At 66.9% G+C, this 220,479-nt stretch carries 228 protein-coding genes, 2 tRNA genes, 1 pseudogene and 1 riboswitch (2 of these 232 running past the window's edge); of the genes and pseudogenes, 122 read left to right on the top strand and 109 right to left on the bottom strand.

The genetic code is table 11. The annotated features are described in order from the left end of the window. From FHW84_RS06190 to FHW84_RS06135, 12 genes are all read left to right on the top strand, one after another. Nucleotides 1-99, top strand: the end of a protein-coding gene (locus FHW84_RS06190; RefSeq protein WP_167253457.1) for an outer membrane beta-barrel protein. It extends 1,386 nt beyond the left edge of the window; 99 of the gene's 1,485 nt are visible here — the last part of the coding sequence; the start codon falls outside the window, past its left edge; the stop codon is at nucleotides 97-99. A 10-nt stretch (nucleotides 100-109) separates the two neighbouring features. Beyond that, nucleotides 110-679, top strand: coding sequence for a potassium-transporting ATPase subunit KdpC (kdpC, locus tag FHW84_RS06185; protein WP_167253455.1), 570 nt, complete (start codon nucleotides 110-112; stop codon nucleotides 677-679). A 112-nt stretch (nucleotides 680-791) separates the two neighbouring features. Further along, nucleotides 792-3,446 (top strand): sensor histidine kinase KdpD, encoded by a 2,655-nt coding sequence (locus FHW84_RS06180; protein ID WP_167253453.1) that lies wholly within the window; start codon nucleotides 792-794, stop codon nucleotides 3,444-3,446. After that, nucleotides 3,446-4,141, top strand: a complete 696-nt coding sequence (locus FHW84_RS06175) for a response regulator (RefSeq protein ID WP_167253451.1) — start codon at nucleotides 3,446-3,448, stop codon at nucleotides 4,139-4,141. Before FHW84_RS06180 ends, FHW84_RS06175 begins: the two co-directional genes overlap by 1 nt. 310 nt (nucleotides 4,142-4,451) lie before the next feature. Next, a complete protein-coding gene (locus tag FHW84_RS06170; RefSeq protein WP_167253449.1) occupies nucleotides 4,452-5,825 on the top strand; it encodes an SGNH/GDSL hydrolase family protein in 1,374 nt (457 codons plus the stop codon). A gap of 327 nt (nucleotides 5,826-6,152) precedes the next feature. After that, nucleotides 6,153-7,076 carry an AraC family transcriptional regulator gene (locus FHW84_RS06165; RefSeq protein WP_167253447.1) on the top strand — a complete coding sequence of 308 codons (924 nt, stop codon included), beginning with the start codon at nucleotides 6,153-6,155 and terminating at the stop codon, nucleotides 7,074-7,076. Between the two features lie 217 nt (nucleotides 7,077-7,293). Beyond that, the gene (locus FHW84_RS06160; protein ID WP_167253445.1) at nucleotides 7,294-7,932 is read left to right on the top strand and encodes a hypothetical protein; all 639 of its coding nucleotides are present in this window, start codon (nucleotides 7,294-7,296) and stop codon (nucleotides 7,930-7,932) included. A gap of 4 nt (nucleotides 7,933-7,936) precedes the next feature. Then, on the top strand, nucleotides 7,937-9,109 hold the full coding sequence (locus tag FHW84_RS06155; protein WP_167253443.1) for a type IV secretion system protein: 1,173 nt from the start codon (nucleotides 7,937-7,939) through the stop codon (nucleotides 9,107-9,109). Nucleotides 9,110-9,164: 55 nt separating this feature from the next. Beyond that, on the top strand, nucleotides 9,165-9,644 hold the full coding sequence (locus tag FHW84_RS06150; RefSeq protein WP_167253441.1) for a DUF4189 domain-containing protein: 480 nt from the start codon (nucleotides 9,165-9,167) through the stop codon (nucleotides 9,642-9,644). 90 nt (nucleotides 9,645-9,734) lie between these two features. Beyond that, the gene (locus FHW84_RS06145) at nucleotides 9,735-10,424 is read left to right on the top strand and encodes an HAD family hydrolase (protein ID WP_167253439.1); all 690 of its coding nucleotides are present in this window, start codon (nucleotides 9,735-9,737) and stop codon (nucleotides 10,422-10,424) included. A 5-nt stretch (nucleotides 10,425-10,429) separates the two neighbouring features. Further along, entirely contained in the window at nucleotides 10,430-10,810 is a 381-nt protein-coding gene (locus FHW84_RS06140) for a DUF4440 domain-containing protein (protein ID WP_343203566.1), read from the top strand. 84 nt (nucleotides 10,811-10,894) lie between these two features. Beyond that, a complete protein-coding gene (locus FHW84_RS06135; protein ID WP_167253437.1) occupies nucleotides 10,895-11,218 on the top strand; it encodes a hypothetical protein in 324 nt (107 codons plus the stop codon). Between the two features lie 201 nt (nucleotides 11,219-11,419). Here the strand turns inward: FHW84_RS06135 and FHW84_RS06130 are convergent, their stop codons facing one another. The 4 genes from FHW84_RS06130 to secB form a co-directional block, all read right to left on the bottom strand. Then, complete coding sequence (locus FHW84_RS06130; protein ID WP_167253435.1) at nucleotides 11,420-12,037, bottom strand: class I SAM-dependent methyltransferase; 618 nt, start codon at nucleotides 12,035-12,037, stop codon at nucleotides 11,420-11,422. A gap of 7 nt (nucleotides 12,038-12,044) precedes the next feature. Then, entirely contained in the window at nucleotides 12,045-15,071 is a 3,027-nt protein-coding gene (locus FHW84_RS06125; RefSeq protein WP_167253433.1) for a DEAD/DEAH box helicase, read from the bottom strand. Nucleotides 15,072-15,185: 114 nt separating this feature from the next. Beyond that, nucleotides 15,186-16,211: an NAD(P)H-dependent glycerol-3-phosphate dehydrogenase gene (locus tag FHW84_RS06120; protein ID WP_167253431.1), complete on the bottom strand. Its 1,026-nt coding sequence runs from the start codon at nucleotides 16,209-16,211 to the stop codon at nucleotides 15,186-15,188. A gap of 9 nt (nucleotides 16,212-16,220) precedes the next feature. Further along, complete coding sequence (secB, locus tag FHW84_RS06115; protein WP_167253429.1) at nucleotides 16,221-16,712, bottom strand: protein-export chaperone SecB; 492 nt, start codon at nucleotides 16,710-16,712, stop codon at nucleotides 16,221-16,223. 327 nt (nucleotides 16,713-17,039) lie between these two features. Between secB and rpmB the strand changes: the two genes are divergently transcribed. The 4 genes from rpmB to FHW84_RS06095 all read left to right on the top strand — a co-directional run bounded on the left by rpmB (nucleotide 17,040) and on the right by FHW84_RS06095 (nucleotide 18,273). Next, nucleotides 17,040-17,276 (top strand): 50S ribosomal protein L28, encoded by a 237-nt coding sequence (rpmB, locus tag FHW84_RS06110; RefSeq protein ID WP_167253427.1) that lies wholly within the window; start codon nucleotides 17,040-17,042, stop codon nucleotides 17,274-17,276. A 13-nt stretch (nucleotides 17,277-17,289) separates the two neighbouring features. Continuing rightward, entirely contained in the window at nucleotides 17,290-17,457 is a 168-nt protein-coding gene (gene rpmG / locus FHW84_RS06105) for a 50S ribosomal protein L33 (RefSeq protein WP_026635435.1), read from the top strand. Nucleotides 17,458-17,735: 278 nt separating this feature from the next. Then, nucleotides 17,736-17,990 (top strand): type II toxin-antitoxin system prevent-host-death family antitoxin, encoded by a 255-nt coding sequence (locus FHW84_RS06100; protein ID WP_167253425.1) that lies wholly within the window; start codon nucleotides 17,736-17,738, stop codon nucleotides 17,988-17,990. Between the two features lie 16 nt (nucleotides 17,991-18,006). Beyond that, a complete protein-coding gene (locus FHW84_RS06095; protein WP_167253423.1) occupies nucleotides 18,007-18,273 on the top strand; it encodes a Txe/YoeB family addiction module toxin in 267 nt (88 codons plus the stop codon). Nucleotides 18,274-18,354: 81 nt separating this feature from the next. On the opposite strand, the gene FHW84_RS06090 is transcribed toward FHW84_RS06095, so the two are convergent. From FHW84_RS06090 to FHW84_RS06080, 3 genes are all read right to left on the bottom strand, one after another. Continuing rightward, the gene (locus FHW84_RS06090; RefSeq protein ID WP_167253421.1) at nucleotides 18,355-20,841 is read right to left on the bottom strand and encodes a prolyl oligopeptidase family serine peptidase; all 2,487 of its coding nucleotides are present in this window, start codon (nucleotides 20,839-20,841) and stop codon (nucleotides 18,355-18,357) included. A gap of 118 nt (nucleotides 20,842-20,959) precedes the next feature. Continuing rightward, nucleotides 20,960-21,607 carry a hypothetical protein gene (locus tag FHW84_RS06085; RefSeq protein WP_167253419.1) on the bottom strand — a complete coding sequence of 216 codons (648 nt, stop codon included), beginning with the start codon at nucleotides 21,605-21,607 and terminating at the stop codon, nucleotides 20,960-20,962. A gap of 189 nt (nucleotides 21,608-21,796) precedes the next feature. Beyond that, nucleotides 21,797-22,645, bottom strand: coding sequence for a C2 family cysteine protease (locus FHW84_RS06080; RefSeq protein ID WP_167253417.1), 849 nt, complete (start codon nucleotides 22,643-22,645; stop codon nucleotides 21,797-21,799). 139 nt (nucleotides 22,646-22,784) lie between these two features. On the opposite strand from FHW84_RS06080, the gene FHW84_RS06075 reads away from it, so the two are divergent. Further along, entirely contained in the window at nucleotides 22,785-23,894 is a 1,110-nt protein-coding gene (locus FHW84_RS06075; RefSeq protein ID WP_167253415.1) for a saccharopine dehydrogenase NADP-binding domain-containing protein, read from the top strand. 1 nt (nucleotide 23,895) lies between these two features. Here FHW84_RS06075 and FHW84_RS06070 read toward each other — a convergent pair whose 3' ends face one another. Both FHW84_RS06070 and FHW84_RS06065 read right to left on the bottom strand, forming a co-directional pair. After that, nucleotides 23,896-24,432, bottom strand: coding sequence for a DUF4166 domain-containing protein (locus tag FHW84_RS06070; protein WP_167253413.1), 537 nt, complete (start codon nucleotides 24,430-24,432; stop codon nucleotides 23,896-23,898). Between the two features lie 93 nt (nucleotides 24,433-24,525). Beyond that, on the bottom strand, nucleotides 24,526-25,722 hold the full coding sequence (locus tag FHW84_RS06065) for a fatty acid desaturase (protein ID WP_167253411.1): 1,197 nt from the start codon (nucleotides 25,720-25,722) through the stop codon (nucleotides 24,526-24,528). A gap of 161 nt (nucleotides 25,723-25,883) precedes the next feature. Here FHW84_RS06065 and FHW84_RS06060 point away from each other — a divergent pair, with 161 nt between their 5' ends. From FHW84_RS06060 to mutM, 6 genes are all read left to right on the top strand, one after another. Beyond that, on the top strand, nucleotides 25,884-26,621 hold the full coding sequence (locus tag FHW84_RS06060; protein ID WP_167253409.1) for an ABC transporter ATP-binding protein: 738 nt from the start codon (nucleotides 25,884-25,886) through the stop codon (nucleotides 26,619-26,621). After that, nucleotides 26,618-27,406 (top strand): ABC transporter permease, encoded by a 789-nt coding sequence (locus tag FHW84_RS06055; protein WP_167253407.1) that lies wholly within the window; start codon nucleotides 26,618-26,620, stop codon nucleotides 27,404-27,406. Before FHW84_RS06060 ends, FHW84_RS06055 begins: the two co-directional genes overlap by 4 nt. After that, complete coding sequence (locus tag FHW84_RS06050) at nucleotides 27,406-28,758, top strand: GldG family protein (protein ID WP_167253405.1); 1,353 nt, start codon at nucleotides 27,406-27,408, stop codon at nucleotides 28,756-28,758. Before FHW84_RS06055 ends, FHW84_RS06050 begins: the two co-directional genes overlap by 1 nt. After that, nucleotides 28,755-29,237 carry a hypothetical protein gene (locus FHW84_RS06045; protein ID WP_167253403.1) on the top strand — a complete coding sequence of 161 codons (483 nt, stop codon included), beginning with the start codon at nucleotides 28,755-28,757 and terminating at the stop codon, nucleotides 29,235-29,237. The genes FHW84_RS06050 and FHW84_RS06045 overlap by 4 nt, the downstream gene beginning before the upstream one ends. Nucleotides 29,238-29,334: 97 nt before the next feature. Further along, nucleotides 29,335-30,756, top strand: coding sequence for an NADP-dependent phosphogluconate dehydrogenase (gene gndA, locus FHW84_RS06040; protein ID WP_167253401.1), 1,422 nt, complete (start codon nucleotides 29,335-29,337; stop codon nucleotides 30,754-30,756). A 12-nt stretch (nucleotides 30,757-30,768) separates the two neighbouring features. Next, the gene (gene mutM / locus FHW84_RS06035) at nucleotides 30,769-31,593 is read left to right on the top strand and encodes a bifunctional DNA-formamidopyrimidine glycosylase/DNA-(apurinic or apyrimidinic site) lyase (protein ID WP_167253399.1); all 825 of its coding nucleotides are present in this window, start codon (nucleotides 30,769-30,771) and stop codon (nucleotides 31,591-31,593) included. Nucleotides 31,594-31,727: 134 nt separating this feature from the next. Here mutM and FHW84_RS06030 read toward each other — a convergent pair whose 3' ends face one another. The 4 genes from FHW84_RS06030 to FHW84_RS06015 all read right to left on the bottom strand — a co-directional run bounded on the left by FHW84_RS06030 (nucleotide 31,728) and on the right by FHW84_RS06015 (nucleotide 35,937). Further along, nucleotides 31,728-32,492: a hypothetical protein gene (locus tag FHW84_RS06030; RefSeq protein ID WP_167253397.1), complete on the bottom strand. Its 765-nt coding sequence runs from the start codon at nucleotides 32,490-32,492 to the stop codon at nucleotides 31,728-31,730. A gap of 40 nt (nucleotides 32,493-32,532) precedes the next feature. After that, nucleotides 32,533-33,162: a thymidine kinase gene (locus tag FHW84_RS06025; protein ID WP_167253802.1), complete on the bottom strand. Its 630-nt coding sequence runs from the start codon at nucleotides 33,160-33,162 to the stop codon at nucleotides 32,533-32,535. Between the two features lie 118 nt (nucleotides 33,163-33,280). Next, the gene (locus FHW84_RS06020) at nucleotides 33,281-34,636 is read right to left on the bottom strand and encodes a S41 family peptidase (RefSeq protein WP_167253395.1); all 1,356 of its coding nucleotides are present in this window, start codon (nucleotides 34,634-34,636) and stop codon (nucleotides 33,281-33,283) included. 113 nt (nucleotides 34,637-34,749) lie between these two features. Next, nucleotides 34,750-35,937, bottom strand: coding sequence for a peptidoglycan DD-metalloendopeptidase family protein (locus tag FHW84_RS06015; protein WP_167253393.1), 1,188 nt, complete (start codon nucleotides 35,935-35,937; stop codon nucleotides 34,750-34,752). 111 nt (nucleotides 35,938-36,048) lie between these two features. Between FHW84_RS06015 and FHW84_RS06010 the strand changes: the two genes are divergently transcribed. Next, complete coding sequence (locus FHW84_RS06010; RefSeq protein WP_167253391.1) at nucleotides 36,049-38,145, top strand: TonB-dependent receptor; 2,097 nt, start codon at nucleotides 36,049-36,051, stop codon at nucleotides 38,143-38,145. A gap of 89 nt (nucleotides 38,146-38,234) precedes the next feature. On the opposite strand, the gene FHW84_RS06005 is transcribed toward FHW84_RS06010, so the two are convergent. From FHW84_RS06005 to FHW84_RS05985, 5 genes are all read right to left on the bottom strand, one after another. Then, entirely contained in the window at nucleotides 38,235-38,687 is a 453-nt protein-coding gene (locus FHW84_RS06005; protein WP_167253389.1) for a cupin domain-containing protein, read from the bottom strand. Continuing rightward, nucleotides 38,684-39,442 (bottom strand): twin-arginine translocase subunit TatC, encoded by a 759-nt coding sequence (tatC, locus tag FHW84_RS06000; protein ID WP_167253386.1) that lies wholly within the window; start codon nucleotides 39,440-39,442, stop codon nucleotides 38,684-38,686. Before tatC ends, FHW84_RS06005 begins: the two co-directional genes overlap by 4 nt. After that, nucleotides 39,429-39,821, bottom strand: a complete 393-nt coding sequence (tatB, locus tag FHW84_RS05995) for a Sec-independent protein translocase protein TatB (protein ID WP_167253384.1) — start codon at nucleotides 39,819-39,821, stop codon at nucleotides 39,429-39,431. The genes tatC and tatB overlap by 14 nt, the downstream gene beginning before the upstream one ends. A gap of 21 nt (nucleotides 39,822-39,842) precedes the next feature. After that, on the bottom strand, nucleotides 39,843-40,079 hold the full coding sequence (gene tatA / locus FHW84_RS05990) for a Sec-independent protein translocase subunit TatA (protein WP_167253382.1): 237 nt from the start codon (nucleotides 40,077-40,079) through the stop codon (nucleotides 39,843-39,845). Between the two features lie 66 nt (nucleotides 40,080-40,145). Further along, nucleotides 40,146-40,832, bottom strand: coding sequence for a lipid-binding SYLF domain-containing protein (locus FHW84_RS05985; protein ID WP_167253380.1), 687 nt, complete (start codon nucleotides 40,830-40,832; stop codon nucleotides 40,146-40,148). A gap of 107 nt (nucleotides 40,833-40,939) precedes the next feature. Here FHW84_RS05985 and hemH point away from each other — a divergent pair, with 107 nt between their 5' ends. The 4 genes from hemH (at nucleotide 40,940) to FHW84_RS05965 (ending at nucleotide 45,627) form a co-directional block, all read left to right on the top strand. Further along, the gene (gene hemH / locus FHW84_RS05980) at nucleotides 40,940-41,986 is read left to right on the top strand and encodes a ferrochelatase (RefSeq protein WP_167253378.1); all 1,047 of its coding nucleotides are present in this window, start codon (nucleotides 40,940-40,942) and stop codon (nucleotides 41,984-41,986) included. Continuing rightward, nucleotides 41,983-42,831, top strand: coding sequence for an alpha/beta hydrolase (locus FHW84_RS05975; RefSeq protein ID WP_167253376.1), 849 nt, complete (start codon nucleotides 41,983-41,985; stop codon nucleotides 42,829-42,831). Before hemH ends, FHW84_RS05975 begins: the two co-directional genes overlap by 4 nt. A gap of 45 nt (nucleotides 42,832-42,876) precedes the next feature. Continuing rightward, nucleotides 42,877-43,683, top strand: coding sequence for a helix-turn-helix transcriptional regulator (locus tag FHW84_RS05970; protein ID WP_167253374.1), 807 nt, complete (start codon nucleotides 42,877-42,879; stop codon nucleotides 43,681-43,683). 72 nt (nucleotides 43,684-43,755) lie between these two features. Then, nucleotides 43,756-45,627, top strand: coding sequence for an aspartyl protease family protein (locus FHW84_RS05965; protein WP_167253372.1), 1,872 nt, complete (start codon nucleotides 43,756-43,758; stop codon nucleotides 45,625-45,627). A gap of 82 nt (nucleotides 45,628-45,709) precedes the next feature. Here the strand turns inward: FHW84_RS05965 and FHW84_RS05960 are convergent, their stop codons facing one another. From FHW84_RS05960 to FHW84_RS05935, 6 genes are all read right to left on the bottom strand, one after another. Further along, complete coding sequence (locus tag FHW84_RS05960) at nucleotides 45,710-46,726, bottom strand: HlyD family secretion protein (protein ID WP_167253370.1); 1,017 nt, start codon at nucleotides 46,724-46,726, stop codon at nucleotides 45,710-45,712. Nucleotides 46,727-46,736: 10 nt separating this feature from the next. After that, nucleotides 46,737-46,952 (bottom strand): DUF1656 domain-containing protein, encoded by a 216-nt coding sequence (locus tag FHW84_RS05955; protein WP_208399643.1) that lies wholly within the window; start codon nucleotides 46,950-46,952, stop codon nucleotides 46,737-46,739. Then, entirely contained in the window at nucleotides 46,942-49,071 is a 2,130-nt protein-coding gene (locus FHW84_RS05950) for an FUSC family protein (RefSeq protein WP_167253367.1), read from the bottom strand. Before FHW84_RS05950 ends, FHW84_RS05955 begins: the two co-directional genes overlap by 11 nt. A 4-nt stretch (nucleotides 49,072-49,075) precedes the next feature. Beyond that, nucleotides 49,076-49,570, bottom strand: coding sequence for a MarR family transcriptional regulator (locus tag FHW84_RS05945; RefSeq protein WP_167253365.1), 495 nt, complete (start codon nucleotides 49,568-49,570; stop codon nucleotides 49,076-49,078). 166 nt (nucleotides 49,571-49,736) lie between these two features. Further along, nucleotides 49,737-50,141: a DUF4156 domain-containing protein gene (locus FHW84_RS05940; RefSeq protein WP_167253363.1), complete on the bottom strand. Its 405-nt coding sequence runs from the start codon at nucleotides 50,139-50,141 to the stop codon at nucleotides 49,737-49,739. Nucleotides 50,142-50,272: 131 nt separating this feature from the next. Further along, entirely contained in the window at nucleotides 50,273-53,164 is a 2,892-nt protein-coding gene (locus FHW84_RS05935; protein ID WP_167253361.1) for a pitrilysin family protein, read from the bottom strand. Between the two features lie 276 nt (nucleotides 53,165-53,440). Between FHW84_RS05935 and FHW84_RS05930 the strand changes: the two genes are divergently transcribed. Genes FHW84_RS05930 through FHW84_RS05895 form a run of 8 tightly spaced genes read left to right on the top strand, consistent with a single transcriptional unit; the run spans nucleotide 53,441 to nucleotide 58,924 of the window. Continuing rightward, the gene (locus FHW84_RS05930; RefSeq protein ID WP_167253359.1) at nucleotides 53,441-53,644 is read left to right on the top strand and encodes a hypothetical protein; all 204 of its coding nucleotides are present in this window, start codon (nucleotides 53,441-53,443) and stop codon (nucleotides 53,642-53,644) included. Nucleotides 53,645-53,695: 51 nt separating this feature from the next. After that, on the top strand, nucleotides 53,696-54,160 hold the full coding sequence (gene trmL, locus FHW84_RS05925; protein ID WP_167253357.1) for a tRNA (uridine(34)/cytosine(34)/5-carboxymethylaminomethyluridine(34)-2'-O)-methyltransferase TrmL: 465 nt from the start codon (nucleotides 53,696-53,698) through the stop codon (nucleotides 54,158-54,160). A 47-nt stretch (nucleotides 54,161-54,207) separates the two neighbouring features. Further along, nucleotides 54,208-54,858 carry an SCP2 sterol-binding domain-containing protein gene (locus FHW84_RS05920; protein ID WP_167253355.1) on the top strand — a complete coding sequence of 217 codons (651 nt, stop codon included), beginning with the start codon at nucleotides 54,208-54,210 and terminating at the stop codon, nucleotides 54,856-54,858. Further along, complete coding sequence (ubiB, locus tag FHW84_RS05915) at nucleotides 54,855-56,501, top strand: ubiquinone biosynthesis regulatory protein kinase UbiB (RefSeq protein ID WP_167253353.1); 1,647 nt, start codon at nucleotides 54,855-54,857, stop codon at nucleotides 56,499-56,501. Before FHW84_RS05920 ends, ubiB begins: the two co-directional genes overlap by 4 nt. Nucleotides 56,502-56,523: 22 nt before the next feature. Continuing rightward, nucleotides 56,524-57,228, top strand: a complete 705-nt coding sequence (locus FHW84_RS05910) for a pseudouridine synthase (protein WP_167253798.1) — start codon at nucleotides 56,524-56,526, stop codon at nucleotides 57,226-57,228. Nucleotides 57,229-57,271: 43 nt separating this feature from the next. After that, complete coding sequence (arfB, locus tag FHW84_RS05905; protein ID WP_167253351.1) at nucleotides 57,272-57,694, top strand: alternative ribosome rescue aminoacyl-tRNA hydrolase ArfB; 423 nt, start codon at nucleotides 57,272-57,274, stop codon at nucleotides 57,692-57,694. After that, nucleotides 57,691-58,284, top strand: coding sequence for a 1-acyl-sn-glycerol-3-phosphate acyltransferase (locus FHW84_RS05900; protein ID WP_167253349.1), 594 nt, complete (start codon nucleotides 57,691-57,693; stop codon nucleotides 58,282-58,284). Before arfB ends, FHW84_RS05900 begins: the two co-directional genes overlap by 4 nt. A gap of 4 nt (nucleotides 58,285-58,288) precedes the next feature. Continuing rightward, the gene (locus tag FHW84_RS05895) at nucleotides 58,289-58,924 is read left to right on the top strand and encodes a LysE family translocator (RefSeq protein ID WP_167253347.1); all 636 of its coding nucleotides are present in this window, start codon (nucleotides 58,289-58,291) and stop codon (nucleotides 58,922-58,924) included. A 54-nt stretch (nucleotides 58,925-58,978) separates the two neighbouring features. On the opposite strand, the gene FHW84_RS05890 is transcribed toward FHW84_RS05895, so the two are convergent. Next, the gene (locus tag FHW84_RS05890) at nucleotides 58,979-60,019 is read right to left on the bottom strand and encodes a LysR family transcriptional regulator (protein WP_167253345.1); all 1,041 of its coding nucleotides are present in this window, start codon (nucleotides 60,017-60,019) and stop codon (nucleotides 58,979-58,981) included. 125 nt (nucleotides 60,020-60,144) lie between these two features. Between FHW84_RS05890 and aceB the strand changes: the two genes are divergently transcribed. Next, the gene (gene aceB / locus FHW84_RS05885) at nucleotides 60,145-61,788 is read left to right on the top strand and encodes a malate synthase A (RefSeq protein WP_167253343.1); all 1,644 of its coding nucleotides are present in this window, start codon (nucleotides 60,145-60,147) and stop codon (nucleotides 61,786-61,788) included. Continuing rightward, nucleotides 61,785-63,086 carry an isocitrate lyase gene (gene aceA, locus FHW84_RS05880; RefSeq protein WP_167253341.1) on the top strand — a complete coding sequence of 434 codons (1,302 nt, stop codon included), beginning with the start codon at nucleotides 61,785-61,787 and terminating at the stop codon, nucleotides 63,084-63,086. The genes aceB and aceA overlap by 4 nt, the downstream gene beginning before the upstream one ends. 90 nt (nucleotides 63,087-63,176) lie before the next feature. Here the strand turns inward: aceA and FHW84_RS05875 are convergent, their stop codons facing one another. From FHW84_RS05875 to FHW84_RS05865, 3 genes are all read right to left on the bottom strand, one after another. Beyond that, the gene (locus FHW84_RS05875) at nucleotides 63,177-64,961 is read right to left on the bottom strand and encodes a sodium:proton antiporter (RefSeq protein ID WP_167253339.1); all 1,785 of its coding nucleotides are present in this window, start codon (nucleotides 64,959-64,961) and stop codon (nucleotides 63,177-63,179) included. A 299-nt stretch (nucleotides 64,962-65,260) separates the two neighbouring features. Beyond that, complete coding sequence (locus FHW84_RS05870; protein ID WP_167253337.1) at nucleotides 65,261-66,763, bottom strand: YifB family Mg chelatase-like AAA ATPase; 1,503 nt, start codon at nucleotides 66,761-66,763, stop codon at nucleotides 65,261-65,263. Nucleotides 66,764-66,862: 99 nt separating this feature from the next. Continuing rightward, the gene (locus FHW84_RS05865; protein ID WP_167253335.1) at nucleotides 66,863-67,120 is read right to left on the bottom strand and encodes an accessory factor UbiK family protein; all 258 of its coding nucleotides are present in this window, start codon (nucleotides 67,118-67,120) and stop codon (nucleotides 66,863-66,865) included. A gap of 192 nt (nucleotides 67,121-67,312) precedes the next feature. On the opposite strand from FHW84_RS05865, the gene glnK reads away from it, so the two are divergent. Then, nucleotides 67,313-67,651 (top strand): P-II family nitrogen regulator, encoded by a 339-nt coding sequence (gene glnK / locus FHW84_RS05860; protein ID WP_167253333.1) that lies wholly within the window; start codon nucleotides 67,313-67,315, stop codon nucleotides 67,649-67,651. 12 nt (nucleotides 67,652-67,663) lie between these two features. Here glnK and FHW84_RS05855 read toward each other — a convergent pair whose 3' ends face one another. Together FHW84_RS05855 and gpmA are read right to left on the bottom strand one after the other, a co-directional pair. After that, on the bottom strand, nucleotides 67,664-68,206 hold the full coding sequence (locus FHW84_RS05855; protein ID WP_343203565.1) for a DUF1453 domain-containing protein: 543 nt from the start codon (nucleotides 68,204-68,206) through the stop codon (nucleotides 67,664-67,666). A gap of 111 nt (nucleotides 68,207-68,317) precedes the next feature. Continuing rightward, nucleotides 68,318-69,061 (bottom strand): 2,3-diphosphoglycerate-dependent phosphoglycerate mutase, encoded by a 744-nt coding sequence (gene gpmA / locus FHW84_RS05850; protein ID WP_167253330.1) that lies wholly within the window; start codon nucleotides 69,059-69,061, stop codon nucleotides 68,318-68,320. Nucleotides 69,062-69,203: 142 nt separating this feature from the next. Between gpmA and FHW84_RS05845 the strand changes: the two genes are divergently transcribed. Then, entirely contained in the window at nucleotides 69,204-69,866 is a 663-nt protein-coding gene (locus FHW84_RS05845) for a hypothetical protein (protein WP_167253328.1), read from the top strand. Nucleotides 69,867-69,909: 43 nt separating this feature from the next. Here the strand turns inward: FHW84_RS05845 and hemF are convergent, their stop codons facing one another. Both hemF and FHW84_RS05835 read right to left on the bottom strand, forming a co-directional pair. Then, on the bottom strand, nucleotides 69,910-70,812 hold the full coding sequence (gene hemF / locus FHW84_RS05840) for an oxygen-dependent coproporphyrinogen oxidase (protein ID WP_167253326.1): 903 nt from the start codon (nucleotides 70,810-70,812) through the stop codon (nucleotides 69,910-69,912). Between the two features lie 77 nt (nucleotides 70,813-70,889). Then, nucleotides 70,890-71,531, bottom strand: a complete 642-nt coding sequence (locus tag FHW84_RS05835; RefSeq protein ID WP_343203564.1) for a YdcF family protein — start codon at nucleotides 71,529-71,531, stop codon at nucleotides 70,890-70,892. A gap of 202 nt (nucleotides 71,532-71,733) precedes the next feature. Here FHW84_RS05835 and FHW84_RS05830 point away from each other — a divergent pair, with 202 nt between their 5' ends. From FHW84_RS05830 to FHW84_RS05820, 3 genes are read left to right on the top strand one after another with little or no spacing between them, the layout of a single operon-like run. Beyond that, on the top strand, nucleotides 71,734-72,930 hold the full coding sequence (locus FHW84_RS05830) for a beta-ketoacyl-[acyl-carrier-protein] synthase family protein (RefSeq protein ID WP_208399641.1): 1,197 nt from the start codon (nucleotides 71,734-71,736) through the stop codon (nucleotides 72,928-72,930). After that, a complete protein-coding gene (locus FHW84_RS05825; RefSeq protein ID WP_167253324.1) occupies nucleotides 72,927-73,721 on the top strand; it encodes a beta-ketoacyl synthase chain length factor in 795 nt (264 codons plus the stop codon). The genes FHW84_RS05830 and FHW84_RS05825 overlap by 4 nt, the downstream gene beginning before the upstream one ends. Beyond that, nucleotides 73,718-74,482 (top strand): glycosyltransferase family 2 protein, encoded by a 765-nt coding sequence (locus FHW84_RS05820; RefSeq protein ID WP_167253322.1) that lies wholly within the window; start codon nucleotides 73,718-73,720, stop codon nucleotides 74,480-74,482. Before FHW84_RS05825 ends, FHW84_RS05820 begins: the two co-directional genes overlap by 4 nt. 1 nt (nucleotide 74,483) lies before the next feature. Here the strand turns inward: FHW84_RS05820 and FHW84_RS05815 are convergent, their stop codons facing one another. From FHW84_RS05815 to FHW84_RS05790, 6 genes are all read right to left on the bottom strand, one after another. Continuing rightward, complete coding sequence (locus FHW84_RS05815; protein ID WP_167253320.1) at nucleotides 74,484-74,918, bottom strand: phosphotransferase; 435 nt, start codon at nucleotides 74,916-74,918, stop codon at nucleotides 74,484-74,486. Beyond that, complete coding sequence (locus tag FHW84_RS05810; RefSeq protein WP_343203563.1) at nucleotides 74,902-77,211, bottom strand: MMPL family transporter; 2,310 nt, start codon at nucleotides 77,209-77,211, stop codon at nucleotides 74,902-74,904. The genes FHW84_RS05815 and FHW84_RS05810 overlap by 17 nt, the downstream gene beginning before the upstream one ends. A 2-nt stretch (nucleotides 77,212-77,213) precedes the next feature. Beyond that, the gene (locus FHW84_RS05805; RefSeq protein WP_243867899.1) at nucleotides 77,214-77,876 is read right to left on the bottom strand and encodes an outer membrane lipoprotein carrier protein LolA; all 663 of its coding nucleotides are present in this window, start codon (nucleotides 77,874-77,876) and stop codon (nucleotides 77,214-77,216) included. Beyond that, entirely contained in the window at nucleotides 77,800-78,753 is a 954-nt protein-coding gene (locus FHW84_RS05800; RefSeq protein ID WP_167253316.1) for an acyltransferase, read from the bottom strand. The genes FHW84_RS05805 and FHW84_RS05800 overlap by 77 nt, the downstream gene beginning before the upstream one ends. Continuing rightward, nucleotides 78,750-79,049 carry a hydroxymyristoyl-ACP dehydratase gene (locus FHW84_RS05795; protein ID WP_167253314.1) on the bottom strand — a complete coding sequence of 100 codons (300 nt, stop codon included), beginning with the start codon at nucleotides 79,047-79,049 and terminating at the stop codon, nucleotides 78,750-78,752. Before FHW84_RS05795 ends, FHW84_RS05800 begins: the two co-directional genes overlap by 4 nt. A gap of 68 nt (nucleotides 79,050-79,117) precedes the next feature. After that, a complete protein-coding gene (locus FHW84_RS05790; protein WP_167253312.1) occupies nucleotides 79,118-79,390 on the bottom strand; it encodes a phosphopantetheine-binding protein in 273 nt (90 codons plus the stop codon). A gap of 93 nt (nucleotides 79,391-79,483) precedes the next feature. On the opposite strand from FHW84_RS05790, the gene FHW84_RS05785 reads away from it, so the two are divergent. Continuing rightward, nucleotides 79,484-80,506, top strand: a complete 1,023-nt coding sequence (locus tag FHW84_RS05785; protein ID WP_167253310.1) for a pteridine-dependent deoxygenase — start codon at nucleotides 79,484-79,486, stop codon at nucleotides 80,504-80,506. On the opposite strand, the gene FHW84_RS05780 is transcribed toward FHW84_RS05785, so the two are convergent. From FHW84_RS05780 to queD, 14 genes are all read right to left on the bottom strand, one after another. Then, nucleotides 80,507-81,280 carry a DUF4850 domain-containing protein gene (locus tag FHW84_RS05780; protein WP_167253308.1) on the bottom strand — a complete coding sequence of 258 codons (774 nt, stop codon included), beginning with the start codon at nucleotides 81,278-81,280 and terminating at the stop codon, nucleotides 80,507-80,509. Between the two features lie 158 nt (nucleotides 81,281-81,438). Then, nucleotides 81,439-82,806, bottom strand: a complete 1,368-nt coding sequence (glmU, locus tag FHW84_RS05775; protein ID WP_167253306.1) for a bifunctional UDP-N-acetylglucosamine diphosphorylase/glucosamine-1-phosphate N-acetyltransferase GlmU — start codon at nucleotides 82,804-82,806, stop codon at nucleotides 81,439-81,441. A gap of 45 nt (nucleotides 82,807-82,851) precedes the next feature. After that, nucleotides 82,852-83,403, bottom strand: coding sequence for a hypothetical protein (locus tag FHW84_RS05770; RefSeq protein WP_343203562.1), 552 nt, complete (start codon nucleotides 83,401-83,403; stop codon nucleotides 82,852-82,854). 102 nt (nucleotides 83,404-83,505) lie between these two features. Continuing rightward, nucleotides 83,506-83,931: a F0F1 ATP synthase subunit epsilon gene (locus FHW84_RS05765; RefSeq protein WP_026635371.1), complete on the bottom strand. Its 426-nt coding sequence runs from the start codon at nucleotides 83,929-83,931 to the stop codon at nucleotides 83,506-83,508. Between the two features lie 119 nt (nucleotides 83,932-84,050). Then, on the bottom strand, nucleotides 84,051-85,484 hold the full coding sequence (gene atpD / locus FHW84_RS05760) for a F0F1 ATP synthase subunit beta (RefSeq protein WP_026635370.1): 1,434 nt from the start codon (nucleotides 85,482-85,484) through the stop codon (nucleotides 84,051-84,053). A 126-nt stretch (nucleotides 85,485-85,610) separates the two neighbouring features. Next, nucleotides 85,611-86,528, bottom strand: a complete 918-nt coding sequence (gene atpG, locus FHW84_RS05755) for a F0F1 ATP synthase subunit gamma (protein WP_167253304.1) — start codon at nucleotides 86,526-86,528, stop codon at nucleotides 85,611-85,613. A 102-nt stretch (nucleotides 86,529-86,630) separates the two neighbouring features. After that, nucleotides 86,631-88,181: a F0F1 ATP synthase subunit alpha gene (gene atpA / locus FHW84_RS05750; RefSeq protein ID WP_167253302.1), complete on the bottom strand. Its 1,551-nt coding sequence runs from the start codon at nucleotides 88,179-88,181 to the stop codon at nucleotides 86,631-86,633. A 91-nt stretch (nucleotides 88,182-88,272) separates the two neighbouring features. Continuing rightward, the gene (locus FHW84_RS05745) at nucleotides 88,273-88,806 is read right to left on the bottom strand and encodes a F0F1 ATP synthase subunit delta (RefSeq protein WP_167253300.1); all 534 of its coding nucleotides are present in this window, start codon (nucleotides 88,804-88,806) and stop codon (nucleotides 88,273-88,275) included. Between the two features lie 3 nt (nucleotides 88,807-88,809). Then, nucleotides 88,810-89,280 (bottom strand): F0F1 ATP synthase subunit B, encoded by a 471-nt coding sequence (locus FHW84_RS05740; RefSeq protein ID WP_167253298.1) that lies wholly within the window; start codon nucleotides 89,278-89,280, stop codon nucleotides 88,810-88,812. Nucleotides 89,281-89,363: 83 nt separating this feature from the next. Continuing rightward, nucleotides 89,364-89,651: a F0F1 ATP synthase subunit C gene (gene atpE, locus FHW84_RS05735; RefSeq protein WP_167253296.1), complete on the bottom strand. Its 288-nt coding sequence runs from the start codon at nucleotides 89,649-89,651 to the stop codon at nucleotides 89,364-89,366. Nucleotides 89,652-89,727: 76 nt separating this feature from the next. Then, nucleotides 89,728-90,561, bottom strand: coding sequence for a F0F1 ATP synthase subunit A (gene atpB / locus FHW84_RS05730; protein WP_167253294.1), 834 nt, complete (start codon nucleotides 90,559-90,561; stop codon nucleotides 89,728-89,730). A 3-nt stretch (nucleotides 90,562-90,564) separates the two neighbouring features. Further along, entirely contained in the window at nucleotides 90,565-90,930 is a 366-nt protein-coding gene (locus FHW84_RS05725; protein ID WP_167253292.1) for a hypothetical protein, read from the bottom strand. Nucleotides 90,931-91,192: 262 nt separating this feature from the next. After that, entirely contained in the window at nucleotides 91,193-91,588 is a 396-nt protein-coding gene (locus FHW84_RS05720) for a phasin family protein (protein WP_167253290.1), read from the bottom strand. A 154-nt stretch (nucleotides 91,589-91,742) separates the two neighbouring features. Continuing rightward, complete coding sequence (queD, locus tag FHW84_RS05715; RefSeq protein WP_167253288.1) at nucleotides 91,743-92,105, bottom strand: 6-carboxytetrahydropterin synthase QueD; 363 nt, start codon at nucleotides 92,103-92,105, stop codon at nucleotides 91,743-91,745. 116 nt (nucleotides 92,106-92,221) lie between these two features. Between queD and FHW84_RS05710 the strand changes: the two genes are divergently transcribed. The 3 genes from FHW84_RS05710 to FHW84_RS05700 are packed head-to-tail and all read left to right on the top strand — an operon-like array spanning nucleotide 92,222 to nucleotide 93,198. Beyond that, nucleotides 92,222-92,641, top strand: coding sequence for a hypothetical protein (locus FHW84_RS05710; RefSeq protein ID WP_167253286.1), 420 nt, complete (start codon nucleotides 92,222-92,224; stop codon nucleotides 92,639-92,641). Nucleotides 92,642-92,648: 7 nt separating this feature from the next. Continuing rightward, a complete protein-coding gene (locus tag FHW84_RS05705) occupies nucleotides 92,649-92,843 on the top strand; it encodes a hypothetical protein (RefSeq protein WP_167253284.1) in 195 nt (64 codons plus the stop codon). Between the two features lie 28 nt (nucleotides 92,844-92,871). Then, nucleotides 92,872-93,198, top strand: coding sequence for a hypothetical protein (locus FHW84_RS05700; RefSeq protein WP_167253282.1), 327 nt, complete (start codon nucleotides 92,872-92,874; stop codon nucleotides 93,196-93,198). Between the two features lie 134 nt (nucleotides 93,199-93,332). Here FHW84_RS05700 and FHW84_RS23200 read toward each other — a convergent pair whose 3' ends face one another. Continuing rightward, nucleotides 93,333-95,102 (bottom strand): LysM peptidoglycan-binding domain-containing protein, encoded by a 1,770-nt coding sequence (locus FHW84_RS23200; RefSeq protein ID WP_167253280.1) that lies wholly within the window; start codon nucleotides 95,100-95,102, stop codon nucleotides 93,333-93,335. Between the two features lie 217 nt (nucleotides 95,103-95,319). Here FHW84_RS23200 and FHW84_RS05690 point away from each other — a divergent pair, with 217 nt between their 5' ends. After that, nucleotides 95,320-96,300 carry a DUF2974 domain-containing protein gene (locus FHW84_RS05690; RefSeq protein ID WP_167253278.1) on the top strand — a complete coding sequence of 327 codons (981 nt, stop codon included), beginning with the start codon at nucleotides 95,320-95,322 and terminating at the stop codon, nucleotides 96,298-96,300. 82 nt (nucleotides 96,301-96,382) lie between these two features. Then, nucleotides 96,383-97,138: an ankyrin repeat domain-containing protein gene (locus FHW84_RS05685; protein WP_167253276.1), complete on the top strand. Its 756-nt coding sequence runs from the start codon at nucleotides 96,383-96,385 to the stop codon at nucleotides 97,136-97,138. 189 nt (nucleotides 97,139-97,327) lie between these two features. Here the strand turns inward: FHW84_RS05685 and FHW84_RS05680 are convergent, their stop codons facing one another. The 13 genes from FHW84_RS05680 to fliO form a co-directional block, all read right to left on the bottom strand. Next, complete coding sequence (locus FHW84_RS05680) at nucleotides 97,328-98,686, bottom strand: LysM domain-containing protein (protein ID WP_167253274.1); 1,359 nt, start codon at nucleotides 98,684-98,686, stop codon at nucleotides 97,328-97,330. Between the two features lie 11 nt (nucleotides 98,687-98,697). Continuing rightward, a complete protein-coding gene (locus FHW84_RS05675) occupies nucleotides 98,698-99,417 on the bottom strand; it encodes a type III secretion HpaP family protein (RefSeq protein WP_167253272.1) in 720 nt (239 codons plus the stop codon). Nucleotides 99,418-99,424: 7 nt separating this feature from the next. Next, nucleotides 99,425-99,913 carry a hypothetical protein gene (locus FHW84_RS05670; protein ID WP_167253270.1) on the bottom strand — a complete coding sequence of 163 codons (489 nt, stop codon included), beginning with the start codon at nucleotides 99,911-99,913 and terminating at the stop codon, nucleotides 99,425-99,427. Further along, nucleotides 99,910-101,262: a FliI/YscN family ATPase gene (locus tag FHW84_RS05665; protein WP_167253268.1), complete on the bottom strand. Its 1,353-nt coding sequence runs from the start codon at nucleotides 101,260-101,262 to the stop codon at nucleotides 99,910-99,912. The genes FHW84_RS05670 and FHW84_RS05665 overlap by 4 nt, the downstream gene beginning before the upstream one ends. Then, nucleotides 101,259-101,888, bottom strand: coding sequence for a FliH/SctL family protein (locus FHW84_RS05660; protein ID WP_167253266.1), 630 nt, complete (start codon nucleotides 101,886-101,888; stop codon nucleotides 101,259-101,261). Before FHW84_RS05660 ends, FHW84_RS05665 begins: the two co-directional genes overlap by 4 nt. Continuing rightward, entirely contained in the window at nucleotides 101,885-102,532 is a 648-nt protein-coding gene (locus tag FHW84_RS05655) for a hypothetical protein (protein WP_167253264.1), read from the bottom strand. Before FHW84_RS05655 ends, FHW84_RS05660 begins: the two co-directional genes overlap by 4 nt. Nucleotides 102,533-102,539: 7 nt before the next feature. Further along, nucleotides 102,540-103,325, bottom strand: a complete 786-nt coding sequence (sctJ, locus tag FHW84_RS05650) for a type III secretion inner membrane ring lipoprotein SctJ (RefSeq protein WP_167253262.1) — start codon at nucleotides 103,323-103,325, stop codon at nucleotides 102,540-102,542. Nucleotides 103,326-103,337: 12 nt separating this feature from the next. After that, the gene (locus FHW84_RS05645; RefSeq protein ID WP_167253260.1) at nucleotides 103,338-103,742 is read right to left on the bottom strand and encodes a hypothetical protein; all 405 of its coding nucleotides are present in this window, start codon (nucleotides 103,740-103,742) and stop codon (nucleotides 103,338-103,340) included. A gap of 27 nt (nucleotides 103,743-103,769) precedes the next feature. Beyond that, nucleotides 103,770-104,114: a hypothetical protein gene (locus FHW84_RS05640; protein ID WP_208399640.1), complete on the bottom strand. Its 345-nt coding sequence runs from the start codon at nucleotides 104,112-104,114 to the stop codon at nucleotides 103,770-103,772. A gap of 31 nt (nucleotides 104,115-104,145) precedes the next feature. Next, nucleotides 104,146-105,459, bottom strand: a complete 1,314-nt coding sequence (locus FHW84_RS05635) for an FHA domain-containing protein (protein ID WP_167253259.1) — start codon at nucleotides 105,457-105,459, stop codon at nucleotides 104,146-104,148. A gap of 4 nt (nucleotides 105,460-105,463) precedes the next feature. After that, nucleotides 105,464-107,443: a type III secretion system outer membrane ring subunit SctC gene (gene sctC / locus FHW84_RS05630; RefSeq protein WP_167253257.1), complete on the bottom strand. Its 1,980-nt coding sequence runs from the start codon at nucleotides 107,441-107,443 to the stop codon at nucleotides 105,464-105,466. A gap of 37 nt (nucleotides 107,444-107,480) precedes the next feature. Continuing rightward, a complete protein-coding gene (gene sctV / locus FHW84_RS05625) occupies nucleotides 107,481-109,550 on the bottom strand; it encodes a type III secretion system export apparatus subunit SctV (protein ID WP_167253256.1) in 2,070 nt (689 codons plus the stop codon). Nucleotides 109,551-109,905: 355 nt separating this feature from the next. Then, nucleotides 109,906-110,238: a flagellar biosynthetic protein FliO gene (gene fliO, locus FHW84_RS05620; protein WP_167253254.1), complete on the bottom strand. Its 333-nt coding sequence runs from the start codon at nucleotides 110,236-110,238 to the stop codon at nucleotides 109,906-109,908. A gap of 102 nt (nucleotides 110,239-110,340) precedes the next feature. On the opposite strand from fliO, the gene FHW84_RS05615 reads away from it, so the two are divergent. Genes FHW84_RS05615 through sctT form a run of 6 tightly spaced genes read left to right on the top strand, consistent with a single transcriptional unit; the run spans nucleotide 110,341 to nucleotide 114,754 of the window. Next, a complete protein-coding gene (locus FHW84_RS05615; protein WP_167253252.1) occupies nucleotides 110,341-111,435 on the top strand; it encodes an ATP-binding protein in 1,095 nt (364 codons plus the stop codon). Beyond that, on the top strand, nucleotides 111,432-112,031 hold the full coding sequence (locus FHW84_RS05610; protein ID WP_167253250.1) for a response regulator: 600 nt from the start codon (nucleotides 111,432-111,434) through the stop codon (nucleotides 112,029-112,031). The genes FHW84_RS05615 and FHW84_RS05610 overlap by 4 nt, the downstream gene beginning before the upstream one ends. Nucleotides 112,032-112,042: 11 nt before the next feature. Next, the gene (locus tag FHW84_RS05605) at nucleotides 112,043-113,005 is read left to right on the top strand and encodes a FliM/FliN family flagellar motor switch protein (RefSeq protein WP_167253248.1); all 963 of its coding nucleotides are present in this window, start codon (nucleotides 112,043-112,045) and stop codon (nucleotides 113,003-113,005) included. A 2-nt stretch (nucleotides 113,006-113,007) separates the two neighbouring features. After that, a complete protein-coding gene (gene sctR, locus FHW84_RS05600; protein WP_167253246.1) occupies nucleotides 113,008-113,673 on the top strand; it encodes a type III secretion system export apparatus subunit SctR in 666 nt (221 codons plus the stop codon). A gap of 9 nt (nucleotides 113,674-113,682) precedes the next feature. Then, the gene (gene sctS / locus FHW84_RS05595; RefSeq protein ID WP_167253244.1) at nucleotides 113,683-113,949 is read left to right on the top strand and encodes a type III secretion system export apparatus subunit SctS; all 267 of its coding nucleotides are present in this window, start codon (nucleotides 113,683-113,685) and stop codon (nucleotides 113,947-113,949) included. 7 nt (nucleotides 113,950-113,956) lie between these two features. Beyond that, the gene (gene sctT, locus FHW84_RS05590; protein ID WP_167253243.1) at nucleotides 113,957-114,754 is read left to right on the top strand and encodes a type III secretion system export apparatus subunit SctT; all 798 of its coding nucleotides are present in this window, start codon (nucleotides 113,957-113,959) and stop codon (nucleotides 114,752-114,754) included. A gap of 3 nt (nucleotides 114,755-114,757) precedes the next feature. Here the strand turns inward: sctT and sctU are convergent, their stop codons facing one another. Continuing rightward, the gene (gene sctU / locus FHW84_RS05585; protein ID WP_167253241.1) at nucleotides 114,758-115,831 is read right to left on the bottom strand and encodes a type III secretion system export apparatus subunit SctU; all 1,074 of its coding nucleotides are present in this window, start codon (nucleotides 115,829-115,831) and stop codon (nucleotides 114,758-114,760) included. A 179-nt stretch (nucleotides 115,832-116,010) separates the two neighbouring features. Here sctU and FHW84_RS05580 point away from each other — a divergent pair, with 179 nt between their 5' ends. Next, nucleotides 116,011-116,256, top strand: coding sequence for a hypothetical protein (locus FHW84_RS05580; RefSeq protein WP_167253239.1), 246 nt, complete (start codon nucleotides 116,011-116,013; stop codon nucleotides 116,254-116,256). A gap of 18 nt (nucleotides 116,257-116,274) precedes the next feature. Then, nucleotides 116,275-116,934 (top strand): hypothetical protein, encoded by a 660-nt coding sequence (locus tag FHW84_RS05575; protein WP_167253237.1) that lies wholly within the window; start codon nucleotides 116,275-116,277, stop codon nucleotides 116,932-116,934. Here the strand turns inward: FHW84_RS05575 and FHW84_RS05570 are convergent, their stop codons facing one another. From FHW84_RS05570 to FHW84_RS05555, 4 genes are all read right to left on the bottom strand, one after another. After that, nucleotides 116,935-117,531 (bottom strand): GNAT family N-acetyltransferase, encoded by a 597-nt coding sequence (locus FHW84_RS05570; protein ID WP_167253235.1) that lies wholly within the window; start codon nucleotides 117,529-117,531, stop codon nucleotides 116,935-116,937. An 83-nt stretch (nucleotides 117,532-117,614) separates the two neighbouring features. Beyond that, nucleotides 117,615-118,340, bottom strand: a complete 726-nt coding sequence (locus FHW84_RS05565) for a DUF6683 family protein (protein WP_167253233.1) — start codon at nucleotides 118,338-118,340, stop codon at nucleotides 117,615-117,617. 72 nt (nucleotides 118,341-118,412) lie between these two features. Next, nucleotides 118,413-119,087 (bottom strand): hypothetical protein, encoded by a 675-nt coding sequence (locus FHW84_RS05560; protein WP_167253231.1) that lies wholly within the window; start codon nucleotides 119,085-119,087, stop codon nucleotides 118,413-118,415. Nucleotides 119,088-119,341: 254 nt separating this feature from the next. Further along, nucleotides 119,342-119,418: transfer RNA gene (locus FHW84_RS05555), tRNA-Met, on the bottom strand. Between the two features lie 190 nt (nucleotides 119,419-119,608). Between FHW84_RS05555 and FHW84_RS05550 the strand changes: the two genes are divergently transcribed. The 8 genes from FHW84_RS05550 (at nucleotide 119,609) to ampE (ending at nucleotide 124,749) form a co-directional block, all read left to right on the top strand. Then, nucleotides 119,609-120,163 (top strand): RNA pyrophosphohydrolase, encoded by a 555-nt coding sequence (locus FHW84_RS05550; RefSeq protein ID WP_167253229.1) that lies wholly within the window; start codon nucleotides 119,609-119,611, stop codon nucleotides 120,161-120,163. Between the two features lie 66 nt (nucleotides 120,164-120,229). Continuing rightward, nucleotides 120,230-120,427, top strand: coding sequence for a (2Fe-2S)-binding protein (locus FHW84_RS05545; protein WP_167253227.1), 198 nt, complete (start codon nucleotides 120,230-120,232; stop codon nucleotides 120,425-120,427). A 138-nt stretch (nucleotides 120,428-120,565) separates the two neighbouring features. Further along, entirely contained in the window at nucleotides 120,566-121,036 is a 471-nt protein-coding gene (gene bfr / locus FHW84_RS05540) for a bacterioferritin (protein WP_167253226.1), read from the top strand. A 133-nt stretch (nucleotides 121,037-121,169) separates the two neighbouring features. Further along, nucleotides 121,170-121,919 carry a DUF6776 family protein gene (locus FHW84_RS05535; RefSeq protein ID WP_167253224.1) on the top strand — a complete coding sequence of 250 codons (750 nt, stop codon included), beginning with the start codon at nucleotides 121,170-121,172 and terminating at the stop codon, nucleotides 121,917-121,919. Beyond that, nucleotides 121,906-122,334, top strand: coding sequence for a polymer-forming cytoskeletal protein (locus FHW84_RS05530; RefSeq protein WP_167253222.1), 429 nt, complete (start codon nucleotides 121,906-121,908; stop codon nucleotides 122,332-122,334). The genes FHW84_RS05535 and FHW84_RS05530 overlap by 14 nt, the downstream gene beginning before the upstream one ends. Before the next feature lie 58 nt (nucleotides 122,335-122,392). After that, nucleotides 122,393-122,770, top strand: coding sequence for an iron-sulfur cluster insertion protein ErpA (erpA, locus tag FHW84_RS05525; protein ID WP_167253220.1), 378 nt, complete (start codon nucleotides 122,393-122,395; stop codon nucleotides 122,768-122,770). A gap of 13 nt (nucleotides 122,771-122,783) precedes the next feature. Then, complete coding sequence (nudC, locus tag FHW84_RS05520; protein ID WP_167253218.1) at nucleotides 122,784-123,776, top strand: NAD(+) diphosphatase; 993 nt, start codon at nucleotides 122,784-122,786, stop codon at nucleotides 123,774-123,776. Nucleotides 123,777-123,879: 103 nt separating this feature from the next. After that, nucleotides 123,880-124,749 (top strand): regulatory signaling modulator protein AmpE, encoded by an 870-nt coding sequence (gene ampE / locus FHW84_RS05515; protein ID WP_167253216.1) that lies wholly within the window; start codon nucleotides 123,880-123,882, stop codon nucleotides 124,747-124,749. A gap of 16 nt (nucleotides 124,750-124,765) precedes the next feature. Here ampE and FHW84_RS05510 read toward each other — a convergent pair whose 3' ends face one another. From FHW84_RS05510 to FHW84_RS05480, 7 genes are all read right to left on the bottom strand, one after another. Further along, on the bottom strand, nucleotides 124,766-126,640 hold the full coding sequence (locus tag FHW84_RS05510; RefSeq protein ID WP_167253214.1) for an MFS transporter: 1,875 nt from the start codon (nucleotides 126,638-126,640) through the stop codon (nucleotides 124,766-124,768). 686 nt (nucleotides 126,641-127,326) lie between these two features. Beyond that, on the bottom strand, nucleotides 127,327-128,607 hold the full coding sequence (gene purD / locus FHW84_RS05505) for a phosphoribosylamine--glycine ligase (RefSeq protein WP_167253212.1): 1,281 nt from the start codon (nucleotides 128,605-128,607) through the stop codon (nucleotides 127,327-127,329). 77 nt (nucleotides 128,608-128,684) lie between these two features. Then, nucleotides 128,685-130,049, bottom strand: coding sequence for an AMP-binding protein (locus FHW84_RS05500; RefSeq protein ID WP_167253210.1), 1,365 nt, complete (start codon nucleotides 130,047-130,049; stop codon nucleotides 128,685-128,687). Between the two features lie 190 nt (nucleotides 130,050-130,239). Continuing rightward, nucleotides 130,240-130,812: a Sua5/YciO/YrdC/YwlC family protein gene (locus FHW84_RS05495; protein ID WP_167253208.1), complete on the bottom strand. Its 573-nt coding sequence runs from the start codon at nucleotides 130,810-130,812 to the stop codon at nucleotides 130,240-130,242. Beyond that, nucleotides 130,813-133,329: a DNA topoisomerase I gene (locus FHW84_RS05490; protein ID WP_167253206.1), complete on the bottom strand. Its 2,517-nt coding sequence runs from the start codon at nucleotides 133,327-133,329 to the stop codon at nucleotides 130,813-130,815. A 136-nt stretch (nucleotides 133,330-133,465) separates the two neighbouring features. Next, nucleotides 133,466-134,602 (bottom strand): DNA-processing protein DprA, encoded by a 1,137-nt coding sequence (gene dprA, locus FHW84_RS05485; RefSeq protein ID WP_167253204.1) that lies wholly within the window; start codon nucleotides 134,600-134,602, stop codon nucleotides 133,466-133,468. Nucleotides 134,603-134,679: 77 nt separating this feature from the next. Beyond that, nucleotides 134,680-135,804, bottom strand: a complete 1,125-nt coding sequence (locus tag FHW84_RS05480) for a LysM domain-containing protein (RefSeq protein ID WP_167253202.1) — start codon at nucleotides 135,802-135,804, stop codon at nucleotides 134,680-134,682. Nucleotides 135,805-135,995: 191 nt separating this feature from the next. Here FHW84_RS05480 and def point away from each other — a divergent pair, with 191 nt between their 5' ends. From def to FHW84_RS05445, 7 genes are all read left to right on the top strand, one after another. Further along, nucleotides 135,996-136,505, top strand: a complete 510-nt coding sequence (gene def / locus FHW84_RS05475) for a peptide deformylase (RefSeq protein ID WP_167253200.1) — start codon at nucleotides 135,996-135,998, stop codon at nucleotides 136,503-136,505. Nucleotides 136,506-136,516: 11 nt separating this feature from the next. Then, the gene (gene fmt / locus FHW84_RS05470) at nucleotides 136,517-137,443 is read left to right on the top strand and encodes a methionyl-tRNA formyltransferase (protein ID WP_208399639.1); all 927 of its coding nucleotides are present in this window, start codon (nucleotides 136,517-136,519) and stop codon (nucleotides 137,441-137,443) included. Further along, nucleotides 137,440-138,735, top strand: a complete 1,296-nt coding sequence (rsmB, locus tag FHW84_RS05465; RefSeq protein ID WP_167253196.1) for a 16S rRNA (cytosine(967)-C(5))-methyltransferase RsmB — start codon at nucleotides 137,440-137,442, stop codon at nucleotides 138,733-138,735. Before fmt ends, rsmB begins: the two co-directional genes overlap by 4 nt. An 89-nt stretch (nucleotides 138,736-138,824) precedes the next feature. After that, a complete protein-coding gene (locus tag FHW84_RS05460; RefSeq protein WP_167253194.1) occupies nucleotides 138,825-140,558 on the top strand; it encodes a glycosyltransferase family 39 protein in 1,734 nt (577 codons plus the stop codon). A 7-nt stretch (nucleotides 140,559-140,565) separates the two neighbouring features. Beyond that, nucleotides 140,566-141,525, top strand: a complete 960-nt coding sequence (locus FHW84_RS05455; RefSeq protein WP_167253192.1) for a glycosyltransferase — start codon at nucleotides 140,566-140,568, stop codon at nucleotides 141,523-141,525. A 17-nt stretch (nucleotides 141,526-141,542) separates the two neighbouring features. Continuing rightward, complete coding sequence (locus FHW84_RS05450; protein WP_167253190.1) at nucleotides 141,543-142,544, top strand: glycosyltransferase; 1,002 nt, start codon at nucleotides 141,543-141,545, stop codon at nucleotides 142,542-142,544. A 26-nt stretch (nucleotides 142,545-142,570) separates the two neighbouring features. Beyond that, nucleotides 142,571-143,599 (top strand): glycosyl transferase family 1, encoded by a 1,029-nt coding sequence (locus FHW84_RS05445; RefSeq protein ID WP_167253188.1) that lies wholly within the window; start codon nucleotides 142,571-142,573, stop codon nucleotides 143,597-143,599. Here the strand turns inward: FHW84_RS05445 and FHW84_RS23470 are convergent. Then, the gene (locus tag FHW84_RS23470) at nucleotides 143,582-145,693 is read right to left on the bottom strand and encodes a glycosyltransferase (protein WP_167253186.1); all 2,112 of its coding nucleotides are present in this window, start codon (nucleotides 145,691-145,693) and stop codon (nucleotides 143,582-143,584) included. The genes FHW84_RS05445 and FHW84_RS23470 overlap by 18 nt on opposite strands. A gap of 273 nt (nucleotides 145,694-145,966) precedes the next feature. Between FHW84_RS23470 and FHW84_RS05435 the strand changes: the two genes are divergently transcribed. The 4 genes from FHW84_RS05435 to FHW84_RS05420 are packed head-to-tail and all read left to right on the top strand — an operon-like array spanning nucleotide 145,967 to nucleotide 149,907. Continuing rightward, a complete protein-coding gene (locus tag FHW84_RS05435; protein WP_167253184.1) occupies nucleotides 145,967-146,782 on the top strand; it encodes a glycosyltransferase family 2 protein in 816 nt (271 codons plus the stop codon). A 2-nt stretch (nucleotides 146,783-146,784) separates the two neighbouring features. After that, nucleotides 146,785-147,816 carry a CDP-glycerol glycerophosphotransferase family protein gene (locus FHW84_RS05430; RefSeq protein ID WP_167253182.1) on the top strand — a complete coding sequence of 344 codons (1,032 nt, stop codon included), beginning with the start codon at nucleotides 146,785-146,787 and terminating at the stop codon, nucleotides 147,814-147,816. A gap of 58 nt (nucleotides 147,817-147,874) precedes the next feature. Further along, nucleotides 147,875-149,581 (top strand): glycosyltransferase family 39 protein, encoded by a 1,707-nt coding sequence (locus FHW84_RS05425; RefSeq protein WP_167253180.1) that lies wholly within the window; start codon nucleotides 147,875-147,877, stop codon nucleotides 149,579-149,581. After that, nucleotides 149,578-149,907, top strand: coding sequence for a hypothetical protein (locus tag FHW84_RS05420; protein ID WP_167253178.1), 330 nt, complete (start codon nucleotides 149,578-149,580; stop codon nucleotides 149,905-149,907). Before FHW84_RS05425 ends, FHW84_RS05420 begins: the two co-directional genes overlap by 4 nt. A gap of 1 nt (nucleotide 149,908) precedes the next feature. Here the strand turns inward: FHW84_RS05420 and FHW84_RS05415 are convergent, their stop codons facing one another. After that, entirely contained in the window at nucleotides 149,909-150,817 is a 909-nt protein-coding gene (locus tag FHW84_RS05415; RefSeq protein WP_167253784.1) for a lipid A biosynthesis acyltransferase, read from the bottom strand. 99 nt (nucleotides 150,818-150,916) lie between these two features. Between FHW84_RS05415 and dtd the strand changes: the two genes are divergently transcribed. After that, a complete protein-coding gene (gene dtd / locus FHW84_RS05410) occupies nucleotides 150,917-151,357 on the top strand; it encodes a D-aminoacyl-tRNA deacylase (protein ID WP_167253176.1) in 441 nt (146 codons plus the stop codon). 167 nt (nucleotides 151,358-151,524) lie between these two features. After that, nucleotides 151,525-153,384, top strand: a complete 1,860-nt coding sequence (gene rpoD, locus FHW84_RS05405) for an RNA polymerase sigma factor RpoD (RefSeq protein ID WP_167253174.1) — start codon at nucleotides 151,525-151,527, stop codon at nucleotides 153,382-153,384. 77 nt (nucleotides 153,385-153,461) lie between these two features. On the opposite strand, the gene FHW84_RS05400 is transcribed toward rpoD, so the two are convergent. Further along, on the bottom strand, nucleotides 153,462-153,836 hold the full coding sequence (locus tag FHW84_RS05400; protein WP_167253172.1) for a SnoaL-like domain-containing protein: 375 nt from the start codon (nucleotides 153,834-153,836) through the stop codon (nucleotides 153,462-153,464). 158 nt (nucleotides 153,837-153,994) lie between these two features. On the opposite strand from FHW84_RS05400, the gene FHW84_RS05395 reads away from it, so the two are divergent. Next, a tRNA-Ile gene (locus FHW84_RS05395) sits at nucleotides 153,995-154,070 on the top strand. Nucleotides 154,071-154,117: 47 nt separating this feature from the next. On the opposite strand, the gene FHW84_RS05390 is transcribed toward FHW84_RS05395, so the two are convergent. Continuing rightward, the gene (locus tag FHW84_RS05390; RefSeq protein ID WP_167253170.1) at nucleotides 154,118-155,083 is read right to left on the bottom strand and encodes an AraC family transcriptional regulator; all 966 of its coding nucleotides are present in this window, start codon (nucleotides 155,081-155,083) and stop codon (nucleotides 154,118-154,120) included. Between the two features lie 96 nt (nucleotides 155,084-155,179). Here FHW84_RS05390 and FHW84_RS05385 point away from each other — a divergent pair, with 96 nt between their 5' ends. Then, nucleotides 155,180-156,013 (top strand): oxidoreductase, encoded by an 834-nt coding sequence (locus tag FHW84_RS05385; RefSeq protein ID WP_167253168.1) that lies wholly within the window; start codon nucleotides 155,180-155,182, stop codon nucleotides 156,011-156,013. A 55-nt stretch (nucleotides 156,014-156,068) separates the two neighbouring features. On the opposite strand, the gene FHW84_RS05380 is transcribed toward FHW84_RS05385, so the two are convergent. After that, a complete protein-coding gene (locus FHW84_RS05380) occupies nucleotides 156,069-157,079 on the bottom strand; it encodes an alpha/beta hydrolase (RefSeq protein ID WP_208399638.1) in 1,011 nt (336 codons plus the stop codon). Between the two features lie 51 nt (nucleotides 157,080-157,130). On the opposite strand from FHW84_RS05380, the gene FHW84_RS05375 reads away from it, so the two are divergent. The 3 genes from FHW84_RS05375 (at nucleotide 157,131) to FHW84_RS05365 (ending at nucleotide 158,786) form a co-directional block, all read left to right on the top strand. Next, complete coding sequence (locus FHW84_RS05375; protein WP_167253166.1) at nucleotides 157,131-157,535, top strand: hypothetical protein; 405 nt, start codon at nucleotides 157,131-157,133, stop codon at nucleotides 157,533-157,535. A gap of 149 nt (nucleotides 157,536-157,684) precedes the next feature. Continuing rightward, entirely contained in the window at nucleotides 157,685-158,023 is a 339-nt protein-coding gene (locus FHW84_RS23045; protein ID WP_208399637.1) for a hypothetical protein, read from the top strand. A gap of 94 nt (nucleotides 158,024-158,117) precedes the next feature. After that, nucleotides 158,118-158,786, top strand: coding sequence for a DUF998 domain-containing protein (locus FHW84_RS05365; RefSeq protein ID WP_167253164.1), 669 nt, complete (start codon nucleotides 158,118-158,120; stop codon nucleotides 158,784-158,786). Nucleotides 158,787-158,806: 20 nt separating this feature from the next. Here the strand turns inward: FHW84_RS05365 and FHW84_RS05360 are convergent, their stop codons facing one another. Then, nucleotides 158,807-159,748: a LysR family transcriptional regulator gene (locus FHW84_RS05360; RefSeq protein WP_167253162.1), complete on the bottom strand. Its 942-nt coding sequence runs from the start codon at nucleotides 159,746-159,748 to the stop codon at nucleotides 158,807-158,809. 108 nt (nucleotides 159,749-159,856) lie between these two features. Here FHW84_RS05360 and FHW84_RS05355 point away from each other — a divergent pair, with 108 nt between their 5' ends. Continuing rightward, entirely contained in the window at nucleotides 159,857-160,831 is a 975-nt protein-coding gene (locus FHW84_RS05355; protein ID WP_167253160.1) for an NmrA/HSCARG family protein, read from the top strand. A gap of 160 nt (nucleotides 160,832-160,991) precedes the next feature. On the opposite strand, the gene FHW84_RS05350 is transcribed toward FHW84_RS05355, so the two are convergent. Both FHW84_RS05350 and FHW84_RS05345 read right to left on the bottom strand, forming a co-directional pair. Further along, the gene (locus tag FHW84_RS05350; RefSeq protein WP_167253158.1) at nucleotides 160,992-161,891 is read right to left on the bottom strand and encodes an NmrA family NAD(P)-binding protein; all 900 of its coding nucleotides are present in this window, start codon (nucleotides 161,889-161,891) and stop codon (nucleotides 160,992-160,994) included. A gap of 181 nt (nucleotides 161,892-162,072) precedes the next feature. Then, nucleotides 162,073-162,846 (bottom strand): hypothetical protein, encoded by a 774-nt coding sequence (locus FHW84_RS05345; protein WP_167253156.1) that lies wholly within the window; start codon nucleotides 162,844-162,846, stop codon nucleotides 162,073-162,075. 256 nt (nucleotides 162,847-163,102) lie between these two features. Here FHW84_RS05345 and FHW84_RS05340 point away from each other — a divergent pair, with 256 nt between their 5' ends. The 7 genes from FHW84_RS05340 (at nucleotide 163,103) to FHW84_RS05310 (ending at nucleotide 168,678) form a co-directional block, all read left to right on the top strand. Further along, entirely contained in the window at nucleotides 163,103-163,723 is a 621-nt protein-coding gene (locus tag FHW84_RS05340; protein ID WP_167253154.1) for a CPBP family intramembrane glutamic endopeptidase, read from the top strand. 60 nt (nucleotides 163,724-163,783) lie between these two features. Further along, nucleotides 163,784-164,647, top strand: coding sequence for an AraC family transcriptional regulator (locus FHW84_RS05335; protein ID WP_167253152.1), 864 nt, complete (start codon nucleotides 163,784-163,786; stop codon nucleotides 164,645-164,647). Nucleotides 164,648-164,685: 38 nt separating this feature from the next. Next, the gene (locus tag FHW84_RS05330) at nucleotides 164,686-165,093 is read left to right on the top strand and encodes a DUF2000 domain-containing protein (protein WP_167253150.1); all 408 of its coding nucleotides are present in this window, start codon (nucleotides 164,686-164,688) and stop codon (nucleotides 165,091-165,093) included. Between the two features lie 149 nt (nucleotides 165,094-165,242). Beyond that, nucleotides 165,243-166,052: a DUF2310 family Zn-ribbon-containing protein gene (locus FHW84_RS05325; protein ID WP_167253148.1), complete on the top strand. Its 810-nt coding sequence runs from the start codon at nucleotides 165,243-165,245 to the stop codon at nucleotides 166,050-166,052. A gap of 480 nt (nucleotides 166,053-166,532) precedes the next feature. Beyond that, a complete protein-coding gene (locus FHW84_RS23465) occupies nucleotides 166,533-166,895 on the top strand; it encodes a hypothetical protein (RefSeq protein ID WP_167253780.1) in 363 nt (120 codons plus the stop codon). Nucleotides 166,896-166,972: 77 nt separating this feature from the next. Next, nucleotides 166,973-167,920 (top strand): ABC transporter ATP-binding protein, encoded by a 948-nt coding sequence (locus tag FHW84_RS05315; protein WP_167253146.1) that lies wholly within the window; start codon nucleotides 166,973-166,975, stop codon nucleotides 167,918-167,920. Beyond that, complete coding sequence (locus tag FHW84_RS05310; RefSeq protein WP_167253144.1) at nucleotides 167,917-168,678, top strand: ABC transporter permease; 762 nt, start codon at nucleotides 167,917-167,919, stop codon at nucleotides 168,676-168,678. Before FHW84_RS05315 ends, FHW84_RS05310 begins: the two co-directional genes overlap by 4 nt. Nucleotides 168,679-168,702: 24 nt before the next feature. Here FHW84_RS05310 and FHW84_RS05305 read toward each other — a convergent pair whose 3' ends face one another. After that, nucleotides 168,703-169,020: a YkgJ family cysteine cluster protein gene (locus FHW84_RS05305; protein ID WP_167253142.1), complete on the bottom strand. Its 318-nt coding sequence runs from the start codon at nucleotides 169,018-169,020 to the stop codon at nucleotides 168,703-168,705. A 286-nt stretch (nucleotides 169,021-169,306) separates the two neighbouring features. Between FHW84_RS05305 and FHW84_RS05300 the strand changes: the two genes are divergently transcribed. Continuing rightward, entirely contained in the window at nucleotides 169,307-169,639 is a 333-nt protein-coding gene (locus FHW84_RS05300) for an autorepressor SdpR family transcription factor (RefSeq protein ID WP_167253140.1), read from the top strand. Further along, nucleotides 169,636-170,046: an ammonium transporter gene (locus FHW84_RS05295; protein ID WP_167253138.1), complete on the top strand. Its 411-nt coding sequence runs from the start codon at nucleotides 169,636-169,638 to the stop codon at nucleotides 170,044-170,046. Before FHW84_RS05300 ends, FHW84_RS05295 begins: the two co-directional genes overlap by 4 nt. A 158-nt stretch (nucleotides 170,047-170,204) precedes the next feature. Here the strand turns inward: FHW84_RS05295 and FHW84_RS05290 are convergent, their stop codons facing one another. Further along, nucleotides 170,205-170,561 carry a DUF1428 domain-containing protein gene (locus tag FHW84_RS05290; RefSeq protein WP_167253136.1) on the bottom strand — a complete coding sequence of 119 codons (357 nt, stop codon included), beginning with the start codon at nucleotides 170,559-170,561 and terminating at the stop codon, nucleotides 170,205-170,207. Between the two features lie 296 nt (nucleotides 170,562-170,857). On the opposite strand from FHW84_RS05290, the gene FHW84_RS05285 reads away from it, so the two are divergent. From FHW84_RS05285 to FHW84_RS05245, 9 genes are all read left to right on the top strand, one after another. Further along, nucleotides 170,858-171,496, top strand: coding sequence for a DUF5671 domain-containing protein (locus tag FHW84_RS05285; RefSeq protein WP_167253134.1), 639 nt, complete (start codon nucleotides 170,858-170,860; stop codon nucleotides 171,494-171,496). Beyond that, entirely contained in the window at nucleotides 171,493-171,936 is a 444-nt protein-coding gene (locus FHW84_RS05280; protein ID WP_167253132.1) for an ABC transporter permease, read from the top strand. The genes FHW84_RS05285 and FHW84_RS05280 overlap by 4 nt, the downstream gene beginning before the upstream one ends. 85 nt (nucleotides 171,937-172,021) lie before the next feature. Further along, complete coding sequence (locus FHW84_RS05275; protein WP_167253130.1) at nucleotides 172,022-172,324, top strand: DUF1161 domain-containing protein; 303 nt, start codon at nucleotides 172,022-172,024, stop codon at nucleotides 172,322-172,324. A 95-nt stretch (nucleotides 172,325-172,419) separates the two neighbouring features. Continuing rightward, nucleotides 172,420-172,806, top strand: coding sequence for a hypothetical protein (locus tag FHW84_RS05270; protein WP_167253128.1), 387 nt, complete (start codon nucleotides 172,420-172,422; stop codon nucleotides 172,804-172,806). 80 nt (nucleotides 172,807-172,886) lie between these two features. Beyond that, nucleotides 172,887-173,132 (top strand): hypothetical protein, encoded by a 246-nt coding sequence (locus FHW84_RS05265; protein ID WP_167253126.1) that lies wholly within the window; start codon nucleotides 172,887-172,889, stop codon nucleotides 173,130-173,132. Nucleotides 173,133-173,193: 61 nt separating this feature from the next. After that, nucleotides 173,194-173,484 (top strand): hypothetical protein, encoded by a 291-nt coding sequence (locus FHW84_RS05260; protein ID WP_167253124.1) that lies wholly within the window; start codon nucleotides 173,194-173,196, stop codon nucleotides 173,482-173,484. Nucleotides 173,485-173,731: 247 nt separating this feature from the next. Then, nucleotides 173,732-174,118 (top strand): hypothetical protein, encoded by a 387-nt coding sequence (locus FHW84_RS05255; protein ID WP_167253122.1) that lies wholly within the window; start codon nucleotides 173,732-173,734, stop codon nucleotides 174,116-174,118. Nucleotides 174,119-174,184: 66 nt separating this feature from the next. Next, a complete protein-coding gene (locus FHW84_RS05250) occupies nucleotides 174,185-174,610 on the top strand; it encodes a hypothetical protein (RefSeq protein ID WP_167253120.1) in 426 nt (141 codons plus the stop codon). Nucleotides 174,611-174,619: 9 nt separating this feature from the next. After that, on the top strand, nucleotides 174,620-175,189 hold the full coding sequence (locus FHW84_RS05245; RefSeq protein ID WP_167253118.1) for a dihydrofolate reductase family protein: 570 nt from the start codon (nucleotides 174,620-174,622) through the stop codon (nucleotides 175,187-175,189). Nucleotides 175,190-176,061: 872 nt separating this feature from the next. On the opposite strand, the gene FHW84_RS05240 is transcribed toward FHW84_RS05245, so the two are convergent. Continuing rightward, on the bottom strand, nucleotides 176,062-177,705 hold the full coding sequence (locus tag FHW84_RS05240) for an alpha/beta fold hydrolase (protein ID WP_167253116.1): 1,644 nt from the start codon (nucleotides 177,703-177,705) through the stop codon (nucleotides 176,062-176,064). A gap of 322 nt (nucleotides 177,706-178,027) precedes the next feature. On the opposite strand from FHW84_RS05240, the gene FHW84_RS05235 reads away from it, so the two are divergent. From FHW84_RS05235 to FHW84_RS05225, 3 genes are all read left to right on the top strand, one after another. Then, on the top strand, nucleotides 178,028-179,518 hold the full coding sequence (locus FHW84_RS05235) for a PLP-dependent aminotransferase family protein (RefSeq protein WP_167253114.1): 1,491 nt from the start codon (nucleotides 178,028-178,030) through the stop codon (nucleotides 179,516-179,518). A gap of 68 nt (nucleotides 179,519-179,586) precedes the next feature. Beyond that, nucleotides 179,587-180,066 carry a hypothetical protein gene (locus FHW84_RS05230; RefSeq protein ID WP_167253112.1) on the top strand — a complete coding sequence of 160 codons (480 nt, stop codon included), beginning with the start codon at nucleotides 179,587-179,589 and terminating at the stop codon, nucleotides 180,064-180,066. 305 nt (nucleotides 180,067-180,371) lie between these two features. After that, nucleotides 180,372-181,355: a lipase family protein gene (locus FHW84_RS05225; RefSeq protein WP_167253110.1), complete on the top strand. Its 984-nt coding sequence runs from the start codon at nucleotides 180,372-180,374 to the stop codon at nucleotides 181,353-181,355. A gap of 395 nt (nucleotides 181,356-181,750) precedes the next feature. On the opposite strand, the gene FHW84_RS05220 is transcribed toward FHW84_RS05225, so the two are convergent. The 5 genes and pseudogenes from FHW84_RS05220 to FHW84_RS23175 form a co-directional block, all read right to left on the bottom strand. Further along, the gene (locus FHW84_RS05220; RefSeq protein ID WP_208399636.1) at nucleotides 181,751-182,161 is read right to left on the bottom strand and encodes a very short patch repair endonuclease; all 411 of its coding nucleotides are present in this window, start codon (nucleotides 182,159-182,161) and stop codon (nucleotides 181,751-181,753) included. Nucleotides 182,162-182,208: 47 nt separating this feature from the next. Beyond that, nucleotides 182,209-183,267, bottom strand: a complete 1,059-nt coding sequence (locus tag FHW84_RS05215) for a DNA cytosine methyltransferase (protein ID WP_167253108.1) — start codon at nucleotides 183,265-183,267, stop codon at nucleotides 182,209-182,211. Between the two features lie 248 nt (nucleotides 183,268-183,515). Continuing rightward, complete coding sequence (locus tag FHW84_RS23460) at nucleotides 183,516-185,465, bottom strand: Z1 domain-containing protein (RefSeq protein WP_167253106.1); 1,950 nt, start codon at nucleotides 185,463-185,465, stop codon at nucleotides 183,516-183,518. Nucleotides 185,466-185,483: 18 nt separating this feature from the next. After that, nucleotides 185,484-185,909, bottom strand: a complete 426-nt coding sequence (locus tag FHW84_RS05205) for a hypothetical protein (RefSeq protein ID WP_167253104.1) — start codon at nucleotides 185,907-185,909, stop codon at nucleotides 185,484-185,486. A gap of 1,790 nt (nucleotides 185,910-187,699) precedes the next feature. Next, nucleotides 187,700-187,960, bottom strand: a pseudogene (locus FHW84_RS23175) (RebB family R body protein); the annotation flags it as partial. 326 nt (nucleotides 187,961-188,286) lie between these two features. Here FHW84_RS23175 and FHW84_RS05195 point away from each other — a divergent pair. The 3 genes from FHW84_RS05195 (at nucleotide 188,287) to FHW84_RS05185 (ending at nucleotide 190,287) form a co-directional block, all read left to right on the top strand. Continuing rightward, a complete protein-coding gene (locus tag FHW84_RS05195) occupies nucleotides 188,287-189,057 on the top strand; it encodes a TIGR00266 family protein (protein WP_167253099.1) in 771 nt (256 codons plus the stop codon). Nucleotides 189,058-189,133: 76 nt separating this feature from the next. Then, nucleotides 189,134-189,391: a hypothetical protein gene (locus FHW84_RS05190; protein ID WP_167253098.1), complete on the top strand. Its 258-nt coding sequence runs from the start codon at nucleotides 189,134-189,136 to the stop codon at nucleotides 189,389-189,391. Nucleotides 189,392-189,531: 140 nt separating this feature from the next. After that, nucleotides 189,532-190,287, top strand: a complete 756-nt coding sequence (locus tag FHW84_RS05185) for a hypothetical protein (RefSeq protein WP_167253095.1) — start codon at nucleotides 189,532-189,534, stop codon at nucleotides 190,285-190,287. A 195-nt stretch (nucleotides 190,288-190,482) separates the two neighbouring features. On the opposite strand, the gene FHW84_RS05180 is transcribed toward FHW84_RS05185, so the two are convergent. Continuing rightward, complete coding sequence (locus tag FHW84_RS05180) at nucleotides 190,483-190,929, bottom strand: HIT family protein (RefSeq protein ID WP_208399635.1); 447 nt, start codon at nucleotides 190,927-190,929, stop codon at nucleotides 190,483-190,485. A gap of 286 nt (nucleotides 190,930-191,215) precedes the next feature. On the opposite strand from FHW84_RS05180, the gene FHW84_RS05175 reads away from it, so the two are divergent. Then, nucleotides 191,216-192,445, top strand: coding sequence for a hypothetical protein (locus tag FHW84_RS05175; RefSeq protein WP_167253093.1), 1,230 nt, complete (start codon nucleotides 191,216-191,218; stop codon nucleotides 192,443-192,445). 4 nt (nucleotides 192,446-192,449) lie between these two features. Then, on the top strand, nucleotides 192,450-193,208 hold the full coding sequence (locus FHW84_RS05170; RefSeq protein WP_167253091.1) for a hypothetical protein: 759 nt from the start codon (nucleotides 192,450-192,452) through the stop codon (nucleotides 193,206-193,208). A gap of 58 nt (nucleotides 193,209-193,266) precedes the next feature. Here the strand turns inward: FHW84_RS05170 and FHW84_RS05165 are convergent, their stop codons facing one another. Beyond that, the gene (locus FHW84_RS05165) at nucleotides 193,267-193,743 is read right to left on the bottom strand and encodes a MarR family winged helix-turn-helix transcriptional regulator (protein WP_167253089.1); all 477 of its coding nucleotides are present in this window, start codon (nucleotides 193,741-193,743) and stop codon (nucleotides 193,267-193,269) included. Between the two features lie 44 nt (nucleotides 193,744-193,787). On the opposite strand from FHW84_RS05165, the gene FHW84_RS05160 reads away from it, so the two are divergent. The 3 genes from FHW84_RS05160 (at nucleotide 193,788) to FHW84_RS05150 (ending at nucleotide 196,857) form a co-directional block, all read left to right on the top strand. After that, the gene (locus FHW84_RS05160) at nucleotides 193,788-195,293 is read left to right on the top strand and encodes an FAD-dependent oxidoreductase (protein ID WP_167253087.1); all 1,506 of its coding nucleotides are present in this window, start codon (nucleotides 193,788-193,790) and stop codon (nucleotides 195,291-195,293) included. 107 nt (nucleotides 195,294-195,400) lie between these two features. Continuing rightward, nucleotides 195,401-196,003: a type IV toxin-antitoxin system AbiEi family antitoxin domain-containing protein gene (locus tag FHW84_RS05155; RefSeq protein ID WP_167253085.1), complete on the top strand. Its 603-nt coding sequence runs from the start codon at nucleotides 195,401-195,403 to the stop codon at nucleotides 196,001-196,003. A gap of 5 nt (nucleotides 196,004-196,008) precedes the next feature. Beyond that, the gene (locus FHW84_RS05150) at nucleotides 196,009-196,857 is read left to right on the top strand and encodes a nucleotidyl transferase AbiEii/AbiGii toxin family protein (protein WP_167253083.1); all 849 of its coding nucleotides are present in this window, start codon (nucleotides 196,009-196,011) and stop codon (nucleotides 196,855-196,857) included. Between the two features lie 81 nt (nucleotides 196,858-196,938). On the opposite strand, the gene FHW84_RS05145 is transcribed toward FHW84_RS05150, so the two are convergent. The 4 genes from FHW84_RS05145 to FHW84_RS05130 form a co-directional block, all read right to left on the bottom strand. Continuing rightward, a complete protein-coding gene (locus FHW84_RS05145; RefSeq protein ID WP_167253081.1) occupies nucleotides 196,939-197,820 on the bottom strand; it encodes a hypothetical protein in 882 nt (293 codons plus the stop codon). 14 nt (nucleotides 197,821-197,834) lie between these two features. Further along, nucleotides 197,835-197,909: riboswitch (S-adenosyl-L-homocysteine riboswitch) on the bottom strand. Between the two features lie 111 nt (nucleotides 197,910-198,020). After that, complete coding sequence (locus tag FHW84_RS05140) at nucleotides 198,021-198,407, bottom strand: hypothetical protein (RefSeq protein ID WP_167253079.1); 387 nt, start codon at nucleotides 198,405-198,407, stop codon at nucleotides 198,021-198,023. A 5-nt stretch (nucleotides 198,408-198,412) separates the two neighbouring features. Next, nucleotides 198,413-200,095: a cyclic nucleotide-binding domain-containing thioredoxin-disulfide reductase gene (locus FHW84_RS05135; RefSeq protein WP_243867893.1), complete on the bottom strand. Its 1,683-nt coding sequence runs from the start codon at nucleotides 200,093-200,095 to the stop codon at nucleotides 198,413-198,415. A 90-nt stretch (nucleotides 200,096-200,185) separates the two neighbouring features. Continuing rightward, nucleotides 200,186-200,404, bottom strand: a complete 219-nt coding sequence (locus FHW84_RS05130; RefSeq protein ID WP_208399634.1) for a hypothetical protein — start codon at nucleotides 200,402-200,404, stop codon at nucleotides 200,186-200,188. A 23-nt stretch (nucleotides 200,405-200,427) separates the two neighbouring features. Here FHW84_RS05130 and FHW84_RS05125 point away from each other — a divergent pair, with 23 nt between their 5' ends. The 4 genes from FHW84_RS05125 (at nucleotide 200,428) to FHW84_RS05110 (ending at nucleotide 205,236) form a co-directional block, all read left to right on the top strand. Then, nucleotides 200,428-201,900 (top strand): DUF6438 domain-containing protein, encoded by a 1,473-nt coding sequence (locus FHW84_RS05125; protein ID WP_208399633.1) that lies wholly within the window; start codon nucleotides 200,428-200,430, stop codon nucleotides 201,898-201,900. Nucleotides 201,901-202,000: 100 nt separating this feature from the next. After that, complete coding sequence (locus FHW84_RS05120) at nucleotides 202,001-203,401, top strand: ATP-binding protein (RefSeq protein ID WP_167253073.1); 1,401 nt, start codon at nucleotides 202,001-202,003, stop codon at nucleotides 203,399-203,401. After that, the gene (locus FHW84_RS05115) at nucleotides 203,398-204,063 is read left to right on the top strand and encodes a response regulator (RefSeq protein WP_167253071.1); all 666 of its coding nucleotides are present in this window, start codon (nucleotides 203,398-203,400) and stop codon (nucleotides 204,061-204,063) included. Before FHW84_RS05120 ends, FHW84_RS05115 begins: the two co-directional genes overlap by 4 nt. A gap of 84 nt (nucleotides 204,064-204,147) precedes the next feature. Further along, nucleotides 204,148-205,236 carry a S41 family peptidase gene (locus FHW84_RS05110; RefSeq protein WP_167253069.1) on the top strand — a complete coding sequence of 363 codons (1,089 nt, stop codon included), beginning with the start codon at nucleotides 204,148-204,150 and terminating at the stop codon, nucleotides 205,234-205,236. Between the two features lie 39 nt (nucleotides 205,237-205,275). Here the strand turns inward: FHW84_RS05110 and FHW84_RS05105 are convergent, their stop codons facing one another. From FHW84_RS05105 to FHW84_RS05075, 7 genes are all read right to left on the bottom strand, one after another. Further along, nucleotides 205,276-205,752: a PhzA/PhzB family protein gene (locus tag FHW84_RS05105; RefSeq protein ID WP_167253067.1), complete on the bottom strand. Its 477-nt coding sequence runs from the start codon at nucleotides 205,750-205,752 to the stop codon at nucleotides 205,276-205,278. A gap of 220 nt (nucleotides 205,753-205,972) precedes the next feature. After that, on the bottom strand, nucleotides 205,973-206,818 hold the full coding sequence (locus tag FHW84_RS05100) for a PhzF family phenazine biosynthesis protein (RefSeq protein WP_167253772.1): 846 nt from the start codon (nucleotides 206,816-206,818) through the stop codon (nucleotides 205,973-205,975). A gap of 5 nt (nucleotides 206,819-206,823) precedes the next feature. Continuing rightward, nucleotides 206,824-207,453 carry a pyridoxal 5'-phosphate synthase gene (locus tag FHW84_RS05095; protein WP_167253065.1) on the bottom strand — a complete coding sequence of 210 codons (630 nt, stop codon included), beginning with the start codon at nucleotides 207,451-207,453 and terminating at the stop codon, nucleotides 206,824-206,826. A 2-nt stretch (nucleotides 207,454-207,455) separates the two neighbouring features. Then, nucleotides 207,456-207,830 carry a hypothetical protein gene (locus tag FHW84_RS05090; RefSeq protein WP_167253063.1) on the bottom strand — a complete coding sequence of 125 codons (375 nt, stop codon included), beginning with the start codon at nucleotides 207,828-207,830 and terminating at the stop codon, nucleotides 207,456-207,458. Continuing rightward, entirely contained in the window at nucleotides 207,827-209,683 is a 1,857-nt protein-coding gene (locus FHW84_RS05085) for an anthranilate synthase family protein (RefSeq protein WP_167253061.1), read from the bottom strand. Before FHW84_RS05085 ends, FHW84_RS05090 begins: the two co-directional genes overlap by 4 nt. Next, nucleotides 209,680-210,306: an isochorismatase family protein gene (locus FHW84_RS05080; RefSeq protein ID WP_167253059.1), complete on the bottom strand. Its 627-nt coding sequence runs from the start codon at nucleotides 210,304-210,306 to the stop codon at nucleotides 209,680-209,682. Before FHW84_RS05080 ends, FHW84_RS05085 begins: the two co-directional genes overlap by 4 nt. 53 nt (nucleotides 210,307-210,359) lie before the next feature. Continuing rightward, nucleotides 210,360-211,778, bottom strand: a complete 1,419-nt coding sequence (locus FHW84_RS05075; protein WP_167253057.1) for a 3-deoxy-7-phosphoheptulonate synthase class II — start codon at nucleotides 211,776-211,778, stop codon at nucleotides 210,360-210,362. Between the two features lie 221 nt (nucleotides 211,779-211,999). Here FHW84_RS05075 and FHW84_RS05070 point away from each other — a divergent pair, with 221 nt between their 5' ends. The 5 genes from FHW84_RS05070 to FHW84_RS05050 all read left to right on the top strand — a co-directional run bounded on the left by FHW84_RS05070 (nucleotide 212,000) and on the right by FHW84_RS05050 (nucleotide 218,478). Next, nucleotides 212,000-213,046: a methyltransferase gene (locus FHW84_RS05070; RefSeq protein ID WP_167253055.1), complete on the top strand. Its 1,047-nt coding sequence runs from the start codon at nucleotides 212,000-212,002 to the stop codon at nucleotides 213,044-213,046. A gap of 202 nt (nucleotides 213,047-213,248) precedes the next feature. Continuing rightward, nucleotides 213,249-213,578 (top strand): antibiotic biosynthesis monooxygenase, encoded by a 330-nt coding sequence (locus tag FHW84_RS05065; RefSeq protein WP_167253053.1) that lies wholly within the window; start codon nucleotides 213,249-213,251, stop codon nucleotides 213,576-213,578. 66 nt (nucleotides 213,579-213,644) lie between these two features. Beyond that, nucleotides 213,645-214,871 carry an FAD-dependent monooxygenase gene (locus FHW84_RS05060; RefSeq protein WP_167253051.1) on the top strand — a complete coding sequence of 409 codons (1,227 nt, stop codon included), beginning with the start codon at nucleotides 213,645-213,647 and terminating at the stop codon, nucleotides 214,869-214,871. Nucleotides 214,872-214,928: 57 nt separating this feature from the next. Then, complete coding sequence (locus tag FHW84_RS05055) at nucleotides 214,929-216,593, top strand: NAD(P)/FAD-dependent oxidoreductase (protein WP_208399632.1); 1,665 nt, start codon at nucleotides 214,929-214,931, stop codon at nucleotides 216,591-216,593. 1,087 nt (nucleotides 216,594-217,680) lie between these two features. Next, nucleotides 217,681-218,478 (top strand): LuxR C-terminal-related transcriptional regulator, encoded by a 798-nt coding sequence (locus FHW84_RS05050; RefSeq protein ID WP_167253049.1) that lies wholly within the window; start codon nucleotides 217,681-217,683, stop codon nucleotides 218,476-218,478. Between the two features lie 38 nt (nucleotides 218,479-218,516). On the opposite strand, the gene FHW84_RS05045 is transcribed toward FHW84_RS05050, so the two are convergent. Both FHW84_RS05045 and FHW84_RS05040 read right to left on the bottom strand, forming a co-directional pair. After that, nucleotides 218,517-220,046, bottom strand: coding sequence for a glycoside hydrolase family 30 beta sandwich domain-containing protein (locus FHW84_RS05045; protein WP_243867890.1), 1,530 nt, complete (start codon nucleotides 220,044-220,046; stop codon nucleotides 218,517-218,519). A 124-nt stretch (nucleotides 220,047-220,170) separates the two neighbouring features. Beyond that, nucleotides 220,171-220,479, bottom strand: the final stretch of a protein-coding gene (locus FHW84_RS05040) for a winged helix-turn-helix domain-containing protein (RefSeq protein ID WP_167253046.1). The gene runs 2,016 nt beyond the window's last position; 309 of the gene's 2,325 nt are visible here — the last part of the coding sequence; the start codon falls outside the window, past its right edge — the gene reads right to left on this strand; it ends in the stop codon at nucleotides 220,171-220,173.

Genomic DNA, 220,479 nt, shown 5'->3' with positions numbered 1-220,479 from the left:
GAGATCCGCTACGAGCACGCTTATGACTTCCCCGCCTATGACGGCGGGCGCAAGAACCACCAGACGACCGCCCTGGTCGACGCGATCCTGCACTACTGAGGCAAAGCGCATGAAACGCCTGATACTCAATGCCGCCGGCCTGCTCGTGCTGATGAGCGCGCTCCTCGGCCTGCTCTATCCGCTGGCCGCCACCGGCCTGGCCCAGCTGCTGTTTCCGGCGCAGGCCAACGGCAGCCTGGTCGCGAAAGATGGCAAGCCGGTCGGCTCGCGCCTGATCGGCCAGTCCTTCACGGAGCCGAAGTATTTCTGGGGACGGCCGTCGGCGACATCGCCGATGGCCAACAACGGCGCCTCGTCCACGCCGTCCAACCAGGGACCGACCAACCACGCGCTCACCGATGCCGCCAAGCAGCGCATCGATGCGCTGCGTGCTGCCGACCCGGGCAACACGGCGCCGGTGCCGGTGGAGCTGGTGACGGCGTCGGGCAGCGGGCTGGATCCGGAAATCAGCCCCGCCGCGGCCCGGTACCAGCTGCTGCGCGTGGCCAAGGCGCGCGGCCTGGACGCGGCCAGGGTGCAGCAGCTGGTGGCGCAGTACACCAGCGGGCGGCAGTTCGGCGTGCTGGGCGAGCCGCGGGTCAATGTGCTGGAACTGAACCTGGCGCTGGACCGGCTGTAGGTTGGGGTGACAACCCCGACATCGCCGCCCTGAGGCGTATCGCCCCGTTGGGGTTCGCCTGTGGCTCACCCCAACCTACAATGCGTTCACGCCTCAAGGACTGCCTGCTTCCATGTCCGACCTCTCCAGGGAACTGCGCGCCGACGCGCTGCTCGACAGCGTGCAGGAGGAGCGTCACCGCCGCCTGAAGATCTTCCTCGGCGCCGCGCCCGGCGTAGGCAAGACCTTCGCCATGCTGTCCGCGGCGCGCGAGCTGAAGCGCCAAGGCGTGGACGTGGTGATCGGGCTGGTGGAAACGCATGGCCGCGCCGAGACCGAGGCGCTGGTCGACGGCCTGGAAGTGCTGCCGCGCCGGCCGGTGGAATACCGCGGCCGCGACTTCAGCGAGTTCGACCTGGACGCCGCACTGGCGCGCAAGCCCGCGGTCATCCTGGTCGACGAGCTGGCCCATCGCAACCTGCCCGGCGGGCGGCACGAGCGGCGCTGGCAGGACATCGCCGAGCTGCTCGATGCCGGCATCGAGGTCTACACCGCGCTCAACGTGCAGCACCTGGAAAGCCTCAACGACCAGGTGCGGCGCATCACCAACGTCACCGTGCGCGAAACCGTGCCGGATGCCTTCCTGGACCGCGCGCGCGACATCGTGCTGGTCGACCTGCCGCCGCGCGAACTGATCGGGCGGCTGAAGCAGGGCAAGGTCTACGTGCCGGAAACCGCGGCCGCCGCGCTGGATGCATTCTTCTCGCCGACCAACCTGGCCGCGCTGCGCGAGCTGGCGGTGGATACCGTGGCCGGCCACGTCGACAGCGACCTGCGCGGCCATATGCTGGCGCGCGGCGGCGCCATGCCGGTGCGCCGGCGCGTGCTGGCGGCGATCGACGGCCATGGCCAGAGCGAATACCTGGTGCGCGTGGCGCGGCGCATCGCCGAGCGCCGCGGCGCGCCGTGGAGCGTGGCCTTCGTCGATACCGGCGCGGACCTGGACAGCAAGCGCCGCGAGCAGCTGGATGCCGCGATGCGCCTGGCGCGGCGCCTGGGCGGCGAAACCATCGTGCTGCGCGGCCATACGATCGCCGACGAGATTCTGGCGCATGCGGACCGCGAAGGCGTCGGCCAGATCCTGCTCGGCCGCACGCGCGAGCGCCCGCTGGCACGCATGCTCGGCCGCTCGCTGACCCAGCAGCTGCTGCGCCGCGGCGCGCATCTGGAGCTGACCATCATCGCCACGCCGACCGAGCGCGCCCAGTCGCGGCTGCGCTTGCGCATGCCGGGCGGACGCGGGCGGCGCGGCGAATACATCTACGCCACCCTCGCCGCGCTGGTCGCCTTCGTGCTGGCCTTTATCGCCGACCGTTATCTGTCGGTGGCGAACCTGGCGCTGATCTTCCTCACCGCCGTGCTGGTGGTGGCGGTACGCACGCGCATGGCGGTGGCGGTGTATGCGGCGACGCTGTGCTTCGTCGGCTACAACTTTTTCTTCGCGCCGCCGCGCTACACCTTGATGATCGCCAACTTCGACGACGTGCTGGCGGTATGCCTGTTCTTCGTCGCGGCGCTGGTGTGCAGCCGGCTGGCGACACGCTTGTCCAGCCAGGTGGAGTCGATGCGCGCGGCGCACGCGCAGGCGCGCGCCCTGCTGGCGCTGGGCCAGCGGCTGACCGCGAGCACCGACGCCAGCGGCATCCGCGACGTCGGCGCCGCGGCGCTGGCGCGCGCGCTGCGCTGCGATGCGGCGGTGCTGATGCGCGATCCCGGCCGCGTGCTGCAGGTGGCCTCGGTATCGCCGCGCGATTTCCGCCTGACCGCGCAGGACCTGGGCGCCGCCGACTGGAGCGAGAAACACGCCGAAGCCGCCGGGCGCTACACCGACACGCTCAACGCCGCGCCCTGCTGGGTGCTGCCGCTGGGCAGCGAAAGCCGCCCGCTGGGCGTCGCCGCGATGCGCTTCCCGCCCGAACAGCGCGACCTCTCGCCCGACCAGCGCAGCCTGGCCATGGCGATGGTGCAGGACATCGGCCAGGCGCTGGAGCGCGCACGCCTGGCCGAGGAACTGGAAGGCGCGCGCGTGCAGGGCGAGACCGAGCGGCTGCGCAATGCCCTGCTGTCTTCCGTCTCGCACGACCTGCGCTCGCCGCTGGCCTCGATGATCGGCTCGGCCGGCACCTTGTCCAGCTATGGCGAGCAGCTGCCGCGCGAGGAACGCCAGGAGCTGCTCGACGCCATCCTGGGCGAAGGCCAGCGCCTGGACCGCTATATCCAGAACCTGCTGGACATGACGCGGCTGGGCCACGGCACGCTCAAGCTCAATCGCGACTGGACCGACGTGGCCGAGATCGTCGCCGCCGCGGTCACCCGGCTGCACAAGCTGTTCCCGGAGCTGAAGGTGGACACCATGCTGCCGGCCGGCACGGTGCTGCTGTACGTGCATCCGGCGCTGATCGAGCAGGCGCTGTTCAATATCCTGGAGAACGCCGCGCGCTTCTCGCCGCCGGGCGAGGCGGTGCGGGTGCTGGTGCGCACGCAGGACGAAAAACTCGTTCTGGACGTGAGCGACCGCGGCCCGGGCATTCCCGAGGACGAGCGGGCGCTGATCTTCGACATGTTCTATTCGGTCTCGCGCGGCGACCGCGCGCCGCAGGGCACCGGCCTGGGGCTGGCGATCTGCCGCGGCATGATCGGCGCGCACGGCGGTTCGGTGGAGGCCTTGCCCGGCGACGGCGCGGGCACCACCATTCGCATCACCCTGCCGCTGCCGACGCCGCCCTGATGACCGCTGCCGCACCCTGCGTGCTCGTGATCGACGACGAGGCGCAGATCCGCAAGTTCCTCGACATCGGCCTGCGCGCCGAAGGTTACGAGGTGGTGCTCGCCGCCAATGCCGAGGAAGGCCTGGCCAAGGCGGCCACGCGCTCGCCCGACCTGGTGATCCTGGATATCGGCCTGCCCGACCGCGAAGGCCACGAGGTGCTGAAGGAACTGCGCCAGTGGACCCAGGTGCCGGTGCTGATGCTCTCCGTGCGCGATGCCGAGAGCGAAAAGGTGCGCGCGCTCGATGCCGGCGCCAACGACTACGTGACCAAGCCGTTCGGCATCCAGGAGCTGATGGCGCGCCTGCGCGCCCTGCTGCGCAACCGCCCGGGCGAACCGGAGCCGGCCGCGCAGCGCTACGACGACGGCCGCCTCGCCATCGACCTGGCGCGGCGCGAAGTGCAGCTCGACGGCGAGGCGCTCGCGCTCACGCGCAAGGAATACGCCGTGCTGGCCATGCTGCTGCGCCATGCGGGCCGCGTGGTGACGCAGCAGCAACTGCTGCGCGAGATCTGGGGGCCGACCCACGTGCAGGACACGCACTACCTGCGCATCGTGCTGGGCAAGCTGCGCCAGAAGCTGGGCGACGATCCGGCCGAGCCGCGCTGGCTGAAGACCGAACCCGGCGTGGGTTATCGCTTCCTCGCCGGCTGAGGCCGCGCGCAAACCCTAAGCATGGCTGACGGCGGGCTGTCCGCCGGCTGTAGCGTGCGCGCTCTCGGACAGTCGGACACCGCAGGCAGGGCAGCAGGCGATGGAGCCTCGCCGATGCCGGCATAAGAATCCTTCCATGCCGTCGCCGAACCGGCGGCCTCTCGAGTCGGGCATCGCGTTCCCGATCCGCGGTCCGGGTGCGTAACTTCGCCGCCCGCATTGCTTCCACCGCCGCAAGCACACAGGTGCATCTGCGGCCTTGCGCGGCCCGCCGGGCATGAACCCGCGCGTCGCCGACGGAGCCATAGCCATGAGCAAGCCATGCCTGCGATTGATCGTGTTCGCCACCTTGCTGGGCCTGTTCGGCCCGGTCCATGGACAGTCGGCCGCGGACCACGAAGACGACGAGCCCACCGCTTATGACGGACGGCAGATCTCCGACGAAGGGCCGGAAGCTCCCCTCGAACGCCACCAGCGCTCGCTGCTGCGCGCCGCGCTCGATCGCGATTACACCTACGTGCGCTGCTGGTACCGCAAGAACGCCAGCGACCTCGATCCGCAATCCGGCTACGAATGGGCGCGCACGGAGCAAGGCGGCTACTACAAGCTGCCCGGCTACTGGTACGACAGCTTCGCGTTCGAGTGGCGGAACATGTTCTACACCACCGTCGCGCGCGCCGAGCTGGAACGCATCTGCCGGGACACGCTGCGGCAGAGGAACCGCCCCGCCGCGCTGTTCGACCTGCATGCGGCCGACAACCGGATTTCCTTCAACTATTTGATCTGGACGAACGGCAAGAAGGATGGCGGAACGTCGATCGACCGCATCGTGAGCTTTGGCGACAGCCTGTCGGACACGATGAACCTGTACAACGGTTCGCTGTGGAAGATGCCTCATCGCAAGAGCTGGCTGCTGGGCCGTTTCAGCAACGGTCCGCTGTGGAATGAAGAAGTGGCCGCCAGGCTGGGCCTGCCCCTGTACAACTGGTCGGTAGGCGGTGCGGCGGGCGACCGCTACCTGGTGATACCCGGGCTGCGCGAGCAGGTGGCCTCCTGGACGCAGTACATGCGCTCCGCCAGGAACTACCAGCCGGCGCGGACGCTGTTCACGCTGTGGATCGGCGCCAACGACCTGATCAACTACGACCGCTCCGCCGAGAGCGTGGCGCAGCATGTCGAAGCCTCGCTGAGCGCACTGATCGCGCAAGGCGCGAAGCATCTGCTGGTGCTGAACCTGCCCGACCTCACCCTGGCCCCAGGCCTGCGCACCTCCAGCAAGAAGGCCACCGTGGCCAAGGATGTGGCCAGCTACAACCAGAAACTGAGCCTCATCGTCGCGCGCCTGCAGAAAAAGCATGCCGACGCGCGCCTGGTCCTGATGGACAGCACGCCGCTGCTCGACGAAGTGGGCGCCAACCCCGGGGGCTACGGCCTCGCCAACTTCACCGACTCCTGCCTGCAGGTCGATTACGGCAGCGCCCTGGCCTATGTCAGCAGGCAAAGCCCGCGTCCGGCATGCACGCGCGCCGAGGACTACTTCTTCTGGGACGGGCTGCATCCGACGGCAAAAGGCCAACGAATTCTCGCCGAGAAAGTCACTGCATTCTTGCTAGGAAAATTCCCTAATGAGTTATCAGCATCGATCCAATCAGATGTGTCTGATAAAGCTGCGAAGCATCCATAGACAGCTTGCGATTCGTTACTTTCGCATCTCTCCCATCGCTCAACGGTAACCGCGCTATCGATCATTTCGAAGCATCTGCATGGACAACAAGGCGTGAGCTTGATGCGGCGCAGGGGAACGAAATCTTCCGGCGCGACTCCATAGAATGTGAGCGCCCGCATCAGGCAAGAAGTACCACGCCGCATCGCGCGGCACCCGATCCGGGCCATCGGCAACTGAGAAAATTCTTAGTTACTCATCCCCATCGTTCCGCCAACTGGAGCCGCAAGCGCATGAACGAACCTCGCGCAACGCCATGCCGACGAAGCAAAGAGGAAGGACATCCGTATGTACACCGAGCTGAAAACGTCCCTTGTCAAGCGACACCATCGCGATGACCTCATCCACTCGCTGGAGACCCTGCTCGACCTGTCGCTGGTCCATGTCGACATCCAGGGCGAGGACATGGACGAGCAGCACGCACCGTCCAGGCAGTATTGCGGGCTGTTCCATATGGCGGGCGTGCATGCCTGCCAGGTACATGGCGGTTCGATCGACACGCCCATCCGGCTCGATCCCGGCGACCTGCTGATCGCCTCGTTCGACGTCCATGGGGATCTCAAGGCGATCGGCCTGCAGATCCATGGCCCCAGCCTGCTGCGCGGCCGCCTTTACTTCACCGGCGGCTGGCACCGGCAGTTCCACGAAGTGCTGCCGCCCTGGTTCGTGATCCGCCCCGGCGACGCGGGCGATGTCTACCGGCGGATTTCCAACGCGATGATCGAGGTCTCGCAGTCCAGCATCACCGGGCGCGGGGTGATCCTCAACAAGCTCGCCGAGATTCTCTTCACCATCGCGATCTGCCACTACGCGAAGCGTTCCGACGCCAACCTCGGCTTGTTCACCGCGTTTTCGGACCGGCGCATTTCCAAGGTGCTCAATGCCATCCACGAAGACCCCGGCCGCGGCTGGAGCGTGCAGACCATGGCGGCGCTGGCCTGCATGTCGCGCTCGTCCTTCACCCAGCGCTTCACCCAGCTGATGAAGATGCCGCCGGGCCAGTACATCACCTACTGGCGCATGCATCTGGCCGAGCGGCTGCTGCAGGACCCGCGGCTGTCGGTGGCCGACGTGGCCGAGCAGGTGGGTTATGCGAGCAAGGCCGCGTTCTATCGGCTGTTCAAGCGGATCCAGGGCATGTGTCCTGGAGAAATGCGCGCGGTGAGAGCGGCGGCGACCGCGAGCCAGGAGAGTTGCCAGGGTGCGCCGTGATGCGCGGTGAATGGAAGGTGGTTCGCAGATCGGCAAAGGGCCTGCGCACTTTCGTACTAGTCCGATAGCGAAGCGTGTTGCGCTGGGGCTTCAATGCGGCATCGGGCCTGAGCAGCCATAGCCGCAGGAGCAGCACGTGCGATCGGGAGCCGGTCCTACCGGGTGGGTGCGCCGGCTTTGCGTCCGGCTCGCGGTATCGCTCGTCTGCTGCTGCGCCATGGCCGATGGCATGGCGCAGTGGGCCGTGGTCGACGTGGAGCAGAACCGCATCGGCACCGAGGCCTGGGCCAAGCAATGGCTGCAGTGGGAGCAGCAGTTCGCGCAGTGGCAGCAGCAGTACTTCACCATGCTCAATGTGGTGCAGGCGGGGCCATCGTTCCTCGACGGCGCGCCGTTGCAGCATCGCGGCGAGGACGACGGCATGGCGCAGCGCTGCCCCGTGCAGGCCGGCACGCTCGCACGGCAGCAGCACGTGTTCTGCCGGATGCTGCTGCAGCTGGAGAACCGGCGCTACAACGTGCTGGTCGATCTCAACCGGCTGATCGAACGGCGCGGGCAGGAGATGCGCGCCATCCTGGCGCGGCGCATCACCCAGGCGGCCTCGGACGATCTCGGCGGGCTGAAAGCGTTCGATACCGAAGTGCAGGCCTTCCAGGCCAATCTGGGACAGGACATGCATGGCGCCAGGGCGGCGCTCGACCAGTACGCCACACTGGGGCAGGCGGTGCGCGAGCAGCAGGCGCAGCTCACCGGACAGGCGCTTGCCAGTGCTCCGGCCGACGCCGGCGGCCTTGCGGGCATGCTGATTCAGGGTGTTGCGCTGAGGCAGGCGCTCGACGCCGCCAGGCATCGATAGGCGCATGCCGATGCTCTGTGTCATGGACGACTTCATGCCCACCGGCGCCATCGCCTTCTTCGCGCCTTCCGGCGACATGGGCCACGTGGTGTTCTTCTCCGCCATCCGCGACTTCCTGCTCGACGACGACGGCCTGATCACCCAGTGGACCGCCGGCATGGCCGAACGCCTCGGCGCGCTGCTGGCGCTGCTCGCCTTGCCGCTGCTGACCACATGGATCCTGCTGCACGGCTACCGCATCGTCAGCGGACGTTCGCGCGAGCCGATGATGGGGCTGGTGATGGATGCGGGGCGCGCGGCGCTGATCGTGTTCGCCGTCACCGCGGCCAGCATGGGCAATCCCTGGATGGCGGCGCGGATCAACGAGCTCGATCAACTGATCAGCGTGCTGGTCAGCGGCGAGCAGGACATGGACGGCCAGATCCGCGCGAGCCTGGGCTGGATGCAGTTCGCGCTATCCAGCATCGACACCCTGCCCACCGGCGGCGATGCCGCCATCGCCGCCGCCAGGGAGCGCAGCCTGTGGTTCGCCGGCATCGGCACCGCCGGCCCCGTGGTGGTGGGCGGCACCTTGCTGATGCTGATGCAGATCGTGCTGCGGTTCCTGGTTGCCATGGCGCCGCTGGCGGTGATGTGCCTGTTGTTCCAGAACACGCGGCCGATCTTCCAGCGCTGGCTGCAGTACTGCGTGGGTTCGCTGTTCCGGCTTGCGGTGACGGCGGTGATGACCTCGGTGGCGCTGAAGATGGTGTGCGCGGTGGCGGCGGCGTTCTGGGCGGACCGGCTGCTCAATGCGGCGGTGCAGAGACTGAGCAACGGCGCGGTCGATCTGCATATGGCCGAAGGGGTGTCGAGCATGGCGCTGCAGCAGGGTGGGCTGGGGCTGATCATGACCTTGCTGATCGTGACGGTGCCGCAGATGACGGCGGAGTTTTTCATGGGGGCGTTGGGGCAGTTCAGTCACTACTCGGCGTTTGGCCGCAGTAGTGGAAGCCCTGCAGCATCCGGATCAAGCAGCCACCGGCACGGTCAGGATCAGGCTTCCGTGATCCAGCGCAGGCCACACGATGCAGGCAGCTCGAAGTCGCTACCCAATGTCATTCAACCACTCAGGAATCCGTCCGGCCCTCCAGGAGTTATCGCTCAGGACGTCATAAAGAAAAGTCCACGCGCGTGATGTGCCCGACCCGGCGAGCGATGGCCGCCGACGCTCCTCCGCCACGGAGAAACTGATGAGTTCTTCGCTGTTGAAGCTGCCTGTCCTGCTCTGGTCGCTATGCCTGAGTACAACGCTGCAGGCCCAGTACTGCCATTGGCGCCCCGAAGGCCCGCGTGGACCTGGCCTCTACGACTCGGGTGGAGAGCCTTGCGATGAAAACGGCAATCCCGTCAGGGCGATTCGTTATGTGAGTCGATGGGGAGCGATCGCGACCAGCAACACAACCCTCAACATGGGTGTCTCCTTTGGTGAGAGCAGCAAAGTCATGGCTGCGCAGACCGCCCTGGAACGATGCAGCAGCCCGGACTGCCAGATCGACTTCACCTACCGCGACCAATGCGTTGCCGTCGCGTGGGGTGCCACCTATTCCTCCATGAGCAGCGCCATGACCGTGGACGAAGCCTCCGCGATCTCCATGAGGCGCTGCCAGAAGAAAACCAGCGACTGCCAGATCGTCTACACCGAATGCAGTCCCGCTGAGCAGGTTCCATAACGTCCCATGCGCAGCGCATCGACAGCCACCATGCACCGCTCCCACCAGATGGGCGACACTGTATGCCCCCTGCCCCATCGGAGCCCCGCCATGCACCGCCCCCGCAGCAGCACCGCCTTCCTGTTCGATCTCGACGGCACCCTGATCGACAGCGTCTACCAGCACGTGCTGGCCTGGAAGGAAGCACTCGATGCCGAGGGCGTGGAACTGTCGGTGTGGCGCATCCATCGCAAGATCGGCATGAGCGGCGGCCTGTTCACCAATATCCTGCTGCGCGAAACGGGGCTGGAGATCACCGAGGAACGCCTGGCGCGGCTGCATCAGCGCCACGTCGAAGCGTTCAACCGCCAGCATACCCAGGGCCTGGTGCGGCCCCTGCCCGGCGCGCGCGAACTGCTCGCCTACCTCACCGAGCAGGGCTATCCCTGGGCCATCGCCACCAGCGGGCGCATGGCCACGGCGGCGCACAATATCGCGGCGCTGGGCGTGGATCCGTCCAAGGTGCCGGTGATAACCCGCGACCAGGTGCGCCACGCCAAGCCGGATCCGGATCTGTTCCTCGCCGCGGCGGAAAAACTCGGTGTGGATATCGAGCAATCGCTGGTGATCGGCGACAGCATCTGGGACATGCTGGCCGCGCAGCGCGCCCGTGCGCTCGGCGTGGGCCTGCTGTCCGGCGGCTACAGCGAGGACGAACTCGCCCGCTCCGGCGCGCTGCGCGTGTACGACGATCCCGCCGACCTGCTCAAGCACATCGACGAAGTGGCAGCGAGGCTCTGACGCGCGTGGCGAACGGCATCGATGAGGTGAGCGCGGAGCTGCGCCGGCGCGAGCCGATCTTCCATTGCGAGGAGTTCGGCCATGCGCGCGCCGACTTCGAGCGCATGACGGCAACGAGCTTCCACGAGGTCGGCGCATCGGGCCGGCGCTATGAGCGCGACTTCGTGCTCGACATGCTGGAACAGCGCCATCGCGACGGCTGGCTGCACGAGCCGTTGGAGCTGGAAGATTTCCGCTGCACGCCGATCGACGGACAGGCCTACCTGGTCACCTACACGCTGCATCAAGGAACGCGCGTTACGCGCAGGTCGACAATCTGGCGGCAAGATGGCGACGCATGGAAAATCCTCTATCACCAAGGCACCGTCGTGCTCGACGACGCCTGAGCGCCCACGCTTGTCAGGCACGATTCACCGCCGCGCCCGCTGGCGGCGTTAGGCTGAACCCTCGGAGTTTTCGGGGTAGCTGTCATGCGTCGACTCGTCTTTCTGCCTCTGGCCGTGCTCGTGGCCGCCTGTTCCTCGCCGCAAGCGCCGCAGCCGGACAACCAGCCCAAGCCGCAGGCCTCCGCAGCGACACCGGCCAACGCGTCGCTGGGTTCGCACGAGTGGTATCAGTGGGTGGACCAGCGGCTGGCCATCAGCGATGGCGACGGACATGGTCCCGACGGCGGTTCGGACGAATGGAACAACGCCGTGCAGCGCAAGCTGGGCGAGGAAGCGCCGCAATCCCAGCCCGGTTCTCCGCAGTGGCAGCAGGCAGTGGACGCGCTGCTGCGCACGCGGGCGCAGTAGCAAGCAACTTCACGCTCTTCGCTCGTCATCCCGGCGCCGGCCGGGATGACGAGCAAAAAGCTCCGAGGCGTTACGCGAAATTCAGGCGATGTCGCCACTGGATCCCGGCCTGCGCCGGGATGACGAGCAAAGAGCTTCGAGGCATTACGCGAAAATCAGGCGATGTCGCCATGCCCACCCGGCCTGCGCCGGGATGACGAGCTAACGCACCCGCCGCATGCGTACCCAGGTGAAGTGCTGCTCCGCCCCGCCCGGCGTGCGATGCGTTTCGCGCGTGCTTTCCACCAGCTCGTAATCCGCGCCGAACGCGGCATGCAATTCGGCCGCGCGGTAGCGCGCCACCGGCAGGCCGCTGCAGCGTTCCGGGCCGTCTTCGGCGAACGTGGCCATTACCACCTGCGTGCCCACCTGCGAGGCGCGGTGCAGCGCCTCGAGATAGCGGCGCCGGTCGTCGGCCTTCACCAGGAAATGGAACACCGCGCGGTCGTGCCACAACGCATAGCGCTTCAACGGCGCGAAGGCGAGCACGTCGCCGGCGATCCAGTCGACCTGGCTGGCACGCTCGGCCAAGCGTTCGCGCGAAGTGGCCAACGCGCTGTCCGACAGATCCATCACGGCCAGGTCCGCATAGCCTTCGTGCAGCAGGTGATCGACCAGCGACGAAGCGCCGCCGCCCACGTCGATGACGGGAGCGCCCTTGACCACGCCGGCATGTTCGATCAAGGCCAGGGACATGACCGGCCGCGCCTGGTACCAGCTCACCGTGTCGGCGCCCTTGCTCCGGTACACCTCGTCCCAGCGCGAGCCGCGGTCGCTCATGCGTCGATCAACCCGGCGCGAGCAGCGCGTCGAGGTCTTCCTGGTCGAAGCTGAGCCGCTCGCGCGTGCCGCCGCCTTCCAGCACCGCCTCGGCCAGCTCGGCCTTGCGCGCCTTCAGTTCCTCGATGCGTTCCTCCACCGTATTGGAGGTGATCAGGCGGAACACGAACACCGGCTTGTCCTGGCCGATGCGGTGCGCGCGGTCGCTGGCCTGCGCCTCGGCGGCGGGGTTCCACCACGGGTCGTAGTGGATGACGGTGTCGGCGGCGGTAAGGTTGAGGCCCACCCCGCCGGCCTTCAGCGACAGCAGGAACAGCGGCACGTCGCCTTCCTGGAACTGGCGCACCGGTTCGGCGCGGTCGCGCGTCTCGCCGGTGAGCATCACGTAGTGGATGCGGCGGCGGTCCAGCTCGCCGGCGATCAGCCGCAGCATTTCGGTGAACTGCGAGAACAGCAGCACCTTGCGGCCTTCGGCCAGCAGCGCGGGCAGCATGTCCATCAGCAGGTCGAACTTGGCCGAATCGCGCACGCCGCGCGCGGCCTCGAGCTTGACCAGGCGCGGATCGCAGCACACCTGGCGCAGCTTCAGCAGCGCGTCGAGCACCACGATGCCGCTGTGCTGGATGCCGCGCTGCGCGATCACCTCGCGCAATTCCTCGGCCAGCGACAGCCGCAGGCTTTCGTACAGTTCGCGCTGGCGGCCTTCCAGCACCACGCGGCGGGTGATCTCGGTCTTCGGCGGCAGTTCGGAGGCCACCTGCGACTTGGTCCGGCGCAGGATGAACGGGGCCAGGCGGCGGTTGAGGCGGTCCTGGCATTCGGTGTCGTGCTGCTTTTCGATCGGCACGCGGTAGTGGCGGCGGAACGCGCCCTCGTCGCCGAGCAGGCCGGGCACGGCCAGGTCCACTTGCGACCACAGTTCGCCGAGGTGATTTTCCAGCGGCGTGCCGGTCAGGCAGATGCAGCGCGGCGCGCGCAGGCTCAGCACCGCGCGGCGCGCCTGCGTGCGCGGGTTCTTCACCTGCTGCGCCTCGTCCAGCACGATCAGCGCGAACGGCTGCTTGCGCAGCGCCACCACGTCGCGCGGCAGCAGCGCGTAGCTGGTCAGCACGATGTCCTGCGCGCCCAGCTGCGAGAAATCGCCGCCGCGCTGCGGACCATGCAGGGCCAGCACCTTGAGCGCCGGTGCGAAGCGCGCGATCTCCGCCTGCCAGTTCGGAATCAGGCTGGTCGGCACCACGATCAGCGCCGGCTGGGTCAGCGCGCCGCGTTCTTTCAGCGCCAGCAGATGGGTGACCAGCTGCAGGGTCTTGCCCAGGCCCATGTCGTCGGCGAGCACGCCGCCGACGCCGGCCTCGGCCAGCGCATTGAGCCAGCGCAGGCCTTCGCGCTGGTACGGGCGCAGCTCCACCGTGAGGCCTTCGGGCACCGCGTCGCTGGCGCGCTCGGCGGCGTCGCGCAGGCGCGCGGTGAAGCCGCGCAGCTGCTCCGGTGCTTCCAGGGCGGCGCCGACCGGCAGCGCCTCGACGATTTCTTCCAGGCGGCCGGCCTGCACGCGCGGCAGATGCAGCTTCTTGCGCGGCTTTTCCAGGTATTCGGCCAGCGGCGCCAGCAGGCCGCGCAGTTCCTTCAGGCGCACCGGCACGCGGCGGCGTTCGTCCACCGGCGCGTACCACACGGCGTCTTCCGGCTCGTTCGGCGCGGGGCTGAGATTGAGCGTGTGCTCGGCCAGCGCCTGCGCCACCGCGGGCAGCAGGTTGTGCCGCTTGCCTTCCAGCTCGATGCCGATTTCCAGGTCGAAGGCGTGGTCGTCGGCGTCTTCCACCGCATTGCCGTACCACTGCACGGGGCCTTCCAGCACCTCGAACGGGAAGCTGGGCGCGTACTCGAGCAGGAAGCCTTCCGCCTCCAGCTTGGGCCGCAGCGCCAGCCAGCGCGCGGGCGTGTTCACTTCGAGCGCGCCGGCATAGCCCTTGCCGGGGAACAGCCAGGCGTCTTCCGGCAGCGTGTCGGCGAGATCCCAGGGCAGGCCTTCGGTGTCCACGCCGGGAGTGAGGCCGGCGCGTTCGAGCTGCTCCATCGCGGTGAGTTCTTCCGCGCGGCGGCGGGTGATCTCCACCAGGGTGCCGTGGCGCACGCGGCGCACCAGCGGCTCGCCGCCGCGGCCGGGCAGGCGTTCGCCGGCGTAGTCGAAGGCCAGCCGCGCATAGGCCAGCGGCGGCGTGCCGGCGGCCAGACGCGCATGGCGGGTGAGTGCGTGCAGGATCAGCACCGGGCGCGGCGCCAGTTCCGCGCGGCGCAGTTCGTCGAACACCTGCGGCGCCGGTACGCGATGGGCGACGCGGCTGCCGGGCAGCGCGTCGCGCAGGGTGGCGCTGTCCTCGTGCTTCAGCGCCGGCAGATCCAGCCACAGGGTTTCCCCGGCCGGCGCTTCCAGGTGGCCTAGCTCCGCGCGCTCGGCGTCGAGGTACCAGAGGCCGTCGATGCGCACCAGGCGCTGGTTGGCCGGCAGCGCGGGGAGCAGCTTCTGGCTGCCGTCCTTTTCCAGATGCCAATGCCAGTTGAGCAGATGCCCCTTGCCGCGCGACAGGCGTAGTCCGGCCAGGCCGCCGAGGAAGCACGGCGCGGTGTCCAGCACTTCGGCCAGCAAGGTGTCGCCGACGTGACCGGCCAGGCGCGCATAGCTGCGGCTCTTGCGCACGGTCTGCGGCAGGCCCAGCACGGTGGCGGCGAGGCGCTGCTCGGGTGGTTCCAGCGGCAGGTTGGCCAGATGGCGGCTGTCCAGCGGCGCGGGGCGCGCGAAGCGGCCCTGCTCGGCCACGGTCAGCAGGACCGGCGCCAGTTCCAGGCGCACGTAGGGCGCGCCTTCTTCCGGAATGGCGTCGAGGAAGAAACCCAGCACGCCACGCTCGGCGGCGGCCGCGGCGGCGCTTTCGTCCAGCAGGCGGCGCCAGACGGCGGGCAGCGGCTCCGCGTGCTCCTCATGGTGCGGAGGAACCGGTTCGGCGAGGCGTTTCTCGTCGGGTTGCTGCATGCGCGTGCGGTCCGCCGGGAAGACCAAAAGACCGAGCTTAGCAAGGCCGATGTGCAGATGCGCGCCTTCACGCCCGATTTTTTCTGCGGGCGTGAACGCGATGCATGGAAAGGGTCAAGCGACCCCGAAAAGTCCCTGCGGATATTCCGGCTTCTGCTCGCGCGACATCAGCGCACGCACGCCTTCCACCGGCGTCACCTCGCCGTGCAGCACGGCGCGCACGCCGCCGCTGATCGGCAGGTCCAGGCCATGCTTGGCCGCGAGGCGGGCCACTTCGTCGGCGGTCACCACGCTTTCCACCACCTGGCCGATCTGGCGCACGGCTTCGTCGATGGCGATGCCGCGGCCGAGCGCCAGGCCCAGGCGGCGGTTGCGCGAGAGATCGCCGGTGCAGGTCAGCACCAGGTCGCCCAGGCCCGACAGGCCCATGAGCGTTTCCGGACGGGCGCCGAGCGCGACGCCCAGGCGCAGCATCTCGTTCATGCCGCGGGTGATCAGGCCGGCGCGGGCGTTCAGGCCCAGGTCCATGCCGTCGGCCACGCCGGTGGCCACCGCCAGCACGTTCTTCATGGCGCCGCCCAGCTCCGCGCCGAGCACGTCGCCGCCGGAATAGGCGCGGAAATTCGGCGCATGCAGCATGGAGGCGAGCTGCTGCGCGAAGGCTTCGTCGTCGGAATGCACGGTGACCGCGCTGGGCAGCCCCAGGGCGACTTCCTTGGCGAACGAGGGGCCGGTGATCACCGCCGCGGCGCGGCCGGGCAGTTTCTCGTCGACCAGCTCGTGCAGGAAGCGGCCGGTGCCGGGCTCGAAGCCCTTGGTGGCCCAGGCCACGCCGGCGCCGGCGTCGAGCAGGGGCGCCAGTTCGTCCAGCATGGAGGCGAAGGCGTGGCTGGGCACCACGATCAGTACGATCCCGGCGCCGCGCACCGCGGCGGCCAGGTCGCTTTCGTAGCGCAGTTCCGCGGGCAGCTGGATGTCCGGCAGGTAGCGCCGGTTCTGCCCGCTCTCGGCCATGGCCGCCAGCGCCGCGGCGTCCCGGCCCCACAAACGGGTCGGCACGCCATTGCGCGCGGTGAGGGCGGCGAGCGCCGTCCCCCACGAGCCGGCTCCCAGGACCGCCAGGGTCGGACGTTCAGCCATGGAAGCGGCTCAGCTGTTGAGGACCGGAGCCTCGTCGCCGCCGGCGCTGCGGCGCTGCTGCTCGGCGTAGAGCGCGTCGAAGTTGATCGGCTGCAGCAGGAACGGCGGGAAGCCGCCCTCCATCACCAGCGAGGAGATCACCTGGCGGGCGTAGGGGAACAGCAGGTTCGGGCAGTAGCTGCCGATGATGCCGGCGTGGTCCGCCTCGCTGAAGCCCGACACGCCGAACACGCCGGCCTGCTTCACTTCCGCCAGGTACGCGGTGCGCTCGCCCAGGGTGCAGGTCAGGGTGAGGCTGAGCACCACTTCGTACAGGTCGTTGCCCAGTTCCGTGGCCTGCTGGCCCAGGTTGAGCTGGACCTGCGGCTGCTGGTCGGTCTCGCCGATCTCCTGGAAGATGTGCGGAGCGTTGGGCGCCTCGAACGACACATCCTTGACGTAGATCTTCTGCAGCACCAGCTGCGGCTGGCCGGCCTGGCCGTTGGCGTTGACGTCTGCCATCTGTGAAACCCCTCGATCTGGATTACGGAAAAGGACAAAGAGGCCGATTGTTCCATACATCCCGGCAGGCCGCCATGCGAACTATCCGGACTTTCGGACCGCCTCCCAAGCCCTGGAACTGCTTAAAGATTGCGCAAGCCCCCGGGTTTCTGAGAGAATTCCCGGCTCGGCCATGCCGGCCCGGCCTTACGGGCACGTCCGCGACGCGATGCGGACCTCACGGCAGCCCCCGGAAAGCAGCACCCTCCAGCATCGCGTGGCGCATGGCGCCGCTGGGCCGATGTCGCCCTGGCCAACGGGCGGTCTACAGAATCCACGGAGGTCATCATGGCCCGTATTTGCCAAGTCACCGGAAAGGGTGTGCAGACTGGTAACAACGTCTCGCATGCCAACAACAAGACCCGTCGCCGCTGGTTGCCGAACCTGCACGAGCGCCGCTTCTGGGTCGCCAGCGAGAACCGCTGGGTGAAACTGCGCGTCTCCAACCAGGCGCTGCGCACCATCGACAAGAAGGGCATCGAGGCCGTGATCGCCGACCTGCGTGCCCGCGGCGAGAAGATCTGAGGAGCCCTAAGCCATGTCCAAGAGCAAGAGCGACAAGATCCGCCTGATCTCCTCCGCCGGCACCGGCCACTTCTACACCACGCAGAAGAACAAGAAGAACACCCCGGACAAGTTCGAGTTCAAGAAGTACGATCCGGTGGTCCGCAAGCACGTGATCTACAAGGAAGGCAAGATCAAGTGACCCGCGCCTAGCGGGTCATCCCGGCGAAGGCCGGGATCCATGCCTTATGAAAAACCCGCCCATGTGGCGGGTTTTTTTTCGCCTTGCGGAGCCTCTTTTTGTCTGAATTTCGGCCGCAACGCTGGCTTGAGGTCAGGCCTGGCGAATAGCCTGGGCAAGCCATAGGGAATCAGCTGACTGCTTGTTGCGGCTTTGGGACATGCCCTAAACTTGACTTGTGCAATAACATGCACAAGTCAAAGAAAGCATCAAAGCCACCGGCAAGACAGGAGAACCCTATGCGAGTCGTCAGTTTTTCCGACGCCCGTAACAACCTCAAAGAGGTACTGGATACCGTGGCAAGCGACTGCTCCATCACCATCATCCATCGCCGCGATCACGAAGACGCCGTCGTCATGTCCCTGGCGGACTACAACTCGATGGCGGACACCGTGCACCTGCTCAGCAACAAAGCCAACCGCGATCACCTCGCCAGGTCCATCGCTCAGTTCAAGGCGGGCAAGGCCAGGAAGCGCACGCTGATCGAGGAGTAGCAAAGGAGCGCGCTTGATGGCACGAAGTATCAAGTTCACGGACGAAGCCTGGAAGGACTACCAGGACTGGGCCGAAGACAAGAAAACCCTGAAGAAGATACATGCCCTCATCAAGGAGGCGCAGAGGGCTCCGAACGACGGCCTGGGCGATCCTCACCCTTTGAGCGGCGACCTGGCCGGCTTCTGGTCCCGATCCATCAACAAGAAGGATCGCCTGGTCTACGCCTTCGATGGCGAGTGCATCTTCATCATCAGCTGCAAGTTCCACTACGGCGATCACTGACATCGGAGCGCGGGATCCGCGCTCCTTCAAGCATGGCGGCACGATGCCGGCGCCGACGAAACGCCCACGCCGGCATCGACTTCAAGGCGCGGCCTTGCCCTGCTCCTTCGGCGCGGCGTTCTTCACATACTTGTCGAACCAGGTGAGCATCTCGTACACCTCCTGCTCGTTCGACTCCATCGCCGTATACCAGTGCGGCTCGTGCGGCAGCATCACCAGGCGCGTGGTGCCGCCCAGGCCGCGGATGGCCTGGAACAGCTTGGGCGACTGCACCGGCTCGGTGCCGGGGTTGGCGTCGTCCATGCCGTGCATGATCAGCAGCGGCGACTTGATCTTGTCGGCATTGAAGAAAGCCGAAGCCTGCTCGTACACCTGCGGCGCCTGCCACAGCGAGCGGCGCTCGTTCTGGAAGCCGAACGGGGTGAGGTCCTTGTTGTAGCCGCCGCTGGTGGCGACGCCGGCGCGGAACAGATCGGTATGCGCGAGCAGGTTGGCGGTCATCAGCGCGCCGTGGCTGTGGCCGGTGACGCCGATGCGCTCGCGGTCGACCACGCCCAGCTCCACGGCCTTGTCCACCGCGGCCTGCGCGTCCATCACCAGTTGCTCGACATAGGTGTCGTACGCGGTGCGCGGATCGCCGACGATCGGGAACGACGCGTTGTCGATGATGGCGTAGCCCGACAGCAGCAGCAGGCGATAGCCGCGCAGCAGATCGAACTTCTGCTGCGATCCGCTCACCTGCCCGGCCTTGCTCGGGTCGGCGAAGTCCTGCGGATAGGCATACAGCACGGCCGGCAGGCGCGTGCCTTCCTTGTAGCCCGGCGGCGTGTACAGGGTGAACGACAGTTCCACGCCATCCTTGCGCTTGTAGGTGACCAGCCGCTTGGCGATGCCGCGCACCTGCGGCGTCGGGTCGGCGATATGCGTGATCGCCTCGCTGCTTGAAGCGAACACCGCTTCGCCCGGCTTGGCGTCGCTCACCGGCGCGCCCAGCGCATGCAGGAACAGGTTCGGCGGCTCGGCCGGCGACTGCCGCGCGGTGATGAAGCGCTCGCCGCCCGGCAGCACCGCCAGCGCGCTTTCGTAGTGATCCGCGCCGTCGCCGCGGAACAGGCGCTCGGTGCGCCCGCTGGACAAGGCGTAGCGGTCGAGGAAAGGCCGGTCCCCCTGCGGCGTGCCGCCGGTGCCGGCCAGGTAGACGTAATCGCCTTCCTGCCGCACCACGCGCGCACCGTTCGGCAGCTGCTGCATCAGCAGCGAGCCGGGCTGCTTGTAGTTCTCGTCCATCGAGTAATCCCACACCGTGCGCGCGGGCTTCGAGGGATGCGCGACGTCGATGCGCGTGATGCGGATCCAGCGCTTGTTGGCGTCGTACTCGTAGACGAAGGGCTCGTCGCCCTGCGCCAGCCAGCGCATGCCGCTGTAGCGCTGGGTGGTGCGCGCCACTTCCTGCGGCTTGCCGCTGAACGGCGCGCTCCACAGCATTACCTTGTCACGCTGCGGGACATTCACCTTCCAGTCGCCCTGGTCCAGCGCCTCCGGCCATACCAGGGTGGCCGGCGCGTTGGCGCGCCAGTCGAAATCGCGCGGCCCCACCGGCACGCCGCGCACCGGCACGCGGTCGGCCACCGGCAGCGAAGCGATCGCGGTGGACTGGCCGGTGCGCACGTCGAGCACGCTGACGTCGCGGGCAAAACGCTCGTAGGTGGTGACGTACGAGTACGGCTTCTTCAGCGTTTCCACCAGCACGTGCTCGCCATCCGGCGCGCCGGACACACCGGCGAGCACGCCCGGCTTGCCCACCGCCTTGACGCTGCCGCTGGCCGCGTCGACCACGGCAAGCTGCGCGGTGCCGTAGTACTCGAACAAGGCTTCGTCTTCGGGACTGCCCAGCGTGTCGCGGGCTTCGTAGGTGCTGCTCTCGCCCTTGCCGCCGATCGATTCCTTGATCTCCGGCCCGGAGGTCTCGCTCACCTTCGGCGCGGCGCCGAGATTCGCCGGCACCTGCTTCACCAGCAGCGAATCGCTGCCGTGCAGCCATTGCACGTCGTCTTCCATCACCGGGTTGAGCCACACGCCTTCCACGCGGCGCACCTGGCCGGTGAGCGCATCGCCCAGCCACAGCTCGGTGCGTTCCTTCGTGGTGTTGGCGAAGGCGAAGCGGCGGCCATCGGGCGACCACTGCGGCGCGCTCGGGCAGGCGTCGGCCGGCAGCGTCACCGGCAGCTGCTTGTGGCTGGCCACGTCTTCCACGGTGAAGCTCTTCAGGCAGGTGCGGATGCCGTAGCCGCTCGACGCATCGTGCCGCGCATGATTGGCCGGCTCGATGCGCAGGCCGGCGAGCTTGAGATAAGGCTCGGCCACGCGCGCGATCGGCGGGTACTGCGACTGCTCGACCAGCAGCATGCGCGAGCGGGTGGGGTCGAGCATCGGGATCGCCGGCAGCGGCGCGTGCATCAGGCCCAGCAGCGGCTCGGGCGGCTTGTCGTAGCCGGCCAGCACGGCGGCGGGCAGGCAGGCGAGCAAGGCGGCGGCAAGGGCGAGTGCCCTGGGGTTGGCGGACGGCATCGTGCGGTCTCCTGGAGGGGCGCCCCGAATGGCGGGCGCGACCGTAGGAAGTTACACCGCTGCGAGCAGCGGCACCGCCATGCTGTTAGTCATGTAGGGGGAAGCCGCGGCGCCGCGTTCAAGCGCCGGGCGTGAGCTCGAATTCGATCCAGGCCGGATGGTCCTGCGTCTGGCCTTCGACGGCCTTGACCGTGAGCGTGGCGCTGCCGACCTGCAGCCGGTCGCCCGCTTTCACCACCTGCTGCCGGATCTGCTGCGCCGGCACGCTGTCGCGCGGGAAGGCGGCGGTCAGCCACTCGACGGTGGCGCTCTGCGGCGCGTGCTTGTCCGGCGTCCATGCCAGCACGCGCAGGTCGTAGGCGGCTTTCACTTCCGGCCCGCCGATGCGCAGCCGGCCTTCCTCGCTGGCGAACACCGTATTGGGCGAACCCGCACGCGCCGCTTCGGCGTCGATCGCCACATGGCCCTGGCGGTCGCTTTCGCTGGGCGTGGCGAGCTTGCTCACGCGATGCAGGCCGTCGGCCAGCGGCAGCAGCATCTTCTCGCCCAGCACCATGGTGCTTTCGACGTGCATCGGCGCGTCGCGCATTTCGATCAAGGTGGCGCGCGCGCCGGGCATCGCGCCCTGGAACGGCGGCGGCGTGGCGACGATGGACGACACGCCCACGCGCGAGCGGCCGATCACGCCGGCGCGACCGCGGAGGATCTCGATGTCTGCGGGGACTTGCGCCGAGGCGGCCTGGTGCTGATCGCTGGAGCTGGACATGGATTTCCCTGCCTGCGTCGACCCTGCGGAAGTGCCGGCCGAAAGTAGCAGCAGCGCCGCGAACGCGACAAGGCGCCCCGCGCTGGGGCGCCTCGCCTTGAACTGGCCTGCATCGATGACGTTCATCGGTCGAGCTTGCCACGCGGTTTGTCGATGGCGGATGACCGCCATCACAGCGCGGCGCATGGCTCAGGCGTTGCCGATCTCCACTTCATCGATCGAACCGTCGTTGATCTGGTCGAGCGGGATGTTCTGCGGCTGATCGAAACCCCAGGGATTGCGCAGCTCCAGATACTTCTTGCCATCCGGCCCGGTGCACACGCCGGTCACCGTGTAGGCATGGCCACCCACCAGGCCATGCGGATTCTTGCCGGCTTCCATGCCGGCCTGGTCGCCGTCGGATTCGGGCGTGGCGATGGTCACCAGCTTGCCGTCCTTCAGCGCCTGCTCGATCTTGCCGGCACCGTCCTTCGGCGAATAGGCATCGGCGCTCTTGCCGGTCAGCGCGGTCATCGCGTCGGCGGGATGGCCGCCGTTGCCGATCGCGTCGTAGCCGCCCTGCATCTTGGCGTAGGCCGCTTCCAGCACCTCCGGCCACTTGGCGGTGCCGTCGCTGGAGCTGGTGCCGTTGGACGGCAGGTCCTTGTCGCTGACGGTGATCTTCACGTCGTGATAGTCGTCGCCGAACAAGCCCCACAGGTTGCCGGCGCTGTTGTCCTTCTGGTGCGGGAAAGTCACGGTGAAGGTGCCATTGCCGTTGTCGTGGATCATGTTCTTGATCTGATCCGGATGCTGCTGCGCCAGCGCCGCGATGCTCGCGTCGAAATAGCAGTCGCCGTAGCCTTCCTGCTTCACGTCATTGGGATTGGGCTGGCTGCTGTTGGAGAAGTCCGGCTGGCCATTGGCACTGTTGTAGAGCGAGCGGTTCGGCGCGCTGTTGTCGGGGCCGATCTTCGGATCCAGCACCGGGTTGTGTTCGGCCAGGCCGAGGAAGCGCTGGATATCGACACCGGCGAACGCGACGTTGACGCTGGACATGATCTTGCTCCGGACCGTGGAAACCCTGTGCATCGCATGAAACCCGATGGGCCGCCGCACGGCCTAGCTAGGTCGATCCCTACCTAGGGCCACCCCCAGGTCATGCTGTAATGCCCGCTTTGGCGAGCGGAGCCCAGGGATGGCCTTGCGGGTGGTGGTGATCGGCGCGACCGGCGTGTTCGGTTCGCGCGTGGCGCAGCGGCTGGCGCGCGATGCGCGCTTCGAACTGGTGCTGGCCGGGCGGCGGCGCGACGCATTGGAAGCGATGCGCGCGTCGTTTGAAGATCCCTCCGTCCGCATCGCCACGCTCGACACCGGCGATGCGCGCTTCGCCGCGGCGCTCGCCGCGCTGCAGCCGCAACTGGTGATCCACACCGCCGGCCCGTTCCAGGGCCAGGACTATCGCGTGGCGGAAGCCTGCCTCGCCGCGGGCAGCGACTATGTCGACCTGGCCGATGGCCGCGGCTTCGTCACCGGCATCGAACGCCTGCACGAACGCGCGCTGGCGGCGGGGCGACTGCTGGTCACCGGCGCCTCCAGCGTGCCGGCCTTGAGCGCCGCGGCCGTGGATGCGCTGCTGCCGCGCTTCGCCATGCTGGAAACGATCGAGCACACCATCAACCCCGGCAACCGGACGCCGCGCGGCGACGCCACGGTGGCGTCGATCCTGGGCTATTGCGGCCGTCCGATCCGCGTATGGCGCGATGGGCGCTGGCAGGTGACGCATGGCTGGATGGACAGCCGCATGCAGCGCTTTCCTTTCGGCCGGCGGCGCGTGGGCGCGTGCGAGATTCCGGACCTGGATCTGTTCCCCGCGCGCTATCGGCAGGTACGCACCGTGATGTTCCGCGCCGGCCTCGAACTGCCGCTGCTGCAAGGTGGCACCTGGTGCGCGGCGGTGCTGGTGCGGCTGGGCTTGATCCGCAACTTGGCCGCGTATGCGCCCGCACTGCGGCGCTTCAGCGAGCTGTTTCTGCGCTTCGGCTCCGAGGTGGGCGGCATGACGGTGGAGCTGGGCGGCATCGCCGCCGATGGGCGTCCGCTGAAACTGCGCTGGTGGCTGAGCGCGGACGCGGGCGACGGCCCGCAGGTGCCGGTGACGCCTGCCGTGGTGCTGGCGCGCCGCATGGCGGATGGACGGATCGACGCCAAAGGCGCGACGCCATGCGTGGGCCTGCTGACACTGGAACAGATCGAAGCGGGTTTCGACGGCTATGCGCTGCGCACGGGCGTCGAAACGTTCGAGTAAGTCAGTCGATGTCGAGCCAGCCGCGGTAGGCGATCAACTGCCCGAGCAGCGGCAGGCGCGTATCGATATGGAACACGTAGCGCCCGTCTTCCGCGAGGCTGCGGGAGAACACGCTGCCGAACATGGCACGCGGCAGCGGCAGTCCGAGCAGTCGGCCCTGCTGCAGTTGCCAGTCGATCGCGTCGCCGTCGCGGCGCAGGGCGAAGTACAGCGAGACCGGGCCGAGGCGTTCGCGCAGACGCGTGCCGTCCGTGGCGCGTTCCAGGGTGGAGCGCATGCGGCCGTTGGCGAAGCTGCGCGTCCAGGTTTCGCGCCCTTCCGCGCGTTCGATGCTGAGCGCGATGGCCTGGTCCGCACCGGGTTCCGGCAGGCCGAGCACGCGGCGCAGCAGGCGCGCGAAGGGATGGCGTGCGCCGTCGACCTGCGCCACGCCGTGCGCGCTCAGCGAAGCCGCGCCGCCGTGCATGCGCCGCACCGGCGCGGCGAGCAGCGGCCAGTCGGCCGGACCGATCAAGACGGGGAAGAGAGGCTCGGGCATCGCGCGATCATCCGTGGCTAGTACGTGGCGGACAAGCGCCCATAAAAAAAGCCCGCCGATCGGCGGGCTTTTTTATGTCGACAGGCGCCGCGCTTAAGCCGCGCCGCTCACCGCATAACCCTTCAGGCGCTGCGCGAAGTCCTGCAGCACGCGGATGCCGCTCTGCTCGGCTTCGGCGATCCACTGCTGCAGACCCTTTAGGCTCTGCTCGGCGCCGCGCTGTTCCATCAGTTCGGCCAGGCGGGTGCGGAAATCGCACACGGTGCGCAGGGTCGGGCGCTTGGCCAGGGCAGCCTGCAGGCGCTCGCGGCCTTCGTTGTCCAGCCAGCGGCCACCGTCGGCCAGCGAGCGGCGCATGCGGCGCGGCATCGCCTTGAGGCTTTCGCCGGCGTGCTGGGCTTCGTCGCGCAGGGTCGGCACGATCACGCCGCGGTAGTAGTCGGTCATCGCCTGGAAGCGATGGGTGAGCACGGCCTTCAGCGTCTCGGCGTCGGGCAGGTGCACGTTCGGGCGGATGTCCAGGGTGGGCGCCACGCGCATCACCTTGGCCAGGCCCACCGCGCGCAGGGCGCAGATCACCGCCCAGCCGATATCGAACTCCCACTTGCGCAGGGCGAACTTGGCGGAGCTGGGGAAAGCGTGGTGGTTGTTGTGCAGCTCTTCGCCGCCGATCCACACACCCCACGGCGCCAGGTTGGTGGCCGTGTCGGCGCTCTCGAAGTTGCGGTAACCCCACCAGTGGCCAATGCCGTTGACGAAGCCGGCGGCCCAGAACGGGATCCAGATCATCTGCACGGCCCAGATGGCCGCGCCGATCACGCCGAACAGCGCCAGGTCGATCAGCAGCATCAGGGTCGGGCCCCAGTAGGGGTGGCCGCCGAACAGCTTGCGCTCGATCCAGTCATCCGGGGTGCCGCGGCCGTACTTCTCCAGGTCTTCCTTGATGTAGCTGGCGTCGCGGTACAGCGACACGCCGTCCCAGAACACCTTCTTGATGCCGTAGATCTGCGGGCTGTGCGGATCTTCCTCGGTCTCCACCTTGGCGTGGTGCTTGCGGTGCACGGCCACCCACTCCTTCACCACCATGCCGGTGGTGAGCCAGCCCCAGAAGCGGAAGAAGTTGGCCAGGGCGGGGTGGAAGTCCACGCCGCGATGGGTCTGGCTGCGGTGCAGGTACAGCGTCACCGTGAAGATGGTGAGCTGCGTCATCACCAGCAGGAAGACCAGCATGGCGACCCAACTGGCCCCGGTGAGGCCGTTGGACAGGAAGTTCAGCACTGCGTCGAGCATGGGAAACACTCAGTAGGGTGAAAAGTCAGTCTAATCGAGGGTTTCCGTACCCACCAGCATGGGAAATCATGCCTGCGCCACGATGCCGCAGAACGTGTTTCAGCGCGCAAGAACGCCCCCGCCGTCTGTTCAAACGGTGGGGGCGCCGTGACAATCATGCAATGACTCTGCCATACCCCCTGTTAAAGCTTGATCAGGTTCGGCGCCTGCGCGCCGGGCGTCCGGCCGTGGAGCGTCTCAGCCTGACGCTGGACCGCGGCCAGATCCTTGGCCTGCTGGGCGTCAACGGGGCGGGCAAGTCCACCACGCTGGCCATGATCGCCGGTGCGCTCCAGCCGCACGAAGGCCATATCGAACTGGACGGAGAGGTGTTCGCCGAGCACCCGGAACGGGCCCGCGGGCTGATCGGCTGGCTGCCCGAACGTGCCCCCCATTGGCCGGAACTGACCGTTTTGGAACATCTGCAAGCCCATGGCCGCCTGCGCGGATTACGCGCCAGCGGACTGAAGCAGGCCTGCGAGTCCACCATCGAGCGCCTGGAACTGGCCCCGCTGCTGCGCCGCCTGGCCGGGGTGCTGTCGCAGGGCCAGCGCCAGCGGCTGGGCCTGGCCTGCGCGGTGCTGCACAAGCCGAAGCTGCTGGTGCTGGACGAACCCGGCAATGCGCTGGACCCGGTCCAGGTGGCCGCGCTGCGCAAGGTCATCCGCGAGGAAGCCGCCGCCGGCGCCGCGGTGATCCTGTCCACCCACCTGCTGGCCGAAACCACCGCCGTGTGCGACCGCGTGGCGATCCTGCACGAGGGCCAGCTGCGCCACGATGCCGCGCTGGACGGCGGGCACGAGGCGCTGGAACAGACGTTTTTCGAGATCGCGATGAGCGGGAAGGACCAGGCCGCATGAGTTCGACGTTGTCCGTGGCCCGCCTTGAGCTGCGCCGCCTGCTGGTCCGTCCCCTGGCCTGGGTGCTGGCCGCGCTGACCCTGGCCCAGCTGGCCTGGCGCTTCGTGCTGCTGCTGGGCAGCTTCCTCGACAACCAGGTGAAGCTGGCCGCCCTGCCCGGCGGCCCCGGCTATACCGACCTGGTCGGCGTCCCGCTGCTGGGCAGCACGCTGACCATGGGCGTGCTGCCGTTCGGCCTTACCGAGCTGGCCCTGCTGGTGGTGCCGCTGCTGACCATGTCGACCCTGGCCGGCGACCGCGCCAATGGCACCCTGCCCCTGCTGGCCTCCAGCGGCACCTCGCCGGCGGCCATCGTGCTGGGCAAGTACCTGGCCGTGCTGCTGTGGCTGCTGGGCTGGCTGGCGCTGACGGTGGCCATGCCGCTGAGCCTGGCGCACGGCACCGAACTGGACTGGGGCAAGTTCGCCGCCGCCGTGCTGGGCCTGGCGCTGACGCTCGCCGCGCTGGGCGCGCTCGGCGTGGCCTGCTCGGCCTTCGCCTCGCTGCCGGCCGTGGCCGCCACCGCCAGCCTGACGCTGGGGCTGGCGCTGTTCACCGCCAACCTGGCGGCGCAGAAGGCCGGCATCGGCAACGGGCTGTGGAACTGGCTGTCGCTGAGCACGCATCTGGAAGCCCTGCTGCGCGGCCTGGTGTCCAGCGCCGACCTGGCCTGGTTCGCGCTGGTGATCGCCATCGCGCTGACGCTGGCGATACGCCGCGTCGCCGCCGACAAGGAGCGTGGCTGATGCGACTGACCGGAACCCTGCGCGGCTGGCTGTTCGCGCTGGCGCTGTTCGCCGCCGCGGGCGCGGCCGGCTACCTCACGTATCGCCACGACTACGTCGCCGACTGGAGCCACGACAGCCGCTCCAGCCTCTCACCCGAAAGCCGTGCCGTGCTCGACGCGCTCAAGGGCCCGGTCGAGATCGTCAGCTATGCGAACCCGCAGGGCGACCTGCGCCAGACGGTGGCCAGCTTTATCGAGCGCTACCGCCGCTTCAAGCACGACCTCACCCTGCGCTTCGTCGATCCGCAGCAGGACCCTGCGAAGATGCGCGAGCTCGGCATCACCGTCGACGGCGCGCTGATCCTGCACTACGGCAACCGCGAGGAGCGCCTGGACGAGCTGTCCGAACGCAGCCTCACCAATGCGCTGGAACGCCTGGCGCGCGGCGGCGAGCGCATCGTGGCCTTCGTCACCGGCGACGGCGAGCGCCGCGCGGACGGCAAGGCCAACGCGGACCTGGGCATGTTCATGACGCAGCTGGAAAGCCGCGGCATGCGCGCGGTGCCGCTGAACTTCGCGCAGGTGACCGCGGTGCCGCAGCACACCGACCTGGTGGTGCTGGCCGGACCGACGCTGGCGCTGCCGCAAGGCGCGGTAAAGGCGCTCACCGACTACGTCGCCGCCGGCGGCAACCTGCTGTGGCTGACCGAGCCTTCCAACGACGACCTCGGCCTGCAGCCGCTGGCCGATGCGCTGGGCGTGCACGTGCTGCCCGGCGTGCTGGTGGACGGCCAGGGCGCCGCGCTGGGCCTGAAGGACCCGCGCCTGATCACCGTGGGCAGCTATCCCGTGCACGCGATCACCCGCGGCCTCACGCTCACCACGCTGTTCCCGCAGGTGTCGGCACTGGCGCTGGCGCGCCGCGGCGAGTGGGAAGTGCAGCCGTTCCTGCGCTCGGGGCCGCAGAGCTGGACCGAATTCCAGCCGATCGGCAACGACGGCAGCAGCAGCATCCGCTACGACGCCGATGCCGGCGAGCTGAAAGGCCCGCTCGATTTCGGCCTGACCTTCGCGCGCCTCTCGCCCAGCCCGGACAAGAGCGAGCAGCGCGTGGCGATGATCGGCGACGGCGATTTCCTCTCCAACACGTTCCTCGGCAACGGCGGCAACCGCGCGCTGGGCGAGCGCGTGTTCGACTGGCTGCTGGGCGACGACGCCCTGGTCAACCTGCCGCCGCGCGGCGCGCCGGATCGCGCGATGCAGCTCAGCCAGGGCCAGTTGAACGCGGTCACGTTCGGCTTCCTGCTGGCGCTGCCGCTGGGCCTGCTGCTGCTCGGCGGGCTGATCGCCTGGCGCCGGCGCCGCGCATGAAGCGCGGCACGCTGGTGTTCGTGGCGATCGCCGCAGCGCTGCTGGCCGGCGCCGGCTGGCAATGGCGGCACGACCGCGCGCAGGCGCTGGGCAGCCTGCTCGATCTCGATCCGGCCGCGGTGCAGCGCATCGACCTGGCCTGGCACGGCGGCGTCACCGAGCACTACGCCAGGCGCGACGGCCACTGGCAGGCCGTCGACGGCACCACCCTGCCGGTCGACGAAGGCCGCCTGGAAGATCTCGCCGCCACCGCCGCCGCGCCGGTGCAGAGCTGGCGGCCGCTGGCGGAATTCGATCCGGCGAAGATCGGCCTGGCGCCGCCGCCGGTGGTGCTGACGCTGGACGGGCAGGCGCTGGGTTTCGGCGAAGTCGCCGTCACCGGCCCGCTGCGCTACGTGCGCGCGGGCGATCGCGTGGCCCTGGTCCCGGTACGTTTCACGCCGCGCCCGGCCAAGGCGAACACCGCCAAGGCGCCCTGAGCGCGCACCGGCCTGCGTATGATGCGGGGCACCTTGCATGCCCCGGCGACCTCCCCATATCCGAGGCATTCCCGTCATCCTCCCTGGGAGCATCCGCATGAATCGTTCGGTCGAGCAACCTGTCATCGGCGTCGTCGGCATGGCCGTGATGGGCCGCAATCTCGCGCTCAACATCGAGAGCCGCGGCCACACCGTGGCCATCTACAACCGCAGCCGCGAGAAGACCGACGAGGTCATGGCCGAGCATCCGGACAAGCGCCTGGTGCCCAGCTACAGCGTGCAGGACTTCGTCGACTCGCTGCAGAAGCCGCGGCGCATCCTGCTGATGGTGAAGGCGGGCGAACCCACCGACGCCACCATCGCGGAACTGAAGCCGCTGCTGGATAAAGGCGACGTGCTGATCGACGGCGGCAATACTTTCTTCCAGGACACCATCCGCCGCGAACGGGAATTGAACGACGCCGGCCTGCACTTCATCGGCACCGGCGTGTCCGGCGGCGAGGAAGGCGCGCTGCACGGACCGTCGATCATGCCGGGCGGCCCGCGCGATGCGTACGACCTGGTGGCGCCGGTGCTGACCGAGATCGCCGCGCGCGCGCCGGACGGCGAACCCTGCGTGGCCTACATGGGCCCGAACGGCGCCGGCCATTACGTGAAGATGGTGCACAACGGCATCGAGTACGGCGATATGCAGCTCATCTCCGAGAGCTACGCCGTGCTCAAGCAGGTGCTGGGCTTGTCCAACGAAGAGCTGGGCAAGGTCTATACCGACTGGAACCAGGGCGAACTCGACAGCTATCTGATCGCCATCACCGCCGACATCTTCGGCAAGAAAGACCCGGATACGGGCAAGGCCATGGTCGACATCATCCTCGACCGCGCCGCGCAGAAGGGCACCGGCAAGTGGACCAGCCAGAGCGCGCTGGACCTGGCCGTGCCGCTGCCGCTGATCACCGAATCGGTGTTCGCGCGCCTGCTGTCCGCGCTGAAGGACGAGCGCGTCGCCGCGAGCAAGGTGCTGGCCGGTCCGGACGCGAAGCCGTTCGCGGGCGACCGCGCGGCGTTTATCGAATCGGTGCGCCGCGCGCTGTACCTGAGCAAGATCGTCTCCTATGCGCAGGGTTTCGCGCAGCTGCGCGCGGCTTCCGACGAGTACAAGTGGAACCTGCCCTACGGCACCATCGCCAAGATCTTCCGCGCCGGCTGCATCATCCGCGCGCGCTTCCTGCAAAAGATCACCGACGCCTACGCGCGCGACGCGGCGCTGGCCAACCTGCTGCTCGATCCGTACTTCCGCGATATCGCCGCGCAATACCAGCAGGCGCTGCGCGACGTGGTTTCCGCCGCGGTGCAGGCCGGCGTGGCGGTGCCGGGTTTCGCCTCGGCGATCGCCTACTACGACAGCTACCGCGCCGAGCGTTTGCCGGCGAACCTGGTGCAGGCGCAGCGCGATTACTTCGGCGCGCATACGTTCGAGCGCGTCGACCGCCCCGGCAGCTTCCACGCCGACTGGTCCTGAGCAGCTCGCGCCGTGCCTGAACTGCCCGAAGTCGAAACCACCCGGCGCGGCATCGCCCCGCATCTGATCGGCCGGCGCATCACCTCGGTGGTGCTGCGCCGGCCGGATCTGCGCTGGCCGATTCCGCCGGAGATCGGCGAGCTGTTGCCGGGGCAGCGCATCGAGGACGTCGAGCGCCGCGCGAAATACCTGCTGCTGCATACCGCCGCAGGCAGCGCGCTGCTGCATCTGGGCATGACCGGCGTGCTGCGCGTGCTGCCGGCGGATGCGCCGGTGGGCAAGCACGACCACGTCGATCTCGGGCTGGAAGCCGCCACCACCGGGGCGCGCGTGCTGCGCTTCACCGACGCGCGGCGCTTCGGCTGCCTGCTGTGGCAAGCGCCGGACACCACCCACGAACTGCTGGAAAACCTCGGCCTGGAACCGCTCACCGACGACTTCGACGGCGACCTGCTATGGCGGATGTCGCGCGGCCGCACGGCGGCGGTGAAGCTGTTCCTGATGGACAACGCCGTGGTGGTGGGCGTGGGCAATATCTATGCGAGCGAGGCGCTGTTCGCCGCCGGCATCGATCCGCGCCGCGCGGCCGGTTCCGTCTCGCGTGCGCGCTATGCGCGCCTGGCCGCCGAGGTGAAGCGCATCCTGGCCTGGGCGATCGAGCGTGGCGGCACCACGCTGCGCGACTTCATCAATCCGGACGGCATGCCCGGCTACTTCGTGCGCGAGCTGCAGGTGTACGGCCGCGAAGGCGAGCCGTGCCGGACCTGCGGCACGGCGATCCGCCAGGTGGTGCTGGGGCAGCGTTCGACGTTCTGGTGCCCGCGCTGCCAGAAATAAACTCCGGCCCGCAACGTCCGGCGTAGTCCGGCGTAGGTTGGGGTGAGCGCAGCGGACCCCAACGATGCGCTGCGTTTGAAGGTCGCCACGTTGGGGTTCGCTGTGCTCACCCCAACCTACCCCGGCGGCGAGGATCAATGCGGCCAGCGGAATTCGACGTAGGTGTTGTAGAACGGCGCTTCCACCGCGCTGCCGCCGAGCTTCGCCACGAAGCCGCGCATGCCGTCGGCTTCCAGCGCCTGCCCGTCGGCGAAGTGCGCACCCAGCGCCTGCATCTCCGCCAGCCGCTCGCACAGCATGCCGGCGCGGTCGCTGTCGCCTTCGGGCACATGGCGCAGGCTCACGTCCGGACGGCCGAACTTGCGCATGCCGCGGGTGCGGATCCAGTAGCCGTCGCCGTTGTCTTCGTCGTCGCGCAGGATCAGCAGGTGGTTGCGGATCGGCGCGCCGTCGCGCACCAGGTAATGGCTGCGCCACGCATCGGCGCCGAACAGCGTGACGATCTGCGGATCGAGCACGGCCACGCCGCCGATATCGAGCAGGCCCGCCACCACGCCCAGGGTGTCGCGCAGATAACCCACGTCGCCCTGGTCCGGCAGGGTGCCGCGCAGGATCATCACCTGCGGCGCATCCACCGCGGCGCGGTAGGCGTCAGGCGCTTCTTCCTTGAACAAACGGCCGAGCTCGCCCTTGAGCGGATAGCCCTCCCACGAGCGCAGCGCCGAATGATGGTGGTTGCTCACCTCGATGCCGTGCGGCAGGCCGTCGCTGCCGTAGGGTGCGGAAGGCACGCGCACGTTCTGGAAATTCCCGAACACGTAGTAGTGCAGGTAGATCTCCTCGCCGCCGGGATGCCAGTGGGGACGCTGCCAGGCGGGGATGCGGATCGGTGCATTCATGGGGAATTCCTTGTGGTGGGCGGCCATGCCGCGCCGCGGGTCAGTGTTCGCCCAGCGGCAAGACCGGCTGCTGCAATTCGATGCGGCCGTGGCCTTCGGTGATCTTCTTGAATTCGGCGCGGCTGACCGAGACATAGCGGTCGTTGCCGCCGATCTCAACCTGCGGGCCTTCGGTGACGGCGCGGCCGTGTTCGTCCACGCGCACCACCATGGTGGCCTTGCGGCCGGTATGGCAGATGGTCTTGATCTCTTCCAGGTTGTCGGCCCAGGCCAGCAGATAGCGGCTGCCCTCGAACAGCTCGCCGCGGAAATCGGTGCGCAGGCCGAAGGCGAGCACCGGGATGTTGAGCTTGTCCACCACGTCGCTGGCCTGCCACACCTGCGCCTTGGCGAGGAACTGCGCCTCGTCGATGAACACGCAATGCAGCGGCCCGCGCGCGGCGATATCGGCCTCCACCAGCGCCAGCAGGTTTTCGTCGGGGCGGAAGCGCCGCGCATTGGCCTTCAGGCCGATGCGCGAGGCGACCACGCCTTCGCCGTAGCGGTTGTCCAGCGCCGGCGTGAGGATGAGCGTGCGCATGCCGCGCTCGTGATAGTTGTAGGCGCTCTGCAGCAAGGTGGTGGTCTTACCGGCGTTCATTGCCGAATAGTAGAAATAGAGCTTGGCCATGATCGCGCCGGGGCAATAGAAGGCCCGCATGGTAACGCGTGCCAACTGGAGGTTGGCGTAATAAAGCGGAAAGCGCCGCAGGCGGCGCTTTCTTTCACGCTGCGGCCACGCCGGAGCCTTACTGCCTGGCGGTCTGCACGGCCTTGCCGCGGTTCAGCGACAGGCCCTTCAGCACGTTCAGCGCCTGCGACAGCGCATAGTCCTTGGTGGCCAGCTCGGCGTTCTCGGCGCTGCCGTCGTTGTCGATCGCCTTGCGGTCCTTGCTGCCGTCCTCGTTGGCGAGGTGGTTGCGCAGGTCCGCTTCCGAACCGATCAGGCTGGCGGCGCTATCGGCCTTGTTCACCGCCAGGTCGGCCAGGGCGATGTCCGGCTTGATGCCTTCGGCCTGGATCGAGGTGCCGCTGGGCGTGTAGTAGCGCGCGGTGGTGATCTTCACCGCATGCTCGGCATCCAGCGGCAGCACGGTCTGCACCACGCCCTTGCCGAAGGTGCGCCGGCCGATGATCAGGGCGCGGTGGTTGTCCTTCAGCGCGCCGGAGACGATCTCCGCCGCCGAGGCCGTGCCGTTGTCCACCAGCACCACCATCGGCGCGCCGTTGAGCAGGTCGCCCGGATGCGCGCTGAAACTCAGGTTGGCGTCCTGCAGGCGGCCGCGCGTGGTGACGATGGTGCCGCTGTCGAGGAACTCGTCGCTCACGCCTACGGCCGCGGTGAGCAGGCCGCCGGGATTGGAACGCAGGTCCAGCACCACGCCGCGCTGCGCGCCGTTCTTCTTGACCAGCTCGCCGAGCTTCTTTTCCAGGTCCGCGGCGGTGTCGTCCTGGAACTGGCTGAGCCGCACGTAGGCATAGCCCGGCTCCAGCTCGCGCACCTTCACGCTGGTGACCGAGATGCGCTCGCGCACCAGGCTCATGTCCACCGGCTTGTCGCTCTTCTCGTGCAGGATGCTCAGCACGATCTTGCTGCCCGGGTCGCCGCGCAGCTTCTTGAACATGTCGTCGATGTTTTCCGAGTCGACCGGCGTGCCGTCGATCTTGACGATGGTGTCGCCCGGCTTGATGCCGGCGCGCGAGGCGGGGGTGTCGTCGATCGGCGCGACGATGCGCAGGGTGCCGTCCACCTGCAGCACTTCGATGCCCAAGCCGCCGTACTGGCCGGTGGTGTCTTCGCTCAGTTCGGCCAGGCCGTCCTTGTCGAGGTATTCGCTGTGCGGATCGAGGCCTGTGAGCATGCCGCTGATCGCGGCCTTCATCAGGGTCTTGTTGTCGACCTTCTCCACATAGGCCTGCCGCACCATCTCGTAGACGCGGCTGAAGTTGCGGATGTCGTCCATGTCCACCGCGTCCGGCGCGGCGGCGGAAGCGGCCTTGGCCGGTTCGGCCGCCGGCTTGGCGCCCTTCGCGGGCAGGGCCTGCAGCGGCAGCGCGGGGGCCGCCAGCAGCAGCGCGACGAGGGTCAGGGAGGAAAACCGCATGAACTTGCTCCGGGAAAGCTTGGGGGTGCACCGCGGACGGCGGCAGGCCGCTTGGACCACGGGGGGACACCGGAATTCAACGCAGGCTAGCCTGCTGCGGCGTACGCCCCGCGTCAACGCTGGCGTGACAACCAGCTGCGCGGATCGACCGGCTTGTTGTTCTGGCGCAGTTCGAAATACACGCCGGTATTGACGCCGGTGGGCGCCGCCGCGGTGCCCACCGCCTGGCCGGCGTCGACCTCGTCGCCCACGCCGTGCAGCAGGGTTTCGTTGTTGCCGTACATGCTCATCCAGCCGCCGCCGTGGTTGAGGATCAGCAGCATGCCGTAGCCGCGCAGGAAGGCCGCATAGACCACCCGGCCGCGCGCCACCGCGCGCACTTCGCTGCCGCCGCCGGCCTTGATCAGCACGCCGTTGCCATAGGTGTTGACCACGCCGTTGGCCGGCCAGGGCAGGTTGCCGCGGATATTGGCGCTGCCCTTGCCCGGCGACACGCTGGGCGCGGCCGGGTTGGCCCGGGCCGCCTTGGCCGCCTCGCGCGCGGCGTCGTCGATGGCCTTCTGCAGCTTGTCGACCAGGCTGTTGAGCGACTGCGCGTTCTGTTTGAGCTGGGCCAGGCGCTCGCCCTGGTCCTTGTACTGGGCGTCGGTCTGGGCGGCCAGCCTGGCCTGTTCGGCGCGCTGCTGCTCCAGCGCCTTGGCCTGCTCCTGGCGCTGCGCCTTGGTGGCCTGCAGGGCCTGCTGTTCGGTGGCGATGCGCGCTTCCAGGTCCTGCAGCCGGGCCAGGTCGCCCATCAGCTTCTGCACCTTCTGGACGCGGTCTTCCTGGAAGTACTTCGAATAGGCCAGCGCGCGCGCCACCCGCGCCACGTCGTCGTCGCCCAGCAGCAGGCGCAGGTCGGAACCGCGGCCCAGGGTGTAGGTGGCGCGCAGCAGATCGGCAATCGCGGCGCGCTGGCCGTCGAGGTTCTTCTGCAGGGCGGCGCGGTCCTGCTGCAGTTTTTCCAGCTCGCGCTGCTTGGAAGAGAGTTCCGCGTCGGTCTGGCGCACCGCCTTGGCGGCGCCGGCCACGGCGTTGGCGCGCTTGGCCAGTTCGGCATTGGCGGAGTCGCGCTTGCTCGCGGTCTCGGCCTGCTCCCTGGCCAGCTCCTCCATCTTGCTGCGCACTTCGGCCAGCTTCTTCTGCGCCTCGGCCTGTTCGGCCCTGGTCTTTTCCTGCGCGTGCGCGGGAACGCCGGCGAGCGCCGCAAACGACAGGGCGATGGCACCGATCAGGCGGACGGAGCAGCGGGCATGTGGCATCGCGCGATTATGCGGGGGCGGGCTGAACGTGGCGAGAGGCGGAACGACGGCACTGACCGGTCACGGCGCATCCCCTACCATTGCGGACTCACCCTTGGGTTCGGAGCGGCGATGCGCGGCAGCGGCAAGTCGATAATCACGAGCGCCCTGCTGCTGTGCCTGGCCTGCGCGGCGCAGGCGGACGACACCACCGAACTGCCGCCGGTGCGGGTCAATGCCACGCGGCTGGATATTCCGCCGCTGGACCTGCCCGCCTCGCTCAGCGTGGTGGCGGTGGCGCCGGGCGACAGCGGCAAGCCGGGCGTGAATCTTTCCGAGGCCTTGATCGGCGTGCCCGGCGTGCTGGCGCGCGACCGCCAGAACTACGCGCAGGACGAACAGATCTCGCTGCGCGGCTACGGCGCGCGCGCCACCTTCGGCGTGCGCGGCGTGCGGCTGTATGCGGACGGTATTCCGGCAACGATGCCGGACGGCCAGGGCCAGGTCTCGCATTTCAGCCTGGATGCGGCCGAGCGGGTGGAAGTGCTGCGCGGCCCGTTCTCGGCGCTGTACGGCAATGCGTCCGGCGGCGTGGTGCAGCTGTGGAGCGCCGAAGGCAGCGACCCGCCGGTGACGCGGGTGGGCCTGTTCGGCGGCAGCAACGGCACGGCGCGGGTGGGCGTGTCGACGCGCGGCAAGGACGGCGGTTTCGACTACAACCTCGCGCTGTCGCACTTCCAGACGGACGGCTATCGCGAGCACAGCCGCGCAAAGCGGGAATCCGGCAATGCGCGGCTCGGTTTCGAGCTTGGGAATCGCGGGCACCTGACCGTGGTGCTCAACACCGTGGCCCTGCCGCAGGCGCAGGATCCGCTGGGGCTGACCCGTGCGCAGGCCATGGCCGATCCGCGCCAGGCGATCGCCGCCGCCGACCAGTTCGACACCCGCAAAAGCGTGCACCAGACGCAGGGCGGCGCGATCTACGAGCTGTCGCCCGATGCCGATACGCAATGGCGCCTGATGGCCTACTACGGCGAGCGCGGCGTGCAGCAGATGCTTTCCGTGCCGGTGGCGGCGCAGCGCAATCCGCTCAGCGCCGGCGGCGTGGTGGATCTGGATACGAGTTACGGCGGCCTGGACGCGCGCTGGACCCGCCGCGCCGAACTCGCCGGCCGTCCGCTGGAAGCCGTGCTCGGCCTGTCCTGGGACGACCAGCAGCAGCGCCGCCGCGGCTACGAGAATTTCGCCGGCAGCGTGCTCGGCGTCAGCGGCCGGCTGCGCCGCGACGAGGACGACCGGGTGTGGAATCTCGACCCCTACGCGCAGCTCTACTGGCGCTTCGCCGAGCGATGGTCGCTGCTGGCCGGCGTGCGCCACAGCGAGGTGCGCTTTCGCGCGACCGATCACTACATCGCGCCCGGCAATCCGGACGACAGCGGCAGCGTGAGCTACGGCGCGACCACGCCGGTGCTCGGCCTGCAGTACCGCCCCGGCGAACGGCTGCGCTTCTACGCCAGCTACGGCGAAGGCTTCGAGACGCCGACCTTCGCCGAACTGGGCTACCGCACCGACGGCGGCGCCGGCCTGGCCTTCGACCTGCAGCCGGCGCGCAGCCGCCAGGGCGAGCTGGGCATGAAATGGCAGGCCGCGGCGGACTGGCAGCTCGAAGCGGCGCTGTTCCGCGCCGATACGCGCCACGAGCTGGCGGTGGCCAGCAACAGCGGCGGGCGTTCCAGCTATCGCAATATCGGGCGCAGCCGGCGCCAGGGCGCGGAGCTTGCGCTGCAGGGCGAGCTCGGCGGCGGCTGGCGGATGCTGCTGGGCGCGACGCATCTGCAGGCGCGTTTCCGCGACGCGTTCCTGAGCGGCACGCCGGCGGTGCGTATTCCCGCCGGCACGCGTATTCCCGGCGTTCCCGACGATTACGGCTCGCTGCGTATCGAACGCGGCGGCACCCTGGGTTGGCGCATGGGCGTGGAGTGGCAGGGCGTGGGCGCGGTGACGGTCGACGACCGCGGCAGCGAACGCGCGCCGGGTTATGTGCTGACCGGCGCCGATATCGGCTACGGCCTGGCCTTGGGCACGGCAAAGCTGCACCTGAGCGCGCGCGTGGACAACCTGTTCGACCGCCGCGTGATCGGCTCGGTGATCGTCAACGAGAGCAACGGCCGCTACTACGAACCCTCGCCCGGGCGCACCGCGATGCTGGGTGCGCAGCTGGAATTCTGACGTAGGTTGGGGTGAGCCGCAGGCGAACCCCAACGATGCCATGCGCCTGAAGGTGGCGACGTTGGGGTTCGCCTGCGGCTCACCCCAACCTACGCCAGTTGTTGCCGCAAGGTGCTGGCGAACGGCTCGTCGGCAAGCAGGCGAAAACCGCCGAACTCGAACGCCGGCGCCACCGTGCAGGTCACCAGCGTATAGGCGCCCAGCGGACGCGAGGCCTGCCATGCGTTCGCCGGCACCACGCGCACTGGCACGGCGCCCTGCGCCAGCGGCCCCAGGCGGTGGCGTTCCAGCCGGCGCTCGGCGGGGTGGTAGATCAGCAGCTCCAGCGGATCGCCTTCCACGTAGTGCCAGGCTTCCTCGGCGTCGATCGCATGCCAGGCGCCGACCTGGCCGGCGGCGATCAGGTAATGGATGGCGCTGAGCGCCGGCCGCTCGCCATGCGGTGCGATGGCGGTGTGGAAGCGGCGGTAGTGGCCGCCTTCGATATGCGGCTCCAGGCGCAGCTCGGCGATCAGTTCCGCCGCGCGCCCGGACCCGCTCACGGCGTCGCCGCCGCCGGCTTCACCAGCCAGCGCACGGCCAGCAGGCCGACTTCGTAGAGGAAGCACATCGGCACCGCCAGCATGATCATCGAGGTGATGTCCGGCGGCGTGATGAAGGCGGCGATGGTGAAGGCGCCGACGATGGCGTAGCGCCGGCCGTCGCGCAGCTGCTGCAGGTTCACCACGCCGATCGCGGCCAGGATCACCACCGCCACCGGCACCTCGAAGCACAGGCCGAAGGCGAAGAACATCAGCATCACGAAGTCGAGGTAGTGGGTGATGTCGGTCATCATCTCCACTCCTTCCGGCGTCACCGCGGTAAGAAAGCGGAACGCCGCCGGCAGCACCAGGAAATAGGCGAACGCGCAGCCGGTGTAGAACAGCACCAGCGCCGCCGCCAGCAGCGGGCGCGCCAGGCGCTTCTCGTGCTTGTACAGGCCGGGACTGACGAAGGCCCACAGCTGGTACAGGATCATCGGCATGCTGATGAACAGCGCCGCGTAAAAGGCCAGCTTCAGCGGCGTGACGAACGGGCTGGCCACTTCGGTCGCGATCAGATGCGCACCCTGCGGCAGGCGCGCCACCAGCGGGGCAGCCAGCTCCGCGTACAGGCGGTTGGCGATCGGGATCAGCGCCAGCAGCACCAGCGCGATGGTGACGATCGCGCGCATCAGGCGCGAGCGCAGCTCGATCAGGTGGGAGAACAGGCCTTCTTCGACTGCGTCGGGTTCTTGTTCTTGCTCAGGCGCCGCCATGCGGGGAGTCCTTCGGATCCTTGGGTGGCGTCTCGGAGCCGAGGGCCGGCTCCTCCTTCACGGGCAGGGTTTCGCCGGAAGCCGGCGCGATGGTGGCGGGCCCGACCGTTTCGGCGCCGGCGTCGCGCACCTTGCGCAGCGTGGCGTCCAGCTCGGACTGCGCCGCCTGGGCGCGGTCCGCCGCCTCGCGCGCCTGGCGCTTGATTTCTTCCAGCTGCAGCTCGCGCTCCACCTCGGCCCGCACGCTGTCCCAGCCCAGGCGCACGCGGCGCAGCAGGGCGCCCGCGGTGCGGGCGGCGTGGGGCAGTTTTTCCGGGCCGAGCACGATCAGCGCGACGAGCGCCAGCAGCACCAGCTTGCCGAAGCTGATCTCGATCATGCCTTGAGGATCCGCCGGGGCTTACTTGGTTTCGCTGTGGTCGTGCTGCGACTGGCTCTGGCTGCTGGCCGGCGGCGGGTCGGCCTGCAGGCGCTCGTCCTTGGGCTTGCTGCTGCCGGCGCTTTCTTCGCCGCCGTCCAGGCCTTTCTTGAAGTCGCGCACGGCGCCGCCGAGGTCCGAGCCGATATTGCGCAATTTCTTGGTGCCGAAGATCAGCACTACGACGACCAGCAGGATAAGGAGATGGGTCATGCTCATGGGGATGGCCTCAAGTCGGAAGAAGACCGGAAAACGATCGCACGCGGGTACGCCGGCCTTTCCGAATCATCGCTGAGTGTACTCCTCCAGGCGGTCGCGGAAATCGACGACCTGGGAGGGAACATTGCTGACGCCGCCTTCGAAGATGCGGCGCGGGGTGATGCCCTTGCCGTAGATGGCTTCGTTGGCGTCGTAGTCGATGCGCAGGGCGGAGCCATCCAGGGCCACGCCGGCGAACAGGCCGCGCGAGCGCGAGTAGGAGTAGATCTCGGCCTTGAACTGCGAATCGGTGGAGGCGGTGGCCGTGCGGCCGACCGGGCCGGCCGCGGCCGCGGCGTCGGCGCCCAGGGTGAACTTGCCGTTGACGATGGAATCCACGCCGCGCTGCGTGCGGAAGACCAGGATCACATCGGTGGACGAGACGCCGGCCTGGAAGCCGACGCTGCCGCCGGTGAGCGAGATGAAGCTGGGGTTGGACCAGGTGCCGTCCGGGCTCTTCACCGAGATCAGGCCCTCGCCGCGGCGACCGCCGAAGATGAAGCCGGCCTTGACCATGTCGGGGATCACCGCGATCGCGTGGGCTTCCTTCAGCAGGTCGACCGGGATCGATTTGTCCGGCGCCTCCATGATCTCCTTCAGCACGCGCACCGAGTTCTCGGCGCGCACCAGCGGCGGGTCCTCGGCGTGGACGGCCATGGCCGGCAGCAGAACCAGGGCGGCGAGCAGCAGGCGGCGCAGCGATGCTTTGAACATGGGTGACTCCTGTACGGGTTCCGTCAGTAGCGCCCGCGACCGCGGGTCACAGGGGGCGCCGGATGGCTTGTGGCACACTTCATGGTTGAATTGTCCACGTCGCTGCCATGCCTCTCAGTCACTATACCGGCCTGACCGGACTTTCCGATGACCTGCCGGTTAAGGCCGGATTGCTGCTGGTCAACCTGGGCACGCCCGCAGCGCCGACTGCGCGCGCATTGCGTCCTTATCTGGCCGAGTTCCTCGGCGATCCGCGCGTGATCGAGTACCCGCGCTGGCTGTGGTGGCTGATCCTGCACGGGGTGATCCTGCGCATCCGGCCGCCGCGCTCGGCGCACGCCTACCAGCGCGTGTGGACGCCGCGGGGCTCGCCGCTGCGGGTGGGCAGCGAGGCGCTGGCCGCCGCGCTGCAGGAAACCCTGTCGCAGCGCATGCCGGGGCCGGTCAAGGTGGCCCTGGCCATGCGCTATGGCCAGCCCTCGGTGGCCGCGCAGATCGAGCAGCTGATGCGCGAAGGCGTGCGCCGGCTGCTGGTGCTGCCGCTGTATCCGCAGTATTCGGGCACCTCCACCGGCTCGGTGCTGGATGCGGTGGCCGACAGCTTCAAGACGCTGCGCTGGCCGCCGGAGCTGCGCGTGGTCAACGACTATCACGACGACCCCGGCCATATCGAAGCGCTGGCGCGCAGCATCGAAGGCTGGTGGCGCGAACACGGGCGCGGCGACCGGCTGCTGCTGTCCTTCCACGGCATTCCGCAGCGCTACACGGAAGCCGGCGACCCGTATTTCCTGCAATGCCAGCGCACCGCGGCGCTGCTGCGCGCGCGCCTGGGCCTGGAGCCGGCGCAGCTGATCGTCAGCTTCCAGTCGCGCGTGGGCCGCGAGCCGTGGCTGCAGCCGTACACCGACGCCACCGTGCGCGAACTGGCGGCGCAGGGCGTGAAGCGGCTGGACGTGGCCTGCCCCGGCTTCGCGGTCGACTGCCTGGAAACGCTGGAGGAGATCGCCATGCAGAACCGCGATTTCTTCCTCGAAGCCGGCGGCCAGGAGCTGCGCTATATCCCCGCGCTCAACCATAGCCGGCACCAGGTGGACAGCCTGGCCGAACTGGCCCTGCGCCATATGCAGGGCTGGCCGGAACGCGGCGGCGCATGAGCGGCCCCGCCGAGCGCGCGATCGAACTGCCGGCGCTGGCGCTGCGCGCGCTGGTCTGGGGCGGCGACCATCTGCCGCCGCTGCTGGCCCTGCATGGCTGGCTGGACAATGCCGGCAGCTATGCACGCCTCGCGCCGCTGCTGGCGCCACATCGCCAGGTCATCGCGCTGGAACTGCCGGGCCATGGCCACTCCGATCACCTGCCGCCCGGCCTGCACTACCACTTCGTCGACTACGTGCGCGCCGTGCTGGCCGCCGCCGATGCGCTGGGCCTGGAGCGCTTCGACCTGCTCGGCCATTCGCTCGGCGCGGGCATCGCCGCGCTGGCGGCGGCCGCGGCGCCGTCGCGTATCCGCCGCCTGCTGCTGATCGAAGGGCTGGGGCCGCTCGGCGACGACGGCACGCACACCTTGCAGCGTTTCCGCGACGGCATCGCCACCGCGCCGAACGGCAAGGGGCTGCGCGTGTTCCGCGATATCGAGCAGGCCGTGGCCGCCCGCGCCATCGCCGGCGGCCTGCGCGCGGAACTGGCGCGGCCGATCGTCGAGCGCGGCCTGGCCGAAGTGGCGGACGGCTGGTGCTGGCGCAGCGATCCGCGGCTTACCCGCACCTCGCCCTTGCGCCTCGCCGAGACGCAGGTGCACGCCCTGCTGCGCGGCATCGACGCGCCCACCGCCCTGCTGCTGGCCGAACCGGCCACGTCGTACCTGCCCAGCGGCCCGATGATGCAGCGTGCGGCCTGCGTCGCCGGCATCGCGGTCAGCCACCTGCAGGGCGGCCATCACCTGCATCTGGAACACCCGCAGGCCGTCGCCGCCTGGGCTTCGGCCCATCTCGCCCCCTGACCAACGGCACGCGGCGCGGCGCCGCGGCTCCGTACACTGCAAGCCATGCAGCACCTAGGGCGCACCAACTTCGGATCCCCGCAGCACCGCCAGTCGTTCGGCGGCATGCTGGTCACCGCCACCGCGTATGCGGGCGAAGGCGTGCTGCCGCTGCACGAGCATGACGAGGCCTATCTGTGCCTGGTCGCCGACGGCGCCTATACGCAGCGGGCGTCCGGCGCGGATACCGACTGCGCGCCCGGCCTGCTGCTGGCGCATCCGCGGGGCCATCGCCACGCCAACCGTTTTTCGCCGCGCGGCGCGCGCTGCCTCAGCATCTTCCCAGGCCAGGAACTGGCCGACAGCGGCGGCCTGCAGCGGCTGCTCGGCGATTACCGCGCACTGCGCCTGCCCGACGCCGCACGCCTGCTGGCACGCATCGAGCGCGAGCTGGTGGCCGATGACGATGCCGCGCCGCTGGCGCTGCAATCGGCGGTGTTCGAACTGGTCGCCCTGGCCTGCCGCAACGAGCGCGAGGACAAGCGCCCCGCCTGGCTGGCCAAGGTGCTGCAGCGGCTGCACGACGACCCGCTGGCCGAGCTGTCGCTGCCGGAACTGGGCCGGCTGGCCGGCGTGCATCCGGCGCATCTGGCGCGGCGCTTCCAGCAGGCGCAGGGCATGTCGGTGGGCGACTACCGGCGCACGCTGCGCATCCGCCAGGCCTGCCGCGAGCTGGCGGATGGCGAGCGGCCGATCGCCGAGGTCGCCGCCGGCGCCGGCTTTGCCGACCAGAGCCATTTCGCCCGCGTATTCAAGCGCGTCACCGGCCAGACGCCGCGTGACTACCGGCATAAAACGCAACACGCGTCCTGATACATCAGGTTCGTCCTAGTCGGCACGCGACGCGGCCGGCAGCATGGGTTCCGTACGCCACGGAGACGAACCATGCTCAAACCATCCCTGCCCCGCCTGCTGCTGCTCGCCGGCCTGCTGCTGCCCACGCTGGCCTGCGCCGACGACACCGACACCCTGCTGCGCCAGCTGCGCGACGCACATGGCGCCGACGCCTGGCGCCGCCACGGCGCGCTGCTCGCGCAAGGCCGCGAAGACGCCGACGGCTTTACCGGCGAGTGGCGCATGGCGGTGGACCTGCGCAACGGCCACTACGCCGAACACGCGAAGACGCCGCTGTTCACCCGCGCCGACGGCGCCGACGCACAAGGCCGCTGGCACCAGGACATCACCGGCCTCAGCCACCCTTACGACTCAGCCGAGGCCGCGATCATCGCCGCCAACGAAGACTGGCTGCGCCGCTTCGCCTTCCTCGCCGCCGGCGACCGCACAGGCTATCGCCGCCTGCCGGATGCGGACGCCAACGGCCACCGCTACCAGCGCCTGGAAGCCACGCCGGCCGGCGGCCGCGCGATCACGCTGTGGCTGGATCCGGCCACGCATCGCCTGGACCACGCCACCTATGCCAGCTCCTTCCTGCTGGCGACGGAAGCCTTCGCCGACTATCGCGACGTCGACGGCGTGCAGCTGCCGTTCCGCATCACCGCCAGCGCGGTGACCGCCGGCGGCGGCGAGGACAACGGCAGCACCGACATCGTGCAGAGCTACCGCTGGCTGGAGCGCGCGCCGGCCGATGCGCTGGCGCGTCCCGACAACACGGTGCGCGACGTGAGCATGGCCGGCGATGCACGCCGCACCACGGTGCCGATGCATCTGGAAGGCGGCTTCCTGCTGGTCGATGCGAGCATCGATGGCAAGGGCCCGATGCCCTTCATTCTCGACACCGGCGGCCACGCCATCCTCACCACCGATGCGGCGAAGAAGCTTGGCCTCGCCACCCAGGGCGCGGGCGTGAGCACCGGCTCCGGGCCGGGTTCGATGGAAATGGCCTATGCGCGGGTCGGCCATCTCGGCATGGGCCGCGCGGACATCCGCGACCTCGCCTTCCTGGTGATGCCCTACCCGCACGAGTTCTACGAGCGCGGCGAAGGGCGCGAGCCGATCGCCGGCATCCTGGGCCTGGAAATCTTCGAGCGCTTCGCAGTCACCTTCGACTACGACAAGAACCAGCTGGTACTGCAGGCCTACGACCGCGGCGACGCGCCGCCGGCCGAGCACGGCGAGCGGCTGCCGATGAAGTTCACCTACGACATGCCGCTGGTCGACGCCAGACTCGACGGCAAGCAGGGCGTGTTCGGCATCGATACCGGCAATGGCGGCCTGACCCTGCTGTTCCCGCAGTGGGCCGCGCGCAACGGCATCGCCGCACATTACGAGCATGGCGCACCGGCGCCGACCGGTGGCGTGGGCGGACTGTTCACCGCGCACTTCGCGCATGCGCAGGGCCTGCAGCTTGGCACGCAGAAGCTGGACAACGTGGTGGCCATGCTGACCCGCGCCGATGCCGGCGCCACCGGCAATCCCACCGAGGCGGGCAATATCGGGCAGGACATCCTGTCGCGCTTCAACGTGCACTTCGATTACCGCCGCGCGGAGATGGTGCTGCTGCCGCGCAAGCCGCCGGTGCCGGCGCAGTACGCGATGGCCGGCTTCCGCGCCGGCAAGTCGGCGGCGCAGCCGGATCGCTACAAGGTGAGCTGGGTGCTGGCCGGCAGTCCCGCCGCCGAGGCCGGACTGAAGGCGGGCGACTTCATCGTCGCGGTGAACGGTAAAGCGGCGAAGTCGATCGGACTGGGCGAGCTGCGCGATGCCGTCATGAATCTGCCGGAAGGCACGCCGCTGAAGCTCACGCTGGATGGCGGCAAGGTGCTGGACATGCGCCTGCGCGACGTAGCGCCGCGCTGACCGTAGGTTGGGGTGAGCCGGAGGCGAACCCCAACGTCGCGCAACGTTGGGGTTCGCTGGCGCTCACCCCAACCTACGCCGCTCAGTCGACCGGCTTGCGCCCGTCGGCGCGCGGCTGCACCTCGATCGTCGCGGTCATGCCCGCGGCGATCAGCACGTCCGGCGGCAGGTGTTCGGTGTCGATGGCGATGCGCACCGGCACGCGCTGGGCCAGGCGCACCCAGTTGAAGGTGGGGTTCACGTCGGCCAGCAGGTCGCTGCCGGTGGGATTGTCGCGGTCGGTGATGCCGCGCGCGATGCCGGTGATCTGGCCGTCCAGCCGCGCGCCGCCGGCCATCAGGCGGATGTGCACCGGGTCGCCCACGCGCAGGTGCGGCAGCTTGGTTTCCTCGAAATAGCCGTAGATGTAGTAGCTGTGGCTGTCGATCAGGGCCAGCCGCGGCGAGCCGGTGGAGGCGTAGTCGCCGACGCGGATATCCAGGTTGGTGACATAGCCGTCGACCGGCGCGCGCACGTCGGTGCGTTCCAGATCGAGCCTGGCGCGGTCCAGCGCTACTTGCGCCTGCTCCACCGCGGCCTCGGCCTGCTGGCGCGCGGCGCTGGCCTGGTTGCCGCTGGCCTGGGCCTGCTGCCAGGTGGCGCGCGCGGCGTTGGCGGAGGACTGCGCGTCGGCGCGCACTTCCTGCGAGACCACGTCGCCCAGGCGCTGGCGGCGCTGCGCCTGCGAGGAAGCCATCTCGTAGTCGGCCTTGCGCGCGGCGGCGCTGGCCAGGGCCGCGTTGATATTGGCGCCGGCGGCGCGCGCGCTGGCTTCGGCCGCGGCGAGATTGGCCTGGGCCTGGGCCACGGCGTATTCGAAGCGCGGCTTGTCGATGGAGAACAGCAGGTCGCCCTTCTTCACCTGCTGGTTGTCGATCACGGCGACGCGGGTGACCAGGCCGGACACGTCCGGCGCGATGCGCACCACTTCGGCGCGCACGCGGCCATCGCGCGTCCACGGCGAATACATGTAGTGGCGCCACAGCGCATGGCCGAGCAGCGCGGCGATGACGACGACGGCGGCGGTAAGGGCGAAACGGAGCAGCGAGGTGATTTTCATGGTTGCGGGCTCAGGGAAACAGCAGCAGTCCGGCGGTGCCGAACATGCACACGAAAAGGGCCAGCCGGAACAGCGGCGGATGCCAGACGAAGCGATAGAGGCCGAAGCGGCCGACCACGGTATCGACTAGCCACAGCGCCAGCAGGCAGCCGATAAAGACCACCAGCAGGCCGGGCACCAGGGCGTCGGCGAGCGCGACTTCATGAGGTATCCATCTATGCGGCATGGGGAGTCTCCGCGGCCTTGTTCGCCTCGATATAGGGCGCCATGGCCGATTCGTCGTCGCGCAGCGCACTGCGCAACAGGTAGAGGTGGGTGAGCGCGGCCTGGCAGGTCGACGGCGACTGCGCCAGGTGGGCGTTGGTGATGGCGATGGCGTGAGTGACGCTCTGATCGGCCAGGCGCCAGCGCTCCGCGCCGGGCTGCGCGTAGAGCGCGCCGATGGCGTGCACCGCGTCCTGCACCGGACCCACCACCGAATGCGGCATGCCGCTGCGCGCCACGTCCTGGCGCAGCTCGATCACCGCGCGGCCGCATTCGTGCACCGACAGCGCCCAGGCCAGCAGGCTGCGCGACTCGTCGGTATCGGGGCGCGTGTAGGTGACCACCTGCTGCACGATGTCGCGGTTGATGCTTTCGAAGCTGTACAGCAGCCCCGGCAGCGGCGCGTTCGCCGCCAGCACCACCTGATGGCGCAGCTGCACCAGCTGGCGGCGGCGCTGCCACAGCGAACCGGTCACCGCCGGCACGAAGATGAAGAACACCGCCGTCATGGCTATGCCGACGACCTGGGCGATGGCGTCATTAAGAAAGCGCGTGGGGTCGTACACCATCGGGTTCTTCAGCGCGAGGATGTACACATAGCCCAGCGTGTAGCCCGCACCGACGCCCGGCAGCGTCTGGTTGCGCGTGGTGAGGTAGGGGCCGATCAGCAGGAACGGCAGCGTGGCGATGATCAGCATGGCGAAGCCGTCGCCGCCGGGCAGCCCGTAGAAGGTCACCAGATAGCCGCCGACCATGCCGCTGACATAGCCGGCCAGCGTATTGGTCACCGCGATCATCGGGTATGCCGATGCCGCGAACAGGCCGCTGAAGATGGTGGCCAGCAGCATGGCGCTGGAGCCGTAGGTCCAGCCGCTGCTCAGCCAGAACACGCTGAGCACCGCCATGGTGAGGAAGGTGCGCAGCACGCTCACCGCGGCGCCGGGCACGTCGTTGCCGCGGCGGAAGTGCACGATCTCCACCGTGCCCTTGAGATTGCCTTCGCGCAGCGAGGCTTCCAGCGCGGTGAAGTCGCGCATCTCGCTGCAGAAGCGGCGCAGCAGGCCGGCGCCGGTGTCGAACTCCAGCCAGGCGTCGGCCGGCAGTTCCGCGCGCAGGCGCGCGGCCAGCGGCGGCAGCACGTCTTCGCAGGCCTTCAGGCGCGGGGCGAGCACGGCGGGGTCCTGCTGTTGCGCGGGGTCGGGCGAGAGCGCTTCGCCGATCGGCGCGTACAGCGCGATCAGCGCGGCGGCGACGTTGTCGCGGCCGGCGCGCTGCAGGCGGTTGATCAGGTGATGCGCCGACTGGAAGCTGGTGGACGCGGCCATGTAGCGCTGATTGAGCAGGCGCATGCGGCTGCTGCGGGCGCGCGCTTCCGGGTCTTCGAAGATGACCGAGGCGCGCAGGTCTTCCAGCTGCACCGCGGCGCACACGAAGCGCAGGTGCGCCTTCTCCATCTCGCGGCGCGGGATGGCCCCGCCGGTGCTGCCGCGCGCGAAGTCGATGAAGTGCGCGAAATGCTCGCGCGCACTGCGGCGCAGCAGGGGGCGCAGGCGCTCGGGCAGGATCACGTCGCTGACCACGCCGGAAACGATGATGCCGAGCATCACTTCGCTCACGCGCATCACCGCGGAGTCGAACACGTTGAGCGGATTGCTCACCGCCGGCAGGGTGACGATGGCCGCGGTATAGCCGGCCAGCACGAAGCCGTAGGCGGCGAAGTTGCGGTACAGCGTGGCGCCGCCGGCGCACATGGCGACCCACAGCGACAGGCACAGCAGGAACAGTTCGCGCTGCTGCGGGAACAGGCTCATCAGCACCAGGCCGAACAGGCTGCCGGCGAAGGTGCCCAGCGCGCGGTAGAAGCTCTTGGCCAGCACCATGCCGCTCTGCGGATGCATGACGATGGCCACCGTGATCATCGCCGTGGCCGGCTGCTCCAGCTGGAACAGCATGGCCAGCCAGCAGGTGATGTACATGGCCAGCAGGGTCTTGGCCACGAACACCCACGACACCTGCTCCTCGGCGAGGAAGGCGGGCAGCCAGGCCCAGCGCGGGGCGGCGGGTGCGGTTTCGGGAGCCATGGCCTCAGGCCGGGTCCACGTGGTCGAGGAATTTCTTCAGCAGCCGCTCCAGCTGCGCGGATTCGCGCGGCTGCAGCCCGCCGGCCTGCCGTTCGAGCAGGCCGCAGATGCCAGGCAGGAAGCTCTCGATCATCGTCAGCCCCTTCGCCGTCAGCGTAAGCGTGACCTTGCGGCGGTCCTCGTCGCTGGCGGTGCGCTCGATCAGGCCCTTGTCGCACAGCTCGTTGGTCAGCCGCGTGATGTTGGCGGACTTCTCCCCCGCGGCGTCCGCCAGCTGCGAGGGATTGAGCGTATAGCCCTCGGTGCCGTACAGCATCATCAGGAGGTTGTATTCCGGATGGTTGATGCCGAACGGCTTGAGCAGCGCGTTGGCCTCGTCGTGCACGCGCTTGTAGATGTGCTTGACCAGGCGCACCAGCACGGCCGGGTCGCGCGGGAACTGGGGATAGCGGCGGCAGGTGATGGCCAGGCGCTGCTCGGTGGGGGCGAAGCTGCTCATGCGCGGATCTCGGCGGGGATCGATCATTTAGTACATTTATGTACAACTTATTTGTGAATATTATGCCTGTGAGAGAACCGGCGCAACCGGCTTTTTCCAGGGCACAAAAAAAGCGCCCCGCGATGGGGGCGCTTTTTCTCGTATTTCCAATAGCTTGCGGCGTGGCTCAACCCTTGATCGGGAAGGTCTCCGTATTGCCGCCGGCCGACTGCGCCGGCGCGGGGGCCGCCCCCGGGCGGCCGGCGGACGGGCGGTTGGCGCCGCACTGGTAGGCGCCCCAGGGCTGCGAACCCTCGGACGGCTCGGCCAGCGGCTTGACGGTGTCGGCGTGCATCTTGGCCGCCTCGTTGCGCGCCATGACTTCCAGCTCGTCGCGCACCTTGATGTCGTTGCGGTTGATCGGCCCCACGCGGTTCATCACCGACACGGTGACCTTGCCCAGCTCATGGCAGGAGGACACGTCGCCGCTCCATACCGTGCGGACGTTCTTGGCGGCATCGTCCAGGGTGATGCCCCAGGTGCAGGCACCGAGCAGCAGGGCCACGGGAACGAGCAGCAGGGTCTTGCGCATGGGTGACTCCATGGGTGTCCAGAAAGAAGGGCCGGGCAGTCCCCTGCCCGGCCCCCATCGTAACGTGCTGCGATGACGGCAGCCCACGCCCGGCTGAACGGCGGAAGGCAGCGCGCCTCCCGCCGCCAGCCTTACTTGCCGGCCTTCGCCTTCGGCGCCGCCTTGGCCGCCACCGGCTTGCCGTCGGCGTCGATCACGTGCACCTCGCCCAGGTTCAGCGCGCGCACCGGCTGCTCGATCTTGCTGAGGTCGCCGACGATCACCCAGGTCAGCGCCTGCGGATGGACGATCTCGCCGATCGCCTTCTGCGCGCTGGCCTGGTTCACCGCCTCGGTGTGCTGCTTGAGCGTCTGCACGTAGTCGTCCGGACGGCCGTACTGCACGATCTCGCTGAGCGCGCCGAGCACCGATGCGGTGGTCTCGAAGCTGCCCGGCAGGCCGCGCACGTTGGACGACTTGATCTTGTCCACTTCCTGCGCGGTGAGCGGCTTGGCGCCGACCACGGCCACGGCTTCCTTCTCCACTTCGCGCGCGGACTCGGCGGTCTTGTCGGTCTGCACCGGCGCATACATCAGGAACGGCCGCTGGCCGAGCGCATCGCGCAGGAAGCTGAAGGCGCCGTAGGCCCAGCGCTTGTCCTCGCGCAGGTTCATGTTGAGGCGCGAGGTGAAGCTGCCGCCGAAGGCGCCGTTGGCCACGTCGATGTCGATGTCGTTCGGCGCCTTGCTGGACGGCGCCAGCAGGCCGGCGAGGATCAGCGACTGCGGCGCATCCGGCCGGTCGATCAGGAACACGCGCGGCTTGGCCTGGGCGGCGACCTTGGCGATGTTCTTCTTCGGCCGTGCGCTGTCCGGCGCCTTCCAGTCGTCGAACACCGCGTCGAGCTGCGGAATGATCTGCTCCAGCGTGGTGTCGCCGGCGACCAGGATCTTGACGTTGTCCGGCCGCAGCCAGTTGCGCTGGAAGCCCGCCAGGTCGTCCGCCGTGAGCGACTTGATCGCCGCCTCGGTGCCGGTGCCGGTGAACGGGATGCCATACGCATGGCCCTGCCCGTACAGCAGCGGCGGCAGCGTGCGCAGCGCGAGGCCCGTCGGCTGGGTCTTCTCCTGCGCGATGCCGGCCAGCCACTGGCCGCGCACGCGCTCGATGTCCTCGGCCTTGAACGCCGGATTGCGCACGATGTCGGCGAACAGTTCCAGCGACGGCTTCAGCTGATCGTTGAGCGCATTGAGCGAGGCGGTGCAGGTGTCGAGGCCGCAACCGATGCTGGTGATCGCACCCAGGCGCTGCTTGCGCTTGGACACTTCCACCGAGTCCAGCGACTTGGTGCTCTCGTTCATCAGCGTGGTGGCGAAGCTGGCGGTGCCGAGCTTGTGGCCCTGGTCGGCCGCATAGCCGGCGTCGAACTGCAGATGGATCTGCGTGACCGGCACGGTGTGGCGCTGCGCCAGCACCACTTCGATGCCGTTCTTCAGCTTGCCGCGCTCCAGCTGCGGGAAGCTCAGGTCCGGGAACTGGTTGACCTGCGGCACGCCCTTGGCGCGATCGACTTCGTTCTTGCCCACGCTGTACTGCTGCGCGGCCGGCAGCTTGGCGTCGGGGCGGCCCTGCGCATCCGGCAGCGCCACGACCTTGGCGTCTTCCTTGTCCGGATCGAAACCGTCGCCGGCCGGCAGCACGGTCAGCAGATAATCGCCCTTGGTCAGCCACTTGGCCGAAGCGGATTTCACGCTGGCGATGGTGGCGCCGTCGATGCGCTCCAGGTCCTTTTTGTAGGCGCCCGGATCGCCGCGATAGACCTGGCCCTCGGCCAGGATCACGGCCTTGCCGCCGAAGCCGCCGACCTTCTCCAGGCCGCGCACGAACGAAGCGCGGTTGCCGACCTTGGCGCGATCCAGTTCGTCCTGGGTCGGGCCGTCGGCGAGGAATTTCTTCAGCTCGTCGGCCACCGCCGCTTCGACCTTGGCCGGATCCACGCCTTCGCGCACGTCGGCCTGGATCTGGAACTGGCTGGCCAGGGCGAACGGCGAGACGCTGGCGGAGATGTCGTCGACGAGTTTGTCCTGGTAGACCAGGCGCTGATAAAGGCGCGAAGTCTTGCCGCCGCCGAGCACGGTGGAAGCCAGATCCAGCGAGACCATGTCGTCGGTGCCCAGCTGCGGCACCACCCAGGTGCGGTAGATGCGCGGCTGCGACACGTGGTCGTGCTGCACGCCGCGGCTGGACTTGGCCAGCGGCGTGATCCACGGCTGCTGGCGCGGCACCGGCGGGCCGGCGGGGATGTCGCCGAAATACTTGGTGAGCTTTTCCCTGGCCTGCGCCGGCGTAATGTCGCCGGCCAGCACGATCACCGTGTTGGCGGCGCCGTAGTAGTCGTGGAACCACTGCTTCACGTCGGCCAGCGAAGCGTCATCAAGGTCCTTCATGGAGCCGATGGTGTCGTGCTGGTACGGGTGGTTGGCCGGGTAGGTGTTGGACAGGATGTTCTGGTCCACGCGGCCGTAGGGGCGGTTCTCGCCCTGGCGCTTCTCGTTCTGCACCACGCCGCGCTGGGTGTCGAGCTCCTTCTGGCCGATCGCGCCGAGCAGGTGGCCCATGCGGTCCGATTCCATCCACAGCGCCATGTCCAGCGCGGTGGTCGGCACCGTCTCGAAATAATTGGTGCGGTCGAACCAGGTGGTGCCGTTCATGTCGGTGGCGCCGGCCAGCTCGAACGGGGCGAAGTAGGTGCCCTTGTGGTTCTCCGAGCCGGAGAACATCAGGTGCTCGAACAGATGCGCAAAGCCGGTCTTGCCCTTGGGTTCGTCGCCGGAACCGACGTGGTACCAGATGCTCACCGCCACCACCGGCGCCTTGTGGTCCTCGTGCACCACCGCGGTCAGCCCGTTGGGCAGGGTGAAGCGGGTATAGGCGATCTCGGGGACGGTCTGCGTGGCCGGGGCGGCCAGGGATGGCGAGGGCGCTGTCATGGCGACTCCGGCGGACAGAAGCCCGGCAATAAGCAGGGCAAGGGGCTTGCGCATGGATGAACCTCCTGTTTCACAGAACCTCCGAGGCTAGTCATGCAGGGGGGGAACCGCAAATGACCTTCGGCCGATTGACCCGAAAGGACGGCCGATCGGACACCTCGGGCGTCCGGACAGTGTCCGCTGGCGTGCGCACAGTGTCCGCGGACAGCGGAACAGATCCGGCCGCGCATCCTAAGTTCCGCCAAATCAAGCCCTTGTGATCCGGCCGGGCTTGGCACGGCGCTTGCCATTCCAAGGACGCAGGACCCCAAGCCTTGTCGGAGACACCCCATGAAATTCGAAGCCCTGATGTTGCGCGGTCTGTTCGCCGGCTGCCTGCTGGTGTGCGCCCTGCTGCTGGTGGCGATGGTCAATGCCTCGCCCGACGCCATCCGCCTGGCCGCCAGCGGCAGCGCCGGCCAGCTCGCCCCGGCCGCCCATGCGCAGTGCCTGCTGCCGGCCGATGGCGTGGTCTGTCCCCGCCTGGGCGGTTGAACGCCGGACGGGGCGCTGTTCCGGCGGGCGCCCCGCACAGATAATGGCCGGATGCTGCATGTCATCCTGTTCCATCCCGAAATCCCGCCGAACACCGGCAACGTCATCCGCCTCTGCGCCAACACCGGCGCCTCGCTGCACCTGATCCGGCCGCTGGGTTTCGAACTCGACGATGCGCGCCTGCGCCGCGCCGGCCTGGACTACCACGAGTACGCCAGCCTCGCGGTTCACGACGACCTGGACACCTGCCTCGCCGCCCTGGCGCATCCGCGCGTGTTCGCCTTCTCCACCCGCGGCCGCGTCGCCCATGTGGATGCGCGCTACGCGCCCGGCGACGCCTTCCTGTTCGGCTGCGAAACCGCCGGCCTGCCCGGCGAGGTGCTGGATGCGATTCCGGAAGACTGCCGCCTGCGCCTGCCGATGCGTCCACAGAGCCGCAGCCTGAATCTCTCCAACACCGTCGCCGTCGCCGTGTACGAGGCATGGCGCCAGCTGGGCTTCGACGGCGCGGGCTGACCGGCCGCAGGGCGAGTCCGCGCGCCCTGCCGCTACAATGCCGGCCCATGACCGCACCCGCTCCCCGCCCCTTGCTGCCGCGCCCGCTGCGCGTGATCGCCGGCCGCGCGCTCGAGACCGCGCTGAACCACGTGCTCTCGCTCGATCCCGACACCGTGCAGCGCCTGTCCGCGCTGGACGGACGCAGCGTGCAGCTGCATCTGGAAGGCCCCGCGCTGACCTTGGCGATCACCGTGCACGAAGGCCGCCTGCAGGTCGGCCCCGGCCGCGACGACAGCCAGCTGCGCGTGCGCGCCACGCCCGGCAGCCTGCTGGCGATGGCGCTGCGGCGCGACGACGAAGGGGTGGCGCCGGGCAAGGTGGATATCGCCGGCGATGCGGAACTGGCGCGCCGCCTGGAAAAACTCGCCGCGAAGTTCGCCCCTGATTTCGAAGAAGCCTTCACCCGCACCTTCGGCGACGTGCTCGGCGTGCCGCTGGCCAAGGCCGTGCGCGAAGCGCTGGCGCATGCGCGCGAAAGCGGCAGCCATCTGGCCGAGGACACCGCCGACTGGCTGCGCGACGAAGTGCGCGTGGCCGCGGCGCCGGGCGAAGTGGAAGGTTTCCTCGACGGCGTGGACGGCTTGCGCGAACGCAGCGAACGCCTGGAATCGCGCCTGGCGCGGCTGGAACAGAAGCTCAAAGGAAACGCCGCGTGACGCCGCTGAAAGTCGTGCCGCGCGTGCTGCGCGTCGCCTCGGTGCTGCTGGCCTACCGGCTCGACGAGCTGGTCGACGCCGCCCATCTGTTCCGCCCGCTGAAACTGCTGCGCCCGTTCCTGGCCAGGCCGCGCGCCGACGTGGCGAACCTGCCGCGCGGCGCGCGCCTGCGCCTGGCGCTGACCGAGCTGGGCCCGATCTTCGTCAAGGCCGGCCAGGTGCTGTCGACCCGGCGCGACCTGGTGCCCGGCGACATCGCCGACGAGCTGGCCCTGCTGCAGGACCAGGTACCGCCCTTCCCCGGCGCCGAGGCGCGCGCCATCGTCGAGCGCGAACTGAAAGCGCCGGTGACGCAGCTGTTCGCGCGCTTCGACGAAACGCCGCTGGCCTCGGCCTCGATCGCGCAGGTGCACGCGGCTGCGCTGCCGGATGGCCGCGAGGTGGTGGTGAAGGTGCTGCGTCCCGGCATCGACGCGCGCATCGCCCGCGACGTCGCCTTGCTGCATTCGCTGGGCGAGCTGGCGCAGCGCTGGCATCCGAACGCCGACAAGATCCGCCCGCTGGACGTGGTGGCCGAAGTCGAGAAGATGCTGGAGAACGAGCTGGATCTGCAGCGCGAAGGCGCCAGCGCCAGCCTGCTGCGGCGCAATTTTGACAGCGGCGTGGATCTCTACGTGCCCGAAGTGCACTGGGAACTCACCGCCGAACGCGTGCTCACGCTGGAGCGCGTCAACGGCGTGAGCTGCGACGACGTCGCCGCCATCGACGCCGCCGGCGTGGACCGCAAGACGCTCGCCGCCAAGGGCGTGCGCGTGTTCTACGAGCAGGTGTTCCGCGACAACTTTTTCCACGCCGACGCGCACCCGGGCAACATCTGGGTGGACGTGGCGCGCACCGGCGAGCCGCGCTTCATCGCGCTGGACTTCGGCATCATGGGTTCGCTGCCGGAAGCGGACCAGTACTGGCTGGCGCAGAACTTCATCGCGCTGTTCGAGCGCGACTACGCGCGCATCGCGCAGCTGCACGTCGACGCCGGCTGGATGCCCGACACCGTGCGCATGGACGAACTGGAAGCGGCGGTGCGCACGGTATGCGAGCCGTACTTCACCCGCCCGCTGTCGCAGATCTCGCTGGCCGAGCTGGTGGTCAAGCTGTTCCAGACCGCGCGCCGCTTCGAGCTCACCCTGCAGCCGCAGCTGATCCTGCTGCAGAAGACGCTGCTGAATATCGAAGGCGTGGGCCGCATGCTCGATCCGGATATCGATATCTGGGCGGTGGCGCACCCGGTGCTCAAGCGCATCCTGCGCGAGCGCTACAGCCCGCGCCGCACCCTGCGCGAAGTGCGCAAGCGGCTGCCGGAATGGTTCCATGCGGCGCCGCAGTTTCCGGAACTGATCCGCGACGCGCTGCGCCAGGTGGCGCGCGGCGAACAGCGCGGGCTGGCCGATCCGCTGGAACTGGCGCAGCGCCAGGAAGCCTCGCGCCGGCAGCAGCGCACGCTCGGCGCCGGCCTGCTCGGCGGTGCGCTGCTGGTCAGCGCCACCTTGCTGTGGACGCAGGCGCCGCAGCATGGCGCGTGGCTGCCGGTCGTCGCGGCCGTGGCCGGCCTGTGCGCGTTCGCGGCCGCGTGGCCGAGGCGCTGAAGCACGCGCCACACGCATGACCGTGCTCGAACTGATCTACCAGGACGACGCCCTGATCGCGGTGAACAAGCCCGCGGGCCTGGCCGTGCATCGCTCCAAGCTGGTCGGCCCCGCCGACGAGTTCCTGATCGACCTGCTGCGCGAGCAGGTCGGCGGCACCGTGAACCTGGCGCACCGGCTGGACCGCGCCACCAGCGGCGTGCTGCTGGTGGCGCGCTCGGCGGAAGTCGCCGCGGCGCTGGGCGAGCAGTTCATGGGCCGCGACGTGCACAAGCAATACCTCGCCGTGGTGCGCGGCTGGCCGGAGCCGGAAGCCGCGCTGATCGACTATCCGCTGCCCGGATCGCGCGACACCGGCCCGCGCCGCGACGCACGCACGCGCTACCGCCGCCTGGCCACGGTGGAGGTGCCGATCGCGCTGGGCCGCTATCCGCAGCAGCGCTACGGGATGGTGCTGGCGGAACCGGAGACCGGCCGCTTCCGCCAGATCCGCAAGCACATGGCGCATATCCACCATCCGGTGATCGGCGACTGCCAGCACGGGCGCAGCGACCACAATCGCCTGTACAAGCAGTACTTCGGCTGCCACCGCATGCTGCTGCATGCGTGGCGGGTGAGCTTCGCGCATCCGCTCAGCGGCGCGCCGATGCGGCTGGAAGCGCCGCTCGATGCCGCCTTCGCCGGCGTGCTGGAGCGCTTCGGCTGGGCCTTGCCCGGGATTCCCTGAGCGCCGGTGGGCGGCCCGCCCGGCCCCCGCTACACTGCGCGCCATGCTTATCGTCAGCCGTTCCCTAGCGCTGCCCGAGACCGAGCTGACCGAGCGCTTCCTGCGCGCCGACGGCCCCGGTGGGCAGCACGTCAATCGCACCGAAAGCGCGGTGGAACTGCGCTTCGACGTGGCGCATTCGCCGTCGCTGCCCGACGCCGTGCGCGAACGCCTGCTGGCGCGCCGCGACCGCCGCCTCACCGACGACGGCGTGCTGGTGATCCAGGCCCGCCGCTTCCGCGACCAGGGCCGCAACCGCGAGGACGCGCGCGAGCGCCTGGTCGAGATCATCCGCGACGTGCTGGTGCCGCCCAAGCCGCGCGTCGCCACCAAGCCGTCGCGCGCCTCCAAGGAGCGCCGCCTGGCCGGCAAGCAGCAACGCGGGAAGATCAAGCAGACGCGCTCGCGCAACTGGAGTTCCGAATGAGCCCACCCGTGGTCCCGCCGACGCCGCCCTCGGCGCCCAGGCTCAAGAGCCGCTTCTGGCCGTGGCTGTCGCGCGGCATCTTGCGGCTGAGCGGCTGGCGCCTGCTGGGCGAGCTGCCGGACGTGCCCAAGCTGATCCTGATCGGCGCGCCGCATTCCTCGTACTGGGACGGCCTGTGGGGCCTGCTGATGAAGATCGGCGTGGGCGCCGAGATCAACATCATGATCAAGCGCGAGGTGCTGGACGGCCCGCTCGGCATCATCCTGCGCCCGATCGGCATGATCCCGATCAACCGCAAGGCCGCGCTCAACGTGGTGGGGCAGATGGTGGAGCGTTTCCAGCAGAACGAGCGCATGTGGCTGGGCATCACGCCCGAGGGCACGCGCAAGCAGGTGAAGGAATGGAAGTCCGGCTTCCTGCGCATCGCGCACGAGGCGGACGTGCCGATCCAGACGCTGTTTATCGACTATCCGACCAAGACTTTCACCCTGGGGCCGGTGGTACACGCCACGGGAGACCACGACGCGGACATGCTGAAGATCCGCGCCTTGTTCCGCCCCTATCGCGGCAAGCACCGCAATACGGAGTGACCCGATGGAATCCCTCGGCATCCAGCATTTCGGCGCCTTCGTCCTGGCCTGCATCGCGCTGGCGCTGACCCCCGGCCTGGACACCTTCTACATCCTCGCCCGCAGCGGCCGCGAAGGCCGCACGGTGGGCGTGGCGGCGGTGCTGGGCATCAATACGGGCTGCCTGGTGCATACCTTGGCGGCCGTGCTCGGCATCTCGGCGATCCTGATGACCTCGGCGCTGGCGTTCGCGGCGCTGAAGTATCTGGGCGCGGCGTATCTGGTGTGGATGGGCGTGCGCATGCTGCTGGCGAAGCAGAGTGCGCGGCAGCCGACGGTGACGCGCGGCCGCGGCCTGGGCGCGGCGTTCCGCCAGGGCATGCTGACCAATGTGCTGAATCCGAAGGTGGCGCTGTTCTTCCTGGCCTTCCTGCCGCAGTTCGTGTCGATGCAGGCGGCGCATCCGCAGTGGGGTTTGGCGGTGCTGGGCCTGAGCTTTATCGGCGTCGGCCTGGTGTGGTCGATGGTGCTGGCCATGCTGGGCGGCCAGGTGCACCGGCTGCTGGATGCGCGGCCGCACTTCGGGCAGTGGATGGATCGTGCGTGCGGGACGGTGCTGCTGGGCTTCGGCATCCGGCTGGCGATGCAGCGCCAGCAGTAACGCCCAACGACGCGATGCGCCCGAGGTTGGGGTTCGCCTGCGGCTCACCCCAACCTACCGTTCGGAATGCCCCGATTCGTCGTAATCGCGATGGGTCAGCAGGCCAGGCCGGATCAGATCGATAAAGGCCCGCGCTTCCGCGCTTAAAAATTTCCCCTTGCGCATCACCACCCCGTAGGCGCGCTGCGGAAAGTACTGCCGCAGATTGCGCACGGCCAGCCGCGCGCGGTCGGCCTCGGTAATGCAGATGCCGGTGACGATGGAGATCCCCAAGCCCATCGCGACGTATTCCTTGATCACGTCCCAGCCGCCCACCTCGATCGCCACCTGGTAGGGCACCTGCCGCTGCTGGAACACCAGGTCCACCATGCGGTACGTCGACAGGCGCTGCGGCGGCAGGATCAGGCCGTAGGGCGAGAGATCCTCCAGCCGGATGCTGTCCTTGCCCGCCAGCGGATGATCCGGCGGCGTGATCAGCATCGGGTCGTAGTGGTAGACCGGCGCCCAGGCGATGTCGTTGGGCACGTCCAGCATCGAACCCACGGCGAAATCCGCCTCGTCCGCGCGCAGCAGGGCCAGGCCGTCCTTGCCGGTGACGTTGGCCAGCTGCAGCTGCACGGCCGGGTACCGCTCGCGGTAGCGGCGCACCAGGTCCGGCAGCAGGTACTGGATGGTGGAGGTGCCGGCGGCGATGGTCAGGCGGCCGCTCTGCAGGCCCTTCACCTTGGCCTGGAAGTCGCGGTCCAGCGATTCCCAGCCTTCCACCAGGGGGCGCGCCAGCTCGTACAGGGCTTCTCCGGCATCGGTGAGGTTGATGCGACGGCGGCTGCGCTCCAGCAGGCGCGTGCCCAGCTCCCGCTCCAGCGCCTGCAGCTGCAGGCTCACGCTGGGCTGCGACAGGTACAGCGCCTCGGCGGCGCGAGTGAGGGTGCCCAGCTTTACGGTGTAGACGAAGGCGCGCAGCTGCTTCTGGCGGTTGCCCTTGTAGTAGAAGCGCGCGGTGCCCTCGGCCGGGGCGACGTCGCCGGCGCGGCGCCGCGGAGTCGATTTGCGGCCCTTGCGAGGCTTGTTCAGCTTGTCGGATGCCTTCGGCACGTCTTTTCGCTCAATGAGTTGGAAATATCATTAGCATTACCAATATCTAAAATTGAAACATTCGCTTTGTCAAAGCCAAGCTCGGCGACCTAGTGTCGCCCCATCGTCATCGATGGAGAAGCGCCATGGCCGTCCCCCAAGAACGCCTGCCCCAGCCGTCCGTCCGGATCGAAGGCCGGACCGGTCCCGGCCACGAGAGCATCCTGACCCCGGCGGCCCTGGCCTTCTTGGCCGGCCTGCACCGCCGCTTCAACCGGCGCCGCCTGGACCTGCTGGCCGCCCGCCGTGCCCGGCAGGCCCGCTACGACGCCGGCGTGCTGCCGGATTTCCGCGCCGACACCCGCGCCATCCGCGAAGGCAACTGGACGGTCGGCAAGATCCCCGCCGCCCTGCAGGACCGCCGCGTGGAGATCACCGGCCCGGTCGAGCGCAAGATGATCATCAACGCGCTCAATTCCGGCGCGAAGGTGTTCATGGCCGACTTCGAGGACTCCAGCGCGCCGACGCTGGCCAACCAGCTCGACGGCCAGATCAACCTGCGCGACGCGGTGAACGGCACCATCGGCTACACCTCGCCGGAGGGAAAGACCTACCGCGTCGGCCACGACCCGGCCGTGCTGGTGGTCCGCCCGCGCGGCTGGCACCTGCCGGAGCGCCACCTGACGGTGGACGGCGAGCCGATGTCCGGCGCCCTGGTCGACTTCGGCCTGTACGCCTTCCACAACGCCCGCAGCCTGCAGCAGCGCGACCGCGGCCCGTACTTCTACCTGCCCAAGCTGGAGGCGATGGAAGAAGCCGCGCTGTGGCATGAGGTGATGGCTGCCGCCGAGGACGAACTCGGCCTGCCGGCGAACTGCATGAAGGCCACCGTGCTGATCGAGACGCTGCCGGCGGTGTTCCAGATGCACGAGATCCTGCATGCGCTGCGCGAGCGCGCGGTGGGCCTGAACTGCGGCCGCTGGGACTACATCTTTTCCTACCTGAAGACCCTGCGCGGCCACCGCGACCGCCTGCTGCCCGAGCGCGGCCAGGTACTGATGACGGTGCCGTTCCTGAAGGCCTATTCGGAACTGCTGATCCAGACCTGCCACCGCCGCGGCGCCTTCGCCATGGGCGGCATGGCGGCGCAGATCCCGATCAAGGGCGACGAAGCCGCCAACGAAGCGGCCATGGCCAAGGTGCGCGCCGACAAGCTGCGCGAAGTGCAGGCCGGCCATGACGGCACCTGGGTGGCGCATCCGGCGCTGGTGCCGGTGGCGCGCGAGATCTTCGACAAGTACATGCCCTCGCCGAACCAGCTCAACGTGGCGCGCGCCGACGTGCAGGTGTCGCGCGACCAGCTGATCGCGCCCTGCGCCGGCACCATCAGCCGCGCCGGCTTCGACAACAACGTGGAAGTGGCGCTGCGCTACACCGCCGCGTGGCTGGACGGGCTGGGCTGCGTGCCGATCCATCACCTGATGGAAGACGCGGCCACCGCGGAAATCGCGCGCGCGCAGCTGTGGCAGTGGCTGCATCACGGCGGCGTGGAATTCACCGATCACGCACCGATCGATTTCGCCCTGTTCGACCAGGCGCTCGCGGCGCACACCCACCGCCTGCGCGCCAGCACGCATCCCGGCGCCGCGCGCGCCGACGACGCCGCGGCGCTGCTCGCCTCGCTCACGCACGCCGCCCAGCTCGGCGACTTCCTCACCCTGCCCGCCTACGACCGCCTCGGCCTGAGCGCGACGCATCGAAGCCCTTTGTTACCAGGAGTCATCTCATGAAGAACGCCTTGCCCACCGCCGACCAGCTCACCCTCGACTGGCAGAACAACCCGCGCTGGAACGGCGTGCGCCGCAACTACACCGCCGCCGACGTGGTGCGCCTGCGCGGCACCGTGCCGGTGGAGCATTCGATCGCCCGCCAGGGTGCGGAGCGGCTGTGGAGATCGCTGCAGCAGGAAGACTTCGTCAACGCGCTGGGCGCGCTGACCGGCAACCAAGCCATGCAGCAGGTGAAGGCCGGCCTCAAGGCCATTTATCTCAGCGGCTGGCAGGTCGCCGCCGACGCCAACCTGGCCGGCGAGATGTATCCGGACCAGTCGCTGTATCCGGCCAATTCGGTGCCGCAGGTGGTCAAGCGCATCAACAACACCTTGCTGCGCGCCGACCAGCTGCATCACGCCGAAGGCAATGACGAGATCGACTGGATGGTGCCGATCGTGGCCGACGCCGAAGCCGGCTTCGGCGGCGTGCTCAACGCCTTCGAGCTGATGAAGGCGATGATCGAAGCGGGCGCCTCCGGCGTGCACTTCGAAGACCAGCTGGCCTCGGTGAAGAAGTGCGGCCATATGGGCGGCAAGGTGCTGGTGCCAACGCGCGAAGCGGTGGACAAGCTCACCGCCGCGCGCCTGGCCGCCGACGTGCTGGGCGTGCCCACCCTGCTGGTGGCGCGCACCGACGCGGATGCGGCGGACCTGCTCACTTCCGACATCGACGACAACGACCGTCCGTTCGTCACCGGCGAGCGCACCGTGGAGGGCTTCTTCCGCGTGCGGCCCGGCCTGGAGCAGGCGATCAGCCGCGGCCTGGCCTATGCGCCTTACGCCGACCTGGTGTGGTGCGAGACCAGCAAGCCGAACCTGGAAGAAGCGCGCAAGTTCGCCGAGGCGATCCACGCGCGGTTCCCCGGCAAGCTGCTGGCCTACAACTGCTCGCCCAGCTTCAACTGGAAGAAGAACCTGGACGACGCCACCATCGCGAAATTCCAGCGCGAGCTCGGCGCGATGGGCTACAAGTTCCAGTTCATCACCCTGGCCGGCTTCCACAGCCTCAACTACGGCATGTTCGACCTGGCCCACGGCTATGCGCGCCGCCAGATGAGCGCCTTCGTGGAGCTGCAGGAGCGCGAGTTCGCCGCTGCCGAGCGGGGCTTCACCGCGGTGAAGCATCAGCGCGAAGTGGGTACCGGCTACTTCGACCAGGTGACGCAGGCGATCCAGCAGGGACAGTCGTCCACCACGGCCTTGAAGGGTTCCACCGAGGAAGCGCAGTTCCACGCACGGCGCGCTTCGGCGGCCTGATCGGGCCAGCACCACTTGGCGTGGCGCCGGCAGGGATGCCGGCGCGGGAGCCGGCGGGTCCGCCCGCCGGCTCCCGCCATGCAGGGACGCTTACTCGGCCGGCACCAGGGCGATCACCAGCCAGCCGGGGCGCGGCTCCACCTCGCGATGCGCGGACACCACGCGCAGCACGCCCTTCTCGTCCACGCCGAACAGCAACACCGTGCCGGAGCCGTACTGCTCGATGAAATGCGGCCAGTCGAAGGTGGCCGACAGGCGCGTGGACTTGATGCGCCAGCCCTGCGCGAGCAGTTCGGCGAAGCGCGCGTGCGTCATGTCTTCGGCAAACAGCGGCGGCGCCATCAAGGTGCCGGCGAGCATGGCGCGGCCGTTGGATTCCTGCGGCGGCAGCACGCGCAGCAGGTAGACCCGGTCGCGGCCGAATTCCTGCCGGTAGTGCACGCACACCAGCGAGTTGCGCTCGCGCTGGGTGGACAGCGCCAGCAGGGTGCCGATGCCGGTGAGGTCGAGATTGCGTTCCGCATAGCTGGAGGCGGGGTTGCCGAAGAAGGTGCCGAGTCCTTCCATGCGCGCGATGCGCACGCCTTCCCAGGCGTCGTCCGCCAGCACCACGCGGAAGCCCGCATCGCTCAATGCCTTGGCGATGGCGCGCGCGACGCTGTCGGAACCGGCGATCAGCACGCCGTTCGGGTCCGGCTCCGACACCTTCAGCCAGCGTGCCAGCGGACGCGCCGTGGCGCTCTGCAACACCACGGTGCCGATGATCAGGATGAAGACCAGCGGCACTAGCGCGCGCGCATCCTGCATGCCCAGCGCTTCGAGCTTCAGCGCGAACAGCGCGGACACCGAAGCCGCCACGATGCCGCGCGGCGCCACCCAGGCGATCAGCGCGCGCTCGCGCCAGTTGAGCGCGCTGCCGATGCTGGAGATGGCCACGGTGAGCGGCCGCACGATGACCTGCGCCGCGATGAAGATCGCGATGCCCGCCCACAGCATGCCGTCCGGCAGCGGCCATTCCAGCCGCGCGGCGAGCAGGATGAACAAGGTGGAGACCAGCAAGGTGGTGAGGCTTTCCTTGAAGTCGAGGATGTCGTCGATATGCACGCCGCGCATGTTGCCCAGCGCGATGCCCATCACCGTGACGGTGAGCAGGCCCGATTCGTGTTCGATCGCATTGGAAAGACAGAACGCCAGCAGCACCGCGGCGAGCACGCCGAAGTTCTGCAGGTAGTCGGGAATCAGCTGGCGGCGCAGCAGGAAACCCATGGTCCACGCGGCCAATGCGCCAGCCACGCTGCCGCACACCACGGTGGCCAGGAACACGCCGATGGTGTGCCCCTGGTGGCGCGACACGATGGCTTCGTAGATCAGCACGGCGAACAGCGCGCCGAGCGGGTCGATCACGATGCCTTCCCAGCGCAAGGTGTTGGCGATGCGCGCATTCGGCCGCAAGGTGCGCAGCATCGGCGCGATCACGGTCGGGCCGGTGACGCAGGTGAGCGCGCCGAACAGCCAGGCCAGTTCCCAGCGCAACCCGGCGAAGTAATGGCCGGCGACGGCCAGCAGCACCAGCGCTACCACGGCGCCATAGCTGACGAGCCCGCGCACGGCATGGCCGATGCCGGGCAGCTCGTCGAAACGCAGGGTGAGGCTGCCTTCGAACAGGATTACCGCCACCGCCAGCGACACCACCGGAAACAGCAGCTCACCGAGCAGGCGGTCCGGCTGCAGCACGCCGGAGACCGGCCCCAGCAGGATGCCGGCCAGCAGCAGAAACAGAATGGCGGGAAGCCGCACGCGCCAGGCCAGCCACTGCGCCAGAAAGCCGATGCCGAGCATGCCCGCGAGCATCAGGCTGATTTGGAGCGTGCTCATTCGCGTTCCTTCGTCGAGTGCGGCAACAGGGTACCCGCGCCGGCAGGGCGCGCAGTGTCCAGGCGGCCGGGCGTGGACGCTATAGGAGTATTCCGGAACGAAACGAGAAGGTTCGGCGGGGGGAAAGGCCAAACCCCGGTATCGGACGGGGGAGGGAGGGAGGGACCGATACCGGGGTGGCGGGGGACGGAGTCCATAAGAGAACTCGTCGGTGCAGATATTAGCCCGTATCGGACCCAAGTCAATACTGGCCGGTACACAAATTCACCGGATCGGCCCCGGCAGCCGGGCCGGCAAGGCTAGAAACGGCGGTACTGCAGCGCTTCGGCCAGATGCGCGCGGGCCAGCGAGGCCGCCCCGCCGTCCAGGTCGGCGATGGTGCGGGCCACTCTTAAGGTGCGGTGATAGGCGCGGGCGGACAGGCCGAGCCGTTCCAGCGCGGCCTCGAACCAGGCGCGTTCGGCCGGGGCCAGGGCGCAGTCGCGCTCCAGTTCGCGGGTGTTGATCTCGGCGTTGCTGCGCCCCGCGCGCTGCAAGGCCTGGTTGCGCGCCTTCATCACGCGGGCGCGGACGGTGGCGGAATCCTCGTCGTGCTCGCCGCGGGCGGCGCCCAGTTCGCTCAGTGGCTGGCGCGGCACGTCCACGCACAGGTCGATGCGGTCCAGCAGCGGGCCGGAAATCTTGCCGCGGTAGCGCTGCACCTGGTCCGGCGTGCAGCGGCAGCGCTCGCGCGGATCACCGGCATAGCCGCAGGGGCAGGGGTTCATCGCCGCGACCAGCTGGAACTGCGCCGGAAAGGTGGATTGCCGCGCCGCGCGCGAGACCACGATCGAGCCCGATTCCAGCGGCTCGCGCAGCACTTCCAGCACGTGGCGGCTGAATTCGGGAAGTTCGTCCAGGAACAGCACGCCATGGTGGGCCAGCGAAATCTCCCCCGGCCGCGGCTGCGAACCCCCGCCGACCAGGGCCACGCCGGACGCGGTGTGGTGCGGCGCGCGGAACGGCCGGCGCCGCCATTCCCCAGCTTCCACCGCCTGCCCCGCCACCGACAGCACGGCGCAGGTTTCCAGCGCCTCGGATTCGCTCAAGGGCGGCAGGATGCCGGGCAGGCGTTCGGCCAGCATGGTCTTGCCGGTGCCGGGCGGACCGACCAGCAGCAGGTGATGGCCGCCCGCGGCGGCGATTTCCAGCGCGCGGCGCGCATGGCGCTGGCCGCGCACGTCGCGCAGGTCCGGGCCGTCGCCGGCCAGCTCGTCGTTGGCGGGGGCGGCGGCCGGGGTGGGCAGGTCCTGTACGCCGCGCAGCCAGCCGCAGACCTCGGCCAGCGAATCGGCCACGCGCACGTCGGCATCGGACACCAGCGCCGCCTCCGCCGCATTGGCGCGCGGCACCACCACCTTGCGGCCGCGCGCGCGGGCGCGCATCAGCGCGGGCAATACGCCGGAGACGCCGCGCAAGGCGCCGGACAGGGCCAGTTCGCCGAGGAACTCGCAGTTGTCGAGCCGCTCGCGCGGCACCTGGTTGCCGGCGGCGAGGATGCCCAGCGCGATCGCCAGGTCGAAACGCCCGCCGTCCTTCGGCAGCTCGGCCGGGGCCAGGTTCACGGTGACGCGGCGGTTGGGGTATTCGAAGGCGGTGTTCTGGATCGCCACGCGCACCCGGTCGCGCGCTTCGCGCACGGCGGCTTCGGGGAGGCCGACGATATTGGTGCCGGGCAGGCCGCCGGAAAGATGCACCTCGACCATCACCTGCGGCGCGGCCACCCCCTCCTGGGCTCGACTGAGGGTGACGGCAAGACTCATGGCGACGGCGTTTCCGGAGCGGGCAAAGAGAATGACCGCCCCCGGTCGTTCTCGGGGTGAGGGTGACGGACCGGGGACGGCTCCCGGGAGGGAGAAGGGCTAGCCCCCGCGCGATGCGGCGAGCGCCTCCAGATCGGCCACTCGTCGCTCCAAGGCTTCCACTCTGGCTCGCGTACGGGCGAGCAAGAGGCTCTGGACGTCAAACTCCTCGCGGGTGACTAGGTCGAGGCGGCGCAGTCCCTGCGCAAGGACATCGGAAAAGTTGGCGCGGAGGTCCTCATGCGCCTGAGCCAATCCTGGCGGAACCAACGAGGCAAGTCGTAAGGCAAGCTGATCGATATCCTGCCTATCCATCATGGATAGCACCTCGAACTCGTCGGAAAGAAGTCTAAGTAAATGCCTAGTTTGTACGCCATCGGCCTGCTCCGCTGCTTTATGTAGGGATTTTCCTACACACCGTCGTCACAGGCGACAAATCCGCCCCGGGACGGGCAAAATGCCGCTCCCCGGGGGCGCCTGCCGCCCGCTGCCTTAAGTGACGAGGTTCCCATGAAGCTGGTGGTGGCGATCATCAAACCCTTCAAGCTCGACGACGTGCGCGAGGCGCTGGCCGAAGTGGGCGTGCAGGGCATCACGGTGACCGAGGTGAAAGGTTTCGGCCGCCAGAAGGGCCACACCGAGCTCTACCGCGGCGCCGAGTACGTGGTCGACTTCCTGCCCAAGATCAAGCTGGAAGTGGCGGTGGCGGACGAGCAGCTGGACCGCGTGGTCGAGGCCATTTCCCAGGCCGCGCGCACCGGCAAGATCGGCGACGGCAAGATCTTCGTCAGCGCGCTGGACCAGGTCATCCGCATCCGCACCGGCGAGCTGGACAACGACGCGCTCTGAGGGCGCCCCCGCTCAGTCGGCCGAGGCGGCGATGCCGCGCTCGCGCTGGAAGCGCCGGTGGTGCACCAGCAGGCCGATGAAATACACCAGGTAGTAGCCCACCATCAGCCCGAATACCGCCAGGGTCAGCGGGCTGCCCACCGGCGGCGCGTGGCCCGCGGTCGCGGCCAGCGCGGGATCCTTGATCTGCGGCATCACCTCGAGGAAGCGCCAGGCCAGCCGGCCGATCAGCAGCACGGTGAGCGCCGCGCCGATCCAGGGGTTGGGGATATAGACGTCCGCGCCCTGCTCGTTCTGCCCGAAGCGGGTCAGGCGCAGGCCCGCCAGGCCCAGCACCGCACCCCCGGCGATGCCGCCGGCCAGTCCCGCCAGCAGCATGGGGTCGTACAGGCCCGTCAGGGCGAACACCACGGCCAGCACGGCGAAGATGGCCACGCGCGCCATCATGCGCTTGCGCCGGATCGGCTGCGGCCCGAAATTGCCGCGCACGCGCCGGTAGATGGCGAACGCGGCCAGCGGAACCATCAGCGCGGGAATCATGTTCGGAGCCATCATGGCCGGCACTCGTCGGTGGAAGTTGGCGCAGCCTAGCGCCCGTTGTGCTGCACGGCGATTGACGCCGCACAGCCATCGCGGGTGACGCGTGTCACCCGCGCGGCGCGGCGCTTACTTCGCCTTGCCCTGGTTGGCCACCGCGGCCATCTTCGCCGCGATCGCGTCGGCGTCGCCCAGGTAGTAGTGGCGCAGCGGCTTGAGGTTCTCGTCGAATTCGTACACCAGCGGCACGCCGTTGGGGATGTTGAGCTCGACGATGTCGTCGTCCGACATACCGTCCAGGTACTTCACCAGCGCGCGCAGCGAATTGCCGTGCGCGGCCACCACCACGCGCTGGCCGGAGCGGATCGCCGGCGCCAGCACGTCGTGCCAGTACGGCAGCACGCGGGCCACGGTGTCCTTCAGGCATTCGGTGTCGGGAATCACCGAGGCATCCAGGCCGGCATAGCGCGGGTCCTGCACCGATTCGTTATCCGCGCGCTCCAGCGCCGGCGGCGGGATGTCGTAGCTGCGGCGCCATACCTTGACCTGGTCCTCGCCGAACTTCGCCGCGGTCTCCGCCTTGTTGAGGCCGGTGAGCGCGCCGTAGTGGCGCTCGTTGAGGCGCCAGTCGGTGACCACGGGGATCCACATCAGGCCCATCTCGTCCTGCACGCCCCACAGCGTGCGCACCGCGCGCTTGAGCACCGAGGTGTGCGCCACGTCGAAGCTGTAGCCGGCCTCTTTCAGCAGGCGCCCGGCTTCCCTGGCCTCTTCCATGCCCTGCGCGGTGAGGTCGACGTCGGCCCAGCCGCTGAAGCGGTTGTCGAGGTTCCACTGGGATTGGCCGTGGCGGATCAGTACGAGTTTGTGCATGGCGATGAAAGGGCTGCGGGGAAAGACCGGATGGTGCAGGCCGCCCTGCTGCCCGTCAAATCGCGCCCCTGTCGAAGGTCATGCTAAACCCCGTGCCGCGGCGGAGCATCCTAGGCAGGTCATTCACTCAAGGAGTTCCGCCATGCGCCGCACCCTGCTCACCCTGGCCCTCGTCCTCGCGCTGCCGCTGGCCGCCCAGGCCCGGGACAACGATATCGACAAGGTCAATGGCGCGGTCCGCGTCGAGGCCGGCCAGCAGGCCGGCGACGTCAGCTCGGTCAACGGCTCGGTGCACGTGGGCGAGCGCGCCGTGGTGCAGAAGGCCAGCACGGTGAACGGTTCGGTGGAACTGGGCGAGCGCGCGCAGGCCAGCGAGGTGGAAACGGTCAACGGCTCGGCCACGCTGGGCGCCGGCGCCAAGGTCAGCGGCGAAGTCAGCACCACCAATGGCGCGATCCGCCTGGGCAAGGGCGCGGACGTGGCCGGCAAGGTCGGCAACGTCAACGGCCGCATCAACCTCGACGGCGGCCATATCGGCCACGGCATCGAGACGGTCAACGGCAGCATCTACATCGGCGCCAATTCGCGCGTCGAAGGCGGCATCCTGGTCGACAAGCCCAGCGGCTGGTTCAACAGCAACAACCGCCCGCCGCACGTGGTGATCGGCCCGCACGCCGTGGTGCAGGGCACGCTGGAATTCCGCCGCGAGGTGATCCTGCAGATCAGCGACAGCGCCCAGGTCGGCACGATCAAGGGCGCCACGCCGACCAAGTTCTCCGGCGACATGCCGTCCTCGGACGACTGATCCACCGATGCGGGCGGCCCGACCGGGCCGCCCGCTTTTTTTGTCAAAGCCAGTCGCGCGGCTTGAGGTAATCCGCCAGCCGCGCCTCGGCCGAATCCGGCTCCGGCGTATAGGCGTATTCGAAGCGCACGCGCGGCGGCAGGCTCATCAGGATCGATTCGGTGCGCCCGCCCGACTGCAGCCCGAACAGCGTGCCGCGGTCGTAGACCAGGTTGAACTCCACGTAGCGCCCGCGCCGGTACAGCTGGAATTCGCGTTCGCGCTCGCCATGCGGCGTGTCCTTGCGGCGCTCGGCGATCGGCAGGTAGGCATCGAGGAAACCCTGTCCCACGGCCTTGGTGAAATCGAAGCAGCGCTCGAAGCCGCCTTCGTTCAAGTCGTCGTAGAACAGGCCGCCGACGCCGCGCGTCTCGGCGCGGTGCTTGAGATAGAAATACTCGTCGCACCATTTTTTATAGCGCGGATAGACGTCGGCGCCGAACGGCGCGCACAGGTCGCGCGCCACCGTATGCCAGTGCGCCACGTCTTCGTCGAAAGGATAGAACGGCGTGAGGTCGAAGCCGCCGCCGAACCACCACACCGGCTCCAGGCCGTCCTTGCCCGCCTCGAAATAACGCACGTTGGCATGCGTGGTCGGCAGATAAGGATTATGCGGATGCAGAACCAGCGACACGCCCGTGGCGACGAAACCGCCGCCGGCCAGCTCCGGCCGGTGCGCGGTGGCGCTGGGCGGCAGCTGGCTGCCGTGCACCAGCGAGAAATTCACGCCGGCCTGCTCGAACACCGCGCCGTCGCGCAGTACGCGCGTGCGGCCACCACCGCCGGCGGGGCGCGTCCAGGCGTCCTCGACGAACTTCGCCTTGCCGTCCAGCTGTTCGACCGCTGCGCAGATGCGGTCCTGCAATGCGCGCAGGAACTGTTCGACTCGGTCGGTTTGCTGGCTCATCTAGGCGTCCGGGGAGGGGAAAACACCGCGAGCTTAGCAAGCCCTCCGGCGCCGGGACTGCGACCGTGCGCCGCGCCCTAGCGCACGCGCATCAAGAGCCGCGCATGGCCGATGCGCCGCGCCCAGCGCAGACCCAGGTCGATCCACATCACATAGGCCGCCTCGGCCAGCAGGCGCAGCGCGATGCGGCGGTCCAGGCGCAGGCGTTCCTCCGCCGCCACCGGCACGCTCGCCGTAAACCCGAGCCAGCGCGCCAGCAGCAGGCAGCGCGGCAGGTGATAGCGGCTGGTCACCAGCGCCACCGGCGGCATCGCATGGCCGGGATCGTCGTGGCGCAGCAGGCTGCGGGCGTGGCGCAGGTTGTCCAGCGAATCGGTGGAGGCCTGTTCGAGCCTGGGCGCCACGGCGTCCGGCAGGCCGTGCGCGCGCAGCCAGGCCAGGCCGGCTTCCGCCTCGCTGATGCGGCCGCCGCTGCAGCCGCCGAGCAGGAACATGCGCTCCACGCGCCCTTCATGCACCAGGGCCAGCGCGCGGGCCAGGCGCTGCTGGTAGTCCTGCTCCGGCCGGTCGCCGATCAGTTTGCGGCCGAACACCAGCAGGTCGCGCCGCTGCGGCGGCGCCAGCGGGCTGCGCGCCGCCACCCGCCACACGTAGAGCAGATAACCGAGCCACACCAGGCCCAGGCTCAGCAGCATCGCCGCGCCCACTACCACTGCCACGTGCACCAGGTCACGCCGGCGCGCATGGCGCCAGGGGCCGCGTCTGAGGGGTGCGGGCAGGGAGGACAAGGCTGGGTCCGGCAAAAGGCCAGCAGTGTGGGCAAGGCTTATGAAAGCCGCAATGGAAAAAAATAGGCGGAAATATGAACGCAAGAACCGGCCGCACTGGGCGCACCCAGCGGCCGCCCGCTAGGCTCCCGCGATGCCCCAACCCATTCATCCACTTGCCGTCAGTGCATACACCGTGACGTCCGCACTGGGCCACGGCGTTGCCGATCACCTTCGCGCGCTCGAAGCGGCGCGCGGCGGCCTGCGCCCCAACGATTTCGGCGACGCGCCGCTGGCCTGCTGGATCGGCCGCGTCGACGGCGTCGAGGACGCGCCCCTGCCCGCCGCCTTCGCCGCCTGGGAATGCCGCAATAACCGCCTGGCCTGGCTGGGCCTGCAGCAGGACGGCTTCCTGGCGCAGGCCGAAGCGGCCATCGCGCGCTACGGCGCCGCGCGCATCGCGCTGGTGCTGGGCACCTCCACGGCCAGCATCGGCGCCACCGAGGAAGGCTACCGGCGCCTGGAAAACGGCCGCATGCCGGCCGACCTGGAGCGCTCCGGCGTGCACATGCCGCACTCGCTCACCGCCTTCGTCGCCGCAGCGCTGGGCCTGCAGGGGCCGGCGCTGACCGTGTCGACCGCGTGCTCGTCCAGCGCCAAGGTGTTCGCCAGCGCCGAGCGGCTGATCCGCTTAGGCCTGGTCGATGCCGCCATAGTCGGCGGCGTCGACACGCTGTGCGGCAGCGTGCTGTTCGGCTTCAACTCGCTGGAACTGGTATCGCCGGAACGCTGCCGCCCGTTCGACCGCGCGCGCCGCGGCCTGTCGCTGGGCGAGGCCGCCGGCTTCGCCCTGCTCGAACGGGCCGGGGCCGCGCCCGCCGCGCCGCGCCTGCTCGGCTACGGCGAAGCCAGCGACGCTCACCATATGTCCACGCCGCATCCGGAAGGACTCGGCGCGGAACTCGCGCTGCGCGATGCGCTGGCGCGCGCCGGCCTCGATGCCGCGCAGGTCGACTACATCAACCTGCACGGCACCGCGAGCCTGAAGAACGACGAAGTCGAAGCCGCGCTGATCGGCCGCATCTTCCCGGCCAGCACGCGCGCCAGTTCCACCAAGGGCTATACCGGCCACACCCTGGGCGCGGCCGGCATCGTCGAGGCCGCGTTCGCCCTGCTCGCGCTGGAACACGGCTTCGTGCCCGGCAACCTCGGCGGCGACGAGCCGGACCCTGCCTGCGGGCCGCAGTTCGCCTGGCGCGGCGAACGACGCGACGTACGCATCGCCTTGAGCAATTCTTTCGGTTTCGGCGGCAACAATGCCTGCCTCGCGTTCGGCAAGGCGGCGGCATGAGCATGCGGGTTCACGTGGAAGGCATCGGCCTGTGGTCGCCGCAGCTGGTGGATTTCGCCGCGCTGCACGCGCAGCTGCAAGGCACGCCGCCGCCCGCGCCTGCGGGCAAGCCGCCCGCATCGACGCTGCCGGCGAACGAACGCCGCCGCGCGCCGGAAAGCGTGCTGCTGGCCGTCGAAGTGGCCGGCCAGGCGGTGGCCATGAGCGGCCGCGCGCCGGCGGAACTGGCCTGCGTGTTCGGCTCCGCCTTCGGCGACCTGAGCATCACCGACTACATGTGCGAGACGCTGGCGCACGCGCCGACCGAGCTGTCGCCCACGCGCTTCCACAACTCGGTGCACAACGCCGCCGCCGGCTACTGGACCATCGCCACCGGCTGCCACGCGCCGTCCTCGGCCGTGTGCGCCTGGCACGACAGCACCGGCGCCGGCCTGCTGGAAGCGGCCGCCATGGCGCTGGCCGACCAGCGCCCGGTGCTGTTCGTGTGCAGCGACGTGGCCGGCGCCGGTCCGCTGGCGCCGATCACCCGCAGTACCCAGGCCTTCGGCTGCGCCTTCGTGCTCGCACCGGAAACCTCGCCGCGCACGCTCGCCACGCTGTCGCTGCAGCTGGCGCCGCGCGCGGCAACGCCTATGGACGGCGGCGCATTGCCGGCTGCCTGGAGCGAGGCCAATGCCACGGCCGCCGCGGCGCTGCCGCTGCTTGTCGTTCTGGCGGGCCGGGATCGTCATTGTCAGATGGCCGCAGCGGGAGGGCTCGGCCTGGAAATCCTCATGGAGAACGTCGCTTGAATGTCCGGGCCAACCCTTGGTGTGTACTTATCCCCTGCCTCAATGAAGAGGCGGCCATCGAATCCGTGGTCGGCGCGGCGATCGCGCTGGGCGCGCCGGTCATCGTGGTCGATGACGGCTCCGACGACCGCACGCCGGACATCGTCGCGCGCCTGCCGGTGACCTTGCTGCGCCACGAACGGCGCCGCGGCAAGGGCGAGGCGCTGCGCACCGGTTTCCGCGAAGCGCTGCGCCAGGGCTTCGACGCGGTGGTGACCATGGACGGCGACGGCCAGCACCTGGCCAGCGACGTGCCGCGCATCGTCGCCGCCGCGCAGCGCTATCCGCACCACATCGTGATCGGCGCCCGCCTGCTCGACAAAGCACAGCAGCCCAAGGCCCGCCGCATCGCCAACGCGATCGCCGACTGGGGCATTTCCTGGGCCTGCGCGCAGCCGGTGGCCGACACGCAGAGCGGCCAGCGCTGGTATCCGCGCGCCGCGCTGGACCTGGTGGAACTGCCGGCGGAGAACTTCGTGTTCGAAGCGGCCATCCTGATCGCCGCCTCGCGCGAGAAGGGCTTAGGGATGGCTTCGGTGCCGATCGCCTCGCGCTACCAGGGCGAGTTCCGCCTGAGCCATTTCAATCCGGTGCGCGACGTGGTGCGCATCACCACCTACACGGTGGGCCGCGTGCTGCATTACGGCGAGGTGTGGGCCAGCTACCGGCGTTCGCGCGCGAGCCGGCCGATCGTGTTCGATACGGCGGCGCCGGCGCGCTGAGTCAGCCGGCGACGTAGATCACCGCGGCGCGTCCGCTGGCCAGGACGCGCCCGGCCTGCTCCGCGCGGAACGCGTATTGCGCGCCGGCTTCGTCGGCGAACAGTTGTTCCGCGTGAATGTCGAGCCGGCCGCCTTGCGGGTCAACGTACTCCACCGCCAGCACCACGTCGCGCAGGCTGACCAGACGCCCCTGGCGCACCGCGGTGTCGCCGCGCGCCCTGGCGTTCAACGCCCCGTGCACCGCCATCGCCTGCGCGCCGTATTCGGACAAGTGCAGTGCATGCAAGCCGTGCGTGGAACGCAGCGGATGCGCCGCCGCGGCATGGCCTTCGCTCATGGCGTGGATGGTGGCGGCGTCCCACGCGAGCACCGCATCGAGCAGGCACATCTGGCCCGCATGCGGAATCAGCCGGGCCCAGTCAGTCCGGTCGAGCATGCGGTGCCATCAGGGTCGAAAGGCAGAAATGGAAGGCCACGCCCAGGCTCACCGTAAGGCCGATGGCGCGCAGCACCGGGATGCTGCTCCAGGCGAACATGCCGAACACCAGCAGCGCGGAAGCCACGCATACCAGGGTGGCGTGCAGGGTGCGGCGCTGTTCGGCTGCGTCGTCCGTATCGCGCTCGAAGAACAGCGCGTAGTGCAGGCCCAGGCCGGCGGCCAAGGTCAGCGCCACCAGGTGGAACAGCGAGATCTCCACGCCGGCCGCGCGCTCCACCGCCAGCACCAGGAAGGTGGCGAGCGTCATCGGCGCCAGTACGCGCCAGGCGCGGCGCCAGCCGCGCAGCGCGAACGACACGGTCAGCACCAGCAGCACCGCGGCGATGGCCAGTGCATGCAGGATGCGCACGCGGTAATCGGCCACCAGCGATTCGGCGGCGGCTTTCAGGTCGAGCACGCGCACGGTGCCGCCGCTGTCCTTGGCCAGTGCTTCGAGCGCGGCCACGTCGTGCACGCCGCTGAGCGTCGCCAGGCCGAGCCATTGGCCTTCGCGCTGCACGAGCATCGCGGCGAAGCGCTGGCCTAGCGCACTTTGCGCGAAGACTTCCGGCGTCAACGGCGGCAAGGTCTTCGCCTGCTCGACATCGGCCACGAACGGCTCGAACAGATCCTTGCGGAACGGCATGCCCTGCGTCGCTTCCGCGAGTGCGGCACGCAGGCTGGCGGCATCGGGCAACTGGCGCTGGCGCTGCTGCTGCGTGGCGATGCTGGGCAGATAGCGCGAAGGCAGTTCGATGGCATCGGCGGCATGCCCGGCTACCAGCGCGGTGGCCTTCGGCTCCAGCTGCTCCGACAGGCGCAGTACGCCCTGCGCATCGGGCGCCTGCAGTACCAGCAGATAGCGCACATCCGGCGCGCCCAGGGCTTCGCGCAGGCGCGCATCCCGCTGCAGCAGGTCCTGCGGCAGCGGCGTCAGCGCGGCGAGGTTGTTCTGCCAGAACGGCCCGGGCGCAAGCGCCAGCGCGGCCACGATGGCGACGGCCACCAGCGCCGGCAGCCAGCGCGGACGGGGCAGCCGGTCGAAGAAGCGGCGCGCGCGTGCCAGCCACGGCATCTGCGCCACGTCGCGCACCTGCGCCGGCAGCAGGCGCGGCAGCAGATAGCGCGTGCACAGGCCGGCGACCAGCAGGCCGGTGATGGTGAACACGGCCAGCTGCTGCAGGCCGTTCACGCCCGAGGCGTAGAAGGCCAGATAAGCGATGCACGCGGAGGCGATGGCGGTCAGCAGCAGCGGCCACAGGCCGCGCACGCTGGCCACGGCGTCCTCGCCCGCGCGGCGGTGGCTCAGCACGCGGATGGGGTATTCCTGCGCCACACCCAGCAGGGTGAAACCGAAGGCCAGCGTGATGCCGTGCACCTGCGGAAACGCCAGCACCAGCGCCGCGATGCCGCCGAGCGCCGCGCTGGCGATCGGCAAGGCCGACAGCAGCAGCGAGCCGATGCTGCGATACGCCAGCAGCAGCAACAGGATGAAACCGGCGGTGGACACATTGCCGATCCACTCCGCCTCGTGCCGCGTGTGCTCGCCCACCACCACGCTGAAATAACCGGGGCCGCTGATGGTCAGGCGCGCGCCGCCCGCGCCGGGCAGGCGATGGAACGCCTGCTCGATCCCGCTCACCGCGTCGCCCTGGGCCGCCGGATCGAAACCCGCGGCGCGCGTCTGCACCACCAGCAGCGCCTCGCGCCGCGGCGAGAACCACACGCCTTCGCGCGTCTCCGGCGTGCGCGCGGGCGTCCAGCGTTCGGCCAGCTTCAGCACTTCCAGCGTGGGATCGCGCGGCAGCAGGCCTTTCAGCAGCGCGGCGGCGGGCGAAGAGAGATCGTCCAGGCGCTGGTCGAGCTGGTCGGCGAGGAAGGCCTCGTCGTAGCGCTGTTGATCCAGCGTCGGCGAAAGCAGATAGCGGTACGGCAGCAGCTTTTCGTCCAGCGCGGTGAGGTCGAAGCTGCCGTTGAGCACCTGGGTGTAGCGCGGATCAGGACGCAGCGCACCCGCAAGGCCCTGGCTCAACGCAGCCAGCGCCGCGTCGTCGCCGCCATCGATCGCCAGCAACAGCAGCCGCGAGCCGGGGCCGTCGCCGACCTGCTCCATCAGCAGGCGCTGATCGGCATCGACCGGCGCGGGCATGAAGTCGCGCAGGTCGCCGCTCACCTTCAGCCGCTGCGACACCAGCAGGCCGAGCCCGGCCAGCGCCAGCAGCCACACGGCCAGCAGCACGCCGCGCTTCACGTTCAGCCGCCCTTGCACAGCGCCGCGAGGGCGTCGCGCGTCGGCGCCGCCGGCATGCGCGCGGCCAGGTCGCCGAGCAGGTCCACGGCCAGGTCGCCGTCGGCTTCCTGCATGCGCATGCAGCGCGGCTCGCCGCCGCGGCCGTCGATCTGGATGCTGGCGATGGCTTTCGCCACGCGCGCATCGCGCGGCACCAGGGTCAGGGTCCAGCCGCCGGCATGGCTTTCCTGGCGCACGTCGAAGGCCTGGTTGAGCCGGCCGGCATCGCCGCCGAGCAGGGCCACGAAACTGTCCAGCAGCACCTGCAGCTGCGGCGCGCGGCGCAGCGAGAAGCTGCGCGGCTTGCGGCCTTCGCGCTGCTGCGTCACCTCGCCGTCGGCAATGGTGGCGGTTTCCCTGGCCGGCTTCTCCACGCGGCGCTCCAGGCGATCGCCGCCCAGCCAGGCCAGTTCGCCGGAGACCACCAGCGGCTGTTCCAGCACCTTCATGAAGCGGGCTTCGGCGAACGGCGTGCGCGACGGCGCGGGACGCGCCAGCGAAGCGATCAGCGCCTGTGCATCGGCCGAACTCGACCCGGCCGCGCGCGCCTCAGGCTCCTGGGCGTTCGCCCAGCACGACAGGCTCAGGCCGAACAGGAGCGCCAGTGTCTTGCTGCCAGAAATCATAGAAGTTGAACCAGTTGTAGGGGGCGGCGTGGATGTAATGCTCGACGCGCTGCGCATAACGGGCGATGACCGCGTCCAGCGCCTGCGCACGGCCCGGGCGCGGGATCTCCACGCGGTCGGCGAAGGCTTCGAAGACCAGGCGATAGCGGTTGCCGCCCAGGTACAGGCCGAAGCACAGCACCACCGGCACGCGCAGCGTATGCGCCAGCAGCCAGGGGCTGATCGGGAACGGCGCGGGGCTGCCCAGCAGCTCGGCGCGGCGCAGCACTTCGTGTTCGCGGCCGCGGTCGGCCAGCATCGCCACCAGCGCGCCCTGGCCGCAGGCTTCGGCCATCTGCATGGCGACCGAGGTGCCGTCCTGCGACGCGTCGATGACCTTGTCGCCGATCTCCGGCGCCAGCGCTTCCAGCAGTTCGGTGAGCGCGGGCGTCTTCTGCTTGTCCAGCAGCACGCGCAGGTTCACCTCGGGACGGCGCGCGCTGATCGCGCGCAGCGCCTCGAAGCTGCCCTGGTGCGAGCCGAACAGCAGCACGCCCTGGCCTTCGTCCATGTAGCGGCTCAGCGCCTCCAGGCCTTCCACTTCGATGGCGAAGCCGCGCTCGCCGCGCGCCAGCAGGAAGACGCGGTCCAGCATGGTCGAGGCGAAGCAGTGGATGTGTTTCAGCACATGCCAGGCGGTGACGCGATGCGGCAGCACGCGCGCCAGGAAAGCCTGCGAGGCCTCGCGCTCCAGCTTGCGGCGCCAGTAGAAGTACAGCGTGATCGGATACAGGAACAGCCGCGCGAAACCGCGCCCGCCATGCAGGGCGATGCTGCGGATCAGCCACAGCGCGAAGCGCCCGCCGCCTTCGGGCCGGCTTTGCCAATGCTCGGTCATGCCGCCTCGCCTTCGATCGCGCCGCGCGCCAGCAGCAGCTCGCCGCGGCGCAGTTCGAAGCGCACGCGCGCGCCGCTTTCGCTCAGCAGCAGCTCGACCTCTTCGCCGGGCAGCAGCGGCGCCATGAATTTCGCTTCGGCGATGCGCGCCAGGCGCAGCCCGCGCCAGGCGCGCAACGCGTCCGCCACGGCTTGCAGCAGCACCACGCCGGGCACCAGCGGCTGGCCGGGGAAATGGCCCGGCAGCGACGGATGCGTGGGATCGATGCGCACGCAGGTGCGATAGGTCGGGCTCATGCAGCCACCGGCATGCGCGTACGCAAACGTGGGAACGATGCCGGGCGTGCGGGCATCGCCGGCATGGCTCAGGCGGCCGCGCGGTGCTTTTCGATGTGCTCGGCGAGCGAGCGCAGGCTGGCGAAGATGGCGCGGTTGTCCGGATTGTCCGAACGCAGCTGGAAGCCGTACTGCTTGGACACCGCCAGCGCGATCTCCAGCGCATCGATGGAATCCAGGCCCAGCTCGCCGCCGAACAACGGAGTGTCGGGGTCGATCTGCCCGGGCTGCAGGTCTTCCAGGTTGAGGCTCTCGACGATCAGGATCGCCAGTTCACGTTGTGCCGCGGTCTGCTCTGCCATGCTCGTTCCGTACTGCTCTGGACATGCCCTCCCCCCCGGCTGGCATGGGGCGGCAGTGTAACATGGCGGCCTTGTCGTCCCTGGTTACGGTGCATGGTTCCCGGTTCAGAAAGCATCCAGCCGGCCGCCCTGGAAAGGCGCGCCCCCCGCATCTCCTACCGCCACGAGGCCCTGGCCACGGTGCTGGCCGAAACCGGCACGCTGGCCGCGCTGGGCTTCGGCGCCGGCGCGCCGCTGCACGACGATCCGCGCTATCTGCCCGTGCCGCTCGAAGGCATGGAGGCGCCGACGCCGCTGGAGGTCTGGCAGGTCGACGGCGAAGTCGAACACGGCCGCGAAGGCGCGCTGCGCTGGTCCGCCGGCGCGGGCTGGCTGTTCGCCGCGGTGGACCTGGACGAACACGCGCATGGCGGCCCGCGCGCTACCGCCGAACTGGCCTACCGCTTGCTGCGCGAATTCCTCGCGCGCCGGCCGGAACAGCACGTGCAGCGCATCTGGAATTACCTCGGCGCGATCAACCAGGGCGACGGCGACGCCGAGCGCTACAAGCTGTTCTGCGAAGGCCGCGCGGCCGGCATGGGCGAGTTCTTCCGCGAAGGCTTTCCCGCCGCCACGGCGATTGGCCATCATGGAGCTGGCCATCATGGAGCGGGGCATCACGCCGGCGGGCAGCAGCTGCAGGTCTATCTGCTGGCCTGCGACCAGCCCGGCCAGCGCGTGGAGAATCCGCGCCAGGTCAGCGCCTGGCGCTACCCGCGCCAGTACGGCCGCACGCCGCCGAGCTTCGCCCGCGCCATGTCGCTGCCGGGCCAGGACGTGCTGGCGATTTCCGGCACCGCCGCGGTGGTCGGCCACAGTTCCGCGCACGAGGACGACCTCGATGCGCAGCTGGCCGAGACGCTGGCCAACCTGGAAACGCTGCTGGCGCACGCCGGCATGCCGGCGGGCTTCGACACGCATTCGCCGCTGAAGGCCTATGTGCGCCACGCGGCGGATGCGCCGCGCGTGCTCGGCTTCCTCGCCGCGCGCCTGCCCGGCGTACCGGTGCTGCTGCTGCACGGCGACGTCTGCCGCCGCGAACTGCTGGTGGAGATCGACGGCTGGCGCTACGCCTGATCAGGGCTTGCCGCAGCCGCCGTGCGCGTCCTTGAACGAGGCGAGCAGGAAATCCGCCACCGCTGCCGAGGAAGCCGGTGCGGCGATCGCCAGTTCGCGGAAGAACGGATCGCCGGTCTGGTCCAGCACCATCAGCGCGCGCACCGGCGGCGATTTCGGCAGGCGGTAGGCGAGGCGCGCGGTGCAGCGGTCCAGCCGCTGCAGTTGGTCCGGTTTCGGTTCGAGCACCGGTTCCGGCGTCGAGGTTTCCATCAGCGTGTCGAGCTGCTTGTGCGCGCCGGGGAACACGCCCTGCGCCGCTTCGTAGATGCAGCCCAGGCAGGCGGGAAACAGTTCCCAGCTCATCCATCCCGCTTCGGCGCCTTCCGGCGCGACGAAGCTGAAGACGGTATTGCCGTCGACGCCTACCGCCGTGCGCTGCGGTTTCCAGCCGCGCGGCACGGCGAGCCAGCCGGTGGCGTTGGCGTAGAACCAGTCGAGCTTGTCGCGCAGTTCCGGCGGGACGGCGACGGTGAGTGCGGGCAGTTCATTGTCCTGCACCGTTTCCCAGTCGCCTTCGCCGTCTTTGACTTCGATGCGCATGGCGCGGATGGCGTCGAGCGCGTGACCGGCGGCATCGCGCGGATGCGCCGGCGCCAGGCGATAGTCCTTGCCGGCGACGGAGAGGTAGTGCGAGGGCGGGCCGGTCAGTGCGCGGTGCGGCGCATCGCCGGCGGTGGCGACGACGGCCAGCGATGAAAGCAGCACAGCACAGAGGCGCAAGGGGAAGTTCATGCAAGACACTCCTTGTCTTTGGATCATTTTGGCGGAAAGAGCAACGCTCTGGGGCCGCTCACTCCATGTGGCGCTTCGCTACTGGATTCCGGCCTGCGCCGGAATGACGATCAAAAACCGTCATGCCGGCGCAGGCCGGCATCCAGTGAGGACAAAGCTCATTTTTTCTCGGGACGCTTCCACCCATGCAAGGTGGCCTGGCGTCCACGCGCCACGGTCAATTGCCCCGCCGGCGCATCGTGGGTAATGACCGAACCCGCACCGATCGTCGCGTTTTCACCCACCCGCACCGGCGCCACCAGCGCGCTGTTGGAGCCGATAAACGCGCCATCGTCGATGCGGGTGACGCTCTTGTTCACGCCGTCGTAGTTGCAGGTGATGGTGCCGGCGCCGATATTGACCTTCGCGCCGATCACCGCGTCGCCCAGATAGCTCAGGTGATTGGCCTTGCTGCCCTCGCCCAGCTTCGCCTTCTTGGTCTCGACGAAATTGCCCACGTGCACGCCGGCGGCCAGCTCGGTGCCGGGGCGCAGGCGCGCGAACGGGCCGATGGTGCAGGGGCCGTGGGTGACCACGCCTTCCAGGTCGCAGTGCGGCTGCACCACGGTGCCGGCGGCGAGCTGCACGTCCTTCAGGCGGCAGAACGCGCCGATGCGCACGTCCTCGCCCAGCTGCACGTCGCCTTCCAGGATCACGTCGATGTCGATGTCCACGTCGCGCTCCACCGTGACGCGGCCGCGGATATCGATGCGCGCCGGATCGGCGATGCGCACGCCTTCCAGCGCCAGCGCCTTGGCCGCGCGCTGGCGGTAGACCGCTTCGAGTTCGGTCAGCTGCCAGGGATTGTTGGCGCCGGCCGCTTCCATCTCGTCGTCGCATTCCACGCAGAAGGCCGGGCGGCTTTCCGCCGCGGCCATCGCGAAGATATCGGTGAGGTAGTACTCGCCCTGCGCGTTGTTGCGGTCGAGCTTCGCGGTCCAGCGCTTCAGTGCGGCGGCGTGCGCGGCGACGATGCCGGTGTTGATGCGGTCGATCGCGCGCTGCTCGTCGCTGGCGTCTTTTTCTTCCACGATGGCGCGCACGAAGCCGTTGCCGTCCAGCAGCACGCGGCCGTAGCCCTTCGGGTCGGCCACGCGGGTGGCGAGCACGGTGAGCGCTTCGTCGGTATCGATCAGGCGCTGCAGGGTGGACGGCCGGGTCAGCGGCACGTCGCCGTACAGCACCAGCACCGCGGCATCGTCCGGCACGTCGCGCAGGGCCTGGGCCACGGCGTGGCCGGTGCCCAGGCGCTCGGCCTGCAGCACCCAGCGCAGGTCAGGCTGGCCTTCGAAGGCGGCGAGCACCTGGTCGCCGCCGTGGCCGTAGACCACGTGGATCTGCTGCGCCGACAGCGCGCGCGCCGCGGCCAGCACGTGCGCCAGCAGCGGGCGGCCGGCAAGCGGCATCAGCACCTTGGCCTTCTTGGACTTCATGCGCTTGCCTTCGCCGGCGGCGAGGACAATGACGTGCAGGGGCATGTTCTTCATGTCGGTCCCTTGGAGCCTGGGTCAGCGAAGCAGGATAGCAGCCGCTCATTTCGCTCCATGACCGGGGGCTGACGCAGCGTCGCCAGCCGTGACGCGCGCCGCACCTCCGTGGCATTCGAAGTGAAAATCGTAGGCGAGGCTGAACGGACGCGCCTGGCTGTCGACGAGGTGGCTTTCGCCGTTGGCGTCGGCGGCCCAGCGTTCGACTTTCAAGGGCAGGAAAGACCATTGGCTGGCGGCCGCCTTCACCGCGGCGATATAGAGGCGGCGGTCGGCATCGGCGTTGGCTTCGTCGTCGATGCGCACGTCGTCGACCTTGCCCGTGGCGCTGACGATGAACAGTGCGCGCACTTCTTCCGGCGGCGGGCAGCTTGCCAGCAGCGAAGCCGGATACACGGGCGTGACGCGATGCTCCGGGGCGGCCCCGCTGGAGACTTCGCCCAGCGCCAGCTCGTAGCGCGCGGTGCCAGCGGGCACCACGGCATGCCAGGTGGCATCGCCCTGCGGCCGCGTGGCCGATGTTTGTGGCGGCACCTGGCCGCAGGCGGCAAGGCATGCCGCCAGACCCGATGACACGATGCGGAAACGCTTTGTCACGCGCGGCTCCCCCGGATGCATCGGCGCAACATGCCCAAACGAAAACGCCGGCACAAGGCCGGCGTTCCGCATATCTCTTTCCGCCGTGGCCGGCGCGGGAGATCAGTGCTTGAGGTTCTTGCGCAGGCGCTCCAGCGCCTGCAGCTGGGTCAGCGCCTGGGCCAGCTTGGCCTGCGCCTCGGCGATGTCCTCGGCGTCGGTGCGGTTGGCCAGGGCGTCCTCGGCTTCCTGCTTGGCGCGCTGCGCGGCCGCTTCGTCCAGGTCGGCGGCGCGCGCGGCCGTATCGGCCAGCACGGTCACCACCTGCGGCTGCACTTCGAGAATGCCGCCGGAGACCCAGAACTGCTGGCGCTCGCCGTTGGCCAGCACCACGTCGACGTGGCCGGGCTTGAGGCGGGTGATCAGCGGCGCGTGGCGGGGCGCGATGCCCAGCTCGCCCATTTCGCCGGTGGCGATCACCATCGTCGCCTCGCCGTGGAAGATCTCGGCCTCGGCGCTGACGATGTCGACTCGAAGGGTATGGCTCATTGGTTTTTGCTCGCTTCGCTCGCTAGGGAATAGGGAGTCGGGAATAGGGAATCGGGAGAAGCGCGCTCAGTTGCGAGGCTCTTACTGTTCCCTATTCCCTATTCTCTATTCCCTCACCATCAAGCCGCCTTCTTCGCGGCCATGTCCTCGGCCTTCTTGATGGCCTCGTCGATGCCGCCGACCATGTAGAACGCCTGCTCCGGGATGTGGTCGACTTCGCCGTCGACGATCATCTTGAAGCCGCGGATGGTTTCCTTCAGCGTCACGTACTTGCCCGGGGCGCCGGTGAACACTTCGGCCACGTGGAACGGCTGCGAGAAGAAGCGCTCGCACTTGCGGGCGCGGTACACCAGCTGCTTGTCTTCCTCGGACAGCTCGTCCATGCCGAGGATCGCGATGATGTCCTTCAGTTCCTTGTAGCGCTGCAGCGTGCCCTGCACGCGGCGGGCCACGTCGTAGTGCTCGGCGCCGACCACGTTCGGGTCGAGCTGGCGGCTGGTCGAGTCCAGCGGATCCACCGCCGGGTAGATGCCCAGCGAGGCGATCTGGCGGCTCAGCGTCACGGTGGAATCGAGGTGCGCGAAGGTGGTGGCCGGCGACGGGTCGGTCAGGTCGTCCGCGGGCACGTACACGGCCTGGATCGAGGTGATCGAACCGGTCTTGGTCGAGGTGATGCGTTCCTGCAGCACGCCCATTTCCTCGGCCAGCGTCGGCTGGTAGCCCACCGCGGACGGCATGCGGCCCAGCAGCGCGGACACTTCGGTACCGGCCAGCGTGTAGCGGTAGATATTGTCGACGAAGAACAGCACGTCGCGGCCCTTGCCGTGCTCGTCCTTCTGGTCGCGGAAGTACTCGGCCATGGTCAGGCCGGTCAGCGCCACGCGCAGGCGGTTGCCCGGCGGCTCGTTCATCTGGCCGTACACCATCGCCACCTTGGACTCGGGCAGGTTGTCGATCTTGACGACGCCCGCGTCCTGCATCTCGTGATAGAAGTCGTTGCCTTCGCGGGTACGCTCGCCCACGCCGGCGAACACCGACAGGCCCGAGTGCTGGGTCGCGATGTTGTTGATCAGCTCCAGCATGTTCACCGTCTTGCCCACGCCGGCGCCGCCGAACAGGCCGACCTTGCCGCCCTTGGCGAACGGGCACACCAGGTCGATCACCTTGATGCCGGTTTCCAGCAGCTCGTTGGCCAGCGCCTGGTCGTCGTACGACGGCGCTTCGCGGTGGATGACCCACTGGTCTTCGGCTTCGATCGGGCCGACTTCGTCGATCGGGTTGCCGAGCACGTCCATGATGCGGCCCAGGGTGGCCTTGCCGACCGGCACCTTGATGCCTTCGCCGGTGTTGCGCACGGCCAGGCCGCGCTTCAGGCCGTCCGGCGAACCCAGGGCGATGGTGCGCACCACGCCGTCGCCGAGCACCTGCTGGACTTCCAGCGTGATGTCGGTGCCGTCGATCTTCAGCGCGTCGTAAACCTGCGGCACCTGATCGCGCGCGAACTCGACGTCGATGACCGCGCCGATGATCTGTACAACTTTACCCTGGCTCATGGAAATGCTCCGGATGGATCTTTGAATGTCTGGTTTGACCGCGCCCGTTCTGGTCGCGTGGTTTTAGTGAAGAGTGCGGCCATGGATGGCCGCCCGTTTGATCTTAGCGATCATGGATGATCGCACTCATACAGCCGCGGCGCCGCCGACGATCTCGGAGATCTCTTGCGTGATCGCCGCCTGACGGGCCTTGTTGTAGACCAGCGTCAGCTCGCCGATGACCTTGCTCGCGTTGTCCGAGGCCGCCTTCATGGCGACCATGCGCGCGGCATGCTCGCTGGCCAGGTTCTCCAGCACGCCCTGGTAGACCACCGACTCGATGTAGCGGCCCAGCACGTACTCCAGCACCGTGGCGGCGTCCGGCTCGTAGATGTAGTCCCAGTCGTGCGACTGTTCGAGCTTGATGCCGGCATAGGCCGACTCGCCGGCCGACTGGTGCGCTTCCAGCTCCGCCGCCACCAGGGGCAGCGGCAGCAGCGCGTCCAGGGTCGGCTTCTGCGTCATGGTGTTGACGAAGTCGTTGTAGGCCAGGAACACGCGGTCCAGCTTGCCGGCCGTATAAGCGTCCAGCACCACCTTGATCACGCCCACCAGCTGCTCGAGCTTGGGCTTCTCGCCCAGGTGGGTGACGCTGCCGACCAGGTTCACGCCCTTGATGCGGCGGAAGAACTGCGTGGCCTTCTGGCCCACGGCCACCACGTCGACCTCGACGCCCTTGTCCTGCCACTCGCGGATGGCGGGCAGCAGGCGGCGGAACAGGTTGGAGTTCAGGCCGCCGCAGAGGCCGCGGTCGGTCGACACCACCACGTAGCCGACGCGCGCGACCTTCTCGCGCTGCACCAGGAACGGATGGCTGAAGTCGGTGCTGGCCTGGGCGACGTGCGCGATCACCTTGCGCATCTGGCGCGCATAGGGGCGCGAGGCCTTCATCAGATCCTGCGCCTTGCGGATCTTCGATGCCGAGACCATTTCGAGCGCGCGCGTCACCTTGCGCATGTTCTGCGTGCTCTTGATCTTGGATTTGATTTCGCGTCCGCCTGCCATGTTCTCGCTCGCTGCGCTTGCTCGGGGGAATCGGGAATGGTGAATCGGGAACAGGGATGCGAGCTCGCGCTCTTCGATTCCCTATTCCCTATTCCCGGTACTTCACCAGCTACCGGTCTTCTTGTACTCGTCCAGGCCGGACTTGAAGGTGGCTTCGATGTCGTTGTTCCAGTCGCCGGTGGCGACGATCTTCTTCATCAGCTCGGCGTGGTTCTGGTGGAAGAACGCATGCAGGCCCTTCTCGAACGGCAGCACCTTGTCGACCGCCAGGTCGTCCAGGTAGCCCTTCTCGGCGGCGTACACCGACAGCGCAAGCTCGGCGATCGACAGCGGCGCGTACTGCTTCTGCTTCATCAGCTCGGTGACGCGCTGGCCGCGGTCCAGCTGGGCGCGGGTGGCCGGGTCCAGGTCCGAGGCGAACTGCGCGAACGCAGCCAGCTCGCGGAACTGCGCCAGGGCCAGCTTCACGCCGCCGGACAGCTTCTTGACGATCTTGGTCTGCGCCGAACCGCCCACGCGCGACACCGAGATACCGGCGTTCACGGCCGGGCGGATGCCGGCGTTGAACAGGTCGGTCTCGAGGAAGATCTGGCCGTCGGTGATCGAGATCACGTTGGTCGGCACGAAGGCGGACACGTCGCCGGCCTGGGTCTCGATGATCGGCAGCGCGGTCAGCGAGCCGGTCTTGCCCTTCACTTCACCGTTGGTGAACTTCTCGACGTACTCCTCCGACACGCGCGCGGCGCGCTCGAGCAGACGGGAGTGGAGATAGAACACGTCGCCCGGATAGGCTTCGCGGCCCGGCGGACGCTTCAGCAGCAGCGAGATCTGGCGGTAGGCCACGGCCTGCTTGGACAGATCGTCATAGATGATCAGCGCGTCTTCGCCGCGGTCGCGGAAGTACTCGCCCATGGCGCAGCCGGCGTACGGCGCGATGTACTGCAGCGCGGCCGACTCGGAGGCCGACGCCACCACCACGATGGTGTTGGCCAGCGCGCCGTTCTCTTCGAGCTTGCGCACCACGTTGGCGATCGACGAACGCTTCTGGCCGATGGCGACGTAGATGCACTTAATGCCGGAATCTTTCTGGTTGATGATCGCGTCGATGGCCAGCGCGGTCTTGCCGGTCTGGCGGTCGCCGATGATCAGCTCGCGCTGGCCGCGGCCGATCGGGATCATGGAGTCCACCGACTTGTAGCCGGTCTGCACCGGCTGGTCGACCGACTTGCGCCAGATCACGCCCGGCGCGACCTTCTCGATCGGCGAGCTGAGCTTGGCGTTGAGCGGGCCCTTGCCGTCGATCGGCGCGCCCAGCGAGTCGACCACGCGGCCGAGCAGCTCCGGGCCGACCGGCACTTCGAGGATGCGGCCGGTGGTCTTGGCGGTGTCGCCTTCGCGCAGGTGCTGGTATTCGCCCAGCACCACCGCGCCGACCGAGTCGCGCTCGAGGTTCAGCGCCAGGGCGAAGGCATTGCCCGGCAGCTCGATCATTTCGCCCTGCATCACGTCGGCCAGGCCGTGGATGCGCACGATGCCGTCGGACACGCTGATGATCGTGCCCTCGTTGCGGGCTTCCGCGCCGAGCTTGAACTGCTCGATGCGGGTCTTGATCAGCTCGCTGATCTCGGACGGGTTCAAGGTGGTGCTGGACATGGTGGTTATCCTGGGATTTTTTTGAATTCGCTAGTCGAGATCCGGTCCGTTCCGCGCAGGCGCGGGCCGGCCGGGCTGGCTCTGCGCGTACTCAGGCCGTCAGCGCGCCGGAAAGGCGCGCCAGGCGGCCGCGTACGGAGCCGTCGATCACTTCGCTGCCGGTATCGATCACCACGCCGCCGAGCAGCGAGGCGTCGACCTGGGTTTCCAGTTCGATGTCGCGCTTGAAGCGGCGCTTGAGCGAGGCTTTCAGCTGCTCGGCCTGCGCGGCGTCCAGCGCCATCGCGCTGGTCACCTTGACCAGCAGCTGCGACTCGGCCTCGCGCTTGTACTGCTCGAACAGGTCGGCCACTTCCGGCAGCAGCGCCATGCGGCGATGCTCGGCCAGTTCGGCCAGGAAGCCGGCGAACGGGGCCTGCGCGTCCATGCCCTGCGGCAGGTGCAGCGCGACGAGCTGCTCGGGCAGCACGCGCGGGTCGTTGCCGAGCGCGGCCACGCGGGCGTCCTTCGCCACCGCGGCGGCGAAGGCCAGCGCCTGCGACCACGCGGGCAGCGCACCGGACGCGCGCGCCAGCTCGAAAGCGGCGCGGGCATACGGGCGGGCGAGAGTGATTGCCTGGGCCATGGCTCAGATCTCGGCGACGAGCTGGTCGAGCAGGGCCTTGTGGGCCGAGGCGTCGACTTCGCGCTGCACGATCTTCTCCGCGCCCTGCACGGCAAGACGGCCGACCCAGCCGCGCAGTTCCTCGCGGGCGCGCTGCTGCATGCTGGCGATCTCTTCGCCGGCCTGAGCCTTCAGGCGCGCCGTCTCGGCGACAGCGTCCTCGCGGGCCTTGTCGACGATCTGGTTGGCCTGCTGCTGGGCGCGCTCGATGATCTCGGCGGCCTGCTGGCGGGCCTGCTTGATCTCCGTGGCGACCTTGGCGTCGGCGTCCTTCAGCTCGGCGCGCGCCTTCTCGGCGGCGGCCAGGCCTTCGGCGACCTTCTTCTGACGCTCTTCGATCGCGGCATTGAGCTGCGGCCAGATGAACTTGGTGGTGAACCAGACCAGGATGGCGAACGACACCATCTGGCCCAGGAAAGTCAGATTGATATTCATGAGCTTTCCAAATAACTCCGGTAACGCGTTAAACCGCCGATCGCCGCAGCGGCGGGCCGCTGCGACGACTCATGTCGCGCTGATCAGTGGCCGGCGGCCTGCTGGACAGCCGAGAGCAGCGGGTTGGAGAACGCGAACAGCAGCGCCACGGCCAGACCGATGATGAACGCCGCGTCGATCAGACCGGCGAGCAGGAACATGCGGCCCTGCAGCAGCGGAACCAGTTCCGGCTGGCGAGCGGCGGACTCGAGGAACTTGGAACCCATGATGGCGATGCCCAAGCAAGCGCCCAGAGCGCCGAGGCCAATGATGATGCCGATGGCGATGGCGGTCAGGCCCTGCACATGGGTAAGAAGTTCGGCGACGTTCATGGAATTCTCCTGTGAATCTTTCTATAGATTGATAAAGACGAAGCGGTTTAAAGCGGGACCGGTTGAAACAAAAACGTCAGTGATGCTCACGCGCCGTGGCGATGTACACGATCGTCAGCATCATGAAGATGAACGCCTGCAGCAGGATGATCAGGATATGGAAGATCGCCCATGCGGTGTTGAACACCACGCCCGGCAGGAAGCTGATCCAGCCAGCGAACAGGCCCGCGATCAGCATGAACACAAGCTCGCCGCCGTACATGTTGCCGAAGAGTCGCATCGCGAGCGACACCGGCTTAGACAGGTATTCGACGACGTTGAGCAAGAAGTTGAACGGCACCAGGATGGCGACGACTACCGGGTTGTGCGCATGGAACGGCGCAGTCATCAGCTCCTTGCCGAAGCCCAGCCCCCCCTTCGCCTTGATGCCATGGCCCAGCACGATGAAGAACACGACCAGGGCCAGGCCCACGGTGGTGTTGATGTCGGCGGTCGGCACCCAGCGGAAGAAGGTGTGGTGCGCGGCCTCGGCGCCGGCGGCGGTGGTCACGGCGAAGCCCGGTGCGTCCAGCGGCAGCAGGTCCATCGCGTTGAGGAAGGTCACCCACATGAAGATCGACAGCGCCAGCGGGGTCACCGTGCGGCGGTCGCCGTGGAAGGTGTCCTTCACCTGGGTGTCGACGAATTCGACGATCAGCTCGACGAAGGCCTGGCCCTTGGACGGCACGCCCGAGGTGGCCTTGCGCGCCTTCAGCCAGAACCACAGGCAGAACAGCGCGCCGAGCAGGAAGGCCACCACGATCGAGTCGAGATGGAGCTTCATGAAAGCACCGTCACCCAGGCTCACCACGTTGTGGTGCAGGTGATGCTGGATGTATTCGGTTAAACCGCCCTGAGGCTCGCTTGCCATGTCTCAGCCCTTGAATCGGAACGCCAGCAGATTTATTGCGTACGCAGCCACCAGCCCCGTGATAGCGGCCAGTGGCGGCAGTCTGTATTGACCCAGGATCACGATCAGCCCTCCAGCGATCGCGATCCATTTCAGAACCATGCCTGAAACCATCCGGCCCATGGTCATGCCGCCCCCGCCCAGTCCTGCGAAGGTACGCGACGCCAGCAGCGCGGTACCCAGCGCCACCAGTGCGGCGCCCGCAGCGGCCGCGATCGCATCGCGGTACCCCTGCGTCAGGAAAGCGAGGCCCACGATCGCCGCCGTGGCGAGCTGCAGCATCACGATGCGCAGCGCGAGACGACGTCCGGAGGCAAGACTGTTGAGCACGTGAGGTCCCCGCGCGGCTTCGCACTAGGCGGCACCGATCCAGCTGCGGGCCACGGTCCAATCTTAAAAAGTATATCAGCGGGGCATTTAGACGGACAAGCCGCGTTCCTGCGTTATGCCGCACTTTCGTGCCCGATCGCCTACTTTGCCGACCGGCGCGTGTGCACGGTGTCCATGCCGCGGGCAAGAAAAAGGCCGGACTGGAGAACCAGTCCGGCCTTGGGGGACGTCGCCGAGGGAGGGAGCGACGTTTTGAAGCGGATTACTTCGCGGCGGCGGCGGCCTTCTTCACCGCGGCGACCGGGGCCGACACGGCGTCGTTGGCGGCCTGCTGCTGTTCCTGCACCAGGGCGGACAGCGACTCGGCGGTCTTCTGCGTGACGGCGATGATTTCCTGGGTCACGGCGACGGCGCGCTCGGCGTTCTCGCGGCTCAGCGCGCTGCCCTTTTCCCACAGGGTGCGCAGGCCTTCGATGTCGCGGGTTTCGAGCGCATCGGCGATGTAGTCGGAGGTCACCTGGGACTGCTTCTCGAGCGCCTGGAACTGCAGCTCGGCAATCTTCTCCAGAGCCTTGAAAGCCACCGACTGGGCCTTGAAGGCGTTGTCGGTCAGCTGCTTGGCGTAGGCGAACACCTGGGCATTCAGTTGCTGGGTCATGGCTTTGCTCCCTCGAAGGGAATGGGGGTAGTGGGACAAAGCCTAACAAGGATTTTTGTGCAGCGCAATATATTTTTTGTGAAGACGCGCTTTGTCACATTAAATTATTTTAAGAACAATCAACTATGACAAATCCATGAAATGCCGCGTCGCGTCAAAAACTGGCGCGGCTGCAGCTGGCGCCCGAGGTGCAGGTCTCGTGCACCACCACCTTGTCCAGCCCCGGCAGGCGCGGTTCCAGGCGGCGGAAGATCCAGCGCGCGAGGTTCTCGCTGGTGGGGTTTTCCAGCCCCTCGATGTCGTTGAGGTAGTGGTGGTCCAGCTGTTCGTACAGCGGCGCGAAGGCCGCCTTGACGTCGGCGAAGTCCATCACCCAGCCCAGCTGGGGATCCGGCTGGCCCTCCACATGGATTTCCACGCGGAAGGAATGGCCGTGCAGGCGCGCGCACTTATGCCCCGGCGGCACATGGGGCAGGCGGTGGGCGGCTTCGAGATGGAAGAGCTTGAAGATATGCATTGCGCCATTCTAGCGCCCACCCCGCCATGGCGCCTTGCGCGCACTGGGGAACGCCCCAGGTCCGGCGCCCGCCGCGCCGGCGCGATACTCGGCCGGCCAAGGCCCGAGCCCTTCCCATGCGCCTTCTCGCCACCTTGCTGCTGAGCCTGACTGCCATGACCGCCACCGCCTCTTCCATCGGCACGCCCGACGCCGGCAGCCCCGAACGCAAAGCCATCCTCGACGCGGCCCGCGCGCCGCTGGAACGGCGCCTGCACCAACCGGTGCAGTTCGCGGTCGATCGGCTTCGCGTCGCGGGCGACTGGGCTTTCCTGCACGCGCATATGCAAGGCGCGGGCGGCACGCCGGTGGATTTCACCGGCACCGAGTTCGCCGGAGCGGCCAGCCATGGCGCGATGTCGCGCGCCTATGCCGCGCTGCTGGAACGCAAGGCCGGCCACTGGACCATCAAGGCCGAAGCGATCGGCCCGACCGATCCGGCCTGGACCGCCTGGGCGCAGACCTATGGCGCGCCGACAACGCTGTTCGTCGACTGAGCAAGGCTTGAAAGCACCGTCGTTCCGGCCTTGCACCGGGCACGCCTTCGATCGCCGCAAGCTCACCGACAGCCAGGCCAAGGTCTGCGCGGAAGATTCACAACATCCCCGATATAAGCCGCAGCGGCTCGACATGGCGCCAGGAAAGACCGCCACGCCAAGCGACACGCAGGGCTGGCGCAAGACGCCTTTCGAAGCCTGAGCAACACACACACTAACCAGGAGGGTTTATGCGTCGTGTGACATTTCTTACCAAAGCTGCCTGTATCGGTTTGATCCTGCTCGGCTACGGTTCGGTGGCCGACGCCGCACTCGTGACCACCACGCGCTCGGCCAGCAGCAGCGCTACCGCCGGCGACCTGACGATCTCGTGCCAGGCCGATGAAGTCGTCAGCGGCGGCGGCTACAAGTTCATCGCCGACACCGCCAACGTGCTCTACAACGCGCCCATCGGCGGCACCCAGCAGGGCTGGACGATCCGCTACACCGGCACGCCCACGCAAAGCACGCTTTCGTTCCTCGCCGTGGTGTGGGCGGTGTGCATGAAGCAGCAGTAAGTCATTCGCGAACGGCATCGCTTGGAAGAGGCCCCGGCACGGGGCCTCTTCTTTTCGCGCGGGCTATCGGGCACTGCAAAAGACGAAGGGCGCCCCGCAGGCCGCCCTTCGCCCTCCCCCGCCTGGCCGCAGGCTCAAGGGGGCGTGAGGTACCACGCGCCGCCGTAGGGGTGGCCGTAGCCCACCTGCTGCGTGCCGTTGCGATTGGTGTTGTTCGAACCGATCAGCTGGATGTTGCCGCCGCTGTTGCTGGCCACCAGCTCGACGTGGCCGCCGTTGTTGAGGATGCACACGTCGCCCGGCTTCGCATGGGCCGCATCGACCACTTTCCAGCCGCGGTCCTTCAAGATCCGCCCGATCGAACCCGGCGCGCCCGGACCGGTGCGGCTGGAACCCGACACCAGGTCGGTGTGCCGGTCGAGCACGCCCGCCTTCTGCAGCACCGCGGAGACGAAATTCGCGCAGCACTCGTCGGGCGACACGCCGGGATTCATCGGCAAGGCGCCGCTGCGTTCCAGCTCCGACGCATTGCGCCCGAGAAACTGCCTGGCGATGTCCACCACCTTGCTGCCGCTCGCACCGCTGCCGCCATGCACGCCACCGGTGCCCTGCGTACCGCCGGTGCCTTGCGTGCCGCCCGCGCCGGGGATATGCACCACCTGCCCCGGATAGATGCGATTGGGATTGGCGATCTGCGGATTCGCGCGCTCCAGCGCCGCCAGCGATACGCCGTTGCGCGAGGCGATGCTCGACATGCTGTCGCCCGAACGCACGGTGTAGTCGTGGCTGGCCGGCGCGCTGCTCGCGCTGCCGCCGCCGGGCAGATGGATCACCTGGCCCGGATAGATGCGGTTCGGATTGGCGATCTGCGGATTCGCCGCGAGCAGCGCGGAAAGCGACACGCCATGGCGCGCGGCAATACCCGACAGGGTGTCGCCCGGCTTCACCGTATAGCTGCCACCCGATGCCGCACTGCCGCCGCCACCCGGCAGATGGATGACCTGCCCGGGATAGATATGGTTGAAATCGCGAATCTGCGGATTGGCCGCTTCCAGCGCTTTCAGCGACACACCCTGGCGCGCGGCGATGGCCGACAGCGTATCGCCCGACTGCACCGTGTAATCGTGCGAACCGCCCGGCGGCGCAGGAGGCGACGGCGGTGCCGGCGGATTACCGCCATTCGGCGCATCGCTGCCGAACAACGCGGCCTCCTTCGCGCGCCGGTTCACCAGTCCCTGCAGGACATGGCCGCCGGCATGCACGTACTCGCCGAACATTGCCTGCGCGCCCTTGTAGTCGCCGGCATTGAGCTTGGCCAGCAGCCCCGGATAACCGTTCGCGCCGAGGTTGTAGGTAAGGCTTACCAAGGCATCGAACTGGTTCTGCGTGATCGGCACATGCACATTGCGCCGCACCGCATCCTGCGCCCAGGCCAGGTCTTCCTTGAGGTATTGCTCGGCCTGCGCGCGGGTGATGGTCTGCCCCGGCTGCACGCCCTTGGTGTGGCCGTAGCCGATGGTCCACGGCGCGCCGCCGGTGCCGGGGTCGGGATACGCCGTGGCGCTGTAGCCCTCGAAGCCCTCGATCATCTGCACGCCGTTCTGGCTGATGCTGAAACCCGAGGCCGGCCCCGCCTTGCCCGCCGCCGCTTGCGCGCCGCCGGTGGGCGCGGCAGGCGCGGCGCCGCCATCGTTCGCATGGGCGGGAAGATGGATCACGTCGCCGGGATAGATGCGATCGGGGTTGGCGATCTGCGGATTGGCCGCCTCCAGCGCCGCCAGCGACACGCCGAAGCGTTGCGCGATCGCCGACAGCGAATCGCCATGCCGCACGGAATACGTATTCGACGACTCGTCGCTCGCGGCGAAGGCTGGCGAGGAACGCACGGCGCTGACTGCGGTCATGGAAGGCCTCTCTGCTCGGATGCATGCGGCCCACCTGGCCGGCCGCCGAATTGCAGCATCGTGACAACGAGCTCTCCCATTGGGACTTTCCCCAGCTAGGTGCAACCCTAGATGGACGTCCAGACCATCTAGGGAAAACCCCAGCTAGGGAGCGCCCTACTGATCGGCGCTCGAGCCGCGGGGCTATCGTCCGGGCGTCACCATGGGAGGTGGAGCGATGTACCTGGAACTGCAGTCCCAACGCAGCGGCGCGGCGCTGCCGGTAGATCGCTACGGCGCTTCGGCGCAAGCCGCAGCCAGCGGCGCCGCGCATCCCGACGCGCACGTCTCGCAGCCGCAGCTGGCGTTCAATCCGCAACTGGCGAAGCTCACCGGCTCGATGTTCGGCGCTTCCGGCGCCGGCGCGCCGGACTTCGACGCGCAAGTGCGCGGCACCGACCCGAAGGCGATCGATCTGCAGCTCATGCGCATCGCACAGGACGTCTACGATCCGCACAGCCAGGGCGTCGATGGCTGGACGCGCCTTACCGCGGACCAACTCGCCCAGGCCGGCATCGACCCCGCCTCGCTGGAAGACCCGAGCACCGGCTTCCGCGCCGCCATCTACCAGGACAAGAACGGCGACCGCGTGCTGGCTTTCGCCGGCTCCAACGACATCAAGGACTGGCTCAACAATGCCGAGCAGGGCTTAGGTGTCCCGGCCGCGCAGTACCACCAGGCGGTGGCCCTGGCCACGGAAGCCAAGGCGGCGTTCGGCGACAGCCTGGCCATCACCGGCCACTCGCTGGGCGGCGGCCTCGCCTCGATCGCCTCGCTGGCGACGGATTCGGCCGGCGTCACCTTCAATGCCGCGGGCCTCAACGACGAGACGATCCGCCGGCTGATTCCCGACGGCGATCCCGCGGCGCTGAAGCAGCAGGCCGGGAACGGCTTGATCCGGCGCTACGCGGTGGACGGCGAGATCCTCACCACCGTGCAGGAACACTCGCCCCTGCCCGATGCGGTCGGCCACAAGATCGCGCTGCACGATCCCGATCCGGTCGCCAAGCCGGACATCCACTGGTACGACTGGCTCGACGGCAAGGCGGAAGTGCTGGAAGCGAAGTACGCCGTCGACGTGGCCAAGCATTCCGTCGACCTGCATCTGGATGACGCCGTGCTCGCCGCGCTGCAGAAAGACCATCCCTGGCAGCCCTGAGCCGCCCCACCATGAAACCGTGACGCCGCCTCTGCTGTACTCGGGCGGCTTTCGGCGCTGGGCCGACATGGGAGAACCCGGCATGATGCACATCCTTCGCCCCAGGCGTATTGCCTGGTGTCTGCTGGCAGGCCTTGCGCTCGCCGGCGCCGCCGCGGAAACCCAGGCCATGAGCGACACGGATGCAAGCAAGGTGTTCACGGATACGCGCGTGGTGGCGCTGGTCGATGCCGCCGCGCAAGGCGACGAAGCACGCGTGCGCGCCTTGCGCGAGCAAGGCGCCGACCTCAACGCGCAGGGCGACCGCGGCGTAACACCGCTGGAATGGGCGCTGCTGCACAAGGACCGCCGCGCCATGGAAACCCTGCTGCGCGCCGGCGCCGATCCGGCGCGCCCCGGCGTGGGCGGCGCCACGGTGCTGCACCTGGCGGCGATGGCGAACGACTCCAGCTATCTGCGCCTGCTGCTCGACCATGGCGCCGACCCGAACGCGCCGCACGGCGTGACGCAGGCGCCGCCGCTGGACGCCGCGCTGATGAACCCCGGCGAAGATGCCTTCGACCTGCTGCTCGCCCATCACGCCGATCCCAACCGCGCCGACCGCCTGGGCAATACGCCGCTGCACGTCGCGGCCAAGGTGCATCGCACGCATTGCGTGCTGCGCCTGCTGGAGGCCGGGGCGGATGCGACGCGGCGCAATCAGCAGGGGGCGACGTTCCAGACGTACTTCAACATTCTTCCTGCGGGTGGCTTGAACGCCACGGCACGCGCGCAGCACGAGCAGGTGCATCAGTGGCTGCGGTTGCACAATGTTGCGGTGGAGCAGGGCGTGCAATAAACGCTCGTCATCCCGGCGCAGGCCGGGATCCAGTAGCGTCGCCGCTCGATTGTCGCGAAAGGCTCAAAAGCTGAGTCCTTGAACTCCTCGCCTGCACATGGCTTATCGCCACTGGATCCCGGCCTGCGCCGGGATGACGCCAGTTGAGGTGTTGCGCGGAAGTTGAGCTGGTATGCGGACGGTGGTGCGCTACTGCGCTTCCGGCGCACTGCCCCACAGATAGCGCGGCGGCAGCCGCCCACGGAACTCCGCCCAATCCACCGCCTTCGGATAACGCCCGCGCCCCGCCTCGCGCAACGGCATGCGCGGCCCGCGGCGCGGACGGCAGCGGGCGCTGAGCTTGCGGCGGCGGCGCAGCGCGGCTTCGGCGGCGCGGCGGCGGCGGTCCTGCTCGCGGCGGTCGCGGTTTTCCTGCGTTTCCTCGGCGTCGGCGGCGCGCCGTTCGCGCGCGGATTTCACCTCTGCCTCGCCCGGACGGCGGCCAGCGGCTGCGCGTTCCTCTTCGCCTACCGCGCCGACGCGCCGCATGCGGTCCTGCACCAGGGTGAACTGCAGGCTGCGGCCGGCGCCCAGGTCGATATTGCGGCCGGCGCGCATCGCCGCGGCCTGCGCGGCCACGGCCTGCGGGTCGATAAAACCGGGCGCCTGCACGTTCGCCGCGCCGGCGCTGCCGGCGGCGGCCTGGCCGAGCTGGGCCATCAGCAGGGCCATGATCTGCAGCTTCGCTTCGTTGCCGTCCACCGCCGCGGCGGCCACGCTCCAGCCGGCCGGCGGCATGCCCTGCGGCACCGCCTGCCAGGCCATCGGCGTGCTCACCAGCGCCGGCCGGGTGCCGTCCAGCCAGGGCATCGGCGGAGGCGGCGGCACGGAGTCGTTGCCGTGCTGGTTGTTCAGCGCCGCCTGCGCCATCGCGCCGGCAGCCTGGGCGAAGCTCAGCACGACGCCGTCGGCGCGCGCGGCGCCCAGCGCGGTGGCGGGTACGCCCGTCGCGGTGGCGCCACTGCGGTCCGCGCCCTGCACGTAGTTCACCGGCGCACTGCCGGGCACGGTGCCGCCGGGCCAGCCGGCGAGCTGGTTGCGCGAGGCCTGCGCGGCCAGGTCGGCGCTGTTCATGGCGCCGGCGGAAATCAGGGGAATCGCCTGCAGGCCGCCGCTGGTCGACAAGGTCACGCCCAGCTGGATGCCGTCGATGCGCGCGCTGCCGCGCAAGGCATCGGCCAGCTCCGGCAGCAGGGGCAGTTCGTGGCCGGATGGATTGTCGACATTGCCGTTGCCGCGATTGCCCCAGTTGCCATTCAGATCGCCCAGGCTCGACACCGGCAGCTGCACGGTCAGCCCTGACGACAGCGGCGTGTTCGCGCTCATGCCGGGATTGACCTGCAGCAGGCTGTCCAGCGGCAGGCCGAGCTTGTCGGCGATGGTGCTTACCGTGTCGCCCGGCGACATCGGGAAGCTCAGCTGCACGTGGCCGTTGCCCTGCGCATCGTGGCCGCCGCGGTCGCCGCCCAACAGCCGCAGCACCGGATCGTTCGGAAGGTGGATGCCCATCGCCCCTCTCCTCAGCTCAGCAGGGACGGAGCGATCTCCAGCTCGCCCAGCCGGCTGCTGGCGAACCGCTCGATCAGCTGCGGCGCGCCGTCCAGCAGCTGCCGGTAGGCATCCGGCGAATGCGTGTCGGCGCGCAGCTTCCAGCCCTTGTCGGTACGGCTCAGCCACAGCTCGGTGCCGGGCAGCACGCCGTCCTTCAAGGTGATCATGATTTCGCGCGACTGCGCGGAGCTGCGCGCATCGGGCACCAGCAGCCGCTTGACGTGGCGCTCGATCAGCTCGGCCAGCGCGGGCGCCAGCGCCGCCTGCGCGGCGGGCGCCGGCTGTTCCGCGCCGTGCAGCACGATCTGCTGCGCCTGCTGCCAGGCCTGCGCGCCGGCGCTGGCCTGGGCCTGGCCGTCCGGCTGGCCGCCGCCCGAAGACGTATCGCTGCCGCTGTCGCGCTCGCCGTCGCGCGGCGGCAGTGCGGTGGCCCTGCCGGCGGAAGCGTCGAGCTGGCGCTGCAGCAGTTCGCGCAATGCCTTTTCCTGTTCGCTGGCACCTGGGCCGCGCGGGCCGGTGGCGGCCTCGCCGCTGTCCTGCGCGTCCTGGCCCTTGCCGTCCATCAGCTTGCGGAAGCGCTGGATGTCCTCGCGTCCGCGCGCGGGTTCGTCCTTGGCGCGCTGCGTATGCCCGTGCGTATGCGGCGCGGGCGGCGTGGTGTGGGTGGCGGTGGTGGCATCGTTGCGCATAGGGACCTCAGTTCGTCGGTGCGCGGCGCAGGAACAGTTCTTCCAGGTTCTGTTCCTCGCTCCATTCGATGCGGCCGCGCATCTCGCGCAGCCAGCCTTGTTTCATTTCGTCCACGGCGTCGAGCTTGCCGCGCGCCTGCCGCCACGCGGCGGCGGCGCGGTCCAGCGCGTCCTGGGTCTGCGCGCAGGCGATCTCGCGCTCGTCCAGCTCCGCGCGGCGCAGCAGGATCTGGTGATCGAGCAGGGCCAGGTGCCGCTCGTAGCGGTCGATCGCCAGCGCGGTGGGCGCGCCGTTGGCGAACATGCCGGTCCAGGCGCGGTCGGCGAAATCCTGGCGCGCGAACGTGGCCTGCTGCAGGCGCTCGTCGGCCGCATGGCGTTCCTCGTCGGCCAGGCGGTGGCGTTCGCGGCACTGCTTCAGTTCCGACTCCAGCGCATGCAGGCGGATGCCGCGCACCGTGCGCAGCGGTTCCAGCGGGAAAGGACCGGCGCTCATGTGCACACTCCCGTCAGGCGCGAGCGCGTGCCGGCGAAGTCGGCCGCCTCGTGCGTGCCCTGGCGCAACAGTTGGTTGATGGCGTCGATGCGCGCGATCGCCGTGTCGGCGTCGGCGTCGCCGCCGGGTTTGTACTCGCCCAGCTGCAACAGCATTTCGATGTCGCGGTATTTGGCGAGGTAGCGGCGCAGCAGCGAGGCGGCGCGCTGGTGCGCGTTGCCGGTCACGCGCGGCATCAGGCGGCTGGCGCTGGCCAGCACGTCGATCGCCGGGTAGTGCCCGGCCTGCGCCAACCGGCGCGAAAGATAGATATGGCCGTCCAGGATCGAACGCACTTCCTCGGCGATCGGATCGCTGCCGTCCTCGTCTTCCATCAGCACCGTATAGAACGCGGTGATGGCGCCCTTGTCGTTGGTGCCGGCGCGCTCGAACAGGCGCGGCAGCGCGGAGAACACCGACGGCGTGAAGCCGCGCCGCGACGGCGGCTCGCCCATCGCCAGGCCGACGTCGCGCAGCGCGCGGGCGAAGCGGGTGATCGAGTCCATCATCAGCAGCACGTTCATGCCGCGGTCGCGGAAGTATTCGGCGATGGCCGTGCCCAGCCAGGCCACGCGGCTGCGCTCCAGCGCTGGCCGGTCGGAAGTGGCGACCACCACCACGCTGCGCTTGAGGCCTTCCTCGCCCAGGCTGTCGTGCAGGAACTCGCCCACTTCGCGGCCGCGTTCGCCGACCAGCACGATCACGTTGACGTCGGCCTGCGCGTTGCGCGCCAGCATGCCGAGCAAGGTGCTCTTGCCGCCGCCGGCCACAGCGAAGATGCCGGTGCGCTGGCCGCGGCCGATGGTGAGCGCGGCGTCGATCGCGCGCACGCCGGTGGGCATGGCCTGGTCGATCACCTGGCGGCTGAGCGGATTGGGCGACGCCGCATACAAAGGCACGCGTTCCACATGCTCCAGCGCGCCCAGGCCATCCAGCGGATCGCCGTGCGCGTCGATCACGCGGCCGAGCAGGCTCATGCCGGCCGGCGCGGTGGCCTGCTTGCCGGTGGCGGTCACGGTGGTGGCGGTGGAGATGCCTTCCAGCGGACCCAGCGGGGTGAGCAGGGTCTGGTGCTGCGACACGCCGACCACTTCGGCCGGCAGGCAGAAATCGTTGTCCGGCTGCTCCAGCAGGCACAGCTCGCCGATCGCCGCGCGCACGCCGGTGGCGCGCACCAGGGTGCCGTAGGCCTCGGCCACGCGGCCCACGCGCTGCAGCGTGTCGCGCCGGCTCAGCGCGCGCAGCAGCGGGTCGTCGCTGGGTGCGGCGAAGGTCTCCGGCAGCGGCGCGTCGGGCTGCGGCAGGCTCATGGCACGCCGGCCCCGCTGTGCTCGGCGGCGGCCAGGATCACGCGCGCCTGTTCCAGCTGTTCGTTGAAGCCGGCGCGCACCATGCCGCCGGCGGATTCGATGATGCAGTCGAAGCGGTCCAGTTCCGGGTCGCCAATGATTTCGGTGTCCGGCGCCGCCGCCGCGCCCAGCGCGGCCACTTCGGCCCGGGCCTGCTCGGCCACGTCCGGATGCACGCGCACCAGCAGGTGCGGCTCGAACACCAGCTTCTGCATGGCCTCGGCCACCAGCGAGGCGACCAGGCGCTCGGCGCCGATCGCCGGCGCGATATGCCGCACCACCGCGATGGCGATCTCGCTGGCGCGCCGGCGCAATTCCACCGTGGCGGCGGCGCGTGCCACCACCAGCGCCTCCAGCGCACGCGCGCAATCGCGCAGGCCACGCTCGCGGCCTTCGACCAGGCCTTCGAACTTGGCCTGGCCGCGGATCTGCTCCACTTCCTGCTGCGCCTGGCGCAGGATCGCGTTGGCCTCGTCCAGGATGCGCTGGGCTTCCTGCAGCGGCGCCCAAGCGGCGGCCGGAATCACGCCGCCATCCAGATACAGCTGGAAGCGCTCGCGGTCGACGAACATGGCCTGAGCGTTCATAGGGCGGGCTCCTCCGCGACAGGTTCCACCGGCACGGGAGCTAGCAGGGCCGGCACGGTGGACGCCGGCAGCCAGGCTTCCTTCGCGCAGGGCAGCGCCGGCGCGGTGGCATAGGCCAGCGCCAGGCGCTCGGCCAGCCGCGGATCGTGGCGGCCGGCATGGCCCAGGAATTCGATCTTGCCGCGCTCGTAGGCGGCCTCGCGCAGAGCGCCGGCATCGCGCTCGCAACGCTGGATCAGTGCGCGGCCCATGTTGCGCACGGCTTCGGGCGCGGGGCCGCGCCAGGGGTCGGCACCCTGCGCGCGGCGCCAATGTTCGAGTCCCAGCGCTTCGCGCAGGAACAGCACTTCGCTGCGCTCCACCGTGACGCGCACCGCCGGACCGAGCGCGATCGCGCCGAGTACGCGGGTGAACGCATCGAGCTCCGCCTGCGGCCAGTGCAGCCAGGGTTCTTCTTCCACCCACATCGCCCAGCGCTCCTGGTCGGGCGCGAACACGCGCGGCTGCATGCGCAGTGCCGCACGTGCGAGCTGGCGCCGGCCGAGCGCGGACATCCGCGCACGTTCCAGCAGCGGCACCGGCAGCGCCGCGCAGCGCGCCGGATGCAGGCCGTCGAGCGCGGCCCGCGCGTGCTGGCGACGCATGGCGCGCTCAGCGCTCACCCGGCGCCTCGCGCCGCATCACGCCGCGCGACGGGTGGCCCATCAGCGCGCCGCGGTTGCGCCACAGCAGCAGGCCGGCCAGCAGCACCGCAAGCGCCGCCAGGCCGATCAGCAAAATCGACGCGACGTCGCCGCGCATCACGCCCGACCGCGCCGGCTGCACCGGCACTTCGCTGGGCGTGCGCTGGAAGAACTGCACGGTGACGCGGCTGGGATCGGTCAGCCCTTCGGTGCCGGTCATCACCGCCGCCTTGATGTCCGGCGCACGGCTTTCGATGCCGGCATTGGGGCGGGCGATGATCACCACCGAGGCGGAGCCGCTCGGCGGCTTGTCGTCGATCGGGCTCTTGTCGGGAATCGACAGGTAGACGTACGCGTCGACCACGCCGTCGAACTGCCGCAGCGTATTGCCCAGCTGCTGTTCGCGCGCGTAGATGAAGCGCTGCTTGTCCTCCAGCGGCGAGGAGACGAAGCCGTCCTTCTTGTAGATCTGCGCGATATTGGCGATGCCCTGGTGCGGCAGGCCGGCGTCGCGCAGCACCGCCACCGCGGCCGGCATGTCGTGGCGGTCGAGCGACACCCGCCAGCCCTCGCCGCGCTCGCCGGGTTCCTTCTGCGCGTCGATGCCGGCGTTGATCAGCGCGGCCACCACGTCGTTGGCCTGCTGTTCGTCCAGCTTGGCGTACAGCACGTCGCGGCTGCAGCCGGCGAGCAGCCCGAGCACGCAGGCCAGGGCCGCCAGCCGCAGGGCGAAGGTCGCGAAACGCTTGATCATCGCCTTGAGACCTCAGGACTGCTGGCGGAACAATTGCTGCACGCCTTCCGAACTGCGGTTGGCGACGTTGCTGGTCAGCTCCGCCTGGAACACCAGCTCGTGGCATTTCAGGGTCATGTCGATGACCTGGCTGGGCGAGAGATCGCGCCCGTTCGCCTTCATCGCCTCGGACAGGCGGCCCAGTTCGTTGGCGCGGCCGTTGAGCGAGTCGAACTGGCCGAGCACCGCCTTGAACTCCGGCGACATCTCGTGCGGCACCGGCGTCACCTGCTCGGACTGCACCGCGTTGGCCGGCGCGGCGTCGGCGAAGCTCTGGCGGAACTTGGCCACGTCGTCGGCATGCGCCGGCGAGGCGGCCTTCGGTTCGGCCGGCGCGAACTGGCCGACATTGACCAGCTGGGTAGGATCCACGTTCATGCTCATGCCTCCTGGCACGCGGCCGGATTACTGCTTGCGTCCGAGGGTTTCCAGCGCCTGGCCGACCGCGTTGTTCGAGGTGGCCGCGTTGGTGGAAAGGAACTGCATCTTCAGGCTCTCGGCGGTGAGCTGGGTCATCACCGACGGCTGGTCCGAACCGTTCTCGCTCACCTGCGCGGACAGCTCGGTGACCTTGGAGGCCTGATGGTCCAGCGCGTTGCCCCAGGCCTTGGCCATGGCTTCGAACCAGCTCTTGGACTGCTCGTCGCTGGCCGAGCGGCCGGCCGCCGCGCTGCCGCCGGCGATGCTGGTGTTGATGGTCGGGAACTGCGTATTGCCGCCGTTGCCGTTGATGCTGTTGTTGCTGCTCATGGTTCGTCTCCTGGTGGTGACACTGCTCGCTTCAACGCCCGCCGCCGGCCTGGGCCCTCGCACCGATGGCGACGGCCTTGGCAGGAAGGACGGGCGGCTCCGGCGCCGGTTCGGCCGCGGAAGCGGCGGACTCCGGCACAGCCGGCGGCAGCAGCACCGACGCGGCCGCTTCGTCGAGCGGCTGCGGGGTCTGGTAGTCGTCGGCCTTGTTCAATTGCATGTAGCGGTTGTCCGGCATGCGCAGGAGGATGGTTCCTTCCGCGCTGACGGCGAGGAACACGCCGCCCTGCGGCAGCTTGTTGCCCACGTAGTAGCGCGACTCGTCGCGCGTCACGAGGTACGGTTCGCGCCCGCCGACCACGTGGCGGATGCGCTTGCCGGGATCGGGCTTGACCGGTTCCGGCGCATGTTCGTCGTAGTTCTTCAGCGCCAGGGCCAGGCCCAGCGCGTCGGCGTTGAGGTTCTGCATGTCGGTGGAGCCGAGCACGTCCCTCTTCACCTTGTCGGCCTTGGCGATGTCGCCGAAATGGCCGCCGACTTCCACGCCGCCCTGGTCGAGCAATTTGGTTTCCACCGTGTAGCCGTGCATGGCGAAGATATCGTTGACCTGCTTCTCCACGCTGGGCCAGTCGCGCACGGTCAGCTCGGTGGTGAGGCCGGCTTCCGAAAGCTTGCGCTTGAGCTGCGGCAGCTGCGCCGCATTGCCGATCACCCCGCGCAGCACCACGTGGCCGCCCTCGCCCGCCGAGGCGCTGACGTGGCGCAGTGACAGGCCATGCAGGATCGCGCGGACGCGGTCGAGCTGGTCGGACACGCTGGCCGCGCGCACCGTCACCGCCGGATGCGTGACCTTCCAGCTGCCGGCCAGCACCAGCGCGGCTACCGCCAGCAGCAGGCCGGCCAGGGCCAGCACGCCGCGGCGGCGGCCGGCCAACTGGCGTTCGGTGAGCGCGGGCAGCGCGTCGTCGCCGGCATCGGACAAGCTTTGCCAGCGCTCGCTCCAATGCGGACCGACCGCGAACTGCACTTCGCCCAGGCGCACCAGGGCGAAGTGTTCCAGGCTGACGTTCTCGCCCACCGCGATGCGGCCGTCGTGGGTTTCCACCTCGCCGTCCATCGCGCGCAGCAGCACCTGGTCGCCGACCACGGTGAGCACGCAGTGATGGTTGGCGATGCCGGTGTCGTTGAGGATCAGATCGCAGTCGTCGGCCTGCCCGATCATCAGGATGCCGCGCTGCGGCAGGCGCAGCTCCGCACCCGCATGCAGCCCGCTGAACACGCGCAAGGCCAGCTGCACCTTGGGCGGCTGGCTGGCGCGTTGGCGGGTAGCGGGCAAGGCGCTCATGGCATTACTCCGGAGGGCGCTTCTGGGGTGCGGGAGCCGGCGCCGCGGTCGGCGGCGACTGCACGATCACCGGCAGCGGCGCGGGCTGCGTGACCTGGCTCTTCTTGTGGTTCCACCAGGCGTCGCGGCTGGCTTCCTGCTTGTCCAGCTGCTCCTGGCTTTCCATGCTCACCTGCGGCGAGCTGGGGGTCTGCTGGCCGTTGATGTGGTTGAGCATCACCAGGCGCGGCGTGATCAGGAACAGGCGCTCGGTATGCGCGCGCTGCTTCTGCACGGTCTTGAACAGATAGCCCAGCAGCGGGATGTCGCCGAGCACGGGAATCTTGTGCTCGTTGTTCTGCGACTGGTCCTGCACCAGGCCGCCCAGCAGCAGGCCCTGGCCGTCCTGGATCACCGCCTGCGTGTTGACCGCGTTCTGGCTGACGATGGGATACGAGATGTCCTGCGCATCCTTGGCCGAGTAGGTGATGTTGCCGTCCTCGATCTGCACCATCATGCGGATGCGCGGCGCGCCCTCTTCCATCACCAGATGCGGCGTGACGCGCAGCGTGGTGCCCGCGGTGACGTTGTAGAGGTCGGAGTTGTAGGCGCCGGCCACCGGCACATACACGGACTGGTTGCTCTGGATCACCGCCTCGGCGTCGTTCATGGTGATCACCTGCGGGCGGGTGACCACGTGGGCGATGCCGTCGTCTTCCAGCGCATTGATGTTGGCCACGAACTTGGCGGGGTTGCCCAGGATCGTGCCGATCTGGAAACCGTTGTTGAACAGCGGCGGCAGGCCGCTGGTGTCGCCCAGCCCCAGCGCGGCCAGCAGCAGCGCCTTGTTGTACAGGGCGTCGGCCGGCGCCTGGTTGCCGCTCATGAAGCCCACCGTGGTGCGGTGGTTGCGGTAGAACCAGTTGATGCCGAGCTGGCGCGCCTTGGTCTTGTTGACGTCGATGATGGTCGCTTCGATCTCGACCATCTGCGGCGGCACGTCGAGCTGGCGGATCAATTCGTCGTACATCGGCAGGCGGTCGGGCGTGTCGCGCACGATGATCGCGTTGCGGAAGCTGTCGGCGACGATGCGCGTGTCGCCGCTGCCGGCGATCGCTTCCACGCCGTTGCGCTGCGCGGTGGGCGCCAGCTGCGCGGCGGGCGGGGTCAGGCCGTCGTCGTCCTGCGCCGGCGGCACGCTGTAGTTGCCCAGCGGCGGCGGCGGTTGCTGCCCCTGGCCGGCCAGGCCCTGGCCGCGCAGGCCGCGCTGGCGCGGCGAGGCGAGCCGCTCGCTGGCGCCGCTGAACTGGCCGTAGCTGCCCGGGTCGCTGACCAGGGCGCGCAGCACGCTGGCCACGCCCGGCACCGTCACCTGGCGGCTGCCCAGGTTCATGCTGGTGTCGGAGGCCCAGGCGTACTTCAGCGGATAGAACTTGAAGCGCGTGGTCTCGCGCTGGCCCAGGCCGGCAATGGTCAGCGACATCTGCTTGACCTGCTCGGCGAAGCGCTTGGTGCCGGTGATGGAGACCAGGCCGGTGCTGGGTTCGAGCTTCCACACGTTGCCGGTGGCGGCGTCGGCCCAGTTCACGCTGCCCATGGCGGAGATGAACTGCTGCTCCAGCGGCAGCGGCACGCTGGTGTAGTCGGTGACGCGCTCGGAATCGAGGTAGACGTAGACGGCCGAACCGTCCCAATAGGCCAGCAGGCCATTGGTGTCGGCGATGCGCCGCCACACCTGCGCATAGGTGCCCTTGAAGCTGCCGTTGAGCGTGCCGTTGCGCGCGGCGACCTGCGGGCTCAGCACCACTTCCAGGCCCTGGTCGTGGAAGAAGTCCGGCAGGATCTCGCGCAGCGTCTTGTCGGTCTGGATCTCGGTACTGCTCTTCTTGAACGGTATCGCGGCCGCCTGCGCCAGCGCGGCGTACAGCATCAGGCCGAGCACCGCCATGCAGGCCAGCGCCCGCCGCGTGCCCTTGCCCATCGTCCTGCCCCTGTCATCGCCCATCTTCACGGATTCCTTGGCCTGTTCAATGTCGCGGCCGTCAGACGGCCAGTTGTCCCACCGGCACCAGACGCAGGTCGGGTACCAGCTCCTGATAAGAAAGCACCGGGATGTCGGCGTACTCCGCCTCGGTGAGCTTGCGCAGGTGGCGGCGCACGTCCATCGAGCTGAGCAGCACCATCGCCGTGCCGTGTTCGCCGCGCGCGTGCTCGCCGATCTGCGCCAGCAGGCGCGCGGCGAGATCCGGCTCCACCGCCAGCTGGGTGCCGGCCGGGCCGGTGTGCACCGAGCGGCGCAGGCGTTCTTCCAGCTCCGGGCGCGCCACCAGCACGCGCAGCACGTGGTTGTCGTCGGCGTAGCGGTAGCTGAGGTGGCGGCGCAGCGCCATGCGCACGTATTCGGCCACCAGCACGATGTCCTTCTCGCGGCTGGCGGCGTCGGTGATCGCCTCGAACACGTCGCGCAGCTGGCGGATCGGCACGCGTTCCTCGACCAGGCGCTTGAGCACCTCGGCCACGCGCTGCGGCGACACCACGCGCAGCATTTCGCGCACCAGGTCCGGGTAGTCGCGGCTCAGGCCGTTGGAGAGATTGGAGGTTTCCTGGATGCCGACGAACAGCGACAGATGCCGCTCCAGCGACAGGCGGATGTGCTCGTGCAGCACCTGCGGCGCTTCCAGCGCCTTGGCCTGGCGCGCGCCGTCGCGCGGCAGCCAGCGGCCGGGGAAACCGTTCACGCCTTCCGGGGCCAGCGCGCCGTTGTCCGCTGCCGCCGCCGGCGGCAGCGCGGCACGGCCGGGGAGGAACAGCTGGCCCGGACGCAGCGCACCGTGGGCGATACGTACCCCGTAGGCATACAGCGCGTAGCCCTGCTCCGGCAGATTCAGGCCGGCGCGCAGCGCGGGCTTCGGCAGCGGCACGCCGTAGTCTTCGCGCAGGCCGCCGACCACCTGGCGCAGCACGCTGCGCACCTGGTTGCTGCCCAGCGCCTGCAGCGCCGACATGTGCACTTCCAGCAACAGCGGCGCCGAGGGCAGCAGCACGTCGCTGTCGGCCACGTCCGGCGGCAGCAGCTCGGCCTGGCTCTCCGGCACCTTGAACAGGCGGCGCAGGAAGCCCACGCGCTCGCGCATGCGCCAGGAAGCGATGCCGACCAGGATCAGGCCCAGCGGCAGGAACACCAGCACCGGGAAGCCCGGCACCAGCATCATGCCCAGCGCGATGCAGCCGATGATCATGGTCACCCGCGGCTCGCCGGAGATCTGCCGCGCGATGATCGCGCCGAGGTTGCGGTCCTCCTCGTCGCCGGCGGTGCGGGTGACGATCAGGCCGGCGGAGATGGAAGCCAGCAGGGCCGGGATCTGCGCGACCAGGCCGTCGCCGATGGTCAGCACGCTGTACGTGTGCACGGCCTCGCCCAGGCCCATGCCGTGCATCATCACGCCCACGCCCAGGCCGCCCAGCAGGTTGATCACGATGATCACGATGCCGGCGATGGCGTCGCCCTTGACGAACTTCATGGCGCCATCGAGCGAGCCGTGCAGCTGGCTTTCGATTTCCAGCAGACGCCGGCGGCGGCGCGCCTCGTCTTTCTCGAGCAGGCCCGAGCGCAGGTCCGAGTCGATCGACAGCTGCTTGCCGGGCATGGCGTCCAGCGAGAAGCGGGCCGCCACTTCGGCCACGCGCTCGGCACCCTTGGCCACCACGATGAACTGCACCACCGTGATGATGAGGAACACCACCAGGCCCACGATCAGGTTGCCGCCGACCACCATGTTGCCGAAGGTGTCGATGATGTGGCCGCCGTCGGCGTTGAGCAGGATCGAGCGCGTGATGGCGATCGACAGCGCCAGGCGGAACAGCGTGGTGAGCAGCAGCACGCTGGGGAAGCTGGAGAACGCGACGGGCGCCGGGATATAGATGGCGATCAGCAGCAGGCCGACGCCGATGAGCATGTTGAGCGCCACCAGGGCGTCGATGGCCATCATCGGCAGCGGCAGGATCATCAAACCGATGATCGCCACCACGCCCGCGACCAGCACCAGGTCGCTGTAGCTGCGCGAGCCGCCGGCGCCGGGCGCCAGCCGCGAGAGGATCGCTTCAAGCGCCATGGCGCACCGCTGCGGCGCGGCCGGCGACGACCCGCTGTGCTGGCAACCTGATTGGCCTCGCCACGCTGACCACGCACACGACTCCGGCAAGCGGACACACTCGTCCATTGAGCGAATGGAAACGCCCTCTCCCACTGCCGTTGCCGATGCCGCCGCGCTCTTGCGGCGCGATCCACTTCAGCCTTACGCCCCCTGTCGGCGCTCGGTGAAGTGGCAACCTACACAGCGCCCCTGAAAATCGGTACCTAGGGAAAACCCTAGGTTTTATGATTCACCTTCGTGAAAATGAAATTCACACGGGGCATATAATCGAAAGTATTTTCCGATTCACGCTTTCAGCGTGATATTGATCACGCTATTTCGCATTGTCATCACGCCGTAATTCGGCGATCAGTTCCACGCGCTGCGCCGTGACGCCAAGCACCAGGCGGCGCTCCGCCGCATCCACCACCACCACGCGCTCGCGCGCGCCTACGGCAACGGCCTGAACCACTTTCAACGGACCGCCGGGACCACGTAACGCCTGGCCCTTGCGCAGCCACCACAGCCATGCAAGCAAGGCCGCGCATACTGCAATTAGCGGTAATAAAAGGCCTAGCCAGAGGCTGCCGCCTTCGGGTGAATCGGTTGCAAATGCGACGGATGGCCAAGTTAATCCGGCCATGACGTTGCGAAGTAATCTCTTCATGGCATTATTCCCATTCCAAAAAAAACCAACCGACCTGGCCACTGTGTCGTTCGTCATGGGGGACGAAAGCGCGGCACACCTGATCGATCAAGGATCGTCACGATGCCTGTGACCCGGATTCACCGCAAGCCGACGCCCGCACGGAACGCGACCGCCGACGCAGCGCAGGGATATGCATGGATCGACGCGGTGCCGTGGCCATGCATCGTGTTCGACCGCCACGACGGCAACGCACTGGCCTGCAACGCGGCTTTCCGCGACGAGTTCCCCCAGTTCGAGCGCGCACCGGCGCGCGCACACTTCGACGCAGCGTTCGAAAGCACCAGCGGCCAGGGCGGCAAGCCGATCTACTACGCCGCGCAGACGCGGCGCTGGTATCGCATCGACAACGGCCAGCCGACCGTCGCCGCGCCGGCCGAGGCGCTGTTCATCACCAATATCAGCGAGTGCATCGACCTGCTGCGCCGCCACCAGGCGCAGCACGAACAGCTGTTGTCCACCTCGCGCATGATGAGCGTGGGCGAGATGGCGACCACGCTGGCGCATGAACTCAACCAGCCGCTGGCCGCGGCGGTGAACTACTTGAACGGCTGCGAACAGCTGGCGGGCGAGACGCAGGGGTCGGGCCATCTGCTGCAGGGCATCCGCCTGGCCAAGCGCCAGGCCGAGCGCGCCGCGCAGATCATCGGCAGCATCCGCGAGTTCGTTCGCAGCCGCGAACCGCACCGGCAGAACCTGGATGCGCACGCGCTGGTGCACGGCGTGATCGAGCTGCTGCGGCTGGAGGCCGAGCAGTTCCAGGTCGCCATCGTCGACGCGCTGCCGGCGGACCTGCCGCCGATCTTCGCCGACCGCGTGATGATCGAACAGGTGCTGCTCAACCTGATCAAGAACGCGATCGAAGCCATGCGCGAGACACCGCCGGCGCGGCGCGGCATCCGCGTCACCGCGCGGGTGGACTACGACGGCATGGTGGAGATCCGCGTGGTCGACCAGGGCTGCGGCCTCGGCGCCGCCGACATGCAACGGCTGTTCACGCCGCTGTACACCACCAAGCCCGACGGGCTGGGGATCGGCCTGGCCATCTGCCGCTCGATCGTCGAATACCACGAGGGACGCCTGTTCGCCGAACCGAACCCGGAAGGGCGCGGCGGCTGCGCCATGGCGTTCACCGTGCCACGAGGGAACGCTGCATGACATCGGCCAACCACGGCACCCGCATCTACCTGGTGGACGACCACCAGGAGTTCCGCGATTCCTGTGTCTGGATCCTGGAGCAGACCGGCTTCGAGGTGCAGGCGTTTTCCAGCGCGGAGGCCCTGCTGAAGGAGATCGCGCGCACACCGCCGCCGGCGCGCAGCTGCGTGGTCAGCGATATCCGCATGCCCGGCATGAGCGGGCTGGAATTGCAGAGCGAGCTGGCCCACCGCGGCCTGGCGCTGCCGCTGATCTTCGTTACCGGCCACGGCGACGTGCCGCTGGCGGTGGATGCGATGCGCCATGGCGCGGCCAATTTCATCGAGAAGCCGTTCGACGCGCCGCTATTGATCGAGGCGATCCAGTCCGCGCTGTCGGCGCATGCGCCGCAGGCGGCTTCCGGCGCGCTGGCGAACCTGACCCGGCGCGAGCGGCAGGTACTGGACGGCATCATGAGCGGGAAACTCAACAAGGTGATCGCGGACGATCTGAAGATCAGCCCCAAGACCGTGGAACTGCACCGCGCCAACCTGATGGCCAAGCTCGGTGCGCACAACGTGGTCGAACTGACGCGCGCCGTGCTGGGCCAAGCTTGAGCATGGTCGCCATGGAGGCCGTACCGGCCATTCCCCCGCCCGGCGACGGCTTGCTCGCCGCGGCCCGCGCATTGCTGTCGCGCGGCAACGTATTGGCTTATGCCGACGCCATCGGCGTGCTCACCGTGCAGGCCGGACGCGGCCAGCGCCACGCCGCCGGCCTGGCCTGCGTGCGGCTCGATCATGCGCATGGCTCGTGCTGGCTGGCCCTGGAGCAGGAGCGCGGCGAAAGCCCGCTCGGCGATGCGCGCTGGCAGGATTACGACGGCGAAGCGCGCCTGCTCGCCTGGTCGCTCTCGCACGAAGCGCTGGTCGGTGCGCTGGGTGCGCTGCTCGGCCAGGATGCGCTACCGGCGGCCTTCCTGCCGATCGGCGGCGAGCGCGACAAGCTGTGGCTCAAGCTGCTGTGGCAGGAGCACGACGGCGGCACCGTCGGCGGCTGGGTCGGCCTGGCCGAAACCGACGTGCGCGCGCTGGCGGCACGCAGCGAATGGCGGCAGGACCCGTCCACGCCCGCGCTGATCGGCGACATTGCATCTCTCTCACTGCGCCTGGTGGTGCCGGGGCACGCACTCGATGCCGCCGCCGCGGCCGCACTCGCGCCCGGCGACGTGCTGGTCGTCGGCCATGAGGCGGACTGCGAAGCGCGGCTGCAGCCGGACGACGAAAGCGCACGCCACGTTTTCGGCCTGCCCGAAGGCTGGGCGGTGCAGCGGCGCCAGGGCGAGTGGCAGATCGTGCAACGCCCGCTGATGGCCGTGGGCAACGACTCCGCGCGCCCGCTGTTCCTGCTGACGCGGCTGAACATGAGCCTCGACGACCTGGGCGCCCTGCGCGCCGGCAGCGTGCTGCAGGTGGACGGTGCGCTGGTCGGCGCCACCGTCGGGATCATGCTCGGCGGACGGCGCTACGGCGAAGGCAGCGTGGTGCGGCTGGGCGAATGGTTGGGCGTACGCATTGCGCAAAGGGACTGAGCATGGATTTCAATAGTTTCTCGCCGGCGCTGGTCATCACCATGGTGGTGGCGCTGGCGATGGCGCCGTTCGTCGCGGTGATGGTCACCTCGTTCACCAAGATCGTGGTGGTGCTGAGCCTGCTGCGCAACGCGCTGGGGCTGCAGCAGGTGCCGCCGAACGTGGTGATCAACGGGTTGGCCATCATCCTGTCGATCTACGTGATGAACCCGGTGCTCGGCGACAGCTACCGCGACGTGCAGACGCAGATGAGCACGCAGGCGCCCGGGCCGATGACCATGGAGAAACTCGGCCAGCTGGTGCAATCGGGCAAGGAGCCGCTGCGGCGCTTTTTGATCAAGCACAGCAACGAGAACGAGCGCGGTTTTTTTCTCGCCAGCGCCAAGCGCCTGCTGCCGGCGGACCGCCAGGCCGACCTCACCAACGAGGACTACATGGTGATCGTGCCCGCGTTCACCGTGAGCGAGCTGACCCAGGCGTTCCAGATCGGCTTCCTGATTTTCCTGCCGTTCCTGGTGATCGACCTGGTGGTGTCCAACATCCTGCTGGCGATGGGCATGATGATGCTGTCGCCGACCATGGTGTCGCTGCCGTTCAAGTTATTGCTGTTCGTGCTGCTCAGCGGCTGGGCCAAGCTGATCCACGGCCTGGTGATGACCTACCAATAGGAGGCGGGCATGTACGATCAGGAAATCCAGCTCGCCCGCGAAGCCCTGTGGCTGGTGCTGGTGCTGTCCGCGCCGCCGATCCTGGCCGCCGCCATCGCCGGCCTGCTGGTGGCGTTTCTGCAGGCGGCCACGCAGATCCAGGAACAGACCTTTCCCTACGCGGTGAAATTCGTGGTGGTCGTGGTTGCGCTGCTGGGTACGGCGGCCATGCTCGGCGGCACCCTGTTCAAGTTCGCCGACCGCTTGTTCAGCGGCTTCCCCGGCATGCTGCATTGAGCGCGCGATGACGGGGGACGCGTTTTCCGTTCAATACCTGGGCGACCAGCTCACCGGCGTGGCGCTGACTTTGCCGCGCATCGTCGCGGCCTTCCTGGTGCTGCCGCTGATGACGGCGGAGACGGTACCGTCGCTGGTGCGCAACAGCTTCTACGTAAGCCTGGCCATCCTGGCCTATCCGCTCGCTGCCGCGGCCAGCCCCGGCATGACGGTGATGACCGGCGCCAACTGGATCGGCGTGCTGGGCAAGGAAGTCTTTATCGGGCTGCTGATCGGCTTCTGCTTCGGCATGGTGTTCTGGGCGCTGGGTGCGGCGGGCGCGGTGATCGACACCAAGGCCGGCTCGTCGATGTCGATGGACATGGACCCGATCGCCGGCCAGCAGAGCACGCTCACTAGCGTGTTCCTGATGCAGCTGGCGACCTGGCTGTTCATGACCAGCGGCGCGTTCACCGTGTTCCTGGACCTGCTGATGTCCAGCTATGCGCTGTGGCCGGTGGCGAGCATGCTGCCGCCGCTGAAGGCCGGCGGCATGGAGTTCTTTATCGGCCAGTTCAATTACCTGATGACGGCCGTGCTGGTGCTGTCGGCGCCGGCGCTGGTGGTGATGTCGCTGGTGGATATCGCGCTGGGCCTGGTCAACCGCTATGCGCAGCAGTTGAACGTGTTCGCGCTGGCGATGCCGATCAAGGCGTGGATGTCCACCTGGGTGCTGCTGCTGGCGCTGGGCGCGATGGTGGAAGTGGTGATGCGCAAGCTGTACGAGAACCGCGGGCTGCTGAAGATGCTGCAGTCGATTCTTTAAGCGCTATTTGCCGTCGCGCGAATCGCGGATCGACTCGGCCCAGCGCAGCAGCTCGGCCACGGCTTCGAAGAAATCGGACGGCAGGTATTCGTCCACTTCCACTTTCTCGTACAGGCCGCGCGCCAGGGTGACGTTGCGCATGATCGGCACGCCGGCTTCCTCGGCGGCCTGGCGGATCAGCGCGGCCTCGTGGTCCTCGCCCTTGGCCACGATCACCGGCAGGTCGTCCTCGCCCTGCTGGTAGCGGATGGCGATGGCCAGGTGGGTGGGATTGGTGACCACCACGCTGGCGCTGCGCACGCCGGCCAGGGTGTTCTGCTGCGCCCACTCCTGGTGCAGCTGGCGGCGGCGGCCTTTCACCATCGGGTCGCCTTCGTTGTCCTTGAGCTCCTGCTTGATGTCGCGGCGGCTCATCTTCATTTTCCTGGTGAAGGCGTAGCGCTGGTAGAACGCATCCAGCACCGACACGAAGAAGAAAACGAAGATCACCCCGGTCGCCAGCCGCTTCACCGCCACCCAGTGCGCCTCGCCGAGCATTTCCGGCGGCGCCTGCGGCAGCTGCGCGAACTGGCCGATCAGCGCGAACAGCACCCAGGCGAACAGGCCGATCAGCAGGCCGCTCTTGGCGATGGCCTTGATCACCTCCACCAGGTTCTCCTGCGAGAACAGCCGCTTGATGCCCTCGGCGGGATTCATGCGGCTGGCATCGGGCTTGAGCTTCCTGGGCGCGAACACCGGCCCGACCTGCAGGAATTCCACCATCACGCCCACCGCCACCGCGCCGAGCAGGAAGGGCAAGGTCAACCACAGGAAGGCTTCCAGCGTGGCCAGCCCCACCGTGTGCAGCGCCTGGCCGAATGGCTGATTGAGGCCGGACAGGGTGGTATCGAACAATCCGCTGAGACGAGCGCGGATCAGCGGCATGCCCATCATCACCATCAGCAGCCAGGCCAATACCAGTACGGTGCTGGTCAGCTCGCGGCTCTTGTGGACGTCGCCTTCCTTGCGGGCGTCGCGCAAGCGTTTCGGGGTGGGTTTTTCGGTGCGGTCACCGCTGTCCTTGTTCTGCCCGGCCATGAGTCCGCTCGCGCCTGTGGCGGTCAACCGATGCTACGCCCTGGCGTTGGGCATTCACCGTGACCAGGACGCCAGTGTGGACAGGCCGGCCGCTGCCGACCACCTAGGGATTACCCCAGCTGATTCAGCACCATGCGAGACCTAGACTGATGCCAAGCATCGATTCCACGCCGGGTGCCATGAGCCTTTCCGAACTCCAGCCGCGTCCGCTTGCGTCGTCCCTCGAGGCCGGCGGCCTGCACGCGCTGGCGGGCCAGGCCCTGGCGCAGCGCCTGCCGGCAAGCCACGGCAACCAGCTGCTGGGCCTGGACGTGTGGGCCGGCAGCAGCGCGGCGGAACGCTTGCTGGGCGGCGCCCCGGCCCTGCCCGGCGGCGGTGCGCATCTGGACCAGGTCGTCAGCCACATCCTGGCCCCGCTCGGCTGATCCGGCGCGAGCGCCCGCATGAGCGCCCAGCTGCAACCGCTTGCCGCACCGCTGCTGGAAACCGCGCGGCGGCTGATCGGTGCGCTTCAGCAAGAACCTTCCGTCGAGATGCGCCTGGCGCTGGCCAAGCGCGTGGTGCGCCAGCTCGGCGACGATGCGTATCCGGTGTTCCTCAAGATCCTGCTGATCGTGGCGGAAAGCGAAGACACCGCCGCCAAGCAACTGGTGGCCGACCTGCTCGCCGCCGCCGCGCGCCGCATGGATCTGCCCAGCGGCCCCTTGAGCGCCTGGGGCGGCTCCAGCGGCGAAGGCGCCGGCATGAATGCGCACACGCGCCGCCGCCTGCTCGGTCCGATCGAATATCTCACCGTGTGGCATTGCCAGCAGACCCAGCGCCCGATGCTGGAAGAAGCGCTGTACGCCGATGCGGTGCGCAAGCTGCTGGCGCTGTTCGATCTCAATCCCGAATTGCGCGAGCTGTACGCCGGCAAGCTCGGCTCCGATGCCGGCGGCGAACTGGAAGGCACCTACACGCGCGATACGCGCGACATCCTGAGCCGCATGGCGCAGCGCTGGCGCAAGCCGCAGAGCACACCGGACGAAGTCGTGCGTGCTGCCCTGCGCGGCGATGCGCCGGATACGCCGGTGCCGCCGGGCTGGATCGTGCACCGGCTGTGATCAGGCCTGCGCGGCCGCGGCCTCGCTCACACCCCAATCCGCCGCGGCCAGTTCGAAACGGCGCGCCGCTTTGCCCGCGTATTCGCAAGCGCCGGTTTCGCGGAAGCCCAAGCGTTCCAGTACGCGTGCGACCACTTCGTTTTCCGGATGGTGGTAAGCCGCGAGCGCCGGCAAGCCCAGTACCGCAAAGGCCTGCCGGCACAGCAGCCGGCCGCCCTCGATCGCATACCAGCGCCCCCATGCCTGGGCCGTGAGCCGCGCGCCGATTTCCACTTCGCCGGTGGCCTGCACCGGCATCAGCGAGAACGTGCCGAGAAATTCGCCGCCCGTCGAATCGGCACGCCAGATGCCCAGGCCGCGATGCTTCGCGTAGATCTGGTTGACCCAGGCCACCAGGGCGGCGACGTCGATAAAGCGCGTGGGGCAATCGTCCAGCTGGAACTGGCGCACCTGCGGCTGGGCGTATAGACGGCTAAGCCAGGGAATGTCGCCGTAGCTCAGCTGGCGCAGGCGAATGCGGCGGCTGCGCGCGACTTCCACGCCCGCGGCCGGCGCCATGGGCCGCGCCCTGACCTGCCGTTCCGCCGTATCGCTCATGGCCGTGCCCGAAGTCGATGCTTGCGCGACTCTGACGCGCGGCGGCGGCGCTGGCTAGCTGGGGATTTCCCCAGGCCGCTGCATCACAGCGCGACGAAGCCTTGCGGCGTGAGTCTGACCTCGCGCAAATCGACGCCCATTTTCTGCGCGGTACCGTTGACGCCTTCCTGCAGCCTGGCCAGGCTCATCTGATCGCCCTTGCGCTGCAATGCGCTGCGCGTGGACGAGGCGATCATCGCGAGATAGCCGAAGGTCTCGGCCATTTCCTGCTTCTGCGCATCCGGCATGGCGACGAAGCGCGGATTGCGCGCCAGCGCCTGCTGCATGTTGCGGCGGACGGCATCGATGCCCGCGCGGTTCTGGCCGATGCTGCCGTTGTTCACCACTTCCCACGACAGCACCAGGTAGGCGGTGAATGCGTCAGCCACGTTATGGCTGTCGTAGCCGTACTGCTGCAGCAGCGCATCGAACTTCGCCAGCAGGCCTTCGCGCAGCAGCGCCTGGCGGTAGCTGTCCGGCTGGCGGCCGCCGAATTGGCGGGCGATGCGGTCGAGCACCGACCTGCTCACGACCGCCGAGGGCCGGAATTGCAGGGCGGCGAGATTCGCGGCGCCGCCCTGGCTGGATGCGCCGCCGCGATGCGCCGCCTGACCCTGCTTCAGGATCACGTCGCCCATCACGTTGGAGCCGATCACTGCATTGTTGAGCACCATGCCCTGGCCCATGCCCACCGTGGCGCCGGCGTCGTACTGCGCGTGCGCGGTGCACGCCAGCAGCAACAGCAGCAGCGCGAGCGGGGAACGTTTCATGGGCATGGCTCCAGAAAAACAACGCGGGGGCATGGTAGCCCCCGCGTGTGAACAACCGGTGCAGCCGTTCGATCAGTTCTTGCGCGCCAGCGTGGTCAGGCCGTCGCCGATGGTCTTGATCGAGTTGCTGAAGGAGTTGGACAGGATGCCGAACATCTGCGACTGCGCGGAGAACTCGGCGTTGAGCTGCTGGAATACCTGCGCATCGTCCTTGCCGGTGTGCTGCGACATCTGGTTGGTCAGGTCCACCAGGTGCTGCGCCTGCTGGCCGAGCATCTTGCCCATCGCCTTGGCGATCGCCACCAGCCAGCTTTCGCCGAGGCCGTCGGAGTCCTTGTCGGAACCGCCCTTCAGCGCGCGCATCAGCGACTCGTTGTTGATGATGCTGTTGATGTCCTTGGTCATCGCGTCCTGCAGGTCGCTGCGGAAGCGGTCGGCGTCGCCGGTGTAGGCGCCGTTCGGGCCCTGGTGGTTGGCGGCGGCGATCACGTCACTGGTGGCCTGCGGCAGCGCGCTGTCGTTCCAGCCGCTGAGCGACGCGGTGTCGCCAGTGAACGAGGCATTGAAGGCGTCGCTGGCGAGGGTGCCGCTGGGGCCGAACTGCTGCGTGATGGCGTTGGTGAAGGCCTCATGGGCGATCTGGCGCACCGCCGAGTTGAACACCAGCGAGGAACCGCCGCTGAGCGAGGTGGCCGTGGCGTCCAGGACGGGGTTGGCGATCGAGTTGAAGCTGATTCCGTGCGACATGGCGATTCCTCTGCATCTAGGGGGAAGGATTGGATGGCCGCTCCGCCGCGCCTTGCCGGCGCCGATGGCCTCGCCCCGTGCAGACCGCCTCCGGGCCGTAGGCGAAGTATCCGCAGGCACCGGACAGCGACCAGCTAGGTCGAACCCTAGATAGGGATATCCCCATGAGTGCAGCGCCCAAGGAATCGCAGGCACAAAAAAACCGCGCCTGGCGCGGTTTCCTGACCGTTCGCCGCTGTCGGCGAAGGAATGAATGGTGGCTAGAGGCGGGATCGAACCGCCGACCTCAGCATTATGAGTGCCGCGCTCTAACCATCTGAGCTACCTAGCCACGGTAAGGTCTTTCGCCCGGCGGGCGCGGAAGCACCGGGGCGAGGGCGCGGAAGTTTAGTCGGCCTTAGCCATGGGTTCAAGTCTCCGGTTCAGGCGTCGCTTGCCGGTGCTTCCGGGGCTGTGGTTGAATCGGTCGCGGGAACAAGGTGTTGCCGGCATCAAGGCAAGCGCCTGACCTAGGAGAAGACATGATCGACGTCGATGGCTACCGTCCGAATGTGGGCATCGTGCTGCTGAATACAGACGGCCGCCTGTTCTGGGCGCGCCGCGTCAATCGTGATGGCTGGCAGTTCCCCCAGGGCGGCATGCGCAGCGACGAGACCCCGCTGGAAGCCATGTACCGCGAGCTGGCCGAGGAAACCGGCCTGAACCCCGCCGACGTCGAAGTGATCGGCGCGACCCGCGGCTGGCTGCGCTACAAGCTGCCCAACCGCTATATCCGCCACCACCAGCGCCCCATGTGCATCGGCCAGAAGCAGGTGTGGTTCCTGCTGCGCCTGGTCGGCAGCGAAGAGGCCTTCTGTCTCGATGGCTGTGAGAAACCCGAGTTCGACCACTGGCGCTGGGTGGATTTCTGGTATCCGGCCAACCACGTGGTGAACTTCAAGCGCCAGGTCTACGAGCGGGCGCTGCGCCAGTTCGCGCCCATGGTCGAGACCCTGCTGAGCATCCAGCTCGGCAACCTGCCCCGGCAGGAAGAGGCCGAGCGGCCGGGCGGCGGTCCGGGCTGCCAAGCTGCCTGAATGCCTGGCCCGGGCATCCGGGCACGTAAGTTGACAATCATTCGCATTTGCGTTCCCATACGCCACATGTACATCTGCATGTGCAACGCCGTTACTGACCATGACATCCGCCGCGCCGCGGCCGATGGCGTGCATACCTTTGCCGAGCTGCAGGCCCGCACCGGCTGCTCGGATTGCTGCGGCTGCTGCGAGCAGGAAGCGCGCGCCACGCTCGGCAAGGCGGTGGAGCAGGTGCTGCTCCAGCTGCCCATCGTCACCGCTTAATACCGTCCCCACGGCTATGTTGGCGCCCGCGGTTCGCCGCGGGCGCTTTCGTGTGAGCGAAGCATTCCTATTTGCGTTCCATCATGGCGCGGCACGGACCCGTATAGTCGCCAGCTGCAGCGATCAGGAGACAACACCATGAAGGGCGACACCAAGGTCATCGAGTTCCTCAACAAGGTGCTCTACAACGAGCTCACCGCGATCAACCAGTACTTCCTGCATTACCGCATGTTCAAGGACTGGGGCTACGGCGAACTCGCCGAGCACGAGTACAAGGAATCGATCGAGGAAATGAAGCACGCCGACCACCTGATCGAGCGCATCCTGTTCCTCGAAGGCCTGCCCAACCTGCAGCACCTGGGCAAGCTGCGCATCGGCGAGAACGTGCTCGAATGCATCCAGGGCGACCTGGACCTGGAAATGGCCGCGGTGAAGGACCTGCGCGAAGCCATCGCCTACAGCGAAGGCATCGCCGACTACGTCAGCCGCGACATGTTCAAGGGCATCCTGCACGACGAGGAAGAACACATCGACTGGCTGGAAACCCAGCAGAGCCTGATCAAGGACATCGGCGCGGAGCGCTACCTGCAGAGCAAGATGTCCAGCTGATCCGTCACGATCCGGACATAAACGTCCCGGAATTATCGCGAAATGCAGGGAATGGCCGCCGAAGCGTGCGGCCGTTCCTTGACGCTCTTGTCACGCCGCGGCTATACCGTGTTTTTTCCCGGGAAGGCCCCGCATGGCTTCACGTCCACCACCGCGCTTCGTCGTGCGACCGCACGATATGGCCGGCCAGCGCCGCCGCTGGATCTGGCTGGGCGTGGCGTGGTTCGCCAGCGTGCTGCTGGTGGCCCTGGTCACCGGCCTGCTGGTCGGGCATGGCACGCCCGCGGCCAGCGAGCACCGCCAGGTGCAGGCGCTGAGCCGGGAGAACGACGACCTCAAGCAGCAGGTCACCAACCAGCTGCGCGCCGCCCAGGTCAACGACATCGCCAACCGCTCGCTGCGCACCACGCTGGCCGAGCGCGAAGAGGAAATCAGCGGCCTGCGCGCCGACCTCGACTTCTACGGCCGCCTGGTCGGCGGCGACGCCCAGCGCGGCGGCCTGCGCATCCAGAGCGTGCGGGTGCAGCCGATCGAAGGCACCCAGGGCTGGAACCTCACCGTCTCGCTCACCCAGAACGCCAAGCGTGGCGAAGACACCAGCGGCACCGCCACGCTCAGCGTGGAAGGCCTGCGCGGCGACAAGGTGGTGCGGCTGGACTGGGCCGCGCTCGGCGACACCGCGCAGAAGGATGGCCTGCCGTTTCGCCTCAAGTATTTCCAGGAACTGCACGCCACCATCGTGCTGCCGGCGGATTTCCGCCCCAATCGCGTGTACGTCAGCGCGCAGCCCGCGGGCGACGATGCGGTCAGCCGCACGGTCGCCTGGACCGATGCCGTCGGCGGCACTCTCACCAAACCAGGGGATTCCCATGCTCAACCGTAAGCAGCGCACCGAGCGCACCAGCAGCAGCACCTCCCACGACACCAGCCTGATCGCCCGCGGCACGGTGATCCAGGGCGACCTGCGCTTCAATGGCGCGCTGCACCTGGACGGCCGCATCGAAGGCGCCGTGCTGGGCGAAGGCCCGGATGCCGTGTTCACCTTGAGCGAATCGGGCCAGGTGCACGGCGACATCCGCGTGCCCCACGCCATCATCAACGGCCAGGTGCAGGGCGACATCCACATCGAGGAGCGCCTGGAACTGGCGCCGCAGGCGCGCATCCACGGCGACGTGCACTACAAGACCCTGGAAATGGCCGCCGGCGCCCAGGTCAACGGCCGCATGTCGCACCGCACCGGCGAGGCCCCGCGCGAGCTGCCGTCGCCGGAAGAACTGGGCGAACCCGTTCCCGCCTGAGGCCGGCCCGAAACGCGGTATCCTTGCGCATCGCCCGCCGCAGCCCCATGTGATCGCGATGGATACCGTCGTTCCCTTCCCCACCGTTCCCGACTACCGCAGCGCCGGCGCACCGCTGGTGTTCACCGAGGCCGCCGCGCACAAGGTGCGCGAGCTGATCCAGGAAGAAGGCAATCCTTCGCTGAAGCTGCGCGTCTACATCACCGGCGGCGGCTGCTCGGGCTTCCAGTACGGCTTCACCTTCGACGAGGCCCAGGCCGAGGACGACTTCGCGCTGGAGCGCGAGGGGGTCACCCTGCTGGTGGATCCGCTCTCGCTGCAATATCTCACCGGCGCCGAGATCGACTACGCGGAAAACCTCAGCGGCTCGCAGTTCGTGATCCGCAATCCCAACGCCAAGACCACCTGCGGCTGCGGCTCCTCCTTCTCCGCCTAAAGGCCTCCCGGGCATGGACAGCAAGACCTTGCCGCGGCCCAACACCTTCGCCGGCCTCAGCCTGATCCTGGACCGCGTCGCCGAGCGGCGCGAGGAACTGGCCTGGGTGGCCGAACAGGGCGCCTCGCCCGAAGCGCGCTACCTGCTGCTGGACGGCCTGGGCGAAACCTATCTGCGCAAGGACGGCGAAACGCTGCGCTGGCTCGACGCCGCCGAGCGCGCCAGCCTGCTCGGCGATATCGACGCCAGCCTGCTCGGCTTCGCCGACGACCGTCCGCACTTCCTGCTGGCACTGGACGACGCCGAACGCGCCGCCGCGCTGGAAATCCCGCTCGACGCCCGCCGCGCCAACCTGCGCGATGCCGGCCTGCGCCTGCCCGCCGACGAGGCCGGCCTGTTCGCCTACGCCAAGGGCCTGGCGCACTGGCAGCGCGAGACGCGCTACTGCGCGCGCTGCGGCGCGCCGCTGGTGCTGGTCGCTTCCGGCCATCGCGCGCAATGCACCAACGCCGACTGCGGCCGCCTGCATTTCCCGCGCACCGACGCGGCGATCATCGTGCTGGTGGAACACGAAGGCGCCTGCCTGCTCGGCCGCCAGGCCGGCTGGCCGCCGGGGCGCTATTCCACCCTGGCCGGCTTCGTCGAACCCGGCGAGGCGCTGGAAGACGCGGTGCGCCGCGAAGTCGCCGAGGAATCCGGCGTGGTGGTGGGCGAGGTGCATTACCACTCCTCGCAGCCGTGGCCGCTGCCGGCCTCGCTGATGGTCGGCTTCATGGCCAAGGCAGTGTCGCCGGCGATCCGCCTGCGCGACGACGAACTCGAAGACGCCCTCTGGTTCACCCCGCGGCAGATCGTGGACGGCCTCAACGACGGCAGCTTCCTGCCGTCGCCGCGCCTGTCGGTGTCGTACCACCTGCTCGCGCATTGGCTGCAGTGGCGCGCGGGGCTGGACCTCGACACGCTGGTCGAACAGGCGCACGCGGCGCGGACCACGCCGGCGCGCTGAAGCCGCGCATCACCAACGACGTATAAAGAAAGGCCTGCCCGCCAGGCGCACGGCTGTCGCACGCTCCTCGCTACAATGCGGCCAACGCAAGGGAGTCCCACCGATGGCCGTCAGCCTGCTCACCGCTCTTATCGCCCTCGGCCTGCTGCATCTGCAGCCGGCGCTCGCGCACTGGCGCGGCGACGGCGGCTTCCGGCGCTGGGTGGCGCAGCTGGGCGACGCCAGCGGCGCCGGCCGCACGGTGATCGCGCTGGCCGTGCCGGTGGTGCTGTGCCTGCTGGCGATCTGGCTGATCAGCCTGCTGCCGATGCGCGACCTGGTGCTGCTGGTGTTCTCGCTCGCGGTGCTGCTGTACTGCTTCGGGCCGCATGCTTACGAAGCGGATCTGGAAGCGATCCTCAAGGCGCCGGACGGCGTCAGCCGCCAGGCCGCCGTGCAGGCGCTGTCGGACGAGGGCGAACCGATCGCCTGGAACGCCGTCGCCGTCGGCGAAGCCGTCGCCTACGCCGCGCTGCGCCGCCGCTTCGGCGTGCTGTTCTGGTTCTTCGTGCTCGGCCCGGCCGGCGCGCTGCTGTACCGGCTGGCGCAGACGCTGCGCAGCGACGCCACCCTGCGCCTGGACACCGACGCGCAATCGATGGCCCGCCGCATCGCCCACGGCCTGGACTGGGTGCCCGCGCAGCTGATGGTGTTCACCCTGGCCCTGGTCGGCCACTGGGACGCGGTGATCGGCGCCTGGCGCCAGTGGCACCAGCAGGCCATTCCCGGCAGCTGGCTGCGCGAAGGCCCCGGCTTTCTGGGCGCCGCCGCGCGTGCCGATATCGAGGTGGATATCGAAGCCGGCGACGGCTATGCCGAGGAACGCATCGACGTGCTCGGTGAACTGCGCCGCCTGCGCGGCGCGCTGCTGCGCGCGCTGCTGGCGTGGATGAGCGTGGTGGCGCTGATCGTGCTGGCCGGCTGGCTGCACTGAGCCGCCGGCTCGCGCTTCAGGCCTTGTCGCCGCGCAGTTCGCGCACCCGCGCTTCCAGAACCGACAGCTGCGCCTCGGCGGGCGCAAGCGGTTCGCCGATCACCAGCTCCACCCGTGCACGGAAACGCCGCGGCAGCCGCGCGCGCCGCAGCATGTTGTCGCGCCGGCTCCACACGCTGCCCCACAGTCCGCGCAGCGCCATCGGCACCACCGGCACCGGACGCTGCTGCAGGATGTGCGCGACGCCGGGACGGAACGTCGCCACCTCGCCGTCCTTGGTCAGCCCGCCCTCCGGAAAGATGCACACCACTTCGCCGTCGGCGAGCGCCGCATCCACTTCCTCGTACGCCTTGCGCAGCACCTCGGGGTCTTCCTTCTGCCCCGCGATCGGAATCGCCTTCGCCGTGCGGAACACGAAGTTGAGCAGCGGGATGTTGAAGATCTTGTAGTACATGACGAAGCGCGCCGGCCGGCGCAGGTTCGCCATCAGCAGCAGCGGGTCCATGAAGCTCACGTGGTTGCACACCAGCAGCACCGGGCCTTCTTCCGGAATGTGCTGCGTGCCGTCCACGCGCACCCGGTACAGCGTGTTCACCAGCACCCAGGTGATGAACCGCATCAGGAACTCGGGCACCAGGGTGAAGATGTACATCGCCACCGCGATGTTCAACAGCGCCGTCGCCAGGAAGATCTGCGCCGGCGTCAGCCCCGCCGCGCCCAACCCCAGGCCGAAGCCGGAAGCGACGCAGATCCACAGCGCATTGAGAATGTTGTTGCCCGCGATGATGCGCGACAGCTGCTCGCGCGGCGCGCGGCTCTGCACGAAGGCGAACAGCGGCACCACGTAGAAGCCGGCGAACATGCCCACCAGGGTGAGGTCCAGCGCGATGCGCCAGCTGCCGGGCGAATGCAGGAAGGCCGTCCAGTCCAGCCCATGCATCGGCGCCAGGCCGGAGCGCGCGAAGTACAGGTCCACGCCGAACACGGTCAGGCCGAATGCGCCCAGCGGCACCAGGCCCACTTCCACGCGGCGCCCGGACATGCGCTCGCACAGCAGCGAACCGATGCCCGTGCCGATCGAGAACAGCGTCAGCACCAGCGTGTTCACCGAGCCGTCGCCGCCCAGGTTCAACCGCGTGTAGTTCGGCAGCTGCGAGATCAGCACGGTGCCGAAGAACCAGAACCAGGAAATGCCCAGCACCGCGTTGAACACCGCGCGGTCGGCACGGGTCAGCTTCAGCACCTTCACCGTCTCGGTGTACGGATTCCAGCTGAAACGCAGGTCCGGCGCGGTGGCCGGCGCCGACGGAATCTGCCGCGAGGCGAAGTAGCCGATGCATGCCACCAGGATGGTCAGCGATGAAGCCGCCACCGGCCCGAAGCCCACGATCAGCATCAGCGCATTGCCGGCGATCATGCCGACCAGCATCGCCAGCTGCGTGCCCATTTCCACCAGGCCGTTGCCGCCGACCAGCTCCTGCGGCTTGAGCGCCTGCGGCAGGATCGCGTACTTGATCGGCCCGAACACGGTCGAGTGCAGCCCCATCAGGAACAGCACCACCAGCAGCAGCGACACGTGATGCGTATAGAAGCCGATCGCCGCCAGCAGCATCGCGCCGATCTCGAACAGCTTGACGAAGCGGATGATGCGCGTCTTCTCGTACTTCTCCGCCAGCTGCCCCGCCGTGGCCGAGAACAGGAAGTACGGCAGGATGAACAGCGCCGGCGCCAGACTGGTGTAAAGCGACACCGTGCGGTCGTCCAGCCCCATCTGGAACGCCACCAGCATGACCATGGCATTGCGGAACGCGTTGTCGTTGAACGCGCCCAGCGCCTGGGTCCAGAAGAACGGCGCGAAGCGGCGGCTGCCCAGCAGGGAAAACTGGCTCATGCAGGTCCTTGGCGTCAGAGCGACGGCATAGCCTACCGGCTCCCCTCCCCTCCGGGGAGAGGGCTGGGCGGGGGACAAAGCTTGCCTCACCACTCCATCCTCGTCATTCCGGAGGAAGCTGGAATCCGTCGCCAGGATGTCTCGCCTTTGGCGAGTGTTTCGCCCCGCTGCCGCGGGGCGAGTTACTTCTTCTTTGCGTGCACAAAGAAGAAGTAACCAAGAAGAAAGTGCACCCTGCTTGGCGCCCTCCGCAGCTAAAGCTGCTCCGGGTCCGTGAGGGCTGGCCGGGCTTTTTGATCGGGCATCCTGCCCGAGTCAAAAAGGCGAGGACGTCCTGTCCTCGCCCCCTGCGGGGCCTTTTCGTCCAGCCCTCACCGCCGGCGCCAAGGGGACCCGGTAGATCAAGAGCAGAAGCGCACAAGCGGAACGCCGCGGCTGCGCCGCATGCTCCTGGTTCGATTTTCGCCTCGGCCTACATCTCCCTCTCCCCACCGGGGAGAGGGTCGGGGTGAGGGGCCGGGCGGAGCGGTGAGCTAAGGGTCGGAGAAACCTGAGAGCTCTTCTTCACTCCGCAGAAATGTTGTCGCAAAAGCGGCGTAGGTTGGGGTGAGCCAAAGGCGAACCCCAACGGTTCGATGAGCCTGGCCATGTTGGGGTTCGCCTTTGGCTCACCCCAACCTACGCGCTCAGCGGTGCAGCGCGCGGTGCGCGATGTCGCGCCGGCAGAACGCGCCGTCGAAATGCACCTTCGACACCGCCGCATAGGCCTGCTCGCGCGCCGCCGCGATGTCCTTGCCCAGCGCGCATACCGTCAGCACGCGGCCGCCGGCCGTCACCGGCTGGCCTTGCGCATCGAGCTTCGTGCCTGCGTGGAAAACCTTGGCGTCCGGACCGGACACGGCATCCAGCCCGGTGATCGCATCGCCGCTGCGCACCTTGCCCGGATAGCCGCCCGCGGCCATCACCACGCCGATCGAAGGGCGCGGGTCCCAATGCGCGGTGGTGTGGCGCAGCTCGCCGTCCAGCGCGGCTTCGATCAGCTCGACCAGGTCGGACTTCAGCCGCAGCATGATCGGCTGCGTTTCCGGGTCGCCGAAGCGCACGTTGAATTCGATCACCTTCGGCGCGCCGCTCTGGTCGATCATCAGGCCGGCATAGAGGAAGCCGATGAACGGCGCGCCCTCGGCGGCCATGCCGTGCAGGGTCGGCTCGATCACTTCCTTGAGGATGCGGCGCTCCACCTCCGGCGTCACCACCGGCGCGGGCGAGTACGCGCCCATGCCGCCGGTGTTGGGGCCGAGGTCGCCCTCGTCGCGGCGCTTGTGGTCCTGGCTGCTGGCCATGGGCAGGGCGTGGCTGCCGTCGCTCATCACGATGTAGCTGGCTTCCTCGCCGTCGAGGAATTCCTCGATCACCACGCGCGCCGAAGCATCGCCGAAGCTGTGCGCGCCGAGCATGTCGTGCAGCGCGAGTTCGGCGTCGGCCAGCGTGAGCGCCACCACTACGCCCTTGCCGGCGGCCAGGCCGTCGGCCTTGATCACGATCGGCGCGCCGTGCTTGCGCACATAGGCCAGCGCCGGTTCCAGCTGGGTGAACACCGCGTAGCGCGCGGTGGGGATGTTGTGACGGAGCAGGAAATCCTTGGCGAAGGCCTTGGAGCCTTCCAGCTGCGCGGCGACCGCGCGCGGCCCGAAGATGCGCAGGCCGGCGGCGCGGAACTTGTCGACCACGCCGGCCACCAGCGGCACTTCGGGGCCGACCACGGTCAGCTCGACTTTCTCCTCGCGCGCCAGCTTGAGCAGGCCGTCCAGGTCGGTCACCGCCACGTCCGCGTTGCGCAGGCCGCGCTCGCGCGCCGTGCCGGCGTTGCCGGGCGCGACGATCACCTCGCTCACGCGCGGCGACTGCTTGAGCTTCCACGCCAGCGCGTGTTCGCGACCGCCGTTGCCGATGACCAGAACTTTCATGCCTTGCTCCACTACGAAGGGATGCGCCTGCACGGCGCAGCGCGACATTGTAGCGGGCGGGACCGCCCAGGCGGCCCTCAGCGGCCGATCAGCTCCATCAGCGCGCTGCGCGGCAGCTTGCCGGTCTCGTTGCGCGGCAGCGCGTCGACCAGGCGCAGCGGGCGCGGCAGGAACACCGGTTCCACCGAGCCGCGCAGGGCTTCCAGGATGCCGTGCTCGTCCAGCCCCGGCGCCACCGCCAGGGCGGCGATGCGCTTGACGCCGATGGCGTCGCCGTCGAGCTGGAACACCACGCCGTCGCGCACGCCCGGCACCGCCAGCAGGCGGCGGGTGAGATCGCCCAGCGAAGCGCGCTTGCCGGCGATTTCCAACAGGTCCGCATGGCGGCCGCACAGGCGGAAGCGGCGGCCCTCGTCCTGCAGGGCGACGATGTCGGCCAGGGCGATCGGCTGGTCCAGCTGCGGCGCGTCGACCAGGGTGCCGTCCGGCTGCGGATGCAGGCGCACGCCGTCGTACAGCGTCCAGGGCTCGTCCGCGGCAGCGCGGCGCGAGGCGATCACGCAGGTTTCGGTGGAGCCGAACACTTCCAGCAGCGGCGCGCCGAAGCGCTGTTCCGCGGCGGCGGCCAGCTCCGCCGGCATCGGCGCGGTGGCCGACATCATGGCGGCGATCGGCGGCAACGCGACGCCGGATTCGATCAGGGCGCGCAGATGGATCGGCGTGATCACCAGCACGCGCGGGCCGCGCGTCTGCGCCAGCGCGTCGGCCACGTCGGCCGGGAAGAACGGCCGCGCCGCATGCACGCCCACGTCGCCCAGCAGCGGCAGCAGCACCGAGGCCTCCATGCCGTACATGTGCTGCGGCGGCACCGTGGCCACCACGTCGAAACGCGGGCCGACGACGGCGCGCAGCGCGCGCATGTTGCCGGCGTTGCTGGCGTGGAAGCTGCGCCAGGTCTTCGGGTAGGCCTTCGGCACGCCGGTGGAACCGGAGGTGTAGCCGATCGCCACCACCTGCTCGGCCGGAATCAGCGGCGCCGGCGTTTCGCCGTCGGCGGCGGGCGCGTCCAGCACGGGCATCAGGCGGTAGCCGGGCGGTGGGGCATCCAGCGCCAGTTCGCCCAGCGCGTAGCTGCCCGGGTGCGCCGCCATCACTTCCATCACCGCCTGCGGCTGGCGCGAGGACGGCAGCAGGTTGGCCTGGCCGCGCAGCGCGATGGCGCAGAACGCGACCAGGAAGGCGTAGCGGTCATCGCACAGGTTCACTGCCGCGGTGGCGGTGGGCAGCCCGGCCGCCACCTGCTGCACGTGCGCCAGGAACTGCGCGGCGCCCACCGCCGCGGCGCCGCGCCAGGCCACCGTGCGCGCCGCATGGCCGGCCACCAGCAGCGGCAGGCCGGTGCTGGCCGGATCGTGGCGGTAGCTGTCGTAGACAATGGCCAAGCGGTGTTCTCCCCGTACTGTTCACCGGCAACGCATCCATGGAGCCGCCCCGGAAAACCGGGCCGACGGAATGGATCGCGGATTGGGCCCGGCGAGGCTCTTCCCATCCTCGCGACCGCCGCTGAATACCTCCCCACTGGCGCCGGTAGCGTCCAGAGCGTATTCAGGCGGGCCGGCGAGCCGGCTCGGGTCAGGCGCGGATGATAGCGCCCGTGAGCGCGTCGCGGATCACCGTGGGTCGCTCCAGGCCGCCCAGCGGAGCGTCCAGCAGGCCGTCCAGCGCGGCGCCGAAGTAGCGCTCCACCGCCGCCGCGGAACGGGCCGGCGGCTGGCCGTGCGGGTTGGCGCTGGTCGACACCAGCGCGCCGCCGAAGGCGCGGCACAGCGCGGCGGCGGGCTCGTGCGCGGTGACGCGCAGGGCGATGCCGCTGTGGGCGCCGGCCACCCATTCGGGCACTTCGGCCGAGCGCGGGAAGATCCAGGTATTCGGTCCGGGCCAGCTCGCGCGGACCTGCTCCATCACTTCATCGGGCACCGCGGCGCGGGCGATGTAGCGCTCGACCTGGGCGAAGTCAGCCGCGATCAGCAGCACGCCCTGGGTAGGCGGGCGCTGCTTCAAGGCGAAGATCTGCTCGAACGCCGCGCGGTCATGCGGATCGCAGCCCAGGCCGAACACCGCCTCGGTGGGATAGGCCAGCACGCCGCCGCCGCGCAGGAGCGCGGCGGCATCGTCGAGCTGATCGAGCGCGAAGTGCCGGGCCACTCAGGCCTTGGCCTTGCCTGCGGGCTTCTTCGCGGCGGCTTTCTTGGTGGCGGTTTTCTTCGCCGCGGTTTTCTTGGCTGCCGTCTTGGTGGCCGTCGTCTTCTTGGCCGCGGCCTTCTTCACCGCCGGTTTTTCCGCCGGAGCCTTCTTGGCGGCCGCCTTTTTCGCTGCCGGCGCGGCCTTCTTCGCCGCTGCCTTCCTGGCGCCGCCGCGGCCCTTCTTCACCGGCGCCGCGGCGAGCAGTTCGATGCATTGCGCCTCGGTCAGGGTCTTCGGGTCCTGGTCCTTCGGGATGCGCGCGTTCTTCTCGCCGTCGGTGATGTAGGGACCGAAGCGGCCGTTGAGCACCTGCACGCCGTTGCCGAAGTCCTGGATCACGCGGTTGGCGATCAGCTCCAGCTTCTCCTGCACGATCTGCAGCGCGCGCGGCAGCTCGATGGTGTAGGGGTCGTCCTCGGCCTTGAGCGAGGCATAGGTACTGCCCTGCTTCACGAACGGGCCGAAGCGGCCCACGCCCACCGACACCTCGTCGCCGTTCTCGGCCTGGCCGAGCTTGCGCGGCAGCTTGAACAGCTCCAGCGACTCTTCCAGGGTGATGGTGTGCATGCTCTGGCCCGGACGCAGGCTGGCGAACTGCAGCTTCTCGTCGGTGTCCTTGTCGCCGATCTGCGCATACGGCCCATAGCGGCCCAGGCGCACCGACACCGGCTTGCCGGTCTTCGGATCCGTGCCCAGCTCGCGCGCGCCGGTGGCCTCGCTGCGGTCGACGGTCTCGGTCTTTTCCTCGACCTGCTGCTTGAACGGCTGCCAGAAACGCTCCATCAGCGGCACCCAGGCTTCCTCGCCGCGGCTCACCGCGTCGAGCTCGTCCTCGAGCTTGGCGGTGAAGTCGTAGTCGACGTAGCGGGTGAAGTGCTGGGTCAGGAACTTGCTCACCGCGCGGCCCACGTCGGTGGGCTTGAAGCGGCGGCTGTCCAGCAGCACGTATTCGCGGTTGAGCAGCACCTGGATGATGCTGGCGTAGGTCGACGGACGGCCGATGCCGTGTTCTTCCAGCGACTTCACCAGGCTCGCTTCGGAATAGCGCGGCGGCGGCTCGGTGAAGTGCTGGTCGGCCAGGATGTCGTGCAGCGCGACCTGCTCGCCCTTTTCCAGCCTGGGCAGGCGGCGGCCTTCGTCGTCGTCCTCGGCGCTCTTCTGGTCGCGGCCTTCCTCGTACACGGCCAGGAAGCCCGGGTCGACCACGGTGGTGCCGGTGGAGCGGAAGCCCGCCTCACCGCCCTGGGCATGCGGCAGGGCGAAATCCACCGACACGGTGTTGAGCGTGGCGTGGATCATCTGGCAGGCGACGGTGCGCTTCCAGATCAGCTCGTACAGCTTGCGCTGCTCGTCGTTGAGGTACGAAGCCACCTCGCGCGGCGTGTACATGGCCGAGGTCGGGCGGATCGCCTCGTGCGCTTCCTGCGCGTTCTTGGACTTGGACTTGTAGACCTGCGGATGGTCCGGCAGCGCCTTGTTGCCGTAGTCGCGCGCAATCAGCTGGCGCAGCTCGCCCACGGCGTCCTCGGACAGCGCCACCGAGTCGGTACGCATATAGGTAATGAGGCCGACGTTGCCCTCGCTGCCCAGCGACACGCCCTCGTACAGCCCCTGCGCCACCTTCATGGTGCGGCTGGTGGAGAAACCGAGCTTGCGCGCGGCCTCCTGCTGCAGGGTGGAGGTGGTGAACGGCGGCGCCGGGCGGCGCTTGCGCTCCTTGCTGCCGACGTCGCTGACGGTGAGGCGGCCGTGCGCGGCTTCCTTCAGCGCCGCGCGGGCAGCCATGGCGTCGGCCTCGTTGGTGAGGTCGAACTGCTCGAACTTCTTGCCGTACAGGCGGGTGAGGCGCGCGCTGAAGTCGCCCTCGGGGTGGCGCAGCGCGGCTTCGACGGTCCAGTACTCGCGGGCGACGAAGGCTTCGATCTCTTCCTCGCGCTCCACGATCATGCGCAGCGCCGGGCTCTGCACGCGGCCGGCGGACAGGCCGCGCTGCACCTTGCGCCACAGCACCGGCGACAGGTTGAAGCCGACCAGGTAGTCCAGCGCGCGGCGCGCCTGCTGGGCGTCGACCAGGTCGTGCGAGAGCTGGCGCGGCTGGGCCACGGCGGCCTTGATCGCCTTGGGGGTGATCTCGGAGAACACCACGCGGTGCAGCTGCTTGCCCTTGGTCAGGCCGCGCTGCTGCAGGATCTCGCTGATATGCCAGCTGATCGCCTCGCCTTCGCGATCCAAGTCGGTCGCGAGGTAGATGTCGTCGGCCGCCTGGGCCGCCTTGGCGATGGCATCGACGTGTTTCTGATTGCGCTCGATGATCTCGTAGGCCATGGCGAAACCATGGTCCGGATCGACCGCGCCCTCCTTCGGCTTCAGGTCACGCACGTGACCGTAGGAGGCCAGGACCTGGAAGTCCTTGCCCAGGTACTTGTTGATCGTCTTGGCCTTGGCGGGCGACTCGACGATGAGCAGATTCTTTGCCATGCAGCGGGGTTTCCAGAAGCCAACGGCCCGCACTTTGGCGGGCCTTCTTTATTTAGTTAAAGGCATGCCGCGCCAACGCCGTCAAGCTCGGTCTCGTGAAAACGAGGCATGGAGCCATTTCGGCCATCCAGCCCGGCTAGCCCGGCAGGCGCTGGTAGCGATTGCCCGGCAGGCTGCCGACCACGCCCTCCAGCTCCAGCATCAGCAGCATGGACGACAAGGCGGCGGCGGACTGCCCGGTACGGCCGGCCAGCTCGTCCAGGCTGGCCGGGTCGTGGCCCAGGGCGGCCAGCAGCTGGCCGTACTCCGGGTCGCCGCTCCAGCCCGCCTGGGCGGCCTGAACGGCCCGGCCCGGTGGCGCATCCTGCAGCCGCGCCGCCAGTTCCGCGCCCAGCGCGCGCGCCTGCGGCGCCAGCACCTCGGCCACTTCGGCCGCCGTTTCGACCAGCCGGGCGCCGTCGCGGATCAGCTGGTGGCAGCCACGGGACTGCGGATTATGGACGGAGCCGGGCAGCGCGAATACCTCCCGCCCCTGCTCGCCGGCCAGGCGGGCGGTGATCAGCGAGCCCGATTCCAGGTCCGCCTCGACCACCAGGGTGCCCAGGGCCAGGCCCGACAGGATGCGGTTGCGCCGCGGGAAATGCCCCGCCACGGCCGGCGTGCCCAGCGGGAATTCGCTGACCAGGACGCCTTCCTGCGCGATCCGGTGCGCCAGGGCGAGATGCTTGCGCGGATAGACCCGGTCCAGGCCCGTGCCCACCACCGCCACCGTGGGCCGGCCGGCATCCAGCGCGCCCAGGTGGGCCGCGCCGTCGACGCCGTCGGCCATGCCGCTGGTCACCACGAAGCCGGCCACGGCGAGGTCCCGCGCGAACGTCCGCGCCTGCGCCAGCCCGCCGGCGGTGGCGCCGCGCGAGCCGACGATCGCTACCTGCGGGAACAGCAGCAGCCCGGCGTCGCCGCTGACGAACAGCGCGGCGGGCGGGTTCGGGATCGCCTCCAGCAGGGGCGGGAAATCCGCCTCGGTGCAGCACAGCAGGCGATGCCCCGGCTGGGCCAGCCAGTCCAGGTCGGCGGCGATCAGGGCTTCGTCCGGCCGCTCCAGCCAGGCCACTGCATCTGCGCCCAACGCCGCCGCACGCCGCGGCGCATGCGCCAGCACGGTCTCGATGCGCCGGTCGTGGGCCAGCAGCCATTGACGGAGGGTGGAAGGCCCCAGGCCGGGAGTGCGCAGCAGGACCAGCCAGGCGCGCCATGCGTCGGTTTCGCTCATCCGTGCAGTTTATGGGCCGCGCAAACGAAAACGGCGCGGACGATGCCGCGCCGTTGTGTCAGCCGATGCCGATGCGCTTACTCAGGCATCGTCAGGCGGTCGCCCATCGAGATCGGCTTGATGCCGTCCATGACCAGGCCGTAGCTGACCTTGTCGAAGGTGCGGAACACCATCACGTGGCCGACGAATTCCTCCGGCAGGGTCACCGCCTTGCCGGTGCCGCGGCGCCAGCTGTCGCTGGCCACGTCGTCGTTGATGGTCTCGCCCGGATGCACGATCGAGAAGGTCTGGCCGTTCTCCACGCCGTCCTTCGCGCCGATCGACATCGCCACCACCTGGTGCGGGCCCACGGCCTCCAGCGCGTCGGTGAAGGCGATCACGCGGGAGTTGTCCGGCACCGACTTCGGCGCATGCGGGTAGTAGTACGGGTCGTAGGGCTTGTCGTCGATCGGCATGATGCGATCGCCCTTGCGGATCTCCTGGGTGGAATCCAGCAGCAGCAGGGTGGAGACGTCGCCGGTGCGCAGCGTTTCGGCATTGCCGATCACCGTCACTTCGGTGCCCAGGTCGGTGCCGGTGCCGTAGTGGTGGTCGTTGCGGAATTCTTCGCGCCACGGGGTGGTGACCACCGAGGCGTCGTCGTCCAGCTCATGGCCGACCATCGGGTACGGCTCGCTGCGGTCGTCCTGGTTGAAGCCGCGGAAGGTATGCGTCGGGCGCACGATCGCCCAGCGCTGGCCCGGCTCGGACTTGAGGTTGCGCGCGTAGATGTTCTGGCCGACGGTGCCGCGCAGGCGGGCTTCCTCGAAGCCCATCACGTACGGCGACTGCTTCACCTCGTCCGAGTTCATCACGCGCGTTTCCTTCAGGAACATGCGCAGCGCGGACAGCGGGATGGCGGGGATCGGCTCGCCTTCGGCGCGCACGCGCGGCTGCAGGCCGAGGCGCGGACCGTTGATGAAGGAAAGATTGAGCACGTCGCCCGGATAGATCAGGTGCGGGTTCTGCACCTGCGGATTCGCCTGCCAGATCTCCGGCCACAGCCAGGGCTTGGAGAGGAAGCGCGCCGAAATGGCCCAGAGCGTGTCGCCCTTGCGCACGGTGTACGAATCGGGGTGGTCCGAACGCAATTGAGCGCCGGCAGCGTAAACGGCGACAGTGACCAGCATGCCGGCCAGCAGCCCGATGGACTTTCTAATCATAAACGGGATTCCCCCATCCCCCGATGCTCGGCGGAGTGTAACCGATGGTTTAACGCCCGCAACCAGAGCCAGTTGGCAGAATCCTCTGCCAGACACGGGGTTGCCGACGTACAATAAGGCTCATTCTAGATCGCGCCCGGGCTGGGTTTTCACCGATTCGCCCGCATTTTTGGCGCCGAGGTGTACACCAAATGTCGACCCTGACCATTCTCGAATTCCCCGACCCCCGCCTGCGCACCAAGGCCGAGCCCGTGCGCGTGTTCGACGCAGAACTCAAGCAGTTCGTCGCCGACATGTTCGAAACCATGTATGCCGCCAACGGCGTCGGCCTGGCCGCCACCCAGGTCAACGTGCACCGGCGCGTGCTGGTGGCGGACATGAGCGACGGGCGCAACGAGCCGCTGGCCCTGATCAATGCCGAGATCCTGGAAAAGGACGGCTCCCAGGTGTACCAGGAGGGCTGCCTGTCCTTCCCCGGCATCTATGCCGACGTGACCCGCGCGCTGAAGATCAAGGTCAAGGCGCAGGACGCCGACGGCAAGGAGTTCGTGCTCGACGTGGAAGGCCCGCTGGCGGTGTGCATCCAGCACGAGATGGATCACCTGGCCGGCAAGGTGTTCGTCGATTACCTGTCGCCGCTGAAGCGCTCCATGCTGCTCAAGCGCCTGGACAAGCAGCGCAAGCAGGCGGCCAGCGCTTGACGGGCGCGCCCTTGCGCGTCGTCTTCGCCGGCACGCCCGAGTTTTCCGTCCCCTGCCTGGAAGCCTGCCGCGCCAGCGGCGCCGAGGTCGTTGCCGTGTATACGCAGCCGGACCGCCCCGCGGGCCGCGGCCGCAAGCTCACGCCCAGCCCGGTGAAGCAGGCCGCGCTGGCGGCCGGCATCCCGGTGGAGCAGCCCGAATCGCTGAAGAGCCAGGAAGCGCGCGACACGCTCGCCGCCTGGCGGGCCGACCTGATGGTGGTGGTCGCCTACGGCCTGATCCTGCCGCGCAAGGTGCTGGCCCTGCCGCGCCTGGGCTGCTGGAACGTGCATGCCAGCCTGCTGCCGCGCTGGCGCGGCGCCGCGCCGATCCAGCGCGCGATCCTGGCCGGCGACACCGAAAGCGGCGTGAACCTGATGCAGATGGAAGCGGGCCTGGACACCGGCCCCGTGCTGCTGGAACGCCGCACGCCGATCGAACGCGCCGACACCGGCGGCAGCCTGCACGACCGCCTCTCGGCGCTGGGCGCCGAGGTGCTGGCCGAAGGCCTGCGCCGCGCCATGGCCGGCGAAACGCCGAGCCCGCGCGCGCAACCGGAAGACGGCGTCACCTACGCGCACAAATTGGATAAGGCCGAGGCGAAGCTGGATTTCCAGCGCGACGCGCTCAGCCTGGAACGCCAGGTCCGCGCCTTCGATCCCTGGCCCGTCGCCGAAGGCGAGATCGCCGGCGAGCCGCTGCGCATCTGGGCCGCCGAAGCCATCGCGCGCGACCACGCCGCCGCCCCCGGCAGCGTGCTGTCCGCCGGCCGCGACGGCATCGAGATCGCCTGCGGCGAAGGCGCCCTGCGCGTGACCGCGCTGCAGCGCGCCGGCGGCAAGCGCATCGGCGCGGCCGACTATCTCAATGCGCGGCCCGAACTGCGCAGCGCCCGATGACCGACACCCGCGCCCTGGCCGCCCAGGCCCTCGCTGAAGTCGCCCTGCGCGGCGCCTCGCAGCGCGACGCCACCGAGCGCTACGCCCCGCGCCTGCCCGACCCGCGCGACCGCGCCCTGTTCACCGCCCTGGTCAGCGACGGCGCGCGCTGGTGGCTGCGCTTCGACGCCGCCATCGACCGCCTGCTGGAGAAACCGCTGCGCCAGAAGGAACCGGCCGTGCACGCCCTGCTGGTGCTGGGCCTGGTGCAGCTGGAGATCCTGGAGCTGCCCGACTACGCCGCCGTCGCCGCCACCGTGCAGGCGGCGCGCGCGCTGCAGCGGCCGCGCATGGCCGGGCTGGTCAACGCCGTGCTGCGCCGCTGGCAGCGCGAGCGCACCGAGCTGCTGGCCGCGCTCGACGCCAAGCCGCAGACCCGCCACGCGCACCCCGCCTGGCTGGCCAAGGCCATCGCCCGCGACTGGCCGGAACAGGCCGACGCGGTGATGGCCGCGAACAATATCGAGCCGCCGCTGATGCTGCGCGCCAACCGCCGCCGCAGCGGCCGCGACGACCTGCTCGAACGCCTGCGCGCCGCCGGCTATACCGCCGAGGCCCACGCCTGGCTGGCCGACGGCATCGTGCTGCCGCACAGCGCCGACGTCACCCGCATGCCCGGCTTCGCCGAAGGCCATTTCGCCGTGCAGGACGGCGCCGCCCAGGCCGCGGCGGATCTGGCCGAGGTGCGCGACGGGCTGCGCGTACTCGACGCCTGCGCCGCCCCCGGCGGCAAGGCCTGCCATCTGCTCGAACGCGCCCGGCTCGACCTGATCGCGCTCGAATCCGACGCCGGCCGCGCCAGGCGCATCGGCCAGAACCTCGACCGCCTCGGCCTCGACGCCGACGTGGTGATCGGCGACGCCGGCGCCCCGGATACCTGGTGGGATGGCCGTCCGTTCGACCGCATCCTGATCGATGCCCCCTGCTCGGCCACCGGCGTCCTGCGCCGCCGGCCGGACGTGCGCCTGCACCGCCGCGACAGCGACATCGCCGCGCTGGCCGCGCAGCAGCGCCGCATCCTGCAGGCGCTGTGGCCGCTGCTGGCGCCGGGCGGACGGCTGGTCTACGTGACCTGCTCGCTGCTGAAGGCGGAAAACGAAGCGGTGGTCGGCGCGTTCCTGGCCAGCCAGCCCGAAGCAAGGTCGGCCGCGTTCACCCTGCCCGCGGGGCAGGCGGCGGCGCTGGGCTGGCAGGTTCTCCCCGGGGATGGGGACCTCGACGGCATGTACTATGCCGTGCTCGAACGGGCCTGACCGGCGCGCCTAAGCGCCCGATAAGGCGCCCGGCTTAAAAAACGCTACACCCATCGCTACGTCGCGGCGCCGCCGCCGGAAGTCCACGCATGCCCGTTGCCTCGCAAGCCACTCCCCAGGAACGCCGCTATTTCTGGCTGCTGCTGATCTTCGCCGTGGTGGTGATCGGCGCCGGCATCGGCCTGCGCGACCCGTGGCCGTCGGACGAGCCGCGCTTCACCCTGGCCGCCAAGCAGATGGTGGAAAGCGGCGACTGGCTGTTCCCGCATCGCGGCAGCGAGCTGTATTCGGACAAGCCGCCGATGCTGATGTGGACCGAAGCGGCCAGCTACACCGTGCTGCGCAGCTGGCGCGCGGCCTTCCTGCTGCCGTCGCTGCTGGCCGCGCTGGGCACCCTGCTGCTGGTCTACGACCTGGGCCGGCGGCTGTGGAACCGGCAGGCCGGCCTGTATGCGGCCGCGGCGCTGCTGGTGAGTTTCCAGTTCGTCTACCAGGTGAAACGCGCGCAGATCGATCCGCTGGTGATGTTCTACATCACCGCGGCGAACTGGGGCCTGCTGGTGCATCTGCTCAAGGGACCGAACTGGCGCGCGTTCTGGTTCGGCTGTTTCTGCGCGGGCCTGGGCGTGATCACCAAGGGCGTGGGCGTGCTCGCGCTGTTCATGCTGCTGCCCTACCTGGTGGCATGGCGCGGCGGCTGGGACGGCGTGTCGCGCATGGGTCCGGGCGCGTGGTGGCGCTGGCCGCTGGGCCTGGTGGCGCTGCTGGCGGCGATCGCGCTGTGGCTGGTGCCGATGCTGCTGGGCGCGAAGGCGCACGGCAACGATCCGGCCTATACGGCTTATGTCAACGACATCCTGTTTCACCAGACCGCCGGCCGCTACAGCAAGTCGTGGGACCACCACCATTCGCCGTTCTATTACGTGCCGATCGTGCTGTTCAGCTGGCTGCCGCTGTCGCTCACCTATCCGGGCACGCTGCCGCGCTGGTGGCAGCGGCTGAAGGCGAAGGACGCGCGCATCCTGCTGCCGCTGGGCTGGATCGTGCTGATCCTGGTGTTCTTCGCCATCCCCAAGGGCAAGCGCGACGTCTACATCATGCCGGCGCTGCCGATGCTGGCGCTGATCACCGGCCCCTTCCTGCACGAGCTGCTGCAGAAGCGCTGGCTGCGCATCGCGGGCCTGGTGTTCATCGGCGTGATGGGCGCGGCCATGCTCGGCGTCGGCGCGGCCGCCTTGATCGCGCATCCGAAGTTCGCCACCGAGTTCGCCACCGCGCGCGGCTTCGACGACGGCGGCCACGCGCTGTGGTGGATGTTCGTCGCCATCGGCGCCGTGCAGCTGGTGCTGATCGCCGCGCTGCGCCTGCGCCACGCCGTGTGGGCGGTGTGCGGCGGCATGGCGGCGATGTGGCTGGCCTGGGGCCTGTGGGCGTATCCGCTGCTCAACGATTCCAGCTCCGCCGCCGCGCTGATGCAGGACGTGCGTGCGCGCGTGCCGGCCGACGAGGAGCTGGGCCTGGTCGCGTGGAAGGAACAGAACCTGCTGATGCTCGACCGTCCCGCCACCGACTTCGGCTTCACCGTGCCCTGGCACGAGCAGTACGCGGCGGCGGTGAAGTGGCAGGCGCAGGCGCCGGCGCACCGCTGGCTGTTCGCGCTGGACGGCGTGATGGACAAGTGCGTCGACCGCAGCAAGGCGATCAGCCTCGGCCACGCCAACCGCCGCGAGTGGTGGCTGTTCAAGGCCGACGCGGTGATCCCGGGCTGCACGCCGAACGAAGAGGTCGACCGCGTGCCGGCCAGTACCGCCGATTCCGAGTGACCGCCCCATGGCGCGCCTGGACCTGATCGGACGCGACAACGGCGCCGGCCTCAGCCGCGACATGGCCTTGCTGGCCGAGGCGCTGCGCGAGGCCGGCAACGACGTCACGCTCAGCGGCCTGCCGCATCGCGGCCGCCTCGCCGAATGGGCGACGCGGCTGCGCCTGGCCTGGCGCGCGCCGGCGCAGGACATCAACCTGATGCTGGAACGCATCCGCCCCGAATTCCTGCGCGGTGCGCGGCGCAACGTGGTGATTCCGAACCCCGAATATTTCCGCCCGTTCGACCGCGCCCATCTCGCCGCGATGGATGCGGTGTGGGTGAAGACGCGCCATGCGGAACGCCTGTTCGGCGCGCTCGGTGCGCGCACGCAGTACATCGGCTTCACCAGTCCCGACCGGCTGGATGCCTCGGTGCCGCGCAAGCATGCGTTCTTCCATGGCCCGGGCCGCAGCGGCAACAAAGGTACCGAAGCGCTGCTGCGTTTGTGGGCCGCGCATCCGTCGTGGCCGCAGCTCACCGTGGCATGGCGGCGCAAGCGCGTGGATATCGGCGCGCTGCCGGCAAACGTCACGCTGCTGCGCGAGCATCTGGACGACGCAGCTTATCGCCGGCTGCAGAACGAACACCGCTTCCACCTGTGCCCGTCGCAGACTGAAGGCTACGGCCATTACCTGGTCGAGGCGATGAGCTGCGGCGCGGTGGTGGTGACGCTGGACGCGGAACCGATGAACGAGCTGGTGACCGCGGAACGCGGCGTGTTGGTGCCGGCGCGCAGCGAGGGCAGGCAGGATCTCGCCACGCTCTACGGCTACGCCGATGAAGCCATGTCCGCCGCGATCGAACGCTGCATCGCCATGGACGCAAGCACCGCCGAACAGCTCGGCCGCGCCGCCCGCGGCTGGTACGACACCAACCGCGCCGACTGGCCCGCGCGCCTGCGCGCCGCCATCGCCGCCCTGCCCTGATGCCCACCGGACCCCGCATGCGCAAGCGCGCCATCCAACTGATCGGCAACGACAACGGCGCCGGCCTCACCCGCGACATGCGCCTGGTCGCGCGCATCCTGCGCGAGGGCGGCCATCAGGTCACGGTGACCCGGCTCAATAACCGCGCGCGGCTCAGCCATCGCTGGCAGCGTTTTTCCGGGCGCGCGCGCCAGCTGCTGCGCAACCTCGCGCGGGGCCGCTTGCATGCGCGCTACGACCTCAACCTGATGTGCGAAAGCGTCAGCGCACGCTATTTCCGCCAGGCCGGCGCCAGCGCGCTGCTGCCGCATCCGGAGTGGTTCGACCAGGCATGGCTGGCGGATCTGGGCGGCATCGACCTGGTGCTGGCCAAGACCCACCATGCACAACGCATCTTCAGCGAGCTGGGCCGGCCGGTGATCCACACCGGTTTCGTCAGCGAAGACCAGCGCGCGCCGGACATCGCACGCCAGCCCACCTTTTTCCACGGCCCGGGCCGCAGCAACAACAAGGGCACCGCGCAGATCCTGAAACTGTGGGCGGACCATCCGGACTGGCCGCAGCTCACCGTGGTCTGGCGCAGCGACGAAGCCCGCGCCTGGCCGCAGACGCCGGCGAACGTGCGGCTGATCCGCGAATACGTCGGCGACGAGGCACTGCGCGAACTGCAGAACAGCAGCGTGTTCCATCTGTGCCCCTCGCAGACCGAGGGCTATGGCCATTCGATCGTCGAGAGCTTAGGCATCGGCGCCGTGGTGATCTCCACCGACGCCGAACCGATGAACGAGCTGGTCACGCCCGAGCACGGCATCCTGGTCGCCGCGCACGCCGCCGGCACGCAGGCGCTGGCCACGCTCTACGATTTCGACATGGACGCGATGCGTGCCGCGATCGAGCGCTGCATCCATATGCCGGAAGCCGAGCAGCAGCGCCTGGGCCAGGCCGCGCGCCGCTGGTTCGAAGACAATCGGCGGGATTTCCCCGGCCGCCTGCTGCGCGCGCTCGATACGCTGCCCTGACCTTCCACTCGCAGACCACATCCTCCATGAGCACCAGCGTCAATCTCATCGCACCCGACAACGGCCTGGGCCTGAGCCGCGACCTGCAGTTCACCGCCGATGCGCTGAAGGCCTGCGGCTGCACGGTGCACTTCACCCGCCTGACCGATGCGGACGAGAAAGTGCGCTGGTCGCTGGGCCGCGAGGGACTGCGCGGCGACCTGCGCCGCTGGCGTTTCGCCATGCGCCACCGCGAGCCGCCGCGCTTCGATCTCAACATCATGTTCGAGCATCTGTGGCCGGCGCATTTCGGCCTGGCGCGGCAGACCATCGCGCTGCCCAATACCGCATGGTTCGATGCCAAGGACGTGCTGCACCTGCCGCGCGTGGCGCGCGTGTGGTGCAAGACCAACGACGCGGTGGACGTATTCCGCGGCCTGGGCAAACCGACCTCCATGGTGGGTTTCGACAGCGAGGACCGCTACGACGCCGCGGTGCCGCGCGAACGCGCCTTCTTCCACCTGGCCGGCGGCAGCGTCACGCGCGGTACCGACCGCCTGCTCGCGGTGTGGCGGCGCCATCCGGAATGGCCGACGCTCACCGTGCTGCGGCATCCGGCCTGTGCGCCGCAGGATCTGAGCGCCCCGAATATCCGCCACCTGCGCCAGTTCCTCGACGGCAACGTGCCGGCGCAGTACGCGGAATTGAGCCGCCTGCAGAACAGCCATCTGTTCCAGATCTGCACCTCGGAGATCGAGGGCTGGGGCCACTACATCGTCGAGGCGCTGGGCGTGGGCGCGGTCACCTTCGTGGTCGACGCGCCGCCGATGAACGAGATCGTCACCGCCGAACGCGGCCTGCTGGTGCCTTATGCGCAGACCGGCCGGATGGGACAGGCGACCACCTACCAGTTCGACGAGGCCGCGCTGGAAGCCGCCGTGGCGCGCGCGCTGGCGATGCCGGAAGCGGACGTCGCACAGATGGGCGCCAGGGCGCGGCAGTGGTTCCTCGACAACAGCGCGGGTTTCGTCCCGCGCATCCGCCAGGCGTTGGCCGACTCAGCCGGCCGCGGCTGAGATTTCGTAGTTCTCTCCGGCGGCCATCGCCGCCAGGTGGCCGTCGATGCCCCGCTCGCAGCGCACGATGTGCTCGCGCACGGTGCGCAGATAGATCTGGTTGTTCGGCAGGCTGGGATCGTCCACTTCTTCCTGCGCGCGGCTGCGGTGTTCCAGGTGCGCGGCCAGCGCCGCCCACTTGAGCGCGCGGCGGCGCACGCCGGCGTTGCCTAAGCGCGCGGCCAGTTCGCGGTCTTCCGCGCCGTAGCCCTCCATCTGTTCGTCGAAGCCGTTCACGCGCAGCAGGTCGTCGCGCCAGCAGCTCATATTGCAGCTCATCACGCGGCCGCCGCTGCGCGCGCGGGATTTCCAGCGTGCGAGCGGCAGCGAACGGAACGCATACAGGCGCTTGATGCCGTCGAACACCTGGAAATCCGCATCGGCCCAGGGCGCGAACACCGGCCGGCCGCCGGCCAGCAGGCGCCTGGATTCCCGCTCGCTGTTCTTGAAGCGGCCGCCCTGCAGGAAATAGCCGCGCCCGGCCAGGGCGAGGTGGTCGGCGATGAAGTCCGGGTGCAGCACCATGTCGCCGTCGATCATCACCACGTATTCGCCGCGGCTGGCGGCGATGCCGAGATTGCGGCTGCGCGAGGCGCGGAAGCCCAGGTCTTCCTGCCATACGTGGCGCAGCGGCACCGGGAAGCTTTTAGCCATGCGCTCGATCACCGCGCGCGTGGCGGGGCCGGAGCCGTCGTCGGCGACGATCACTTCGTCCGGCAGGCGGCTCTGCGCCGCCGCGCTGGCCAGCACGCGCTCCAGCGCCTCGGGCCAGTTGTAGGTCAGCACCAGCAGGCTGACCGAACGCGGCGCGGTGCGCGCGCCGCGCGTGCGGATGCTCCACGACAGGCCCAGGCTCAGCGCCAGCGGCAGCCAGCCGAGCAGCCATTCCACGTCGGGGCGGCGCAGCAGCTGCGGGGCGTCGAACTGCCAGGCCACGCTGGCGTAGATCCACAGCGCCAGCATCACCCGCCCCAGCATCACGTGGCGGTAGCGCCAGGCGCGCCAGCCCATCACCAGCCACAGCAGCGCCCACAGCAGCATGCCCGGCACGCCGAGCAGGATCGCCAGGTGGCTGAGGATGTTGTGGCTGTGTTCCCAGGTCTGGCCCTGGCCGACGATGTCGTAGTGGCTGCCCATGCCCAGGCCCAGCCACGGGTGCTGGCCGATCAGCACCAGCGACTGCTGCAGGATCTCCGGCCGGTAGGACAGGCCGCGGTCCTTCATGTACTGCCAGCCCCCCAAGGCAATGATCACCGCGGCCACGCCCAGCATCGCCGCGGCGCGGCGGCGGATGTGCCGGTGCGGCGCGGCCAGCAGCATCACCGCCTGGGTAGCGATCAGGGCCAGCCAGATCGAGCGGGTGAAGGTCAGCAGCACGAAGGTCATCAGCGCCACGATCGAGCCGATCTGCAGCACCCGCTGCCAGCGCCCGCGCACCGACAGCTGCAGCAGCCACACGCTGGCGGCGCCGAAGGCGAAGGCGGCGAGGTTGGGGTTGTCCAGGGTGCCGAAGCCGACCAGGCGGTCCTGCTCCTGCCAGGTCGAACCCACGCGCAGCGGGAACACCGCCATCGACACCAGGGCCGCCAGCCCCAGGCCGGCGCCCGCCCAATAGAGCAGCGCCTGCGCGCGCCGCGGCTGGCCCGCGACCAGGCTGCCCAGCAGCAGCACGAAGGCCAGCACGTAGAAGACCACCACCGCGTCGTCGCCGAGCGTGCCGTTGCGCGCCCAGATCACCGACAGCAGGGTCCAGCCGAGGAAAGCCAGCAGCAGCTTGCCTTCGCGCGCCTCCAGCAGGCCGCGCGCCAGCGCGCGGCGCCACGACCAGGCCAGCCAGGCGGCCGGCAGCAGGAACAGCGCGATCAGGCTGTCGTGGTAGTACTTGCCCGGATTCCAGACCTTCGGTCCCGGCGGACTGGCCGCCATGCCGACCAGCAGCCAGCCCAGGCCCAGCAGCATCCACAGGCGCAGCCACGCCGGCAAAGCCAGCCAGCGCCGCTTGAACTGGGCGGCCAGGCCTTCTTCCCTTGCCCCGGCATGCACGGTGTCTTTCAAGCTGTCCTTCCACATTCTCGAGGCGATTCCTGTCAACCGGGGGGTGCCGCTGGAGCCAGACCCCACCAGTCAACGCACAACCGTGCGCAAGGATACCCATACCGGGGGAAACGGAGCGCGAACGGGGACATAACCCAAAGCAGAACGTTCGGCCGGCGCATTTGCGCAACGCCGGAGCAAGCCAGCGCAGGTTGGGGTTCGCCGTTGGCTCACCCCAACCTGCGCCGGAGGGTTTTGGGGCGGGCGGCAGAAGCCATCGGCTAGAATCGCCGGATGCAGACGCTCCCCCTCACCCTCGTCGTGATGACCTACAACGAGGCGAAGAACATCGCCCGTTGCCTGGACAGCGTGCCGTTCGCCGCCGAAAAAGTGGTGATCGACAGCGGCAGCACCGACGACACGGTGGCGCTCGCCCAGGCCCACGGCGCACGCGTGGTGCACCAGGACTGGCTGGGCTTCGGCCCGCAGCGCAACTTCGCCAGCACCCAGGCCGGCCACGACTGGATCCTGGCGCTGGACGCCGACGAATACCTCACCCCGGCCCTGGCCGAGGAGATCGCCGCGAAGCTGCCGGCCCTGATGGCCGGCGACACCTGCGCCGTGTGGCTGCGCCGCGCCACCATCTACATGGGCGCGCCGATGCGCTTCTACCTGCCCTCGATGGGCGAGAAGATGGCCCGCCTCTACCACCGCGGCCGCGCCCGCTGGGCCGACGTGCGCGTGCACGAGTCGCTGCGCTTCGACGGCCCTTCGGCCATCTTCCAGGCCCGCTTCAACCACGAGAACAACCCCAGCCTGCCGGAGAAGCAGATCAAGGTGCTGCGCTACGCGGAGCTGAAATGCCGCGACTGGCTGGAGAAGGACAAGCCCGTGCGCATGTGGCAGACGCCGTTCGTGTTCGCGCTGGCCTTCCTCAAGGACTACCTGTTCCGCCTGGCCTTCCTCGACGGCTGGCGCGGCTACGCCATCGCCCAGACCGCCGCCTCGTATGCGGTGTACAAGCGCATGCGTTACTACGAGATGCGCCATAACCCGGCCTCCATCGAGAGCGCGGCCGCCGCGCTCCACCGCCACGGAATCGACCGCTGACCATGCCCAAGCACTACCTTCTGTACGGCTCCGAGCGCTATGCGCTGGCCATCCTGCGGCCGGTGCAGGAGGCCATCCGCGCGCGCGGCGACGAGGCGGCATGGTTCTTCGACGGCCCCGGCGCGGAAGACCTGGCCGAAGGCGAGCGGCTGCTCACGGTGAGCGAAGTGCGCGCGTGGAAGCCGATCGCCTGCATCACCTCGTCCAACCATCTGCCGCATTTCTTCCCCGGCGTGAAGGTGGAGACCTTCCACGGCTTCGACGCCGGCAAGCCTCGCCACATCTATATCCGCGGCTTCTTCGACCTGTACTGCACCACCGGCCCGCGCGACACCGCGCAGTTCCAGGCGCTGGCCGACGAGCTGGGCCACTTCGCGGTGGCCGAGACCGGCTGGCCCAAGCTCGACCCCTTCATGAAGGAGATCGCCGGCCCGCTGCCGCCGGTGCGCGAGAAGCCGGTGATCCTCTACCACTCCACTTTTTCGCCCTCGTGGAGCGCGGCCGAGACCCTGTACGACGAGGTGAAGCGCCTCTCCAGCAGCGGCGAGTGGCAGTGGATCGTCACCTTCCATCCGAAGATGAATCATGAGACGGTGGCCAAGTTCAAGGCGCTGCAGGGCGAGCACCTCACGTTCGCGGAGAACGACAACATCCTGGAGCTGTTCCCGCAGGCCGACATGATGTGTTCGGACACGTCCTCGGCGCTGAGCGAGTTCCTGCTCACCGGCAAGCCGGTGGTCACCTTCAAGAACCGCCGCCCGGGGCCGCAGCTGATCGATATCGACGAGGCCGCACAGTTCGAGCCGGCCATCCGCCGCGCGCTGAGCCGGCCGCCGGAGCTGATGCAGGCCATCCGCGACTTCGCCGACGCCATCCACCCATACCGCGACGGCCATTCCAGCGAGCGCGTGCTGGATGCCATCGACGCCTTCATCGCCAAGGGCGGGCGCAACCGCAAGCCGAAGCCGGGCAACTGGTGGCGCAAGCTCAAGCTGCGGCGCCGCATCGGCTATTGGGGTCCGGCGCGCTCCTAAAGCCTCCGGACAGAAAAGCCGCACTAGAATCGCAACCCTCCTGAGAAAGAGCCGCCCCTTGCCTTCCAGCGCCTACAGCCGTTCCGAACACCTGCGCTCCCTGTGGCCCTGGCTGCCGCTGTGGACCGTGGTCGCCCTGCTGGCGATCTTCTCGCATGGCCCGATGCCGCTGTATTCGACCCGCACCCTGGCGGTGGCGTGGGAGATGTGGAGCCACGGCCACTGGCTGGTGCCGCACATCAACGGCCAGCCGTACAGCGACAAGGTGCCGCTGCTGTTCTGGATGATCCATGCCGGCTGGTTCGTGTTCGGCGTGAACGACGTGTGGCCGCGCGTCCTGGAAGTGATCTTCGGCGGCACCCAGCTGGTGCTGCTGGCCACGCTGGCGCGGCGCCTGTTCCCCAACCGCCCGTGGGTGGCCAAGGGCGCGCCGTGGATGCTGCTGGCGCTGGGCTACGCCTTCCTGTTCGGCCTGCAGGTGATGTACGAGGTGCTGCTGGCCGTATGGGTGCTGGCGGCGCTGCTCACCCTCACCCCGAAGGCCGGCCGCGAGGAGCCGCGCTGGCTGCTGTTCGGCCTGTGCATCGGCGCCGGCCTGATGACCAAGGGCCCGGTGATGCTGCTGCACGTGGCCTTCCCCTGGCTGCTGGGCCCGCTGTGGAACGACTGGGCCAACCGCCACCGCGGGCGCTGGTACGGCCGCGGCCTGCTGGCGGTGCTGCTGGGCGGCATCATCCTGCTGGCCTGGGCGCTGCCGGCCGGCTTCAGCGGCGGCGACGACTATCGCCACCGCCTGTTCTTCACCCAGACCGCCGGCCGCGTGGTGGATGCGTTCGACCACGCCCGCCCGTTCTGGTGGTACCTCACCATGATCCCGGCCCTGCTGTTCCCGTTCAGCGGCTGGCCGCGCGCCTGGGTGGCGCTGGGCGCGCTGCGCCGTCCGCTGGAGCCGGGCATCCGCTTCGGCCTGTGCTGGCTGCTGCCGGTGCTGGTGGCGTTCTCGCTGATCAGCGGCAAGCAGCTGTATTACCCGCTGCCGGAATTCGCCGGCGCCTGCCTGCTGCTGGCCGGCGCCATCGCCGTGCTGCGCGAGCAGCGGCCGAAGCTGGCCAATACGGCGTGGCTGGGCACCTGGCCGCTGGGCGTGGGCGGCATCCTGTTCGCGGTGTTCCTGTTCGTGCTGCCGAACCTGGTGGCGCACAACCTGATGCATGGCGAGTTCATCGATTCGACCTCGCAGTACAGCCGCTTCTTCAGCGTGGTGTTCGTGGTGCTGGGCGCGCTGCTGCTGCTGCGCGGCCGCGGCGAGCTGCGCCGGCTGGCGGTGGCCGGCCTGATCGGCGTGCTGGCGCTCAACACGCTGTTCACCCTGACCATGTGGCCGAACTTCGACCTGCGCCCGGCCGCCCGCCTGCTGGGCGCGGCGGATGGCGAAGGCCGCGCCATCGGCTACGTGGGCAACTACGAAGGCCAGTTCCATTTCGAAGGCCGCCTGAGCCGGCCGATCGAGCGGCTGAGCGAGGGCGAGTCGATCCAGGCCTTCGCCCGCCTGCATCCGGACGGCCTGATCATCACCCGCCCCGAGAAACTGGCCGACGCCGACCTGCGCTACCCGCTGCTGGTGCAGCCGTTCCGCTCCAGCTGGGTGGTGATCTGGCCGGCCTCGTCGCTGGCCGCCCAGCGCGCCGGCCACACCCCGGCCGAGCCGCCGCACCCGACCCGGCTGTACCAGGTCGACGCGTGGCGGTACCGCGCGATGCAATGAGCTCGCCGCTGATCGCCAACCTGCGCGCGCAGTGCGGCGGCCCCCGCGACGGTGCGCTGCTGCGTTTCTCGCTGGGCAATGCCTTGCTGGCCGAGGGCGATGCGCCGGCGGCGGCCGAGGAATTGCGCCACGCCGTGCGGTTCGATCCGCGCTATTCCGCTGCGTGGAAACTGCTGGGCAAGGCGCTGCTGGCGGTGGAAGACCGCGCCGGCGCCGCGGAAGCGTGGCGGCAAGGCATCGACGCCGCGCGCGAGCGTGGCGACAAGCAGGCGGAAAAGGAAATGGCCGTGTTCCTGCGCCGGCTGGAGCCGAAGGACGCGGGCTGACTCAGCGCGCGTCGTCCAGCACTTCCGGGTGGTCGTACGGACTGGGCCGATCGTTCGCCGAATACCGCTTGTAGTGCCACTGATACTGCGCATAGGCCAATTCCACGCAGTTCTGCACACCGCGGTTGAGCGCCGTGCACGCCACGCGCTGATCCGCATCCGCCAGCCCTTCCGGCGCCGGCAGCAGATGGATGCGGAAGCCCTCGCCACGCGGCAGCCGCTCGGCGAACGCGAACAGCACCGTCGCCCCCGTGCGCGCCGCCAGCCGCGGCAGCAGCACCATGGTCAGCGCTTCGCGGCCGAAGAACGGAGCAAACTCGCCCTCGCCTTCGCGCGGTTTCTGGTCCGGCAGGATGCCCACCGTGCCGCCCGCGCCCAGCCGCTTGAACAGCGTGCGCACCCCGGCGCCCTCGGCGCGCACCTGTTCCGGCGCCAGCGCGCCGCGCGCCTTGCGCAGCAGGCCCTCGACTGCGGCGATGCGCGGCGGCCGGTACAGGATCGCCATCGGCGTCTTGCGGCACAGCCAGTAATTGAGCAGTTCCCAGCAACCCAGGTGCGGCGCGGCGATGATCACGCCGCGGCCGGATGCCAGCGCCGCGTCGAACAGCGCCTCGCCGCGCACCTCGCGCACCAGGTCCAGCGCGCGCTGGGCATCGCTGCCCCAGATCTTGGCGATCTCGGTGATCGACTTGCCGCTCTCGATCATCACCTCGCGCAGCAGCGCCGCGCGGGCCTGCGCGTCCAGCCGCGGCCGGGTGATGCGGATGTTCGCCGCGGTGTTCTGCACGGTCTTGCCGTCCAGCCGCAGCGACAGCCGGCCCAGCAGCGCGCCCACGCCGTGCAGGGCCCGCAGGGGCAGCAGGCCGACCAGGCGCAGCAGGAGGTAGAGCAGGAAGATATCGAAGCGCATGAGCCGCACAGTGTAGCGGCTCAAGCCGTGCACCCTCCGGCCGCTGCCTCGTTTTGTGGTTAATCTTTGCGCCCCGCCGCCCGCCGCAGCCGCTTATCGATGATCGCCCTGATCCAGCGCGTCCTTTCCGCCCAAGTCGACGTGGCCGAAGAAACCGTCGGCGCCATCGGCCCCGGCCTGCTCGCCCTGGTGGCGGTGCAGCCGGCCGACGACGAAGCCAGCACCCGCCGCATGCTCGAGCGCCTGCTCGGCTACCGCGTGTTCGCCGATGAACAGGGCCGCATGAACCGCTCGCTCAAGGACACCGGCGGCCAGCTGCTGCTGGTCAGCCAGTTCACCCTGGCCGCCGACACCCGCTCCGGCATGCGCCCCAGCTTCACCAGCGCCGCCTCGCCCGAGCAGGGCCGGCGCTGGTTCGACCGCCTGGTGGAACTGGCCCGGGCCGCGCACCCGGGGGTGGAAATCGGGCGCTTCGGTGCCCATATGAAAGTCCAGCTGGTCAACGACGGACCGGTCACCTTCTGGCTCGAAACGCCATGACCGCGGACCCACCGGGCCACCGCGACGATTCCGAAAAAAACTTCTCAGACAACGGGTGTTTGGCGCGCTTTTTGCGTGCGCCGGATGCCCATATCTTTCACTTGAAAACTGGTCAAAAAAGCATCACATCGCTATACTGATCGGTTCCTGCATCCGCGGCGGTAGGTATGAACAACAAAGCTCCCGAGCAACAGTCTGAAATCAAGGCGCTTATCTCCAAAGGTCTCGAGCAGGGCTACCTGACCTACGCCGAAATCAATGACCACCTGCCCGACGACATCGTCGATCCGGAGCAGATCGAAGACATCATGGCCGTCCTCAAGGGCGTGGGCATCGAAGTGCACGATGCCGCCCCGGACGCGGACCCGCTTTCCGACAACGCCAGTGGCACCGCCACCGACGACGAGGCCGCGGCCGAAGAAGCCGTCGCCCTGCTGTCGGCCGTCGACTCCGAAGTGGGCCGCACCACCGACCCGGTGCGCATGTACATGCGCGAGATGGGCACGGTCGAGCTGCTCACCCGCGAGGGCGAAATCGCCATCGCCAAGCGCATCGAGGAAGGCCTGGGCCAGGTGCAGACCGCACTGGCCAGCTTCCCGCTCACCATCGAGATGCTGCTGGAGGAATACGACCAGCACCTGGACGGCAAGCGCCGCCTGAGCGAGATCCTGGCCGGCTTCGCCGACCTGGAGGAAGCCGCCGACGCCGCCCTGGCCGCCGCCGAGGTGGAAGCCAGCGACAGCGACGCCGAAGCCGACGAGGATGAGGAAACCGAAGGCGCCAGCGAGGACGAGGAGACCGGCCCGACCGGCCCCGATCCGGAAGAGGTCAAGCGCCGCATGGAACTGCTGCGCGACTACTACGGCAAGTTCCAGAAGGCCTCCGCCAAGACCACCGACATCGGCGACAAGAAGATCATCAAGCTGCGCGAGCAGATGGCCGAGGAATTCCTCAAGCTCAAGCTGCCGTCCGCGCTGATCGACAGCTTCGTGCGCAAGCTGCGCGAGGTGGTGAACGACATCCGCCACCACGAGCGCGTGCTGATGGACATCTTCGTCAAGCAGGTGAAGATGCCCAAGGCCGAGTTCATCAAGACCTTCCCCAGCAACGAGGGCAACCTCGAGTGGGCGAACGAGCTGGGCCGCAAGCGCCAGAAGTGGTCGCCGAACATCAAGAACTACAAGGAAGCGATCGACGCCGAGCAGGAAAAGCTCGCTTCCATCGAGCACAAGCTGTTCCTGCCGCTCACCGACATCAAGGAAATCAACCGCACCATGTCGGTCGGCGAGGCCAAGGCCCGCCGCGCCAAGAAGGAAATGGTGGAGGCGAACCTGCGCCTGGTGATCTCGATCGCCAAGAAGTACACCAACCGCGGCCTGCAGTTCCTGGACCTCATCCAGGAAGGCAACATCGGCCTGATGAAGGCGGTGGACAAGTTCGAATACCGCCGCGGCTACAAGTTCTCCACCTACGCCACCTGGTGGATCCGCCAGGCCATCACCCGCTCGATCGCCGACCAGGCGCGCACCATCCGCATTCCGGTGCACATGATCGAGACGATCAACAAGCTCAACCGCATCTCCCGCCAGATGCTCCAGCAGTTCGGCCGCGAGCCGACGCCGGAAGAACTGGCCAAGGAAATGGAGATGCCGGAAGACAAGATCCGCAAGGTGCTGAAGATCGCGAAGGAACCGATCTCGATGGAAACCCCCATCGGCGACGACGAAGACTCGCATCTGGGCGATTTCATCGAGGACACCAACGCCAGCTCGCCGATCGAGTCGGCCACGGAAACCGGCCTGATGGAAACCGTGCGCGAAGTGCTCGCCGGCCTCACCCCGCGGGAGGCCAAGGTGCTGCGCATGCGCTTCGGCATCGACATGAATACCGACCACACCCTGGAAGAGGTCGGCAAGCAGTTCGACGTGACCCGCGAGCGCATCCGCCAGATCGAAGCCAAGGCCCTGCGCAAGCTGCGCCACCCGAGCCGCTCGGAGCAGCTGCGTTCGTTCCTCGATATCGATTGATCGCTACCTTAAGCGAACGGCAGAAAGCGAAAAGCCCCGCGCATGCGGGGCTTTTCTTTTGCGCCGGACGTAGCGGCTCAACCCATGTCGTAGAAGAACTGCTCGCGGTCGATCTTGCCGTCCTTGTTCACGTGGTAGACGCAGATCTCCGTCATGTTCACGCGGCCGTATTCCTTCATGGTCACGTCCAGCGTCATTTCCAGGCTGAACCAGTTGCCGGCCACCACCGCATCGCTGACGTTGCCGCCATGCACTTCCACGATCGATTCCTGGAACTTGCGGCCCTTCTCGAAGATGGCATCCAGCCCCTTCACATTGCCCAGCGCGCCACCCGGGGCGCCCTCCGGCTCGATGCTTTCGGCATCCGTGGAATACAACTCCTTCTGCGCCTCCTCGTACTTGCCCTCACGACACAAAGCCACCAACCGCTTCGCTACCGATTCCGTGCTCATCGTGCACCTCCGGGTCAAAGGGCTTATGAGCCTACGCCGGATGGGATAAGTCTGGATGTGCCGGTGGGCGGGGGCGGCGCTCTCGACGGTCCCTGGGTGTGTGGCTAACATGACGGGCTGCTGCGTGATCTGGCCGTGCAATGCGGCTGGCAGCGTCAGGGCCTATAGCTCAACGGTTAGAGCAGGGGACTCATAATCCCTTGGTTCCAGGTTCGAATCCTGGTGGGCCCACCATCAATTAAGTGGCTTTGCGGTTCTGCTCTCTAAACCGACCACCTCGTTCAATGCGACGAAACAAAATCGGATGCCGCCTGCGCGGGAGGCACCGCAAAGTCGTTCCTCATGCGCTTCACTTCAGCCACTGGCGGAAGTCCGAAGAGGCGCTTGAATTCCCGGTTGAACTGCGAGGCGCTCGCATACCCCACTGCGTAGCCGGCTGCTTCCGCCGTCATCCCCTGGCGCACCATCAACAGACGGGCTTGATGCAGTCGCGTCGATTTCAGGTACTGCATCGGCGATGTCTGGGTGACCGACCTGAAGTGGCTATGGAACGCGGGAACGCTCATCTCGGCCTCGCGGGCCAGCTGCGCCAAATTAATCGGCTGCGCATAGGCGGCATGAATATAGCGAAGAGCCTTGCCGATCTTGCCGAATTGCCCCTGCATTCCCAATGCTGAGCGCAACGCGGCACCCTGCGCGCCGGTGAGCACGCGGAAATAGATTTCACGCAAGAGACCCGGCCCGAGAACCACTGCATCCAAAGGCTGGCCCATGGCCTCAAGGAATCGCAGGACGGATGCACTCAGCGCAGGATCCATGGGGCTGGACATCATGCTTTGCGGTGCATTCCTGGCCGTAAGCGATGGATGCTGCGCAATCTCGATCATCAGATCGGCGGCCATCTGGAAGTCCAGATGCATATAGATCGCCAGCAGCGGGCGCCCGGGGGTGCCGTCGGATTCCATGGTGAACGGGACAGGCACGGCAACCGCCAGGTAATGCTGCTCGTCGTAAACAAAGACCTGATTGCCAAAGTACCCGCGCTTGCATCCTTGGCACACGATCACGATGCCGGGGTCGTACAGGACTGGCGTACGACTCAGGGGCCGATCCGAGCGCAGAACGCGCACGCCAGGCAATGCCGTGAGGTTATACCCCTCCTGCGGCGCCAATCGCCGGGCAAGGTCGGCGATACGCCGGCTTTCATCTGCCGGAGCGAGATCTTTCAGCGCGACACGACGGATCATAGAAATAGGCAATAGATCGAGATTTCTCGGCGTAAAAGATGCCCCTATCGGTGGCTATTGTGCAAGCCACATTCGCCATCCATAGGAGCAGCCGCCATGTCGTCAAGCAAGACTTTGCTGATTACCGGGGTCAGCAGTGGCTTCGGCAGAGCTCTTGCCGTTGAGGCCCTGGGCACCGGGCATCGCGTCATTGGAACCGTTCGAAGCGAGCAGGCACGCCGCGAGTTCGAAGCGCTCGCGGCCGAAAATGCCACGGCACGCATTCTCGATGTCACCGACTTCGATGCCATCGATGAAGTCGTTGCCGAGATCGAGCGAACCGTGGGGCCGGTGGACGTGCTGGTCAATAACGCGGGATACGGCCACGAGGGCATTTTTGAGGAATCGCCATTGGCGGACATGCGGCGGCAGTTCGATGTGAACGTCTTTGGCGCCGTGGCCATGATGAAGGCCGTATTGCCTTACATGCGCGACCGCCGTAACGGACACATCCTCAATATCACTTCGATGGGCGGACATATCACGCTGCCGGGCATCTCCTACTACTGCGGCAGCAAGTTCGCCCTGGAAGGGATCTCCGAATCCGTCGGCAAAGAAGTGAAGCCGTTCGGCATTACGGTAACGGCCGTGGCCCCCGGATCGTTCCGCACGGACTGGGCGGGACGCTCGATGATCCGTACGCCGCGCTCCATTGCCGACTATGACGGGTTGTTTGACCCCATCCGCGAGGCCCGTCACCAAAAGAGCGGAAAACAGCTTGGGGACCCCTCGAAAGCAGCGCGGGCCATGCTGCACATCATCGCCAGCGATTCGCCTCCGGCTCACCTGCTGCTTGGAAGCGATGCGATCGATCTGGTACGACAAAAATGGGCGTCGCTTGCCGAAGAAATCAATCAGTGGGAGACCGTTACCCGCTCGACGGATGGCTGATGCGGCACGCCGAATGGCCATGCCGCGCAGTCAAACCCCGCCCACAAGTGGTCACTCAACGAACAAACCCGTGCTCCATCATCCAGCTCCGGAACATGCCGGGCCACTTTTCCTCATCCGGAATGCCGTTTGCCAGGCCAGCGCCATGGACGCCCTGGGGAAACAGGTGGACCTCGGCAGGCGTCCCTGCATCGCGCAAAGCCCGCGCAAACATCACGCTGTTCTCGGCGCTGATCTGCTTGTCATCCAAGCTCTCGAAGAGGAATACCGGCGATAGCCCGGGCGGGATGTTTAGCTGCGCGGAGAGATATTGCTCCAGCCGAGCCTTCTCACGCCCTTGGTATCCTTCCAGCAGGTGATGAAGCGAGTTGGGCGACGCAAACTGATCCGGCAACATCGAAATGACCGGATAACCCAACCCCAGAAAGCTGGGGCGGGCATCGACAGAGTCGATGCCGTCTCGAACGGGTAAGTCGAAGTTTGATGCAGCGTGCACAGCGATCGTAGCGGCGAGATGCCCGCCCGCGGAGAAACCGAACAGGCCGACCTTCGACGGATCAATGCCGAACTGAGATGAGCGGTATCGCACGAGCCTCAACGCTCTCTGCGCATCCCACATGGGCACCGGATAGCGGTAAGTGCCATCTCGCTGAACCAATCGATAGTAGAGAACGAAGGCGGTCACTCCCAACTCACGGGAAAAATACTCCGCGACGGGCTCCTGTTCCTTGCGATCACTCAGACGATCGTAGCCCCCGCCTGGAATAACGATGATGGCGGCGTGCGCGGAGTTCCCCGTGGTTCGCCCAGGAAAGATTCTGAGGAAGGGAATATCCCGGCACGGGTCATCGCCCGCGGCGCCGGGGGCGGCTCCATCCCACAGCCTTATATCGTTGGAGTCATGCGGATCGTAGCAATTTTCTTCGGGCCGGCTTTTGGCATCGCCCGCTTCGTGATGATGAGTTCTTGCTCGCGCGGCATGTGGCCAGCTCGCTACGCAAGCGATCCCAAGAAAGAGAAAGGCCGTGGCGATGGCTTGGCGTATACGTAAGGATCTGGCGTTCACGAGTTCTTTAGGTCGGCCGGACGCGGCAAATATTTTCGTGCATCAGAGGGCATGATGCGATACGCCATGCTCCGGGCGCAAAGAGAGCCGCTGCGGGGGCAATTCCTCATTAAGACCCGCGTCCTTACCCGCGGACTGGGTCAGCGGCTGCTGCGCGACATCCAGAGAGGTATCGAGGCGAAGCGGTTTCGCGGCGACGATCCACTGATGAGCTTCGTGGTCGCCGGCGGCATCGTGCTCGCGTCCATATCGGTCTGGCTGCACCTGGCGCCATCGAGCGAATGGCCCGCCACGCCCCTCCCGCTCCCTCCCTTCAACACGGATCATTTGCCGGAAAGGGCAGCGGCCGAGCTGCTGCTCGCACTTGGGCTTTCGAGGCAGGAAGCGGAGGAGATCGCCGGCCGCCCGCTTCCTCCCATGGATGACGCCTCTTCGACGGCGAATACTGCGCCATAACCTTGAGAGACGCGCGGGGGGCCGCGGCGCCTGCGCCCTGGCACGTGCCATGCGTGCCAGCGAGCGGCTAAGCTCATGGCCGGCAACGCGAGGCCTCGCGTTCGCAGCAGCAAGAAGCGTTTTGTTTCCATGCCACCAAGGGAGGGGATATGCGCAGATACGTCTTGATGCTTCTGGTATTCGTCTTCGGCGCCACCACCGGTTGCGCCGCCGTCAACCCCGAGCAGCAACGCGCCTCCGACCAGGCCAGATGCGCCGGCTACGGCTATCAGCCCGGAACGGATCAATTTGCCAACTGCATGATGAAGGTCGACATGCGGCGCCAGGACCAGGCCGACGCGCAGGCGCAGAACGATGCGGACATGAAGGCGCGCAGCATCCGCCGCAACGGCGATACGCGGTTCCCGGTGTGCAGCGCATCCATGATGGACGCGAACCTGGATACGACGAATAACGCCTGGTATGGGCCCAATTGCCGGGAGAAATAGGCTGCGCTTCGGCAACGGGCGGCCCCGTCAAGGGTGTGGCTGCAGATCGAAGGGAAGTTCTACCCATCAAACGCAAAAGCCAGGAGATTGGACGATGGCCATAGAGAACGCCGGGAAGGCGCCGCGCTCGGCGCCCGCCGTCTTTGCAAGCCTTGCCATGGCCTGTTTCGTCTACGCCGCCGTGGCTCTTTTGGCATTGCACTTCCTGCGGCCCGATTACGCCCCGGCCAGCAACTTCATCAGCAACTACGCCGTGGGCCGGTATGGCTGGGTCATGACCAGCTGGTTCCTGGCGATGAGCTGCGGCTTGCTGATGCTTGCAGCGGCGCTCTATACCGATGGCCTGCGCTCCGTTATCGCCTTGCTGGCGATATTTCTGCTGGTCGTCGCGGCGATCGGGCTGGTCGTCTCGGCCATGTGTCCCACGGATGCACCCGGCGCGCCATCCACGCCAACGGGCGCCATCCACGACCTGAGCTTCCTGGTGAATGTCGGAAGCCTACTCATCGCAACCATCCTGCTCTCCGTGAGTTTCGGCATGCATCCGGCGTGGCGCTCCTATCGGCGAACCGCCTGGATTCTGACTTCCCTGATATTGGCCGGATTCGTCATCCAGTTCCTCACCCTGCACAAGGGGATGCCGTATGGCCTGGCGAACCGGTTTTTTGTCGTCGTGCTGCTGGCGTGGCTGTTCGCCTTGTCTTTTCGATTGCGGGCGGCGCCGCGCCAGCAGGCTGGCGGGAAACTCGCGGCCGATCGGTAGCGGGCCACCAGTGAACCCGATCAGCGTTGAACTGCCAACGGCCTTCGGCCGCGGGTTCCAAGTCGGCCGGCCACGAGCTCGACCAGCGCCTCGCGCACCCAGCGCTGGCCCTGATGACCCTGGTTGCGCTCGTGCCATACCATGCCCACGTCGAAGCCCGGCACGGGAAAGGGGCATTCGACGATCTTGAGCTCGCCGGCGCGATCGCGCACCAGTTGCTGCGGCACCAGCGCCACGAAATCGGACTGCGCCACGATCTGCGGAAGAAACAGAAACGACGCCGCCGACAGCACCACGCGGCGCTCGTAGCCAAGCGCCGCCAGCGCATGGTCCACCGGCGTGACGAAGCCGCCGCCGCGCAGCGATACGACGACGTGCTCCAGCTGCGCGAATTTCTCGACGGTGAGGTTTCTGCGCAGCCGTGGATGCCCTCGCCTTCCGATCAATACGTAGCGCTCGTCGAACAGATGCCGCGCTCGCAGGCCGGGCGCCGCGGCGCCCGGCGTCGTCAGCGCCAGGTCGACCTCGCCTCGCGCCAGCTGCGTTTCCAGCTGCAGTATGTCCAGACTCCGCAACGCCACGCGCACACCGGGTGCGCGGTCGCGCAGCGCCAGGATCAGCGGCTGCGCCAGCGCAACCTGAAGATAATCGGTGCAGGCGATGTTCACCGTCAGCCGTGCCCGCGCGGGATCGAAGTTGCCGTGCTGCGCAACGGCAGCGCGTACATGATCCAGAGCCTGGCGCAGTGGCTCCAGCAGGTCCAGCGCCTTGGCCGTAGGCGTCATGCCTCTTTGGGCCGGAACCAGCAGTGGATCGTCGAACATGTCGCGCAGGCGGCCGAGCTGCGCGCTCACCGCCGGCTGGCTCAGATGCAGGCGGCTCGCCGCCCTGGTCACGTTCTGCTCCACCAGCAGGGCTTCCAGCGTGACCAGCAGATTGAGATCCAGGCGCTTGGTATTCATGGCATGGATACTAGGCCAACAAAGATGCAATTTCACAAATGGCCACCCGGATCCGAGAGTAGGCGCTCATTCGCACCATGAGTGCCCCGCTTACTCCAGGAGAACGCCATGTCCCTCGCCTCGCAGAAACCTCTTATCACCGTCGCCGGTGCGGCCAGCAAACAGGGGCGCAGCGTTGCCGCGGCCTTGCTGGCGAGCGGCCGCTACCGCGTACGCGCACTGGCCCGGCGCACCGACAGCCCGCCGATGCGCCAACTGGCCGAGCGCGGCGCGGAAGTCGTCGTGGCGCCATTGGAGCGTGGCCGGCAGGCGGAGCTGACCGCCGCCATGCGCGGCTCCCACGGCGCCTTTCTGATGACTCCGCCGACCATGCCAGTACCGCCGCCGGGCCAGCCCGAGCTGGCGCTGGGGCGGGAGTTGGCCGATGCAGCCAACGCCGCAGGCGTCGGGCACGTCGTGTGGAGCGGCCTGGAAAACGTCCACGCGCGAACCGGGGGCGCCAAATGGGCGCCGCACTTCACCGAGAAGGCACAGGTGGAAGAGCACATCCGCTCGCTGCCGCTGCGCAGCTCTTTCATCTACCTAGCGTTCTTCTACAGCAATTTCCTGGAGTACTACGTCCCCGCGCGCCAGGCCGATGGCAGCCTGAGCTTCGCCATCTATCTGCCCCCCGACGTGCCCATGCCGTTCGTCGATCCGCTTACCGCGACCGGGCCCGCCGTACTGGAGATATTCGATCATCCGGAGAAGTACGTGGGCGAAGTCCTGCCGGTGATCGGCGAGATCCTGACGGCACGACAGATCGTGGACGCCTTCGTTCGCGTCTCCGGGCAGGCGGCGCATTACGCCTCCGCCTATACCCGGGATGAGCTGCTGCGGCACTTCCCTGCGTTCGGCAGCAACCCTTGGCTCGTGGACGAAACGGTAGGCATGGTGGAGTACGCCGTCGAGTATGGCTACTACGCTCCTGGACGCGATCTTGCCTGGAGCCGACGCATCGACCCGCGCGCACTGACCTGGCAGCAGTTCCTGCAGCAAAGCGGCTGGCGGGGCGAGGCCAGGGACTATGGCGCTGCCGCATAGCAAATGCGGACCGTCATCGGGCTTACATGCTTGCGGGAGCCGTTTCGCATGACCGTCGAATGGCATCGAACGGCACCCGCCATTCGACGGTCGATTTATGCGAGGGCGCCGAAGCGAAGCGCTGCCGCGCGTGCCCGTACGGCATTCAACCAGGCGATCCTCAGGGGCGGTGCGAGCCGGCGGTCCTTGCGGATTGCCGGGCCGCGCGGCCAACCAGCTCATCGATGTAGTCCTGCAACGTCACCGTGCCACGCTCAGGCGACGCTGGGCGTTCGAAATCCCCATCCAGGCTCACCGCGGTCATCCGCGCATATGACGCGGCAGCGGCCTTCGAGAATCCAAGCTTGCGATACGTGGCCTCCCACTGGTCGCGCGGAATGACTTTCACCGCCACCGGCTTGCCGATCGCCGCGGCAAAGGCAGCCGCGACGTCGTTGGGCGAGTAGCGCTCCGGTCCTTCGACATAGTGGATGCCGGATTCGCCACGCGGTGCAGTAAGCAGCCGGGCCGCGGCCCTGCCCGAGTCTTCCGGCGCGACCATCGGCATGGCCAGGTCGGCGGGATACATCGATGCGAGATGGCCTTCGTTGATGGCCATTTCCAAAGACGCATCCCAATTGCTCATGTAATACGCGGCGCGGATCACGGCGACCGGCACAGGCTGGCGGCGCAGGGCCTGCTCGAAATCGTAGAGCACGCTCAAGTCCCCGAGGCGCTCACCGGGCTGTGCGCCCATGGTCGACTCGGCCACCACCTGCTCCAATCCGGAACCGTCCAATGCATCCAGAATGGCGGCGGCGCTGCGTTTCTCCTGCGCATCCGTATCGGTCGACGGATCGGCCGGTGGATTGAGCAGGAATGCACGCTTGCCTGTTCGGAATACGTCGCGCAGTGCCTCGGTATCGAAGACGTCCGCCACCTCAAACCTGGCGCCGCGCCGTTCCCATTCGTATCGTTGGCTACCCGTGTGCGAGACGACCGTAACCGGCTCGCCCATCTCGAGCAGCCGCTTCGCCGCCGCCGACCCGACGTGCCCCGTACCACCGAGAATGATATGCATACGAGCTGCTCCGTTCTGCGGCGGAATACGTTAGCGCTGCCGTCGTGGCCTCTCTGTCAAAAGCAGCCCATGTCATAGCGTGGTCGGCGTGCCTGGCTAAAAGGCTTTGGCACGCATGCTTTTCAAAGCCAGGATCAGACCAGAACACCCCGGCCTGCTCGAGGCCGGGGTGTTTTAGCAATTACATCGGGTGCGTGCCGGCAGGCGTGCCGTCGGACCAGGTGGCGACCCCGACCAGCAATACCGACAGCGGCGGCAGTTCGGCGGCCTGGGCCTGATGGTCCGGCGCGAAGAACCAATAGTTGCCGCCGAAGATGGGCGAGCCATCGGCGTTGGCTCCCCAGTTGGCGCCGTCCTTGAATGGCACGTAGAACATGACGTGCGCCATATCGTGTTCGCCCTCCTCCGACAAATAGGAGGATTTGGACATCATGTAGCACATGGCGCCCGGCTCCAGCGGCGCGATTTCCTTGCTGCGCACGGCGGCCTTGATGCGCTTGGCGATATCGGCGTCGCTACGGCCGGCAAGAGTCATCGCCGTACGAAGCTTGGCGATCGGGGTGACGGTGCGCGCGGCCTGCGGGTTGTCGCAGCCGGCGGCGCGGATTTTCGGATTCCATCGCTCAGGCCAGTCCGGCGCGCCGCTGAATCCCCGCGCCACCCAGCAGACGAAGCCGTTGCTGCCCTTTACGGCGATTTCATAGCCGGTGCGAGTGAGCACCAGAACGGTCGCATCCTTGGAGATGGAAGCGGGCGCGGCGCTTCTGGCCAGGGCGATTTCCTGGGCGCGGTCCATCAGATAGGCATCGACGGAGGCCATGCGAGGATAGGTTTCAGCCGCTTGCGCCACGGCGCCAGTCACGCCCAGCATGGCCAGCACGGCGCACGCCATCCGTTGGGCGGCGAGCCTGCCGGCGCACTTCATTGCCATCGTTTCCCGCATCGTCGTACGCATGGTCGTGTCCTCTCGGTTGGGCCTTTTATGCGGTCGGGTTCATGGTCGCGGCGGTCGTTCCCCCGGGCCGCTTATCCAGGCGACGAACGGGAGCTTCCAAAATCGACATGGGCTGCGGCAATGTTGCGATATCGGGGACGGGGGTGGTCAAAGACGGCCCGGCACATCCCTCTCCCTATCTCCCATTGCCTGATCATTCGGAGCCTTGCGAGTGAATAGCGTTCGCGCAAATCGAAGGCGGCTTCCCCGGGTGCCCTTGATCGCCCTCGGTACGGCCTGCGTGCTGGCCGCCCCTCATCTGGGCGTGCCGATGTTGCTTTATCCGGCGCTTGGCTTGGGACTTTGCACGGCCATGCTGCGCTACCGGCAGCTCCGCTGGGCCGACGTCGGCTTCGGTTGGCGGGGTTTCGGCGTCATTCCGCTGATCGTCGGCGGAGCGCTCGGGGTAGCTTACGCTGCCGTCAACTACAGCGTGATCGGCCCAGCGCTTGCCCTTGCGCTGGGCGAGCGGCCGGACCTGTCCGACTTCGCGTTCGTGCGCGACCATCTTTCCGGCTACGTGATCGCCCTCGTCCTGGCGTGGCTGATCGGCGGCTTCTACGAGGAACTGGTATTCCGCGGCTTCCTGTACGACGCGCTGTTGCGTCACCTGCCGGGCTCACGCTGGCGCACCTTGCTGGCTTTCGCCCTGACCGCGCTCGTATTCGCCGCTTACCACTGGCAGCTCGGCCGCTTCGGCGTCGCCAATGCCCTGGTGTTCGCCCTTTTCGCGGGCGCCATGCGTTGCCGCTGGCCGGCCAATCTTTGGTACGCGATCAGCTTTCATGCCTGGGCCGATATGAGCGCGTTCACCTTGATGCATTTCCATTACCTGTAGCGGACAGTGGTGGCGAATTCAGTCACTATGGGTTGCGAAGGCTCTCACCTGCCGTCTTATATGAAACAGGGCACCGAAAACCTCAGCAACGACTGGATCCGGATCTCCCGCGATCCCGACACGGGGATCGAGACCGTGCACGCGCATTTCCGGGGCCACGCTTACGATCCTCACGATCATGACGAAGTGCTCGTCGGGGTGACGCAGCAAGGTGTTCAGCAGTTCCGGTGTCATCGAACCACCCATCGCAGTACCGAGGGGCGAGTGATGCTGATCGAGCCCGGCGCGGTTCACGATGGCTACGCTCCGCAGGACATCGGCTTTACCTACGCCATGCTTTATCTGCCGCAGCGATGGCTGTCGTCGATGGCCGGCCGGCTCGATGCACCGGACGCATCCGGCATCGGCTCTGCCTTTCGAAGCACGGTGGCCACCGACGATCGTCTGCGCGACACCATCCACAACGCCTTCCTCGCGCTTCATTTCAAGGAAGCCAGGCTGGCGCGCGATCAATGCCTGGACGCGCTGGTACGACGCCTCAGCGCGCACACCGGCGCGATCGCCGCACCGGCCCAGGGCTCACCGGAACAGATGCTGCGCGCCCGCGATTTTCTCCACGAGCACATGTCCCGTGACATCGGCCTGGACGAGCTGGCTCACCAATCCGGGATCGACCGCTTCCGCCTGACCCGGCAATTCAAGCGCAGCTTCGGCCTTTCGCCGCACGCTTATCTGGTGCGCCTGCGATTGCGGGCGGCCAGGGCCTTGCTCGCCGGCGGCGCGGCGCCGGGCCAGGTCGCACTGGACGTGGGCTTTTCCGACCAGAGCCATATGGGGCGTTGGTTCCAGCGGGCCTATCGCCTTTCGCCCGCCGCCTACCAGGGCCAGTGCACAAACGTTCTAGACCGCCCCGCCGCCCCCTGAAGAGAATGTCTGCTTTCAATCTTTGAAAGGAGAGCGGCATGTTCGATACGAAGGTCGCCCTTATCGTCCGCGACGATCTGCTCGGCTGGCAGCGTCTCAACGTGACGGCCTTCCTGGCGACCGGCATCGCCGCCGCCGCGCCCGATGCCTTGGGCCTTCCCTATGTCGATGCCGCCGGCCATCGCTACGGGAACATGCTTGGCCAGCCCATCCTGATTTTCCAGGCCGGCCTGGCCGGCCTCCAGGCCGCTCAGAGAATGGCGCTGCAGGGACAACTGACGATCGTCCCCTATGTCTTCTCCATGTTCTCCACCGGACATGACGAGGCGAACCGGAACGCTTTCCTCGCCGAAGATCCCGGCAATATGGACCTGGTGGGCCTGGGGCTGCGTGGCCCGAAGAAAGCTGTCGACAAAGCGATCAAGGGGCTGGCCCTTCATCCTTGAGATGGGGTGATCGGGGACGGGAGTAGTTAAAGGCAATTAACTGCGCTCGTCCCTATATCTGGTTCCGTTTCTGCTCGACAGGCATGGGGTTCTCATAGACGCCATGCGTCACCAATAATGGCGATCAAGGAACGGAGGAAAGGATCCTCATGTACATAAATCGAGTCTCCTTTGCAACCGCGATAGCCGACGACGCTGTGGAGGAATCGGTCAGCGATCTCATCGGGGATTTGCTGGCGGCCTGGCGCATGAATGGGCAAATCTATGGAAGCGAATGGCCAATCCACGCCCATGGGGAGGCCTTTTCAACGACGGTACTCTGCCCCGAAGAACAATCACTGGATGATCGCTTCAACAACGAGTATGTAAATAAAGCCATAGCACGCTGCGAGATGAAGGGGTTGCTCTTGGCAACCGAGGTGCTTGGCAAGCACATCGAATCCCTATCGCCGTGTTCGTGCTCCAGCCCCAGCGCTTATGTGCTCTTCACTACATACGTCACTTTGGTATCACCGATACGATGCATCGACTGCTTCGGCCCGATCGCGCTATATCGCATGGAAGCCACATCGAGCGATGAATATTCTGACGTCATATCGTGGCAATCCAATTATCAAAGCTGCGACACCCTTCAGATGAACTGCGCCGTGCTCGAGCGTGCTGCAACGCGAGAGCTATCAAACATCGAGAGCAATCTGAGTAAAAGCGGCCTGGAATGCTGCAAAACTCTCGCGAATTCAAGCGGACGACCTTTCTACTACTACCTGTACCGTTACTACGGCCGAAGCCTTCGCACTGAACTTGAACGACGCTGCCCAGGCTGCGGAAACGAGTGGCGACTGACGCCTCGACTCCACGATCTATTCGACTTCAAATGCGATCACTGCCACTTGCTGTCCAACATAGCGCTCGATCGCAGATGGTTACTGGCTTCCCGCTCTGAGCCCACTACAAGCTAGCCAAAAAGGCGCGGGCTCCAGCCTCAGCGCGCAAGGAAAAGATACTCATGGCAGAGACGCTCTATTGCTGGAGATGCAAGCGGAACGTACCCATGCTCGACGAACGCGAATGGCCGGAGGTCGCCTCCCTCCTTTCGATCATGATGTCGAGGATCCAGGAATTCCGGCGAAATGCCGGGGCATCGCTGGCCGAGGCACTCAGCCAGGGATTCGGTGACGAGGCGCTGTCTCGCTACCAGCAGTTGACTGGCGCCATGGAATCGAATCCCGATGTCCTTTGGCACCACAGAGCCAGCCTGTTCGGTCCGCCATGTGGAGCGTGTGGAAAGCCGCTACGTACGCCCAGGGCGAGTTACTGTGCTGAATGCGGGCTTGTCCGAGCCAAGCAAGCGGGCGATTGAGGCTTCAAATGGTGGTTTTTATCAACGACCGGCCAAAAACCGGTACAAGAAAGCTGACCAAGGAAGGACGAAACCTTATATGGCGATTTCCGAAGAACTGACCGTGCTCTACCGCCCCATCGGCCCCAAGGAATGGGAACTCCTGCGCGAAGCCGACTTCAAACGCTGGCCCCCGCGCCTCCCCGACCAGCCCATCTTCTACCCGGTCACCAACGAACAATACGCCACCGAAATCGCCAGCACGTGGAACATACGCGACAGCGGCTACGGCGCCGTCACCCGCTTCCAGGTCCGCACGTCCTTCATGAGCAAATACCCAGTGCAGCGCGTAGGCGGATCCCACCACACCGAATGGTGGGTCCCGGCAGAAGATTTCGAAGCACTGAACGACAACATCGTCGGCCTCATCGAAGTCATCCGCGAGTTCAACCCAGCCGGATGAATTCACCCCCGCTTCGTATCTGGCCAAGGCGGGCGTAGACTCCCCGGACGCCGCGACACGCCACACCAGGGAACACCATGAGCGAACAGGCCGCATTGCCGCCGCACGCTATTTCTATCCGGGGCATCAGCAAGACGTACAAGAACGGTTTCCAGGCGCTGAAGTCGGTGGACCTGGACATCAAGCGGGGCGAGATCTTTGCGTTGCTCGGCCCCAATGGCGCCGGCAAGACCACGCTGATCAGCATTATCTGCGGCATCGTCAAGCCCAGTTCCGGCACCGTGCATGCCGATGGTGCCGACGTGCTGCGCGATTACCGCGTTACGCGGTCGAAGATCGGCCTGGTGCCGCAGGAGCTGTCGACGGACGCCTTCGAAACGGTGTGGGCTGCGGTGCGGTTCAGCCGCGGCCTGTTCGGGCGTGCGCGCAACGACCAGCACATCGAAAAGGTATTGCGCGACCTTTCGCTGTGGGAAAAGAAAGACGCGAAGATCATGACGCTCTCCGGCGGCATGAAGCGCCGCGTCCTGATCGCCAAGGCGCTGGCGCACGAGCCTAGCATCCTGTTCCTGGACGAGCCCACCGCCGGCGTGGACGTGGAGCTACGCCACGACATGTGGCAGATGGTGCGCGCGCTGCGCGCCACCGGCGTCACGGTCATCCTGACCACGCATTACATCGAGGAGGCCGAGGAAATGGCCGACCGGGTGGGCGTGATCACCCGCGGCGAACTGATCCTGGTCGAAGACAAGCATGCGCTGATGCGCAAGCTGGGCAAGAAGCAGCTGTCCATCAGCCTCAAGGCGCCCATCCAGGCGCTGCCCGAAGGGCTGGACGACTACGCGCTGGAGCTCGCCGACGACGGCGCCACGCTGACCTACACCTTCGACGCCCAGAGCGACGACACCGGCATTGCGGTACTTCTGCGCAAGCTGGGCGATCGCGGGGTGGACTTCAAGGACCTGCATACGATGGAAAGCTCGCTCGAAGATATTTTCGTCAGCCTGGTGCGGGGGACGCGATGAACATTCCAGCCATTCGCGCCATCTACCGCTTCGAGATGGCCCGCACCTTCCGCACGCTGACCCAGAGCATCGTGTCGCCGGTGCTGTCGACGTCGCTGTATTTCATCGTGTTCGGCACCGCCATCGGTTCGCGCATGGGCGAGATCGGCGGCACCAGCTATGGTGCCTTCATCATTCCCGGGCTGATCATGCTTTCGCTGCTCAACGAGAGCATTTCCAATGCCTCTTTCGGCATTTATCTGCCCAAGTGGTCGGGCACGATTTATGAACTGCTTTCCGCGCCCGTTTCTCCGCTGGAGGCAGTGCTGGGCTATGTCGGGGCGGCATCCACCAAATCGGTGATGCTTGGCTTGTTGATCCTGATTACCGCGCGTTTCTTCGTGCCTTACAGCATCATGCATCCGCTGTGGATGATGGTCTTCCTGCTGCTCACCGCCATCACCTTCAGCTCCTTCGGTTTCATCATCGGCCTGTGGGCCGATGACTTCCAGAAACTGCAGGTAATCCCGCTGATGGTGGTCACCCCGCTCACCTTTCTCGGCGGCGCGTTCTATTCGATCGGCATGCTGCCGCCGTTCTGGCAGAAGGTGGCGCTGTTCAATCCCGTGGTGTACCTGATCAGCGGTTTTCGCTGGAGCTTCTACGGGCAGTCCGACGTCAATGTCGTATTGAGCGCGAGCATGACGCTGGCCTTTCTGCTGGTCTGCATCGTGGCCATCGCCTGGATCTTCCGTACCGGCTACAAGCTGCGTTCGTAGGAACGCAGCAGCTCGGCACAGCCGTTACCTGGCCGACTCTTGCAGTGCCTTGGCCGCGTCGCGGCTGTAGTCCTCGCGAATGGCCCTGCAATAGGGCCCATTCATCACAAAGCGGCGGCACACGGCGGGGCGCGTTTCGTAGATGCCGCAATTCATCTGCACGCTGTTCATGGCCACGCACCAGCCGTCCTCGCCGCGCTTCATCACGCGATACCCTTCGGGCGAATACGTGGTGAGGTGATCGGGAATCGATTCTTCCGGTTGCAGAACCACCATGAGGCGGCAGCAGACAGCTTCGCAGGAAGAACAGCGTGCGGCGGCGGGACGTTCGGCAGAGGTCATGCGCTAGGGGTTTCCAGGGATGGGGGATAAGGCAGGAGATGGCCGTCGTACGACGGTTCGCCGGGGGCCGCGGCCATCCGGCACGCGCGGGATACGAGTGGACTCACGAGGACGACGGTAGCTCCGCCGCGTGCGTAGTGAGGGTGCGCTTGGCACAAGGCTTGATTTTGCAAGCATACGCGTCCGCGGCGGGCCAAGTGTTAGTTTCCCCGCGTGCCGACGGCAATTTAGGCAATCATCGAAATTTTTCTTGACTCTAATTTAGATGATTAGCTAAATAGTGGCCATGAACGCCGTCTTCAAAGCCCTGGCCGATCCCACCCGCCGCAAAGTGCTGGAGCTGCTGCGCCAGCGCTCCATGAGCGCAGGCGAGCTTTCGGACTGTTTTCCCGTGTCGCGGCCCACCATGTCGGCGCACTTCGCGGTACTGCGCGAAGCCGATCTGATCGAGGCGCACAAGATCGGCACCAGCATCATTTACCAGCTGAAGCTGTCGGTGCTGGAAGACGCACTGCTGAGCTTTACCCAGCTGTTCGGCATCGGCGCCGGCACACGCGCGACCGCGGAATCCGCCGGCAAGGCCAAGCTCAAAGCATCCCGTAAAGGAGCCTCCAGATGAGCGCGAGAAAAGAAATCCTTTTCGGCCTCAAGCTCGCGGCCGCCATGATCGCCGGCGCCCTGCTGCTCGCCGTAGCCCACAAACAAGGATGGGTGGGCGCAGAGCTGGTTACGCGCGGAAACAACATCATCATCGGCCTCGCCCTCGCGGTCTTCTGCAACGCCATGCCGAAGAGGATGCAAGGCTCGCCCCGCTCCGTTCAGCACGCCACGCTGGCACAGGCCATAGGTCGCGTCGGCGGCTGGGCCATGACACTGGCCTTCCTGGTGTGGACCGCATTGTGGGCATTCGCGCCGCAGGAACTTGCACGCACCGGCTCGATGATTGCGGTCGGCGCGGGCGTGGCGGTCATGCTTGGCTACGCCGCGTGGAAGTGCGTCATCCACGATGCGCGGAGAAGTAGCTGAGGTCTTCAGCCCAGTGGCACGCACCAAGGGAGTTCTTGGTGATGCCCAAATCCTATGAGATCACGCCGTGCGCAGAACCATAGTTTGGCCAGTACGGCCAAACTATGGGATTACGGCAGCAAAGCTCGGCCAACGGATGCTTTGCCCTCGCGGCAAAATCAGCCCGGCAGACTGACCACCGACACGAAGCCCCCAAAGATCATCCGCTTGCCGTCGAAAGGACAGTCAGCGGCGGCTTCCATGCGCGGGTCCTGCATGAATTTCGCCATGCCGGCGTCGCGGGTGGCCTTGTCGGGCCATTCCACCCAGGAGAACACCACGGACTCATCCTGCGTGGCCTGCACGGCGCGGCGGAAGTCGGTGACCTTGCCGTCGGGCACGTCGTCGCCCCAGCACTCCACCACTCGAATAGCGCCGAATTCCACGAAAATGGCGTCGAAAGTACGGGCGTGCGCAATGAACTTTTCACGGTTGGCGTTGGGTACGGCGATCACGAAACCATCGATGTAGGACATGGCAGTTTCCTCAGCGGAAGGGGCGGCCGATATGGTCGCCTTCATGGATGCGACGAATGGGCGGGCGCGGGATCGACACGGGGCGGCCCTTCCAGGCCACGCCAGGCGCCCAACCTTGCCAAAAGGGGCGCAGCCCCAGCAAGCTTCCGGAAATCCGGGACCTGGGCTATTGGCCCAGGTCGGCAGCTGAGCCCCGGAGTGCAGAAGCCAGACATTCGCCACAACCGTCGCCCTGTGGCGCTCGAATTACAGTTCAGATTCGGCTCGATATCACTCATCAAGGAAGAGGAACACCTATGCCCAGCAGCACGCAGGACCTGGAGCGGTTCGTACGCAGTTCGCTGATACGTGGTTGCAGCCGGCAGAGCATCGAAACCGCACTCACAGACGCAGGCTGGACGCCGGAACAGGTGCGCGGCGCGCTCTCGGCATTCGCGGACGTGGACTTCGCCGTACCGGTTCCCAAGCCACGGCCTTACCTTTCGGCACGCGATACCTTTATCTATCTGGTGCTGTTTACCACGCTCTACCTGAGCGCCTATCACTTCGGCAGCCTGCTGTTCCAGCTGATCAACCGCGCCTTCCCCGATATGGCCATGCCATACAACAACGGGATATCGCAAAGCATGCGCTGGTCCGTTGCCTCGATCATCATCGCCTTCCCGGTTTTCCTGTGGATTTCCGGCAGGATCCGCGGCGAGGTCGCGCGGCAGCCCATCAAGCGGCAATCCGCGGCACGCCGCTGGCTTACCTATTTGACGCTCTTCGTCGCCGCGGTCGTGCTCATCTGCGACCTGATCACCCTGGTGGACGGCGTGCTCGGCGGCGAGATCACCGTGCGCTTCGTGCTCAAGGTGCTGGTTGCCGCGGCAATAGCCTGCACCGTATTCGGCTACTACCTCTGGGATCTGCGCAGCGACGAGCGTGTCGCATGATGCCGCGCAAGGGAGTGCGATGGCTGACGATCGCCGTATCTATTGGCATGGCCGCAGCCGTGATCGCCGGCCTGGCCGTGGTCGGCTCTCCAGCGCACCAGCGTGCGCTACGGATGGATGGACGCAGGGTATCGGACCTGAGCCGAATCTCGCTGCAGGTCATGGGCTACTGGTCTCAGCACAAGTCCTTGCCGCATGACCTGGCGGCAATCGACGCGGAGCAGATCCATACCGCCGACCCAGTCAGCGGTGTGGCGTATGGCTATGTGGTGACTGGTCCCGATACCTATCGGCTGTGCGCGGATTTCGATGCCGCATCCGAGTCGGAAGAAATGGGGCGCGATGGCTACATTCCTCCTGGCGGGCAGCGTTGGCATCATCCGGCCGGAAAGCACTGTTTTGATATGGACCGGAAATCGCCTGGGGCGCCTTCGTTCTGAACAGTGGCGACTTGGGTATCACCAAGAACGCTGTCCGCGCCACCCTTTTTGCACCAGCCGTTAAAGAAACCACCAAGGAGTGAACATGAAATCTCGCATGTCCATTGCTGTACTGGCATTGATGACTCTGCCCGTGTTGGCTAACGCATCTTGTGATGCGGTGAAGTCCGACATCGACGCGAAGATCAAGGCGAAAGGTGTAAACAACTACAGTCTGGAAGTGGTTCCCGCAGATCAGGCTGACAAGAACGGCGGAAAGGTAGTCGGGCATTGCGAGGGCACGAATGTCATCGTGTATACCCGCGGGGAATCCAAGTCGAACGACGACAGTTCAGGTACGGCGCCGGCTGCACCGCTGCCGACGCGATCTGGCCAGGCCGGAGGCTGATGACGGCCGGCCCGCAGAAACGGGGCGGTTCCATCTGCTATACGAGAGATGGATCCGCCCCTTTTCCCTGGTTTCTTCCGTGGAAAAATAGCTTCATGAAAAGTCCGCACCACGCTTGGTTCGTCATTGCTCTAACGGTAGGCATCGCTGCCTGTCATCACGGCCCCACAGCACCTTCTGCCGACGGCGGGGTCATCAAGGAAGGGCTGGTTGCCTATGCAAAACACCCGTCCTTGGCATGTCATTCAAAGACCGATCAGCATCAGGGTCGGGAAATTGCGAACCAAGGCGACAGACAAGCGGCACAGGCCTATCTAAACGAGCGCTGCGTTGTCTTCACGGATCCCGTTGCCCTCAAGATCCTCAGCATCGAACCTGCCGTTGAACCAAGTGACGATCAAATGGTGTCAGTCGAGGTCTTGAGCGACTCATCCGTCGGTACGCTATGGATGACCAGCAGGTCGCTGCTGTTGAACAGGTGAGTTCAAGCGCGGCGCATTTGGAGCGCGGTGCTCCACTTGAGACCCGCCGCCTTTTGAGTGGGTAGGCAAGAGGATGGGCAATGAGCTTTCTTGGCAAACTCAGGCAGCGGGTGAATCGCGACGACGGAAATCTGTTCCAGGTCGGAAATCGCCCTTTGAGTCGCGGCGAGATCGTCGGGATGCTTTTGTTCGTTGGCGGGATACTTCTGTGGCAGCTCCCCGCAGAAGGCGGTCTCAGTTGGATTTGGGCGGCGGCATCAAGTGCACTTGGTCTTCTCTTGAGCATTCAAGGTGATGTCGGAAAGGATGGAGACCCGGATATGTAGCACTCAATTCCTGAGGCCCACTTCCGGTCAAAAACAGATATTCGCAGACGGAGGAAAATGAATGGCAGAAAGGTATCGGGTCACAGTGTCCTGCCAGGGAATATCTTCGCATGAGGCTTCTGGCGGCGTTTCGGCTGTTCTTGAAGAGTTTTACGAACGACCTTGGCATACAGAGGTCACTTGCCGCTGGGATGGAGAAAAAATTCTTCTTACAGCCGAGAATGACTACGACTCCAATGGGTCCGCCGTTCTCGATGAATTCTGCGATGCCGTGCACGCCTGCATCTCCTGGTCGGCGGAGGAGATAGCTTTCGCGGTTGAATCGGTGATCGAGGTGAAGCCGGGTCAATGAAGCAACCCGCGCGGGGTTCTCGTACGAGATCAACGGTGCGCAAAAGCCGTGGCCCTATCTCTGGTCCCGTGTGGAATGGACACTGCTGGGTATCGGAGGATTGTTTGTCTGGTACTTCGTTGGTGGACCCGGCGCATTGAAGGGTTGGCTGCGCGACTTCAGGCGCCAAGTATTCTCGAAGGCCTAACGTCTGCTCTCGATCCGAAGCGGATGAAATGCACATAGCCGGCCCACAAGCGGACGGAGCATGGCTGAGACAATCTTGAGCATTGGTGCGATCGCCTTGGAACTCGGCATTCCAGTCGGGTTGCTTATATTCATGGCGCTAAGGCCCCAAGTTCGACCAAGAGCCATCGTCATACTTGGAGCGCTCTTTCCGGCGCTATGTCTATACGGCGCGATAGCGGTCAGCTATCTCATCTCAAGGGGAAAGTCAGACATCTTTGCGTTCTACGCCATGTGGGTGATGACTTTCGCCCCCTACCTGGCGGTCGCACTGGGAGGGCTGGCACTCTCTTTTCTTCGAAGGCCCGCGAACTATTGGGCCCGTTTTGGGCTGGGCGTGCTGACGACGCCGGCCGCATACCTAGCATTCGTTCTGGTTGCCAAGGTCATCCCTTGGCGAGCAGGGTAAAGTCCGCTTCCGGCCCGAAGCGGACATCTGAGATAGTTCGACATGGCCAGACTCTTGGGAGGCTAAATGTCAGTCGACATCTTCGTATTCCTGGCACTCAATCGGGCACCAGACTTCGACGCCTGGCAAAAGGCCATGCGGGCGAGTCGCCCCGAAATGCACTTTGTCGCCCCGGTAGACCTCGCCAAACACAGTGGCTTTCTGCCCCTTGTTGTGGATGGCAAGACCACGGGCTTTTTCTTCTTCAGGAATGACGCGAAGGAGCTCGTCTCGGATTACCCGATGGTGGTGGCGGCTGGTGTCAGCGGCGGCGTTGCCTACCAGCTTTCGTTCGGTGGTGATGCGCATGAATGCATCGCAGCCATGCGATCCGCCGAGGTGCTGGTGAAGAACTTCGGCGGTGTTGCGTTTGACCCTCAGGGTGGAAAGGTCATGACCATCAAAGATCTGGATGACAATGCGGCACTCTGTGGAACTTCATTGAGGCCGTAGGAGACTCAAATGCCGATATCGGTGCTCTTCATGTCCATGTCGCTCGACGGATATATCGCCGGCCCCAACGACGAACCAGGCAACCCCGGCGGCGACGGCTTCGACCGGCTGCACGAATGGTATGGGGACTTCTCCCGGCCATCGGGGGCGGTTGGACAGCTGTGGGATGAATGGAATTCACCGGGCGCGATTCTCGCAGGGCGGCGTACCGTGGAGCAGATCGATCATTGGGGCGGTGACAATCACGGTGTCCCCATCATCGTGCCAAGCCATCGTCCGCCCGGCCCTTCGGTGGCGAACTATCCGTTGGTGAAGTACGTGCTCGACGGGATTGAGAGCGCCATGGCGCAGGCCAAGGCCGCCGCCGGGGACCGCAACGTACTGATGCTCGGCGCGTACACGGCGCAACGGGCGCTTGAGGCTGGCGTGCTGGACGAGCTGCAGATCCACCAGATCCCGGTGCTGTTCGGTGGCGGCCTCCGACTGTTCGATGTATTGCCGTCGCGCGTCGAGTTGGAGATTGTTCGGGTGATCGATACGCCGGATGCTACACATATCCGTTATCGCGTCCGTCGCTGACCAGCCTACGACCCAAGGCGGACATCACGAGGAAGGGATGAATGGCTCCATGGGAAGAGCCCGTCCGATGTCCGCGATAGCGCCCTGGCTTTCGTGCTGCCCATCTAGCTCACACCCGAGATCGCACCGCGATAAATCCCATGAGCCTTGAACAGCCCACACCATCCCTCCACGGCTCCTGCCACTGCGGCGCAGTACGCCTCACGCTTCCGGCAGCGCCCGCAACAGCCACGAGTTGTAACTGCTCGCTATGTCGCCGCACGGGAGGCATATGGGCTTACTACGAACTCGGCTCAGTCTCCATCCAAGGCCACCCCGAGAACACGGAAAGCTATGTCTGGGGCGATCGATCTTTGCGGAATGTGCGATGCAAGATCTGCGGTATCGCCACTCACTGGGAGCCGATGGAGCTCAAGCCAGGCGCTCGCCACGGCGTGAATCTGCGGAATTTTGAACCCGCGCTGCTGGAGTCGGTGGTTGTCAGGCGCTTCGATGGGGCGGACACCTGGGAATTTCTGGATTGAGCATTGCTGCTTTTTTTGCACGGCGCAGCAGAAATCCCTGGATCGCGCTTTTCTGACAATGTGGTCAGGTGGCGGTAGCCGGATGAGGTTTCGAGCGGAGCGGTGTGCGTCACTCTTGCGCTCCGGCCGTACCCTCACCCCAACCCCTCTCCCGGAGGGAGAGGGGCTTAGCGTCGAGGCACTACCGGCGCCGCGATATTCCTCAACACTCAAGTTGAAGCCCTTCTCCCCCCGGGAGAAGGTGGCGGCAGCCGGATGAGGTTTCGGGCGGAGCGGTGTGCATCACTCTTGCGCTTCGCCCGTACCCTCACCCCAACCCCTCTCCCATTGGGAGAGGGGCTAAAAGCTCTACGGCACCAACACCCAACTCACCTGCCGCACATCCGGCGGCAGCGGCAGCCACGGCCCCAGGGCCTGATAACCGTACTGGTACGCCACGCTATCCCGCATCCCAAACGAATGCATCGGCCCCGCCTGGCAAATCACATCGCGCTTCGGCAACACGCCGGTATGGAGATACCCAAACTCCGCCGCCACCACACACGCGTTGTCATCGAAAATCGCCCCATGCGTGGCCGCGTTATCGATAAACACCATCGGCGCCGCATTCCCATTCCACAGCCGATCCACCAACGCCTCCCCATACGGCGTCGACGGATCGAACTCCCCCTGCACCATCAACCCATGCACCTTCGTCCGCAATTCCAGCAGCGGGTCGATCGCCGGTGCCCAGGGCCATCCTTGGCACTGATCCTCCATGGTCGATGCGCCTACCCCCCAGTATTTATGCGTGTCAGCGATCTTGCGGGCCATGCTGCGGCGGTCGGTGGAACCGGAGTCGTTGCACTGCAGGGCGGCGCTCATCGGGTTGAAGCTGGGTAGCGCGCGCAGGTCGGCGTAGGTCATGGAGGCGATCTGTTCGGCCGTGGCGATATGCTCGGGGTCGCCGTCCAGTGCATCGGACATCGCGCTCAGCGAAGGCGCCACCAACAGGTCCCAGAAGATCCACATCGCCGTGCCATCCAGCGCGCCCAGCGCCTGGTCCGGCGTGACGCTGCCCATGCGGTGCTGCGAGGTGGCCTGGTAGATGCGCTGGAAGGTCGTCATCACCTGCTGCGGCGTGGTGCCCATATGGAACTGGTCGTTGTGACGCGCCATAAAAGGGATAAAGGCCTGCTGCAGGTTGAGCTGGTCCATCGACATGCGCTGCAGCGCCTGCTGCTGCCAGTCCAGGTGCGACCAGTTCATATTGCTGTCGAGCACCACGCGCTCGAACTTGTCGGGAAACATGCGGCTGGCATACGCCATCAGGCCGGTGCCGCTGGACACGGCGAACAGGTCCGCATGCTGGAAACCCAGAATGGCGCGCACCAGGTTCAGGTCGCGCACGTGGTTGGGCGTGGTGATGCCCTTGAGGAAAGCCCCGTGCTGCTGCAGGCACGCGCGCATCGAGCGGTTCCACCAATCCTGCTGCGCCTGCAGGCTGGCCGGCGTGGGGTTGCGGCTGTCGCCGTCCATGAAGTTCTCGGCGCCGCTGCGCGGGGCGTAGTCGCAGCTCACCTGGGTGCCCAGGCCGTCGGTCACGCCGCGCAGGTCCACGCCAACCACCAAGTGGTCAACCTGAAGTTGCGGTTGCCATTGCTCGAACATCTCCGCCATGGACGCACTGGAGTTATCCGGCCCGCCGCCGTTCACCAGCAGCAGGCGGGTATACGCCGGCGGGTTGAGCGGCTTGGAAATGCCGATGGTGATGTCGCCCTGGCTGGGGTCGGCCCAATCCTGCGGCACGGTGACCAGCGCGCACTGGATGGTGCTGCCGTCGGTAAACAGCGAAGGCGGGCAAGCGCCCCAGCTCACCGGCTGCTGGTAGTACCTGGCGTAGGCCGGGTCGCCGCTGTGGTCGTCGATGCCGTGCGCGCTGGCCAGCCCCGGACACAGCACGCAACCGATCAGCACCGCCAGCTTGCGCACGGACAAGGTAAAACGCTTCATACCGATGCTCCTTCAAGTAAGTAGTGACATGCCGGACATGCGCACCGCCGTGGCCTCCGCCGCAGCCGCCGGCCTCCCCAAAGACCAGGCACAGGCAAATCGCGAGCGCACCGCGCCGCCGGGCCGTGGCCCGGTGTCGTAAGTAGCGATAAGTTGCGATTCCCCCGTTGGGCTGCCCGATGCGGGCGGTGGCGGCGGCGCGCCCGCCAGGGGCGTCCTGCCAGCCGTGGCATGATCATTCTTCACGGCGGGCGGGGTCGTAAATGACCGGTCGCGCGCTTTTTCGATATGACCACTTGCAGCCGCCGCGGAGCGCTTAAAGATGGCCAACAGGCGGCAGCACGACGAACCGATGTACGCCCAGTTCGCCGATGCCATCCGGCGGGACATCGACTCGGGCCGCTTCCAGCCGGGCGCCCGCCTGCCCGGCAGCCGCTCGATGGCCGTGGCCCTGGGGGTTTCCCGCACCGTGGTGCTGATGGCCTACGACCAGCTGGAAAGCGAGGGTTACCTGGAATCGCGCTCGGGCAGCGGCACCTATGTGTGCGTGCGCGCCGCCGGCGTGTCCGCGGGCGGCGCACCGGTGCAGGAACAGATGGAAGCGCCGCCAGCGCCGCGGCTGTCCCGCCTGGCCCGGCGCGCCGCACTGCCTGCCGTGCCCGAGGCGGAAATGCCTGCCTTCGATGGCGACGTGATCGACCTTGCGCAACCTCGCGTGAAGTCCGACCCGCGCAGCCTCAAGGCCTGGATGCAGAACCTGACGGCGCTGCTGCGCAGCCGCGACGCGCCGGACTTCCCCGAGCTGCAAGGCGCCATCGCCCTGCGCAAGGCCGTGGCCGGGTACTTAAGTGTGGAACGCGGTATCGAGGTGGGCCCGGACGACATCCTGATCGTCAGCGGCGCCCAGCAGGCCCGCGACCTGATCGCCCGCGTGCTGCTCGACGAAGGCGACGCCGTAGGCGTGGAGGAACCCTGCCACTGGAGCGTGCGCCACACCTACGAGGCGATGGGCGCGCGCATCGTGCCGTGCCAGGTGGGGCCGCAGGGCATGGATATCGAGCGGCATGCGGCGGCGCTGGATGGCGTGCGGCTGGTGAACGTGGCGCCGTCGTTCCAGTTTCCCACCGGCGTGGTGATGTCGGAGGAGCGGCGCAGGGCCTTGCTGCAATGGGCGTATGCGCACGATGCGTGCCTGGTGGAGGACGATTTCGATTGCGAGCACCGGTTTGGGGTGCGCACCTGCCCCACGCTGTGGTCGCTGGATCGCCATGGGCGGGTGATTCATGTGAGCAGCTTTGCGCGCTCGATGTTTCCGGCCTTGCAGCTGGGCTACATGCTGGTGCCGCGGGGGCTGCGGGAGCGGTTTCTGGCGGTGAAGTGGCTGGCGGACCGGGGAAGTATTTCGCTGCAGCAGCATGTGCTGGCGATGTGTATCGGGAGTGGGCAGTACTTGAGGGATTTGCGGAGGATTGCGCATCGGTTGGCGCCGAGGCATCGGGCGTTAGCCGGGGTGTTGGAAGGGAAGCTTGGGGAGGATATGGAAGTGGTGGGCTCGGTGGCGGGGGGATCGTTGTTTTTGCGATTGCCGCGATTGGCGCGTGGTGCGACAGAGGCGTTGGTAACAGAGGCGTTCGCGCGTGGAGTGCGTATTCGTTCTGCAGAGCGCTTCCATCAAACGCTGCCTGAGCATGTGACATTAGTGCTTAGCTATGCCGGGGTGTCCGAGGTAAGCCTTAAGCGCGCTGGGGTGCGGCTCGCAGAGGCGTATCTGGCGACCATGAAGAAGGAGCGGATTCATTCCGCGAACGGGTGATCCAGGTCCTGACCTTATGCAGATGATCCAGATCTGACGACAAGCACAGAATCAAGGAGCGAATAGCCATGCGAGCAAGAACATCCATCCTTCTACTCATTGCCCTCAGCGGCACAGCCTGCGCCATGCCAACAGAGCATTGGGCGATTCTGCCGCCCGACCAGGCCAAGGACGCACTCCACCAGTGTTCTCGATCGACACCAGAGCAGGTGGATGGCTCATGGGAGATTCCGCCGAGTGTGGCGGCGCAGCTGGAGCAGGATCTGCATAAGCTTGCCGAGCTCAAATCGCATCAATGCTGCTCTACAGGAGGATCGGTAAGCGACCCCAATGCGTTCCTCAGGCAGTACGTTGGGGTAACGATACGCGGCAAGAAATATGTCTACATCAATGCAATCCCTGTCGAGATATCGATCCACAGCAAGGATCGAGGAGCATGGAGGCGAAAGCCGGCCATCGTCTGCGATGGCGGCAGCTCCTTCTGGGGAGCGCTATATGACCCGGAGACACGGGAGTTCTCGGAGCTCGCTTTCAATGGCATAGCGTAAGAACGCCCCGTTCGCTCCATCGCAAGATGGAGCGGATCACGCCGACGAAGACAGGCCTGTTTTTCACAGGCCATCTACGGCATGCAATTTAGCTTCGGCAGCCGGGAATCCTGGCGCTCATCGCACGCAGCGATCACACCTGCGTCGATGAGCGCACTGGCAGACATCAAAGCTGACAAAGTCGAATAAGGAGCGTATCGGCTTTCTCTATTCGCTGGTGCGGCGACAAAGACTCAGGCTATTGAGCGCCCCCTCCATGCTAGGAGCGGGGATCGTTGTGTTGTGCCCAGGCAAGGAGTGCGGCTATGTCTTCGAATGACGCGAAAATCAATCTGACGCTGGCCTTTGTACTCAACAATGCTGCCGTCGATGACCAAGGCAAACCCATGCAGTATCCGGACCCTTCGGTGGTCCAGCAAAACATCGTCAAACGGGTCAAGCAATCGACGTATGCGAGTGCCTTCACGCTGGCGTGGGGGCCTTTCACCTTCCTCGATCCGGGAACATCCCCGACGTCGAAGGGATATGCCGCCAATATCACCGCCATCTTCAAAGGTCCGTCGGGCGACTATCGCGTGGTGACCAGCGGCACCAACCCGAAGTCGGCGTACGACGTCAATGTCGAGGATAAAGATATCGGTCAGACGGCATTGAGCGGCCTGATCTCTTCGGCGCCGTGGGGCACGTCCATATCCAATGGTGCGATGGATGGAGTGCAGAACATCCTCAAAGGCATCATTCCCCTGGGCGGCCGCTTGCTTGGCTACCTGACGAACCATGTAGCCAATGGCGGCATAGTCACGGTGGTGGGGCACAGCCTCGGCGGAGCTCTGGCCTCGGTTCTGTCGCTTTATCTGAAGGCGGAGCTTCCATCGGCAACCGTAGGCTGCTTTACCTTCGCCGCACCGACGGCGGGAAACGAGCAGTTCGCCGATTACTTCAACAAGAGCATGAAGGGGCTTTCAACCAGAGTCTTCAACACCAAGGACATGGTGCCGGACGCTTGGAGCGCCAGCACCATCAAGAACATCCTGAATATCTACGAGCCTGATATCGACACGCCGCAGAGCATCCAGGATGGCATCAACAAGAACTACGGGTTTCTGCAGTTCTTGAACTATCAGCAGCCGAGCGAAGGGCAAGACCAGCACACCGGGACTACCGACAAGGGGCTGATTCAGCACGATGGCAATGACTTTAACCGGCAGGTTGGCTATCAGCACATTGGGGCTTACATAGCGTTGCTGGCTATGGCGAAGGGGGATGTTTGGTTGCCGCCTGGCTCGTGAATCTGTGGATGGCTGACTGCTCCGTGGTCAGGAGATGGTTAGAGCTGGCGAATATGGTTATCTGACCTCTGCGAGATGACCAGTCCGATCTGGCGCTCAAACGGCCCAGACGGATGCTACCTGAGTTGCTTTAACTATCTCCGCTCCGTTGTACGCACCTGCGCTGTGGTCGCTAGATCGTCATGGGCGGGGATTCACGTGTGTTGTTTCCAGGGAAAGGAATGCGGGCTATGTCTTCGAATAGAGCCAAGAGCCCAGCCCAGAGGCTGTTACCTTAAAGTGCACACTAATGCTCTAGCGGACCGAGCCAAGGCCAATGACTTCCAGGCCTCTCTAACGACCACCGGCTCCTTTTATAAAGATTGGGTGGAACGCAAATTCATCGCCCTCATCTTCTATGCGCGGATCCTAAACTCTCGGGCGAGGCGTTCTCTCAAAAGATTCGGCTTTCGAAGCTCACACTCCCAAACCGTCAAGACATGCCAACCTAGCTGCCGCAATCGCCTTGCGTTATGCGCGTCGCGGGAGCGGTTCCTTTGCAATTTTGGGACCCAGAAATCCTGACGTGTAGACGGCATCTTCCCTCTAGGGCAGTTATGCCCGTGCCAGAAGCAGCCGTGGACGAGTACAACCGTCGAGTGGCGCCTCAGAACTATATCCGGCGTTCCAGGGAGCGTTTTAAGGTGCAATCGAAACCTAAGCCCCAACCCATGAAGGATGGAGCGAACGGCTTTCTCGGCCGCCGTGTTGGAGGAATGCACAGCCGCCATATTGCGACTGCGCTGCTCTCTAGAGATACGGTCCATTATCGAAATAGAAGACCATACGCCATGTCGTCACTCTGCGCTTAAATCTACGTAGTCTCTTGCAGACCTTTTCGGAGAGCACGGGCATGTGCAGTGATGAAGGGGGGCGGAAGCGCATTGCCGATCATAAGCGCAATCGACTCCTTACCGTGATCTACCTTGAATCGATACTCCCTAGGAAATCCCTGAAGAATTGCCGCTTCGCGCAGTGTGATGGTTCTGTTCTTTGAAGGATGAAGGAAGCGACCTTTTGAAGGGTTGTGGCAGCCGCTCGTAATAGTCGGAGCAAGCTCATCCCAGGACATACGCCCGTAAACATCTCGAAAACCATTACTGCGCTTGTGGCATTCAAGCTGATACTTCTTAGGTAGATCCGTGCGGCTACCGCCATCCTTAGGAATCATCGCGATTAGATCACGCACAGCCTTCGACCGGTTCTCGCCCAAAGCGTGCAGTTCATCTTTCGTACTCTTCGGGCTGTCAAGCCCAGTCAGCGCCTCACGAACAGTGATACGTCTACTTGCCTTACCTGCAATCAATGGCATGTGGACATTCGATGCGAGCATAATTAGTCGCTTGCGTCTTTGAGGAACCCCATAGTCCGCGGCATCTAGGATGTGCACCTCCGTCTCATATCCCAGCTTGTGGATCTCTCGGCGCATCTTGAGGAAGCGATTGTCCTTAGCCAGAGCCGGTACATTTTCCAGCATCACCGTCTTCGGCTTCATTACCTCGATGAAGCGGAGAAAGTCTGCAACGAGATTATTGCGCTCATCTTTGACTGATGTCCGTTGATTTCTGGTCCGAAGGCGAGAAAAGCCCTGGCATGGCGGGCAACCCGCAAGCAGATCAAGCTCGCCTGGTTGAATATTCGCTTCACGTAGCACGTCACCAGGATCCAGCTCGCGAATGTCCTGGGAATAGAGGCGTACCTTCGGATGATTCATCCGATATGTTTCTTGGGCCTTAGGATCCACCTCTACCGCCGCAATCACTACAAAACCTGCCTTCTTCAGGCCGAGACTCAGCCCTCCGCATCCACTAAATAGATCTATGGCATGCAACGGCCTGAGCTTCGCGCCAACTTCTTTTAGAGTACGTTTCATCGGTGTGTGTAATGCATAGTCAATGTGGCTCGGAACCGGCTTTCAACGGAGAACCAAGCACCTAAGAAAGCCTGGCTTTGAGAGGATCGATTAGTAGTGCAATCAACTTTCTTTAGATTGCTGCAAGAAAGCTTTCGATGGAAATTGATGACTATTTTGGCATCAGCTCAGCTACCTTCATAGCCTAGCAGCCAATGCTGTCAGCACGTTTCTCCAAGCATCGCTCATCATCGGCGACTTCAAGTAAGTTAGATGGCAAAGGCTAGCGCGTAACGACCCGACGGGAACCGAATTTGTGGCCACCACACGGACTGGTGTTTGCCGTAGGCTTTAGTTCTCATCATGAATACCGTCACAAGATCATTCGGCACAGATCCCGCTTCGCCACCAGTCAGCAACCCCTGGGTCTCGCGCCGTGGCTCACGGAGATCTCGATCTCGATCGACGTAAACGTATCCCGTGCCCTGCTTCAAAATTTCCGCGCAATGCTCCAGTGATTCCGCAACCGCGACAGGATCCCAAACGTGTTCAGCAATCGCCGGATCGGGGGCCGTCAGCTTGATCAGTTCTTTGATATCGGCGATTGACATCTCAGCATGATCTTTATCTGAGATGGCGGAGAGCAGCTTATCTAGCTTGGAAGTATGCTTTGCTCCCGAAGTGTCACGTAGAACTTGCGCCGGGTTGTAAGTTCCGCCACCGGTGTAAACGCCTATCGCCCCAGGGACCAATACATTACGCCGCGTCGCTTGCAGACCATTCTTCAGATAGACTCCACGAAACTCCTCACCGGGATTCTTGGCGATGAGTTTTCGCAAGCTTTGCTCCATCTCGTTAATGGCGCGAAAGACCACATGCAGTTCGGGTGGCAACCACAAGCGAAGCAACCCAATATCCTTACGGCGGTAGCCATACATGCGCGCATGCTGCAGAACAGTGTCTGCCTGCGGCGTGCGAGGATGGCGACCGTAGTAGCTCACGAGCAAATTTTTGATCGTCACACCGCGCCCAAGCTTATTGCCTCCAACAAAGAGATTGTATGGGGCGTGCAAAGCTACGTCTTCGTCTGTCTCTCCATTCACTAGCTTGACTGTGATTCCCGGCGATAGGAACTCGATCTTATTGAGGAGATGAGTGAAATCGGATCTGGCCAGTTGCTCATTGGTGATGGCGAGGTCATCGAATGCTTTACGCAGACGCTTGATGAGCTTGGGCTCTTTTGCCTTCAGGCCGCTGGCCAAGTCAGCCTTGTATGCACGCAACAGATCAACAATATGGCTGTGATCGCTCTTTCGGGTGCTTACGTGGCAAAGAAATGCACACTTCTGATCAGGGCTAGTCTCTCGCTTGAACGTCGCGCCAATCATAAAGGTGTCGAGCGCGGACAAAAGCGACGTAGGCATCTGCGCTCCGGGCGCCGGTTGAGACCCGGCTGACAAAGCCGTGAGATCAGCTAAAGGAAATTCACGAACGAGATCCTCGCTGTGTTTCGAAAAAAAATCATCACCCCCGACGTAATCACTACCGGGATGACTCAACACCGTGAACTTCGGCCGAAATGCGTGCTTGCCATCTTGAAGAAATAGCGCGCCCGGGGTAGCCGTTACCTGAAGGTAGGTATTCTTGTCGAAGAACTCGCGAAGCTCCTCAATCTGCCCGTTTATCCTACTGCGCGACCCATCATTCTTTCGAGCTATTGTGTTTAAGCTTGCTTGATCGGCCTCATCGTCAATAATTAGGCACGAAAGACCACGTACACGACCGCCTTTAAAGTTTTCGATTAGCGTGTTTAGAATGCTTCCATTCTTAGTGACCACAACAGCGCACGTTCCACGCTTTATGCGCTGCAGGAAAGCCTCCTTGTCACGAAGATCAGCCTTACCAAGAATATCCATGCCGGGAAACGCTTCTTGAATGCGCCCTCGCGTCTGCTCGTATAGTGGATCGATGTCGGAAGTGAGAACAATGAGAGTGCGATAACCTTCATCTGCCCCCATTGCCCCGGTTACGGTCAGAACGCCTGTTTTACCGCTTTGTACTAGGCCGTAAATGAGACCGTTGATCTGCTCCTTGCCTCCACTTAGGGGACTGACCCATTTACTCGCCACCTCACGCGCGGTTTTGGCGATGTCATCCACCTCATGGTCATTTCCAACTTGCTGACGGAGCAAGTTGAGAATCTCGTCAGTATGCTTCACTGCAGCTCTCCTTTGTCCTTAGCTCTTATCCAAAAGATTCGACCAGTCAGCTGGCGCAACCTTGCCAGGCAACGTACCGTCAGGCCCTCCGATCTCAAAGTGAGCACGATGGTTGCGCTTGCAGGAAACGCGTAGCGCGTTGCTTTGAATTGACGCAATGCTGGCGTAGTCGTCATATGATAATGCGGCGATACCATCTGCCCCGCAAATCAGGCCAATGATGAGCCGCATTGACTGCGCACTCTTCCGGAGGAATGCCTGTTCATCGGGCATGAACGTGAATCCCCATGGACTACGTTTTCCCGTGGAGTATTTGAGATGGATCTGTAGCCGATTATCAAACACAAATAGTGGTGGCGCGTAGCTGATATGCGTAGCACCCGATTTGCGAATAAGCTGATAGATCGCAGCCCCTTCGTAAAACTCCTGCTTTTGGATACCCATAAGGCACGACTTTCAAGTAGGCCAAAAATGGAAGTTACGCCAAATCGTGGCTACTTTTGGCCGGCAATCAGGGAATGAGCTCCTTCCATGCCTGTAAATCTTTGATCCAGGACATATCTTTTCGTCCTTGTTGATTTCCTGCATTACTGAAGCATCCATCATGCCCCCGCAATTCCGGCACCCGCGATAATGTAAATGGCCCCAGCCACCCATCGTTCATAACACTACATACAACAGGTGTCTACCCCCCAGAAAGAGCGTGCTACGGCTGGCCGCACAGCCCCTTCGAAGCAGCAATCTTGTGACAGCAGGGGCCGCCAAGAATTGGCCAATCGTTCAACCTAAGAATTGCGGCAGTCAACCGCGATCTATTCGTCCCGTCGCGTCCTAGCGCCCATGGGCTTTGACGATATCGACACGCGTGGCGCATGGAATCATAGCGGCCACTCTTCCGGACATTTTCGATGGCGTATCTGCGGCGTATCTGTGCGATCCAACTTCGCTAGTAAAGCAAACTAGCGGCGTGTATAACAGAAGAGGGCCGCTAAGACCCTTAGCTGCCCTCTCCTTTTCCCCAGCCCCTCAGAAATAACGCCTCGCTACTCTGTCCCTACCAAACATTCATTCTCCTCGCATATGTGGGCCAACTGCATTCGCATATGTGCCTGCGCCGCACACCTCATCCCCATCTCCACAAACCCAGCAAGCCCCTGTAGCACAATCGCCAGCCTTTGCACATCAACGCTTCGCCACTCATCCGCCAACTCCGTGATCAACTTCAATGTACAGTGCGCGTGATGCAACCACTCAGTAGCGTCATTCAGCAGCTCATCCGCCCCCGCATTCGGATCTGAAAAGTAATTTGTGTGCCGCGTTATCCAAGCCTCACCAAGTTCACTCATAAAGCAACTCCTTACTAAAACACCGCACCCCGCTCCGAGAACGGCACGCCGCCGGACAGCACGGCGTGCCGCGACCATACGGACTCGGGTTTCACCGGCGACTCAAAACGTGAGCCCCGGGCGGCTTGATTGAGGAAGTGGATGACGGGTTCAGCAGCCTCCGCCGTTGCGCAAGGCAACGCGCCGGGTTTCACGGCTAGGAATCTTTCCTGCGAAAACTCTTAAGTCCCGTCTCGTCAACCGTGTCCGCGCGTTGCTCGGACAACCCGGATGGGCGGTGAAGCTGCCGCCGTGGGAATCGGCGGGCGAAGAAGTGCCGTATGATCTGGCTTAGCCATGATCAACTCCTCATTAGTTGGTGATGGTTAGCGGGTCAGGGGTGTTCGCTGCACCCTTGGCCCGCGCTCTCACAGCATTGCTGCCATGGTTGCCCGCGACGCGCTTCGAGTCACTCCGCGGGCAACACAAGCAAACTATCAAAACGACTTCGGCGTGTCTGTAGGAACACCGCGCGATGCAAGCATGCGCGGCGCTTTTCGGACACATCCGATGGCAAATGCGTAGACACTGCGCAATGCCGCGTCAAAGCTCCTCGATCACCTTCAGAATCTTCTGATACTGCTCCAGCTGATCCGGCGACTTGATCATATGGATCAGCACGGACGCCGTCGCCGCCTGCCGGATCGCCGCCATGCCGCTCTCCTCCGTCACCTTCTGGAACGCGTGCAAGGTGCTGGCCACCGTACCCATCAACTCCAGCGCCGCATGGCACCACGGCTCGGCGTTATCGATGCCATGCGCGTTCGGCGACACGCTCAACTGCGTGACGGGCGCGGAGATCTCGTGCAGGGCAACCGCGGCCGCGGCAGACGGCGGCTCCAACGGATGCTCCGTCGCAACGCCGGTGGTCGCCGTATCGAGCGAGTAGATCTGCATGATGCCCTGCGTCGTCGCCGCCTGCGCCAGGATGTCCTGTTGCTGCTGGCTGACGACAGCGGTATGCGCGGCAACGGACAGCGCGTTTGCCGTGGCCTGGTAGAGATAACCCAGTGCCATGGCGGGCGCATTGCCGGTAGTGGCGGTGCCGCGGGTATTGGCCTGCGTTACCGCATCGGTGACTTGAGGATTGACCCCGGTCGTCGTCGACATAAAAACCCCCTGTTGAGTGATGTGCCTGATAGCGCTTTATCGCGTTGGCGCACCAGGACCGTCTTCCCGTGTCGTGCCGGTTTCCATGTTTCCGGCCCGCATAGCATCGCCGCAGCTGGGCGCTGCATACAGTGCCTTGGAGGGGGCGTCCGCCTCGGCATGCCGGTAAATGCCAAAAGCGCTTTTCAGGCAATGCCATAGCCCAGCCCAAGGCGCATTTTCTTGCGCTCCAAAAGACACATTCCACCCGACACAAAAAGCGCGGACCATCGCCGCTACGGTCTCTACGCCAATCGCCAGCCATCCATCGCCAGGGAGAACACCACATGCAGACACGCATCCAGGGCACCGTCATGCCCGTACTGGAAGTACAGCTCGCGCCGGAAGAAAGCATCTTTGCCGAGAGCGGCGAGCTTTCCTGGATGACCTCATCGATCCAGATGAGCACCCACACCCAGATGGGCGGTGGCGGCGGCCTGTTCGGCGCGCTCAAGCGCGTGGTCGGCGGCGGCAGCCTGTTCATGACCGAATACCGCGCGGTGCGCACCACCGGCGAAGTCGCGTTCGCCACCAAGGTGCCGGGCCATATCGTGCCGGTGACGGTGGGCCCGGGTAATGAATACATGGTGCACCGGCATGGCTTTGTCTGCGCCACGCCGCAGGTGACCATCGGCGTGGGTTTTCAGCAGTCGCTGGGCGCGGGCATTTTCGGCGGCAGCGGTTTTGTGCTGCAGAAGGTGGCCGGTAATGGCGCGGCGTGGCTGGAACTGTCCGGCGAATTGATCCGCAAAGACCTGGCGCCCGGCGAGACGCTGCGCGTGCACCCGGGGCACGTTGGCGCATTCCAGTCGTCGGTGAGCTTTCAGATCACCACGGTGCCGGGTATCAAGAATGCGTTGTTCGGTGGCGATGGATTGTTTCTGGCGGTGCTGACCGGGCCGGGGTCCGTGTGGCTGCAGACGTTGCCGATTTCGCGGTTGGCGCATCAGATCGCGGAGTATCTGCCGAGTGGCGAAGGCGGTAGTGGGCGGGCGACGCTGGGCGGTGGGTTGGTGGGCGGTATCGTGGGGTCGCTGTTGAGTGGTGACGATCGGTGATTTTTTAATGGGGACGGGTGCAGTTAAATCGGCATAACTGCACCTGTCCCCGTTAGCTAAACGCTGCGAGGGACGCATGGCAGATATCGGACAGACGGTTTGGAACTACGGCATGGTGGTCGTGGCCGTGGCCTTCATGGGCAAAGTCATCAACGCGTTGCGGACGGGAACGATCCGGATGCCGGGCTGGAATCGGGGGCCGGAGCATGACTATCGGCGTGCGGTGGAGACGAAGGCGTTCTATCGCACGGCCATTGGGTTTGGGCTTGTGGCGATTTTTGCGGGGTGTATGGCGTGGGTGGGGTTTCACTATCTGGGGATGGTTGGCAGGTAGCTTGCGTAGGCGCCCACCATAAAGATCACCGTCCAAATGCCGAAACAGATGGATCGGCCAAGTAAGAATCGCCGCAACTGAGAAAGGAAATCTCAACGATGAACGGACGGTGGTGGGAGTTCTACTTTGTCAGGTACGCCATGGGGACCATCATCGGCGCCCTCATTGTCACTACCCTCATGCATGCCGATCCGGCGTTGAATCGCGTGCTTGGACGTCTGTTGGATCAGCTGGATGGTGCGTCACGCTTCGCTGCCCTCGGCGGTCTCGGGCTGACTTATTGCTATGTATCCAGCATCCCGATCCTCCTTCTTCACGCTGGCCGCTCGCTACTCCCCATCAACCTTCGAGCAGCCAATCCAAGCAGACTGCGTAAGCTGTATGAGCAACTACTGCCCGGCCTCCTACCGGTTCTGGTATACGGATTTTCGGTGCTCTACGTTTACATGGCCTTTCAGATATTACGTTCGCCGGAACTGGATAAGCGGATTGGAAACCTCAGCTTTTTCAGCTTTGTGTTCATCATTATTGTCCCCGTATGCTTGAGCATCTTCTTGGTCTTTCTTAAGAACAGGTCTTATCTGTTCTACAAGCAACTGGCCAAAGCAAGGTCGCGCCAAGGCGATGCCGGAGAACTGATAACTTCGTATCGGCATCTGAGAGAGCATGGCAATTCGATATTCATCGTCGTACTCGAGGCGATCTTCGGCGTGACGATGTTCACCGCGTATCGAGTATCCCTACGCGTGGATCGCCAGAAGTCCGGACTACTTCTTGCTCCGCAGTTCTACTTCTATGGCGTCATCACAGCAGCCTGGATCCTGCCAGGAGTCGTCGTTTGGCTGTTCGCGACCTTGATCGAGAATGAGTTTGTGCGTGATCCGATGTGGCCCTAGGGCGCCGGTAAGGATGCGGACGGGAATAGTTAGGCCGGGATAACAGCACCTGTCCCGTTAGCTCCTCTAATACAACCCGCCACCTCCCGTTCTCGCCACCCCAGCGAAAGCTGGGGTCCAGTGCCTTAAGACGCTGGATCCCAACTTTCGCTGGGATGACGGTGGCTCTGTCGGGTGCTGCAAGTGCTGTGGGTGCTACTGCAAAGCAGCTCGGAGACTCTCCGCCAAACGCATCCGCTCCTCGATGGCATAGGGCACCTTCTTCCCCCCATACAACCCATCATTCAAGTAGCGCGGAAACACATGCAGGTGGTAATGCCACACATCCTGATTACCCGCCGGGCCATTGTGCTGGCGCGTGGATATGCCTTCGCATCCGAAGGCGTTCCGCATGGCGAGCGCCAGGCGGCGTGTGGCGCGGAAGAAGTCGCTGCCCAGCTCGTCCGGTATATCCAGCACGTTCTCGTAGTGGCCCCGCGGCACCACCAGGCAGTTGCCTTTGATGCCGGCGTAGTGATGCGTGGGCACCAGGGCGAACACGTTGGTATCCACCAGCACAACGGCTGATTCCGGCGCGGGCGATGGAAGCGTTGCGGCGATACCGCAGAACGGACACGCGTATCCGGGTGGCGCATGCTTCATAAGGCCTGACTGCTCATGGACGCCCGTGTCAGGGCGAATTCGGGATTCTGTGTTGCGCTCCCGCTACGCGTCAATCGAAAAACATTACCCGCGCGAAGCGTCATTGATGCCCACCGATCACCACCGTGATTCGGTTCGCGCGCCTACCCGGCGCCCTGCCGCCCCGCCTAGCATCGGCGCGAATCAGGGCAATACCCGGCCCCGCCTTGCCGAACGTGCAAGCCAATACGGGCAATGACTCCGGCTTGCCGGAGCTTCATTTCACTGTCGTATCAAGGGGTAACTCATGCGCCTTTCCACTCTCGCCACGGCCTGCCTGCTGGGCCTGTCCATCAATGCGTCGGCTGCGGACGTCAAATCCATCTCGCGACTCGCCTTCGGTCCGGACGGCGTGCTTTTCGTCGCCGACTGGAAAGCTGCCGAAGTGCACGCGATCAAGCTTGCGCCGCCTGCGCGCCAACCGGTGGGTGCAGTGTTCAACGTGCTCGATCTGGAGCAGCTGCTGTCCGACCAGGTGGGCGGCGCCAGGGTTGCCGTCGAGGATATGGCCGCGCGCCCCGGCACCGGGGAGGTCTATGTCGCCGTCAGCTATGGCGCCGACAAGACCCCGGCGCTGTTCGCCGTCACCAGCGACAAGAAGGCGCGCCGCGTCGACCTTAAAGCCGCACAAGGCACTTCGGTGGCGCTGCGCGATGCGCCCACCGGCAACGAGAAGTTCTGGAAGGACATGCCGGAGCGCAGCTTCACCGTCACCGACATGAAGTGGCGCGACGGTGAGCTGTTCGTGGCGGGGCTTTCCAACCAGGATTTCGCCTCGACGCTGCGGCGGATTCATTATCCCTTCGACGCCAGGCAGTCGATCACCTCTATCGAAATCTTCCACGGCGGGCACAATCTGATCGAAACGCGCGCGCCCATCCGCGCCATGAGTTTCGCCAAGCTTGGCGGCAAGCCGTATCTCGTGGCGGCCTATACGTGCACGCCGTTGGTGATCATCCCCCTCGACGAGCTGAAGGACGGCGCGCATATCCGCGGCAAGACCGTCGGCGAGCTCGGCTACGGCAATACGCCGGCCGATATGGTCGCCTATTCGCAGACCGAGCAGGGCCAGACCCGCGAGTACCTGATGCTGGTGAGCTACAACCGCGTGTCGAACGTCATCCCGGTGTCGGAGCTGGATGCGGCGCGCATGGGGCCGGGCATCGAGAAGCAGGTGCCGTTCGGCCAGATCGCCGGCCTCAATGTGGCGCAGGCGCCGCTGGCCGGCGTGATGCGGCTGGATAACCTGGACGACAAGTCGTTCATCATGGTCCGCCGCGATCTGCAGCACGACGCATTGCAGCTGGTGTCGATGGGCAAGGACCTGAGCTTCCGCCTGTCGGACCATATCTCCGAATACGCCTTCCGGAACTTCAGCTTCAAGGGCAATGCGTTCCAGCAGAAATACATCAAGCCGCGGCAGGACATCCTCCTGAAGGACGAGGGCTTTCCCGATTTGATCAAGGCGTCGGATTAACGCCATGCGCTGGCGATTGCTGATCGGCGGCATGGTGTTTGCCGCCTTGCCCGCCGCCGCACAAGCCGCGCAGCCGGCGCCGGAGGTTGTCGCCGTGCAGCCTTCCGGTGCCGAGGTGCCGACCAATCTGCTGCGCTTGTCGGTGGTGTTCGCCGCGCCGATCGAAGGCGAAGTGTTGCCGCGGATCGCGCTTTCCCGTGCTGACGGGCGTTTATTGCAGGAGCCGTTTCTGCAGCAGGAGCTATGGTCGCCCGATGGAAAGGTGCTGACCTTGCTGTTCCATCCCGGCCGCGTAAAAACCGGCCTGATCGCGCGCGAGCAGCAGGGGCCGATCCTGAGCGAGGGCGAGGACGTCGTGCTTAGCTTCGATGGTCGCCCCATCAAGCGGTGGCATATCGGTCCCGTGGATGGAAACGGTCCGGTCGTTGCGGCGTGGAAGCTGTCGACTGTGCGGCCCGGTGCGCGGGAGCCGTTGGTGGTCCGCCTGGATGGCCCCATCGATGGACGGGATGCCGGTTATCTGGCGGTGGTCGATGCCGGCGATCACTTGGTCGAGGGCGAGCGGCAATTACGGAATGGCGAAACGACGTGGACGTTTACGCCGGACGCGGCGTGGAAGGCAGGAGATTATCGGCTGATGGTGCACGGCACGCTGGAGGATCCGTCCGGCAATCGGCTCGGCGGGCATTTTGAAACGTCGATCGATTCGCCACAGCCGGCGGCGGCCGACGTCACCTTGGATTTCAAGGTGAGTTCGAATTGATAGACGGAAAAGGAACGCGCTTAGTTAAGTGGGGATAACTGCACCCGTCCCCGTTTATTCATTTCAGCGCATCCATGTCGTGCGCAAACTTCTGCAGCAGGCGAACCAGTTCGTCCATTTCGCCCGGCTCCCAGTCCGCAAAAAGCGCCCGGCCGAAACGCTCTCTCGCCGCGTCCAGGGCGTCCGTCATGACTTTGCCTTTGGGCGTAATGCTGGCTTCGGTGACCCGGCGGTCGGTCGCGCCGGCCTGGCGGCTGACCAGCCCCAGCGCTTCCAGCTTGGCCACCTGCTTACTCACCGTCGAATAGTCGCGCCCTACCCGCCCCGCCAGCTCGCCCACCGCGATCGGCCCCAGGCGCTCGACCAGCACCAGCAGCGGAAACAGGGCGCGGTCCAGCGATATGCCGGCCTCCTCGATTATCGCCTCGTCGCGGTCCGGCCGGTTGAACACGCTGATGATGGTGATCAGCGCGCCGTGCAGGTTGCGCAGCTGAGTCGATATATGTGCATCTTGCACATTCTTTTTGCTTGGCATATGCTCGCTCCAGTTATGTGCACTTTACACATATTGGAGCAGTCATGACCAGTCATTCGAAGATCGACGTGCTGATTTGCGGCGCCGGCGCCGCCGGACTCACCCTGGCCATCGAGTTGGCGCGGCGGGGCATCGCCTTCCGCCTGGTGGAGAAGATGGACAGCCCATTCCACGGTTCGCGCGGCAAGGGCATACAGCCACGCACACTCGAGGTCTTCGAGGACCTGGGCATCGTGGACCGGATCATCGCGGCCGGCGGCCTGTATCCGGCCGTGCGCGAATACCGCAGCGACGGCAGCCATACCGAATCGGAGGTGGTCGAGCGCGCGGAGCCGACGCCCGCGGAGCCTTATGCGTTGCCGCAGATGCTTCCTCAGTACCTCACCGAGGCCATTCTTCGCGACCGCCTTTGCGAGCTGGGGCACGCCCCGGAATTCGGTTGCGAGCTGATCGATTTCAGCCAGGGCGAAGCCGGCGTCGTGGCGCGCCTGCGCAGGCATGGCAACGACGAAGTGGTGCAAGCGCGGTATCTGGTCGGCGCCGATGGCGGCCGCAGCTTCGTGCGTAAAACACTGGGCGTCGACTTTCCCGGCAAGACGCTGGGTGTGCGCGCCATCGTGGCGGACGTCGTCCTGGATGGCCTGTCACGCGATGCGTGGCATCGCTTCAACGACGGCTCGATGGAGCGGCAACTGGCGGTGTGTCCGCTGGCGGGCACGGCGCTGTTCCAGATCCAGGCGCCGATACCGCTGGAAGGCGAGGTCGATCTCTCCGCCGCCGGGCTCACCGCCATGCTGCACGATCGATCCGGGCGCGGCGACTTGCTGGTGAAATCCGTTTCGTGGGCGTCGGCTTATCAGATGAATGCACGACTGGCCGATCGGTACCGCGTGCAGCAGGTGTTTCTGGTGGGCGACGCGGCGCATATCCATCCGCCGACCGGCGGCCAGGGCCTCAATACCAGCATCCAGGATGCTTACAACCTTGGATGGAAGCTGGCCGCGGTGCTGAACGGTGCGGAAGATGCGTTGCTCGATACTTACGAGCAGGAGCGTCGCCCGGTTGCTGCGGAGGTGCTCGGGCTTTCCACGCAGTTGCTTGCCGCGGCGAAGCAAGGGGATATGCGGCGTGGGCGCAATGTGCGGCAGTTGGATCTTGGTTATGCGGATTCGGCGCTTGCGCTGGAACGGCCGGAGCGTCTTCATGGCCCCTGCGCCGGCGACCGCGCTCCCGATGCGCCGATGCATGGCGCCAGCGGCCAAGCGGTGCGGCTGTTCGATTTGCTTAAAGGCACGCATTGGACGTTGTTCGGTAATGAGGCCGATCGTGCCTGCGTAGCTGCGCGGGCGGGGCTGCGTATCCATACCGTCGGCGAGGGCGCAGAGCTTGTCGATGAGGGAGGACATTTCCGGGCGGGATATGCGGTGTCCGCGGGGGAGTGGGTGCTGGTGCGGCCGGATGGGTATATCGCGGCTATCGTTGGCACGGAGCAACTCGGGGCGTTGGAGGTGTTTTTTCAATACGCCGAGTGCGGCATGCCTGGGGCGTGAAACCGATGGGTTGATGCGGGCGGGCCATGGGTCAGGGGCGGACGAGCGCCTGTTCCGAAACGTCGGTAGTTATTCCAAAACTACCGACAATATGGAACACTCCGGCCATGACCAGTCCGGCCGCCCTTGCAAAGGCACTCATTCGCCGCCGCGGCGCGGTTCGTTCTCGCGAGCTTGTCGAAGCGGGCGTCGCCCGTGCCCAGGTTTCCCGCCTTGTCGCGGCGGGGGATCTGATCCGGCTTTCCCGCGGCGTCTACACCCTTCCCGGGGTGCCTCAGGCAGAGGGCGATGAAGGCGTCCTGGTGGTTGCCCAACGCATTCCCGGCGCGCGCCTGTGCCTGCTGACCGCCCTGCGCCTGCATGAACTGACTACACAGGCACCGTTCGAGATATGGATCGCCATCGGCAACAAGGATCGCGCGCCCCGGCTGGACTGGCCTTCACTGCGAGTCGTCCGATTTTCCAGCGAAACGCTCGCCACCGGTCTGGAGATACATAAGATCGGTGGCAGATCGGTGCGCGTAACCAGCGTCGCGAAAACCATCGCCGACTGCTTCAAGTTTCGCAACCTCGTCGGGCTGGATGTCGCTATCGAAGCCCTGCGTGATGCGCTTCGCGCGCGCGCCACCACCGTGGACGAGCTGTGGAAGTACGCGCGCATCTGCCGCGTGGCCAAGCTCATGCGTCCGTATCTGGAGGCGATGGCATAAACACGATGTTCCCTGCCGCCGGCCGCTCGGCGTCGATCCGGCAACGCCTGCTCGATCGGGCTCGCGCACGGGGCGAGGACTTTCAGCTCCTGCTGGATCGATTCGCCGTGGAGCGCTTGCTGTACAGGCTCTCCATTTCCTCGCACCGTGACCTGTTCCTGTTGAAGGGAGCGATGTTGTTTGCACTCTGGTTCGACCAGCCGCACCGGCCCACGCGCGATGCCGACTTCCTCGGCTTCGGCTCGCCCGACCCGGAACGGCTGTCAGGCATCGCGCGCAATCTCTGCATGATTCACTTGGACGATGGCCTGCACTTCGATCCCGATGCCATCGTGGTGGAGTCGATACGCGAGGAAGCGAGCTACGAAGGCCTGCGCCTGCGCCTGCGGGCTCTGCTTGGGAACGCACGGTGCCACGTGCAGTGGGACGTCGGCTTCGGTGACGCCGTCACTCCGATGCCCATGGAAATGGATTATCCGGTGCTGCTCGACGAATTTCCGGCACCGCATCTGCGGGTCTATCCACGAGAGACGGTGTTTGCCGAAAAACTGGAAGCCGTTGCCACACTAGGCATTGCCAACAGCAGGATGAAGGACTACTTCGATCTGCTGGCGCTTGCTCGCGAAGGCGCCATGGATCGGCCAGTACTGGCCGCAGCCATCAGCGCCACATTCGCTCGGCGCGGGGCTGAGCTGCGCGACGAGATTCCGTTCGGGCTGACAAAAGAATTTTCTGCCGATGCGCAGAAGCAGGCGCAATGGAACGCCTTTCTGCGCAGGAACCGCCTTTCCGCTCCGGATCTACATGCTGTGGTCGATGAGATACGGGCATTCATTCACGCCCTGGGCCTTTAAGCAAGGCAGAAGGGGCGAGAACAATTAGCTCCACTCGCCCCCTTCAAACCATGGCTTTTAAAATACGTCCGAATGAAACGCTCAGGCAGCTTGGATTGCCAATCGCCTCTGCAAATAAGCCGCAAAGCGCTCCGCCGCCTCCGGCCGTTCCCCAAGATGCAAGAACGGCTCGATCATTTCCAGTTCCATCAGCAGGAAGCGGCCCTTGCAGATCACGCCATCGACGCGCGCATAGGCACTGTCGGCATGGCCTAGCGCCGTCGCCGCGGCAAGGGCGCGCCTGGCGCTGGCGATCAGCGCCGGATCGGGATCGACGACGTCGGCTGTCCCTCCGAAATCCGACTGCACCCGGTAATCGCCGGCCGCCGCCCGTTTGATCACGGCATGGCTGTACTCGCCGCCGAAGAACAACAGGGACCATTCGCCATCGCTGACTACTTCAGGGACGAAGGGTTGTACCAGATATTCGAATTCCCTCGGCAGTTGCGCCACGACCTGCTCGAACGCGGCATCGCCAACGACACCGCGCGCCGTATACCAGGCCGTGCCGCTGACCGTCGGCTTGACCACCACTTCCTGGCCCGACATCCGCGCCAGCGTCTGCCGCAGCTCGGTTCCTGCCGCGATGGTCGTAGGAATGATGTCGACGCCCTGCGCCGCCAACTCCGGCAGATAGCGCTTGTCGCTGTTCCAGCGCAGCAAGGCTTTATCGTTGATCGTCGGAATGGGCAAGTGATCCAACCACTCGACGAACGCTGCGTAATGCTTGAAGTAATCCCAGGTGGATCGCATCAGCACCGCGTCGTACCGCGACCAGTCCACGCCGGGGTCGTTCCAGACACAGGGCGTCGTCTCGATGCCAAGGCTTAGCAGCGAATCCGCCAGGTGCCGGTCGTCCGGATGGATGCCCGGAACCATCGAGGACGTGGCGATGGCGAGACGGTGTGTAAAAACATGGGACATGGCAAGTCCTCCATCGATGGAGGGCGCCTTGCTGGGATATCGAAGCCGAGCGTGGCGGATCGAGTCCGTCGCAGCACCCCTCGGGTTCGACTGCGCGGCGAACGATCGGCGCGCAATGACTGGCATCGCTCTGGCGATGCGCGGGTAGTCTCGTGGACTTGCCTGCGCTTCGTCAATGTTCCCAGCGGCGCCGCGAGCCATTAAACGGGGACAACTGCGCCCGCTTCTTTTAACTCCTGGCAACAATGCGCCGCAAACGAAAACCGCCTGCCCGGCGCAAGCAGATGTGGCGTATGGCACTCCCACCACGCCGCTGCGGACGGCGAGCTGGCGCGCAGGACCTCGATCGCGTCGATGACGTTAACGATGTAACCGATGGATGGTCGCTCCTCCATCGGGGCGGCGCCCAATAGACGCTTCAACCGCGCCAGCACGCTGCGATGCTTTCCAAGAACGCCGACGGTGATCGATACAACAGGCTGTGAGTACGCCGTCTCCGCCAATGGCAGAACCAGGCCAACCCACGCTCCGCGGATGCTCGCAGGAGCCTCACCCGGTGGAACATCAATGATCCGTATCTGTTTCAAGGCGCTCATCCGTTCAAATGCGACCAAACCTTTGAAATGACCACCGACCCCTCGCCCACCGCCGAAGCCACCCGCTTCACCGACCCCGCCCTTACATCCCCCACCGCAAAAATCCCCGGCTGCGACGTCGCATAAGGCGAATCCGCCCCCACCGCATCGCCCGTTTCGACAAAGCCTTTCTGATCCAGCTTCACCAGCCCCGACAGCCAGGACGTATTCGGCTCCGCCCCCACCATGATGAAGAGCGCACACGTCGGCAGCGTGTAATCCGATCCATTGATGCTGTTATGCACGGTGACGGCATCGATCCGTTCGCCACCATGCAACAGGCGCACCGAGGAACCGTATTCGATGGTGATCTTCGGGTCCGCTTCCAGTCGGCTGGACAGGTAGCTGGACATCGACGACGCCAGCGAGGTGCCGCGGACGAGCAGGCGGACGCGGTTGGCCGAGCGGCTGAGAAACATGGCGGCCTGACCGGCAGAATTGCCGCCGCCGATCACCAGCGCCTCGCCGTCCTTGCAATAGCGCGCTTCGTTTTCCGTGGCGGCGTAATACACACCAGCCCCTTCGAACTCCGCCAACCGGTCGATCGGCAGCCGCTTATATTGCACCCCCGTCGCCACCACGATGGCGCCAGCCAGGATGCGCTGCCTATTGTCGAAGGTCGAACAGAACTTGCCGTCCTCGCGCCGCTCCACGCTCACCACGCGCCGCGGCATGATGAAGCGCGTGCCGAACTTCATCGCCTGCACTTCGCCGCGCCACACCAGGTCGGCGCCGGAAATACCGGTGGGAAAGCCCATATAGTTTTCGATCCGGCTGGACGTACCGGCCTGGCCGCCGACCGCGAGGTCTTCCACCACGATCGCGCTCAAGCCTTCGGCCCCGGCATACACGCCGGCTGCCACACCGGCGGGGCCTCCGCCGACGATCAGCACGTCCACTGCCTCCTCGTCGGCCAGCTCGAAACTCAGGCCCAGCAGCTTGGCGATCTTGTCCGGCGTCGGTTCGTTCACCACGTGATCGCGGCCGAAGATCACCGCCGGCCGGTCCGCGGGAATCGCACAGCTGGTGGCAATGCATTGGGCTTCCGCGCTGCCCAGCGCGTAAGACGCATACGGCAAACGGTTGCGGCTGGCGAATTCGCCGACGCGCTGGATATTCCGGTCCAGGTCTTCGCCGATCAGCACCAGGGTGCCGTCGCGCTCGTCGAGCTGGCGGCGCCGGCGTGCGGCGAAGACGGTGATGATGATGTCCGACATCTCCGGGATCTCGGACATCAGCCGCAACATGGCGGTGCGCGGCACCTGGAGCACGCGGGTGTCCTTGACCGCGCGCATCGGCAAGGCCCATACGCCGCCGTTGAGGAAGGAAATCTCGCCCATGAACTGGGTCGGTCCCAGCGTGGAAGGGAAATGGCGTTCGCCCGTAAAGGGGTTCACCACTTCGATCTCGCCGTCCTCCACATAGACGAAGCGGTCGATCGGGTCGCCGAGCTGGACGACAAACTCGCCCGCCGCATAGCGCACCTCGGTACCTTCCGCCCGCATCGCCGCGACGTGCGTGCTGGCCAGCGGCACGCGTTGCATTTCCCTCAGGTCACGCCCGATCGTTTCCACTTCGATTCTCCGTTGGTACGTGTCTTTACCGGACGTAGGTTGGGGTGAGCCACAGGCGAACCCCAACAGTACGATGCGTCAGAGTGTTGCTCGTCGACATAGATCAGCCCCTCGTTCCGGGCGGCCAAAGACAGCTTGTAAGCCATAAGCGCCCCGCTATCTCTTCAGGAGTGTAAGCCCGAGCCCCTGGGATTCGATGGTCAGCGAGAAACTTTCTCTGTTGAACTTCCCGGGGAAAAAAACTTCCGCCCTGTTTCCCGAAGCGGTACGAACAACCAGCCGCCCATCCTCGAGGCTGATTCTGTAATCGCCCAGTGCAACCGGCTCATGCGGCGGCGTGCCCGCATTTATCTGCTTGTTCTCGATATTCGTCATCACAACCCCCTTTGCGAAAGCGAATGGTCCCGCCGAACGGGGCATCGTGTCCATGGACAACACCCTGCCTGTCGCCTTCGGCCAACTTCCGACCCCCTCCGGAGCCGGATAGACTCGCCAGGTCAGACGCCTGCGCAAACAACGATTCGGGGGAATCCATGGCTGCACGTAGTTTCCGTCTGTCCGGCATGATCAAAGCCGTATTCCTGCTTGCGATCACGGCAGCTATCGCACCGACGGCGGCGAGCGGCACGGACAACGTCGAAATCAGCCTCACGCGCTCCGCCTGCTTCGGCGCCTGCCCCGCCTACAAGCTGACCATCGATGGCCACGGCCTGGTGCATTTCACCACCGGCACGGATCCGGTCGACGAAGTGGACAAGCTGCACCGGCGCTACGCCCGCGCCAGAGGCGTGCTGCTGCCGGGTACGCATGAGGATCGGATCAGCCCCGAAGCCGTGCAGGCGCTGCTCAAGCAATTCGAAGCGGCCAATTTCTGGCGGCTCAAGAACGAGTATCGAGCCTTGGCCACCGACAGCCCCACCCAGGTGGTGAGCCTCACGGTGGGCGACCGCCATAAGCGCGTGGTCGACTATATGGGCACCGAGGCCGGTATGCCCGATGCGGTGCGCAACCTGGAAGAGGCGATCGACCGCGTCGCCGGCAGCGACCGCTGGGTGAAGGGGACCGCCGGGCTTATTCCTTGGCTGGAGCAGGCGCATTTCGATTTCCACTCGAACCAGGCCACGGTATTGGCGCTGGACGGCGAAGCCGACCAAGCGGACGAAGCTACCGTCCTGGCGCTGATCGAACGCGGCGCGCCGCTGGATCAGACAGCCTTGCCGCCGGGAATCCTGCCGGGTGAAGTCACGGTTGCCGGCGTCAGCATGATCGGAGACTCGATCCGGCGGGGGCACGCGGAGGTGTTCAAGCGCCTGGCGAAAGACGGCTGGCTCGATCGCTTTGGCAAGGCAAAGGCCGTCGAGAGCTTTGCCGACACCGCGGCCGGCTGCTCTCCTGCCTTGGTCGATGCATTCGCCGATGCCGGTCTCGATATCGATGCCGCCCCGGCTCGCAACGCCGATAGCGATGACGAGCAGCAAGAGCGGACGGCGCTGGCAAAGCTCGCGGCTACCTATAACTGCTGGGAAGACAACTCCGCCCGCATCCGCACCGCCGAGCGCCTGCTTGCACGGGGCGCCCATCCCAACCACCGCGACAGCAAGGGCCGCACGCCGCTGTACGGTGTGGAAAACCTGGACCTGCTCAACGTGCTGCTCGCGCACGGCGCCGATGCCTCGCTGAAGTCGAACGACGGCAACAGCATGCTGTTCGGCAGCTGGACCGACGCCATCGTGCTGCGCCTGCTGGAAGCCGGCGCGAGCCCGAAGGGCCGGTATGACGATGGCAGAACGCTGGCCCAGCAGGCCAAGGCCAGAAATATGCGGCGGGTGCAGCAGTGGCTGGCGGCGCATCCAGAGGCGCTGCGGCGCTGATCGGCGCGACGAAGGCCTGGCCGGCGCGCAACGGCTTGCCTAAGCTGATGCGCTACCGGATCCCCGGGGGCAGCTTTCTTCCTTGCACGGTATCGCGCCTTTGAAGCTATCCATCGGCTACCGCCTGTTCCTGGCCATCTGGCTGACGATTATCGTCGCCGGGGCGCTGGGCGTGGAGCTGGTGCGGTGGCGGCTGCTGGACAACTTTGCCGAGCACCGGCTCGATACCGACACGCACTTTCTCGACGCGCTGGGGGCCACGCTGGAGGCCAGCTATCGGCAGCAGGGCGACTGGTCGTTTCTTCCCCGCGATACCGCACAGCGCAAGGCCTGGTTGCGCGACGCGTACGAGCGCTCGCGTACTGGCGCGCCCGATGCAAAGTCCGGAGCCTCGAGCGTGGCCTATCGCATCGGCCTGACCGATACGCGCGGCCGGTATCTGGCGGGCGCCGTCGCATCCCCTTGGCTGATCGCCGCTACCTCGATCGATCGTGCCGCGCACCCGCTGAGCGTCGATGGCCGCGCGATCGGCAGCCTGCTCGTGGCCTATCCGCAGCACCCGGACGATGCGCTGGCCGTCGCCTTCCTGATCGATCAACAGAGCCGCCTGGCCTGGGCGCTGGTCGCCGCCCTGCTGCTCAGCATCGGCGTCGCCTGGCTGCTGGCCGTCCATGTGCGCCGGCCGATCCTGCGGCTGGTCACGGGTGCGCGCAGGCTCGAACATGGCCAGTTCGCGACGCGCATCGAGGTGACCCGCACCGACGAGCTGGGCGAACTCGCCAGCGCCTTCAATCGCCTCGCCGCGCGCCTGCAGGAGGTGGAGCGGATGCGCCAGCAGTGGATCGCGGAGACCTCGCACGAGCTGCGCACGCCGCTGGCGGTGCTGCGCGCCCAGATCGAAAGCGTGCAGGACGGTGTGCGCGCCGCCACGCCCGGGCACCTGGACTTGATGGAGCGGCAGGTGCACTCGCTCAACCGGCTGGTCGATGACTTGCACGAGCTGGCGCGCGGCGATCTCGGGCAAACCCGCTACGCGCTTGTGCCGCACGATGTGTGGCGGATGGCTTGCGAGGTCTTCGCCGACTTCTCGGCGCGCTTCGGCACTCACGATCTGCAGGCATCGATCGGCGCCGCGCCGTCGCGCTGCGTGGCGCCATGCGATGCCGCCCGCATCCAGCAAGTGCTCGCCAATCTGCTCGAGAACAGCGTCCGCTATACCGCCGGCGGCGGCAGCATCGCGCTTACCGGCGCCGTCGTGGACAACACCATCCGCATCGTCGTCGACGACTCCGCCCCGGGCGTTCCGGCGGCATCGCTCGAACGCCTGGGCGAACGCTTCTTTCGACTGGAGGAATCGCGCAGCCGCAGCTCCGGCGGCTCCGGCCTGGGTCTGGCCCTGTGCCGGCAGATCCTCGCCGCGCATGGCGGCCGCCTGGTGTTCGCGCCTTCTCCGCTGGGCGGCTTGCGCGCAACGATGATCCTGCCCCTGGACGACCGATGACCGCACGGATCCTGATTGTCGAGGACGAAAGCGAACTCGCCGCCATCGTCGCCGACTATGTCGCCGCCGCCGGCTATACCGCCGAGGTGATCGCCGACGGCAAAGTCGCGCTCGAACGCGCCACCAAGGCCATGCCCGATCTGATCGTGCTCGACCTGATGCTGCCGGGGATCGATGGACTGTCGGTGTGCCAGGCCCTGCGTGCGTTTTCGGAGGTGCCGATCCTGATGCTCACCGCCAGGGTCGAGGAAGTCGATCGCCTGCTGGGCCTCGAAGCCGGCGCCGACGATTACCTGTGCAAGCCGTTCAGTCCGCGCGAGCTGGTGGCGCGCATCAAGGCCATTCTGCGCCGCACGCACGCCGATGCCGCGGATCGTCCGCTGTGGCGGATCGACGAAGCCGCGCGATCCATTCGCGTCGGCGCGCATCCGCTCGATCTGACACCGAGCGAGTACCAGCTGCTGGCAACGATGCTGCGGCGTCCGGGCATGGCGTATTCGCGCACGCAGCTGCTCGACGTGATCCAGCGCGACAATCTGGACGCCAACGACCGCACCATCGACACGCACGTCAAGAACCTGCGCCGCAAGCTCGCCGCCGTGCTGCCGGAGGTGGAGATCATCCATTCCATCTACGGCGTCGGCTACCGCGTCGACTGGTAACGCCACCGCCTTCCACACAATTTCCCCACATTGTGCCCGCAGCCTGTGCTGGCCGGGCGATGGCGCCCATACACGAGAAGTGCAATGAACAGGCGAACGGGGATCTTCGTGGCGATGGCTGCGATCGGCATGGCGGGCCTGGGGAGCGTGGCGGTGCTGGCCTGGCCCGGCGGGCCGGACCAGGGACCGCCGCAGAAGGATATGGCCATCGACAAGGCCGCGCGCGATGCGGTGCTCGAAGGCGTCATCGCCAAGCTCGATCGCGGCTACGTCTTTCCGGACAAGGCGGCAGCGATCGAGAAAGACCTGCGCGCACGCATGGCGCATGGCGATTTCGATGCGATCCAAAGTGCCCAGGGCCTGGCCGAACGCCTGACCGATCTGCTGCAGGGCACGACCAGCGACAAGCATCTGGAGGTCCGCTATTTCGAGCAGGCCATTCCCGCGAGCGCCGATGGCGGGCCGTCGCCGCAGGAGCAGGCCGCCGAAGACCTGCACCAGAAACAGGTCAACTACGGCTTCGCCAACGTCGGCCGCCTGCATTTCAATATTGGCCTGCTCGAACTGCATGCTTTCGGCCGCCCGCAGCACACGGTCGAACGCACTGCCGCCGCGATGAGCCTGCTGGGCGATACCGATGCGCTGATCGTCGATCTGCGCGAATGCCATGGCGGCGATCCGGAGACGGTGATGCAGGTGGCCAGCTATCTGTTCGACCAGCCCACCCATCTCAACGACATCTACTTCCGCGACGAAGGCCGCACCGAGCAACGCTGGACCACTGCCAGCGTCACCGGTAAACGCTATGGGCAAACGCGGCCGCTGTATGTGCTGACCAGCGGCGAGACCGCGTCCGGTTGCGAGGACTTCGCCTATGCGCTGAAGAACGCCGGCCGCGCCAGGATCGTCGGCGAGGTGACCGCTGGCGCCGCCCACGCCGGCTCGCCGCAGCGCCTGAGCGAGCATTTCATGATGTTCGTGCCCTCGGGGCGGCCCATCAACCCGGTGACGCATGGCGACTGGGAAGGCACGGGCGTCATACCGGACATCAAGACTTCCGCCAAAAAGGCGCTCGACACGGCGCAGCTGAAGATCCTGCAGGGCATGGTGGCGAGCGAACGCGACCCGGCGCGCAAGGACGATATGCAGCGGAGCATTGGCGAACTGCAGTAGCGCTGCCACCGCAGGTCCGAACCAGCCGCGCATCTTCGCTCAGGCGGGAATGCCCTCGCGCTTGATGGCAGGAAACGGAATGCCCAGCGCGCGCATCTGCTCATACGGATTCATGAACTCGCGGCCCTGCTTGATCTTCCCGTTCTCCATATGGAACGAGTGGATAAAGTGGTTGCGGTAGATGCCCGGCGGATAGCCCGGGAACAGGATCTGGCCCTCGCCGTCGCATTCGACCCAGAAGCGGTTGGGGTCCTGGGTTTCGAAGATCTGCACGTTGGTCCATTGCCAGTCGGGGAAGCATTGCAGCGACCAGGCGCCGTGGGCCTTCAGGGCTTCGTGGCCGTAGGAGGCGATCGGGCCGCCGGTGTCGTTGGTCCACAGGCCGCCGCTGCCGTCTTCGGTGAAGAGCTGGTAGCGGGTGAGGCGGCCTTCGCCGCGGCGGCTGAAGTAGTCTTCGATGACGCGGCGGTGTTGGGCGCGGAGGTCTTGGTCGGTGGTGAAGTTGGTAGTCGACATGGGTAGTCCTCTTGTCTGTGCGTATGCCTTCAAAACTTGGAACTCTTCGCCCCTCCGGGGAGAAGATGCCGGCAGGCAGATGAGGGGCGGGTGCTCGCGGTGGCGCTTCTACGGAGGGAAGAAAAAGCTTTTGGGTTTCGCGCCCGTTCGCTCACGGCTCCGCCCGGCCCCTCACCCCAGCCCTCTCCCCAGAGGGGAGAGGGGGTAGGTTGCGGGGGCGCTATGCCTTCCAGCGCAGCAGCTCGCCGCGCGCTACTACTGTGGCGGCGCCGGAGACTTCGATCGGGCCGATCGCCTCCATCGAGCCATGGATCGTCGCCCGCATCAGCGAGCGCCTTCCCATCTCGACACCCTGCAGAATCTCGATGGCGGTGCCGAACTCCAACAGCCCATGCCGTATCAGATGCAAGGCCAGCGGCCCCGCCGCCGACCCCGTCGCCGCATCCTCCGCCACGCCATAGGCCGGCGAAAACATCCGCATGCGCCAATGCCGCCCTGCCCCGGCAAAACAATTCACCGCCACATCGGGCAAGGTCGCCAATACCCGCAGATCCGGCTTTACCGCCGACAGCGCCTCGACCGTCGGCAGCCCGACGAAAACATGCCGCGGACCGATGCGATACACCTCGACGGGCAAGGTCGAACCCTCGATGCCCAAGCCATCGATCAATACATCAGCATGCTCGTACGGCAACCACGTCGGCACCGGCTGCACCATCGACGCCGCGCGCACCACGCCTTCGCCGTCGCGTTCCAGCTCGAACGGTATCGTGCCCATCGCCGTGGCCATCCGCAGCGTACCGCTATGCCCGCGCTGCCCCAGCACCACGGCCGTGCCCAGGGTTGGATGGCCCGCGAACGGCAACTCGTTCACCGGCGTAAAGATCCGCACGTGCACGTCGGCACCGGCCGGCGGCGGAAACACGAACGTCGTCTCCGACAGGTTCAGCTCCCGCGCAATGCGCTGCATGTCCTGCGCTTCCAGCCCCTGCGCATCGAAGAACACCGCCACCGGATTCCCTTCCAGCGGGTTCTCGGTAAACACATCCGCCACGGCATAAGGCATCGCTTTCAAGGCTGCAGCCTCCGCCAGTTCCAGGCCTGCCCATCGCGGTCGTAGCGCAGACGCTGGTGCAGGCGATCCGGCGCGGCGTGCCAAAACTCGATGCTCTCGGGGTAGATGGCATAGCCCACCCAGCCATCGGGCCGCGGCAAGCCCAGCGAGGCAGCGAGCGCCGCGTTCGCTTCGTCGCGCAGCGCGGCCTCGTCGTCAAGCGGCGCACTCTGGCGCGACACGAACGACATCGCATTGGTGGTGATCGGCCGGCGGCCCCACAACGCGTCGGAGACCTCGGTCGACACCAGGCGCGTCGGCCCGGCGATGGTGATCTGCTGCTTCGTCTCGCGCCAATACAGCACGCCCGACGACCAATGCGTCTCGTCGATCTCCCGGCCCTTCTGGCTATGCCGGTGCGTGGTGAAGATCAGCGCATCCGGCCGCACCTCGATCACGTGCACCATGCGCGCGGAAGAGCGCCCCTGCGCATCGGAAGTCGCCAGCGCCATCGCGCCGCATTCCGGCACGCCCAGCTCGCGCGCCGCGTCGAACCAGCTGCGGATCACCGCCATCGGATCGGCCGGCGGCGCGCCGAATACGCTGGTATCGCGCGCGGCCACCGTCGCCACTTCGTACTCGGCCATGGTCAGGCGCCTCCCCGCGGAAAGCCGACCTGCGCATGCCCCGGCGCCGGGGCACCGGTGCCGGCCAGGCCAAACCACGCGGTGGGCGAGCCCTGATCGATCAGCGCTTCGACGTCGAAGCTGGAACGCCAGGTCGGCGGATAGCCGATCAGCTCCGTGGCGCGGTTCGGCGGCAGCGACTGGCTCATCGCCTCGTGGTGCTCCCACAGCACCACCGCGCCCCACAGGTTGTTGGCGGGATCGGAGATCCAGAACTTGGTGCGCATGCCGGCAATCGCTTCCCACGGCGCCACGCCTTCGCCATGCAGATAGCCGCGCAGCGATTCGATGGTCTGCGCCGAGCGGTCGAGATTCCACCAACTTATCGTAGCGATCATGATGAGAGCACTCTCTTGACGTTGGATGCGATGATGTCGACGCCGCGCCGCGTCAGCAGCGATTCGGCGTGGAACTGGATGGAAGCGAAGCGGTCGCCGCGCAGCGCGTGCACTTCGTTCGAGGCCAGGTCGCGGCTTACTTCCACATTGCCGGCGCCCTGCACGTTGATCGCGCTCGCCTCGCACTTGGCGACGAACGAGTTGTAGAAGCCCACCCATTCGCGGCTGCCGAACAGGTCGATCTCCTTCTGCACGCCCTGGTTCGGTTCCGCGCGCGGCACCAGGTCCAGGCCCAGCTCCAGGCACAGGATCTGATGGCTGAGGCAGACGGCCAGGAAGGCCTTGCGGCGCGCCAGCAGCTCGCCCATCGCGTGGCGCAGGCTCGCCACGCGGCGGTCGCGCACGTCGCGCGGATCGCCGGGCCCCGGCCCCAGCACCGCCACGTCGCAATCGCTGTCGAACAGATCCGGATCGGTGCAGCTCTTGATGGTCACTTCCAGGCCGATGGCTTCCAGTTGCTGGGCCAGCATGGCGGTGAAGGCGTCTTCGGCGTCGATGATCAGCGCGCGGCGTCCACGCAGCGACGGGTCGACGCAGATGCGCTGGCTGCTGTCGGTCAGCCAGAAGTTGGCGACCGCGCCGTTGCGCTTGCCGAGCGCGGCCTGCACCGCCGGCACGCCGGCAAAGCTGCGCGTCGCCTGCACACCCAGCGCCGCGAGCAGCGCTTTCGCCTTGGCACGCGTCTCCTCGGCCTCGGCGTGCGGCTGCGAGTGGCGGACAATGGTGGAGCCGACGCCGATCTTCATCGAACCGTCGGCGGCGATCTCCGCGGTGCGGATCAGGATCGCGGAATCCAGACGCTCCCCACCCGCGGCATCGTTGCCGATCAAAGCGATCACGCCGGCATAGAAGCCACGCCCCTCGCGCTCCTGCCGCGCGATCACCCGGCAGGCGTTCTCGATCGGGCTGCCCGTCACCGTCGGCGCAAAAAGCGTCTGCCGCAGCACGATGCGCGCCTCGGCCTGCGTGCGGCCTTCGATGTAGTACTCGGTATGCGCCAGGCGCGACATCTCTTTCAGGTACGGTCCGCGCACGGTGCCCCCGGCCGGACAGAAGTGCGCCATCATCTTCAGCTCTTCGTCGACCACCATGTAGAGCTCGTCGACTTCCTTCTCGTTGGTGAGGAAATCGAGCACGCCGTCCAGCGTCGGCCCGGTCGACGGATACCGGTAGGTGCCGCTGATCGGGTTCATGACGGCGACGCCATCCTCGACGCTCACATGCCGCTCCGGGCTGGCGCCGATAAACGTGCGGCCGCCGACGTGCACGAGGAAGGTCCAGTAGGCGCCGGATTCCTGCACGGCCAGCCGGCGGAACCCCGCCAGCGCGGTAGCCAGTGAATAGCCGTGCAGCTTGGCCCGGTAGGTGCGCTTCAGGACGAAGTTCGCCCCTTCGCCATGCCCGATCTCGTCGTGGATCACCCGGCGCACCGCTTCCTCGTAGGCCTCGTCCTCCATGTCGAACGCGCCCTCCGAAAGGTGCAGCGCCACCTCGGGGAAGACTTCGAGCACTTCGTCCAGCGGATACACCTCGCGCTCGCGGATCTGGATCGCGCACAGCCGCTCGCCGTCGTCGATGCAGGCAAAGCCGCGCTCGCGCAGCTGGGCGTAGGGAATCAGCACCAGCACGCCGTCCCTGGACTCGCCCGTCTCCGGCAGGTCGACGAAGGACTCGCAGGTCCGCGCGTGCCCCGCGTAGGCCTCGAGCAGGCGCGGACCGGTGCCGTTCTCGCGCACGATCAGCGCGAACGCGTCACTCACGCTGCCGCTCACTATCCGTTCGAGCAGGCTCATTGCACGACCTCCGCGGTGGTGAGGACGACGGCGCAGCAGCGCGCCGCATGCTCCAGCGCCATCAGATGGCGTTCCAGCGAGAAGTCGGCGGTGGCGTCGGCCACGACGAAGGTTTCGATGTCGTGCGAGAACGACTCCAGCGCCGTGGTGAGAATGCCGATGTGCGCATACACGCCGCCGATGATCAGCTGGTCGCGCCCATGCACGCGCATGCGCGCCTGCAGGTCGGATTTCCAGAACGCGCTGTAGCGCCACTTCTTGAATACCCAATCGCGGTCTTCCGGCGCCAGCTCGTCGATCACGGCGCGGTCCTCCGGCGCCACCTGCATGCCGTCGCCCCAGAAGTCCCGCAGCAGGCCGCGCTCGTCGCGGCTCATGCCGCCCGGCTGCGCGGTATAGGCCACCTGCATGTCGTGATCGAGCGCGAAATCGCGGATCGCGCGCAGGTTGCGGATCAGCGGCACATCCAGGCCGGCCTGGCGCAGCGGGCGCAGGAAGTAGCGCTGCATATCGTGGATCAGGAATACCGCGCGGGCCGGATCGATGGTCCAGCGCGGGATATTCCGCGGCAGTTGCCCGGACACGGGCAGGGTGTAAGCGCTGATCGCGGGAATCCCGGTCATGGCGTCTGCAAACCTCTTGATGTCGATAAGGCGCGAGTCGAAAGAAGCGCGGGTCAGATAACGGCGACAGGCCTGGGTCCGGTAGCGGTGCGTTCGACGGCCTTGGGACCGGAGCGCTCCGCCTTGGTGATCAGCATGGCCAGCTCCATCGCCTGCTCGTAGTTGAGGCGCGGATCCACCGCCGATTTATAAGCGCGCTGCAGATCCTGCTCGGTCAGGCTGCGGGCGCCGCCCAGGCATTCGGTCACGTCCTCGCCGGTCATTTCCAGATGCACGCCGCCCAGGCGGGTGCCTTCGGCCGCGTGGATCTGGAAAGCGGTTTCCAGTTCGTAGCGGATATTGTCGAAATGCCGGGTCTTGATGCCGGTGGGCGTGGTTTCGGTATTGCCGTGCATGGGGTCGGCGACCCACAGCACGTGGCGCCCCGCGCGGCGCACCGCCGCGAGCAGCGGCGGCAGGGCCTCGGCGATGTGCTTGCGCCCCATGCGGGTGATCAGCGTCAGGCGGCCCGGCTCTTCGTGCGGGTTGAGCACTTCGATCAGCTGCAGCAGATCGTTGGGCTTGGTCGCAGGGCCGACCTTCAACGCCACCGGATTCTGCAGGCCGCGGAAGTACTCGACGTGCGCGCCGTCGATAGCGCTGGTGCGCATGCCGATCCACGGCAGGTGCGTGGACAGATTGAACCAGCCGCGGCGATGCGGCACGCGGCGCGTCACCGCTTCCTCGAACGGAAGCAGCAGCGCTTCGTGCGAGGTGTAGAAACCTGCGCTGACGCGCTCGGTGCCCATCTGCCCGCCCAGCGCATGCAGGAAGCGCCAGGAATTGGCGATTTCCTCGACGGCCGTGCGGTATTCCAGCGCACGCGGCGACTGGTCGATCCAGTCCAGCTGCCAGTACTCCGGATGGCGCAGGTCGCCGAAGCCGCCTTCGAACAGCGCACGCGTGAAGTTCAGCGTCAGCGCGGAGAAGGCATAGGCCTGGAACATGCGCTCCGGATCCGGCTGCCTGGCGAGCGCATCGAATTCCGGCGCATTGACGATATCGCCGCGGAACACCGGCAAGGTTTCGCCGCCGATGGTTTCCTGGTCGCTCGAACGCGGCTTGGCGTACTGCCCCGCGAAACGGCCGACGCGGATCACCGGCTGCTTGAGTCCATGCCCCAGGATCAGGCTCATCTGGAACAGCACTTTCAGGCGATTGACGATGGTGTCGGCATCGCAATCGCCGAAGCTCTCCGCGCAATCGCCGCCGTGCAGCAGAAAGCGGCGGCCTTCCTGCGCGTCGGCCAGCGCGCGCTTCAGTTCCTGGATCTCGCCCGACGTCACCAGCGGCGGCAGCTTGCCGATGCGCCGCACGACCGTATCGAGCCTGGCGCCGTCCTCGTACGTAGGCTGGTGCAGCGCCGGGCGTGCGCGCCAGGACGACGGATGCCAGCCGCCGTTCTCCCGCGTGTGGCTGTGTTGACTGCTCATCTCACCGACCTCCGTGTGCGACGACATGGATACGCCGGCCCTGACCGGCGGTACGCGATGCAGCGCCGATTTGCATCGGCGGATCGGCAAGCTAACAAAACGCATCGGGGCAAAGAACCGTAGAAAACCCGGTAAGCGTCGCCGGTGCATGTGCATTACGTTGCGCACGCCAGCTACGCGACTGGCCTATGCCATCGCCCAACCAACCCGAGGAGCGCCACATGTCAACGCAAGCCGAAGCCGTGCGCGAGACGCACGCCGCCGCCGACGTACCGCCGCATTACCAGCTGCTGCAGATGATCACCGGTTACTGGATGACGCAGTCGATCTATGTCGCCGCCAAGCTCGGCATCGCGGATCTCGTCGCCGACGGCCCGCGCCAGGTGGACGATCTTGCGCGCGCCTGCGGCGCCCAGGCGGACCTGCTCAACCGCGTGCTGCGCGCGCTCAGCAGCGTCGGCATCTTCACCGCGCACGGCAAGGACAGCTACGGCCTGACGCCGCTGGCCAACCTGCTGCGTTCGGACCTGCCCAACACCATGCGGCCGCAGGCCATCATGCATGGCGAGGAGCAGTACCGCGCCTGGTCGCACGTGCTGCAGAACGTCAAGACCGGCGAGATTGCGTTCGAAAAGGAATACGACAAGACCTACTTCGGCTATCTCGCCGAGCATCCGGAAGCCGACCGCGTATTCAACGAAGCTCAGGCCGGCTACACCAAGGAAGTGGCGGGCGCGGTGGTGGATGCCTACGACTTCACGCCGTTCGCCACGGTGGTCGACGTCGGCGCCGGCTACGGCCCCATGCTGCTGAAGCTGCTCGGCCGCTATCCGTATCTGCGCGGCATTCTGTTCGATCAGCCGCACGTCGCCGACGCCGCGCTGGCGCGCATCCAGGCCGCGGGACTCACCGGCCGATGTCTGGCCGAAGGCGGCGATTTCTTCGCCGCGGTGCCGCCGGGCGGCGATGCCTACATCCTGTCGCTGCTGCTGCACGACTGGGACGAGGAGCGCAGCATCGCCATCCTCAAGAACATCCGCCGCGCCATCGCGCCGAACGGCCGCCTGCTGGTGGTGGAGCTGGTGCTGCCGGAAGGGCAGACGCCGTTCTTCGGCAAGTGGCTGGACCTGCATATGGCGGTGCTGCTCGGCGCGCGCGAGCGTACGGCCAACGAGTTCCGCGATCTGTTCGCGGCGTCGGGTTTCAAGCTGCAGCGGATCATCCCCACGTCCACCGGCATGAGCATCGTCGAAGCGGTGCCGGTCTGAAGACACGCAGCGATGTGGACATGCCGTGAACTTCGCCGGTGCCGATCGCACTCGGCGAACGCAGCCAGACGAGTCCGTAGAAATTACCGATGTGCTGCGCCGTTCCGCTCGCTACCGTCGAATACGCCCCGGCACCGAGCAGCGTGCCGGGTGTCTACCGAGCCATCGACTGGCCATACCCCCGTACGTCAAGGAATTCATCATGACCAAGAAGCAAGCCGTTATCCGTGCCGACGAGACCGTCACCTTCATCAGCGTCTTCGACGTGGAGCCGGAGAAGCAGCAGCAGCTGATCGACGTGCTCAACGAAGGCGCCGAGAAGGTGATCAGCAAGCGCCCGGGCTTTATCTCCGCCAGCGTGCTGGCCAGCAAGGACGGCACCCGCGTCGTCAACTACGCGCAGTGGAAGTCGCTGGACGACGTCAAGGCCACCCGCGAAGACCCCAACGCCGCGCCGTTCGCCAAGCGCATGGCGGAACTGGCCAAGGCCACGCCGAACGTGTTCACCGTGTCGTCGGTGCATACGGCCTGATCGCGCCGGAACCGGGCGCCGCGCGGCGCCCGGTTCCAACCGCTGCCTGCCCTGGGAGGGGATTGCATGAAGTCGTCCGCGCAACAGCCGCGCATTCTTATCGCCGGAGCAGGGATCGGCGGCCTTGCCTGCGCCCTCGCCCTGCATGCGGCGGGCTTCCGCGACGTGATCCTGCTGGAATCGGCACCGACCATCGAGCGCGTCGGGGTGGGCATCAATGTGCAACCCGCGGCGGTGGCGGAGCTGAGCCTGGTGGGACTGGGCGACGAGTTCGAGCGCAGCGGCATCCGCACGCGCGCCATCGCCTACCTCGACGAATTCGGCCGGCAGCATCGCAGCGAGCCGCGCGGCACGGCGGCGGGGCATCGCTTTCCGCAGTACTCGCTGCATCGCGGCGATCTTCAAGCCATGCTGCTGTATGCGGTGCGCGACCGGCTCGGGCCGGAAAGCGTGATCGGCGGCGCCCGGGTGGTCGCCTTCTACGAATCGGACAACACGGTCACCGTGCGGCTGGCGTCCGGTGCGGCGCTGGGCGTCGACGAGATTTCCGGCGACCTGCTGATCGGCGCGGACGGCATTCATTCCAATGTGCGGCGCCAGCTGCATCCGGAGGCGATGGCCGTGCGTTCCGGCGGGCTGCAGATGTTCCGCGGCGTGACCGAGCTGCCATCGTTCTTCGATGGCGAGACCATGATCGTCGCCAACGACAGCAGCAAGCGGCGCCTGATCGCCTACCCCATTTCCGCGCGGCATGCGCAGCAGGGCCGGGCGCAGGTCAACTGGGTCTGCATGATTCCCGACGAACTGCTGCCGTCGAGCTCGGATGTGTGGTCGCGCGAACGCGTGTCGGCGCAGGACGTGCTTCCCCATTACGCCGGCTGGACCATGGAGACGTTCGACCTGCAGGCGATGCTGGCCGGCAGCGACTCCGTGCTGCGGCAGGCCATGGTCGACCGCCCGCCGCTGCCGTGGTGGGGCAAGGGCCGCGTGACCTTGCTGGGCGACTCGGCGCATCTGATGTATCCGGTCGGCGCGCATGGCGGTTCGCAGGCCATCGTCGATGGCTTCGAACTGGCCGACACGCTGGCCGCCAGCACCGACCTGGTGCAAGGCCTGCGCGACTACGAGATCCGCCGGCAGGCACCGACCAGCAGCATCGCCCAGGCCAACCGCGACCGCGATGCGGCGGAGCGCTCGCTGGCCGCGGCGGCGGGCGCCGACAAGGCCGCCGAGATCGACCGCATCACCCGCACTTACAACGCCGTTGCCGAGCGCTCCCCGCGCAGCGGCTAGGCCAAGCTTTTTCCGTGCCATACGCAGGACCCAAGCCATTCTCAAGGAGGTTATGTCGTGGACATCGATCGGAAACCCGCAATTGACGCCATCGTGATCGGCACCGGCATTGCCGGCATCTATGCGCTGCACAAGCTGGGCAACGAGCTGAAGCTCAAGGTGCGCGGCTTCGAGAAGGGCGCCGGCGTGGGAGGTACCTGGTTCTGGAACCGGTACCCGGGCGCGCGCTCGGATACCGAGAGCTTCGTCTACCGGTATTCCTTCGACCAGGAAACCTATGACGGCTGGAACTGGACGCAGAAGTACGCGTCGCAGGGGCAGATGCTGGCCTATTTGAATGCCGTGGTGGATCGGCATGGCCTGCGCCCGCTGATCCGCTTCAACACCCGCGTGGTAGCGGCGACCTTCGACGAGGCACGCGGCGTCTGGGCCGTGGAGACCAGCGATGGCGAGGTGGTGGAAGCGCGCTACCTGGTCACCTCGGTCGGCGTGTTGTCGAAGCTCAACAAGCCGGATCTCCCCGGCCTCGATCGTTTCGAGGGACGCCAGGTGCATACGGGTGCCTGGCCGGACGACCTGTCGCTGGAAGGCAGGAAGGTGGGCGTGATCGGCACCGGCTCGACCGGTGTGCAGTTCATTCCCGCGGCGGCCGCAGTGGCCGGGCACCTGACGGTGTTCCAGCGCTCGGCGCAGTACTGCGTGCCGGCCGGCAACGACCAGCTGTCGCCCGACTTCATCCGCGAGTACCGCGCCAACTTCGGCGGCTACTGGGACCAGCTGCGCCAGACCCGCATCGCCTGCGGCTTTGCCGAAGCCGGCGTGGCGGCCATGTCGGTCTCCGCCGAGGAGCGCACCCGCGTATTCCAGGAGCACTGGGATGCCGGCAACGGCTTCCGCTTCATGTTCGGCACGTTCTGCGATATCGCGATCGATCCGGCGGCCAACGAGGCGGCCTGCGATTTCATCCGCGAGAAGATCGCCACCATCGTCACCGATCCGGCCACGGCCGCGAAGCTCTCGCCGCGGGAACCCTACGCCAAGCGCCCCGTCTGCGCCGACGGCTACTACGAGACCTACAACCGGCCGAACGTCGAGCTGGTCGATCTGAAGGCGAACCCGATCGCCGAGGTCAACAAGCGCGGCGTCCGCACCGCGGACGGCAAGCAGCACGACCTCGACGTGCTGGTCTATGCCACGGGCTTCGAATGCGTGGAAGGCAGCTATCGCGAAATGCGCATCGCCGGCCGCGACGGCAAGCTGCTGGTCGACCACTGGGGCGACCGGCCCTGCAGCTATCTCGGCATCAGCGTGCACGGCTTTCCCAACCTCTTCATGGTGCTGGGGCCGAACAGCGTATTCAGCAACCTGGCGCCGGCGATCGAGACCCAGGTGGACTGGATCGCCCATCTGGTGGGCCGCGCCGAGCAGCTGGGCCAGCTCACGGTCGACACCGATGCGACGGCCGAGGACGAGTGGACGGTGCAGTGCGAACACATGGCCGCGTACACGCTGTTCCCGCAAGTGAAGTCGTGGATCTTCGGCGCGAATATCGAGGGCCGGCCGAACCGGGTGCTGTTCTTCTTCGGCGGGCTGGCGGCTTATCGTGAAAAGCTGGCCGAGATCGTGTCGAGCGGCTACGCGGGATACAGCTTTGCGCCGGCGGCTTTTCATACGCCGTTGCGGGTGCCTTCGAGCGATAGTGTGGCGACGCCGATTGCCTGAGGGCGTGGCGGTTTCATGGCAGTCCAGTTCGGGGCTGCGAGTAGGACGGCTATCGCGATCGGCCATCGCGGTAGCTGTTTTTTTTTGCGCACATCACCGTTGCGCTCCGGCCGCACCCTCACCCCTCTCCTAGCTGGAGAGCAACGGTCTTGCCTCGCCGTCTCATTTTTTGACGGTTGGTTGTCTCGCCTGCGGCGAGTGTTTCGTGCCGCTGCCGCGGCCCGAGTTACTTCTTCTTTGCGTGCCCAAAGAAGAAGTAACCAAGAAGAAAGGGCACCCTGCTTGGCGCCCTCAGCAGCTGCGCTGCTGAGGGTCCGTGAGGGCTGGCCGGGCTTTTTGATCGGGCATCCTGCCCGAGTCAAAAAGGCGAGGACGTCCTGTCCTCGCCCCCTGCGGGGCCTGATCGTCCAGCCCTCACCGCCGGCGCCAAGGGACCCGAAGATCAAGAGCAACGTCAAAAGCGCACAAGCGGAACGCCGCGGCTGCGCCGCGAGCTCTTTGCTCGGTTTTCGCGTTAATCGACATCCCCCTCTCCCCTCCGGGGAGTAGGCCGGAGTGACGGGTTCAATACCTCCACCCTTGGAGCTCCCACCGTTACACGCCGCATTCACACCGACATTAGTCATAGTCGCCAAATTCATTAAGGCGAATGGCCGCATGTTCATTAGTCAACATACGTTTGTGAAGCATCTGTCGAGGCGCTCGGAATTAATCTTATTAATGCGCCTCGGCGAAATGCGGAAACAAAGCAACGGTTAATCACGTCACGAAACCGAAACTGGTTTCGTGTTTACTTTCATCCCCTGCCGAAGGGTTGACACGAGAGGCTTCGACGGAGCCCGGCACTCGCGACTGCACCGCGCAGGCCGCGGGCGCTCGATGCTGCGCGAAACAGCTTGATACAAGGTGTTTGTGCATTTGGCCGTAATACAAATGACAGATAGGCGCAGATGTTTTTGCCGCGTATAACGCCTGCGCCGATGAAAAAGGACGATCACGACCGGCCGCACTTTATTTCGGATAAAGCACAGGCCGCGGGCGATTAAGTAATTACGCCATTGATATCGATACGCAAGGAGCCAAAGCCATGCCGCAAGCCATTAGCAGACAATTAGCTTCCATTATCGACCAGATACCTGGCGCCTGCGGCTGCAAGGACGAACACTCGATTTTCCTTTACGCGAATCAGGAGTTCAAAGCCATCGCCGGCCTGCGCCCGGACGAGCCGATCGCGGGCCTCACCGACTTCGACCTGCCGGGCGACATGGCGGTGCATGCGCAGACCTTCCGCGAGCAGGACCAGTACGTGCTGGAACGCAAGACGCCGATGACCACCTTCAACGTCTATCGGATGAAATGCGCCCGCATCAACGCCTTCCTGGTGACCAAGAAGCCGTTCGTGGACCTGGAAACCCAGACCTGCGGCGTGCTGTTCCACCTCACCGACATGTCCGCGCTCAACACCGGCCTGCTCGGCCCTTACCGCAGCAATGCGCCGCGCGTGTTCAACGACCTGGACCAGCCGGGCGGCGTCAGCTACGTGATCGCCGGCGGCGATACGGACCTGGACATCACCCGCCGCGAGTACGAAGTGCTGTTCTATATGCTGCGCGGCGCCACGGCGAAGCGCATCGGCGATTTCCTGTCGATCTCCTCGCGCACGGTGGAGCAGTACGTGACCTTCCTCAAGGAGAAGTTCAACGTACTGACCAAGCAGGACCTGATCGAGAAGGCGATCCAGCTGGGCTATTACTACGTGATGCCGGAGTCGGTGTTCCGCACGGTGACGCGGCCGCCCGCACCGGTCTATTCACGGCATGAGCCGGTGAGCAGCCTTCATGCGCTTCGGGGCGGCGCACGGGAGTCGCGGTCGGTGTCCAGGTAGTACGGATATCCGAGCGCATTCACTCGCTCCGGCGGCGCTTACGGCCGCCGCTCCCCCTTCAACCACCGGAACGCCTGCCGTATCAACGACCCCGCCCGATCCGAATTCCACACGAAGGTCCCGACACTGCGCCCCGGCATGGTGTATTCGAAGCGGGTCGGTCCCTCGGCCACCGCCACGGTGCGTGGCGCCGCATGCGTGTTCACCATCACCAGCACGATCGAACCGTCCGCCTCGTTCTGGAAGGCGACATTGGCAATGCCCTTGTCGGCATCGGTGTCGGTGGACTTCACGCGCACGGCGCCCGGCAGCACGAAGCGGCTGAAGTGGGCCAGGGCGTAGTACTCGTCGTTGCGGCTCACCGCGCCGGTCCTGGAATCGATCGTCACCACGCCCTTGCACAGATCGCAGCCGCCGAAGTGCGGGCCGTGGTTCTCGTCCAGTGCCAGGTTCCAATAGATCACGCCGCGCGCCCACTGCTTGGTGCCCAGCACCAGCAGATTGCGCGTGAACCAGATCAGCTCGCCATTGACGCTCGAGGCCCAGTCGCCGCCGGAGCACTCGGTGAGGTAGGCATCCTTCTGCGGGAACGCGCGATGCACTTCGCCCTGCGCGTACTGGCTGCCCTCGTAGCAATGCCAGGCCACGCCGTCGATATAGCGCGCGGCCTCGGCGTTGTTCAGCACGCTGGTCGGCTGCTCGGGGTGGCTCCAGTTGTGATCCCATTCCAGGATGCGCGTTTTCGGCCGGCGGTTGGCCAGCTTCGGGCCCAGGTATTGCGCGACGATCCGCGTCCGCGTCTCCGGTCCCATCTCCATGCCGGGATACGTCACCGGCGTAAAGCTGGGCTCGTTCTGCAGGGTCAGCGCGAAAATGGGAATGCCGAAGCCGCGGAAGGCGTCTAGATATTTGACGAGATAATCCGCGTACGTGCTCTCGTACTGCTCCAGCAGCTCGCCGCCGATCAAATTCTCGCTGGTCTTCATCCACGCCGGCGCGCTCCACGGCGAGGCGACGATCAGCAGCGCGGGATTCACCGCCAGCGCCTCGCGCACCGCCGGGATCACCTCCTGCTGCAGATTCGGCGTGATATTGAAATGCGCCAGGCCCGGGTCCGTCTGGCCGAACGGCACGTCGTCCAGCGTGTAGGGCTGCAGGGAGAAATCGGAGGCGCCGATGGTCAGGCGCAGCATGTTGAAGTTGAGGTTCGGCGGCGGCCCGAACAGCTCGTGCATCAGCGTCGCGCGCTGCAGCACGCTGAGCTTGTTCTGCAGCAGCCAGGCCGAGGCATCGGTCATGGCCGCGCCGAAGCCGGTCATGCTCTGGTAGGTGGTCTTGCGGTCGATGATGACGTCGGCGTCCTGCTCGCCGCGGATGCTCATCTCGATATCGGGCTGCGGTTTCAGCTGCAGGCGGCGGTCTTCGGTGCTCAGCCACAGCTCGACCGAAGGCATCACTGGCCGCGCGGACGTGACGATCCTGGATTTGACGGGGGCGCCTTCGAAGCGCGGAACGTAGAGCGCACCCAGGGTGAGCAGGGCGATCAAGGCGATGAAGACGGCGGCCATCCGGCCGGTTTCCGATCCTCGCTCATCCATGGTGCTTGAAAACCCTGTCGCCTGCGCTGCAAATCATGCCGGATCACTGTCTCCCCTGCCCGTCACCCGCATCATAGCCGCGGGCGCCCCCGCCTCAAGCCTTCGGGCGCGGGGTGGGCAAAACGCGGTCGCCCGCCAACTCGCGCGCCTTGCGCTGGTAGCGGTTCCACGACTCGGTCTGTCCCATCGCGCGGTACACGCAGGCCTGCGCCCAGGCCACGCGCCAGTCCAGCTGGCCCCAGGCGGAGAGCTGGCCGCTGATCACGAAAGCTTCGCTCACCTGGCCGCTTTCCAGCAGGGCCAGGGTGTAGGCCAGACCCGTGTCGGCGATCAGTTCCGGCACGCCGTAGCGGCTGGCCCGGTTCATGGCCTGCTTCAGCAGATCCAGCGCCGTCTCGCGGCG

Source organism: Dyella sp. SG562 (assembly GCF_011759495.1).
In the GTDB taxonomy this organism is placed as follows: Bacteria; Pseudomonadota; Gammaproteobacteria; order Xanthomonadales; family Rhodanobacteraceae; genus Dyella_D; species Dyella_D marensis.
Note: the sequence above shows the minus strand (reverse complement) of the source record. Positions and strands in the feature narration are given on the sequence as shown.

Coding starts and splice junctions, on each gene's coding strand:
- FHW84_RS05190 (WP_167253098.1), top strand. CDS start 189,134: ATGGCAGATATCGGACAGACGGTTTGGAACTACGGCATGGTGGTCGTG.
- FHW84_RS05865 (WP_167253335.1), bottom strand. CDS start 67,120: ATGATGGATAGGCAGGATATCGATCAGCTTGCCTTACGACTTGCCTCG.
- FHW84_RS06045 (WP_167253403.1), top strand. CDS start 28,755: ATGAAGCGCGGCACGCTGGTGTTCGTGGCGATCGCCGCAGCGCTGCTG.
- atpD (WP_026635370.1), bottom strand. CDS start 85,484: ATGAGCCAGGGTAAAGTTGTACAGATCATCGGCGCGGTCATCGACGTC.
- FHW84_RS05565 (WP_167253233.1), bottom strand. CDS start 118,340: ATGAAACGTTCCCCGCTCGCGCTGCTGCTGTTGCTGCTGGCGTGCACC.
- kdpC (WP_167253455.1), top strand. CDS start 110: ATGAAACGCCTGATACTCAATGCCGCCGGCCTGCTCGTGCTGATGAGC.
- FHW84_RS05430 (WP_167253182.1), top strand. CDS start 146,785: ATGCCCAAGCACTACCTTCTGTACGGCTCCGAGCGCTATGCGCTGGCC.
- FHW84_RS05145 (WP_167253081.1), bottom strand. CDS start 197,820: ATGTCCCATGTTTTTACACACCGTCTCGCCATCGCCACGTCCTCGATG.
- FHW84_RS06030 (WP_167253397.1), bottom strand. CDS start 32,492: ATGAATGCACCGATCCGCATCCCCGCCTGGCAGCGTCCCCACTGGCAT.
- FHW84_RS05680 (WP_167253274.1), bottom strand. CDS start 98,686: ATGGGCATCCACCTTCCGAACGATCCGGTGCTGCGGCTGTTGGGCGGC.
- aceB (WP_167253343.1), top strand. CDS start 60,145: ATGGCCGTCCCCCAAGAACGCCTGCCCCAGCCGTCCGTCCGGATCGAA.
- trmL (WP_167253357.1), top strand. CDS start 53,696: ATGCTGCATGTCATCCTGTTCCATCCCGAAATCCCGCCGAACACCGGC.
- FHW84_RS05205 (WP_167253104.1), bottom strand. CDS start 185,909: ATGGGTATCCAAAAGCAGGAGTTTTACGAAGGGGCTGCGATCTATCAG.
- FHW84_RS05075 (WP_167253057.1), bottom strand. CDS start 211,778: ATGAGCAGTCAACACAGCCACACGCGGGAGAACGGCGGCTGGCATCCG.
- tatB (WP_167253384.1), bottom strand. CDS start 39,821: ATGATCGAGATCAGCTTCGGCAAGCTGGTGCTGCTGGCGCTCGTCGCG.
- FHW84_RS05710 (WP_167253286.1), top strand. CDS start 92,222: ATGCGCCTTCTCGCCACCTTGCTGCTGAGCCTGACTGCCATGACCGCC.
- tatC (WP_167253386.1), bottom strand. CDS start 39,442: ATGGCGGCGCCTGAGCAAGAACAAGAACCCGACGCAGTCGAAGAAGGC.
- dtd (WP_167253176.1), top strand. CDS start 150,917: ATGATCGCCCTGATCCAGCGCGTCCTTTCCGCCCAAGTCGACGTGGCC.
- FHW84_RS05260 (WP_167253124.1), top strand. CDS start 173,194: ATGGCAGAAAGGTATCGGGTCACAGTGTCCTGCCAGGGAATATCTTCG.
- FHW84_RS05175 (WP_167253093.1), top strand. CDS start 191,216: ATGCGCCTTTCCACTCTCGCCACGGCCTGCCTGCTGGGCCTGTCCATC.
- FHW84_RS05365 (WP_167253164.1), top strand. CDS start 158,118: ATGGCCATAGAGAACGCCGGGAAGGCGCCGCGCTCGGCGCCCGCCGTC.
- FHW84_RS05300 (WP_167253140.1), top strand. CDS start 169,307: ATGAACGCCGTCTTCAAAGCCCTGGCCGATCCCACCCGCCGCAAAGTG.
- sctT (WP_167253243.1), top strand. CDS start 113,957: ATGACGGGGGACGCGTTTTCCGTTCAATACCTGGGCGACCAGCTCACC.
- FHW84_RS06175 (WP_167253451.1), top strand. CDS start 3,446: ATGACCGCTGCCGCACCCTGCGTGCTCGTGATCGACGACGAGGCGCAG.
- FHW84_RS05150 (WP_167253083.1), top strand. CDS start 196,009: ATGTTCCCTGCCGCCGGCCGCTCGGCGTCGATCCGGCAACGCCTGCTC.
- FHW84_RS05050 (WP_167253049.1), top strand. CDS start 217,681: ATGCCGCAAGCCATTAGCAGACAATTAGCTTCCATTATCGACCAGATA.
- FHW84_RS06075 (WP_167253415.1), top strand. CDS start 22,785: ATGGCCTTGCGGGTGGTGGTGATCGGCGCGACCGGCGTGTTCGGTTCG.
- atpB (WP_167253294.1), bottom strand. CDS start 90,561: ATGGCAAGCGAGCCTCAGGGCGGTTTAACCGAATACATCCAGCATCAC.
- FHW84_RS05665 (WP_167253268.1), bottom strand. CDS start 101,262: ATGAGCCTGCCGCAGCCCGACGCGCCGCTGCCGGAGACCTTCGCCGCA.
- FHW84_RS05065 (WP_167253053.1), top strand. CDS start 213,249: ATGACCAAGAAGCAAGCCGTTATCCGTGCCGACGAGACCGTCACCTTC.
- FHW84_RS05895 (WP_167253347.1), top strand. CDS start 58,289: ATGGAATCCCTCGGCATCCAGCATTTCGGCGCCTTCGTCCTGGCCTGC.
- hemH (WP_167253378.1), top strand. CDS start 40,940: ATGCCTCTCAGTCACTATACCGGCCTGACCGGACTTTCCGATGACCTG.
- FHW84_RS06135 (WP_167253437.1), top strand. CDS start 10,895: ATGCGTCGACTCGTCTTTCTGCCTCTGGCCGTGCTCGTGGCCGCCTGT.
- FHW84_RS05080 (WP_167253059.1), bottom strand. CDS start 210,306: ATGACCGGGATTCCCGCGATCAGCGCTTACACCCTGCCCGTGTCCGGG.
- FHW84_RS05070 (WP_167253055.1), top strand. CDS start 212,000: ATGTCAACGCAAGCCGAAGCCGTGCGCGAGACGCACGCCGCCGCCGAC.
- erpA (WP_167253220.1), top strand. CDS start 122,393: ATGGATACCGTCGTTCCCTTCCCCACCGTTCCCGACTACCGCAGCGCC.
- FHW84_RS05315 (WP_167253146.1), top strand. CDS start 166,973: ATGAGCGAACAGGCCGCATTGCCGCCGCACGCTATTTCTATCCGGGGC.
- FHW84_RS06085 (WP_167253419.1), bottom strand. CDS start 21,607: ATGTCCAGCTCCAGCGATCAGCACCAGGCCGCCTCGGCGCAAGTCCCC.
- FHW84_RS05805 (WP_243867899.1), bottom strand. CDS start 77,876: ATGATTTCTGGCAGCAAGACACTGGCGCTCCTGTTCGGCCTGAGCCTG.
- FHW84_RS05375 (WP_167253166.1), top strand. CDS start 157,131: ATGATGCGATACGCCATGCTCCGGGCGCAAAGAGAGCCGCTGCGGGGG.
- FHW84_RS05360 (WP_167253162.1), bottom strand. CDS start 159,748: ATGAATACCAAGCGCCTGGATCTCAATCTGCTGGTCACGCTGGAAGCC.
- FHW84_RS05745 (WP_167253300.1), bottom strand. CDS start 88,806: ATGGCCCAGGCAATCACTCTCGCCCGCCCGTATGCCCGCGCCGCTTTC.
- FHW84_RS05785 (WP_167253310.1), top strand. CDS start 79,484: ATGGTTCCCGGTTCAGAAAGCATCCAGCCGGCCGCCCTGGAAAGGCGC.
- FHW84_RS05900 (WP_167253349.1), top strand. CDS start 57,691: ATGAGCCCACCCGTGGTCCCGCCGACGCCGCCCTCGGCGCCCAGGCTC.
- FHW84_RS05490 (WP_167253206.1), bottom strand. CDS start 133,329: ATGGCAAAGAATCTGCTCATCGTCGAGTCGCCCGCCAAGGCCAAGACG.
- atpA (WP_167253302.1), bottom strand. CDS start 88,181: ATGTCCAGCACCACCTTGAACCCGTCCGAGATCAGCGAGCTGATCAAG.
- FHW84_RS05790 (WP_167253312.1), bottom strand. CDS start 79,390: ATGGCAGAGCAGACCGCGGCACAACGTGAACTGGCGATCCTGATCGTC.
- FHW84_RS06180 (WP_167253453.1), top strand. CDS start 792: ATGTCCGACCTCTCCAGGGAACTGCGCGCCGACGCGCTGCTCGACAGC.
- FHW84_RS05295 (WP_167253138.1), top strand. CDS start 169,636: ATGAGCGCGAGAAAAGAAATCCTTTTCGGCCTCAAGCTCGCGGCCGCC.
- FHW84_RS05435 (WP_167253184.1), top strand. CDS start 145,967: ATGCAGACGCTCCCCCTCACCCTCGTCGTGATGACCTACAACGAGGCG.
- FHW84_RS05310 (WP_167253144.1), top strand. CDS start 167,917: ATGAACATTCCAGCCATTCGCGCCATCTACCGCTTCGAGATGGCCCGC.
- FHW84_RS05950 (WP_167253367.1), bottom strand. CDS start 49,071: ATGGCTCCCGAAACCGCACCCGCCGCCCCGCGCTGGGCCTGGCTGCCC.
- FHW84_RS05160 (WP_167253087.1), top strand. CDS start 193,788: ATGACCAGTCATTCGAAGATCGACGTGCTGATTTGCGGCGCCGGCGCC.
- FHW84_RS05720 (WP_167253290.1), bottom strand. CDS start 91,588: ATGACCCAGCAACTGAATGCCCAGGTGTTCGCCTACGCCAAGCAGCTG.
- sctC (WP_167253257.1), bottom strand. CDS start 107,443: ATGGGCGATGACAGGGGCAGGACGATGGGCAAGGGCACGCGGCGGGCG.
- FHW84_RS05480 (WP_167253202.1), bottom strand. CDS start 135,804: ATGATTAGAAAGTCCATCGGGCTGCTGGCCGGCATGCTGGTCACTGTC.
- FHW84_RS06155 (WP_167253443.1), top strand. CDS start 7,937: ATGCCGATGCTCTGTGTCATGGACGACTTCATGCCCACCGGCGCCATC.
- FHW84_RS05570 (WP_167253235.1), bottom strand. CDS start 117,531: ATGAGCGATACGGCGGAACGGCAGGTCAGGGCGCGGCCCATGGCGCCG.
- FHW84_RS05875 (WP_167253339.1), bottom strand. CDS start 64,961: ATGAGCACGCTCCAAATCAGCCTGATGCTCGCGGGCATGCTCGGCATC.
- FHW84_RS05765 (WP_026635371.1), bottom strand. CDS start 83,931: ATGAGCCATACCCTTCGAGTCGACATCGTCAGCGCCGAGGCCGAGATC.
- FHW84_RS05685 (WP_167253276.1), top strand. CDS start 96,383: ATGATGCACATCCTTCGCCCCAGGCGTATTGCCTGGTGTCTGCTGGCA.
- FHW84_RS05635 (WP_167253259.1), bottom strand. CDS start 105,459: ATGAGCGCCTTGCCCGCTACCCGCCAACGCGCCAGCCAGCCGCCCAAG.
- FHW84_RS23200 (WP_167253280.1), bottom strand. CDS start 95,102: ATGACCGCAGTCAGCGCCGTGCGTTCCTCGCCAGCCTTCGCCGCGAGC.
- FHW84_RS05330 (WP_167253150.1), top strand. CDS start 164,686: ATGTTCGATACGAAGGTCGCCCTTATCGTCCGCGACGATCTGCTCGGC.
- FHW84_RS05220 (WP_208399636.1), bottom strand. CDS start 182,161: ATGGACCGTATCTCTAGAGAGCAGCGCAGTCGCAATATGGCGGCTGTG.
- FHW84_RS05335 (WP_167253152.1), top strand. CDS start 163,784: ATGAAACAGGGCACCGAAAACCTCAGCAACGACTGGATCCGGATCTCC.
- FHW84_RS23045 (WP_208399637.1), top strand. CDS start 157,685: ATGCGCAGATACGTCTTGATGCTTCTGGTATTCGTCTTCGGCGCCACC.
- rpmB (WP_167253427.1), top strand. CDS start 17,040: ATGGCCCGTATTTGCCAAGTCACCGGAAAGGGTGTGCAGACTGGTAAC.
- FHW84_RS05450 (WP_167253190.1), top strand. CDS start 141,543: ATGCGCAAGCGCGCCATCCAACTGATCGGCAACGACAACGGCGCCGGC.
- FHW84_RS05640 (WP_208399640.1), bottom strand. CDS start 104,114: ATGAGCAGCAACAACAGCATCAACGGCAACGGCGGCAATACGCAGTTC.
- FHW84_RS05090 (WP_167253063.1), bottom strand. CDS start 207,830: ATGATCGCTACGATAAGTTGGTGGAATCTCGACCGCTCGGCGCAGACC.
- FHW84_RS05815 (WP_167253320.1), bottom strand. CDS start 74,918: ATGCTCGACCGGACTGACTGGGCCCGGCTGATTCCGCATGCGGGCCAG.
- FHW84_RS05920 (WP_167253355.1), top strand. CDS start 54,208: ATGACCGCACCCGCTCCCCGCCCCTTGCTGCCGCGCCCGCTGCGCGTG.
- tatA (WP_167253382.1), bottom strand. CDS start 40,079: ATGAGCATGACCCATCTCCTTATCCTGCTGGTCGTCGTAGTGCTGATC.
- FHW84_RS06090 (WP_167253421.1), bottom strand. CDS start 20,841: ATGCCGTCCGCCAACCCCAGGGCACTCGCCCTTGCCGCCGCCTTGCTC.
- FHW84_RS05645 (WP_167253260.1), bottom strand. CDS start 103,742: ATGAACGTGGATCCTACCCAGCTGGTCAATGTCGGCCAGTTCGCGCCG.
- FHW84_RS05215 (WP_167253108.1), bottom strand. CDS start 183,267: ATGAAACGTACTCTAAAAGAAGTTGGCGCGAAGCTCAGGCCGTTGCAT.
- FHW84_RS05660 (WP_167253266.1), bottom strand. CDS start 101,888: ATGAACGCTCAGGCCATGTTCGTCGACCGCGAGCGCTTCCAGCTGTAT.
- rsmB (WP_167253196.1), top strand. CDS start 137,440: ATGACCGACACCCGCGCCCTGGCCGCCCAGGCCCTCGCTGAAGTCGCC.
- FHW84_RS05670 (WP_167253270.1), bottom strand. CDS start 99,913: ATGAGCGCCGGTCCTTTCCCGCTGGAACCGCTGCGCACGGTGCGCGGC.
- FHW84_RS05180 (WP_208399635.1), bottom strand. CDS start 190,929: ATGAAGCATGCGCCACCCGGATACGCGTGTCCGTTCTGCGGTATCGCC.
- hemF (WP_167253326.1), bottom strand. CDS start 70,812: ATGAGCCAGCAAACCGACCGAGTCGAACAGTTCCTGCGCGCATTGCAG.
- sctS (WP_167253244.1), top strand. CDS start 113,683: ATGTACGATCAGGAAATCCAGCTCGCCCGCGAAGCCCTGTGGCTGGTG.
- FHW84_RS05530 (WP_167253222.1), top strand. CDS start 121,906: ATGCTCAACCGTAAGCAGCGCACCGAGCGCACCAGCAGCAGCACCTCC.
- FHW84_RS05165 (WP_167253089.1), bottom strand. CDS start 193,743: ATGCCAAGCAAAAAGAATGTGCAAGATGCACATATATCGACTCAGCTG.
- FHW84_RS05420 (WP_167253178.1), top strand. CDS start 149,578: ATGAGCTCGCCGCTGATCGCCAACCTGCGCGCGCAGTGCGGCGGCCCC.
- FHW84_RS05535 (WP_167253224.1), top strand. CDS start 121,170: ATGGCTTCACGTCCACCACCGCGCTTCGTCGTGCGACCGCACGATATG.
- FHW84_RS05345 (WP_167253156.1), bottom strand. CDS start 162,846: ATGCGTACGACGATGCGGGAAACGATGGCAATGAAGTGCGCCGGCAGG.
- FHW84_RS05285 (WP_167253134.1), top strand. CDS start 170,858: ATGCCCAGCAGCACGCAGGACCTGGAGCGGTTCGTACGCAGTTCGCTG.
- FHW84_RS05800 (WP_167253316.1), bottom strand. CDS start 78,753: ATGACCGAGCATTGGCAAAGCCGGCCCGAAGGCGGCGGGCGCTTCGCG.
- rpmG (WP_026635435.1), top strand. CDS start 17,290: ATGTCCAAGAGCAAGAGCGACAAGATCCGCCTGATCTCCTCCGCCGGC.
- FHW84_RS05060 (WP_167253051.1), top strand. CDS start 213,645: ATGAAGTCGTCCGCGCAACAGCCGCGCATTCTTATCGCCGGAGCAGGG.
- FHW84_RS05690 (WP_167253278.1), top strand. CDS start 95,320: ATGTACCTGGAACTGCAGTCCCAACGCAGCGGCGCGGCGCTGCCGGTA.
- FHW84_RS05110 (WP_167253069.1), top strand. CDS start 204,148: ATGAACAGGCGAACGGGGATCTTCGTGGCGATGGCTGCGATCGGCATG.
- FHW84_RS05510 (WP_167253214.1), bottom strand. CDS start 126,640: ATGAGCCAGTTTTCCCTGCTGGGCAGCCGCCGCTTCGCGCCGTTCTTC.
- FHW84_RS05385 (WP_167253168.1), top strand. CDS start 155,180: ATGTCGTCAAGCAAGACTTTGCTGATTACCGGGGTCAGCAGTGGCTTC.
- FHW84_RS05240 (WP_167253116.1), bottom strand. CDS start 177,705: ATGAAGCGTTTTACCTTGTCCGTGCGCAAGCTGGCGGTGCTGATCGGT.
- FHW84_RS05115 (WP_167253071.1), top strand. CDS start 203,398: ATGACCGCACGGATCCTGATTGTCGAGGACGAAAGCGAACTCGCCGCC.
- FHW84_RS05290 (WP_167253136.1), bottom strand. CDS start 170,561: ATGTCCTACATCGATGGTTTCGTGATCGCCGTACCCAACGCCAACCGT.
- FHW84_RS06020 (WP_167253395.1), bottom strand. CDS start 34,636: ATGCGGTTTTCCTCCCTGACCCTCGTCGCGCTGCTGCTGGCGGCCCCC.
- FHW84_RS05250 (WP_167253120.1), top strand. CDS start 174,185: ATGTCAGTCGACATCTTCGTATTCCTGGCACTCAATCGGGCACCAGAC.
- fliO (WP_167253254.1), bottom strand. CDS start 110,238: ATGAAGAGATTACTTCGCAACGTCATGGCCGGATTAACTTGGCCATCC.
- FHW84_RS05970 (WP_167253374.1), top strand. CDS start 42,877: ATGCAGCACCTAGGGCGCACCAACTTCGGATCCCCGCAGCACCGCCAG.
- FHW84_RS05390 (WP_167253170.1), bottom strand. CDS start 155,083: ATGATCCGTCGTGTCGCGCTGAAAGATCTCGCTCCGGCAGATGAAAGC.
- FHW84_RS05940 (WP_167253363.1), bottom strand. CDS start 50,141: ATGCGCAAGACCCTGCTGCTCGTTCCCGTGGCCCTGCTGCTCGGTGCC.
- FHW84_RS05455 (WP_167253192.1), top strand. CDS start 140,566: ATGGCGCGCCTGGACCTGATCGGACGCGACAACGGCGCCGGCCTCAGC.
- FHW84_RS05125 (WP_208399633.1), top strand. CDS start 200,428: ATGGTCCCGCCGAACGGGGCATCGTGTCCATGGACAACACCCTGCCTG.
- FHW84_RS23465 (WP_167253780.1), top strand. CDS start 166,533: ATGGCGATTTCCGAAGAACTGACCGTGCTCTACCGCCCCATCGGCCCC.
- FHW84_RS06170 (WP_167253449.1), top strand. CDS start 4,452: ATGAGCAAGCCATGCCTGCGATTGATCGTGTTCGCCACCTTGCTGGGC.
- def (WP_167253200.1), top strand. CDS start 135,996: ATGTCGACCCTGACCATTCTCGAATTCCCCGACCCCCGCCTGCGCACC.
- FHW84_RS05280 (WP_167253132.1), top strand. CDS start 171,493: ATGATGCCGCGCAAGGGAGTGCGATGGCTGACGATCGCCGTATCTATT.
- FHW84_RS06165 (WP_167253447.1), top strand. CDS start 6,153: ATGTACACCGAGCTGAAAACGTCCCTTGTCAAGCGACACCATCGCGAT.
- nudC (WP_167253218.1), top strand. CDS start 122,784: ATGGACAGCAAGACCTTGCCGCGGCCCAACACCTTCGCCGGCCTCAGC.
- FHW84_RS05350 (WP_167253158.1), bottom strand. CDS start 161,891: ATGCATATCATTCTCGGTGGTACGGGGCACGTCGGGTCGGCGGCGGCG.
- FHW84_RS05095 (WP_167253065.1), bottom strand. CDS start 207,453: ATGGCCGAGTACGAAGTGGCGACGGTGGCCGCGCGCGATACCAGCGTA.
- FHW84_RS05230 (WP_167253112.1), top strand. CDS start 179,587: ATGCGAGCAAGAACATCCATCCTTCTACTCATTGCCCTCAGCGGCACA.
- FHW84_RS05550 (WP_167253229.1), top strand. CDS start 119,609: ATGATCGACGTCGATGGCTACCGTCCGAATGTGGGCATCGTGCTGCTG.
- FHW84_RS05225 (WP_167253110.1), top strand. CDS start 180,372: ATGTCTTCGAATGACGCGAAAATCAATCTGACGCTGGCCTTTGTACTC.
- aceA (WP_167253341.1), top strand. CDS start 61,785: ATGAAGAACGCCTTGCCCACCGCCGACCAGCTCACCCTCGACTGGCAG.
- FHW84_RS05830 (WP_208399641.1), top strand. CDS start 71,734: ATGCCCCAACCCATTCATCCACTTGCCGTCAGTGCATACACCGTGACG.
- FHW84_RS05935 (WP_167253361.1), bottom strand. CDS start 53,164: ATGCGCAAGCCCCTTGCCCTGCTTATTGCCGGGCTTCTGTCCGCCGGA.
- FHW84_RS06065 (WP_167253411.1), bottom strand. CDS start 25,722: ATGCTCGACGCAGTGCTGAACTTCCTGTCCAACGGCCTCACCGGGGCC.
- FHW84_RS05975 (WP_167253376.1), top strand. CDS start 41,983: ATGAGCGGCCCCGCCGAGCGCGCGATCGAACTGCCGGCGCTGGCGCTG.
- FHW84_RS05305 (WP_167253142.1), bottom strand. CDS start 169,020: ATGACCTCTGCCGAACGTCCCGCCGCCGCACGCTGTTCTTCCTGCGAA.
- FHW84_RS05930 (WP_167253359.1), top strand. CDS start 53,441: ATGAAATTCGAAGCCCTGATGTTGCGCGGTCTGTTCGCCGGCTGCCTG.
- bfr (WP_167253226.1), top strand. CDS start 120,566: ATGAAGGGCGACACCAAGGTCATCGAGTTCCTCAACAAGGTGCTCTAC.
- dprA (WP_167253204.1), bottom strand. CDS start 134,602: ATGAGCGAAACCGACGCATGGCGCGCCTGGCTGGTCCTGCTGCGCACT.
- FHW84_RS06100 (WP_167253425.1), top strand. CDS start 17,736: ATGCGAGTCGTCAGTTTTTCCGACGCCCGTAACAACCTCAAAGAGGTA.
- FHW84_RS05580 (WP_167253239.1), top strand. CDS start 116,011: ATGAGCCTTTCCGAACTCCAGCCGCGTCCGCTTGCGTCGTCCCTCGAG.
- FHW84_RS06160 (WP_167253445.1), top strand. CDS start 7,294: ATGGCCGATGGCATGGCGCAGTGGGCCGTGGTCGACGTGGAGCAGAAC.
- FHW84_RS05845 (WP_167253328.1), top strand. CDS start 69,204: ATGCGCCGCACCCTGCTCACCCTGGCCCTCGTCCTCGCGCTGCCGCTG.
- FHW84_RS05155 (WP_167253085.1), top strand. CDS start 195,401: ATGACCAGTCCGGCCGCCCTTGCAAAGGCACTCATTCGCCGCCGCGGC.
- FHW84_RS05275 (WP_167253130.1), top strand. CDS start 172,022: ATGAAATCTCGCATGTCCATTGCTGTACTGGCATTGATGACTCTGCCC.
- gndA (WP_167253401.1), top strand. CDS start 29,335: ATGAATCGTTCGGTCGAGCAACCTGTCATCGGCGTCGTCGGCATGGCC.
- queD (WP_167253288.1), bottom strand. CDS start 92,105: ATGCATATCTTCAAGCTCTTCCATCTCGAAGCCGCCCACCGCCTGCCC.
- FHW84_RS05445 (WP_167253188.1), top strand. CDS start 142,571: ATGAGCACCAGCGTCAATCTCATCGCACCCGACAACGGCCTGGGCCTG.
- FHW84_RS05960 (WP_167253370.1), bottom strand. CDS start 46,726: ATGAAAATCACCTCGCTGCTCCGTTTCGCCCTTACCGCCGCCGTCGTC.
- FHW84_RS05185 (WP_167253095.1), top strand. CDS start 189,532: ATGGGGACCATCATCGGCGCCCTCATTGTCACTACCCTCATGCATGCC.
- FHW84_RS06125 (WP_167253433.1), bottom strand. CDS start 15,071: ATGCAGCAACCCGACGAGAAACGCCTCGCCGAACCGGTTCCTCCGCAC.
- FHW84_RS05655 (WP_167253264.1), bottom strand. CDS start 102,532: ATGCGTCGCCAGCACGCGCGGGCCGCGCTCGACGGCCTGCATCCGGCG.
- FHW84_RS06120 (WP_167253431.1), bottom strand. CDS start 16,211: ATGGCTGAACGTCCGACCCTGGCGGTCCTGGGAGCCGGCTCGTGGGGG.
- secB (WP_167253429.1), bottom strand. CDS start 16,712: ATGGCAGACGTCAACGCCAACGGCCAGGCCGGCCAGCCGCAGCTGGTG.
- FHW84_RS05605 (WP_167253248.1), top strand. CDS start 112,043: ATGGAGGCCGTACCGGCCATTCCCCCGCCCGGCGACGGCTTGCTCGCC.
- arfB (WP_167253351.1), top strand. CDS start 57,272: ATGCTTATCGTCAGCCGTTCCCTAGCGCTGCCCGAGACCGAGCTGACC.
- gpmA (WP_167253330.1), bottom strand. CDS start 69,061: ATGCACAAACTCGTACTGATCCGCCACGGCCAATCCCAGTGGAACCTC.
- FHW84_RS06070 (WP_167253413.1), bottom strand. CDS start 24,432: ATGCCCGAGCCTCTCTTCCCCGTCTTGATCGGTCCGGCCGACTGGCCG.
- FHW84_RS05100 (WP_167253772.1), bottom strand. CDS start 206,818: ATGCCTTATGCCGTGGCGGATGTGTTTACCGAGAACCCGCTGGAAGGG.
- FHW84_RS05170 (WP_167253091.1), top strand. CDS start 192,450: ATGCGCTGGCGATTGCTGATCGGCGGCATGGTGTTTGCCGCCTTGCCC.
- FHW84_RS05415 (WP_167253784.1), bottom strand. CDS start 150,817: ATGCGCTTCGATATCTTCCTGCTCTACCTCCTGCTGCGCCTGGTCGGC.
- FHW84_RS05460 (WP_167253194.1), top strand. CDS start 138,825: ATGCCCGTTGCCTCGCAAGCCACTCCCCAGGAACGCCGCTATTTCTGG.
- FHW84_RS06060 (WP_167253409.1), top strand. CDS start 25,884: ATGACTCTGCCATACCCCCTGTTAAAGCTTGATCAGGTTCGGCGCCTG.
- FHW84_RS06080 (WP_167253417.1), bottom strand. CDS start 22,645: ATGTCCAGCGTCAACGTCGCGTTCGCCGGTGTCGATATCCAGCGCTTC.
- FHW84_RS06050 (WP_167253405.1), top strand. CDS start 27,406: ATGCGACTGACCGGAACCCTGCGCGGCTGGCTGTTCGCGCTGGCGCTG.
- sctV (WP_167253256.1), bottom strand. CDS start 109,550: ATGGCGCTTGAAGCGATCCTCTCGCGGCTGGCGCCCGGCGCCGGCGGC.
- FHW84_RS05700 (WP_167253282.1), top strand. CDS start 92,872: ATGCGTCGTGTGACATTTCTTACCAAAGCTGCCTGTATCGGTTTGATC.
- FHW84_RS05965 (WP_167253372.1), top strand. CDS start 43,756: ATGCTCAAACCATCCCTGCCCCGCCTGCTGCTGCTCGCCGGCCTGCTG.
- FHW84_RS05245 (WP_167253118.1), top strand. CDS start 174,620: ATGCCGATATCGGTGCTCTTCATGTCCATGTCGCTCGACGGATATATC.
- FHW84_RS05955 (WP_208399643.1), bottom strand. CDS start 46,952: ATGCCGCATAGATGGATACCTCATGAAGTCGCGCTCGCCGACGCCCTG.
- FHW84_RS05105 (WP_167253067.1), bottom strand. CDS start 205,752: ATGTCGACTACCAACTTCACCACCGACCAAGACCTCCGCGCCCAACAC.
- FHW84_RS05255 (WP_167253122.1), top strand. CDS start 173,732: ATGGCTGAGACAATCTTGAGCATTGGTGCGATCGCCTTGGAACTCGGC.
- FHW84_RS05615 (WP_167253252.1), top strand. CDS start 110,341: ATGCCTGTGACCCGGATTCACCGCAAGCCGACGCCCGCACGGAACGCG.
- atpG (WP_167253304.1), bottom strand. CDS start 86,528: ATGGCAGGCGGACGCGAAATCAAATCCAAGATCAAGAGCACGCAGAAC.
- sctR (WP_167253246.1), top strand. CDS start 113,008: ATGGATTTCAATAGTTTCTCGCCGGCGCTGGTCATCACCATGGTGGTG.
- rpoD (WP_167253174.1), top strand. CDS start 151,525: ATGAACAACAAAGCTCCCGAGCAACAGTCTGAAATCAAGGCGCTTATC.
- FHW84_RS06010 (WP_167253391.1), top strand. CDS start 36,049: ATGCGCGGCAGCGGCAAGTCGATAATCACGAGCGCCCTGCTGCTGTGC.
- FHW84_RS05235 (WP_167253114.1), top strand. CDS start 178,028: ATGGCCAACAGGCGGCAGCACGACGAACCGATGTACGCCCAGTTCGCC.
- FHW84_RS06025 (WP_167253802.1), bottom strand. CDS start 33,162: ATGGCCAAGCTCTATTTCTACTATTCGGCAATGAACGCCGGTAAGACC.
- purD (WP_167253212.1), bottom strand. CDS start 128,607: ATGAAAGTTCTGGTCATCGGCAACGGCGGTCGCGAACACGCGCTGGCG.
- FHW84_RS06130 (WP_167253435.1), bottom strand. CDS start 12,037: ATGAGCGACCGCGGCTCGCGCTGGGACGAGGTGTACCGGAGCAAGGGC.
- FHW84_RS05355 (WP_167253160.1), top strand. CDS start 159,857: ATGTCCCTCGCCTCGCAGAAACCTCTTATCACCGTCGCCGGTGCGGCC.
- FHW84_RS05855 (WP_343203565.1), bottom strand. CDS start 68,206: ATGATGGCTCCGAACATGATTCCCGCGCTGATGGTTCCGCTGGCCGCG.
- FHW84_RS05545 (WP_167253227.1), top strand. CDS start 120,230: ATGTACATCTGCATGTGCAACGCCGTTACTGACCATGACATCCGCCGC.
- FHW84_RS05985 (WP_167253380.1), bottom strand. CDS start 40,832: ATGTTCAAAGCATCGCTGCGCCGCCTGCTGCTCGCCGCCCTGGTTCTG.
- sctU (WP_167253241.1), bottom strand. CDS start 115,831: ATGGCCGGGCAGAACAAGGACAGCGGTGACCGCACCGAAAAACCCACC.
- FHW84_RS05780 (WP_167253308.1), bottom strand. CDS start 81,280: ATGAACTTCCCCTTGCGCCTCTGTGCTGTGCTGCTTTCATCGCTGGCC.
- FHW84_RS05400 (WP_167253172.1), bottom strand. CDS start 153,836: ATGAGCACGGAATCGGTAGCGAAGCGGTTGGTGGCTTTGTGTCGTGAG.
- FHW84_RS06055 (WP_167253407.1), top strand. CDS start 26,618: ATGAGTTCGACGTTGTCCGTGGCCCGCCTTGAGCTGCGCCGCCTGCTG.
- FHW84_RS06015 (WP_167253393.1), bottom strand. CDS start 35,937: ATGCCACATGCCCGCTGCTCCGTCCGCCTGATCGGTGCCATCGCCCTG.
- atpE (WP_167253296.1), bottom strand. CDS start 89,651: ATGAACGTCGCCGAACTTCTTACCCATGTGCAGGGCCTGACCGCCATC.
- glnK (WP_167253333.1), top strand. CDS start 67,313: ATGAAGCTGGTGGTGGCGATCATCAAACCCTTCAAGCTCGACGACGTG.
- FHW84_RS05825 (WP_167253324.1), top strand. CDS start 72,927: ATGAGCATGCGGGTTCACGTGGAAGGCATCGGCCTGTGGTCGCCGCAG.
- FHW84_RS05045 (WP_243867890.1), bottom strand. CDS start 220,046: ATGGCCGCCGTCTTCATCGCCTTGATCGCCCTGCTCACCCTGGGTGCG.
- FHW84_RS05195 (WP_167253099.1), top strand. CDS start 188,287: ATGCAGACACGCATCCAGGGCACCGTCATGCCCGTACTGGAAGTACAG.
- ampE (WP_167253216.1), top strand. CDS start 123,880: ATGGCCGTCAGCCTGCTCACCGCTCTTATCGCCCTCGGCCTGCTGCAT.
- FHW84_RS05575 (WP_167253237.1), top strand. CDS start 116,275: ATGAGCGCCCAGCTGCAACCGCTTGCCGCACCGCTGCTGGAAACCGCG.
- FHW84_RS05610 (WP_167253250.1), top strand. CDS start 111,432: ATGACATCGGCCAACCACGGCACCCGCATCTACCTGGTGGACGACCAC.
- FHW84_RS06145 (WP_167253439.1), top strand. CDS start 9,735: ATGCACCGCCCCCGCAGCAGCACCGCCTTCCTGTTCGATCTCGACGGC.
- FHW84_RS05265 (WP_167253126.1), top strand. CDS start 172,887: ATGAGCTTTCTTGGCAAACTCAGGCAGCGGGTGAATCGCGACGACGGA.
- glmU (WP_167253306.1), bottom strand. CDS start 82,806: ATGAAGAACATGCCCCTGCACGTCATTGTCCTCGCCGCCGGCGAAGGC.
- FHW84_RS05740 (WP_167253298.1), bottom strand. CDS start 89,280: ATGAATATCAATCTGACTTTCCTGGGCCAGATGGTGTCGTTCGCCATC.
- FHW84_RS06095 (WP_167253423.1), top strand. CDS start 18,007: ATGGCACGAAGTATCAAGTTCACGGACGAAGCCTGGAAGGACTACCAG.
- FHW84_RS05325 (WP_167253148.1), top strand. CDS start 165,243: ATGTACATAAATCGAGTCTCCTTTGCAACCGCGATAGCCGACGACGCT.
- FHW84_RS05945 (WP_167253365.1), bottom strand. CDS start 49,570: ATGAGCAGCTTCGCCCCCACCGAGCAGCGCCTGGCCATCACCTGCCGC.
- FHW84_RS05870 (WP_167253337.1), bottom strand. CDS start 66,763: ATGAGTCTTGCCGTCACCCTCAGTCGAGCCCAGGAGGGGGTGGCCGCG.
- FHW84_RS05130 (WP_208399634.1), bottom strand. CDS start 200,404: ATGACGAATATCGAGAACAAGCAGATAAATGCGGGCACGCCGCCGCAT.
- FHW84_RS05085 (WP_167253061.1), bottom strand. CDS start 209,683: ATGAGCCTGCTCGAACGGATAGTGAGCGGCAGCGTGAGTGACGCGTTC.
- sctJ (WP_167253262.1), bottom strand. CDS start 103,325: ATGATCAAGCGTTTCGCGACCTTCGCCCTGCGGCTGGCGGCCCTGGCC.
- FHW84_RS05795 (WP_167253314.1), bottom strand. CDS start 79,049: ATGAGCCCGACCTATCGCACCTGCGTGCGCATCGATCCCACGCATCCG.
- FHW84_RS06150 (WP_167253441.1), top strand. CDS start 9,165: ATGAGTTCTTCGCTGTTGAAGCTGCCTGTCCTGCTCTGGTCGCTATGC.
- FHW84_RS05560 (WP_167253231.1), bottom strand. CDS start 119,087: ATGTCGCACGGAATCAGCTTCAACTCGATCGCCAACCCCGTCCTGGAC.
- FHW84_RS05675 (WP_167253272.1), bottom strand. CDS start 99,417: ATGCGCAACGATGCCACCACCGCCACCCACACCACGCCGCCCGCGCCG.
- FHW84_RS05270 (WP_167253128.1), top strand. CDS start 172,420: ATGAAAAGTCCGCACCACGCTTGGTTCGTCATTGCTCTAACGGTAGGC.